We start from the raw sequence: 226,556 nt of genomic DNA, 5'->3' as shown, positions 1-226,556 counted from the left end.
GCGGCGGCCCGAAGCTCGTCAGGTCCAGCCCATAGCGCTTGCCCAGATAGCCCGGCAGCCAGAACAGGAAGAACCACCAGATCGGGTCGATGCAGAACCGCCCCAGCGCATAGGCCCAGGTCTCGCGCTTGCCTGCGATCGCGCGCCACGGCAGCGGCGTCACCGGATCGGCCGGGTCCTGTTCGATCCACGCGATCTCCGCCGCGCTCGTCTTCGCGCGCTCGCGTGGCGCGCGGTACAGCGTCCACCACGCGATCAGCCACACGAACGCGACCGCGCCGGTCACGACGAAGGTGGTCCGCCAGCCATAGGCCGCGGTCAGCCACGGCACGATCAGCGGCGTCGCGATCGCCCCCACGTTCGCGCCGGCATTGAACACCCCGATCGCGAACGCCCGCTCGCGCGCCGGGAACCACTCGGTCACCGCCTTGATGCCCGCCGGAAAGTTTCCCGATTCGCCGATGCCCAGCGCGAACCGCGCCACCGCGAACTGGACGACCCCGCCCGCCAGCCCGTGCGCGATATGCGCCAACTGCCAGATTGTGAACGCGATCGCATAGCCCACCCGCGTGCCGACCCGGTCGATCACCCGCCCGAAGCAGATATATCCGATCGCATACGCCAGCGAGAAGAAGAAGATGACGTTGGAGAAGTCGGTCTCGGTCCACCCCATCTCGGCGGACAGCGTCGGCTTCAGGATGCCGATCATCTGCCGGTCGACATAGTTGATGACGGTCGCGGTGAAGAGCAGCGCGACGATCGTCCAGCGATAGCCTTTCGTGGGTTTCGGAACGGTGCTCACAGCGTCACGCCCCGCTTCCAGATCGCGATCTCGCGCTCGCCGTTGCGCTCGGCCGCCGTGGCGGCGCCCGAGGAAACGCTGCGGATCGTGTCGAGCAGCGCGTCCGCCGCGGCGTCGCTCCCCTCGACCAGCACCTGCCCCGCGTCGAAATCGATCCACCGCGCCTTGCGCGCCGCCAGCGCGCCGTTCGACGCGATCTTGATCGTCGGCACCGGGAAGCCCAGCGGCGTCCCCCGCCCCGTCGTGAACAGGATCGCGGTCGCGCCCGCCGCCGCCAGCGCGGTGCACGACACCGCATCGTTCCCCGGCGCCTCCAGCAAGGTCAACCCGGTCCGCCGAACCTGTTCGCCGTAGCCGCGCACATCGGTGACGATCGCGTGCCCCGCCTTCTGCACCGCGCCTAGCGACTTCTCCTCCAGCGTCGTGATCCCGCCCGCGATATTTCCCGGCGAGGGATTCTCCGACACCGGCTCGCCGTGATCGGTGAAATAGCGTTTGAAGTCGTTCACCATCGCGACGATGCCGTCGAAGACATCGTCGTCCGCGGCGCGCGCCATCAGCAATTGCTCCGCGCCGAAAACTTCAGGAATCTCGGTCAGCACCGCGGTGCCCCCCGCTTCGGTCACCGCGTCGCTCATCCGCCCGACCAGCGGGTTCGCGGTCAGCCCGGAGAACCCGTCCGACCCGCCGCACTTCACGCCCAGCACCAGCGCGGACAGCGGCACCTCTTCACGCACGGCACCGCCCGCCAGCGCGACCAGTTCGGCGACCTTCTCCAGCCCCTCGGCGACCTCGTCGTCCGCGAACTGCGCCGCGACAGTGCGGATCCGCGCGTGCACCGCGGGATCGATTGCCGCCATCAGCCGGTCGAGCTGGTTCGATTCGCATCCCAGCCCCACCAGCAGCACGCCACCCGCATTGGGGTGCGAGGCCAGCGCCGCCAGGATCGCGCGCGTCCCGTCCAGATCCTCGCCCAGCTGCGAACAGCCGAACGGATGCGTGAACGCGTGCACCCCGTCGACCCGCCCGGCGTGGAGCGCATCCGCGGCTTCCGCGATCCGCCGCGCGGTCCGCGCGACGCACCCCACGGTCGGCAGCACCCAGATCTCGTTGCGCGTCGCCACCCGCCCGTCCGCGCGGCGATAGCCCAGGAACCCCGCCGCCGGCTTCACGTCGGGCGCGACCGGGGCCGCGCTGCGCCGATACGCCCCGCTCGTCGCCAGCGCGGTGCGGACGTTATGGACGTGCACCCAGTCCCCCGGCACGATCGGCGCGGTCGCGACCCCGATCGGGAAGCCGAACTTCAGCACCGGCTCGCCCTGCATCACGGCACGCGTCGCGACCTTGTGGCCATAGGCGACCGTGTCGCGCAGCACGATCGTCCGTCCCTCCACCGTCACCTCCGCTCCCGCGGGCAGGTCGCGCAACGCGGTCGCGACTGCGTCGCGAGGATCGACCTGGAACAGATCGGGGGCGGTGGTAGCGGTATCGTCAACGAGCATGGGTCTGGTCCTGCTAGGGTCGGACAAGGATGTCTGGGGTGATCGCGGACAGGGTCGTACACCCCGTCAGCGCCATGGCAACGCGCATCTCCGCCTCGACGAGGCTGAGCATGTGCCGCACGCCGCGCTCGCCATCGGCCGCCAGTGCGAAGGCCCAGGCGCGCCCGAGCAGCACGCCCTGCGCGCCCAGCGCCAGCATCCTGACGACGTCGAGCCCGGTGCGCACCCCGCCATCCGCCAGCACCGTCATCCGGTCCCCCACCGCCGCGGCGATCGCGGGCAGCGCGGCGGCGGTCGAGGGCACGCCGTCCAGCTGCCGCCCGCCATGGTTGGAGACGACGAGGCCGTCCGCGCCCAGAGCCGCGGCCTCGCGAGCGTCGTCGGCGTCGAGGATGCCCTTGATGACGAGCGGGCCGTCCCACGTCTCGCGGATGAAGTCGAGGTCGCGCCACGTCACCGTCGGGTCGAAATTGCCCCGCATCCACGCGAAGAAATCCTCCAGCCCTGTACTCGGCCCCAGCACCGGCGCGACGTTGCCCAGCTGGTGCGGGCGTCCGTGCACGCCCACGTCCCACGCCCAGCGCGGCCGCTTCACCGCCTGCCACGCGCGCCGCAGCGCCCCTGCCCGCCCTGCCGATCCGGCGAGCCCGGAGCGATAGTCGCGATAGCGCGATCCCGGCACCGGCATGTCGACGGTGAAGACCAGCGCGGTGCACCCCGCCGCCTTCGCCTGCGCGATCAGCGCGCGCATGAACCCGCGGTCGCGGATCATGTAGAGCTGGAACCAGAACGGCGCGTCGCTTCCCGCACGCACCTCGTCGATCGGGCAGGCGGAGACGGTCGACAGGCAGAACGGCACCCCCGCCGCCGCCGCCGCGCGCGCCGCCTGCACCTCGCCGCGCCGGGCGTTCATTCCCGCCAGCCCGATCGGCGCGAGCGCGACCGGCATCGCCTGCCGCCGCCCGAACAGCTCGGTCGACAGGTCCAGCGTCGAAATGTCGCGCAGCACCCGCTGGCGCAGCGCGATCGCCTCCAGATCCGCAGTGTTCCGCCGCAGCGTCGTCTCCGCGTAGGACCCGCCATCGATATATTCGAACAGGAAATGCGGCAGCCGCCGCTTCGCGAGATCGCGGAAATCGAGCGTGGAGGCCGCGCGCATCATTGCAGGTTCACGAACGCGCCGCCGTCGACCAGCAGCGCCGCCCCGGTGACGTAGCGCGCCATGTCGGACGCCAGGAACACGACCGGCCCCGCCAGATCGTCGGGCGCGCCCAGCCGCCCCAGCGGGATCCGCGCCTCCATGTGCCGCCGCTTCTCGGGATCGGCGAGATCGTCCTTGTTGATGTCGGTCGCGATCGTCCCCGGCAGCACCGAATTGCAGCGGATCCCGTGCCGCCCCAGCGCGATCGCGGCGGACTGCATCAGCGAATGGACGCCCGCCTTGGTGGGCGTGTAATGCGTCTGATACTCGCCGCCGACGAGTGCGGAGATCGACGACACCGCGACGATCGCGCCGCCGTCCCCCTGCGCCACCATCCGGTTCGCCGCCGCCTGCACCATGTAGTATGCGCCGTGCAGGTTCACCCGCATCGTCCGCTCCAGCGTCTCCGCGGGCATGTCGAGAAACGCGTGGAACGGGCAGATCCCGGCGTTGCTGACGAACACGTCGACCCGCCCCAGCGCCGCCGCCGCACCGTCGACGAACGCGGTCGCGGTCGCGGCCTCCGCCACGTCGCCCGCGATCGCCACCGCGCGCCGGCCCAGCGCCGCGATCTCCGCGACCACGTCCGCGCCGTCGCCCAGATCGTTGATCGCGACGTCCGCCCCCGCACGCGCCGCGCCCAGCGCGATTGCGCGGCCGATCCCGTGCGCACCCCCGGTCACCAGCACCACCTTGCCGTCGAGCAATCCCACGTCTGTCATCCCCTCACCCCCGGCCCGACCAGCCCAGGTCGTGCCCGATCGCGTCCGCCGCGTCGCGCACCTCGCCCGTCAGCGTCGCCATGCGATCGTCGTCCATATACTGCGCCGCGCTCGATACGCTGATCGCGCCGACGATCCGCCCGCTCGCGTCGCGCACCGGGGCGGCGACGCAGCGGATCAGGTCCTCGTTCTCCTCAAGGTCGAACGCGTGCCCGCCCGCGACATAGCCCTGCATCCGCGCGCGCCACGTCGCCTGGTCGATCAGCGGCGCGCGCTCCGCATGCTCGGCGGCGAACAGCGCGTCCCACCGCGCCGGCGTGTCGTCGAGCAGCAGCGCCTTGCCCAGGCCGGTCGAGGTCAGCGGCTGGCGGTCGCCCACCCGGCTGCTGATCTCCACCCGCCGCCGGCCTGCGATCTTGTCGAGATACAGCGCGCGATCGCGGTCGAGCACGCCGATATGCACCGTATCCTCGGTCGCCGCCGCCAGCGCCTCCAGATGCGGGCGCGCGACCTGGACGATGTCGGTCTGCCGCTGCGCCGCGAACCCCAGTTCGAGCAGCTTGGGCCCGAAGTGATAACCGGTACGCGGCGTGAAGGTCAGGTAGCGCCGCTCGATCAGCGCAGTCGCCAACCGGTGCGCGGTCGACCGCGTCAGCCCCAGCCGCGCCGCGAGATCCGCCAGCGGCACCGGCCCGTCGACCACCGCCTCGATCACGTCGAGCCCGCGCAGCAGCGTCTGGCTCCCCGCCTGCACCTTCGCGGCGCCGGTGGCAGCGTCGGGAGAATCATCGTTTGACGAAGCATGTCTCATCTAATAATACGCTTTCCCATAATATGGAACCATCCGCAAGGCTGGCGGAATACAGGAGGGGTATCGTGCGGTCCCACATCGACAATGACTGTCCATACCAGATGATGGGACGGCGTCTCCACCGTTTCGCTCGCCGGGAAGCCGTCGCATGACGTTGTCGAAGATCCGCCACGTTCGCGCCTTCACCGTCCGCGGTGGCGGGGCCGACTATCACGATCAGGCCGCGGGCCACTGGATCGACGATCACATCGCCACCCCGATGAGCAAGTACCCGGACTATCGCCAGTCGCGGCAGAGCTTCGGCATCAACGTCCTGGGCACGCTGGTGGTCGAGATCGAGGCGGAGGACGGCACGATCGGCTTCGCGGTGACGACCGGCGGCGAGCCCGCCTGCTATATCGTCGAGAGACACCTCGCGCGCTTCCTGGAGGGTCGCAACCCGGCCGAGTACGAGAAGATCTGGGACCAGATGTATTTCTCGACGCAATATTACGGCCGCAAGGGTCTCGTCGTGAACGCGATCTCGGGCGTCGACCTCGCGCTGTGGGATCTGCTCGGCAAGCTGCGCGGCGAGCCCGTCCACCAGCTGCTCGGCGGTCCGGTCCGCGACGAGCTGCAATTCTACGCCACCGGCGCGCGGCCCGATATCGCGAAGGAGCTGGGTTTCATCGGCGGCAAGCTCCCGCTCCATCACGGCCCCGCCGAGGGGCTGGAGGGCTTCGCCAAGAACGTCGCGCTGCTCGCCGACATGCGCGAGAAATGCGGCCCCGACTTCTGGCTGATGTACGATTGCTGGATGGCGCTCGACGTCGACTATGCCACCCGCCTCGCGATCGCCTGCCACGAGCACGGCCTCAAATGGATCGAGGAAGCGATCAGCCCCGACGATTACTGGGGCTATGCGGAGCTCAAGCGCAACGTGCCCAAGGGCATGCTCGTCACCACCGGCGAGCACGAGGCGACGCGCTGGGGCTTCCGCATGCTGCTCGAGATGGACTGCTGCGACATCATCCAGCCCGATGTCGGCTGGTGCGGCGGCGTGACCGAGCTGCTCAAGATCTCCGCGCTGGCGGACGCGAAGGGCAAGCTGGTGATCCCGCACGGCTCGAGCGTCTACAGCTATCACTTCGTCATCACCCGCCACAACTCGCCTTTCGCCGAGTTCCTGATGATGCATCCCGGCCCGACCGAGGTGGTGCCGATGTTCGCCCCGCAGCTGCTCGGCGAGCCGGTGCCCGTGAACGGCCGCATCCGCGCGAGCGCGCTCGACAAGCCGGGCTTCGGCGTCGAGCTCAACCGCGACATCCCGCTCCACCGCCCCTACACGCACTGAGGACGCCCCCATGAAACTCTGCCGCCACGGCCCCGCGGGTGCCGAGAAACCCGGCCTCATCGACGCCGACGGCCGCATCCGCGACCTCTCCGCGCTGGTCCCCGACATCACCGTCGACGCGATCGAAGGGCTGGAGGGGCTCGACCCCGCCACGCTCCCGCTGGTCGAGGGAAGCCCACGCTACGGCGTCCCCGTCACCGGCATCTCGAAGATCGTCGCGATCGGGCTCAACTACCGCGACCACGCGATCGAATCGGGCCTCGCGATCCCGACCGAGCCGGTCATGTTCATGAAGGCGCTCTCCAGCCTTTCCGGCCCGGACGACGACGTGATGCTTCCGAAGGACTCGACCCATAGCGACTGGGAGGTCGAGCTGGGCGTCGTCATCGGCCGGACGTGCCGCCACGTCGCGCAGGAAGACGCGCTCGCTCACGTCGCCGGCTACGTCCTGTGCAACGACGTGTCCGAACGCTTCGACCAGAAGGAGCGCGGCAGCCAGTGGTCGAAGGGCAAGGGCCACGACACCTTCTGCCCGACCGGCCCGTGGCTCGTCACCCCCGACGAGATCGGCGACCCGCAGGACCTCGCCATGACGCTCGACGTCAATGGCCAGCGGATGCAGACCGGCAACACGAAGACGATGATCTTCGCGATCGACGAGCTGATTTCCTATGTCAGCCGCTACGTCACGCTCCACCCCGGCGACCTCATGATAACCGGCACGCCCCCCGGCGTCGGCGAGGGCAAGAAGCCGACCAAGATCTTCCTGAAGGCGGGCGACATGATGACGCTCGCGATCGACCGCCTCGGCACGCAGACGCAGCGCGTCGTCGCGTTCGACCTCGGGGCGCGCACATGACCTTGTGGTCCGGGCGGTTCGCGGGGCGGACCGCGATCGTCACCGGCGGCGCATCGGGGCTCGGCAAGGCGGTCGCCGCGCGGATCGTCGCGGAGGGTGGCCGCGTCGCGCTGTGGGACATGAACGCGGAGACGCTCGCCGCTGCGAAGACGGAGACAGGCGCGGCGCACAGCGTCGCGCTCGATGTGTCGGACCAGGTCGCGGTCGAGCGCGCCACCGCCGAAACGCTCGCCGCGCTCGGCACCGTCGATATCCTCGTCTGCTCGGCGGGGATCACGGGCGCGACCGTCCCCGTCCAGGACTTCCCTCTCGACAGCTGGCGGCGCGTGATCGACATCAACGTCAACGGGCTCTTCTACTGCAACCGCGCGGTCGTCCCGGCGATGCTCGCCAACGGCTATGGCCGGATCGTCAACGTCTCCTCGGTCGCGGGCAAGGAGGGCAACCCCAATGCCAGCGCCTATTCCGCCTCCAAGGCCGCGGTGATCGGCTTCACCAAGTCGCTCGGCAAGGAACTCGCCGGAAAGGGCGTGCTCGCCAACGCGATCACCCCCGCCACCTTCGAAAGCCCGATCCTCGACCAGCTCCCCCAGAGCCAGGTCGACTATATGCGCGGCAAGATCCCGATGGGCCGCCTCGGCGAGATCGAGGAATCCGCCGCGATGGTCTGCTTCATGGCCAGCGAGGAATGCAGCTTCACCACCGCCGCCACCTTCGACACCTCTGGAGGCCGCACCACGTTCTAATGGCGCATCCAGCTCCTCGCTCCCGTTCGCACTGAGCTTGTCGAAGTGCTGCCCTTCTTCTCGACGGGAGCAAGGAAAGACGGTGCTTCGACAAGCTCAGCACGAACGGGGCAAGCCGGATCGGCCAAGCAACTTCGCAACACCCCGCATCACCGGCAGAACCGGGAAGCCCCTAGAGAGAGGACCGACACCCTGACCGACCTGCCCTTCGTCGACGCGCACGTCCACTGGTGGCAGCTCGACCGGCTGTCCTACCCCTGGCTCACGCCCCCCTTCGCCGCCAACGGCCCCAATGGCGACGTCTCCGCGATCGCGCGCGACTACCTCCCGGCGGACCATCTCGCCGAGGCGAAGGGCTGGCGCATCGTCGGCGCGGTCCATGTCGAGGCGGGCGCAGACCCCGCACAGGCGGTCGCCGAAACCGACTGGGTGCAACACGCCGCCACGGAGCAAGGCCTCCCCGTCGCGATCGTCGCGCACGCCGCGCTCCACGCCCCCGATCTCGCCGCGACGCTCGCCGCCCACGCCGCGCGCCCCGCGGTCCGCGGCATCCGCCATATCGTCAACTGGCACCCCGACGCCGCACGCACCTACACCGCCCGCGACGTCACGCGGGACGACGCCTGGCAATGCGGCTTCGCGCAGCTCGCAGGCCACGGCCTGTCGTTCGATCTCCAATGCTACCCCGCGCAGATGCCCGCGCTCGCCGCGCTGTTCGAACGCCACCCGGACATTCCGGTGATCGTCAACCACGCCGGTATGGGCATCGACGGCGGCGCGGACTGGCACGCCGGCATGCGCGCGCTCGCCCGGCTGCCCCATGTCGCGGTCAAGCTCTCGGGCCTCGGCTTCGCGTTCCGCCCCGTCGAGACCGCCGCCGCGCGCGACCGCGTCCGCGCCGCGATCGACCTGTTCGGCGCCGACCGCGCGATGATGGCCAGCGACTTTCCCACCGATCGCCTCTTCGCCCCGTTCGACGCGACGCTGGAAATGCTCGCCGGTTCGGTCGCGGACCTGACGCACGCCGACCGCCGCGCGCTGTTCGCGGGCAACGCCAACCGCCTCTACCGCCTCGGGCTTGATCTTGGAGATACGCCGTGACCCCCAACCCGCTGACCGGCGTCGTCTATCACTGGCTCGGCGGGCTCGCCTCCGCCAGCTTCTACGTCCCCTATCGCGGCGTGAAGCGCTGGTCGTGGGAGATCTACTGGCTCACCGGCGGCATCGTCTCGTGGCTGGTCGCGCCGTGGCTGTTCGCGTCGCTGCGCACGGAGGACCTGCCCGGCGTCCTCGCCGCCGCGCCCACCTCCGCGATCGTCTGGCCGATCGTGTTCGGGATGCTGTGGGGCTTCGGCGGGCTCACCTATGGGCTCACGATGCGCTATCTCGGGCTGTCGCTCGGCATGGCGGTCGTGCTCGGACTGTGCACCGTGTTCGGCACGCTGATCCCGCCGATCTTCCAGGGCGATTTCGCCGCAAAGCTGCTCGACACCCCCAGCGGCAACATCGTCCTCCTCGGCCTCGCGATCACGCTCGCGGGGATCGTCGTCGTCGCCCTAGCCGGCGCACGCAAGGACGCCGCGCTGTCGCCCGCACAGAAGGCCGCCGCGATCGCCGAGTTCGACTTCCGCAAGGGGATCGGCGTCGCGGTCTTCTCGGGCGTCATGTCGTCCTGCTTCGCGTTCGGCCTCGCTGCGGGAGAGCCCGTCAAGGCGCTGTCCGCCACCGCGGGCACCGGGCCGTTATGGACCGGCCTCCCCGTCCTGTGCCTCGTCATGTTCGGCGGGCTGCTGACCAACGCCGCATGGTGTGCGATCCTGATCGTGCGCAACCGCAGCGCGGGCGAGTGGCTCGCACGCACCCCGTCCGCCGCGGGCGCGCCGCTCGCCGCCAACTTCGCGCTGTGCGCGCTCGCCGGGCTCGCCTGGTATTTCCAGTTCTTCTTCTACACGATGGGGGAGAGCCAGATGGGCCGGTTCGGCTTCTCGTCCTGGACGCTCCACATGGCGTCGATCATCATCTTCGGCACGCTCTGGGGCTTCGCGTTCCGCGAATGGCGCGATGCCGCGCCGAAGGTGCGCGCCACCGTCTGGTCCGGCGTCGCGCTGCTCGTGCTCGCCACCGTCGTCATCGGCTACGGCAACATGCGCGCGGCATGAGGATCGCCCCGCTCCTCGCCATCGCGCTCGCCGCCCCCGCCGCCCCGCGGCAAACGGGCCCCGCCGCGTCGCGCGAGGCGACCTACACCAACCCGATCCTGTTCGCCGACTATTCGGACCCGGACGTGATCCGCGTCGGCCGCGACTATTATCTCGTCGCCTCCAGCTTCCATTTCTCGCCCGGCATCCCGATCCTCCAATCGCGCGATCTCGTCCATTGGCGCATCCTGGGGCACGTCCTCCCGCGCCTGCCCTTCGCGCCGCAATACGACATGCCCGGCCCGCACACGCTGACCGACGCGATCTCGAAACCCGTCGGCGGCACGCGCTATGCCGGCGGCGTCTGGGCACCCTCGATCCGTCACCATGCCGGCCGCTTCTGGGTCTATTGGGCGACCCCCGACGAGGGCATCTTCATGGCCACCGCCACGCGCGCGGAAGGCCCGTGGACCGTCCCTGTCAAGGTGATCGACCAGCCGCTGCTCGAGGACCCCTGCCCCTTCTGGGACGACGACGGCACCGCCTGGCTCGTCCATTCGCGCCACGGCGCCGGCCCGCTGATCCTCCACCGCATGACGGCGGACGGCACCCGCGTGCTCGACGCCGGCACGACGATCGTCGAGGACAAGGCCAACCTGCCGATCCTCGAAGGCCCCAAGCTCTACAAGCAAGACGGCTGGTACTATATCCTCGCCCCCTTCGGCGGCGTCGAGAAGGGCGCGCAGGCGGCGCTGCGCGCGCGCGACATCCGCGGCCCATACGAACACCGCGTCGTCCTCCGCCAGGGCACTACCGCGCTCGAGGGGCCGCATCAGGGCGGCTGGATCGAGACGCCCTCCGGTCAGGGCTGGTTCGTCCACTTCAACTCGACCGGCGCGTTCGGCCGCATCACCTATCTCGAGCCGCTCCGCTGGGTCGACGGCTGGCCGCTGATCGGCGATCCGATCCCCGGCAGCACCGCGGGCCAGCCGGTCGCACGCCACGCCATGCCAGATACCGGGCCAGATACCGGGCCCGATACCGGCGCCGCGCCCGACACCCGCCGCCTGCAAGCCTCGGACGACTTCGCCAGCCCCCGCCTCGGCGTCCAGTGGGAATGGAACCACAACCCCGACGACCGCGCGTGGAGCCTCACGAAACGCCCCGGCTATCTCCGCCTGACCGCGCTCCCCGCCGACCACCTCGTCACCGCGCGCAACACGCTGACGCAGATCCTCCAGGGCCCCTCCTCGCGCATCACCGCGCGCCTCGACACGACGCGCATGGTCGATGGCCAGCGCGCCGGGCTCTCGCTGTTCGGGGTCCGCCCCAGCTGGATCGGCGTCGTCCGGCAGGGCACCGCGCGCCGCATCACCCTCGCCTCCGAAGGCGTCGAGACCCCCGGCCCCACGCTCACCGCGCGCACGCTCGACCTGCGTGCCGAGGTCACCCCGGACCAGCGCGTCCGCTATGCCTACAGCCTCGACGGCCGCACCTACCACGCGCTCGGCCAACCGATCCCGCTCGCGAAATTCTCGTGGTGGAAGGGCTCGCGCCCCGCGCTCTTCACCTTCACGCGCGCCGCCCCCGGCGGTTCGATCGACATCGACCACGTCCGCGTCGACACCCCCATCCCGCCGAAGGATTGACCCGATGGACCGACGCGCCTTCCTAGCCGGCACCGCCGCCTCCGCCGCCTCCGCCGCCGCCGCCGCCGCGTCGCTTCCGGCAACGACGGCCGCTGCGCCAGTCGCACCCGACGCCCCGACCTTCACGACCGCGAACCCGCGCTGGCAGGCCGCCTACGACAAGGCGCTCGCGGTCCTCGCCGGCAACGTCCGCGTCATGCCCTATGTCAGCAAGCCCGTGCTGATCGAGGGCGCGACCTATCAGGGCATCTGGCAGGAATGCGGGCCGCACGAGGCGCTCGTTTATCGCCACTGGCGCCCCGACGTGGCGCGCAATTCGCACACCACCTTCTTCGATCTGCAACGCGCCACCGGCCAGTTGCCCGCGAACAACAAGGTGACCGAGACCAGCTTCGGCCAGATCCAGATGGTCGTGCCGATCGCCGCCACCGCCTGGGAACTCGCGCGCGCGACGCAGGACGAGGCGCTGCTGGCGGACGCCTATCGCGCCTGCGCCGCGTGGGACGCGTGGCTCGTCCGCTACCGGAACACCCGCGGCACCGGGCTGGTCGAGGGATTCTGCACCTACGACACCGGCCACGACAACAGCCCGCGCTGGGCCGGCCTGCCCAACCAGTGCCCCAACAAGGACGCCGCCGCGCATCACCCCATCGCGTCGCTTCCCCGCCTCTGCCCCGATCTCTCCGCCACCGTCTTCGGCGCCCGCCGCGCGCTCGCGGCGATGGCGCGCGCGCTCGGCAAGACGGACGACGCCGCGCGCTGGGACGAGCGCGCCGGGGCGATCCGCGCGCTGATCCTCGCGCGCCTGTGGGACGAAGACACCGCCGCCTTCTACGATCGCGACGCGCAGGACCGGTTCGTCCGCGTTCGCGGCGACGTCATCACCCGCGTCGTCGGCGAGCATGTCGTCGACCAGGCGATGTTCGACCGGATCTGGGCGCGCCAGCTCGGCGATCCGCGCAAGTTCTGGGCGAAGGTCCCCCTGCCCTCGATCGCGCTCGACGATCCCCTGTTCGTCCGCCCGATTCCGCCCAACAGCTGGGGCGGCGCGGCACAGGCGCTCACCGCACTGCGCGCCGGACGCTGGTTCGATCACTATCGCCGCTCGGCACAGTTCGCGACGATGATGGACGCGTGGTGCGACGCCATCCAGCGCGATCCGTCGATGCGCCAGCAGCTCGATCCGCTCACCGGCGCGTTCACGCAGGCCGACCAGCCCGATTACTCCCCCACCGCACTGGTAATGATCGACTATACATGGCGCCTCGTCGGCGTCCGCGAGGACAACGACGCGCTCCACTGGACCGTCCGCCCGCACCATCCCGCCGCGCGCGCCACCCGCCTGACATGCCGCACCGGTGCCGGTCGCACCGCCGCGATGGCCTATACCCCCGACGGCGCGACGCTCTCGCTCGACGGCCGCGAGATCGCGCACGTCACCGGGGGCACCGTGCGCGTGACGACGGACGCGACCGGCACCCCCCGCTCGCTGCGCGGCGTCGACCTCGCCCGCCAGCACATCGTCCTGCACGTCCCCGGCCAACCAGCGCGCAGGATCGCGATCGCGGCCAACGAGGACGTCTCGATCTAACGCACTCGCCCCCTTCCCCTCCCCGTTCGTTTCGAGCGAGGTCGAGAAACGTGCCACAAGCGCTGCGCAACGTTTCCCGACTTGGCTCGAAGCAAGCGGACCGGGACGGAGCAAGCCCTACCCCGAATCCCGCTCCACCAGCACCGGTGCCATCACCACCGACGGCGCCGCCACCCCGCGCAGCCGCGCGAACAGCGCGTCGACCATCGCCCGCGCGCCGGTGACCAGATCCTGCCGGATCGTCGTCAGCCGCGGCACCGTCTGCTCGGCGAGCGGCAGGTCGTCGAACCCGATGACGGGAATATCCCCCGGCACCGCGATCGCGCGGTCCGCCAGCGCGCGCACGGTGCGCATCGCGATCACGTCGGAGGCCGCCGCGATCCCGTCGATCTCCCCGCGCACCGCATCGATATGCGCCGCGATCTCTGCGGGCATGATGTCCGACGCCAGATGCGTGTCGAGCTGGCGCGGCACCGCGACCCCCGCCGCCGCCGCCGCGTCGCACAGCCCGCGATAGCGCTCCGCGATCTCCAGCGTGCGCACCTCGCCCAGGAACGCCAGCCGCCGGCAGCCGCGTGCGATCAGCCGCTCGCCCGCCAGCCGCCCGCCCAGCCGGTTGTCGACCCCCACCGCGCAGTGGCGCTGCCCGTCGACATGGTCGCCCCACACTACCATCGGGCGATAGCGCGCCGCGACGCGCTCGATCGTGTCGAACTGGTCGGACTGGCCGATCATCAGCACCCCGTCGAGCATCCCCGAATCGACGATCCGCTCCAGCCAGTCCGCCGCGTCGGGAATGATCCGCGACAGCATCACGTCGTACCCCGCCTCGGTCAGCGCGTCCGCCAAATGCCCCAGGATCGCCATGAAGAACGGATCGGACAGGTGCTGGCGCCGCTCGTGCCCCAGCGGCACGACGATGCCGATCACGTTGGTGCGCTGCGTGCGCAGCCGGCTCGCCATCTGGTTGGGGCGGAAGCCGTGTTCGGCGGCCAGCGCCTGGATGCGCGCGCGCGTCTCGGCGTTGACGAGGTCGTTGCCCGCCAGCGCGCGCGATACGGTGCCCGCATGCACCCCGGCAAGCCGCGCCAGCTCCGCGATGGTGCGGACGCGGCGACCGGCAAAGGCATGGGGATCGGTCATCGCACCGCTATATCGTCCGCCGGAGGGGATGCGCGACGAAAAAAGCCGGGCGGGGTTGCAGCCCCGCCCACGCCCTGCCCGTCATCCCAGCGGAAGCCGGGATCCCGCGTCTGCTTTTCAAGGCGAGACAACGGGAGTCCCATGCCGCGGCAGTGACGGCGAGGGGACACCTCCTCAGAACCGATACCGGATCGACCCCGTCACGGTCCGGCCATAGACCGCGCTGTTCTGGAAGATCGCGGTCGATCCGATCGCGGTCTGCCCCGCGACCGGCACCAGACTCCCGCCGCCGCGATAGCCCAGCGTATCGAAGATGTTGTTCGCGTTCAGCCCCAGCTCGATATTGGGCGTCGGCCGCACCTTCACGAAGCCGTTGACGAACGTCGTGCCCTTGACGGTGTAGGTGTTGAAATCGTCCAGCGGCGTGCTCGTCTGCCCGCTGAAGCTCAGGCCGCCCGCGACCACGCCCGCATCGTAGGACGGCGAGACGAGGACGATGAACTTCGGCTGCCCGCCCGGCCGGTTGCCCACCAGCGCCGCGGTCGCGCTGCTGACGATCTTCGACTGGATATAGGTCGCGTCGACCGCGAGGCGGAAGTTGGACAGGTTGAACCGCCCGGTGAACTCCACGCCGTGCGAGCGATACCCGTTCGAGATGTTCGGATCGTTGTTCGGCGCGGGGTTGTTCACGCGGGTGAAGTCGAAATTGTTCTCGGTCAGCGTCGAGCGGAACCCGGTGACCTCGACCGAATAATTGCCCGCGCCGATATCGCCGCGCTGCTTCACGCCGATTTCCTGCTGGTTCAGATAGTTGATCGCGCTGCTCTGCCCCTGCGCGTTGAGCGACCCGTCCGCGTTGAAGTTGCCCCCGGTATAGACGCCCGCCGCCGACACGCTGCCCGACAGCGTCCGCCGGTCCGCGTTGAACCGCCCGCCGCGGCTGACGCGCCCGAACACGCTGGTCGCGCCGCTGAAGGCATAGAGCGCCCCCACCGACCAGCTGGTATAGCCCTTGCGATAGTCGATCCGCTCGATCGGCAACGCGCGCGGCAGCAGCGACGGCAGCGTTGCGGTGCCCAGCGCGTCGGTGACGGCCACGTTCGGGCCGGCCGCGCTCACCTGTGCGGTGCCCTCGCCCTTCACGCTGTCGTACCGAACGCTCGCGTCCAGCTCGAGCCCGGCGAGCGAATAGTTGACCGAGGCGAACGGCGCATCGTCGGTATAGCGCAGGTCGACGGTGCGTGCGCAGCACGTGCCGAAGCCGTTGTTGAACCCCGCCTGCCCGTTCGCGGTCAGCTGCGTGCCCGTCGTCGTGAACAGGTCCAGCGTCGCGGCGTTCTCGCCGTTCAGCTCGCTGTACTGGCGGTTGACGTGCCAGTCCTGGACGATGTTCTGGCTCATATGGAACCAGCCCGCGGTCGCGCGCACCCGGCCCGCGCCCAGGTCGAACTTGCCGCTCAGGCTCAGGTTGTTCGCGAAGCTGCCCATGTCGCGCATCACGGTGTTGATGTTCGGGTTCGTGTTCACATAGGTGCCGGTATAGGCCTGCCCCGCGAGCGGGCCGGAGGCATAGCGGATCGCGCCCACCACCGCGGCGGCGTTGGCGTTGGCGTTGATCCCGCGCGCGCTCGATCCGATCAGGCTCGCGGTCGGCGCGACGTTCATGAACTGCGTCGTGAAGTTGCCGCTCATGTCGGTATAGCGGATGCTGTCGTCGATCGTGATCGCGTCGCCCGCCTCGTAATGGAACTGGCCGCCGATCGACGTCACCTTCGGGTGAATCCCGTCGACTTCGGCATTGGCCAGCGTGCCCGCGTTGGTCAGGTACTGGAACTGGCGCTGGTAGATCGAATAGGTCGATCCGTCGCGCGCGTCGAACGTCGGCAGCGGCGAGAAGCCGGTCACCTTGCCGCCCTCGATCGTCGCGAGCGAGGGCATCGCCGAGTTGGTCGGCGCATGCTCGTCAAGCCGCTTGAAGTTCAGTCGGATAAAGCCCTTGCCGTTGGCGAAGTCCTTGGTGACGTTGCCCTTCACCTGATAGCCGCGCAGGATGTCGAACCGCTCGTTGCTCGGGCCGCCGCCGGTCCGGTAATAGCCGCCGACGTGGAATTTCCACCCGCCGCCCAGCGGCGCGCCGTAATCGCCGTCGACGCGCGTCTCGCGGAACCCGATGCCCTTCGACACCGCGACCGAGCCGCCCTCCTTGTCGCCGGTCTTCGACAGATAGTTGATGACCGCGCCCGGCGCCTGGCTCGCGAACGTTGACGAAGACCCGCCGCGCACCGCCTCGACGCGCTCGACATTCTGGTCGAAGCGGATCCAGTAGTCGTTGTTGCCGAACTGGATGTCGCCGAACAGCGTGACGGGCAGCCCGTCCTCCTGCAACGCGACATATTCCGACCCGCCGGTCGAGACGGGGATGCCGCGCACGCCGATGTTCGCGTTGCCGCCCGGCCCCGCGGTGTCCGACGGCTGGAGCCCCGGGATGCTGCGCAACACTTCGGCCTCGGAGCGCGGGGTGAAGTCCGCGATTGCCTCCTGGCTCACCTGCGAGACCGAGATCGAGCTGCGGAAGCGCGAGCGCTCGCCGCTCGTCGCGGTCACGACGATGTCGTCCGCGGGGGCCTCCTCGGCGATGGGCGCTTCCGCGACCGGGGCCGTCGTCGTCTGCGCGATCGCGGGCAGCGCAAATCCGGCCGCGACGAGCGCGATGGTCGAGACGCAGGACTGGAATACAACGCGCTTCATCAGGAACCTCCCCAGGAGTCGCGGCTCTTTGCGGCGCGCGAACAGGCTGTACATACGAATGTGCCAATCGATTGCAACGATTTTCTGCAAACGATTGCGATCGTTCGTTTCGCCATGACTTGCAGGCTATGGTCCGCACCGCCATGACGATGCGATGACCCCTGCCGACCCTGTGGCCGCCCAGCCGATCGAACTCCTCGTCGCGCGCGCCGAACGCAGCGCCGCGGACGATCGCGCGGCATGTGTCGCCGAGATCGAACCGCATGTGTTCGCCGCGCTCGCCGGGCGCGAGGGGCCACGGATCGCGCCGCTCCTCCGCCGCCTCACCGCCGCCTGCCCCGCCGCCCCGCGTGCGTGGTGGCTGCTCGGCATCGCACTCCACGACGCGCAGGACCACGAGGCCGCCGCCGAAGCGATGGCGCACGCCGCGAGGCTTGCCCCCCGCGACCCCCGCGCCCGCCTCGGCGACGCGCAGCTGCGCTACGAGACCGGCCGCCCCGCCGCCGCCGCCTTCGCCGCGGTTCATGCCGACGCCCCCGGCGACCCCGCGATCCTGCGCAACCTCGTCGGCGCACTCGCCGCCGAGGGCCGCGCGGACGAAGCCGAAGCCCTGCTGGACCGCACGCTCGCCGCCACTCCCGCCTGGATCGAAGGGCAGGTCCAGCTCGCCACGCTTCGCCGCACCGCCGGCGACGCCGTCGCCTTCGACCGCGGCTTCGCCCATGCGGTCGCCGCCGAGCCCGCCGACGCGCCGCTCCGCCTCGCCTGGTTCCACCTGCTCGCCAAGGCCAAGGCATGGGACCGCGCCGCCGCGGTGATCGACGCCACCGCGCGCGACCTCGGCGACCGCCCCGCATTTGCGATCGCGCGCCTCTTCCTCGCCAGCGAATCGGGTGCGAGTACAGACCCCGCGTTGTTCGCCGCGTTCACAGACTCCGCCGATCCCGGCCTGATCCTCGCCCGCATCCGCCACGCGCTGCGCCACGGTCGCGCCGACGAAGCCGCCGCGCTCGCCGAACGCCACGTCGCCGGCCCCGCCGCGATGACGCTCTGGCCCTATCTGTCGCTCGCGTGGCGCGTCCTCGGTGACCCGCGCGCGGCATGGCTCGACCGCGCCGACACGCTGGTCCGCAGCTACGACCTCGGCCTCTCCGCCGCCGGGCTGGCCGATCTCGCGACGTTGCTCCGCTCGCTCCATACGATGGCCGCACCCTATCTCGACCAGTCGGTCCGCGGCGGCACCCAGACGGACCGGCCGCTGCTGTTCCGCCACGACGCGATCATCGCACGCACCCGCGCCGCGATCCTCGACGCGGTCCGCGCCTATGTCGACGCGCTCCCGCCGCCGGAGCCTGGCCACCCGCTCCTCTCCGCCCCCCGCGCGGACCTGCGCTTCGCCGGCAGCTGGTCGGTGCGGCTGTCGGCGCAGGGCTTCCACGCCTGCCACACCCACCCCGCCGGGTGGATCAGCTCGGCCTGCCACGTCGCGCTGCCGGAGCCCATGGGCGCGCCGCCCGCCGGGTGGCTCCGGTTCGGCACGCCCCCGCCCGAGCTGAACCTCGCGCTCCCCGCCTGTCGCGCGGTCGAGCCGAAGGTCGGCCACCTCGTCCTCTTCCCCTCGACGCTTTGGCACGGCACCGCGCCCTTCGCGGACGGGGAGCGCCTCTCGATCGCGTTCGACATCGCCCGCCCGCGCTGGTGATCCCTGGATCAGCCCGCCGCGACCCGAACGACGAACGCCGCGCCGCCCTCCCCGTCTTCCAGCGCCAGCCCGCCGCCGCGCGCATCCAGCAACGAGGCCGCGATCGGCAGCCCCAGCCCGGTTCCGCCGCGCGTCCGGTGCGTCGTGAAGAACGGTTCGAAGATCCGCGCCCGGTCCCCCGCCGCGATGCCCGGCCCGTCGTCGCGCACGCGGATCGCGATGCCGCCCTCATCCGCCGCCGCCGCGATCGTCGCGGTCCGCGCCCCCGCCTGCGCGCTGTTCGCCAGCAGCGTCGCCAGCACCGCCTCCAGCGTCGCCGCGTCGATCCCCGCGATCAGCCCCGGCGCCACCGCGACCTCGACCGCGAATGCCGTTCCCCGCGCCGCGTCGGCCACGCGCAGCGCCACGTCGGCTACGTCCGCGCTGCCCCCGCGCCCTGCGCTCATGTCCGCGCGCGCCAGCTCCAGCAGCCGCGTGACGAGCAGCGCCAGCCGCCCCGCATCCGCGTCCGCATTGGCGAGGAAGCGGTGGCGCTCGGCCGCGCTCATCGTGTCGCCATGCTCGCCCAGCAGTTCGATCGCGCCGCGGATCCCGGCGAGCGGGGTTTTGAACTCGTGGCTCACCGCATGCGCGAAGTCGCGCAGGTAGCGCGATCGCCGCTCGATCGCCGCCGCCATCACGGCGAAGTCCTTATAAAGCCCCTGGATCTCGATCGCCGCGGTCGGCGGCACCGGGGGCACATCCCCCCGCCCGCTCGCCACCGCCCGCGTCGCCGCGCCCAGCGCCTCGATCGGCCGCGCGATCCCGCGCGACAACAGCCCGCTCAACACCACCAACGCACCGAGGATCAGCGCGACGCCCAGCGCGATCTTCCCCCGATCCGCATACAGCCCCTTGAACAACGCCCGCGCAGATCGCGACAGCAGCACCACGCCGACGACGCGCCCGTTCACCACGACCGGCCGCGCATGATGCACCCGGATCGCGGCCGCGCGCGACAGCCACTCGAACCGGTACACCGCCCGGTACGCCCCGTTGCGCCGCAGCACCGTCGCCGGCATTCCGCGCAGCGCAGCCGCTACCTCGGGCAACGCCGCATGTCCGCCGTCCACGCCCGTGCCGTCGCGGTCAAGCAGCAGGATCGCCGCCAGGGTCACTCTCTGCGTCTCGTCCACGATCCGCGCCATCCGCCCCGACGCCGCCCGCGCATCGGGCAGCATCGTCGCGACGACCGGCACGGGGCGCTCCGGCAGGATCGGCGTCGCGCTCAGGTCGATCCCGCTTTCCGGGGACGAAGGGCCATAGGGGTTTTCCGTCACGGCCACGGGCTCGACCGCTCGTCCCGGCCCGGCATCCGGCCACACTGTCGCCGCGGTCGCCGCCAGTGCGGCCCCCTGCGCGACCAGCTCCGCCTCGGTCTGCCGTACCAGCGTGTTCTCGTACACCCGCAGGAACACTGCGCCGACGCCCGGTAGCCCCGCGACCACGAACAGCGTCGCGAAAAGGATCGTCCGCAACCGCAGCCGCGGCCAGTGCCGCTTCGCCCACGCCTTCGCGCCCCCGATCACGGTTGCGATCACGTCCCCCGACACCCGCCGAGGCTGTAGCCGATCCCCGCGCGCGTCTCGATCAGGTCGCTGCCGCCTGCGCTCGCGAATTTGGCGCGCAGGTTGCGGATATGGCTGTCGATCGTCCGGTCGGTCACCGCAAAGCCCGGGCCGTGGAGCCGGTCGATGATCGCATCGCGCGAGAACACCTTGGCGGGCATCGACGCCAGCAGCCGCAGGATCTGGAACTCGGTGACGGTCAGTGCCACCTCGCCGTCGTCCCACAAGGCGCGCCACCCCTCGACGTCGAGCCGCAATCGCCCCTGCGCGATCGAGGCGGCGGCCATCGCGGGCGGCGGTGGCGCGGCGGCGCGGCGCAGGATCGCCATCACCCGCGCCACCACCTCGCGCGGCGAGAACGGCTTCACGACGTAATCGTCCGCGCCCAGCTCGATCCCCACCACCCGGTCGATCTCGTCGTCGCGGCTCGACAGGAACAGGATCGGCACGTCGCTGTCCGCGCGCACCCGGCGGCACACCTCCAGCCCGTCCATCCGCGGCATGTTGATGTCGAGGACGATCAGGTCGGGCCGCTGCGCTGCCGCCATCGCCAGCGCCGCCTCGCCGTCCGCCGCCTCGACCGTGCCCAGCCCCGCCTTGTCCAGCGCGAACACCAGCAGCTGGCGGATATGCGGATCGTCGTCGACGACAAGGATGGTGCGGGGCATCGGGCACAGGATCATCGTTGCGGCGCCCGCGTCAACGGGGTTGAGGCCGGAGCCGGTGTCGGTGGCGGCAGGATCCGCCCGTCGCACGCGCGCCCGTTCGCGGCCTCGCGCAGCCGCACCGCGCCGACGATCGCGCGCGCCTCCGCCAACCGCCGCTCGCCGCGCCACGTCCAGCTCCGCCAGTCGCGCTGCACCTCGACGGTCCAGCCTTCCGCCTCGGTCCGCAGATACGCCAGCCGGTCGCGCAGCCGCGGATCGCGCGCGTGCCGCTCCAGCGTCGCGAGCGGCACCAGCGCCGACGCCCCCAGCTGCGCCATGTAGCACAGGTCCAGCGGCGGCCCCGCGCGCCCCTTCGCCAGCGCCACCCGCGCGTTCCACGCCGCCGTCGCGGTGCCCAGATCCACCACGCTCGCCACCGCCAGCACCAGCGTCGCCGCCGCCGCGTTCGCGTTGACCAGCCACGCCGCGGAGCGCCCGGCGATCAGCCGCCACCCGATCAGCACCAGCCCGATCGCAACCAGCGCCATCCATGCCAGCGCCGCCAGCCGCAGCTCGGTCATCCCGTAGGCCTCGACATAGTCGAGCGTGCGCAGCGTGCTCGATGCGACGAGCAGCACGTTCTGCGCGATCCACAGCGTCACCAGCCTGCGTACCCACGGCGCCGCCGCGCCCGCGCTTCCGGGCCGGAGCGCGACGAGGACAAACCCGCCCGCCAGCAGCGCGGTCACGATCAGCGGATACGCCCCCTGGTGCGCATACGCCGCCATCGTCACCCCCTCGGGCAACGCCGCGCCGCTCCACAGAAACGCAAGGTCGAGCGCGTTCTGCCCGGCGAAGATCGCGTTGAAGACGACCAGCGACAGCGTCAGCGTCGCCAGCGGCGGATCGAGCACGTCCGCCGACCACGGCAGCGCGACCCGGAGCGCCGCGGTCGTCGACCTTGCCGGCCGCAGCGCGGGCCACACCACCGCGATCGTCGCGCCCGCCAGCAGCGTCCGCCACGTCGCCTCCCACGCATCGGGCGGCGCGATCCTCGCCAGCGCATTGCCGATCAGCGGATTGGCACTCGCGAACAACGCGACGAACACCGCCCCGCCCGCCACCGGCAGCACCAGCAGCGCAAGGACGCCGACCGCCCCCGATCGCGCCTCCGCACGCCGCAAGCGCGTTGCCAGGGCCGCATCGCGCACCGGCGCGACCAACCCGCTCAGCGCATGCCACGCCAGCCGCGCGCCCCACGCCGCCGCGCTATCGAACCCCCGCCGCGGCAACAGCGCCGCCAGCGACAGCGCCGCCCAGAACATCGCCCAGGCCAGCACGCCCGGATCGTCGACCAGCACCACCGCGAACCCCGCCGCGGCCAGCGCGGCCACACACGCCCCCCGGTCCCGCCGCACCGCAGACCGCGCCAGCAGCAGCACCGCGAGCCACGCCAGCGCGAACGCGCCGACGACTGACCCCAATGCACTGCCGTCGACCAGCCACTCGGCCAGCCCCACCATCGCCGCAGCCCCCGCCAGCTTCCCCCGAATCCCGGACCGTCCAAGCATTGTCGTCTCCTATCGCTCGGACACGACAATGCGCGCCGGACATCCGCGCGCGATGGCGACGATGACGCGGATCGCGTGGGGAACCGGTGCAGATCGAGTGCAAGCCGCGACACGCGCGCACCGCTGCGGTATCGACCAAGCGATGACGCCCGCTCCCACCGACCCGGCCGCGCTGATCGCGGCGCTGCGCACGATCGCAGGCCCACGCCACGTCCTGACGACCCCGCGCGCCACGCTGCGCTATCGCCGCGGCTGGCGCGCGGGCGAGGGCGACGCGCTCGCGGTCGTCCGCCCGGGATCGCTCGTCGAGCTGTGGCGCGTCGTGCAGGCCTGCGTCGCGGCGGACGCGATCGTCATCGTCCAGGCCGCCAACACCGGGCTCACCGGCGGCTCGACCCCCGACGATCGCCTGCCGCCGGGCGTCGTGATCGTCAGCACAACGCGCGTCGACCGGCTACACCTGATCGACGCCGGCCGGCAGGTCGTCGCGCTCCCCGGCGCGACGCTGTTCCAGCTCGAGCGTGCGCTCCGCCCGATCGGGCGCGAGCCGCATTCGGTGATCGGTTCGTCCTGCTTCGGCGCGTCGGTGGTCGGCGGCGTCTGCAACAATTCGGGCGGCTCTCTCGTCCGCCGCGGCCCCGCCTATACCGAGCTGGCTCTGTTCGCGCAGGTCGCCGCCGACGGCACGCTGGCGCTGGTCAACCGCCTCGGCATCGATCTGGGCGACGAACCAGAAACGATGCTCGCCCGCCTCGAGTCCGGGCATTTCGCCGCCCCACCCGCGAGCGCCCCAGCCTCGGACCGTGACTATGCCACGCACGTTCGCGACATCGACGCCGCCACCCCCGCCCGCTTCAACGCCGACCCGCGCAGGCTCGCCGACGCCTCGGGCAGCGCAGGACGCGTGATCGTCTTCGCGGTCCGGCTGGACACCTTTCCGGCCGATACTGGCGGCGCGACCTTCTACATCGGCACCGACGACGCCGACGCGCTGGCGACGTTGCGCCGCCGCATGCTCGCCGGCGACGCCGCGCTTCCGATCGCGGCGGAATATCTCCACCGCGACACGTTCGACATCGCCGAACGCTATGGCCGCGACACCTTCGCCGCGATCCGCCTGCTCGGCACCGACCGACTGCCTGCGCTCTATGCGGCGAAGGCGCGCATCGATGGCGTTGGCGCTGGTCTCGGCATCGCCGACGCATCCGATCGCCTTCTTCAGCGGCTCGGCCGCCTTCTTCCGGCGCACCTGCCACCGCGCCTGCGGCTGTGGCGCGACCGCTACGAGCATCACCTGATCCTGAAAGTCGCCGACGACGGGCTCGCCGACACCCGCGCGCTTCTCGCCGAGACGTTCGCCGATGCCGCGTTCGAATGCACCGCGGACGAGGCCGCCAAGGCGTTCCTCCACCGCTTCGTCGCGGCGGGCGCTGCGGTCCGCTACCGCGCGATCGAGCGCGAGCGCGTCGGCGAGATCGTCGCGCTCGACGTCGCGCTTCCCCGCAACGCCCGCGCCTGGTTCGGCGAGATCCCAACGGACGTCGCGCCGTCGATCGCCGTCACGCTTCGCTACGGCCACTTCTTCTGCCACGTCTTCCACCGCGACCACGTCGTCCTCCGCGGCCATGATCCCGTGCAGGTGAAACGCCGCCTGCTCGACGCGCTGGACGCCCAAGGGGCCGAATATCCCGCGGAGCACAATGTCGGTCGCCAATACCGCGCCAAGCCCGCGCTCGCCCGCTTCTATCGTCGCCTCGATCCACGCAACCGCTTCAATCCCGGGATCGGCATGACCTCGACTGCCCCGGACTGGATCGATCACGATCCGCCCGGCGTCTCGACCAGTTCGACGATCTCGAACGCATAGCGCCGCCACCCGCGTTGCGCCGCCGCCTCGTCCGCGGCGGTGCGCTTGCGCCGCGCCTCGGCAATCGACTTGGCGTGGCCCCAGAACACCTCGGTCTTGCCGTTCGCCAGGTCGGCCACGATTCGCCAATAGTGCGTGTAGGCGACCGAGGTCGGTCCGATCGTCTTCACGTACCCGTCGGGCAGCGTAGCCGTCAGATAGCGCTTCCTGGCCATCGCCGCCCTCGTCGATCTGGTACGGTCATGCCGGCTCCATCACCGACAGGATGTCGTCGACACTTCCCACCGCGAACGCCGTATACTCGTCGCCGATCGCATAGGGTAGCAGGATCCGCCGGCCGTTCAGCATCCCGCCGCAGCTGTAGGTGACGTTCGGCACATAGCCGCCGCGCTGCTCGGCGCTCGGAAACAGCAAGGGCGAAGGCGTCCGCGCCAGCACCTTCGACGGATCGTCCTTGTCGAGCAGGCACGCGCCGATGCAATAGCCGCGCACCATCCCGACACCGTGGGTGAACACCAGCCACCCTTCGTCGATCTCGATCGGCGATCCGCAATTGCCCAGCTGGACGAACTCCCACGGATATCTGGGCGCCATGATCGGCTCCCCCGTCTCCCATGTGTCGAGATCGTTTGACCGGCAGAGCCAGATATTCTCGCTATCCTGCCGGCCCAGCATCACGAACTGCCCGCCGATCCGGCGCGGGAACAGCGCCATGCCCTTGTACCCCGTCATCGCGCCGTCCAGCTTGCGCATCTCGAACGTGCGCAGGTCGATCCCGCGCAACATTTCCTGCCGCGCATGCTGGCCATCGAAGGCGGTATAGGTGCCGATGATGCTCTTCACCCCGTCATGATCGGTGAAGTTGACGAGCCGCAGGTCCTCCACGCCCTGGCGCTGGCTGGGCAGGACGGGGAAGATCACCGTCTCCGACACGTCCTCGCTGTCCTCGCAGACCAGCCGGACCCAGCCCGCGTCGTCGCGTTCGATCTGCGGCGGCACCCCGTGCGCGCTGGGCGGATCGATCGTCACGGCGCCATCCGCCGCCCACTCGCCCGTCCGGTAGGTGACGGACGAGATATGCCCTTCGCCGATCCCGCGCAGCGCCAGCAGGAATCGCACGCCCGCGCCGTCGGTCTGCTCTTCGTCGGGAAGCCGGACAATGCTCGGGTTGAACAGCGCCGCGGATTCGAACGCATATTCCTGGCTGAGATACGCCCCGATCAGCAACCGGTCGCACTCGGTCACCTCCGGGTCGCCTATCGTGTCCTTCATCTCCTCGTATCGCCGCAGGAAGATGTCCTCGGCGTTGCGGTGCCGCTCGAGCATCGGCTCGCGCAACAGCTCGAGCATCCGCGCACGCATCGCCGGATCGAGCGCCAGAACGCGATCGGTCACGATCTTCAGCCGGTTTTCGCGCCCGTCGCGAAACGCTTCGGGATATTCGAACGCGAAGGGCCGGATGACGGTCCGCGACGGATCGGGCTTCAGCTCGATATCGAGCGTCGTGAAAACGTCTGCGGCCTTCATGGGATCTCCATCACGATGGTGGCGCGGAACTGTCGCGCACGATGATAGCGAACGCGGCCCGTCTTAGGTCCATCCCGGAACGAATGCGACTCTGCCGTCACCCGACTGGCGGTTTCGGGTTGCGACGATCGGCGGTCTCGGCAAGGGATCGGCGCACCAACCGGGGACTGTATCATCATGGCCAGCGGCCTTATCGCTCTGCTCGACGACATCGCCGCGATCGCGCGGCTCGCCGCCGCCTCGCTCGATGACGTGGCCGCGGCTTCGATGAAGGCGTCGTCGAAGGCGATGGGAGTCGTCGTCGACGATGCCGCGGTCACGCCGAAATACGTCTCCGGCCTGTCCCCCGCGCGCGAACTGCCGATCATCTGGCGGATCGCGAAGGGATCGCTGCGCAACAAGCTGCTGTTCCTGCTGCCCGGCGCGCTGCTGCTGAGCGCGTTCGTGCCGTGGCTCATCACCCCGATCCTGATGCTCGGCGGGCTCTACCTGAGCTACGAGGGCGCGGAGAAGCTGATCGAGGCGGTGACCGGCCATGGCCACGCCGCCGCAGAGGACCTTGCCGGGCAGACCCCCGAGGCGATCGAGGCCCAGAAGATCGGCGGCGCGATCCGCACCGACCTGATCCTGTCGGCGGAGATCATGGCGATCGCGCTGTCCGAAGTGTCGGAACAGCCGATCGCGACGCAGGCCGCGGCGCTCGTCGGGGTGTCGATCCTCATCACCGCCGGCGTCTACGGCGTCGTCGGGCTGATCGTGAAAATGGACGATATCGGCCTGCACCTGGCCGGGCGGCAGAGCGGCGCGGCGCAGCGCGTCGGCCGCGCGCTGGTTGCGGCGATGCCCGTCGTGCTCGCGATCCTCGCCAAGGTGGGCACCGTCGCGATGCTGTGGGTGGGCGGCGGCATCCTCGTCCACGGACTGGAGGCGTTCCATCTCGGCGCGATCCCGCACGCCGCGCACGTCGTCGCCGATGCGATCGCCGGCATCATGCCGTTCGCGCCGGGGTTCGGCGCATGGCTGGGCTTCGCGATCGCATCGGGGCTGGTCGGCATCGTCGCGGGCGGGGTGCTCGCGCTCCTCGTCCCGCGGGTGCTGGCGCTGTTCGGCAAGCGTCACGGCTGAGCGTCAGCGCGCGGTTTCCCGCGCGATGAGCGCCGCCGCCTCGGCCTTCGCCGCGTCCGGCCTGCTCTCCCCCGAGGCGACGTCATCGGCGATCAGCATCAGTTCGTGCCCGGTCGTGGACCCGTTCGCCGCGTCTTCCTTCAGCGTCAGGCCCCGGCCGCTCGCGATCGCGCGGTCCCAGTCAGCGCGCACTGCCGCCCAATACGCCTTCGTCCCGCCCCAATAGGCATCCGCGGCGGCGACCGGAAAGTTGGTCGCGGGCGCATAGGTGTTGACGACATATTCGTGGACGAAGGTCACCGCCTTGCCGTCCTTGGCCCCGATCTTTGCATTGTCCTGTTCATGCACCCAGCCCGCCGGAGTCAGGACGTGCCTGTTCGTCCCGACATAGTGATCGTAGGGCGGCAAGCGTGTCGCATCGCGCCGCGCCAGCGGGCGCCGCGTCTCGTCGCTCGTCCAGCGCGTCGCCCCGTCGTCATAGCGCCAGCGCCCGATGCCGCCGTAGCGCGGCGAATCGTCGGTCTGCCACACCGTCTGCGACCATGCGCCGGCGCGCTCCGCCTTGGGCACCGCACGCAGCGTCCAGCGGCCGGGCGCTGCATAGACGAGCACGCTTTCGGGTTGCCACGTCCAGTCCTGCCGCCAGTGCTTGATGACCATCGGCTTGCCGCCCTTATCGTTGGCGTCCACGACCAGGAGGTGCTGGAGCACCACATGCTCCGGCGTGTCGACGATCGCGCGCACCACCTCGTGCCCGCCGCTCAGCTTGGCGGGATACGGCGTGTAGCCTGCGACCAGCGGGGTCGTCTCGCGCATGTCGAACGTCACCTTCCACGTTCCCGCCATCGCCAGGATCGCGGCATGATCGCGCGCGCGGTCGCCGTGCACGGCCTCCGACGCCTGCGCCGCGGCGGCGAATGGCAGGGCAGGCGCCGCGATCAGAAGCGCGGCGACGAGGAACGGGGAACGGATCATCGGGGACCTCACAGGCTGAGCGAGAACGAGACGCCGGCGTTGCGGCCGGGCTGCGAATAGGCGTCGCGAACGATCGAGGTGGAGGTGAGCCCGCGCACGTCGCTCCACCAGAAATACTTGCGATCGGTGACGTTGAAGACGCCCGCGCGCACCGTCGCATGATCCATCACGCGCAGCGACGCGGTGGCGTCGAGGATCCAGAACCCCGGCGGGGTGAAGCATGCCGTCGTCGCGGTGTTGCAACTGTTGCTCGTGTCCGACAGGCGCTTGCCCGCCGAATGCGTCGCGACGATTTCGGCACGTAGCGGCCCCGTCTCCGGCTGGTAGAACGCGCCGACCACGAGCTTGACCGGCTCGACGCTGTCGAGCGGCTGCGTGCCCGCCACCCCCGCCGTCCGCATCGCGCCCTTCGCATAGGAGGCCGCCGCCCGCACCCCGAGGCCGATCGGCAGCCGCACCTCGCCGCGCGCCTCCAGCCCCTCGATCGTCACCCGGCCGCGGTTGATATACTGGTACACCGCAGGGTTCGCCGCGGTGAACGCGCCCGCGATCTGCACCTGATCGATGAAGTCGCGGAACCGGCTGCTGAACGCCGTCCCGCTCAGCGACCATGCCGCGCCGTTCAGCCGCACCCCGCCCTCGACGCTGCGGCTCGTCTCGGGTCGCAGGTCCGGGTTGGGGATCGAGCGGTAGTTGGAGACGAGGTTGGCGAAGCCGTTGTTGATCTGGTTCGGCTCGGGCGGCTTGAACCCTTGCGCATAGTTGGCGAACAACCGGATGCCTTCCGTCAGCTTCGCGACCGCGCCGATCCGTGGCGTCACCTTCGATCCGCTCTGCCCGCGCGGGACGAAGGTGGTGAACAGCGGATCGGATTGCGGCGAGAGCTTGTAGTGATCGTACCGGATCGCGGGAAACACGGTCAGCAGCCCGTCGGCGATCGCGATCTCGTCTTGCCCGAACACGCCCGCCAGTTCGTAATCGGTCTTCGGGAAAGCGCGCGTGGGATAGGTTTCGCCCGCAGGCGGCACGGTGCCGTCTCGCACACCCGTCTGGCGGGTGTGCGAGTAGTCGGCGCCATAGGCGAACAGGTGCGTCACGGGCCCGGCCGTCGCGCGACTCTCCAGTTGGAGCATGCCGCCATAGACGGTGTTGTCGAACCGGTTGATGCGGATCCGGTCGGCGGCGGTGTTGCGATCCTCCGCCGCGCTCTGGAGCGTCGCGCTCTTCTGGAAATAGGCCGCCGCGCGCACCGCGCTGACGACGCCGCTGCCGGTATGGCGAACGTCGATCGTCCCGCGATCGCGCGCCGTCGTGTCGTACGCGGTTAACCCGATCACCGCGGTCGCGGCGAGCGGCGGCCTGGCGATCGCGCTCAACACGTCGGTGTCGACGGTCGACGCGAAACGCTCGTAGGTCAGCCGGATCCTACTGGACTCGTCGGGCGTCCAGACCAGCCGGCCTAGCAGCGCGTTCGACGCGATGTCCTGCGGGTTGGGCGTGGTGCGATCGGTGGTCGCGCTGTCGTTCCCGCCCTTGTTGTCGAGCGCATGGCCGTCGCGCCGGGTGTAGGACAGCATCGCCTGCACGTCGCCCGTGCGCCCGGCGACCACGAACCCCTTCACCCAGCTGTCGTCGGACGATTCATACCCGGCGCGCACACCGCCGCCGATCGTCCTGCCGTCCTTCAGGAAATCCTGCGGGTCCCTGGTGATGAAGCTCACCGCGCCTGCCACGCCGTCGCTGCCGTAGAGCGCGGACGCCGGCCCGCGCAGGATCTCGACCGATTTCAGCAGGTCGAGGTCGACATAGTCGCCGCGCCCCACCGATTGCGCGCCGAAGCTGAATGCGTCGGGCACGCGCACGCCGTCGACGGTGATGAGGACGCGGTTGCCCTCCAGCCCGCGGATGTTGAACCCGCTGTCGCGGTCGCGCCCGGTCGCGGAACCCGCCGCGGTGAACCGCGCCGGCGCCCGTCGAACCGCAACGCCCGGTTCGTAGCGGACCAGATCCTTGATGTCGGACACGAAGCGGTCCTCGATCGTCTTCGCGTCGATCACGGAGACGGTCGCCGGTGCATCCTCGACGGGTGTGTCGGTACGCGTCGCGGTGACGGTGATCTCGCGCTCGCGCTCGTCCGTGTTGTCCGGCGTCGCGGTCGTACCGGGGGAGGACGCGGCGCCGGTCGACGCCGCGGCGGTGCCGACGCCCGTCACGGCACTTCCTACTACGAAGGCGAGCGGCGCAATGCCCTGCATCAGATGAGTCAATTTCATGTCGGGTCCCCGCTTTCTGCGGCGCTTGCTAGTGCGAGTCATTCTCGTTATCAAGTTTTATCGAAACGGGAGCAGAATGCTGATACGGATCGGCGGAGGACGACTACCCGTGTGGACATTGGCGCTTGGCGGCGCGGCACTTGGCATCATGGCGATCGCGACACCGGTCGCGGCGCACATGCCCTACGTGCTCCCCAGCGTGTTCGACGCGACCGGACGCGATCGCGTCTCGGTCACCGCCGCCTTCACCGAAGACGCCTTCCGACCCGAAATCGCGATGAAGGACGCGCCGTTCGAGATCACCGGCCCCGACGGCAGCACCGCCCGCCTGCCCGAGGCTGCGGCAATGCGCGACCAGACGCTGGTCGAAGGCAGCGCTCCCCGGTGACGGCCTCTACCGCATCTCGTCGGGACAGCGCGTCGGCCGGATGGGGCGCATGTACAAGTCGGGCGGTGTCTGGACGATCGTCGGCGAGGGCGCCGCGCCGCCCGCGGGCGCGACGCTGGTCGATGTCCGCAGCACCACGCTCGCCGATGCCTATGTCGTCCGCGGCAAGCCCGGTGCACCGGGCGCGCTGAGGCCGCGCGGCAAGGCGCTGGAGTTGCATCCGCTCGGCGATCCGACCGCCTACACCCCCGGCAACGCCGCCTGGTTCGAGATCCTGTACGACGGCATGCCCCTGCCCGGCGCGGCGGTGACGCTGTTCCGCGAGGCGGGCTATTATGACGGCCGCAAGCAGGTCGCGACGGCTAACGCGGATGCGGCCGGCGCGCTGTCGTTCACCCCCGTCGATGCGGGCCGCTACCTGATGCTCGTCCGCCACCGCACCGAAACCGCGCGCGGCACCCATACCAGCTTCACCGTCACGCTGGCGTTCGAGGTGGCGTAGGGCGCGTCGTCCGGGCGGCCACCGCCCTCATCCGCCCCCGCCAGTTCGCGAGGTGGGCGCCCGCCAGCAAGAGGCTCCCCGCGACGGTCAGGGTCGTCTCGATCACCTCACGGCTCGCGAGAGCCACGCCCACGGCCATCGCCATGAGCCCAACGACCCCCATAGCCACCGGCGCGAACCCGCGATGCCGCCGCCACCCGCCGACCAGCGCCACCGCGCTGGTCGGCACCGCGAGCGCCAGCACGATCGCGTGGAACGCCTCGCCCGGATCGAGCCACCCCGCCAGGGCCGGCAACGCCGCAAGCAGGATCGGCAACGCGAGACAGTGCAGCATGCACAGCCCCGAGGCGCACATCGCCGCGCCGTCGAGCAGGTCGTCGCGCGTCCGGACAACGCCCGGTCCGGTTGTCGCCATCTGGTCCCCGTCTGCCATGATCGCCCCCTCCCGATCGCTTGCCCACCGCGGCCCGTCGACATTCCTTAAATGATATAGTATATCATCAATTCAATATTCGACTTTAAGAAAGGCGCACGGATGACATCGAGCCCGGTCGAGTGCTGCGACACCGTCGCGAGCGGCGACGACATCGCCGTCCTCGACATGATCGCACACCCCCACGTCCATCTCGCCGTCTGGCGCGGGACGCTCCCGGAGGCGCTGGCCGGGCTCGCCGATCTCGACTGGGGCTCGATCGACGACATCGCGGAAACCATCGCCGTCGCTGCCTTCGCCGAAGAGACGGGGACGCTCGCCGCCGCCGCCGGCTATCCACGCCCCGCCGCGCTGGCCCGCGCGATCGCGCCGCTGGCGACGCGGTTCGCCGCGATCATGCGGTGCGAGCGTCTGCGCTTCCGGCTGGAAGTGATCGAGACCGACGCGTGCCGCAAATTCCACGCCGATCAGGTCGCCGCCCGCCTCCTCATGCCGCTCGTGGGCCCCGGGACGCAGTGGTGCCGCGCAGCCACGGACGCGCCGATCCACCAGCTCCGGACCGGCGAGGTCGCGCTCTTCAAGGGCCGGCTCTGGGCAGCGGCGCCCGCCATCCTCCACCGCTCGCCCCCCGTCGCGACCACCCGCATCACCCGCCTGTTGCTCGCGATCGACCCGCTGGCGCCCGATGGCGGTCCCGCCGGCGCGCCCGCCTGATGCGGTCTATGCCACGCCGAACGGCACCACGTGATTGGTCTGGGTATGCCCGATCTCCGCGCGCCCCAGGTACGGCACCCCCATTTCGTCCGCCCAGCGCCGGAGCATGAACTCCAGCGTCTCGCCCCATTCCGGGGTATTGGGCTTCACCGCGGTCACCGCGCCCAGCCGGATGCCCGCGATCCCCTTCAGCTGCGTCGCATGCGCCATGTGCCACAGCAGCCGGTCGACATTGTACAGCGCCTCCGACACCTCCTCGACGATCAGGACGTGGTCGGTCAGGTCGGGCAGGTACGGCGTCCCGACCAGCGCGCCGAGGATCGAGAGGTTGAACGCCGCCGCCGGCCGGCCGTCGAGCCCGGGCTCCAGCCCCTGCCGGTCGCCGCGCGCCATCCAGCCCAGCGCGCGCGCCACCGTCGCATCGCCGTCCTTGCGCCGCGCATCGCCCACCATCGGCCCGTGGCACGGCCGCCCGATCCGCCGGGCATAGAGCGCGCCGAGCAGGAAGCCCATGTCCGAATAGCCCAGATAGATCTTGTGCCGTGCATTGGCGTTCAGCTGCGGCATCACCAGCGGCAGGATCCGGTTCGATCCGTAGCCGCCCCGCGCGAACCAGATCGCGTCGAACGCCGCATCGTTCGCGAATTCCAGGAACGCCGCAGCGCGCACCGCGTCGCTGCCGGCGAAATGTCCGTCGACGGCCCAGCATTGCGGATGGAAGACCAGATCCACCTCAGGATACGCCACCGCCGCGAAGCCCGAGGCTGGCGCGACGATATCCGGGTTGCCGAGACTGGCGGGAGACACGATTCCGATCTTCACGACGCTACCCCGTTGCCCGCCTGCGCACAGCGCGATAGCGCGAGCGGATGCACGACGGCAACATCCACACCGATATGGCGAACGCGATCGCGGGCCGGCGCGTCTTCCTCGTCGGCATCGGCGGCTCGGGGATGATGCCGCTCGCGATGATCCTCCACGGCCGTGGCGCGATCGTCGAGGGCTCGGATCGCGGGCTCGACCAGGGCCGCGTGCCCGCCAAGTTCGACGCGTTGCGTGCGCTCGGCATCGCGCTTCATCCGCAGGACGGCAACGGCATCCGGTCAGCGGACCAGACCGTGGTCGCCTCCGCCGCGGTCGAGGACGACGTCCCCGATATCGTTCGCGCGACCGCGCTGGGCTGCCCCCGCCTCAGTCGTGCGGAGCTCAATGCCGCGCTGTTCAACGCCGCCACGCTTCCGATCGGCGTGGCTGGGACCAGCGGCAAGTCTACCGTAACCGGCATGATCGGCTGGATCCTTCACGCGCTGGGTCGCGATCCCACCGTGATGAACGGTGCGGTGATGAAGAACTTCGTGCGGCCCGATGCGCCGTTCGCCAGCGCGCTCGTCGGCACGGGCGCGTGCCACGTCAGCGAGGTGGACGAAAGCGACGGATCGATCGCGCTCTACGCCCCGCGCGTCGCGGTGCTCAACAATGTCAGCCTCGACCACAAGTCGATCGAGGAACTCAACGCGCTGTTCGCGGCGTTTCTCGGCAAGGCGGCGCATGCGGTGGTCAACATCGACAATGCCGACGCAGCGATACTTGCGATGCAGTTGCCCCCCGCCCGTCTGCTGACGGTCGCGATCGATCGCGACGCGGGGTTGCGTGCGTTCGACATCGTGGAGGCGCCCGACGGCGTGACCTTCACCGTTTCGCATGGCGGCGCACGCGCGTCTGTGGCGCTCAGGGTGCCCGGCCGCCACAATGTGTCGAATGCGCTCGCCGCGATCGGCGCGGTGCTCGCGACCGGCGCGACGCTCGCCGAGACCGCAGCGGCGATCGGCGGCTTCGCGGGGCTCAAGCGCCGGTTCGAGATCGTCGGCACCGCGCGAGGGATCACCGTGATCGACGACTTCGGGCACAATCCCGACAAGATCGCCGCGACGCTCGACACGCTCCACGCCTTTCCCGGCCGCATCCTCGCGCTGTTCCAGCCGCACGGCTACGGCCCGCTCAAGGTGATGCGCCGCGAGCTCGTCGCGATGTTCGCGGGCAAGCTCTCGGCGGGGGACCTGCTGGTGCTGCCCGATCCCGTCTATCAGGGCGGCACCACCGCCCGCGACGTGACGAGCGCGGATATCGTCCGCGACCTCGCGGTGGCAGGTGGCGCGGCGCTCCACATCGCGGATCGCGCGGCAGCCGCGGCGCATCTCGTCGCGCTTGCGCAGCCCGGTGACCGGATCGTCGTGATGGGCGCGCGCGACGACACGCTGAGCGCGCTGGCGGCGGAGATGCTGGCGAATATCGCCGCACGACGCTAAAGGCGTCCTACGCAACGCAAGGACCCGCCGATGTTCCGCCGCCTCTTCCTCGACCATCCCGCCTCGGTCGGCGAAAGCTATACCGAGCATTTCGGCGTAGCGTCGCGGTTCGGGTTCACGATGGTGAAGGGCGGGCTCGGCTGCATGCTCCACGCCGCGCTCCCGTTCGTGTGCCGGACGCGCGGATCGGACACGGTCGCGAAGCTCCACGCCGAGATGGTCGCCAAGCGCAGCGCAGCGCGCAACGCGCAGACGCAGATGACGACGGTCGAATACATCATCTGACCAGGCCGTTCGGCGCGACGGGGGACGACGACGACCGGCGCGTCTGATAGGGGCGCCGCCATGACCGACACGTCCCGCCCCAACCTCGCCTATCATCATACGCCAGGCGCCTCGCCGACGCTCGTCTTCCTTCCCGGCTACGCGTCCGACATGACGGGCACGAAGGCGATCGCGGTCGAGGCGTGGGCCAAGGCGCACGGGCAGGCGGTGCTACGCTTCGACTATGCCGGCTGCGGCGCCAGCGAGGGCGCGTTCGCCGAGCAGACGCTGGCGGGCTGGCGCGACGACGTCGTCGCGATGCTCGATTCGGTCGTCGAGGGGCCGGCCGTGCTGATCGGATCGTCGATGGGTGGATGGCTGATGCTACTGGCCGCGCTCGCCCGCCCCGCACAGGTCGTCGGGTTGGTCGGCATCGCCGCCGCGGCGGACTTCACCGACTGGGGCTTCACCGTCGACGAGAAGATGACGCTGCTCCAGAACGGCAGGCTGGAACGCGCCAACCCCTACGGCCCCGAACCGACGCTCTACACCCGCGCCTTCTGGTCCTCGGGTGAGGCGAACCGCGTGATGTTCGGCGAGATCGCGTTCGACGGCCCCGTCCGCCTGCTCCACGGCCAGCGCGACGCCGAGGTGCCGCACGTCCGCAGCCTGCGTCTCGCCGAGCTGCTCCGTTCAGCCGACGTGCAGACGTGGCTGGTCAAGGACGGCGACCACCGCCTGTCACGCGATACGGACATCGCGCTGCTCCTCCGGGCGATCGAGGATGTGCTGAGCCGCCTATGATCCTGACCCTCCTCGCGCTCCAGGCCGCGACCGTGCCCGTTTCGCCGGACCAGCGCCGTGCGCACTGCGCCGACCTCGTCGCGACAGACCCCGCCGCCGCGGAGGCCGAGGCCAGGCGGTGGCGGATCTCGGGCGGCGGCGTGCCTGCGCGCCAGTGTCTCGGGCTCGCGCTCGCGGCGCAGTCCAGGTTCGCGCCGGCCGCAGAGGCGTTCGAGGCGGCGGCACGCGAAGCAGAGGTCGCAAAGTCGAAGGACGCCGCAACCTACTGGGCGCAGGCCGGCAATGCGCGCCTCGCCGCGGGCGATCCGACGAAGGCGCGAACCGCGCTCGATGCTGCGCTGGCGGGCGGGACGTTGCTCGGGCTCGAACTGGGCGAGGCGCGGCTCGACCGCGCCCGCGCGCTGGTCGCGACGGACGAGATGGACGCCGCACGCACCGATATCGATCTGGCGCTCGGTGCCGCCTCCGACGATCCGCTTGCATGGCTGCTGTCCGCGACGCTCGCGCGGCGGATGCGGGACACGCCGCGTGCGAGCAAGGATATTGCCGAAGCGCTCAAGCGCGCGCCCGACGACGCGCAGGTCCAGCTCGAGGCGGGCAACATCGCGGCGTTGCGTCGTGACGAGGCGGGCGCGAAGCGGGCCTGGGCGGAAGCCGTCCGGCTCGCCCCGACCGCGCCGGCCGGGCGATCCGCCCGCGCCGCACTCGCGCAGTTCGAGACACCGGAACCAAGATGAGGTCCGCCGCGCTTTCTCTTCCGACGAATCAGCCACAGGACCGCACATGAACTATCTCCACACGATGATCCGCGTCACCGATCCGGATACGACGATCGCGTTCTTCGAGGTGCTGGGCCTCAAGGAAGTCCGCCGCATGGAAAACGAGAAGGGCCGCTTCACGCTGATCTTTCTCGCCACGCCCGAGGACATGAACGCGTCTGGCGAACGCGCGAAGGCCGAGGTGGAGCTGACCCACAATTGGGATCCGGAGGAGTATTCGGGCGGGCGCAACTTCGGCCATCTCGCCTACCGCGTCGAGAATATCTACGAGACCTGTCAGCGCGTGCTCGACGCGGGGTATATCGTCCATCGCCCTCCCCGCGACGGCCACATGGCGTTCGTGAAGACCCCCGACGGCATCTCGATCGAACTGCTCCAGAACGGCCAGCTCGAACCAGCCGAGCCGTGGCTGTCGATGCCGAATACCGGAAGCTGGTGATGCCGTTCGAGATCGTCCGCGTCCCCGTCCTCAGCGACAATTACAGCTGGCTGGTGCATGACGGGGCCAGCGGGGCGACGATGGTGGTCGATCCGGGCGAGGCCGCACCGGTGCAGGCCGCCGCCGCCGACCGGGGATGGACGATCGATACGGTCTGGATCACGCACTGGCACCCCGATCACACCGGCGGCAACACGGCGCTGAAGGCTGCCGGCGCCCGCGTGATCGGTCCAGAGTCGGAACGGGCGAAGATCCCCACGCTCGACGACGGGGTTGCCGATGGCGACACTGTGACCCTTGGCGATCACGTCGCCACCGTGCTCGACGTACCGGGACACACCGCCGGCCATATCGCGTTCCACTTCGCCGAAGACGACGCGATCTTCACCGGCGACACGCTGTTCGCGATGGGTTGCGGGCGCTTGTTCGAGGGCGACGCTGCGCAGATGTTCGCCAACCTGCAGCGTTTTGCCGCGCTGTCCGACGACACGCAGGTCTATTGCGGCCACGAATATACCCAGTCGAACGGCCGCTACGCGCTGGTCGCGGAGCCGGGCAACGAAGCGATCGCGGCGCGGATGCGTGAGGTCGACGCAGCGCGAGGGGCCGGCGAGGCGACGGTGCCGACGACGATCGGCGCGGAAAGGGCGACCAACCCGTTCCTCCGCGCCGACAGCGCCGCGCGCCTCGCGGAGCTTCGGCGCGGAAAGGATGAATTCCGCGGTTGAAAGGCGTAAGGGACAAACCACGGGGGCCGAGGAGATGACGATGCGTATCCTGTCAATGGTCCCGATCCTGGCGTTGGCGGCCTGCGCCACGACCCCCGCCGATACCGCCCGATCGCAACAGGTGGCAGCGTCCGACAACGAAAAGCTGGGTAAGGCGCTTGCAGGGCTCACCCCGGGCGAGCCGGTCAATTGCATCAACGAGCGGACGCCGCGGACCTCGCTCACCGCGATCGGGCCGAAGCTGTTGTACCGGGTCAGCCGCGGCCTGGTCTATGTCAACGAGACGACCGGCGGGTGCGAGGGCGTGGCGCGTGACGACGTGCTGGTCACGCGGTCCTTCTCGGGCGGGTTGTGTCGCGGCGACATGGCGCAGACCTTCGCACGTCCCGCGCAGATCCCGACCGGGGGCTGCGCGCTGGGCGCCTTCACGCCGTGGCGCGCAGCCCGGTGAAGGCCGCGCTTGCCGCACTCGCGCTGGCCGCGGTGCCGGCCGGGGCGGCGGACACCAGCCTGCTCGCGGGGCGGATTCCTGGCACAGCCACCGACTGCATCGACCCATCGAGCGCCAACGGGCCGACGATCCTCGATGCGACGACGATTCTATATCGCCAGTCGGGCCGGCGCATCTGGCGCACCGGCCCCGATGGCGCCTGCCCGTCGCTCGGCCCGCAGAAGACGCTGATCGTCGAGATCTGGGGCGGGCGCCTGTGCCGCGGGGACCGGTTCCGCGTGCTCGAACCCGGCACGACCATCCCCTCGGGCTATTGCCGGTTCACCGCATTCGTCCCGTACGACCTGCCTGCCGGGAAGCGATAACCCGCCGCTACAGCACGAACCGGCTGAGATCGGTGTTCCGCGCCACGCTCGCCAGCTGCCGGTCAACATAGGCCGCATCGATCGTCAGCGACGTACCCTTGCGATCCTCCGCATCGAAGCTGACTTCTTCGAGCAGCTTTTCCATCACCGTCTGCAACCGGCGCGCGCCGATATTCTCGATCTCGCCGTTCACTTCGGCGGCGATGCGCGCGATCGCGCGGATCGCATCCGGGGTAAAGTCGATCGTCACGCCCTCGGTCGCGATCAGCGCGGTGTACTGCGCGGGCAGCGACGCCTTGGTGTCCGACAGAATCGCGACGAAATCGTCCTCGGTCAGCCCCTTCAGCTCGACGCGGATCGGCAGCCGCCCCTGAAGCTCGGGCAACAGGTCGCTCGGCTTGGCGACATGGAACGCGCCCGACGCGATGAACAGGATATGGTCGGTCTTCATCGGCCCGTATTTGGTCGCGACCGTCGTGCCCTCGATCAGCGGCAGCAGGTCGCGCTGGACGCCCTCGCGACTCACGGAGCCGCCACCGCGCTGTTCGGACATCGCGATCTTGTCGATCTCGTCGAGGAAGACGATGCCGTTCGCCTCCGCATCCGCCAGCGCGACGCGGCTGACCTCGTCCTGGTCGAGCCGCTTGTCCGCCTCCTCCTCGACCAGCTTTTCCCAAGCCGCCGGCACGGTCAGCTTGCGGCGCTTGGGGGTTCCGCCACTGCCGAACGCCTTCATCATCTCGCCGAGGTTCAGCATCTGCGGCGCGCCACCCGGCACCTCGAACGGCATCTGCGGCGCCTGTTGCAGCTCCAGCTCGATCTCGGTCTGGTCGAGATGCCCGTCGCGGAAGCGCTGGCGAAAGCTCTCGCGCGTCGCCTCGCTCGCGCCCTTGCCGGTCAGCGCGTCGAGCAGCCGCACCATCGCCGCTTCCTCCGCCTTGTCTTTCACCGCGAGGCGGCGTCGCTCCTTCTCCAGCCGGATCGCCTCCTCGACGAGGTCGCGCGCGATCTGCTCGACGTCACGGCCGACATAGCCCACCTCGGTGAACTTCGTCGCCTCGACCTTCACGAACGGCGCATCGGCCAGTTTGGCCAGACGCCGGCTGATCTCGGTCTTGCCGCACCCCGTCGGCCCGATCATCAGGATGTTCTTCGGCGTCACCTCGTCGCGCAGGTCCGCCGAGAGCTGCTGCCGCCGCCAGCGGTTGCGCAGCGCCACCGCGACCGCGCGCTTGGCGTCGCGCTGCCCGATGATGTGCGCGTCGAGCGCGGCGACGATGGCCTTGGGGGTGAGGAAGTCGGTCATTTTTGTCTCACTCCCCTCCCGCTTGCGGGAAGGGTCGGGGGTGGGCGCCCGGCTAACCACGGACGATATCGCTTGGGTTTGAGCGCGAGCCCACCCCCGACCCCTCCCGCAGGCGGGAGGGGGGAAGAAGATCAGGTCGCGCTGTCCATGCTCTCCATGGTCAGCCTGTCGTTGGTATAGACGCACAGCTCGCCCGCGATCGCCATCGCCTTGCGGCACACGGTCTCGGCGTCCTGCTCATATTCGACCAGCGCGCGCGCAGCGGCGAGCGCATAGTTGCCACCCGAGCCGATCGCGGCGACCCCGGCCTCGGGCTCCAGCACGTCGCCATTGCCCGTCAGGATCAGCGTCACGTCCTTGTCGGCGACGATCATCATCGCCTCGAGGTTGCGCAGATACTTGTCGGTCCGCCAGTCCTTGGCAAGTTCGACCGCGGCGCGCAGCAGCTGGCCCTGGTGCGCCTCCAGCTTGCGCTCCAGCCGCTCGAACAGCGTGAAGGCGTCCGCGGTCGCGCCCGCGAACCCGCCGATCACCTTTCCGTCCGCACCCAGTCGGCGGACCTTGCGCGCGTTGGGCTTCATCACGGTCTGCCCCATCGAGACCTGCCCGTCGCCGATGACGACGACCTTGCCGTTCCGCCGGACCGAAAGGATGGTGGTGCCGTGCCAGACCGGCGCGGCGTGCGCATTGGTGTTCCCGCTCATGGAGGCGATGTAGGTGCGGGCCGGGCGGGCGCAATGCCCCCCGTTATCCGCGCGCAGGCGGGAATCCACCTCGTGTCGTTTGGTCTGACGCAACCGTCGCGCTCGTCGAGGCCGCAGGAGATGGATCCCCGCCTTCACGGGGATGACGAGGTGCTGAAGGGATGGACGGCGCTACTTCACCCGCCCCTTCCCCCATTCGCGCGCGACGGTATAGCCGAGATAGCCGGTGCCGAAGAGCGCGTAGAGCGGCTCGGGCAGCGCGTTGAGATAGGCCGTCATGCCCTTCGCGATCGCCTCCGCCGCGGCCGGGCGGATCGCGGCGATCAGCCCCATCGGGATCGACCAGAGCAGCAACGCATACATCACGTAGAGAAAGCCCGGCCGCGCGCGCGCGGTCCACGCGTCGGACGACTGCGCGTCGGCGAGGATCGCCGCCATCTGCGCCTGCGCGCGCGCCAGCTCCTGCGTGCCCTCCAGCCGCAGCAGTTCGAGCTTTGCCGCATCGCGCGCGGCGGGATCGGGGATGATCTTGTCGAGCAGCCCGGCGACGGGGGCGACGAGTCCTTCGATGAATGCCATGTCGAATCCTGATCTGGAAGTTGTCAAAGTTGCCGCTACGTCAGCGCCTAACCGATCCGGTTCGCGAGCCACCCGTAAAGGAAGGCCTCGTTCGCCGGGCGCCGTTCCGCCAGCGCGAGATACCGTTCGCCCTGAAGCGCCTCGATCGCCTTGACGAGCACGCGCTCACCGTTTGCGCGGCGGGCGAGGAAGGCGTCGAGCGCGGCGAGCGTCTGCGCGCCGATGCGGCCGTCGAGCGCGACATCGGGATAGTCGTTCGCGCCCCGGTTGAGCGCGTTCAGCGCGCGCTGGAGGAACCCGATCGCGACGGCGGGCCCCATGTTGACGCCGGTGTCGAACAGTTCTTCCGCCAGTGTGGGCGCGCGCGCGGCGACGCGGTCGACGCCCGGGCGCGTCCAGTAGAGGCGACAGTAGATCGCGGCGGCCTGCCCGCGCGGAAAGTCGCGCATCTCGCCGGCATAGCCATCCGCGCGCGCGACCGCCTCGGTAATGCCGTAGCGTGTGGCACCGCCACGGTCCGCGGGGTGGTCTACATACCCGCCCTCGCGATCGATCACCGCGTCGATCAGGCCCTCGATAGTCATGCTTCCTGCCCCTCTGTTGAGAAGAGAATATAACCTATTTGGAACAATGTAGGACAATGCCAATGGCGACGGAACGCTCGTCCACGCAAGTTGTTGAGATCGCGAGCATTCCCGAAAGATCATCGACCATGACAAAGTCCCCCGTCCGCTACACCCCACACGTCGAGATGATCGCCGACGACGAGGCCGGCACGGTCGCCGAACTGAACGAGACCTTCGACACGATCCTCGAGCGGACCGCGGAGGATTACGGCCGCGCGGTGCGTGCCGTGCATGCCAAGGGGCACGCGCTGATCCGTGGGACGCTGACGATCGACAACGACCTGCCGCCCGAGCTGAAGCAGGGATTGTTCGCACAGGGCGGCGAACACGCGGTGCTGATGCGGATCTCGACCAATCCGGGCGACATCCTCGACGATGCGATCTCGCTGCCGCGCGGGCTGGCGGTGAAGGTGCTCGATGTCGAGGGCGAACGACTGCCGGGCGCCGAGGGCCGGACGCAGGATTTCGTGATGGTGAACGGCACCGTCTTCCAGGCGAGGACGGCGAAGAAATTCGCGTCCAATCTCAAGCTGCTGGCGAAGACGACCGATCGCGCGGAGGGCGCGAAGAAAGCGCTGTCCGCAGTGCTGCGCGGCGTCAGCAGCGCACTGTCCGCGGTCGGCGTTGAGAGTGCGACGATCAACACGCTGGGCGGCGCGCCCAATGTCCACCCGCTGGGCGAGACCTATTACAGCGTCACCCCGTTCCGCTACGGCGACCATATCGCGAAGTTCAGCATCGCGCCCCATGCCGGCGAGATGCTCGCACTGACCGGTCGCGAGATCGACGCGTCGGACGACCGCGACGCGATCCGCGACGTGATGCGGCAGGACATGCAGGCGATCGCACCGGTGTGGGAGGTTCGCGTCCAGCTCTGTCGCGATCTCGACGCGCAGCCGATCGAGGACCCGACGGTAGAGTGGGACGAAGCGGACGCCCCCTTCGTCCGCGTCGGCACGATCCGCGCCGACCGGCAGGACAGCTGGAGCGACGACCGCGTCCGCGAGATCGACGAGGCGACTCGGTTCAGCGTGTGGACCGGACTCGCGGCGCACCGGCCGCTCGGCAACATCAACCGCGCCCGCCGCGACGTATACCGGCACTCCGCCGATTTCCGCGCGGCACGCAACGGTTGCCCGATGCACGAGCCCGCATGACGATTGCGATGCGTCCGCCACGGGCGCATCACCCCGACCGAAGACGTGAAGGACTGCGCGAATGGCCGATCGGGACGACATGACGGGATATGATGGTCCGGCAGGCGGTTGGGGATCGGTCAAGGGGATCGCGCAGACATTGCTGCGCGAGCGCAACCGGCCATCAGTGCTCGCCGAGCTGGCGCGGCAGAACAAGCAGGGCGGGTTCGCGTGCACCTCGTGCGCCTGGGGCAAGCCAGCCAAGCCGCATCCGTTCGAATTCTGCGAGAACGGCGCGAAGGCCACCTTGTGGGAGCTGACCCCGAAGCGCGCGACGCCCGCCTTCTTCGCGCAGCACAGCGTGACCGAACTGCGGACATGGCGCGACTTCGACCTCGAGGAGGAGGGCCGCCTCACCCACCCGATGCGCTACGACGCGTCGCTCGACCATTATGTCGAATGTACGTGGGACGAGGCGTTCGCGGCGATCGGCGCGGAGCTTAAGGCGATCGATCCGAAACGCTCGGTTTTCTACGCCTCGGGCCGCGCCAGCCTCGAGACGTCGTATCTCTGGGCGCTGTTCGCGCGGCTCTACGGGCACAACAACCTGCCCGATTCGTCGAACATGTGTCACGAGACGACGTCGGTCGCGCTCAAGACACTCATCGGATCGCCGGTCGGGACGTGCGTGCTCGACGATTTCGAGCATTGCGACGCGCTGTTCTTCTTCGGGCAGAACACCGGATCAAACAGCCCGCGTTTCCTCCACCCGCTGCGCGACGCGGTGAAGCGCGGGTGCCGGATCGTGACGTTCAACCCGGTCAAGGAGCCGGGGCTGGAATCCTTCACCGATCCGCAGAACCCGCTCGAGATGGTGACGGGCAAGCGCACCACGATCAGCCAGCAATATCACCAGGTGAAGGCGGGCGGTGACATCGCCGCGATCATGGGGCTGGCCAAGCATGTGCTGGCGGCGGAGGACGCCAAATACGCCGCGGACGGCACGCATATCCTCGATGTCGATTTCATCGCTCAGCACACCACCGGGTTCGACGACTTCGCCACGAAGGTGCGCGCGACGGCGTGGGAGGATATCGAGGCGGAGAGCGGGCTAAGCCGCACGGCGTTGGGCGAGGCTGCGCAGGTCTATATTGAATCCGAGAGGTGCATCGCGATCTACGGCATGGGGCTGACGCAGCATGTCGGCGGGTTCGACAATCTGGCGATGCTGACGAACCTGATGCTGATGCGCGGGAATATTGGGCGCGAGGGTGCGGGCATCTCGCCGGTGCGCGGGCATTCGAACGTGCAGGGACAGCGCACGGTCGGCATCTCCGAGAAACCCGAGCTGGTGCCGATGGACAGGCTGAGGGAGATTTTCGGGTTCGATCCGCCGATGGAGCAGGGCTTCACGACCGTCACCGCGTGCGAGGCGATCATCGCGCGAGAGGTCGACGCGTTCGTGTCGCTGGGGGGCAATTTCCTGCGCGCGGTGCCCGAGCAGGCGAAGATGGAAGCGGCGTGGCCCGACATGCGGCTGACCGTCCAGATCGCGACGAAGCTCAACCGCAGCCACCTCATCAACGGCGAGGTCGCCTATCTGCTGCCGTGCCTGGGCCGGACCGAGGCGGACGTACAGGGCGGCGTGCGCCAGACCGTCAGCGTCGAGGACACGTTCAGCCACATCCACGCCTCCGAAGGCCGCCACGCGCCCGCGAGCGACACGCTGCGCTCCGAACTGGCGATCGTCGCAGGCATCGCGAAGGCGACGCTCGCACCCAATCCCAATGTCCATTGGGATGCGTGGACCGCGGACTATGCCGAGGTCCGCGCGCTGATCGAGCGGACCTATCCCGAACAGTTCCACGGCTATGAGACACGCATGCGCGAGGCGGGCGGCTTCTACCGCGGCAACAGCGCACGCGAACGGGTGTGGAAGACCGAGAGCGGCAAGGCCGGCTTCACCACGGTCGAGCGCCTTTCGGCGATGGGCGTCGGCGATGCCGAGGGGCGCTACCGGCTCATCACGATGCGCTCGAACGACCAGTTCAACACGACGATCTACGGCTATGACGACCGCTTCCGCGGGATCAAGGGCACGCGCCACGTGCTGCTGATGAACCCGAAGGAGATCGCCGCGCGGGGGCTTCGCGGCGGACAGGTCATCACGCTGGTCGGCGATGCGGACGATGGCGAGACACGCCGCGTGGAGGGTCTGACGGTGACGCCGTTCGCCCTTCCCGACGGTTGCGTCGGCGGATATTATCCCGAGATGAACCCGCTGATGCCGCTATGGCTCCACGACCGCGAATCGCACACCCCCGCGGCGAAGGGCGTGCCGGTGCGCATCGAGGCGTGACGCCCGCGTCGGGGAATGGTGGGTTCACGCGGATCGGCGCGGACGGGTCGCGCGGGCCGGTATCGCGAACGGTCGCGGAGGAGCGGGCGGTCGCGATCGAGATCGGCGGGATCGGCTATGCGGTGCTGATGGCGACACCCGACGCGCTCGAGGATCTGGCATACGGGTTCCTGCTGTCGGAGCGGATGATCGAAGCCGCGGCGGACGTGCGCGACCTTGATGTGCACCGGAGCGAGGCCGGGATGATCGTACGCGTGACGCTCGATCGCGCGCGCGAGGGCCGCGTGCGGCGGCGCGCGTCGGACAGCGCCTGCGGGCTGTGCGGGGTGGAGAATCTCGAGCAGGCGCTGCGCCCCTTGCCCCGCGTGACCGCGCCGTGCGGCGCGGACGATGCGGCCGTGTTCGGCGCGCTGGCGGCGCTGGCGGACCACCAGCCGCTGGGCCGCGCGACCGGGGCGACGCATGCTGCGGCGCTGTGTGCGGCGGACGGCGCGATCCGCCTGGTCCGCGAGGATGTCGGGCGGCACAACGCGTTCGACAAGCTGATCGGCGCGATGCTGCGCGGGGGGCTGGCGTGGAACGGCGGGTTCGCGCTGCTGTCCTCGCGGTGCTCGTACGAACTGGTCGAGAAGGCGGTGCTCGGCGGGTGCCCGATGCTCGTCACGATCTCCGCGCCGACGTCGCTGGCGATCGCGCGCGCGGCGGCGTCGGGGCTGGCGCTGCGCGTGCTGGCGCGCGGCGATTCGATGCTCGTGCCGTGATGCCCCCCAATAAGGTTCTGGGCGCGGTGCTCGCGGGCGGGAAGGCGTCGCGGTTCGGGAGCGACAAGGCCTTGGCGCTGCTCGACGGACGGGCGCTGATCGACTGGACGATCGCGGCGATGGCGCCGCAGGTCGATGCGATCGTCGTGTGCGGGCGCGCGCATGGGGATCACGCGTGGGTCGCGGATCGACCGGGACCGGAGCTTGGGCCGCTGGCCGGGATCGCGGCGGCGCTCGCCTATGCCGCGCAGGCCGGGTTCGCGCGGGTGGTGACGGTGCCGTGCGATGCGCCGCGATTGCCACGCGACCTTGTCGCGCAGTTGGGTGAACGCGTCGCCTATGTCGCCGAGATGCCGGTGATCGGGGTCTGGCCCACGGCACTCGGTCCCTCGCTGGACGCGCATCTCGCGCGCGATGCACGGCGGTCGATCCGGGGGTGGGCGGAGGTCGCGGGCGCGGTGCCGGTGCGGCTCCGCGAGGCGCTCGCCAACATCAACACATGCGATGATCTGGCGCGATTGCGGGGCGACTGACGACCGCGAAACCGGCCGCACGGATGCGCGTTTCGGGTAGCGTTGCAGGGGACGATGCGATGTTGCGTGGAGACAAGAGCACCTATACCGACAAGCAGAAGCGCAAGGCCGCGCATATCGAGCAGGGCTATGAGGAGCGCGGCGTTCCCGAGGCCGAGGCGGAGGCACGCGCATGGGCGACGGTGAACAAGGACAGCGGCGGGGGGAACCTGTCGGGATCCGGGCGGGGGAAGCCCGATACGAATGCACCGGCACGAAAGGCCCGCGCGGCAGCGGATCGGAGTGCGGCGGCGATGAGGGGATGGGAGACGCGGCGCAAGAAGGCGGGTGCTTGAACAAACCATATTTCGGAGGCTCGCCGTACCCCGGCGAAGGCCGGGGTCCAGCCCATACGGGACACTCGCGCGGTAGCGCGATCGCGCTACCGCGCGAGATCTTCGCTTGGGCTGGGCCCCGGCCTTAGCCGGGGTACGGTCCTGAGTTGGTCAGCGTGCGCCGAGATCAACCCCCTCACCGCTCCTCGATCGCCTTCCGGATCGCGCGCCAGCTCGCATATTTGAAGTTCTGCGTAGCGGGTGCGTTGTCGCCGTCCTGCGCGACGAACAGCCCCTCGGGATAGGCGGGGCCGAAATCGCCGAGCGCGAGCTCGATGCCGTCGGTGTCGCTCGTCCCGTCGACCGCGCCGTCGGCGAGGCGGAAGCGCCCGGCATAGGTGACGCCGGGCAGCCGGTAGAGCGTGTACGCGCTGTCGCCCTGGCTGGAGACGACCAGATAGCCGCCCTCGCGCCCCTTCGGCGCCAGCGCGAGGCCTTCCGCATCAGCGACCAGCGTGGTGCCATCGACCTTCGCGATCGCGGTCGCGGTGCCGGGTGCGGCGGGATCGGCGTCGAACCGCCAGAGTCCGACATCCTCCTCCGCGACATAGAGCAGGCCCGTCCGGTCGTCGACGACGCAGCCCTCCGCCTGCGTGCCCAGCTTCATGCTGCGCACGGTGCGCACCGCCGGGGTGGCGCCGCGCAGGTCGATCGACACCTGGTCGATGCGGCCGTCCTTCATCACGACGAAGCCGAACAGCGCCTTGTCGCGCGCGCGGGTCCACAGGCACATCCCGTACGCCTCGCCCGCGCCGACCGGATAGCGGCCGAGCGGTTCGAGCCGCGCGGCGGCGGTGTCGAGCCGGAACAGCGCGACATGCGCCTGCGCGACGTCGGCACGGTCGCTGGCCGCGGCGACCACCTGCCCGCCCAGATCGCGCAGGTCGACATTGTTGAGCCGCGCGGCGGGGGTGAAGCTGCGGCGCCTGCCCGACAGGTCGTAGACGTGGATGCCCGCCTTCTTGTCGGTGCCGATGACGAGGCTCTTCGCGGGATCCGTGGCATTGCGCCAGATCGCGGGATCGTCCGCGGCGTCCGCGGCGGTGTCGACCGGATCGGTCTCCGCGACCGCCGCGACCGGCACCGTCACCACCGGTGAAACGACCGGGGTGGTCGCGCAGGCCGAGAGGAGGAGCGCGAGAGGAAGGACCGCGCGCATCACAGCTTCACCCGCACGCCGCCGAACAGCGTATAGCCGAACTTCTCATACTCGTAGGTCCGCTCGCGCACGCCGAAATAGCGCACGCCCGCCGAGTTGGTGAGGTTCTTGCCTTCGAAGAACAGGTTCACCTGCTTCATCACCTGCACGCTTCCGGTCACGTCGAGCTGGCCGCGGCCCTCCCAGTAGAGGTCGAGCGCGGGGACGTCGGCGTTGATCTCGTCGAGATAGTCGGAGCGCTTGGTGTAGGCGACGCGGACGTTGACCGGCCCGCGCTCGTAGAAGACCGAGGCGTTCCACATGTGCTTCGACTGGCCGGGCAGCGCGAAGGTGTCGCGGCCCGCATAGGGTGCCGTCAGCTTCGCATCGCCCTGCGTGTAGGTGTAGTTGGCGAACACGCCCAGCCCGCCGAGCACGCCGGGCAGGAAGCGCAGCTGCTGCTGCCAGTTGAGCTCGACGCCGTAGAGACGGCCGTCGGGCGCGTTCTCGGGCCGGGTCAACAGCGCGGCGACGCCCTGGTACGTGCCCGCGCGGGTGACGGTGTAGCGATAGTCGCTCAGGTCCTTGTAGAAGGCGTTGGCCGAGATGATGCCGAGCGGGCGGATATAATATTCCAGCCCCGCGTCGACATTGTTCGACAGCACCGGACGCAGATCGGGGTTGCCCAGCTCGACGCGGACGGTCGCGCCCTCGGTCGCATCGAGCACCCGGGGCACGATCTGCGGGAAGTTGGGCCGGTTGATCGCGCGGCTGAGCGCGAAGCGACCGATCAGGTTCGGGGTGAACGCCTGCCGCACCGTCAGGTTCGGGAAGAATTTATGATAGCCCGTCTTGGCGATCGTCGCGACCGTCGGCGTGGTCGCGCGGAAGTCGGTCGTCTCGAGGCGGACGCCCGCGATCACCAGCGTGTCGCCCAGCTCCAGCCGGCCCATGCCGAACACGCCCAGGATCTTTTCGTTCGCCAGATAATCCGCCGACAGCGACTGCGGCAGGCGGCGTTCGGACACCGCCTTGGTGCGATCGAAATACGCATCGGCCAGCGACTTGTCGATCGTGCGGCCCAGATCGTAGCCGAAGTTGGTCGAGTCCTGATCGGTCAGGAAGCCGTTGAGCGACGTCGCGGGCGCCGCGCTCGTGCGGCGGTCGCGCAGCCGTTCCTCGTCGGCGTCGATGTTGCGCTCGCGATACTTGCCGCCTGCGCTCAGCGTCAGCGGATGGTCGCCGAGCAGCGTCGGCACGTCCATCCGCAGCTGCGCGCTGAACTCGTCGTTCTTCGTCGCATTGTCGCGATAGGCGTTCTCGCGGAACGCGAAGGTGCCGGTCTGGAGATGCTCCTTCGTCGTGAAGATCGAATAGCGCGGCAGGTCCGCGTCGCCGCCGAAGTCGTAGCTCTGCGTCGGGCGCAGCGTGGAGCGGAACAGCAGCTCGTCGCGGCGCGGATAGGTCTGCTTCGAATTGGTATAGGCCGCGCTGTAGGTCAGCTTGCCGCCGCCCAGGTCATGCTCGGCGCCCGCGGTGACCGTCAGGATCTCGTTCAACTGCGTGCGGTGGCGGATCTGCTTTTCGATGCGGGTGTTGGTATAAGTGCCTGCGGTGTTCGTCGCGCCCGCCTGCAACGTCCCCTCGGTCCACAGGATGCCGAGCCGGTTGCGGAACTCGTTGTCCTCGAACCGCGCATAGGAGCCGCGTGCGTAAAGCCGCGTCGCGTCGTTCGGGCGCCACTCCACCGCGCCGGTGCCCGCGATCCGCTCGCGCTTCGTGTCGTAATCCTTGAACAGCGTCTCGGTCACGCCGAACACGCGCGCGGTGGCGGGGCCGACCAGCGCCCAGGTGTTCTCGACATTGTCGGGCTGGCGATGGGTGCGCGAATAGCTGCCCGACAGCAGCACGCCGAACTGGCGATCGGGACCGAACCGGTCGCTGATCGCGGCCGACGCGCGATAGTCGTTCGTCTCGCCGAACTGGTTGTAGCTCGCGCCCACCATGCCGGTGTAGGAAAAGCCCTTGCGATCGAACGGCGAGCGCGTGGTGATGTTGACCGCGCCCGAGATCGAATCCGCATCCTGCGACGGCAGCAGCGACTTCGTCACCTCGAGGTTGGCGACCACGTCCGACGGGATCGTGTCGAGATCGACCGCGCGGGTGGTGGGATCGACCGAGGCGATCTGGACGCCGTCGATCGAGACCGCGCTGAACTCCGACGGCGCGCCGCGCACGTTGATGTAGCGGCCCTCGCCCTGGTCGCGCTCGATGCCGACGCCGGGCGCGCGCTGGAGCGCCTCGGCGATGTTGGGATCGGGGAAGCGGCCGATCGCGTCCGACGACAGCACGGTGACGGTGTTGTCCGCCACCCGCTGCTGGTTGAGCGCGCGCGCGGTGTTGTCGAGCAGCGACGCGCCCGTCACGACGATGTCGCCGGGCTCGCCGGCGGCGGGCAGCGTCAGCTCGATGCGCGTGCCGCGCTCCGCCATCGTCACGACGCGCGTCTGGCGCGGGCGGCCGAGATAGTCGATCGACAGCGTCACGTCGCCCGACGGCGGCACCGCGATCGTGAAATCGCCCTGCAGGTCGCTCGATGCGTCCGCGCCGGTCTGCTCGACGACGATCCGCGCGCCGGGCAGCGCCGCGCCGCTCGCGTCGTAGATGTGCCCCGAGATCGACGGGCCGGCGACCGCGGCGGCCTGCGAAGGCTCGTCGGTCGGCGCGGCGAACGCCGGGGTCGCGATGGCGAGTGCGAGGAGCGAGGCACCCGCGAACGCGCGGATGCCGGTATCGAGACGGTGCAATGGACTTCCCCCGGATGTGTCCGATCCGCCGGCCTGTCGTTGCCGGTCTCGATCGGATGATGCGGGCGCCCTGCCGCGCGGATGTTACGCGAATTTGCGATTCGCGTGACGAATCCGTGACGGTCGCCGCGAGGCAGGGGAACGTCGGGGTTCGTCATCGGCGATGTGCGGGGGATGGTGGAAGGGGCTGGATTCGAACCAGCGTACGCTTGCACGGGCAGATTTACAGTCAAGTCCCCTGCGATTGCGAGAAATAGCGAGAAGCAACGAAATTGTTGATTTTACGGGAAATTACACCATCTTCTCGTCTCCTACGATTGCGAGGATTTACGAGAAATTCCGGCGGATTCCGTGCGCAATTACACCAGAATTACACACGACTATGACCCGCAATCTACGTGCGCGAGGGCGGGAAAAGGTCGCACCAGCGGTAGAACAGTGACTTTCATCCAAACCATGGATGCACTCTCTACGTTAAAGCTCTCTGTGTTTGATCCTAGAAAATCGTCGTGCATTCGGTATGTGAGTATCGTGATAAACACCTCTGACCGGCCTGCACTATTGGTTTAGCGCTGCCGGTCCTAAAGGTATTAAGTCACATTCAGATTTTATTCATGTTTACGTAAACTTATCTAAATTTAGATAAACCTAGTGTTAATTAGATTTAACATCGCTTTATATATGGTTTTACACCGGTTTTGTTCTCAAACACCATCGACATCACCTCCTCCGCGATCTTCATATCTTCAACTCGGATGATAAGAGAATCATGAACGGGTAACGCTGGCAATCCCTTGTTTGCCAGGACCATTAATATTTCAAGCATTATCTCGCTATCAAGATACTGCAAATCATGACATGTTACGTCAATATCTTCCCATTTTCTGTATAATGGGAAGTGGTCTAGGACTGCCTCTCTCACTTTCTTAAATGGATGATCGCATATGAGGCATCGACCGTCGTTCTTCTCCGCGTAATTAGCGACTGTTTCCGGTGACCATCGATCTGGAATGTTACTGCTACCCATGAGCTGCATCACAAACGCTTTTGCAACACCCCGATCAATACCAATCCCATCGTATGGATCGATATTCGGGTCTAGCGGCATACCCGCTTTCGCGTGCAAGATTGCCGGCTGACAGGCCCTGATATCGATCTCCACTGTAGCATCGCCGTTAATTTTGATACTCGAACGGTCCGCCTTACTCATGCTCTGATAGCTTTCACCATCTGAATAAATGCGGCCGCCCTTGTCGTAATTATACCCTGCCTTACCCCCCTGACTAAATGCCCGGAATAATGATCGGTGACATTTAACTTTGCTACCACCGGTAAAGGCGGTAATGTCAAACCCGTCCAAAAATCTATTCAACTCGTCGATTTTAGTTTTAGATTCAACCACCTTAGGGTGGTGCCAATCTACGGGTAATTTCCTACCCCTCTTTGGTCTTTTATGCCAATCACCTTCGCGACTTCCGCGCAGACGTACAGCATCACCAATGGGCTTCTTATAATTAGGACTAAAATGTCTGGCTAAGTGATTAGCTGTAATCCCATGGGCTTTCGCCCTCTCTTTAAAGAGAGGAGTTACTACGAATTGGGATGCCTTGTCGTCCTTGTGGCTCTTATGGGTAGATTTCTTAGAGCCGCGTTCCCAAGTTAAATACCCGCCCTTTTCGAGCGATTTCAGGGCATTAATCGCAACGACACGACCGACGCCGCAGCCATTAAATGAATCATTTCTGACGGATCGGTAGCAGTAGCTGTCAGGATGACCGTCGATTAGGGTCAGCAGGTCCGCTACAACCGCACCCATGGCGGCTATCGCTTTATCCTGAGGCTTGTACAGGCCCTCATGGGTCTTCTCAACCAACTCTTTGACAAGGCTCTTAGCCTCATCTGACGATGCAATGCGGTTGAGAGACATATGCGTTTCTATCAATCCCTTTAATGGGATCGTATGTTTTCCGTTAGAACATATCTTATTTTTCTTTGAACTCATTGGTATTCATTCTTTCTCTAAACATATATTGAATCTCCTTCTTAATTAAAAAAATAAAGAGGATAGGGACCACGCACACCAGAGGAACCATATAGGGGACGGTTTCTTCGTCGTGCAGGCGCCCTATATTCATCTTCGAGAAAGATGCCAAGATAAATCGAAGACTACACGGTGAGAGGCGCCGCTTTATCTGCGAACACCGGTATTATTGTAATCTATTACTAAATCTATTACTGTGTGAGGTTCAGATATTTACTTCATGCTCTAAGAAGGGGCTACCGTAACCCCCTACTACTATATCTAGGACATCGTGATTTTTGAGAAGGGCATTGCCCTCCACCGCGCTTTTGTGCATCAACGTCGCGCACGCCCTGAAATCGGTCGTGTGGGGCGTGGTAACCCCTTGTCATTCGGTCCGGTCGAGCTTTCTCGGCCGGCTGGCTGCCGCCATGTCCAAGGTCCTACCCTAAAAGCGGTAGCGGCCTTGTCCGAGTGCAGGGTTTACCAACAGCCGGCTCACCGCCGGAGCGCCCCTTGGATTGAAAGGGGGCCTTATGGATCAAGACGGAGAAGAACAGGTTCGGAAGGGCTTCGCTGACCGCACCTTTGAGGGTGGCTGGTCGGCACTTCTGGGATGCCTCGCGGTGCCGGCGGTGGCGATTGGCGTGATCGCGCTAGTGCTAAGCCAATGCAGCAAGACTACCACTTCTGAGGTCACCCCGGTCGCCACCGACACACCGCAGATTTCGAGTTCTGACATCAGCAGTGCACCGGAGAGAACCTACAGCACCGAGCAGCGACAGATGATCTGTCGCGCCGGTATCGCCGCCGTCTTCGGACGCGACCCGAATACGATGACTTCCGCCGATTTGGGCGGCGGTATCACCCGCATCAAATACCGGCGACCCGATGACAAGAAACTCTGGACATCGGATTGTCGCATCGCCGGTAATCGCATCGTCTGGCGAGGCGTGGACGCTTTTGGCGACGATGGACCAGGGCGCTGGCGCGATGGTCCGTATGATGAAGTTCTAACATTCACAATCGAGGGTCGCACCGTCACCACTCTGTCGAGCGATGGGTCCAGCGCCTCGGAAACCTACAAGTTTTGATGTTAGGGATAGTGATATGAAAACGTCCGTATTGGCGATAGCGCTGTTGGTAAGCGGCTGCGCAACTCCCGTCGTCTCTCGCTACAATCCCTCGACGGGTAATGTTTTAGCTCTTCGATCCATGAAACTGGCTGGCATCGGCGTTGGGGAGATTTTAGAACCCGCCAAGGACGATACCAAATGCCGTGGAATCGGCGAGGTTCGTTTACAGGACGGCAAAACACACGCCCAATATATTCGGGGCGCACTAACAGATGAGCTTAGGTTGGCGAACGCCTATGCCGAAAGCAACCCGCGTGTAACGCTAAGCGGACGACTTAGCTCTATCAATTCGTCGTCTGGTCTTGGAACCAGCAAAGGCGTCTGGTTCATTGCGCTAGAGTTGCGTTCCTCGAACGGCAAATCGTACATGTTCGAGACGACCTATAACTTTCGAAGCGGATTTTCGGCACCTGCCGCTTGCAACAACGTTGCCCAGGCATTTACGCCAGCGGTCCAGGATTTGATTGGGACGGTTATTGCGTCGCCAAATTTCGCAGAACTCGTTAAGTAGGATTAAACGCTAAGTGGCAGGTGACTGATGCGGTGCAGTGGTTGCGGTAAGGATATTCCATTCTCGGGTGAGGTTTGCCCTCACTGCATGCGAGATAAGAGCGGCGATCAGCAATCCACCGTAATTGGAATGATTGCGATGGGGCTGGGTGGGTTCGTCGGCAATCTTTTGGGAGGATTCTGGGGAATGATTATGGGTGGGCTGGCGCTGGGCACACTCGCGGTGATTGCCACTGCGGGCTTGACCAAGTCGGCAAAGCAACCACCCCGGGTGCGGATCGACCCCGTGCCCAGGCGACCCGAACCGACTGTTAAGTCAGCCCAAGTCAGCATCGAAACTCGTTTGTCGCGCCTTGATGATCTAAGGTTAGCGAGGACCATCACTGAGGAAGAATATCAGCACCAGAGAGGCGTAATAATATCCTCGCTGTGATTCATATGGTTTGACCCCATCCCTGACCAAACTAAAGACATAATAATTGATTATACTTTAATTTGCTCTCAGGTGGCCTACAAGCGGTATTGGCCTTGGAATGCTATATGCGTAGCTAAATTGATACATCACCTCTGTACGGGCTTCTGAGGGCAATCTAGGGCATATCTGAAAGGCGTGATAGGACTTGAGGACATCAGTCCGAATATTCCGGGCATAGTTGAGCAACTCGACCGCCATTGTCCCAGTCTTTCCGGTAAACCGCGTTCCCACTTCGCAACTGAAAACATGATAGGTCGCGTCCGTCGCTGGTGACAGTGGCAAGGGTACGTCCGTAGCGATCGATCCCTATTCGGTTGATAAGGAGTTTGCGCGTCAGCGCCACGCGAAGGCTGTCGGTGGCGGCAACAGGGTCACCGGGGGCGCAATGACGTCCAGCACGACAATGACCCGGTAGCTCGGGCGCGTCGATACCAAGCAAGCGTATGCGCTCGCCACCGCACCGGATCGTATCGCCATCGGTTACGGTGCATCCCGATATCGTCGCTTCGTGACCAGGCAGGATCGACCTTACGTCGACTATAGGGGCAAGGCCTATCGCTAGCCCGATCGCGGCGGCGCTGGTGAGGATGATGGGGACGGTGCCGGGGTTCATGAACCACCCTTACCGCCTGATTATTGAACGACCGGTTTCGCCCACTAGCGGACGCTGCGATGTGCTGGCATTCTCGCGTCGATGGTGGAAGCCGCACGACTGAAACGCGCTCGCCGACGCTTGCGGGGTGAATTATGCCAACTGCTATTGGTCCGACAAGCCTCGATCTCCCCGCCTGGGTGCAGGCAGTCGGATCGGTGGTTGCAATCGCAATCTCGATATTCATCGTTTCAAGAGAAGATATTAGGCGCAAGAAGGAGCAGAAACGCAAAGATGAGGCTTTCGCTCGCGTCGTCCTTAGCACTTCAGCAGTAGTGCTGAGAACCTGCTATATGCTCGTCCGAAGGCAGATTGACGAATGGATTGATGACGAGGCAGGCCTGCATAGATGGATTAAAAACTTTGAGCTTGACCTAAAAAATCATGAGGCATCGGTCTCACGTTTGAGACAGATACCCCCGCAAGACTGGCCGGACTTAAATGTCGATATGGCCGTATGGTCATGGTACTCCACGGTTGTTCACTGGACCGGTCTGCCGCGTCTTTATATGAACGCAGGTTTGGAATGCAGGGACAGGTTGCCGGAGTTGAGACAAACCATAGAACTTCGGATGATTGACGACCTAGAGCTGATGACCGGTGCTTGGTGGAGCATTGTAGAGTCAGTCCGGCCCTTTGGCGGAAGCTTTGTAGATCAAACCCAATCTATTATGACCGCATTCGTTAACGAAAATCAGGTTTGGATAAGTGCGCTTAAGCTCGCTGTAGAAGCCGAGGAATCCAATAGCACGCAAGAAGCTTAGCGCAACGTTCTCGTCGGCTTCGCAAACTATTCCAAACTGATTAATTTCAAAACTTTAGTCGAGACCCGGCTGAGTTCGCATGATAGTACCTGACCTGCTCCCCAGAAATCATGCCATTGGTAAGTTAGCTCGTCAGATGGAGACGAGTGATGCGGCGAGGCCGATTTACCGAGGATCAGATCATTGGGATGCTGCGCGAGCATGAGGCTGGCGTGAAGACCGCCGAGCTGTGCCGGAAGCACGGGATCAGCGACGCGACGTTCTACAACTGGAAGTCTAAGTACGGCGGGATGACGGTGTCGGAGGCGGCGCGGTTGCGGACGCTGGAAGACGAGAACCGACGGCTGAAGAAGCTGCTGGCGGAATCGATGCTCGACGTGTCGGCGCTGAAGGATCTCTTGGGAAAAAACTGACCCGGTCTGCGGATCGCTACGCTGCGGTGGAGAAGCTGATGGCCGACCGCGGCTTCTCCGAGCGTCGTGCCTGTAGACTGATCGGGGTCAATCGGTCGGCATGGCAATATGAGCCGCTGCGCGGGAAGGACGATGCGGTCCGCGAGCGGATGCGCGAGATCGCCAACGAGCGTCGTCGGTTCGGCTACCGGCGGCTGGCGATCCTGCTGCGGCGTGAGGGCAAGGGCATGAACCTGAAGAAGGTGTACCGGCTGTATCGCGAGGAGCGGCTGACGGTGCGCAAGCGTGGCGGCCGCAAGCGGGCGCTGGGAACGCGAGCGCCGATGGCGATCCCGCAAGAAGCTAACCAGCGCTGGTCGCTCGACTTCGTATCGGATGCATTGGCCTGCGGCCGGCGGTTCCGACTGTTGAATGTGATCGACGACTACAGCCGCGAATGCCTCGCGTGCATCGTCGATACCTCGCTGTCAGGGCGGCGCGTCGTTCGCGAACTGGCCGCCATCGCCGAACGTCGCGGGCTGCCATGCATGGTGGTCAGCGATAATGGGACCGAGCTGACCAGTCACGCCGTCCTCGCCTGGTGCCAGGACACCGGCGTCGAGTGGCACTACATTGCCCCGGGCAAGCCGCAGCAGAATGGCTTTGTGGAATCGTTCAATGGTCGCTTGCGCGACGAGTGCCTGAACGAGCACCTGTTCCCCTCGCTGGCTGCAGCAAGACGGATCATCGAGGCATGGCGGACGGACTACAACACCGTGCGTCCGCACAGCAGCCTTGGCGGGTTGGCACCCGCTGAGTTTACGAACCGCCCCCGCCAGGGGCATATGGACACCGAAGCTAACTTATCAGCGGCCTGAAAACGGGGAGCAGGTCATACCAAGTCGGCTTTCCCGCTTCGTCGTCCTTTCCGGAAAGTGGCACGCCGCCCTGAACGGCGGATACCGCCATCGGCTTTCCCTAAAGCGGCCAGTCCGCTTCCCACCAATCCCTGACATTCGGGTCGCGATCGGGTCGAATGACCGAGAGCGCCCACTTGCGGTTGTTGGTCCGATAAGGCCTATTACCGGAATGGGCTGTAGCGCACCGATGGAACAACAGATAACTGCAAATTTCAACGTGGCCGAGGGGGATGTGAGTTTCGATCGTCGTATGATTTGGTTAACATGCTACCTAACCGGTGATCTGTCGCAACTTAGGCGAACAGCCGACGAACTATCCGCGCAGGGATGGTTCAATACCGGTGGGTGGGAGGTCGGCTTTCTTTACCCAAAGATAGAAATCGAAAGAACACTGGCAACCGCCATTGATAACGCGAAAGCTATTGCAACCATATGTGCCCATAACGGCATCGAGCTAATCAGCATTGATGCTGACACGTCACTTAATGTCGAGAAATCTAGGTTCATTGAATTGTATCGTGCTTAATCCGGGGTACAAGTAATGCTATCGGTTGCCAACGTCGATCATGATGTTAAAATGTGATGATGCTCGTTGGCGCCGCGCTTTTTGTTTTATTGTTCGTGGTTGGCTCCGGCTATCAGACGATTGATTCCTTGCGTAGAGGACGGGCGCGAGGAATCGGTTGGTCAATCAAAAGAGCGGATAATCCGCTCTTTTATTGGGCTGTATTTTTCGTCTATGTCATAAGTGCGCTTTTGGCGGCTACGTTCTTGATGTTGATTGCTGCTGTGATACTTAGCCGATAGGCAGCAATTCCGGCATTATTTCAGTCTCGAAGCCTCCTAATCTTCTGCTTCCAAGCAGCCTCGTCGCGAGGAAACCGATCTGGGGCTGTAGGGACCATGTTGGAGGGGCGGACCTCATATGGGGGTCGGTACATAGAACGGACCCAGATATACGCTAAGGTTTTGCCGGCCCTTCGACGGCGCGGGTCTGGCGAAGCGGTCTGAGGTCGGATGATGGCGTGTCGCCCGCGTTCAGATAGTCGAGGCAGGCTTTCAGCCCCGGTCGATCGTCACGCGTGCCCGATGCCTTGTCGGTATGGAGGTGCCGATGATCGACGCCGGCTGCGACCAGCGCGTCGCGCTGAAGATCCACTGTCTGGCGATCGTCGGCCGACGACACCCGCATATATCCGACCAGCATGTACGACAAACCCCGAAAACCTCGTTCTCGTACACCCTATCAAAGCGACAGGGTTTGTCGAACGATATGACCGAAGGCAGGATCAGCACGACGACAGGACAAGTCGGGGGTGTCGCCTATCAGGTGATTTCCGACATCGATCGCCTGGCTTTGCCGGTCGCATCAAAGTTGCCGTCATCGAGCCACGTCGCAAGACGCGACCTTTGAGCGGGCCATTCCGCTTCCAGGATCGAGAACCAGGCCGTGTCGCGGCGACGGCCTTTGACGATACCGTCACCTCTCCAGATGCCCTCGCCGGTGAAACCGAAACGCCGTGCCGCCCGCACGGATGCCGCGTTCAGTGCATTACAGCGCCACACGACACGGTGATAACCGAGCGCGAAGGCATGTTCCATCATGAGGAACACCGCCTCCGTGGCCGCCCGGGTCCGTTGAAGGCGGGGCGAAAACCAGATGCTGCCGATTTCGATCGCGGCATCGGCCGGCGCAATGTCACAGAATGAGGCCCAGCCTTCGGTCTTCCCGCTGGACGCCGGCATGATTGCGAAGAAGGGCTGATGTTCGAGCTGGGTGATCCGGCCGACATGTTCGGCAAGCGCACCCTCTGTCGGAAAGGGCCCGTATCGCAGATAGGCCCAGGACAGGTCGGCTGATCGAGCCGCGTCCCAGAGGTCGGCCACATGGGACGCCGCCAATGGTTCGAGGACAACGGAGTGACCAACGTGCCGTTCAAACGCGGGGAGCGGTCGGACTGCTTCGGAAACGATCGGGCCTAGCGGTACATCGGTCATCGGCATCTCATACCGAGCCACAGTCCGCGCCGCAACTGACCACCCATCGGTCGGCCATCGTTAGCGTATATCTGGGTCCGTTCTATGTACTGACCCCATATGGTCTGCTGCCGCACCGCGTGCACCGCAGGCGATCCCTTACCGCCCACAGACGCGTATCCCAGCGATTGACCAAGAACCACCGAAACAGCTTCTGCCCATCGACCGTGGACCGATGCCCACACGCGCACCGGCATTCGAGGTTCTTGGCTATCCTCTCTAAATCGGAAAGCGTCGAGAAACGACGATTGGCGCTCACCCTACAACGGCAATGCGATCTGCCGTCGATCATGGACAGGCTGGGGATGCTCCAAGCCCTCCACGATCGCAGTCGCCAGCTCGAAGGCCGCTTCCCGCCTTAACCGTTCGCTGGGAGCGGTAATGCCAACTCTAACCCAACCGGGCGCGGTAAGTATCATGCTGGCGAGCGAGTGGGGGCTAGGCTGTTCCATCACATAGAACAGAGCATGAACATTCAATTCGGGTCAACCGTCATGATCGTCATCACGGTTGCGGGGCTTCTAGCGCCCGATATACGCTCGCTCGTGCGATCCCGAGTTGAGCAGCGATATCGACGGGTCGGACCCCCTGCGCTTTGAGCGCACGGACCTGCCCTGCATCGACGGTTGGCTTACGGCCCTTGTAGCGGCATTCCGCCTTCGCCTTGGCAATTCCCTCCATCTGCCGCTCGCGACGGATCGCGGTTTCGAATTGAGCAAATACACCTAGCATTTGAAGAAAGGCTACACCGGCGGGTGTGGAGGTATCGATTGGTTGCTCGATCGCTTTGAGGAAAGCCCTTTTCGCTTTGACCTTGGCGACGATCGACTCCAGGTCGGCAACAGACCGCGCCAGCCGGTCGATCCGGGTTACAATGAATGTGTCGCCTTCGCGGACAAAGTCGAGAGCATCGCTAAGGGCGGCGCGGTTGTCGGTGCTGGTCCCGCTCTGCTTTTCCGCGAACAGCTTTTCGCATCCGGCAGCGTTCAATGCATCGGTCTGAATCTCTAGCGACTGTCCCGCGCTCGACACCCTTGCATAGCCAACCAGCATCACCGACTCCGTCTCAATAGACTCTAGAAGATCGGAGTCGTACGTCTTTTTGTTCCTGAGTCAACTCTATTGAGACACACCCTGTGTCTCGCGCGCCTGTCTCACTCGGGTGTACTCAAAAAACATCGTCTTAATGCACTTAGCTTCCAATCCAGCTTACAACCAACCTAGTTGCGGTGCTCTCACTCATTATGCGCGCGTCACCTTCTCGTAAATCATCTAGCTGTTGGATAAGCTCTCGTACCCGCAAAGGAGCAGACGGGCCAAGAACGCGGATCGCATCAACCAAAAATCCTTCTGCAAGCTCACGATTCCCTTGGTCAATAAGCGCCTCAGCAATCCATTTTCTTGCATATGCTCGGTTTGATTTACTATGCAGAGTTATATCGTTCTCAAGCAAGCTAATTGACCTCTTAAAACAAATAAGAGCCTCGCTTGTCCTATTCATCATTTGCAGGCATCTTCCAACGTTTCCGTATAGCGGACCATTGCCACTTATGGGGTAAGAAGGGTCTGTCAGGTTATCCAAATCATGACCAAGGAGAAACCGACCAAGGGCGGTGGCAGGGTCGCCGCTATCCCTCTGGGCTAACGCGAGCGTATGCAAACAGTCAAATACTGTATCGACGTTTGACTCTTCCTTTAATCTCACACCGCGTGACGCCCACTCAACCGCTAACTCAAATTCCTTACGCGTCCAGTGAGAAAATGCACGTACGTCGCAATATTGAATATATCTGGCCGTCTTCTCTGGTATAGTATTTTCGTAATTCGCCATCATTGCATCGGCTGACGTGTAATCACCGAGCTGGTCTAGCGCGCTTACGGTTACAGATACCGTTCTATCAAACCTTTTGTACTTTGTAGATGCGGTTTCCCATTCTATCGCTTCAAATAACAGACGAGAAACTCTAACATATTCTTGCGTATGACCACCTCCTAGAAGTGCATCCTCGGCGTTAGCTAGCGTTTCGAACGCATCGTCGAATAATCCAGCAGAAACCTCAAGCTCTACTTTCTGAGACCAGCGTTCGAGCATCGCAAATGGCATATGTATGCCAAGCATAGCTCCGATATCGCCTATAATTGCTCGATATTGTACAATTACAACTCGTATAAATCCCGCCCTTTGAGAGGCATGATATCGATTTCGTACAAATTGACGAACAAGTGGGTGAAGATCGAATAAATCAGGTGCATTTGCCACTGGCTTTACAACAACAAGATTTAAAGCCTTAAGCGCTCGAAATGCACGATTAAATTTTGCGTAACCCAGTTCTGATGCAGCAAAACGTTCAATCTGCTTCTCGGTCTCTGGGCGAACCGCTTCTGCGAGCAACCGAAGGAGTGTCTGCTCGCGGAGTGCCAGCTTATCCCATATAAAAGAAAGGACGTCGGGGACGTTACCCTCGCCGCGCTTCATGTCGCTGATTAATTTTCTAAGCGTGGTGCCGGGCACTTTATTGATCTGGACCGCTAGGAGGTCGAGCCAAAACGCATGACCGTTTGTTATCTCCCGAGCCTCTTTTACATCATCGTCTGGTATCAACAGACCCGGATTACGCGCCTTAAATAACGCGATAGCCTCCTCGTCTGATATTCCCTTGATTGAAAATGTAATAATGGATGCTGATGTATATTGAACATCAGGCCTACATGTAAGCATTAATCTCGAGGAAGAACTTGAATTTGACATTGCTTGTACTAGCGTTGCTAGTAGTCCAGTGAATGTTCTATTTTCTAAATCAACGTAGCTATCTACGTTATCTAAAACCAGAACGGCTTGTGCATCTAATGTCTGGTCTATAAGAACTTCTACAAGTTCTTGATCGTCAGAATCCGTCAAATCATCAGATAGAACTCTTCCTCCGGAAAATCTAACGATCATTTCCGTTATCTGGGTTCTAATTCTATCACTTTGCTCTTTGCAATCGCGCCAGTCCCAGAACCTGTATGAAGAATCGCCGTCCTCAAGGCGGTTGATAAAATGCGATGCAAGCGCCGACTTTCCCTCGCCGCCGATCCCACATATTATGACAACCTTAGCGCTTGACGTTTCTAGCGCCCGCATCTCATCTTCGCGGCCCACCCAAATTTCTACGTTTGGCGGTCGATCACATTCCAGCGGCGACAATCTAAATAGACGAGAGCGACGGGAGTCCCGCAGCACCGACTTTTGTTCGCCATCGCTACTTTCTGTTGGGACAGCGGGTTGAAGTGGCTTTCCATCCCATAATGCTAATAATTCCGGGAAAAATGCATGAGCATCGATACCCTTGTACAAAGTAACGCGGCTGCGCAGTATTCCCGGGGTTAAGGTGCTTTCGAGATATTCATTTGCCCGTATTTCGTTACCATAAAAGGTCCATAGTATCTCAGGCAGAAGATTCTCGTTGCTAACAACGCCCCGAATTGCAGTCGTAAATATATCTTCCCAGCCGCCATACGCAATTACAACTACTATTGACCCTTCTAGTAATTTTAAAAGATCATTCGCAAGAGTTGGTCGACTCTTTAGTAATTGCTGACTTGTGTGTAAGGTATCTGTTCCGTGCCAATAGCCATGAATGTGAACAACCTGACACCCATGCGCCTTACTTTGAAAAAGAGATCCGTCACTTGAAAGTGATGTCCTCCAACTTGACCCACCATGCTTATTAATAGCGACTTCGATCAAGGGATCAAAATTGGAAGTTAAAACGATGCGTCCAAATCTATCAGGAAATCGTGCTATTAATTGCCCCAACGCATCTACGGCAGGAGGGAGGTTCCAAGCGTCTACACTGCCATCTAACGTCGCCAGCTGTTCGGGCGGTAGCCTGCGCACCTGTTCGTCCCAGTCGATTGATCCTTTCGCCACAAGCGCCGAGGAGACGGCCCGCCGGACAAAAATATTCGCCGCATCTGGACTCGACCTACCAGCAACGAAGTTGAACGCAGCCTGATAAGGATTATCGGACTTTATAATCGCTTCGTTTAAAAGTTTGAGCTGATTTGGTTGGTGAGAAAATCGCTGTGTTATTAGGTCGATTACGCCCTCAACATCAGCCACTCCTGGTATCCCGCTATGCGTTGACGTGAGAGGAGCGCCAACAACAAACACAACTGGCTTAGTGCCGTCTTCTAAGCCCTCGTGGAGTCGATACAGCAACGCCTCATTATCATAGATAGAGAACTGCGTATCTAGCACAACCGGCTCCATTTACTATCTTGGAGGTGTAACGTGAGAATTATATCTAAATATATTTATTGATAAGTTGCCTAAGTAAAAATCTGATGCTTTATTATTTGATTGGATCATCGAAGGCAACGGATATTTTTACAACTATTTCTTAGCTTTATGGTGACTAAGCAGCATATTGCCTTGCCTAGCTTCAAACTGAGCTTGCGGCTGGTCGCTACACTAGCGTTGCAATCATCTCAATCGATCTCTTTTTGTGGTGAAGGCAATAGCGTAGCGTATTGTGCGCCTTCAATGCACACGCACGGTCCGCGCGACTAGGTCCCGCACTCGCGCGCATTCGAGATTGATCCGATCCGGTGCCAACCATTGCAGTCGCAGCCGTATGCGAGCTTCATCCGAGCCCTCGGTTAGTTCCTGACGTTCATCAGCTATCGCCTCAGCTCGCTGCCATCCGTTGAATGTTACGCCGATGCGACTGCTTCCCCGGAAGCGGTGTTCCGCGAGGGATGACGAGTAGGAGGGCTGAAATCGGGCCTTCGCTGCGGTGAAGCCGAGGATGCCGGGATCATCACCGCCTACACGCAGATAGTCGATCCAGAGAGGTGGCTTGGCAGATAGCATTGCCGCCGCGTGCCCCGCCTCATGGATCGCGACGTATAGGGGCACACGTCCCTTGCGAACGTCATTCATCTATCACCGGCGCTGATGTAAGCGTTGAGGTCCGTGACCCTGTGGAATCAACGCCAACGACCGTCAGCCCTTTTGCCGACCCGCCCCTTTCAATGCCAGTCGGCCAAATAGACGATCCTGACGACCGCTGGCGCGATGCCTGAAATGTCGGATACCTAAAGAGGCGACGGATCGAAGAGAGAGTGCTCTGACGCATGACGGGGCAGAGCACTCCATCACCAACCGAGTTAAACGCCCGGCAAGTCGATCGTCTGCGGATTTACCAACCATTGCGCCGAACCGGGCCGGAAGATCACGATCGAGCCGTCGAGTTCGAATGCGGACCATTCCCGGCGAAGCACTTCATCAAGAACGCCGGCGACAACGTCCGTCTCTCCAAGGCTCTTGCGCTTACGACGCACGATATTGGTCCGGCCGGACCTGATAGGATTAAGAATAGCCTCAACCGACTCGTATTGAGCGTGCGTAAGTGTCATTTTACCTTCCTTCACTGATAAAAACGTTGAGAGCATCAACCCTATAGAAGCGCCGTCCTCCCACCTTAATACTTGCCGGACCAAGCCCTTTTCGGTGCCAATCGGCAAGTGTTGAAGGCGAAAGCCCTAGGTATTCAGCCGCCTCTTGCCGGTTCAGTCGTCCGACCTCGCCATTCCTAGCAGACTTCAAGCATATCTTGGGCATAAGCCGACCTACACGTGGTTGATGCGGGTCAAATAGCTATGTGATTTCCGCTGTCAATGCATAAAATCGCTGGACGCGAGTATATACTATAACCGGATAAGACTAATATAAAAGTACTAGCAAACTAGTTTAAGTATCTAGTTCTGATTGTTCGCATTCATCTGCGCTTTTGACCCTCTATTGACTCTCATCGATCCAGAAAATACATCGATCGACGGATTGGAGGAGGAAATTATGGCGATTCGATTTGAAAAGCTCACGCGACTGAAAATCCGCGCTCTTCCCCCGGGCGGTCGGCTAGAGGAACACGGCATAGTCGCTCAGCGGCAGGTGAACGGGGACGTTCGCTACACCATCAACATCATGGTAGACGGTCAGCGCATCCACCGCGTCGTTGGAAGAGAAAGTGAAGGCGTTACCCGCGAGCAGGCAGAGCGCGCTATCGAGGGGCTTCGCACCAAGGCACGCGAAAGCCGACTGAACCTGCCCACAGGACGTAAACTGCACCGGACCGTCGCAGAGGCAGCACAAACCTACATCGACCGCATGGAAGCTAGCGGCGGCAAGGACATGAAAAATAAGAGGCGGCACCTCACCATGTACCTTGTCCCCCACTTCGGTAGCGACCGCCTCGACAAGCTGAGCACGTTCGGCCTGCAATTGTACCGCAAGAAGCGGAAGGACGGGGGGGCCAAGGACGCGACAATCAACCGCGAAATGGCGACGCTACAGCATCTGCTGAACCGGGCAGCGTCGAAGGAATGGGGCTGGATCAAGAAGGAGGACCTGCCCGAGATTCCGAAGGCTCGCGAGGAACGTAAGAAAATTTATATCCTCAACGACGACCAGCGCGAAGCGTTGTTGAAGGGCGCGGCCGAGGATCAGGATACGCGAGCGTGGCTGTTCGTCATGTTCGGGCTCAACGCATCGATGCGCCACAGCGAGATCGTTCAGCGCCGCTATGATGAAATCGACTTCGACCAATGCCGCATTTGGATCAACCGGGCGAAGGCAGGCGAACGCGAGCAGCCTATCACCGCCGCGTTACGTGACGCCCTGAAACGTCAGCAGAAGCTAGAGGCCGATCCTAAGGGCTGGATATTCCCGGCTGTACGCCAGGGGACGAAGAATCCGCATAGGGACGACATGAGAGCGGCATTCGCGCGATCGGCGAAGCGGGCTGGCCTAGACCCGGCTGTCTGCACACCGCACGTCATGCGACACACCGCCATTACGGCATTGGTGAAACAGAAGGTCGACGTGCCGACAATCCAGAAGATCAGCGGGCATAAGACGGCCTCTATGGTCATGCACTACGTTCACGTTTTCGGGCAACACATCGATGACGCGATAGGCGGGCTCAATATCGGGGCGTCTGGCGACATTACACCAGAACTACACACGGAGGCGAGCAAGGCGGCGACCTCGCCCGCAAACCGTCATCAACTTTCTGATTTTAAATCAGCCGCTTAGGGCTGTGGTGGAAGGGGCTGGATTCGAACCAGCGTACGCTTGCACGGGCAGATTTACAGTCTGCTGCCTTTAACCACTCGGCCACCCTTCCACGGGCGCGCTTTCGAAAAAGCGAAGCGGCCCAATGCCGAAGCGGGGGCGGCGTGTCAACGCGCAGTTGCCCTTATCCGTCGCGAGGTTGCGCGATGCGCGGCGCGCGCATAGGTCGATCCGCATGACCGATACGATCTTCTCCATTCCTCTCCTCCCGCGGAGCACGCGCTAGATGGCGCGGCGCGGCCATCGCCCGAGCCAGGCGCCGTCGAACCGTCCCCGCTTCTGGGGCCGCCACGCGGTGACCGCGGCGCTCGCCAATCCCGAGCGGACGGTGCGCAAGATCTGGGGCACGCGCGAGGCGCTGGCCGCACTCGAGCTGCCGCCGGTGTTGCAGGTGACCTTCGCGGACGTCGCCGATCTGGGCCGGCTGGTCCCGTCCGACGCGCCGCACCAGGGGCTGGTGGCGGAGGTCGATCCGCTCGAGGACGTGTGGCTGGGCGAACTGCTCGACCAGGGGCGCGACGACCTGCGCCCGCTGGTGCTGCTCGATCAGGTGACCGATCCGCACAATGTCGGCGCGATCCTGCGCTCCGCCGCCGCGTTCGACGCATTGGGGATCGTGACGCAGGACCGACACGCGCCGCCTGAATCGGGAGCGCTCGCGCGCGCCGCGTCGGGCGCGCTGGAGAGCGTGCCGTGGGTGCGTGTCGTCAACCTGGCGCGCGCGCTGGAGGAGGTGGCGGAAGCCGGCTACTGGCGGATCGGGCTGACCGGCCACGCGACGCAGACGCTGGGCGAGGCGCTGACCGGGATCGGTGGCGAGCGCAAGGTGGCGATCGTGCTGGGCGCGGAGGGCGAGGGCATGCGCCAGAACACCGAAACGCATTGCGACGAACTGGCCAAGCTGCCGATCGGCGGCAAGGTGGAGAGCCTCAACGTCTCCAATGCGGGTGCGATCGCGCTGTATGCGGTGGCGACGCGGTAGAAGCCCGCGCGCGCAAGGGGGGAACCAAACCCGCCCCGCGCGCATCTCTTCCATAGCGGACCGGGACACCCGGCCGCATCGGGAGGGATGCTTGCACCGATCGACGATCCTACCTGCGCTGGCGGCGCTCATGGCCGCACCGGCCGCCACCGCGCAGACCGTCCATGGCAAGCAGGTCTGGGGCAGCATCCAGGTCACCGCGCCGCTTTCCGACGACTGGTTCGTCAGCACCGACATCCAGCCGCGCTTCACGACGGACAATGCCGCGACCGCGCCGGTCACCTTCATCCCCCCGGTGATCTCGTACCGCGCGAGCGAATCGCTGATCCTGTCGGGGGGCATGATCTATCTGTTCATCGAACCCGCGGGCGGCCTGGGCGAACTGCGCGAATACCGGGCGTTCCAGCAGGCGGGCTACCGCGTCGGCGCGATCGGGCGCGTCGGCATCCGGGCGCAGACGCGGATCGAGCAGCGCTGGCGATCGACCGGGCGCGACATGAACCTCCGCCTCGTCCAGCAGCTGCTGTTCGCGACGCCACTGACGTCCGAAAGCGGCGGAATCACCGCGGTCGCCTCGGTCGAGGGTTATTTCAACCTCGATGCGACCGACTGGGGCGCGCGGCGCGGGTTCGACCAGCTATGGAGTTTCGCCGGGTTCCAGGTGCCGGTCAGCGACTCGACCGCGCTGGAACTGGGTTATCTCAACCAGCGGCTGCGGCGGGTCGAAGGACGGACCGCGATCAATCATGCCGCGGTGATTGGCATCTCGATCCGGCTGTCTCGCGGGGTGAGGCCGCCGACGGTGGTCCGGACAGTGGGACCGATGGAGCCGACTCCGGAACCATGAACGGCCTTCGAGATGGAGACCGAATCCCTCCCCGCTCGCCCCGGGCTTGTCGCAGCTCCCCCCTTCTTCCCGCAACGCCGGAAAGAAAGAACGGTGCCCGACACGCTTGGCACGAACGGGGATGGACCGTTGGCTATGCGATTACGGCAGCATCACCGTATCGATGACGTGGATCACGCCGTTCGACTGCCTCACGTTGGCGATCGTGATCTTGCCCATATGGCCCTTGCCGTCCATGATAGCCCAGCCGTTGCCCGCCTTGTGGAACGTCAGCGTGCCGCCCTGCACCGTGGTGTAGGTCGCGTTGCCGCCGTCCGCCTTGGCCTTGGCGGCGATGTCCGCGGCGGTGATCGTGCCGGGGACGACGTGGTAGGTCAGCACGCCGGTCAACTGATCCTTGTTCTCGGGCTTCAGCAGCGTGTCGACGGTGCCTGCCGGCAGCTTCTTGAACGCCGCGTTGGTCGGCGCGAAGACGGTGAACGGGCCCGGACCCGACAGCGTCTCGACGAGCCCGGCGGCCTTCACCGCGGCGACCAGCGTCGTGTGGTCCTTCGACTTCGACGCGTTCTCGACGATGGTCTTCGTCGAGTACATCGCGGCGCCGCCGACCATCGGGTTCTTCTGCGCGATCGCGGCGCCGCCCGAGACGAGGGCGACGGCGGCGATCGTGGTGGTGATGAATGTTTTCATGGCTTCTCTCCGTGACGACTATCGTGTCGGGCGGAGATACGAACCGGCATCCACATGGATGCGGCGGACGAAACTTTTATATTTTCCGGACTTTACTTCGGATCGTCTTCGTCGGTGCGCAGTTTCACCTTGTTAGGCAGGTCCTTGCCCTTCGTTCGCCGCGACGGCAGCTGGACCGGGTTCTTCTTCTTCCATTGCGCGAAGGTCATCGGGCCTTCGGGCGTGTCGATGATCGTGTCGTCGAGACTCATGGACGCATCCCCTCAGCGCGTCGGCACGGGCGTCTCGCCCGAATAGTCGTAGAAGCCGCGCTTCGTCTTGCGGCCGTACCAGCCCGCCTCGACATATTTCACCAGCAGCGGGGCGGGGCGGAACTTGGGATCGCCGGTGCCCTCGAACAGCACGCGCGTGATCTCGAGACAGGTGTCGAGCCCGATGAAGTCGGCGAGCGTCAGCGGCCCCATCGGATGGTTGAGCCCGAGCTGCACCGCCGCATCGATGTCCGCGATCGTCGCCACGCCCTCGCCCAGCGCGAAACACGCCTCGTTGAGCATCGGCATCAGCACGCGGTTGACGATGAAGCCCGGCGCGTCGTTGGCGTGGACCACGCGCTTGCCGAGCGCGGCGGCATAGGCCTCGACGCTCGCCACCGTCGCGTCGCTGGTCGCGAGCCCGCGGATCAGCTCGATCAGCCCCATCACCGGCACGGGGTTGAAGAAATGCACGCCGACGAACCGCGCCGGGTCGGGCGATGCCTGCGCCAGGCGCGTGATCGGGATCGACGAGGTGTTGGAGGCGAGGATCGCATCCGCGCCCAGCACCGCGCCGACCGCGGCGAAGATCTGGCGCTTGATATCCTCGCGCTCGGTCGCGGCCTCGATCACCAGCGCGCATTCCGCCATCGCGTCGACACCCGCGACGGGCTCGATCCGCTCCAGCGTGCGGTCGCGCGCGTCGGCGGCGATCTTCTCCTTGTCGACCAGCCGCGCGAGCGCCTTCGCGATCCCCGCCTTGCCCGCCTCGGCGCGCTCGATCGACACGTCCGACAGCAGCACGCGATAGCCCGCCTGCGCGGACACCTGCGCGATCCCCGCGCCCATCTGCCCCGCCCCGATCACGCCAACCACCTGCCCAACCGCCTGCATAGATCCGTCCTTCGAAAATCCCGTGTGCCAGCCTATACCCACGGGGAAACAAGGGGGAAGCCATGATCCGTACGCTATTCGCCGTGGCGACGCTCGCCGTCGCGCTCGCGCCACCAGCCGCCGCGCAGGTCAAGCCGGGCGCGCTCAAGACGTTCCGCGACTGGACGGTGGGATGCGACAACACGCTGCGCTGCCAGATGATCGCGCTGGGGCCGCAGGACGCGGGCGACCAGCCCGCGGCGGCGGTGAAGATCACGCGCGAGGCGGGGCCTGCCGGGACGTTCAGCGTGGACTATGGCGACCATGACGGCGCACCGCTGGGTGCGTCGGTCGACGGGCGCAGGCTCGATCCGAAGGCGGGCGCGGCGTTCGTCGCGGCGATCGCGAACGCCACCGCGCTGGTGGTGACGGGCACGGGCGGCAAGCGAGTCGGCACGCTGTCGCTCGCCGGTGTCGCGGCGGCGCTGCGCTATATCGATGCGACGCAGGGGCGCGTCGGCGGCGTCACCGCCGCGGTCGCGAAGGGGCCCGCGCCGGCGAGCGCGGTGCCCGCCGCCCCCGCGCTGCCCGTCGTCACCGCGATCGCGCCGTCGGGCACGCCCGCCACGCCGACCAGCGCGCAGATCGCCGCGATGCGAAAGGCCGCGAAGTGCGACCTGCCCGATGCGACCGGCGTCGACCTGACGCCGCAGAGCTACGCCCTGGGCGGTGGCCGGACGCTGGTGATGCTGCCCTGCTCGACAGGGGCGTACAACCTGTCGTCGGCGCTGTTCGTCTTGCGCGCGCGCGGCGCGCCCGTACCCGCGCGCACCGATGCGCCCATCGGTTTCGACGAGGGCGACGGCGGCCCCGGCCCGGCGCAACTCGTCAACGGCGATGTCGAAAAGGGCCTCGTCACCAGTTACGCCAAGGGTCGCGGGATCGGCGATTGCGGGGTCAGCCAGACGCTGGCGTGGGACGGCACGATGCTGCGCCTCGTCGAGCAGGCGGAGATGGGCGAATGTCGCGGATCGATCGATCAGATCACGACGTGGCGCGCGCGCGTGGTGCGCAAGTGATGCGGCGCGTGCCCTTCGTCGCGGGCGAGAGCGGCGTGCTGGCGCCCGGGCGCTGGGGCTGGGCGCGCGCGCTCGGCTGGATGGTGCTGCTGTTCGTGGTCGCGTCGTTCCTGCTCTATCCCGGATGGCTCAACCGCGCGGGCCTCGATCCCGCGATCCTGAAGCCTCTGATGATCCTGATCGCCTATCTCGCCTATGCGGGAGCGGTGCGTTGGGGCGAGCGGCGCATGGCGCAGGAGGTCGCGCCACGGCCGTTGCTGGGCGAGCTGGCGATCGGGTGCGCGATCGGCGCGGGGATGTTCGCGCTGGTGTTCGCCAGCCTCAGGCTCGGCGGCGCGTACACGATGGCGCCGGGCGTGTGGACCGGGTGGCAGGACGATATCCTCGGCGCGCTGCGGGCGGGGTTCGCGGAGGAGCTGCTGGTGCGGCTGATCGTGTTCCGGCTGCTGGTGCGCGCGTTCGGGACGTGGCCCGCGCTGCTGGTGTCGGCGGCGCTGTTCGGCGCACTGCACCTCGCCAACCCCAACGCCTCGGCGGTCGCGGCGATCGCGATCGCGGTGGAGGCGGGGCTGATGCTCGCGGCGTTCTATCTGCTGACCGGGCGGATCTGGGTATCGGTGGGGGTCCACGCGGCGTGGAACTTCATGCAGGGGCCCGTCTTCGGCGCGAGCGTGTCGGGACATGCCGAGCGCGGGAGCCTGTTCGTCAGCGCGCCGGTGCCGGGGGTGCCCGATATCCTGACGGGCGGCGCGTTCGGGCCGGAGGCGTCGGTGTCGGCGATCGTCGTGGGGGCGGCGGTGTTCGCGGTGGTGATGCGGGCGACTTGGCGAGTGGAGGCCAACCGCCACCATTAGCGCCCGCACGACGTTTCTCGACTTCGCTCGAAACCAACGGGGGTAAAGATACGCCCGTTTTGATCTACGGCGCCGGGCGCTCCGGCTGCGCCTCCGCCAGATAGACCGCGAACAGGCCTTGCGGGTCGGTCCACGTCTCGATCGGGGTCCAGCCGCCGCTGCGCAGCAGGATGCGGGCGTCGCGTTCGCCGTATTTGTGGCTGTTCTCGGTGTGGATCGTCTCGCCCGCCGCCATGTCGAACGCGCGGCCATCAACGGTGAAGGCGACGTCGCGCAGTGCCTCCAGGTGCATCTCGATCCGCGCGCGATCGTCGTTCCACACCGCCTTGTGCGCGAACGCGTCGAGCGGGATCGTGCCGTCGAGTTCGCGATCAATCCGCGCCAGCAGGTTCATGTTGAACGCCGCCGTCACCCCCGCCGCGTCGTCATAGGCAGGAACGAGCACGTCCGCCCCCTTGATCCGGTCCATCCCGATCAGCAGCATCGCGCCCTCTCCCAGCGACGCGCGCATCGCGCGGAGCAGGTCGACCGCGTGGAGCGGCGTCATGTTGCCGATCGTCGAGCCTGGGAAGAATCCCAGCTTCGGCATCACCGCGATCCCGCGGGGGAGCGCGATCGGCCGCATGAAATCGGCCTCGACGGGATGGACCGGAAGGTCCGGGAACTGCGCGGCGAGCATCCGCGACGATTCGCGCAGGAAATCGCCCGAGATATCGATCGGAACATAGGCGGCAGGCGCGGTGGAGCGCAGCAGGATCGGCGTCTTGGTCGACGAGCCCGAACCGAACTCGACGACCGCACGGCCGGTGCCGATGCGCTCCGCCAGCGTCGGGCACAGCGTTTCGAGGATGCCGATCTCGGTGCGGGTCGGATAATATTCGGGCAGGTCGGTGATCGCCTCGAACAGCTCCGACCCGCGGCGGTCGTAGAACCAGCGCGCGGGGATCGCGCGCGGGCGGCGTTCGAGCCCGGCGAGGACGTCGGCACGGAATTGCGGATCGGCGAGCGAGCGCTGGCCGTCCTCGATCTCTTGCTTGAGCATAGGTCTAGATATCCTTCGCGAGCCGGACGCCGGTGAACTGCCAGCGCTGGTGCGGATAGAAGAAGTTGCGGTAGCTGGCGCGCGCATGCCCCCGCGGCGTGGCGCACGACCCGCCTCGCAGGACGAACTGCCCGCTCATGAACTTGCCGTTATACTCGCCGACCGCGCCGTCGGCGGTCGCGAAACCGGGATAGGGGCGATAGGCGCTGCCGGTCCATTCCCAGACGTCGCCGAAGAAGGCGGGGCCCCCGCCTGATCCTGCTGCGGGGCGCGGCTCGACCGGGCCCGCGGCGTCCATCTGGTTGCCGCCCGACGCATCGTGCGCGGCGGCGGCGGCTTCCCATTCGAACTCGGTCGGCAGGCGCGCGCCCGCCCATGTCGCATAGGCGTCCGCCTCGAAGAAGCTGACATGCGTCACCGGCGCGGCGGGATCGATCGCGCGGCGGCCGTCGAGCCCGAACCGCGTCCACGCGCCGTCGCGCTGCTCCCAATAGAGCGGTGCGACGATGCCCTCGCGCTGGACCCAGGCCCAGCCGTCCGACAGCCACAGCCCCGCGTCGCGATAGCCGCCATCGGCGATGAACGCGGCCCACTCGCCGTTGGTGACCGTACGATCCGCGATCGCATGCGCGGGCACGAGCGCGCGGTGGCGCGGCCCCTCGCAATCGAACGCGAACGCGTCGCCCATGTGGCCGATCTCGATGATCGCTTCGTCGTGCGCGATCCACACGATCGGGGCGGGCATCGCGACGGGCACCTTGGGCGCGGCGGGCCAGACCGCGGGCTCAAGCGGGTTCTCGGAGAACAGGTGAAGGATGTCGGTGACGAGCAGTTCCTGATGCTGCTCCTCGTGATGGCAGCCGAGCGCGACGAGCGTCCTCGCATCCTCGCCCAGCACCGGCAGCGCCGCGATCATCGCGGCGTCGACCGCGGCGCGATAGCTGCGGACCTCGTCGAGCGTCGGGCGCGTCACCATGCCGCGACGCCCGCGCGCGTGCCGACGCCCTTCCGCCTCGTAATAGCTGTTGAACAGGAACGGGAAGCGTTCGTCGTGGAGCTGGTAGCCGGCGACGTGATCGCGCAGCACGAACGTCTCGAAGAACCACGTCGTGTGCGCCAGATGCCATTTGGCGGGCGAAGCGTCGTCCATCGACTGGGCGGTGGCGTCGGCATCCGAGAGCGGCGCGGCGAGCGCCAGCGTCAGCGCGCGGGCAGCGGCATAGCGATCGGCCAGCGGATCGGCGTCGGTACGGGAAATCGGGGCGGGAACTTGCATGCGCGAACCTTCCGTGTCGCTCGAACGGGGACGGACCCGCCGAGAACATGGACGCACGACGTGTCAGATCATCGCATCGCCCCCGGCACCCACAGAACGTCGTCCGCCCCGTTTTTGTTCACCGCGCGCGCGGCGCAGAACAGAAAATCCGACAATCGGTTCAGATAGCTACGCGCGCTGGGATTGATCGCCGCCGGAATCGCGACCGCGCTGCGTTCCGCCCGCCGGACGATCGCACGCGCGAGGTGGACGCTCGCCCCCGCGCCGCCGGGCAGGATGAAGCTCGTGAGCGGCGACAGGTCGGCGTTGAGCGCGTCGATCTCGCGCTCCAGCCGCTCGACCTGCGCGGGGACGATGCGCAGCACCATCTGGGACGGCGCGAAATCGTCGCCCTCGGTCGCGGGCGTCGCGAGATCGGCGCCGAGATCGAACAGGTCGTTCTGGATCCGCGCGAGCGCCGCCGCCAGTGGGTGCGCGCCGATCGACATGATCGCGACGCCGATCGCGCTGTTCGCCTCGTCAACATCGCCGATCGCGACCATCCGTGCATCGGTCTTGGCGACGCGGCTGCCGTCGACCAGCCCGGTCGTGCCCGCGTCGCCGGTGCGTGTGTAGATGCGGTTGAGCTTTACCAAGTCAGGTGCGACCCGCCGCGAACAGCAGGATCACGACGATCAGCACGGCGATCGCCTGGAACAGGATGCGCATCTGCATCATCTTGTTCGATTTGAGCGCCGCGGGGCTCGGCCCCTCCCCGTTCTTCACCTGCGCGGCGCCTTCCTGAAGGAACGCGATGATCCCCCGGACGAGCGCATAGACGGTGCCGGCCATCGCGGCGACCAGCAGGATGATGAGGATCGTGTTGCCCATGGGGATGAGCCTAGGCGCTTGCGGGGCGGTTTGAAAGCACGGTGCATCGTCCCGTCGTCACCCCGGACTTGATCCGGGGTCCCGCTTCTCGTCCTCGTTCAGAAGAACGCGGGACCCCGGATCAAGTCCGGGGTGACGGTGGTCCTGGTCTCAATGCCCGCGCGCAGCCGATCCGCCAGCGCGCGGCCGTCCCCACCGCCTTCGCGCAGCGTCGCGAGCGTCGGCGCGCCGTGGCGCTTGGCGAGGCGGCGGCCGTCCGTACCCAGCATCAGCGGATGGTGGTGGTAGCGCGGCACCGGCAGCCCGAGCAGCGCCTGGAGCACGCGGTGGACGTGCGTCGCCTCGAACAGGTCGACGCCGCGAACCACGTCGCTGACGCCCTGCGCGGCATCGTCGACCGTGACCGCCAGGTGATAGCTGGCGGGCGCATCCTTGCGCGCGAGGACGACGTCGCCCGCTGCGGCGCCGTCGGCTGCGATCGGGCGACCGTGATCCGTCCAGGCGAGCGGGCCGGTACGTGCGAGCGCCGCCGTCATGTCGAGCCGCCAGCAATGCGGCACGTCTGCATGCGCGGTCGGATCGGACCCGCGGCACGTCCCCGGATAGGCCGCGACCGCACCGTGCGGGGCGCTCGCGCTCGCCGCGATCTCCGCGCGCGTGCAGGCGCAGCGATAGAGCAGCCCCTCGGCCCGCAGCCGGTCGAGCGCCGCTTCGTACAGCGCCAGCCGCTGCGACTGGACGATCACCGCGCCGTCCCATTCCAGCCCGAGCCAGGCGAGATCGGCGAGGATCGCGTCGACATGCTCGGCCCGGCTTCGCGTCCCGTCGATGTCCTCGATCCGCAGCAGGAACCGCCCGCCGCGCGCGCGCGCAAAATCATGCGCGCGGATCGCGGACAGCGCGTGCCCCATGTGGAGCCGCCCGGTCGGGCTCGGCGCGAAGCGCGTGGTGACCGGCGTTCCGTCCGGCACTGGACCCGCCAAGACTTGACCGGGCGAATTGGCTGCTGTCATCATGCGGTCACGCTTCCACGCGAAAGCAGGGGGCAGGCAAGGGAGGGCGCGTGTTTCACCCCGATCTTATGCGACACCCCGACGGGTGCCCGGCGCTGGTACTGAACGCGGACTATACTCCGCTGTCCTATTACCCGCTGAGCGTCTGGCCGTGGCAGACCGCGGTCAAGGCGGTGTTCCTCGACCGCGTCGATATCGTCGCGCATTACGAGCGCACGGTGCACAGCCCGACGCGGACGATGCAGCTGCCCTCGGTCATCGCGCTGAAGCAGTTCGTCCGACCCTCGCAATTTCCCGCCTTCACCCGGTTCAACCTGTTCCTGCGCGATACCTTCGCGTGCCAGTATTGCGGCATCGCGAAGGACCTGACGTTCGATCACGTCGTGCCCCGCGCGCAGGGCGGGAGGACGACATGGGAGAATGTCGTCACCGCGTGCGCGCCATGCAACCTGAAAAAGGGCGGGCGGACACCCAAGCAGGCGCACATGCCGCTCCACGTCGCGCCGATCCGCCCGACCAACTGGCAGCTCCAGGAACATGGCCGGCGTTTTCCGCCCAACTATCTCCACGATACGTGGCGCGACTGGCTCTACTGGGATGTCGAGCTGGAGGCCTGACGGCACCGTTCCCCGCGTCGTGCGTTGCGCATCCGAAACGTCATCTGTCCGGGGATATGTCCATGCGATCGACCTTCGCGCTGATCTGCGCCGCGCTGCTGCTGACCGCCTGTGGCGAGAACAAGGCGCAGGAGCAGGCGGAAGCCGATGCGAAGGCGGCGGCGAACTTCACCCCGCCCACCGTCACCTCGCGGCTCGATTATGGCGGCATGTCGGAGCGCCGCTTCAACCGGCTCGACCATGACGGCAACGACGAGTTGAGCGACGAGGAGATCCCCGCCGACCGCGCCGACCGGATCCGCCTGCTCGACCGCAACGGCGACGGCAGGATCACCAAGAGCGAATGGAGCGAGGGCACGTTGCAGCGGTTCGATGCGATGGACCTCAACCGCGACGGCAGCGTGACCAGCGACGAGCGCGAGCGCGCCGAGAAGGGCGAACGCCCCGCCGCGATCGCCGCCGCGATCGAACCCGGTGCCGGCGCGTCCCCGGCCCCGGCCGGGCGGTAGCGGCGTTGGGCAATGATCGTTGACCTGAGGCATGCCGCAGTGCAACATGATTACATGGCATCGCTTCCCGCTATCACGAACAACCCCGACATCGTCTATCTGGGCCGCGTCCTCGGCGACGTGATCCGCGCCTATGGCGGCGACCGGCTGTTCGAGGCGACCGAGACGATCCGCGCCGCCTCCGTCCGCCGCCACAAGGATGGGCCGAATGACGACGGAGCGCCGGACGACCGCCATCTCGAGGCGCTCTCGCTCGACGAGACGCTCGATTTCGTCCGCGGCTTCATGCTGTTCTCGATGCTCGCCAACCTCGCCGAGGACCGCCAGGGGATCGCCGCGGAGGAGGGCGCGGACATCGCAGCCGCGCTGGAGCGGCTGGCGGGCGAAGGCGTCGACAAGGCTGCGGTGATCGCGTTGCTCGACCATGCGCTCATCGCGCCTGTGCTGACCGCGCACCCGACCGAAGTCCGCCGCAAGTCGATGATCGACCACCGCAACCGGATCGCGCAGCTGCTGGCGATGCGCGACCGCGGACTGGAGACGACCCCCGACGGCGACAGCATCGACGAGGGCATCGTCCGCCAGGTCGCGCTGTTGTGGCAGACGCGGGTGCTGCGCCGCGAGCGACTGTACGTCGCCGACGAGGTGGAGACCGCGCTCAGCTATCTGCGCGACGTGTTCCTCCCGGTTCTGCCCGCGCTGTACCAGCGCTGGGACCGTGCGCTGGGCGAGCGGACGCCGGGGTTCCTGAAGCCGGGCAGCTGGATCGGCGGCGACCGCGACGGCAATCCCTTCGTCACCGCCGATTCGCTGCGCACCGCGCTGGCCAAGGCGAGCGAGGCGGTGCTGGGCCATTATCTCGACCAGCTCCACGCATTGGGCGCCGAACTGTCGATCTCGTCGAACCATGCCCCCGTCGCCGACGCGGTACTGGCGCTGGCGGAGGCGAGCGGCGACACCGCGGAGACGCGCAGCGACGAGCCGTACCGGCGCGCGCTGTCGGGCGTGTACGCACGTCTGGCGGCGACCTTCGTCGTGCTGGTGGGCAAGCAGCCGCCGCGCCCCGCCGGGCTGAAGGGCGAGGCCTATCCCGACCCCGCAGCGTTCCGCGCGGACCTCGTCGCGATCGCGCGCGGGCTGGCGGATGCGGGCGGCGGATCGCTGTCGTCGAGCGGCGCGCTGGGGCGGCTGATCCGCGCGGTCGAGATCTTCGGCTTTCATCTCGCCACGCTCGACCTGCGGCAGAACAGCGCGGTGCACGAGCGCGTAGTCGCCGAACTGCTCAAGTCCGCCGGGGTGTGCGACGACTATGCCGCGCTCGACGAGGACGCGCGCGTCGCGCTGCTGCGCGGCGAACTGTCGAACGCGCGCCCGCTCGCCAGCCGCTTTTCGACCTATTCGGAGGAAACCGCGGGCGAGCTCGCGATCGTCCAGGCGGCGGCGGACGCGCACGCGAAATACGGCGCGGCGTGCATCCGGCAATATATCGTGTCGATGGCGATGTCGGTCAGCGACCTGCTCGAGGTGAACCTGCTGCTCAAGGAGGTCGGTGTGTACCGGCCGGGTGACAGCCCCACCGCGGCGATCATGGCCGTCCCGCTGTTCGAGACGATCGGCGATCTCGAAGCCGCGCCCGGTGTGATGACCGCGTGGTTCGCGCTGCCCGAAATCGCCGCGATCACCCGCGCGCGCGGGCATCAGGAAGTGATGATCGGCTATTCGGACTCGAACAAGGACGGCGGCTACCTGACCTCGACCTGGTCGCTGTCGAAGGCGTCGACCGCCCTGAAACCGGTGTTCGAGGCGGCGGGCGTCGGCATGCAGCTGTTCCACGGCCGCGGCGGCGCGGTGGGCCGCGGGGGCGGATCGTCGTTCGCCGCGATCCGCGCGCAGCCGCCGGGCACCGTCCAGGGCCGGATCCGCATCACCGAACAGGGCGAGGTGATCGCGGGCAAATACGGCACGCGCGAGAGTGCGGCGACCAATCTGGAGGCGATGGCTTCCGCGACGCTGCTCGCCAGTCTCGAGCCCGACCGGCTGTCGAACGGCGAGAGCGCGGCGTTCGGCGCGGCGATGGACACGCTGTCAGCGTCGGCGTTCCGCGCCTATCGCGGGCTGGTCTATGAGACCGAGGGTTTCCGCACCTTCTTCCGCCAGATGACGCCGATCGCGGAGATCAGCGGCCTCAAAATCGGCAGCCGCCCCGCCAGCCGCAAGAAATCGGACGCGATCGAGGACCTCCGCGCGATCCCGTGGGTGTTCAGTTGGGCGCAGGCGCGCGTGATGCTGCCGGGCTGGTACGGCGTCGGCAAGGCGATCGCGGACTTCGAGGACAAGGCGCTGCTCGCCGAGATGGCGCAGGGCTGGCCGTTCTTCGCCGCGACGCTGGCGAACATGGAGATGGTGCTCGCCAAATCCGACATGGGGATCGCGGCGCGCTATGCCGGGCTCGTCGAGGACGAGTCCTTGCGCGGGATCTTCGGCACGATCCGCGACGGATGGCAGCAGACGCACGATGGCCTGTTGCTCGCGACCGGGCAGTCGCGGCTGCTCGAAAAGCATCCCGCGCTCGAAGCGTCGATCCGGCTGCGGCTGCCCTATATCGAGCCGCTCAACCTGCTCCAGATCGAGCTGATGAAGCGCCACCGCGCGGGCGACGACGATGCGCGGATCGGCGAGGGCATCCTGCTGTCGATCAACGCGATCGCGACGGCGCTCAGGAACAGCGGGTAGGGCAGCGGGTAGAAACAGGCGCACCGTACCCCGGCGCAGGCCGGGGCCCAGCCCCACCAAGAATCATTCGCGGCAGCGCTTTCGGCGCTTCGCGCCGAGACTGGGCCCCGGCCTGCGCCGGGGTACGGATTGTCATTAGAGAAGCCTCCCCCGCTCCAACCCAAGCAGAAACTCCTTCGCCGCGATCCCGCCCGCAAACCCCGTCAGCGCCCCGCTCGCGCCGATCACGCGGTGGCAGGGCACGACGATCGAGATCGGGTTACGCCCGTTCGCCGCGCCCACCGCGCGCGACGCGGACGGTCGGCCGATCTGCGCCGCGATCGCGCCATAGCTGCGCGTCTCGCCATGGGGGATCGTCCGCAGCGCCGCCCACACCGCCGTCTGGAACGGCGTCCCGCGCGCGTCGAGCGGCAGATCGAACACCGTGCGCTTGCCCGCGAAATACGCGCGCAGCTGGTGCGACGCCTCGACCAGCACCGGATGGTCGGGCGCATCGACCCTATCGCCCAACGCCACGCGGCCTGGCCGGTCGTCCTCCCACAGGATCGCGACGAGCCCGCGGTCGCTCGCGACGAGGGTCAGCCGGCCGACCGGCGAGTCGAGATGGGTGAAGGCATCGCTCATCCGCGCACCCTGCCCGCTCCGCCGCCGGCGCGCATCCCGCGGCTTGCGCTCAAAACATGAAGGGCGCCGCGATTTCGGGACGGACGCGCAGCAGCTTACCCGTAGCGCGATCGATCAGCGCCCAGGTCGTCACGCCCTCGACGCGGACCCGGCCGTCCGCCCCGGTGAACGCGAAGTGCCGGTCGAACCGCGCACCTTTGGGCGGTTCGGGCACCCAGGTCTCGCCGGTCACCGTCTCGCCCTCCGCCACGTTGCCGCGATAGTCGATGACGTGGCGCGTCACGACCCAGACATAGGCGGCCTGGTGCTCCGCGGGCGCCACCGCCTCCCAATGCGCGGTCGCGAGCCGCTGGACCCATTGCACCCACACCGCATTGTTGACGTGGCCGAGCTCGTCGATGTCCGCCGCCGCCGCGGTGAAGGCTTGGCTGAAGCGCGTCATCGCCGCCGGATCCTGCCGATCGCGAGGCGGACCAGCGTGAACGCGGCGAACAGGATCGCGGCCGCGCCCAGGATCCACAGCGCCTTGTGGCCATGCGGGTGGAGCTTCGCCAGCAGCGCGATGAATTCGTCGCCGAACAGATAGCCGATCGCGGAGAACAGCACGCCCCACAGCGCCGCGGCGGCAGCGTTCAGGATCATGAACGTCCGGGTCGATACCGCGGTGGTGCCGATCGCGATCGGGCTGACCGTCCGCAAACCGTAGAGGAAGCGGAACGCGAAGATGAAGCCGATCGGGTGGCGCTCCATCAGGCCCTTGGCGCGCGCGAAGGCGGGTTTCGCCATGATCCGGGTGACGCGCGGATGGTCGCGATAATGCCGCCCGCCCGCGAAGAACAGCTGGTCCGCCACGAACGATCCCGCCGCCGCCGCGACCATCGTCGCTGGCAGCAGCAACAGGCCCTGGTTCGCGAGGATCCCGCCGGTGACGACCGCGGTCTCGCCCTCGATCCCCGCGCCGAGGAACACCGCGGCGAGGCCGTACTCGGTGATGATCGACTCGATGGTCACGGCGTGCAGAGCTTCCCGGTGCGTGTGCAGAAGGCCCCGCGCGTCGCTTTGGCGAGGTCGAACGACGCCATCGCCCGCTGCGCCGCGGCGACCGCGAGCGGCGTCGCATCGGCATAGCGACGCGCGACGGGCGATTCGTTGAATGCGGCGATCGCCTTCAGATCGGCGGGCGACAGCCGCTGTGCGTAGGCCAGCGCCATGTCACGGCGAACGCGCGCGAACGCGGTGTCCGCCTGCACTTTCGCTTGGCGACGGAGATCGCGCTGCTCGGCGGCGGTCAGGCCCTTGGCGTCGCGCACCAGCGCCTCGGTCCGGTCCGCGATCATCGCCGGCGCGAGCCGCGAAAACGTGCCCGATCCCGCGACCCGCTCCGCCAGCGCCAGCGTCTTGGCCGACGGCGCGGGCGTGGCCGTCAGCGCCTGCGCGAACAGCAACGCGAGCGCGATCATCCCTCCACCCCCAGTTGCCACAGCACGAACGCATGCTCCTCCGCCCCCTCGCGAAGGCTCTCGAACCGGCCGGACTTGCCGCCATGGCCCGCGCCCATATTGGTCTTGAGCAGCAGGACGTGGTCGTCGGTCTTGGTCGCGCGCAGCTTGGCGGCCCATTTCGCGGGCTCCCAATAGGTCACACGCGGATCGTTGAGCCCGCCCGAGATGAACAGCGGCGGATAGCCTTGCGCGGTCACGTTGTCGTAGGGGCTGTAGCTGCGGATCAGGTCGAACGCCGCCTTGTCCTCGATCGGGTTGCCCCATTCGGGCCATTCGCCCGGCGTCAGCGGCAGATCGGGGTCGAGCATCGTGTTCAGCACGTCGACGAACGGCACGTCGGCGATCACCGCGCCCCACAGACCGGGGTCGGAATTCACCACCGCGCCCATCAGCTCGCCGCCCGCCGATCGCCCCGCGATCGCGATCCGCCCCGCACCGGTCCAGCCGTCCGCGACCAGTCCCTTCGCGACATCGACGAAATCGGTGAAGGTGTTGGTGCGCTTCTCCAGCTTGCCGTCGTGATACCATTGCTGGCCCAGATCGTCGCCGCCGCGGATATGCGCGATCGCATAGGCGAAGCCGCGGTCGAGCAGGCTCAGCCGCCCGGTCGAGAAGCCCGGCGCGATCGCGTGGCCGTACGCGCCATAGGCATAGAGGAACAGCGGCGCCGTGCCGTCCTTCGCGAACCCGGCGGGGTAGACGATCGAGACGGGAATCTGCGTCCCGTCGCGCGCCGCGATCTTCAGTCGCTCGGTGCGATAGCTGGCGCCGTCATAGCCCGACGGGATCTCCTGCACCTTCAGCACCGTCATCGCAGCCGCAGCGACGTCATAGTCGTATACGGTCCCCGGCGTGACCATCGATTCATAGCCCAGGCGCAGCACGGTCTGGTCATATTCGGGATTGTCGCCGAGGCCCGCGGCATAGCTGCCCTCGGGGAACGCGATCCGCGTCGGCGCGTCGCCCGAATAGGCATGGATATCGATCTGGTCGAGCCCGTCCTCGCGCCCTTCGACCACGAAGAAGTCGCGGTAGCATTCGACCCCGGTCATGTAGAAGTTCGCCGACGCCGCGATCCGCTCCTGCCACTCACCCGGCGCATCGATCGAGGCGGTCGCGAGCCGCCACATCGGATCGGTGTCGTTGGTGTGGATGAACAGCGTGTCGCCATGCGTGTCGACATCGTACTCGCGGCCCTGCTGCCGCGGGGCGACGAGGATTGGCGTCGCCAGCGGATCGTTCGCGGGCAGCAGGCGGATCTCGCTGGTGTCGTGCCCGCTCGCGACGATCGCGATCCAGCGCCGGTCGCTCGTCTGCTCGACGCCGACCGAATAGACCGGATCGTCCTCGTAATAGAGCGTCACGTCATCCGCGGCCGGCGTGCCGAGCACATGGTATTTGATCGTGCGCGTGCGCCAATGCTCGTCGGTCAGGCCATAGAGGATGCCGCGCCCGTCGCTGGTGAAGACGATGTTGCCGATCGCCCCCTCGATCGAATCGTCGCCCCATTTGCCCGCCGCGCCCTCGATCGCGTCGTCCACCGACGGACCGCCGGCGAGCGCCTTGAACCGGATCGTGTAGCGTTCCGCGCCGTCGTCATCGATCGAATAGGCCGCGATCCGCCCGTCCTCGCTGATCGCCAGCGCGCCGAGGCGGAAATAGTCGTGTCCCTCCGCCAGCGCGGGCTCGTCGATCAGCAGCTCGTCCGCGCCGCCCGCGACGGGCCGGCGCCACCAGCGCCGATACTGGCCGCCGGTTTCGTAATCGGTCCAGTAGAGCCACTCGCCGTCCTTCTGCGGGACCGAGGATTCGTCCTCCTTGATCCGCGCCTTCATCTCTTCGTAGAGCCGGTCGACCAGCGGCTGGTGCGGCGCCATGATGCGCTCGAAATAGGCGTTCTCGGCCTCGAGATAGGCGAGCACATCCGGGTCGTCGATCTCGGGATAGTTCGGATCGCGCAGCCACGCGTACGGATCGTCGATGGTGACGCCGTGGGCGGTGTAGCGATGCGGGCGGGTCTCGGCGACGGGAGGGATCATGGTCATGCCCCCTGCCCTAGAGCCATTCCGGGCCGGGTTGAACCACCCTTTCCCCGTTCGTGCTGCGCCGGTCGAAGCACCGCCCTTTCCGGAGCGCATCGCCATTCATGGCGCGCGGCCAACATCCCAAACACACCGGACTTGATCCGGGGTCCCGCTTCTTTCCAAGCGGACATCAGAAGGAAGACTCCGGCTCAAGGCCAGAGTGACGGGCGGCGGGTGCCGCGCAGAGGACAGCCCCCTTCGACTGTCTGCCAAGGCAAGCGCTCAGGACAGGCTTCGACAGGCTCAGGGCGAACGGAAGGGCATGAGTTCAATGCGGTACGGCACCCATCTCGACCCCCGTCTTGTCGTGGAGCGCGAACCGGTCGACCAGGTCCGCGCTCGCCGCATTGTAGCCGTGGACGTCGACCGCAGCGCCCTCGCGGCGCAACCGCGCGACCACCTTGTCGAGCGCGCCGACCGCGGAGATGTCCCAGAAATGCGCCGCGGTCACGTCGATCACGACCCGCTGGCACGGCTCCGGCACGGCGAAGGCGCGCGCGAACCGGTCGACCGAGGCGAAGAAGATCTGCCCCGTCACCCGGTACACCGCACGGTCATGCGCCGCCTCGCGCTCCACTGCGAACATCCGGCGCACCTTGCCCGCGAAGAAGATGCCCGACAGCAGTACGCCCGCCAGCACGCCCTTCGCCAGATCGTGCGTCGCGACCACGACGACGACCGTCGTCAGCATCACGATCGACGAGGTGGGCGGGTGGCGCCTGAGGTTCGGGATCGAGTTCCAGCTGAACGTGCCGATCGACACCATCACCATCACCGCGACGAGGGCTGGCATCGGCACCTGCCCCACCCATGGCCCCAGCACCGCGAGCAGGAACAGAAGGAACGCGCCCGCGACGAAGGTCGACAACCGCCCGCGACCGCCCGACGTGACGTTGATGACGGACTGGCCGATCATCGCGCACCCGCCCATCCCGCCGACTAAGGCCGCGACGATGTTCGACGCCCCCTGACCCGCGCATTCGCGACGCTTGTCGCTGTCGGTATCGGTCATGTCGTCGACGATCTGCGCGGTCAGCAGCGATTCGAGCAGGCCGACCGCGGCCATCGTCAGCGAATAGGGCGCGATGATCGCCAGCGTCTCCCACGTCAGCGGGACGTTCGGCAGGACGAGGCTGGGCAGCCCCTGCGGCAGCGCCCCCATGTCGGCGACGGTGTTGACCGGCGCGGCGGTGAGGATGCTCAGCACCGACAGGACGAGGATCGCGACCAGCGGCGACGGCACCGCCTTCGTCACCCGCGGGAACAGATAGATGATCGCGAGCCCACCCGCGACCATCGCCCAGGTCTGCCACCCCATGCCGACCAGCTGCGGCAGCTGCGCCATGAAGATCAGGATCGCCAGCGCGTTGACGAACCCGGTGACGACCGAGCGCGACACGAACTGCATCGCCAGATCGAGCCGCAGCGCGCCCGCGACGATCTGGATCGCGCCCATCAGGATCGTCGCCGCGAACAGATAGTCGACGCCGTGCGCCTTCACGAGCGGGACGACGACGACCGCGACCGCGGCGGTGGCCGCGGAGATCATCCCCGGCCGTCCGCCCAGCAGCGAAATGGTGATCGCGATCGCGACCGAGGCATAGAGCCCGACGCGCGGATCGACGCCCGCGATGATCGAGAAGCCGATCGCCTCCGGGATCAGCGCGAGCGCGACGACGATGCCGGCAAGGATGTCGGCACGCGGGTTCGAGAGCCAGTCGCGGCGAAGCGTGGCGGTGATGGTCATGATGGAGCGGGGTCCGGGATGCGGAAATTGTCCCGGGGATAGGCGCCGGGCCGAGCCACCCGGCAACGCGCCGGGTCCGTCGAAGGCCCTTATCCTAGCGGCCTGTCATGCCTATGTGCAACCCGGACGGCGGTACGATTTGGTCGATTCGGGGTTTTGCGCGTACAGGGCGCACGGCGTCGGCACCAACGGCCGCGCCCGACTCGCATTCCCCACCGATACAAGAAACGGATAGCACGACCCACATGGCAGGTTTCAAGGTTCCCGATTTTGCAGAGCGCGCCGCGCTCTCGCGCGACGCCAAGGCCAAGGCGCTCGAGACGCTGCGCAACAAGCCGCCGGTCGACGAGGCGGTCGTCGCCGAGCGTCTGGCCGCGCAGGAGCGCAAGGACGCCGCCGCCGCCGAGAAGCGCCGCCTGAAGGCCGAGGCCGAGGCCGCCGCCAGGGCCGAGAAGGAAGCCCGCGCCGCCGAGGCCGCCGCCGAAGCCGCCGCGAAGGCGGAGGCCGAGGAAGCCGAACGCATCGCGCGCGCGCCGAAGGCGGCGATGACTGACGAGATGCGCAAGGCCCTCCGCGACGCCCGCTACGCCGCCCGCAAGGCGCGCAAGTAACGCGGGGTCGCCGGGATGCCAGACCTTCGGCGCGATCCGAATGTCCGGCATCCCCGGCATTCGCGATCGCGATCGTCGTGACCGTTGCGGACCGTTGCCGCTGAGCGGCCCGGGAATGAACCGGCCGGGACCGATCGACGCTCAGGTCGACGGACCCGGACTCCCGGAAGGATCTCGTCACCCCGGCTCGACGCCTGAGTGACGGGTTGACCGGTCCACGGTGCGGCAGTCGGCGTCATGGGAAGCCATGTAGCCGACGGTTGTGGATGGGTGGGCCGCGGAACCGGTCCGGGGTGACGATCGAGGCGATCGGTTTCCCCGAACGTCGATCGGCGCTAGACCGGGCCCATGACCGCGCTTCGCCGGATCCTCGCCCCGCTCCCGATCGTCCAGGCGCCGATGGCGGGGGTGTCGACGCCCGCGATGGCCGCCGCGGTGTGCGAGGCGGGCGGGCTCGGATCGATCGCGATCGGCGCGATGACGCCCGACGACGCGGCAGCCGCGATCGCCGCGGTGCAGCAGCGCACCGCGTGCGCGTTCAACGTCAACGTCTTCGCGCACGCCCCGCCCGCCGCCGATCCGTCGGGGGAGGCCGCATGGCGAGCGGCGCTCGCGCCGACCTTCGCGCATCATGGCGCGTTGCCGCCGCCCGCGCTCCGGCCGGTCTATCGCAGTTTCGTCGAGGACGCCGCGATGCTGGCGACGCTCGTCACGGCGCGGGTGCCCGTCGTCAGCTTTCATTTCGGCCTCCCCGCCCCCGCCGCGATCGCCGCGTTGAAGCAGGCGGGCACGCGGCTCCTCGCGACCGCGACTTCGCCCGCCGAGGCGCGCGCCTGTGCTGCCGCGGGCGTCGACGCGATCGTCGCGCAGGGGATCGAGGCGGGCGGGCATCGCGGCATGTTCGATCCAGACGCGCCGGACGACGGGCTCGGCACGCTCGCGCTCACCCGCCTGCTCGTCCGCGACGGCACGCTGCCGGTGATCGCGGCGGGGGGCATCATGGACGGCGCGGGGATCGCCGCCGCGCTGGCACTCGGCGCAGTCGGCGCGCAGCTGGGCACCGCCTTCGTCGCGTGCCCCGAATCGCGGGCGGACGCGGCCTATCGCGCCGCGCTGCTCGGGCCCGGCTCGCATCACACCCGGATGACGCGTGCGATCTCGGGCCGCCCCGCGCGCTGCCTGCCCAACGCCTTCGTCGCGCTCGGCGAGGCGCTCCACGCGACCCCGCCCGCCTATCCCGTCGCCTACGACGCCGGCAAGGCGCTCCACGCCGCCGCGACCGCGCGGGGCGACCATGGCTATGGCGCGCACTGGGCGGGCCAGGGCGCGCCGCTGGCCCGCGCAATGCCCGCGCGCGACCTCGTCGCGACGCTGGCCGCAGAGGCGCGGTTGTCCTGACGCCGCCCGATCTGGCAGGATGGCGCGATCCGATCCGCAACTCCGATCCGCAACAGGGCCTGCCGCATGTCGATCCATTCCACCCGCCTCGCCGCGCTGCGCGACCAGCTGTCGCGCGATGGCCTCGACGGCGTCGTCGTCCCCCTCACCGACGAGCATATGAGCGAGTATGTCGGCGCCTACGCCCAGCGACTCGCCTGGCTGACCGGGTTCGAAGGGTCCACGGGCAGCGCGGTGGTGCTGGCGGACACCGCCGCGATCTTCACCGACGGACGCTACACGCTCCAGGTCCGCGAGCAGGTTTCGGGCGATGACTGGGATTATGTCGGCGTGCCTGAGACGAGCGTGGCGGCATGGCTGGCGGAGCATGTGCCGGAGGATGCGCGGATCGGCTACGACGCGTGGCTCCACACGGCCTCATGGGTCGCGGAGGCGAACGCCGCGATGGCCGCGAAGCGCGCGACGCTGGTCGCGGTCGCGCACAACCCGGTCGACGCGGTATGGCCCGATCGCCCCGCGCCCTCCCCCGCGCCGCTGTCGGTGCATGACGAGGCGCTGGCCGGGCGGACCTCCGCCGACAAGCGCGCCGGGATCGCGGACTGGCTGGAGCACGAGGGCGCCGACGCGGTCGTCCTGACCGCGCTCGATTCGATCGCGTGGTTGATGAACATGCGCGGCGCCGACGTCGCGCATACCCCGGTCGCGCTCGCCTACACGATCGTCAACGCGGACGGCACCGCGGACCTCTTCGTCGCGCCGGAGAAGATGACCGACGCGGTCGCGCAGCACCTCGGCAACGCGGTGCGCGTCCATGATCGCGCCGCGTTCGCGGGGGCGCTGTCCGGCTTTGCGGGCCAGCGCGTCGCCGCCGATCCCGCGCTGGCGGTCGCCGCGATCACGCAGGCGCTCGAGGCGGGCGGCGCGATCGTCGTCGCACGGCGCGACCCCACGCTGATCCCCAAAGCGCGCAAGACCCCCGCCGAGGTCGCCGGCCACCGCGCCGCCAGCGTGCGCGACGGCGCGGCGGTCACGCGTTTCCTGCGCTGGATCGCGGATGCCGCGCCCAGGGGCGGCGAGACCGAATTGTCCGCCGCCGCGAAGCTGCTGGCACTGCGCGAGGAGAGCGGGGTGCTGCGCGACACGTCGTTCGACACGATCTCCGCGACCGGCGCGCACGGCGCCAGCCCGCACTACCGCGTCACCGAGGCGACGAACGCCGCGATCGAGCCCGGCCAGCTCTACCTGATCGATTCGGGCGGCCAATATGCCGACGGCACCACCGATCTCACCCGCGTCGTCCCCGTCGGTCCGCCCACAGCGGAGATGCGCGATCGCTTCACCCGCGTGCTGAAGGGCCACATCGCGCTCGCCACCGCGGTCTTCCCCGCGGGCACCGTCGGCGCGCAGCTCGACACGCTAGCGCGCGCGCCGTTATGGCAGGCAGGCCTAGACTATGCGCACGGCACCGGCCACGGCGTCGGCAGCTACCTGTCGGTGCACGAGGGGCCCGCGCGGATCGCGAAGCCCGGCTATGGCGGCAGCGGGCCGTTCGAGCCGCTCCAGAGCGGCATGATCCTCTCGAACGAACCCGGCTACTACAAGGCGGGCGACTATGGCATCCGGATCGAGAACCTGCTGCTCGTCGAGGAGCGCACACCCGCGGGCGGCGAGGCCGCGATGCTGGGGTTCGAAACGCTCACCTTCGCCCCGATCGACCGCGACCTGATCGACACCGCGCTGCTGACGAAGGCTGAGCTGGCATGGCTGGACGCCTATCATGCGAAGGTCGTAGCGGTGATCGGCCCGGTACTGGCGGACGACGACCGGGCATGGCTTGCGGCACGCTGCGCGCCGATGGCGTGACCCGCGCTAGTCGTCCGCGACGCGCGCCGGCCCGGGCGATGCGGCGGGATCGGCGCCCCGCGCCTGCGCCTTGCGCTTTCTCAGGTTCGCGCGAAGCTGGTCCGCCAGCCGCGCGGCGCGCTCGGCCTGCGGGTCGGCGGGGGAATCCGGGGATCGGGTCATCGCGAATTTCGCTAACCGCATCGACGCGCCTTGACAATCGCCCCGCCCTCCGCTCTTAGGCGCGCCTGCCCCGCGGGGCGGAGTGCTGCCGTAGCTCAGTGGTAGAGCGCATCCTTGGTAAGGCTGAGGTCGTGAGTTCAATCCTCACCGGCAGCACCATTTTTTCTGATATTTCCGCCGTTTGGCGGAACGAGGCCTCGACAGAGGCTGCTTGCGATGGGTCAGGACAGGCCATTGTCGGCAGAGTCCGTCGATAGCCTGTTTTGGCCCCCTGTTGGCGGGCGCTCATCCGACGCCAGAAGCGTCGAGTCTCCCGGCCAGAAAGTCGACGAACACCCGCACCCGCGCCGGCATGGTCGAACCGCCGACGAACAGGGCATGGAGCGGTTCGCGGTCCTGCGGATTGTACGCCTCCAGCAGCGGCACCAGCCGGCCTGCGGCGAGGTCGTCCTCCACCGCGAACCGCCCGACCCTCGCAATGCCGACGCCGGCGCGGGCAAGCTGGGCGAGCGATTCGCCGTTGTTCGCCTCGATCGATCCCGTCACGGCCAGCGCGCGCCCGCGGCCGTCCTCGCGAAACGGCCAGCCCGGTTCGGCACGCCGGAAGTTGAAGCTGAGGCAATTGTGCGCGAGCAGGTCGTCGGGGACCTGCGGCCTGCCGTGCCGTTCCAGATAGGCGGGGGAGGCGACGACCACCCGCCCCGTCTCCCCCAGCTTGCGCGCGGTGAGCGGACTATCGGCAAGCTGGCCGAAGCGGATCGCGACATCCGCCTGCCCGGCCAGCACATCGACGATCCGGTCCGACAGGTTGAGGTCGACGAGGATGCCGGGATAGCGCGCGGTGAAATCGCCGAGCAGCGGCACGACGAACAGCCGCCCGTGCGCCAGCGACGCGGTGACGCGCAGCCGGCCCCGGGGCGACGCCTGATCGGCGATACTGCCCTCCACCTCCGCCAGATCGGCGAGGATGCGGCGCGCGGCGCGCAGATACGCCTCGCCCTCCCCGGTCAGCGCCAGCGCGCGCGTGGTGCGGACCAGCAGCCGCACACCCAGCCGCGCCTCGATCCGCGCGACGATGCGGCTGACCGCCGACGGCGTCAGTCCCAGCGCTCGCGCCGCCGCCGACAGGCTGCCCTGCGCCGCGACACTGGCGAACACCGCCATTTCTCCCGATCGACCGCCTACGTCCATTTGTGACTCCGAAGCAACGCTGCTGGTCCCATTCTCCGGCTACCGGACGGTCGCGCAAGTCATCATCTCGGCACGAGCAACAAAGGATCGTTCGTCATGCGCCTCAACCTCCCCCTGCTCGCGCTGGCCACGGGCGCGTTCGGCATCGGCGTGACCGAATTCGCGCCGATGGGGATGCTGCCCGGCATCGCCAGCGATCTCGGGGTGTCGATCCCCGCGGCGGGGCTGCTGGTCAGCGCCTATGCGATGGGGGTGCTGATCGGTGCGCCATTGATGACGCTGACCACCGGGCGGATCGACCGGCGGACGCTGCTGGTCGGGCTGATGGGCATCTTCACGCTCGGCAACGCGCTGTCGGCGCTGGCGGACGGATACTGGACGCTGATGATCGCGCGCGTCGTCACCTCGTTCAACCACGGTGCCTTCTTCGGCGTCGGATCGGTGGTGGCGGCCGGGCTGGTGCCTGCGGACAAGCGCGCGGGCGCGGTGGCGGCGATGTTCACCGGGCTGACGGTGGCGACGATCGGCGGCGTGCCGCTGGCGACATGGGCCGGCGAGGTGCTGGGCTGGCGTACCGCGTTTGCCGGGATCGCCGGCGTGGGGGCAGTGGCGATGCTGTCGCTTAGGCTGGCGCTGCCGCCGCTGCCTGTCACTACCGTCAGCGACATGCGCGCCGAACTGCGGGTTCTCACGCGCGGTCCGGTGCTGGCGGCGCTGGCGCTGACCGTCGTCGGGGCGAGCGCGATGTTCACGGTGTTCACCTACATCGTCCCGATCCTGCGCGAGGAGACGCATGCCTCGACCGGCTTCGTCACTGCGATGCTGATGCTGTACGGCATCGGGCTGACGATCGGCAACACGCTGGGCGGGCGGCTGGCGGACCGGTCGATCGAGCGGACGCTGGTAGGCAGCTTCGGCGTGCTCGCCGCAGTGCTGGTGGTGTTCGCCGGCGTCATGCACTGGCCGCTGCCGGTCGCGGTGGCGATCCTGATCTGGGGCATCGCCAGCTTCGCGATCGTGCCGCCGTTGCAGATGCGGGTGATGGAGGCCGCCGCCGAAGCGCCGAACCTCGCCTCGGCGATGAACATCGGCGCATTCAACCTAGGCAACGCGATCGGCGCGGCGCTCGGCGGCGGGGTGATCGGCGCGGGGCTGGGCCTGCCGGCCGTGGCGCTCGCGGGCGCGGCGATGGCGGCGGCGGCGCTGGCGACATTGCTGGCGACCGGGCAACGGCGGCAGTCGGCCTCATGCCCGGCGTGACGCGTGCGTCGGCGCGATCCGCAAACGACCGGATCACGCCGGCGCGCATCCACCGACCGCTCGATAAACGGGCCTCGCCTTCAGCGGACCAGCAGCGCGATCGACAGCACGATCGCCGCGAACACGATCGCCGCGGGGGTCGCGAACCGGGCAGCGCCGCGATCCCCCGGCGCGATGCTCGCCGGGGTGGGCCCGGCCTCCAACCTGCGAACGGCGGCCCGCACGAGGCGGGGCGCATCGTCGCCGATCTTCACCAGTTCCCAGGACAGCGCCCGAAGGATTGGCGTCCAATGATCCGGCGAGAGAAACATAGTGCGCATCCGCAGGGTCGATCGCCGCATGGCGTCGGACAGGTCGAAGCCCGGCGCGATCGCGGACAGCACGCCATCGATCGTCACCAGCGCCTTGAAGACCAGCAGCAGGTCGGGTGGCATGCTCAGCCCCGCCCCCCTCATCGCCGGCAGGAGGTCCGCGACCATGGCGCTCAGCACCAGCCGACCGCCGCCATGGCGCGCGACGAGGCGATCGGCCGCGATCCGTGTCGACTCCCGCGGCGCGCCATCCTGTCCCGACCAGCCGTGCAGCACCTCGCCCAACTGGGCCGGGTCCGCGGATACGAGCGCGTGCATGAAGCTGACGAACTCCTGCCGTCGCCGCGGCGAGACATGTCCGATCATGCCCAGGTCCAGCAACGCGATCCGGTCGCCGGGCAGGCAGAGAAGATTGCCCGGGTGCGGATCCGCATGGAACCGGCCGTTCAACAGCATCATGTCGAGGATGACGTCCGCACCGATTCGGGCGATCGCGCACGGATCGATTCCGGCCGCCATGAGGGCCGCGGCGCTGCGCGGTGCGGTGCCCGCGATATAGTCCATCGCCAGCAGGGTGCTCGACGACCATTCCCAATGGATCCTCGGGACGATCACCCGGTCGCCCCGCGCGAAATCCGCGCGCAGCCGATCCGCGTTGCGTCCCTCGTTGGTGAAGTCCAGTTCCTCGAGCACGGCGGCGGCGAGCTGCTGGACCATCGCCCTCGGCGCGAATCGCCGCACCTCGGCACTGGCGGTTTCCGCGACGCCGGCGAGCTGCGCTATCAGGCGAAGATCGGCTTCCATGGCGGGGCGGATGCCGGGACGCTGGATCTTCAGGACGATCGCCTCGCCCCCGTGTGTCGTGGCGCGATGGACCTGCGCCATCGAGGCGGCGGCGAGCGGGATGGGGTCGAATGCCGCGAACGCCGTCTCGGGCGGCGCGCCCAGTGCCTGTTCGACGGCGGCGCGCAGCGTGTCGAAGGGCAGCGTCGGCGCCTCGCTGTGCAGCCTCTCCAGCTCGACGATCCACTCGGACGACAGCAGATCGCCGCGGGTCGCCAGGATCTGTCCCAGCTTCACGAAGGTCGGCCCCAGCTCTTCCAGCGCCAGCCGGGTGCGCCGGGGCAGGCCGTCGCCGTCCGGGTCGGCATGCCCGTCGTTCTCGCCGCCCTGTGCGATACCCAGCCGCATCAGCAGGACGCCGAGCCCGAACCGCGACGCGACATGAAGGATCTCGGCCAGGCGCGCGCGATCCCGCGCGACGACGGCAAGTGTCTTTATCATCGCTCGACCATGCCACCGGTCTGCCGTCCGCGCCATCGCGCAGCCGCCACGGCAACGGAAGCTTCATGGGCCCGGACGTCCGGCCCGGCACACCGAAAATACCTGCACTGCGACGGCCTCGGGGATTTCCGGGCCGCTGGCCGGCAGCGGGATCGCGGTGCGGCCGCGTCCCGTGAGCAGGCGGCGCATGGCGATACTGCACCGCATCGGCGGCCGGACGTGCCCGGTCCGGGTCCATCCGTGGCGCGCCGTCCACGCAGCCTTCGTGTGTTCGGGGGTGAAGCCGCAATGCGTATAGGCCTCGACCCCGCCGACGGGGAGCGGTGCGCGCAGCGGGGGCACGCGACAGGCAGCGAGCAGGCCGGCTCTTCCCGCGCGGCGCACGGTTTCGGCGAACCGGGTCCCCTGCGCGTGGGGGCACCAGCGGATCGGCGATCCGGCCGCTCGCCTCGTGCCAGCGGGTGAGATGGGCGACCGCCGCGGGCGATGCCGCCACGCGCTGGATATCGCGGTTGAGCGCCGGACGCCTCGGCCGCAGTCATCGTGTCGCTCGCATAGACCTTGCCGATACTGCCATGGGGCACGCCGCCGGCGGTGGCGGCCATGTCGTCCGCGCCCAGGGCGGCGGTGACGAGCGGAACGGCGATCGATCCCGGATCGTCGTCGAAGCCGGCGACCTGGCGCAGGATTCGCGATTCGCGCCCGTCCGCGCGGCGGCGAACAGGGCCGGCACCGGGGTTGCGAGCCGGGTGTGCTGCGTCCATCCATAGGTCCTGGCGTCCATCCTGGTCCCGGCCGGGGGCGTCGGCGACAGGGCGGATCGGCGCACGTCCTGTCCACCCGGCAACGCATAGGCGATGCCCCGGGTCAGGACACACCCGGTCGGCTCGAACGCCGCCTTCCACGTCGACGGCGCACGGCGGCACCGTCGCCTAGCCATGCCAGGTCGGCGACCCGCCGCCCGCGCGCTCTTCCGTCCGCTGTCCGGCAAGATCGAGAAAGACCCCGTTCGTCCAGCCGAACCCGATCTCCGTGCCATACTCGCCCCCGCCACCGGGGCCCCGCGCCTCCACGTCGTATTTCTCGAGCAGCGCGCCGTGCGCGACGAAATGCTCTTCCACCATCGTCTGCCAGCACGCCGCGATCCGCGCCGCCAGGGCGTGTTCGCCATAGCCGCGCAGCCCGGCGATCGCGATCCACTGCAGCGGCGCCCAGCCATTGGGCGCGTCCCATTGCTGTCCCGATCGCCGCGTGGTGGTCGCAAGCCCGCCCGGCCGGAGCAGCCCCGCCAGCGCCTGCGCGATGCGCACGCCCTGCGCCGCATTCGCCAGTCGCGCGAACAGCGGGAACGCGGCGGCGGCGGTCAACACGCCGGTGGGCCTGCCGGTGTCGAGATCGAGGTCGCAGTGGTGCCCGGCATCGTCGTCCCACAGCCGCGTCGCGATGGCCTCCGCCCGCGCCGCCGCCATCGCCTCGAACGCGGCGGCGGCAGCGGCGTCCCCCGCCGCGGCGCTCTCGATCGCGATCGCGCGCTCGAGCCCGTGGAGCAGACAGTTGAGATCGATCGGCGCGAACCGCGTCGTCCGGATCGTCGCGAGATCGATCCCATCCGCCAGCCAGCGCGAGCTGAAGTCCCAGCCGCTCTCGGCCGCGGCACGCAGGTTCCGCCACAGCATCGCCGCGGGCTGGGACGCGGTCTTCGCGAGCGCGACGTCCTCGCGCCACGATTCCTCGCGCGGCGCGGCATGGTCGTCCCAATAGCGGTTCAGCAGCGTGCCGTCCCGCAGCCGCACGGCGCGGCGATGCTCTCCGCCCGGCGCGAGCGTGTCGGCGCCATCCATCCAGTAGCGATGCTCGATCCGCATCCACGCCAGCCGCTGCCGTCGCGCGTCGGGCCGGTCATCGTGCGACAACGCCGTCATCAGGTGGAAGACCGGTGGTTGCGAGCGGCCGAGATAATAGGTTCGCGTGCCGTTGGGGATGTGTCCGAACCGGTCGAGCAGGCTGCCGAAATCCACGATCATATCCTCGACCAGGTCCTGCCGCCCCGATCGTGCCAGTCCGAGCATCGTGAAGTAACTGTCCCAATAGTACAGCTCCCGGAACCGTCCGCCCGGCACCACATAGGGCCGGGGCAGCGCGATCGCCGAGCCGACCTCCGGCGCGTCCGCAGGCCGGCGCGTCAGGACGTCCCAGAGCGCGTCGATATGCTGCGCGATCGGCAGCGCGGTCGACACGGGCATGTCCCGCTCCCGCGGCAACGCGAAATTCTCGCACAGGAACCAGGCGAGCGCGGTCTCCGTTGACGGCGGGGCAGCCTGCCAGTCTGTCAGGATCGCCGTGACCGGGCGACGCGGGATCGCGTCGGCGAAGGTCTTGGAGTCGGCGAACAGGCTACTCTCCTGCACTGTCGTGAACAGGTCGCCCAGTTGCCGGGCGGGGGAGTGCGTATCGGCCATATGCGGATACGCTAGGACGCCGCTTCCACCGACGCCAGACGAGAATGATATGCATATCAACAGACGCGCGGACGGCGTGCCGCGGGCGCCGTCGCGCGGCGGGCGGAACGAGTGCGTCGCTCGGCGATTGAATCGGATCCGCTGATGAAGGATCGACCATGGCCGCACGCGCATATTGGCAGGGACAGATCCGGCTCGCGCTGGTGTCGATCCCGGTCGAGATCTATTCGGCGACGCGCAGCGGCGCGAGCATCGCGTTCCGCCAGATCCACGAGCCGTCGGGCAAGCCGATCCATTACGACAAGGTGGTCACCGGCGTCGGACCCGTCGACGCCGACGAGATCGTGAAGGGATACGAGGTGTCGAAGGGCGAATACGTCCTGCTCGAACAGGACGAGATCGACGCGGTGAAGCTGGAATCGAAGAAGACGCTGGAGCTGACCCAGTTCGTCGACGCGCACGAGATCGACGTGCTCTATTACGAGAAGCCCTATTTCGTCGTCCCCGCCGACGATCTCGCGGAAGAGGCGTTCATCGTGCTGCGCGAGGCGCTGCGCCGGACGAGGAAGGTCGGGCTCGGCCAGCTGGCGATGCGCGGGCGCGAATATGTCGTCAGCCTGAAGCCCTGCGGACGCGGGCTGGTGCTGGAGACGCTGCGCTACGCGGACGAGGTCCACAAGGCGCAGGGCTATTTCCGCGAGATTCCCGACGACAAGCCCGACGACGAGCTGCTCGACCTCGCGGAGGCGCTGATCGCGAAGAAGAGCGCGGCGTTCGATCCCGCGAAATTCAAGGATCGCTATGTCGATGCGTTGAAGGATCTCGTCGCGCGCAAGCGCAAGGCGAAGGGTCGCAAGATCGTCGACGACAAGGGCGACGACGACGGCAAATCGGCCTCGAACGTCGTCGACCTGATGGCCGCGCTCAGGAAGTCGATGGAGAAGTCCGGCGGCAAGGCCACGCCCGCGGCGAAGAAAGCCCCCGCAAAGAAGGCCCCGACGCGCAAGCCCCCCGCCAAGAAGCGCGCATGAGCCCCGCCGATCCGCTCGCGCTCTACAAGTCCAAGCGCGATTTCGCGAAGACCGCGGAACCCGCGGGTACGCTCGCGCCGGGCAACGGCAACGCCTTTCTCGTCCAGAAGCACGACGCGACGCGGCTGCACTGGGACCTTCGGCTCGAAGTGGGCGGCGTCCTCAAGAGCTGGGCGGTCACCCGCGGCCCCAGCCTCGACCCCGCCGAGAAGCGCCTCGCGGTCCGTACCGAGGATCACCCGCTCGACTATGCCACGTTCGAGGGCGCCATCCCCGCTGGCGAATATGGCGGCGGCACCGTGATGCTGTGGGATCGCGGCACCTGGTCGCCGATCGCGGGCAAGAGCGCGACGGACCTGGACAAAGGGCACCTCCATTTCATCCTCCATGGCGAGCGGATGAAGGGCGAGTGGCTGCTGATCCGGTTGAAGCCCCGCGCGAAGGAGAAGCGCGAGAACTGGCTGCTCCGCAAGATCGACGATGCCGCGGCCGGCAGCACCGACACGCTGGTCGAGGAGGCGCTGACCAGCGTCGCGACCGGGCGGACGATGGCGGAGATCGCGCAGGACCAGCCCGTCCGCAAGCGCGCCGCCGTGCCGAAGCGCCGGCGGACGAAGGCGAGTACCTCCCTGCCCGCGTTCCGCGACCCGCAGCTCTGCACCCTCATCGACAGCGTTCCCGCCGGCCCCGGCTGGCTCCACGAGGTGAAGTATGACGGCTATCGTGCGCTCGTCGCGATCGGCGGAGGCGCCGCGAAGGTCTTCACCCGCACCGGGCTCGACTGGAGCGAGAAGTTCGCTGCCATCGCGGACGCTGCCGCTGCCCTCCCCGTGGCGTCCGCGCTGATCGACGGCGAGATCGTCGCGTTCGCGGGCGGCAAGCCGTCCTTCTCCGCACTCAAGGACGCGATCGCGGACGGCGGGGCGATGACCCTCTTCGCGTTCGACCTGCTCGAGCAGGACGGCGAGGACCTGACCGCGCTGTCGACGGTCGAGCGCAAGCAGCGGCTGGAGGCGATCCTGCCCGACGGCGAGCGGATCCAGTTCGCCGCGCATGTCGCGGGATCGGGCGAGGCCCTGCTCGACACGATGTGCCGCGAGGGGCTGGAAGGCGTCGTGTCGAAGCGCGCCGACGCGCCCTATCGCGGCAAGCGCAGCAACGCCTGGCTCAAGACCAAATGCACCCATCGGCAGGAATTCGTCATCGTCGGCTGGCTCCCGTCCGACAAGCGACAGGGGTTCAAGTCTTTGCTGCTCGGCGTCCATGACGACGGCGCGTTGCGCTACGCTGGCAAGGTGGGCACCGGGTTCGATGCCGGGCTGATGACGGACATCGCGGACAAGCTCGCGCGTCTCGAACGCAAGACCGCGACGGTGAAGGCCCCGCGCGAGGCGATCCGCGGCGTGCGCTGGGTGACGCCCAAACTTGTCGCCGAGGTCGCCTATGCCGAAGTCACCCCCGACGGCGTCCTGCGCCATTCGAGCTTTCTCGGCCTGCGCGGTGACAAGGATGCCGCCGACGTCGTCGCGGAACATGCTGCCCCCGCCCCCGACCCGGTCGCGTCGAAGGTGACGATCACCAGCCCGAACCGCGTGGTCTTTCCCGATTCGGCGATCACCAAGCGCGATCTGGCCGACTATTACCACGCGATCGCGCCCGTCATGCTGCCCTGGGTCGCGCGCCGTCCGGTCAGCCTGGTCCGATGTCCGCAAGGCCGCGCGAAGCAATGCTTTTTCCAGAAGCACGATGCGGGCAGCTTCGGCGACTTCGTCCACCATGTCGATGTCCGCGAGAAGGACGGCGGCACCGCCCCCTATCTCTATGTCGACGACGCCGACGGGCTGGTCGCGTGCGTCCAGATGGGGACGATCGAGTTCCACGGCTGGGGCGCGGGGATCGATCCGATCGAGCGGCCCGACCGGATGGTGTTCGATCTCGACCCCGACGAGGGACTGGACTTCGCCGACACCCGATCCGCCGCCGAGCATCTGCGCGACCAGCTCGCGGAGATCGGGCTCGCCAGCTTTCCGCTGCTGTCGGGCGGAAAGGGAGTCCACGTCGTCGTCCCGCTCGCGCCGGAGGCCGAGTGGCCTGCGGTGAAGGACTTCGCGGACCGTTTCGCGCGCGCACTGGCGTCCGCCGAGCCCGACCGGTTCGTCGCGACGATGAGCAAGGCGAAGCGCAAGGGGCGGATCTTCATCGACTGGCTGCGCAACCAGCGCGGCAGCACCGCGATCCTGCCCTTTTCGGCGCGCGCCCGCCCCGGCGCCCCGGTCGCCGCGCCGGTATCGTGGGGCGAGCTGCGCGACCTCGATACCGCCGCGCGCTGGCACGTCGCGGACCGCGACGTCCTGCTCGAACGCGCCGGCAGCCGCGCGTTGAAGGGCTGGGGCCTGTCGACCCAGACGCTGCCGGACCTCTGACCCGCGCGACGCCCGCCGGGCGCCGCGCGGGCCCGATCAATATACGGTGCGAACCGACGCCTCGCGATCCCAGATCCGACCCTTCGCCGCCGTCTCGACATAGCCGGCCGCATCGCCCGGCTTCGCGATCGCGATCACGCCCGCATCGCGCTCCACGCCCGCGGCGTCGAGCAGAGGCCCGGCCGCGTCGCTGTGCCCGATCACCTTCAGGTGCGCGAACGCGTCGTGGACCCATGCCACCGCCGCCGCCTCGCCCAGCAGCGCATCGACCCCGGCCTCCGACACCGCCAGCATCACAGTATCGAACAGCACCGAAGGGCCGCCCGCCAGCTGGTGATCGGCAGCCAGCTTCGTCCCGTCGCTCAGCGTGACCCCGCCCAGCTTCGGCGCGACGATCTTCACGACCGCCTTCGCCTTCGCCGCCGCCTTGGTCAGCGCCGCGACCAGATCCGCATCCGCGCCATCGGTGACGAGGCAGCCGATCATCCGCCCCTCCAGCGTCGGCGTCGCACGCTCGAGGATGCTGAGCGCGGGCGACGTCGCGAGGTCGGTCCGCGTCTCCTTGGCAGCGGCGACCGGATCGATCGACTCGTCATGCCCAAGTCCAGCGGCGACGCGCTCGCCCAGGTCTGGCCGGATATTGGCAAGGTGCCCCAGCATCGTCGTCCGCACGATCGCGGCCTCCACCTTGCTCAGCTCGAACACCAGCGCGGCGACGATGTGGTTCTGCTCGGGCACCGTCTGGCTGTCGAAGAACTGCCGCGCCTGGCTGTAGTGATCCGAGAACGTCTCCGCCCGCTCGCGCACCTTCGTGCCCTCGACCGGGGCGGGGAAGCTGCGGAACCCGCGTTTGTGGCTCTCGCGCGGGCCGGTGGGGTCGAGCAGGCTCGGCGTGTAGGTCACCCGCTCGGGATGGACCATCGTCTGCATGTGGCCGTCGCGCTGCATATTGCCGAACGGGCATTTGGGCGCGTTGATCGGCAGCTGGGTGAAGTTGGTCGATCCCAGCCGCTTGAGCTGCGTGTCGAGATACGAGAAGTGCCGCCCATGGAGCAGCGGATCGTCCGAGAAGTCGATCCCCGGCACCACGTTCTGCGTGCAGAACGCCACCTGCTCGCTCTCCGCGAACACGTTCGCGGGATTGCGATCGAGCACCATCCGCCCAATCGTGCGCAGCGGCACCACCTCCTCGGGGATCAGCTTGGTCGCGTCGAGATGGTCGAAGTCGAACGCGTCGGCCTCCTTCTCGCTGAACAGCTGGACGCCCAGCTCCCACTCCGGGAAGTCGCCCGTCTCGATCGCGTTGTAGAGGTCGCGACGATGGAAGTCGGGATCCGCGCCGTTGATCTTGACCGCCTCGTCCCACACCACCGACTGGACGCCCAGCTTGGGGGTCCAGTGGAACTTCACGAAGGTCGATTGCCCCTCCGCGTTCACCAGCCGGAAGGTGTGGACGCCGAAGCCCTGCATCATCCGCATCGATCGCGGAATCGTCCGATCGGACATCTGCCACATCACCATGTGCATCGCCTCTGGCGTCATGGCGATCCAGTCCCAGAAGGTGTCGTGCGCGGACGCCGCCTGAGGGAACCCGCGATCGGGCTCCTCCTTCACCGCGTGCGCCAGATCGGGGAACTTCATCGCGTCCTGGATGAAGAACACCGGGATGTTGTTGCCGACGATGTCCCAGTTGCCCTCGGACGTGTACATCTTCACCGCGAACCCGCGCACGTCGCGCGCCAGATCCGCCGATCCGCGGTTGCCCGCGACGGTCGAGAAGCGCACGAACACCGGCGTCTTCACGCCCACCTCGGACAGCACGGCAGCCTGCGTCAGGTCCGACAGGCTGTCGGTCAGCTCGAAATAGCCGTGCGCCGCCAGGCCCCGCGCATGGACGACGCGCTCGGGAATACGCTCGTGATCGAAGTGGAACAGCTTCTCGCGCAGCACGAAATCCTCGAGCAGCGTCGGCCCGCGCGCGCCCGCCTTCAGCGAATTGTGATCGTCGGAGATCGCCGCGCCGTGGTTCGTCGTCAGCACCCTGCCGCCCTCGGCCGCGACCTGATGGAGTTCACCGCCCGCACCGACGATAGTCGTCGCCGCGGGATCTGCGCCCTTTCCGCGGGTGTTCTTGCCGGTCTGCGCCGCTGTCGTCTTGTTGTCAGGCATAACGCCTCCTTCACATCACCCGTATCTCGGGCGTTCGAACGAAGGTGCGCCATTTTGGCTGCGAAAAGCATTGCCCTCGATCAACATTGCCAAAGAAATTCTCCATCGTCACCCGCACGTTCTTTTGACTGATAGGTTCCATCATCGGCGAATCATTATTCGTCGTCGTCCGAATTACTTGCCTTTACGGCGATGATGCCCCGATCGCATCGGATCATCGCATCCACCAGCCGCCCATGGTCCGATCATCGACAGGACCGGATATGCCGGCTTCGGCGACGACGCGCCGGCTGGCGGCAGCCGCGAACCGGCCTTAAAGGGCCGGCGCATGACCGCACCCTGCTCCCGCACCAACGCCAGCCGACTGGTCGCGCGGCAGGTGTCGGAACTGCTGATCGCCCGCTTACAGTGCTGGCAGGCGGTCGTCGCGCAGGACCCCTTTGCCGGGCTCATCTTCAGTACGGTGCTGGGCGGCGGCATCGCCCACCTGCCGTTCCTCGATCCGGTGACGCGTCGCTGGATAACGGTGGACGACGCCCCGGCGCTCGGCCGGCCGGTGACCGCGTCGGCGATCGCGCAGTCGATGCGGCTCCCCGCCACCACCACGCGCCGCCGCGCGAGCGAACTGGTCGCGAACGGACAGCTGATCCAGGTCAGGACGGGGTTCCTGGTCAATCCCGTCTTCATCCAGAGTCCGGACCGCATCGGCATGGCGCAGGACAATGCGGCGCATCTGGCGCGCACGGTCCACGCGCTGGCGGCGGCCGGCTATGCGCCCGCCACGCGCGCGCTGGCGGCGGGGACGCCCGCGCTGCCATCCGGGCTCGTAGAGCGCCCGATGATCGTCTTCGAACTGCGGATGGCGGAAACGATGACGCAACTTCACGGGAATGCGGTGGACGCGCATCTTTTCTCGGTGATCGTCGCAGCCAATATCCGCCACATCACCGCCGATCCCGTGCTTGCGCGACGCTATGCCGACGAGGACATGATCCCTCCCGACGTCGAGCGACGCCCGGTGACGCTGCGCGCGATCGCCCGCACGATCGAGATGCCGTTCGAGACGGTGCGCCGCCGTGTCGCGGGGCTGATCGCGAAGGGCAAGGTCGAGCATCGTCGGGCGGGCGTCGTCGTGCCGACCGCGGTGCTGGCGGACCATCGCCACGCCGAGAACAACCGCCGCATCAACGGCTTATTCGAACAGATGCTGGATACGTTAAGCACCGCCGCAAGCCAGCGATAGCGCGGCTGACCCATTCTGGCGACCAACGGCATTGCCCTGCCCCGGCCTCGTCTCCAAGAATTCGCGCGAGGATCGTGCCGGGGGACGCGCGATCGCGGGGGAATTTCGACATGAGGACGATCACGGTCGCGCTGGCGGCCTGTGCGGTGATGACCGCGCTCGGCGCCGGCGCGCAGACCGCCGATCCGCTGGCGGCAAAGCTGCGCCAGGGGCTGACGCCGGCAGAAACGCAACAGATCGTCGCGGTCCACAACGCCGCGCGCGCCGCGGTGACGGAAGCATCGCCCGCGCTGGTGCCCGTCACCTGGAACGCCACCCTGGCCGCACAGGCGCAGGTCTATGCGGACAAGCTCGCGGCGGGCACCGCCACCGGGCACGACGAGACGCGTCACGCCGGCTGGAACATGGGCATCGGCGAGAACCTCGCCAGCGTGCTCAGCGATCGCCTCGGCACCGCGGAGGAACTCTCGACCGCCTGGGTGAAGGAGAAGGACGCGAACTTCCGCTACGCACCCTTCCCCACCAGCAATATCGACACCCGCCGGCCCGACGGCAGCGGGTTCGAGGGCTCGGGCCACTATCTGACGATGGTGTGGGACTGGACGCGGCAGATCGGCTGCGGTGCCGCGTCGAAGATCGGCACCAACAACGGCACCCCCGTCGTCGAGCGCATCCTGGTCTGTCGCTATGCCCGCGGCGGCAACATGTCCGGCGCCTATCCCTACTACACCGCGGCGAACCGGCCGGCGAAGACGCCCGATCCGATCGTCGCGCCCGTCTGGATGTCCGCCGCCGACGCGGTGGCCGCTCGCGAGCGCGTCGCGAACGCGGACTTCCAGCCGACGATGCTCGCCTTCATGAACGGTTATCGCGGCCCCGCCAAGGTGACGTGGGATCCGGTCCTCGCCAGCGAGGCGCAGGCCGCCGCGGTCGCGCGCACGAAGCTGACGCTCGGTCAGGTCGGCAACGGCCTCTATGCCGGCCAGTTCCTCAGCTACGTTGCTGCCGATGCCACCGATGACGGGCTGTATCCGCACGTGACCGATGCGTTCGCCAAGACGATCAGCTGGAACCCGCCCATGGCGGGATGGATCCGCGACGGCAACTTCACGAAGCTCGGATGCGGCACCACCACCAACGACTGGGGCAGCGCGCGCTACCGCGTCACGTTCTGCCAGTTCAAATAGGGTCGCTCGGATGACGAGCGCTAGATGGCTGCCGGCGCTGCTCGCCGGGCTGGCTCTGGCCGGCTGTGCCTCCATGTCCGGATTTCCCGAACCGATCGTCGATCAGCGCGCGGAGAATGCCGAACTCGCGCAATATGTCGGCGCGGATGCGATCACGCGATACGAGGCGTGCGCGGACAAGATCGCGTGCCGCAACGCCATCGTCGATGCACGGCTTCATGCGGTGGATCTCGCCTTCTACCGGTTCCAGCGAAAGGTCTATGGACAGGAGGCGCGCGTGTCGCTCGGCAGCAACATGCTGGTGATGGCGCTCGGCTCGGTCGCGACGATCACCACGACGCGGCCGCTCGCGGCGGGGGCGGGGCTGCTGAGCGGCGGGCGCGATGCGTACCAGAAGCAGGTGCTGAGCGCGTCGCTGCCGCTGCTGTTCCAGGAGATGATCGCGCGGCGTCGCGAGGTCCTGCTGCGCGTCCGCCAGGGCGAGATGCTGCCCGTGGCCAATTATTCGCTGTTCCAGGCGCTGGCCGATGTCGGCGAGTATGAACTGGCGGGCAGCATTCCCGCCGCCGCGGCGGAACTGGGCGCGAGCGCGGGCGCGGCGTCGCGCACCGCGCAGGCCCGGCTCGACGCGCTGCGCGCGCAAGTCGCGGCCATGCCGGTCGCGATGCCCGCCTCCCAGCCCATCCCGGTCGCGAGCCCACCGCCTCCGTCCATGCCGGCCGTCGTGACGACCGGCGCTGCCCCCGCCCCCGTCCCGCAGCCGCAGCCCGCCCCCCAGCCGAGCCCCACGCCCGCACCGAAGGCCGCACCGTGATCGTTCGATGGCGGATCGCAGCGATCTCGCTTCCCCTCGCCGGCTGCGCCGCGATCGACGGCGCGCCCCGCCCGGTGTTCAGCGCGCAGCAGGAAGATGCGGAAATCGCACCCTATACCGGGGCGGACGCGATCACCCGGTACGAAAGCTGCGTCGACAAGATGGCGTGCCGCAACCTCATCATCGACGCACGGGTGCGCGCGGTGGACCTCGCCTTCTATCGCTACCAGCGCAAGACGCATCGCCAGGAAGGGCGCGCGGCGATCGGCGCCGACGCGGGCGCGATGGCGCTCGATTCGCTGGCGGCGGTGACGGGAACCGGCCCGCTCGCGGCTGGCGCGGAACTGCTGACCGGCGGGCGCAAGGCCTATGCCAGTCGGGTGCTCGCGACATCCGAGGCGCTGCTGCTCGACGAGGCGATGGCGCGGCGGCGTGCGGTGCTGCTGCGGATCCGGCAGGGCGAGCAGCTGCCGGTGACGGGCTATTCGCTGTTCCAGGCGCTCGACGACATCAGCGCCTACGAACATGCGAGCAGCATCAGCGAGGCGGCTGCGGCGCTCGCCGCGGAGACGGGCGCGGAATCGCGCGCGACCCAGGGCAAGCTCGACGGCTTGCGGCGGGGCGACGCGCAGGTTCCGGCAGCGGCAACCACGCCACGCTGACCCCGCGCGTCAGCCCAGCATCTCGGCCATGGCGCGCGCGATGTTCTCGATCGTGTAGGGCTTCTGCACGACGATGCGGCCGCGATGCTGATCGGGGAACGCCGCCTGCTCGCCATAGCCGGTCGCGAACATAAACGGGATGTCGCGCTTCAGCAGCTCGTCCGCGATCGGGAAGCTGTTGGTGCTGCCCAGGTTGATGTCGAGGATCGCGACCGTCGGCGTCGCGGACTCGATCAGTTCGAGCGCGGCATCGATCGACGCCGCGGTCGAGACGTCGGGCGCGCCCAGCTTCGTCGCGATGTCCTCCGCATCGAGCGCGATGATGAGGCTGTCCTCGACCAGCAGGACACGCTGTCCCGCCAGCAGGTCGGCCGGCGGTTCCTCGCGATGGCCCGGTGCGCTGCGGGAAAAGCGGATGCGCGGCAGGGCGTCGGGCGCCCGATCGGACACATGGCGCCCGGGGATCGTGAACTCCGCCTCGAACCCGTCGACCGCATAGGTCGTCCGCGCCTCGCCACCCAGATCGTAGGGCACCGATCGCTCGATGATCGTCGTGCCGAATCCCTTGCGCGACGGCGTCCGCACCTTCGGCCCGCCCTCGTCGCGCCACGCGATCCGCAGGTCGCCGCGCGCGTCGCGCGACCAGGTGAGCGAGACGGTGCCACGAGGCACCGACAGGCTGCCATATTTCGTCGAATTGGTGACCAGCTCGTGCAGAACCAGCGCCATCGTCGCATAGGCCTGCGGATTGAGCATCACCGGGTCGCCGCTGCGCCGGATCCGGTCGCCGTCCTCGACGAATGCCGCGAACTCGGCATCGATCAGCGCGTCCAGCGGCGCGGGGCCCCAATGATCCTCGGTGATCTGGTTGTGCGCGCGCGCCAGCGCGTGGATGCGCCCGTCGACCACACGCACGAAATCCCGCACCGCATCGTCGCTCGGCTGCGACTGGCGGATCAGCCCGCGGATCAGCCCCAGGATGTTGCGGACGCGGTGGTTGAGCTCCGCGATCAGCACTTCCTGCCGCGCACTCGCCTGCTGGCGCTCGGTCGAGGCCTCGTCCGCCAGCCGCAGCACCACCTCGATCAACGTCGCCCGCAAGGTTTCGGCCACCCGCAGTTCGGACGGCGTGAACGGCTGCGAGCGCCCGCGCACCAGCTCCTTCCATTCGGCAAAGCTCTCGCGCGGGGACAGCCGAGGACCGTTGGGGCCGTAGTCGACCGGCTTGTGCGGGTCGCCCGCCCACCGCACCGACCGGATCAGCTCGGACCGGAACAGCACGACATAATCCCGCGGGCTGCGCGAGACCGGGATCGCCAGCAGCCCCGCCGCGGTGTCCGCAAAGGACTCCGCATCCGGCACGAGCGAGGCGATGTTGTCGGTCGCGAACACCTTGCCCGCCGCGGTCGCGTTGAGCGCGCGGACGATGCGCCGGAAATCCTCGGTCGGCGGCGTCATGCCCGAAAAGGCGTAGTTGCCCGACAGCCACACACCCACGCCGTCCGCCGCGATCGCGTGGGTCAGGATGTCGGCGAGCCAGTCGGGATCGCGCAGCAGCGTCTCGTCGGAGGCGACCGCGCCGAGCAGTTGATCCGAGATGTCGCGCGCGCGCCGCTCGAACTCGACGGTATGCTGTCGCACGCGGCTCTCCAGCCGCATCGAGAACATCTGCGCGAACAGCTGCGCGACCGATCGCCGCTCGAACGTGGGGCACCGCGCGGCATAGTGGTGGCAGGCGAACAGCCCCCACAGCTTGCCGTCGACGATGATCGAGATCGACAGCGACGCCTCGACGCCCATGTTCTTGAGATACTCGATATGAATCGGCGATACCGATCGCAGCAGCGACAGCGACAGGTCGAGCGGCTCGCCGCGCGCATCGAGCGCGGGCACGATCGGCACCGTCGTCGCATGGACGTCGGCGATCACGCGCAGGAGGTTGCGGGTGTAGAGGATGCGCGCCTGCGCAGGGATGTCGCTGGCGGGATAGTGGAGGCCAAGGAAGCGCCCTATCCCCGCCTTGCACGCCTCCGCCACCACCTCCCCCGATCCGTCGCCGGCGAAGCGATACACCATCACCCGGTCGAACCCGATTAGCGCGCGGACCTGCCGCGCGCCCTCGCGGAAGAACGCGGTGAGATCGCTGCACTGGTCGAGCCGCGCGATCATCGACTGGACCATGCCGGTCACGTCGCCGATGTCGCCGGACGACCGCTCCGCCTCGATCACGACCTGCCCGCTGGACAGGTGGAGCGCGACGTCGAAGCGCCCATGGCCGGGCACCAGCTCGACACCGAACACGCGCTCGATCGAATCGGGGCTGCGCAGCAACGTCGTGCGGTTGCGCAGGTCGTGCATGGCGTGGCCGGTGAAGATCGTGGCGAGCGGATGGCCGATCACGTCCTCGGGCGCCTTGCCCAGATACTCGCCAAGGTTCGCGGAGGCGCGCGCCACCATCCAGTCGGACGTCAGCGCGATCAGGAAGCCGATCGGCTGGATCGCGCCCAGGATATGGATCGGCTCGCGATCGCAGTTGGTGAGATCGACGCTGTAAGATCCGGTCAAGAGCATGGGTCCTCGATTTGACACCGGGCCCCGGCCGCGAACCGCGCAAACACCGCGCGTGCCGCATCGATCGCGACTGTCATCTGGCCCTGCGTTACCAAGATTGTATCGAGCACCGCAATCAGCTTGCGCCACTGCACGGGATCGCCCGCGGCGAGGAACCGCCGCGGCAGGCCATCCCCGACCGAGCGGGCCAGCATCCGGCCCCCCAGCCGCGATCCTTCCAGCACATAGATCGCGCCGAGCGCGGCCTCGATACTGGCATAGGTCGATCCGTCCGTCGTCGGCGGGACGGGTTCGCCCAGATCGCGCAGATCGGCGATCAGCGCCGCGGACCGCCGGCGACCCGACCAGTCCGGCAGGATGGCGGCCAGATCCACGCGATCGAGCGCGGATTCCACCGGCAGGAAGGCGTGCGCCTGCGCGACGAGGAAGCGTCCGTACTGCGCCCGGTCGGCAAGGTTCAGCGCCGAGAAGAGCCCGTCGACCTCGTCGTGGCCGGATTGCGTCGCAGCGCGCAGTGCCCAGCGCGCACCGGAACGGTCCGTCATTGCCGCCCCGTCATGGCTTGCCGACGATCTGGACGAGGCCGGCACGCTGTCTTCCCCGTCCATTCATTCCGCGCTTTCGTCCGATGCATCGGAAAGCGGAGCGATCGCGGTGAAGACGACGCCCTCCGGCCGATAGGCGATGTCGGCGCTGCCGCCGATCTCCCGGGCTAACACGCGCTCGATCAGTTTCGTTCCGAACCCGGTCCGGTCCGGCGCGGCGACCACGGGTCCTCCGGTTTCCGCCCACGAGAACCGCAGCCGGAGCGGCCCTCGATCGGTCAGGATCGCCCATGCCACGCGCACGCAGCCCCCCGCCTGCGACAGCGCCCCATATTTCGACGCGTTCGTCGCCAGTTCGTGCAGGCTGAGCGCCAGCGCGACCGCGGTCCGCGGCGGCAGGCGGATGTCGGGACCGTCGAGCCGGAACTGCGGGCTGTCGACCACGCCGAACGGCGCCAGCGTCCGGTGGAGCAAAGGGCGGATCGACGCGCTTTCCCACCGCTCGTTGACCAGCAGGTCGTTCGCCGACGCCATCGCCTGGATCCGCGCCTCCAGCGTCGCGCCCGCCTCTTCCAGCGACGTCGCCTTGCGCAGGGTCTGCGCGATCACCGCCTGCACCATCGCCAGACTGTTCTTGACGCGGTGGCTCAGTTCGTTGGCGAGCAGCGTGCGATGCTCCTCCGCGCGCTTGCGATCGGTCACGTCCTGCGACACCCCGATCAGCGACAGCGGCGTGCCGTCGGCGCGATAACTGGCCTGCCCCCGGATCTGGACCCATCGCTCCTCGCCCTCCGGCGTCTGCACGCGATACTCCACGTCCAGCGCGGTGCCGTCGGCGATCGCGGTCGCGACCGCCTCGTCGCGCCGCGTCCGGTCGCCGGGGTGGACCGCCGCCATCAGCTCGGCATAGGTGAACGGCTCCGAGACGGGGCGCCCGAAATTCTCCTTGCAGCCCTCCGACGCCATCATCCGGTGCGTGCTGAGGTCGACGCTCCACGATCCCATGCGCCCCGCCTTCAGCGCGAAGCGCAGGCGATGTTCGCTGGCGACCAGTTCGGCATCGCGGCGCGCCACTTCGGACTCCAGATCGCCCAGGTCACGCTCGAGATTGGCGACGCGCTCGCGCTCGAGCGTCACGTCATATTGCGACGCGAAGAAATAGGTCAGCTCCCCCTCGTCGCTGAACACCGGTGACACCAGCACCCGGTTCCAGAACGTCGTGCCGTCCTTGCGATAGTTCAGCAGCTCCAGCTCGATCGGCGTCCGTCCGGCGATCGCCGCACGCAATCGGGCGATGGCGGCCGGATCGGTATCCGGCCCCTGTAGGAAGCGACAGTTCCGCCCCAGGATCTCGTGCTGCTCGAACCCGGTCAGTTTCGAGAACGCCCCGTTGACGAACACGATGGGATTGTCCGCCTGGCCCGGGTCGGTGATGACCATCGGCATCCGCGTCGCACGCACCGCGGACGAGAAGGGGTCCGGGCCGTTATCTCTGCGGGTCAACTCGCGAACGATCCGCGCGTCCTCGTCCAGATCCTTCACGCTTCGCTCCGCCTTGCGCCCCAGGGCGACCGCGCGCCGATGACGGCACGCCTCATTTCCGCTTCTATATGAGCAACCTGGCCCGACCGCCATTCCCCGGATCGACCGTTCGCAAGGATCCCAGCCGCGCCCCCCGCCGCCAAAGACCCGCAAATCGCGACAGACGGTTGATCGCACCCGACACCACCGCTATAGCCCGCTTCCTGCCGCAACCGGAGACGTGGGTGAGTGGCTGAAACCAACGCTTTGCTAAAGCGTCGTACGGGAAACCGTACCGAGGGTTCGAATCCCTCCGTCTCCGCCATTTTCTCTCTTAACTAGCTGATTTAGTTAGAGAATTTCAGAAGATGTTGCCCTCGGCCAACATCCCGGCCACGATAAATAAAGGCTGCTCTGGCGTATGCAAGGCGTTGAGCTTTGAGAACCTACTGCATTGAGCTAGCTTCTTGGTTGGGGGTAGCATGGCGAATTTGGGCAAGCATTGGAACGGTCACGTTTACGGAACGAACACCGGTAACGTCGCACTTTCTTTGGAGGGTGAGGACAGCGCCCTAACCGGATTGATTCGGTTGAGTGACAATCAGAGTGGCGTTATCGTTTACGATGTGGTCGGTGCCTTTAACGGGGGAGCCTTGACCCTAACAGGTAAGGTTCAAGGCGAAGTCCCCGAGGGGGTGGTGGCCGGCGAACTTACAGTTACCGGCGCACTTACGCCGGAAGGCAGGATAGACGGGGAGTGGTCCACCACCATTGGAACGGGCGGCACGTACCAGCTCTGGCCGCATGCGTATCAAGTTCGACCGACAAACGTTGGTGCCTTCGCGGAGCAAATGAACACATCTTCCCGTTCATTAGGGGCGATCCGACTTTATGCTGATGATGTGAGAAGTCTCATTGCACAACTTGTAAAAGACTTTTCTCAGAAGCGCGCGGTTGTTACCTTCAATGATAAGGGAAACGAGAAAAATATATACGCCGACGAATTCGAAACCATCCTAGATGATCTCCCCGAGTTACGATATTTAAAGATTTCTGTACAAGAGCCGGAGATGTACGGTTTGAACCGCAACGCGATGGTCGAGCTGACCGCATGGGGTGAAAACACTATTCGGGTTCAAAGCGTTCAAGAAGCATGGGCCATTGGGAAAGCTGAAGCTCTTTCTCGGCATGCTAACGGATTTCAGCGAACGTTAGCAACGCAATTTAGGAAATTCGGACTAACTTTCAATGTTTTCATATTGGTTGCAGCGCTGGCGGCATTGCCGGGCCTGCCCACGTTTTGGCAACGGTTACTCTTCGGCGCGAGCGCCTTTGGAGTTCAAACTCTTATTGTCTATCTGCATCGGGAATATGTACCGAACTTCATTCTGTTCCCCACCACTCGAAAGTCGAGTTGGATTGGGCGGTTAGGGCCGGGCGTATTGTCTTGGGGAATTACGATTATTGGGGGCGTGGTTGCGGCCGTCGCTTACGGCTTGCTTAAAGGTGAGTTGGGCGGTTCGCCACTCGCAAGCGTTGTTCGCGAGTTTTTTCAATGAAGCGGACATTTCTATGGCTGGGGACCGCAGTTGGCGTACTGTGGGCGCTTTTGACTTTTTTCGCGACCAATAGCCCTACAGACGTTCAACAAAGGGCTAGCGGATGGTTGGCGCTCCCGCTGATATCCGCGCTCCCGAACAAGTTAATTGAGTTTGCTAGTAGTCCGGTCGTTTTCGCTGTCACATTTTTTGGATTAGGAGCACTCGCGGGTTGGCGATTGACAAAATGGTGGTCGCAACGGGTTGCAATGCCTTGGTGGCAGACGTTCGGGGATGAATTAGCCGGGCTCGCCTATCAAATAGGAGCTTCGGGTTGGTCTTCAGAGATTAATGGATTAAATGCGGATATTGATGTGGTTAGAGTGAAAGCCGCGGAACATGACTTTCCATTTCCAAAATTCGGCGATGGTTTTACCACGATCCAAAGTCTTTTACCTTACCTTACCCGCGTTTCTGCGCACCTCAAGGCCGACCATGTTAGCTATGCCAAAGATGTTGCTCAGCAACTTGCGGCGAAACCGACTACGCAACCCTAAAGAATAATTATGCGACTTAGATGGGCGGAGTCCGCCTCCGCCTACGACCAGGCGAAGGCCTCGGCGGACTCGGCGCGTGCGCAACTGTCCGCAGCGCAGGCCCAGGCGCGGGTGGCGCGCAACGAAACCACTTACACGACGCTGCTGGCCGATGCCGACGGCACGGTGGTGGAGACGCTCGCCGAACCGGGACAGGTCGTCACCGCGGGGCAGACCGTCGTCCGCGTGGCGCGATCGGGGCCGCGCGAAGCGCTGGTGCAACTTCCGGAGACGCTCCGTCCGCCGCTCAACTCGGTTGCGCACGCGCGCACGTTCGACAAGAGTAGCGGCAGCGCCACGCTGCGACAGCTGGCGGACTCCGCCGATCCGGCTTCTCGGACGTTCGAGGCACGCTATGTGCTGGGCGGAGCGGCCGCGCGCGCACCTTTGGGCTCCACGGTCACGATCGCACTCGCACTGCCGGGAAAGCCGGCCAGCATGGACGTGCCCCTGGGTGCACTCCGTGACACCGGGCGCGGTCCGGGCGTGTGGATCGTGAGCGATGGCACCGCGCCGACCGTCGCCTGGCACGCTGTGCAGATATCCACGGTCGGCGAGGAGACGGCCACGATCGCATCGGGATTGAAGGCAGGACAGCGGTTCGTCGCCATGGGCGCGCACCTGCTGCATCAGGGGCAGCGGGTCCGCATCGCCGTTCCGGCACCGGGTGCCGCACGATGAGCGGCGGGGGAAACGACACGCCGGATACGCCCGGTCGCTTCAACCTGTCCGCGCTGGCGGTGCGCGAGCGATCGGTGACATTGTTCTTCCTGATCGCGATCATTCTGGCCGGTGTCGTGGCCTTCTCGAAGCTGGGCCGCGCCGAGGACCCGAGCTTCACGATCAAGGTGCTGACCGTCGTCACCGCGTGGCCGGGCGCGACCGCGCAGGAGATGCAGGATCAGGTCGCCGAGCCGCTCGAGAAGCGCCTGCAGGAATTGCGCTGGTATGACCGCAGCGAGACGTTCACCCGCCCCGGGCTTGCGTTCACCACGCTGACGCTGCGCGATACCACCCCGCCCGCAGCCGTTGCCGACGAGTTCTACCAGGCGCGCAAGAAGATGTCCGACGAGGCATCCAGCCTGCCGCGTGGCGTCGTCGGCCCCTTTGTCAACGACGAATATGCCGACGTCACCTTCGCGCTCTACGCATTGAAGGCAAAGGGGGAGCCGCAACGGCTGCTCGCGCGCGAGGCGGAGCAACTGCGTCAGCGCCTGCTCCACGTTCCCGGCGTCAACAAGATCAACATCGTCGGCGAACGGCCGGAGCGCATCTATGTCCAGTTCGCCGAGGAACGGCTGGCGACGCTCGGCGTCTCGCCACGCGACATCTTCGCGGCGCTGGCGAAGCAGAACCTCATCACCCCGGCCGGCGCGATCGAGAGCAAGGGGCAGCAGATCGTCGTCCGGCTCGACGGCGCGTTCGACGATCTGTCGAAGATCCGCGACGTGGCCGTCGTCGCGCGGGGCAACACGCTGCGCCTGTCCGAGATCGCGACCGTCGAGCGCGGTTACGAGGATCCCGCCACCTTCCTCGTCCGCAGCCAGGGCGAACCGGCGCTGTTGCTCGGCGTCGTGATGCGCGAGGGGTGGAACGGACTCGACCTCGGCAAATCGCTGAAGGACGAGGTCGCGAAGATCGGCGCCGACCTGCCGCTGGGCATGACGCTGACGCCGGTCACCGATCAATCGGTCAATATCGCCGAATCCGTCGACCAGTTCATGCACACCTTTCTGGAGGCGCTGGCGATCGTCATGATCGTCAGCCTGATAAGCCTCGGCTGGCGCGTCGGCATCGTCGTCGCCGCCGCGGTGCCGCTGACGCTGGCGGTGGTGCTGGTCGTGATGTGGGCGACCGGACGCGCGCTCGACCGCATCACGCTCGGCGCGCTGATCCTCGCGCTCGGCCTGCTGGTCGACGACGCGATCATCGCGATCGAGATGATGGTGGTGAAGATGGAGGAGGGCTACGATCGCATCCGCGCATCGGCCTATGCCTGGAGCCACACCGCCGCGCCGATGCTGGCGGGAACGCTGGTCACGGTGATCGGCCTGATGCCGGTCGGCTTCGCGCAATCGACCGCGGGCGAATATGCGGGAAACATCTTCTGGGTCGTCGGGTTCGCGCTGATCGCGTCATGGTTCGTCGCGGTGATCTTCACGCCGTACATGGGCGTCAAGCTGCTGCCGGACATCGAGCCGGTCGCTGGTGGCCATGACGCGATCTACCGGACGCCGCGCTACGAGAAGGTGCGCAGCGTGATCGCCTGGGCGGTGCGGCGCAAGCTGCTGGTCGGGCTGGCCACGCTCACGGCGTTCCTGATCGCGGGCGCGGGCATGGCGTTGGTCAAGAAGCAGTTCTTTCCCGCCTCCGACCGGCCCGAGGTACTGGTCGAGGTGCAGATGCCCAAGGGCACCGCGATCGCGCAGACCGCCATCGCGGCCAGGCAAGTCGAGGCGTGGCTGCGCAAACAGCCGGAGGCGACGGTCGTCACCAGCTATGTAGGGCAGGGTGCGCCGCGCTTCTTCCTGTCGCTCTCGCCGGAGCTGCCGGACCCGTCGTTCGCCAAGATCATCGTCCTCACCCCCGACGAGGAGGCGCGCGATACGCTCAGCATCAAACTGCGTCAGGCGGCAGCGGACGGGCTTGCCCCGCAGGCGCGCGTCCGTGCGACCAAGCTGACCTTCGGTCCCTATTCGCCCTTCCCGGTCGCGTTCCGGGTCAGCGGGCCGGATCTCGCCACCGTCCGCACGATCGCGGACAGGGCGCAGGCGATCCTTCAGGCCGATCCGTCGATGCGCACCGTCAACGCCGACTGGGGCGATCGCGCCCCGGCGTTGCACTTCGTGCTCGATCAGGACCGTCTGCGCGCGCTGGGCCTCACATCGGGGGACGTCGCCGAGCAATTGCAGTTCCTGCTCACCGGCGCGGTCGTCAGCCAGGCGCGCGAGGACATCCGCACCGTCGATGTGGTGGCACGCTCGGCCGGCACCGACCGGCTCGACCCCGCGCGGATCGGCGACTACACGCTGACCGGCAGTGCAGGGCAGCGCGTGCCCGTCAGCCAGATCGGCAGGATCGACGTGCGGATGGAGGATCCGATCCTCCAGCGTCGCGACCGCGTGCCCACGATCACCGTGCGCGGCGACATCGCGGACGGCCTCCAGCCACCGGACGTCTCGACCGCGATGTTCGAGAAGCTCCAGCCGCTGATCGCCAGGCTGCCGACCGGCTATCACATCGACATGGCCGGCTCGATCGAGGAAGCGGGCAAGGCCAATGCCGCCCTGGCTCCGATCTTCCCGGTCATGATCGTGCTGATGATGATCGTCATCATCCTGCAGGTCCGCAGCCTGTCGGCGATGGCGATCGTGCTGCTGACGGCGCCGCTGGGGCTGGTGGGCGTCGTGCCGACGCTGCTGGTGACGGGGCAGCCATTCGGCTTCAACGCCATCCTGGGCCTGATCGCGCTGGCGGGCATCCTGATGCGCAACACGCTCATCCTGATGGGTCAGATCCACGACCATGAGCAGGGCGGCATGGCCCCGTATCACGCCGTGGTCGAGGCGACGGTGCAGCGTTCACGTCCGGTGATCCTGACCGCGCTGGCGGCGGTGCTCGCGTTCGTGCCGCTCATCAGTTCGGTGTTCTGGGGATCGATGGCGGTCACGCTGATCGGTGGCACGCTGGGCGGCACGATCCTGACCCTTGTCTTCCTGCCGGCGCTATACGCCCTCTGGTATCGGATCACGCCGCCCGAGAACGAAGAGGGAGGACCTGCGCCTGCCGCAGCGCCGCCCGCCAACGCTCTGCCGGCATGATGGTGGGGCCACCATGCCTCCTGTACCCTTCGGCGTTGACGCACGATCCGCAGTTGTGGCCTCGCCGCCTGCGACAAATCTCACCGCGATCGAGCGTCGAATGATCGCTCCACCAGGTGCTGCCAGTCCAGCACGAACCGTTCTCCACAGGATGCGTGCCGGGCTTCGGGTGCGGCAGCCAGCTCGCACGCATCTGCCACGCGGCCAGTGCGGCTGAGCTGCGGTCCGTGTAAGTCTGTCGGTCGCTTCCCACTGCTTGGTCGCCAACTGGTCGCCGCGGCAGCGAAGCATGTTCGACGTCGCCTCCTGGCTGAACAGCCGGTCGAGCGGATCGTAAACCAAAGCCCCCCAGGCGTCTGCGCGAGAAGGTTGTCGACCGTATACCGAGACCGGATCGCCCCCTGCGGCGTCGACGACGACGTCCGGGTGCCGCGCCCTTCATAGCCGAACGACGCCGGACCGGCGGTCCTGTACTGGTTCAGGCTATTCTTCCGATACCCGCGCTGGACATCCACGTCGCCGTGCTCCCTTGCCATCAAAGGGCCGCGCATCCGCCAGCCCGCGGGGACCGGCATCGCGTCAGTTCAGCCTCAGGCCGATCCACAGCGTGCGCGGCGTGCCGAGGTCGATCGAGCCCGCCTGGTTGCGGGTCACGACCGTCGCGTCGAACAGATTCTCCGCCCGCGCGACGACCGCGACGTGCCGGGTCAGCCCGACGCGCGCGATCGCATCCACGGTCAGCGCGTCGCGCAGCATGTCGGCCTGCAGATCGTCCTCGAACTGCCGCCCGACATAGCGGATCGTCCCCGACAGCAGCGCACCCGCGACCGGCGCCCAGCCCAGCGTCGCGCTGGCGGAATGGCGCGGGCTCTGCGCCGGGACGAACCCGTCCAGTCCCATGGACGGGCCCGATGCCCGGACCCGCGCATCGCTGAACGCATAGGATCCGTCGAGCGTCACCGCCCCGCGCGCCATCCGCGCGGTGAGCTCGATGCCCTTGGCGACCACTGCATCGACATTGCGGCGCTGGCGCAGGTCGGGCGCGATGGTCACGTTGGCGATCGCGTCGCCCAGCCGGTTCCAGAAGGCCGTGGCCCCGATCCTCACTCCCCGCGCGGGGGTCAGGTCCACCCCGCCCTCCGCGCCGCGCAGCGTCTCGTTGCGCAGCGCGGCGTTCGCCTGCGTCGTCAACGGGAAGACGACGAACGGCCGGTACAGCTCATTGAGCGTCGGCAGCCGGAACCCGGTATAGGCCGCCGCCCGCAGCGCGACCGCCTCGCTCGCACGCAGCAGCGCACCCGCACGCCCGGTCGCCGCCACCCCGTCGCGGTTCGCATAGCGCTGGTCGCTGGTCGTAACGCCCGCCGCACTCGTCTCGCGGAAGGCGCCGTCGGTGATCGTCCAGCGATCGCCGCGCAGTCCGCCAGTCAGCACCAGCCGCCCGATCGTCCAGTCGTCCTCGACGAACACGCCGGTCGTGCTCGTGCGTCCACCCGCGGTGCGCGACGTGGTAATCCTGCCTGTGACGGTGCTGTACGCATCCTCGGCCAGCCAGCCCTCGCCCGCCCGCGCATCGACACCGACGCGCAGCACGTGATCCGCGCCGACCGGCGGGCGCAGCTCGATCTTGCCGCCCATCCCGGTCGAGGGCGTATTGCGCTGGTCGAGCGTCCGGCGATAGTTCGTCGCGCTGATGACCGTGTTGGAGAAGTTGCGCGCCTGCACATAGGCCAGCGCATCGACCTGCCAGTCGCCCCGGTGCACCAGGCGGACGCTGGCGTCCTGCCCCTGCGAGGCACTGTCCGCGCCGCGAAACCGGAGCGTGCGGTGATCGTCATAGACCAGCGCCCGTGCCTGGACCTCGGTTCGCGCATCGATCGGCGCCACGGCGCGCAGCCCGACCGACCAGTCGCGATACCGCGCGCGCACCGACGCGGGCACGCGCTGTGTCTCTGGCGTCGTGAAGAACCCGTCGCCGCGCTCGAACCGCCCCGACAGCGTCGCGAATCCGGACCCCAGATCGGGCGACACCGCCCCCGCCACGCTCATCGCGTCGTTGCTCCCATAGGATGCGGTGGCGGCGTAGCGCGGCAGGTCGGCGCGCGTCGCGCTCACCATCTCGACGGTGCCCGCCACCGCTCCCGCCCCGAACGCGCCAGCGCCGCCCCCGCGCGTGATCCGCACGGCCGCCAGCCGATCTCCCGACAGCGCGTTGAACGGGATATAGCCGAAGAACGGATCCGCCAGCGGCACCCCGTCGAGCAGCACCAGCGCGCGGCTCGACGCGTTGCCGCCCAGCGCGCGGAGCGTCACGCCCTGTGCCGACGGGTTCGCCGAGCGGCTGTCGGATCGGCGGAACTGCTGGAACCCCGCCACGTCCTTCAGCACGGTCTCCACGCGGTCAGACGCGTCACCTGTCAGCCGCCCGCGGTCGATGATCGAGACACCATAAGCGGGGGTTCCGGGCGGCAGCGGCAGCCCCGCACCCAGCACGACGATATCGGGCGCCGGCGCTTCCTGCGCCGATGCCGCCGCCGGCAACAGGAATGCGATCGACGAGGCAAGACAGCGACGCATTCGGAAGGAAGCCTTTGCAAGGATCGGGCGGGAAGGAGACGTCGCTCCAGCCGCCGCGGCCCATGCACGGATTGTACTCCGATCAGAAGACCGGAAATCGCGCGTGCCTGCGTGATTTACGCCATGGCCGGCCCGCAAACCGCGCGTTACCGCAGCCTGGCGGAAATCGCGCGGGCGGTTGCCGCCGCACCGGCCGCGGTCGGATGGAACGGCGCGATTCCGCCGTTCGTCCAGCCGCGGGTCCATGGCTCGGCCGCACACGCGTGGTGCGCGTGGCCAAGACCGTGCATGTCGACCAGCACCGCACCGCCCGCGCGTGCCGCCGATCGCGTGACTGCGGCAAGCCTGTCGCCGACCTGGCGCATCGCATCGGCTTCGCGCACGTCCAGGCGCAGCACCGCGCAGGTGCCCGATCGCGGCAGGATCGCGGGGTAGGTGGCGACGACGACGATCGCCTCCGGCGCGGCCGCATGGACGGCGCGGATCGTCGCGACGAGATCGGCCTGCAACCGTGCATAGCCTCGCCCGGCCGGCATCCGCGGGCCATGCCAGGCCACGCGGACAAGCCGCCCGAACAGCGTATCGGTGCGCCGCGCTGCCAGCAGCGAGAGGTCGGAGACATAGCCGACATCGTTCCCGCCGACAGTGATCGTGACGAGCCGGGTCCGGGGGGTGATGGTGCGGACCTGCGGCCCCTGAAAATACTGGCCGCCGTGGAGCAGGTGGGGAGCCACCGCGCCGCCGCAACTCATGTCGACGAGCGCGAGACCGCGCTGCCGCGCCAGCTGCTGCGGATAGCCCCCGACACTGCGCGCGCATAGCGTGGGGCTGCCGGGCTCAAGCGCGCCGAGCCCCGCCCCGGCGGCAAACGAACTGCCGAGCGCGACATAATCCGGGCGCCCCGGCGGGGTCCGTCGCCCCTGGACGACGACGATCGCGACGCCGATCGCGACGATCGCGAGCAGTGCGACAAGCAGTCCGACGCCGATCCTCCCGATATGTCCGTGCACCGCGCTTCGTCTCCCATCGACACGGGCATCGGCACAGGTCCCGCCGCGGCTGGCAAGGCGCGATCCGCCCGCGCGACGCATCGGCACAGCGTGCGAGCAACTCCGCACAGCGAGCCGCCGCGCCTCCGCGCCACGGACGCTGTAGGGTCGCGCCATGGCATTGCACGAGAATGAGGGTCCGATCGTCCGCGTCACCGCGGGCACGCTGCGCGGGCGGACGCGGGACGGCGTCGACCGCTTCATCGGCATTCCGTACGCCGCGCCGCCCGTCGAAGACCGCCGATTCGCCGCGCCCGCACCGCCTTTGCCCTGGACAGGCGTGCGCGATGTCGCCGAACCGGGCGCGAACGCGCCGCAGCGGATCAAGTCCGTCCCCGGGCTCGACGTCGAGGCGCTGATCGGCAGCGGCTGGATCGAGGGGGACGACTATCTGACGCTCAACGTCTGGCGGCCCGCGAACGGATCGACCGCGCTGCCCGTCATGGTGTTCGTCCATGGCGGCGGGTTCGTGATCGGCAGCAAGGACGCGCCGGTACAGGACGGTGCGACCTTCGCGCACGACGGCGTCGTGTGCGTCGCGATCAACTACCGGCTCGGCATCGACGGGTTCCTGCCCATTCCGGGCGTGCCGACCAACCTTGGCCTGCGCGACGTCATCGCCGCGCTCGCATGGGTCCGCGCGGAGATATCGCGGTTCGGCGGCGACCCCGGGAACGTCACCGTGTTCGGCGAGTCCGCGGGCGCGATGGCGATCGCCGATCTCGTCACGTCGCCGCTCGCGGAAGGCCTGTTCGCGCGCGCGATCGTCCAGAGCGGGCATGGCGGCATGACGCGGAGCATCGGCACGATGCAGCGGCTGGTGACGAAGCTCGCAAAGCGGCTCGGCGTCGCACCGACGCGCGACGGGTTCGCCGGAGTCCCTCCAGAGGCGGTGCTCGACGCGATCGAGACGGTGTCGCTCCCGACCGCGCGGATCGACCTGCGCGGCGCGGACGGACGCGAACCGGTGTTCGGGATCAGCCGCTTCGTGCCGGTACACGGCGACGACGTCCTCCCGGTGCCGCCGCTCGACGCGCTGCGCGCCGGCGCCGGCGCGGGCGTCCAGGTGCTGATCGGCACCAACGCCGAGGAGATGAACCTCTATCTCGTGCCGTCCGGCGTGCGCGACAAGATCGGGCGGCTTCTGTCGTGGCTGGTGCTGCGCAAGTCGCAGCCGCGGGCATGGGCTGCGCTGAACGCCTATGGCGCTGGCAAGCGCCCCGCCGGGCGCGCGCTGACCGATGCGATGACCGATCTCGTCTTCCGCTGGCCCGCGCGCCGCTTCGCCGAGGAGCATCGCGGACGCACGCACGTCTACGAACTCGAATGGCGCTCGCCCGCGTTCGGCGGCGAGCTGGGCGCGGCACACGCGGTCGACGTGCCGTTCGTGTTCGACGCGCTCGCCTGCGCCAGCGGCCCCGAAGGCCTGCTCGGCGAGGCCCCGCCACAGGCGATCGCGACGCGAATGCACCGGCTGTGGGTCGATTTCGCACGCGACGGGTCGCTGCCATGGGATCCGTTCGATCGCGAGACCCGACAGGTCTATCGCATCGCCGCGGGCGCCGCGGCGTACGAGCCGCCGATGCCCGCCGCCCCCTTCCTGCCATGACGGAACCTCGGATGTACGCCAATCGCCTCAGGCTCGATGGCCGCGCCGCGTTCGTCACGGGCGGCGCGCAGGGGATCGGCTGGGCCTGTGCCGATGCGCTCGCGGAGTTCGGCGCATCGGTGACAATCGCGGACCGCGACGCGGCGCTGCTCGCGCGCGGCGTTGATGCGTTGCGTGCGAAAGGTCACGCGGTCGAGGGCGTCGTGCTCGACGTGACGGACTCCGCCGCGGTCACCGCCGCCGCCGATCGCGCGCAAGGCACCGAGATCCTCGTCAACAACGCCGGCATCGCACGCAGCGAAACCGCCGCGGAAGACGTCGCCGACGAGCATTGGCTCAACGTCCTCGACGTCAACCTCAACGGCACCTTCTGGTGCGCCCGCGCCTTCGGCCGTCACATGCTGGCGACGGGTCGCGGGTCGATCGTCAACATCGGCTCGATGTCGGGCTTCGTCGTCAACCGGCCGCAGCCGCAAAGCTACTACAACGCGTCCAAGGCCGCGGTGCATCAGCTGACCAGGAGCCTCGCCGCCGAATGGGCGGGGCGCGGCGTGCGCGTCAACGCGGTCGCGCCCACCTATATCGCGACCCCGCTCAACGCCTTCGCCGACCAGACAAGCGAGATGTACCGCCGCTGGATCGACGGCACGCCGCAAGCCCGGCTCGGCGAGGCGTACGAAGTCGCCTCGTTAGTCCAGTTCCTCGCCTCGGACGCCGCCAGCCTGATGACGGGCAGCATCGTCGCGGTCGATGGCGGCTATTCCTGCTGGTAGGGCAAGCGCCGGAGCCGATCGGCATAGTCGCCGGACCTTTCCGATAGCTCTCGAACACCGCATACCTGTCTGACAGGTGGACGAATCGATCCGCCGTTTCCGGAGAGGTTCCCCATGCGTCGTCGTTCGCTGCTCGCATTGTCCACCGCCCTGACGCTCGCATGGCCTGCCATCGCGTCGGCGCAATCCGCCGAGCCGCAGGGCGCGCAGACCACCAACCAGGGCACCCCCGCCGATCCGCAGGCGGACACGGGCGCCGAAACCGATCCCGCCAGTTCGGACATCGTCGTCACCGCCCGCCGCCGCGAGGAGCGGTTGCAGGACGTGCCGATCGCGGTCACCGCGATCTCTGGCGATGCAATCAAGCAGCAGCAGCTGGTCGTCGTCCGCGACGTCGCGGCCTATACGCCGGGGCTCAACATCAACTCGGACTCGGTCGGACGCGCCTTCGTGTCGATCCGCGGCGTCGGCACCACGCTGATCGACACGGTGCAGCCCGGCGTCGGCATCTTCATCGACGGCATCTACCAGCCCAACACCACCTATCTCAACTCGCCGCTCGTCGACGTCGCGCGCGTGGAAGTGCTGCGCGGGCCGCAGGGCACGCTGTTCGGCAACAACACGCTGGGCGGCGCGATCAACGTCGTCACCCGCCAGCCCTCGAACGAGTGGCAGGGCCGCATCGACGGTGCGCTCGCCGCGGGTGACAACTACGCCTCCGTGTCCGGCAGCATCTCCGGCCCGATCATCGACGACGTGCTCCAGTTCCGCATCGGCGCGGCGTACCACACGGAGGACGGGTTCCAGCGCAACCTGCTCGCGGGCGGCAACCAGAATCCGATGGAGAGCAAGAGCGTCAACGGCACGATCCGCTTCGTGCCCGCCAGCTGGGCGCGCTTCACGCTCAACGGCGGCTATGATCGCGTGTTCGGCGGATCGACGCCGTACTTCAACGTTCGCGGCCCGCGCGACTATACGCTCGACGGCCGCACCAACCAGCTGAGCCTCGGCACGATCGACTATTACGCCGCCAATCTGAAGGGCGAGTTCGACATCGACAGCCTGAACACCACGATCACCGCGATCGGCGCGTACAACCAGAGCGACACGAACGGCGCAGGCGACGCGGACTACAGCCCGATCGACTTCTTCCGCTCCACCGTCAGCCGCACGCTCAAGACCCGCACCGGCGAGATCCGCCTCGATACCAAGTGGAGCGAGCGCTTCTCGACGCTGGTCGGCGCGTTCTACAGCCGCTCGACGACCGCCAGCACCACCACCACCACGGTCGTCCCCGCGAGCCTGACCGTGCCCGGATCGGCGACGTCGAAGAACGAGAACATCGCAGGCTTCGCCACCGGCTTCCTGAACTTCGGCGACGGGCTGGACCTCGCGGTCGGGATCCGGTTCGATCACCAGAAGCTCTCCGCATCGACCTCGGGGCTTCCCGCCGCGTACGAGGCGAACGAATGGCAGCCGCGCGCGACGCTGACGAAGCGCTGGACGCCCACCTTCATGACCTATGCGTCGGTCGCGCGCGGCGTGCGCGGCGGCGGGCAGAACGGCCCCGGCGCACCCAACCTGATCTACAAGGGCGACAGCGTCTGGACCTACGAGATCGGATCGAAGGCCAGCGCATTCGGCGGGCGCCTGACCGCCAACGTCGCCGCCTTCTACAACGACTACAAGGATTTCATCGGCGCCAACGCGCTGGCGCCCTCGACCATCCGCAACCCCGCGACCGGCCAGCCGGTCGGCTTCGTCGCGATCAACCTCAATTCGGGCAACGTCGAGAGCTATGGCGCGGAGGCCGAGCTGAGCTTCAACGTCAGCGACGCGTGGCGCGTCTACGCCAACGCCACGCTGCTCCACGCGCGCGTGACCGATTCGAGCCAGTTCCGCGCAACGACGGGCTATGCCTATCCCGGCGATCGGCTTCTCTTCGTGCCCGACGCGAACTATTCGATCGGCTCCAACCTGCGCGTGCCGTTCCACCGCGACCAGGCGATCGTGCTCGACGCCAACGTGGTCGCGAAGGGGCGTCGGACCGGCGGGTCGCTCGACGCCGCGTCGGTGCCGGTGCTCGACGCCTATCACCTCGTCAATGCGTCGGTCGCGTGGCAGGCCGGGCCGCTCGAGGTCGCGGCCTTCGCGACCAACCTGTTCGACGAGAACTATGTCGAGACCTATCTCGACGCGTCGCTGCTGCGCCGCGCCGGCCTCCCTGCGCCGCTCGTCTCGAACCTCGCGATCCAGTCGCCGCGCCGCCGCGTCGGCATCCGCGGCACGGTGCGGTTCTGATGATGCACGCGGTCGCCCCTGCTCGCCCGCCGCTCGACGCGGCGCTCGTCGCGGCGCTGCGCCAGCGGTTCGGCGACGCGCTCGCGACGAGTGAAGGCATCCGCCGCCAGCACGGCACCAGCGAGGCGCATTTCGCCGAGGCGCTGCCCGACGCGGTCGTCTTCGCTGCCTCGACCGCGGAGGTCGTCGACTGCGTCCGGCTGTGCGTCGCGGCGGGCGTCGCGATCGTGCCGTTCGGCGCGGGCACCTCGATCGAGGGCAATGCGCTGCCGGTGAACGGCGGGGTCAGCATCAACCTGTCGCGGATGGACGCGATCGTCGCGGTCAATGCCGAGGATTTCGACTGCACCGTCCAGGCGGGCGTGCGCCGCGAGGAACTCAACGCGCATCTGCGCGATACGGGGCTGTTCTTCCCGATCGATCCCGGCGCCAACGCGACGATCGGCGGCATGGCGTCGACGCGCGCGAGCGGGACCAACGCGGTCCGCTACGGCACGATGCGCGAGGCAGTGCTGTCCCTCACCGTCGTCACCGCCGACGGCACCGTGATCCGCACCGGCACGCGCGCACGCAAGTCGGCGGCAGGCTACGACCTCACGCGCCTGTTCGTCGGCGCGGAGGGGACGCTGGGGATCGTCACCGAGGTGACGTTGCGGCTGCATCCGATTCCGGAGACGATCTCGTCCGCGGTCTGCGGGTTCGCCACGTTGCAGGGCGCGGTCGACACCGTCGTCCAGTCGATCCAGTCGGGCGTCCCGCTCGCACGCGTCGAGATCCTCGACGACAAGCAGATGGCGGCGGTCAACCGCTGGTCGAAGCTCGATTATCCCGAAGTCACCACGCTGTTCTTCGAGTTCCACGGCTCACCCGCCGGCGTCGCCGAGCAGGTCGAGATCGTCGCCGCGCTCGCGGAGGCGAACGGCGGCGGCGCGTTCGCCTGGTCGAACCAGCCCGAGGAGCGCGCAAGGCTGTGGAAGGCGCGGCACGAGGCCTATTACGCCGCGGTCAACGTCCGCCCCGGCGCGGTCGGCTGGACCACCGACGTCTGCGTGCCGATCAGCCGCCTGCCCGAATGCATCCTCGCGACCCGCGCGGACATCGACGCGGGCACCGTCCCCGCGGCGATCCTCGGCCATGTGGGCGACGGCAATTTCCACGTCATCTTCTCGATCGACCCGCAGGCGCCGCACGAATTCGCGGAGGTGGAAGCGATCAACCGCCGCCTCGTCGAACGCGCGATCGCGATGGACGGCACCTGCACCGGCGAACACGGCATCGGCATCGGCAAGCAGGACTGGCTGGTCGCGGAGTTGGGCGACGCGGTCGACACGATGCGGACGATCAAGCGCGCGCTCGATCCGCTGAACCTGATGAACCCGGGCAAGATCTTTTCGCTGTGAGCGGTGGAGCGTAGCCTCCTCTCTTCCCTCCCTCGGAACAGGTCCGGGTCGACGGACCCTTGCCGAAGAGCCGTTGCATTTCTGGAGCCGATCCCATGACCAGCCTCCCCCTCGTCGACCCGCAACTCCGCCCGCTGCTCGACGCGTGGCCGGCCGTGACGCTCACCGCCGAAAGCCTCGCGGACCTTCGCGCGCGCGAACTCCCGCTGCCCCCCGCCCCCGACAGCGGCGTCGATCTGGAACGCCGCACCGTCCCCGGCCCCGCCGGCGCGCCCGACATCGCGCTCCACATCTATCGCCCGCGCGACGCCGCCGGCCCGCTTGGCTGCATCTATCACATCCATGGCGGCGGCTATGTCGGCGGCGCGGCGAAAGACCTCGAGGCCTTCCACCGCCCGCTCGCCGCCGCGCTCGCGTGCGTCATCGTCTCGGTCGACTATCGCCTCGCGCCCGAGACGGTCTTCCCTGGCGCGATCGAGGATTGCTACGCCGGCCTCGCCTGGACGCATGCGCATGCCCGCGAACTCGGCATCGACCCCGCGCGGATCGGCGTGATGGGCGAGAGTGCGGGCGGCGGGCTTGCCGCGGCGCTCGCGCTGATGGCGCGCGACCGCAGCGACATCCGCCTCGCCTTCCAGCACCTGACCTATCCGATGATCGACGACCGCACCTGCATCGCGCCGCCGCACGCTTATGCGGGCGAATTCATCTGGACCCCGCACAACAACCGCTTCGGCTGGCAGGCGCTGCTCGGGCACGCGCCGGGGGGCGACGGCGTCTCGCCCTATGCCGCCGCGGCGCGTGCCGACGACCTGACCGGGCTGCCGCCGACCTTCCTGATGACCGGCGCGCTCGATCTCTTCGTCGACGAGGATATCGACTATGCCCGCCGCCTGATCGCCGCCGGCGTGCCGACCGAACTCCACGTCCATCCCGGTGCGTTCCACGGGTTCGATCTGCTACCCGGCCCCGGCGTCGCCGATCGTGCGCAGGCGCAACGCGTCGATGCGCTGCGCCGGGCGCTCGGCTGATGGCCACGCTCGCACCACCGCTCCCCGCCACCGGATTCGGTCGGGCGATGCCGTCGCTGCTCGCGCTGACGCTGGCGATGACGATCGGCTTCGCGATGATGGGATCGTTCGCGACGGTACAGGAAAGCGTCAAGGCGGAGCTGCGGCTGAGCGACACGATGCTCGGCCTGATTCAGGGCGCGAGCGCCGCGCTGGCGCTCGTCGTGTGTTCGATCCCGGTCGGCCTGTTGGTCGACCGGGTCCACCGCGTACGGCTGATGATCGCGCTGGCGCTCGTCTGGACGGTCGGCACCGCCCTCACCGCAGTCGCCACCGGCACCGCGATGCTGTTCGCCGCGCGCGTGTTGACCGCGACCGGCACCACCGGCGCGCTCACCGCCGCGCTGTCGCTGACCGCCGACCTGTGCCTGCCGGCACAGCGCGGGCGCGCGATGCTGATCGTCAATCTCGGCAAGACCGCAGGCATCGCCGCCGCGTTCGCGCTGGGCGGCTGGCTGTTCGGGCTGTCCGCGACCGGCGCGATTCCGGTCTTCACGGGAATGGCGCCGTGGCGCGCGACGCATGCGGTGCTCGCGCTGCTCAGCCTCGCGCTGATCCTCCCGCTGCTGCTGCTCCGCGAGCCCGCGCGGCGCGAGGTCGCCGCCAGCGTCCACGCGCCCTTCGCGGTGCTGGCGCGCGAGCTCTGGTCGCGCCGCCGCTTCCTGATCCCGCTATTCGTCGGACAGGTCGCGGTGGTGATGGCGGACAATGCCGCGCTGGTCTGGGCCGCGCCGGTGCTCTCGCGCCACTACGGGTTGCAGCCGGGCGACTTCGCGGGATGGATGGGTGCGCTGATCCTCGTCAGCGGGCTGGGCGGAACGATCCTCGGCGGGTTCGCCGCCGATATCGGGCAGAAGAGCGGCATCCGCGGCGGCCTGCTGATCGGCGCGCTAATCGCCGCCGCGCTCGGCGTCCCTGCCGCGCTGTTCCCGGTCGGCGCGAGCGTGACGTGGTTCGCGATCCTGCTCGGCCTGCTCACGCTGTGCGGCGCGGTCACCGGGCTCATCACCTCGGTCGCGCTGACCGTGTTGATCCCCAACGAGCTGCGCGGGCTGTGCATCGGCGCGTTCATCGCGATCGCGGGGCTGATCGGCTTCGGCATCGCGCCCTCGCTGGTGACGTGGACCAGCACGCTGCTCGGCGGCGAGGCGCATCTCGGCCCTGCGCTCGCGATGGTGGGGGTCACGACCAGCCTGCTCTCGGTCGTCGCATTCGTCGTCGCGATCCGTACCGCGCCGCTATCCGCCACGGCCGACCTATCGGATAGCGATTGACGACCTTTCGGAAAGGTGCATGATGCCCCGACCTCAACGGAGGAGAGGATCATGACGGTCACGCCCAAACAGCGGATCGACGTTTCGCCCGAAATGCTCGCTTTCGTCGGCCCCGGCCTGGTCGAGCCTGACGCGTGGCTCGACGCGGCGGTCACGCTGCGCTTCGATCTCGGCGGCAGCGACAGGCCCGCCACCATAGCCTCGGGACGCGCGCGCGACGGCGACGAGGCCGTCGTCGTCCTCGCGGTCACCCCCGCAGCGTGCACGCGGATCTTCGGTGTCCTGCCCGACGCCGCCGCAGTCTGGCATCTGCCGAGCGAGCTGCGCACGCTGGTGCTGGCGCTGCGCGACTGCCCGCTGCCCGAGCCCGCACGGACGACGCTGCGCCTCGCCAAGAGCATAGAACTGCTGTGCGCGAGCATCGCGTGCCTGCATCGGGACGCACTGATCCCCGCCGATGGCGCGGGCGACCTCTCGGAACTCGACGCGGCGCGCCTGGCGGCGGCGCGGCGGCTGATCGACGATCGCTGGCAGGAGAAGCTGACGCTCGATTCGGTCGCGCGCGCCTGCGGGCTCAACCGCGCCAAGCTCACCCGCGGGTTCCGCCAGATGTTCGGCTCGACCGTCGCGGACGCGATCGCGGACAAGCGGCTGTCGGGCGCGCACGGGCTGCTGCTGGCGACCGACCTGCCCGTCTCCGCGATCGGCTATCGCTGCGGCTACCAGAACAACGCCAGCTTCACCCGGGCCTTCGCGCGCCGCTTCGGCGTCCCGCCGACGCGTCTCCGTGCGCTGCAGGCGGCGGCGTGAAGACGGTGGATCGCCTCGAGGACGGCGGCTCGCTGGTCGATCGCGCGGTCCGCCGCGTCCGCGACCATATCCGTAGCCAGGACCTCAAGGTCGGCGATACGCTGCCGGGCGAGGGGCATTTCGCGACCGAACTGGGCGTCAGCCGCGCGGTGATGCGCGAGGCGTTCGGCGCGCTCGCCGCGCTCCGGCTGATCGATGTCGCGAACGGCCGGCGCGCGCGCGTGGGCGCGATCGACGGATCGGTGATGGGCACCTCGCTCGATCACGCCGTCGCGACCGCGCAGGTCTCGGTTGGGGAAGTGTGGGACGTCCGCCGCACGCTGGAACTGCGCACCGCCGAACTCGCCGCGCGCGGCCGCAGCGACGCCGATGTCGCCATCATCCTGTCCTCCGCGCGCGCGATGGCGACCGCGACGGACATCGCCGAGGTGACCCGTCACGATATCGTCTTCCACCAGGCGATCGCACGCGCCAGCGGCAACGCGCTGTTCCTCCAGATCGTCCGCTCGTTCGAGCCGATGATGACCGTCGCGGTCCCGGTCGCATGGGAAACCCGCCAGACCGACGAAGCGCGCAGGATCGTGCTGGAACGGCATGAAAACATCGCACGTGCGATCGCGGACCGCGACGCTGGGGCAGCCATCGCCCTCATGGACGCGCATTTCGACCAGTCGATCGGTGCCGTTCTCTAGGCACGATCGACGGTCGGAAACGTCCCTGAAGTTGCGGCGGCTGCGGGACCACGTCCGGCCTTGGCGGCCACGCTGCGCACGTCAGGCGGCGGCGGAGCCGTCACGTCGAGCGGAACCGTCGTGCGATCATAGCGCGCTTGGCGCCGTGCACGCCATCCCGCCGGATGCGGCGTCCGTCGCGCGGTCCACATGCGCCTTCGCCGCCGCATGGAACGCCTGCGTCAACGTCGAGGTCGCCGATCGCGACGACACGACGAAGGCATAGTCGTGGATGATGTCCGGGACGAACCGTCGCGCCACCAGCGGCGCGCGGACATAGCTGCGCGCGAGCAACGCGTTGACGACCGCAATGCCGACGCCGCGCGCGGCCAGCGCGCACGCCGAGCCATGGGTATGCGTCTCGATCCCGACGGTCGGGCGCAACCGGTACTGGGCGAAACACTGGTCGACCTGCGCGCGCCATTGCCGCCCGGCCCCCAGCAGGATCAGCGGCACGCCGCGCAGCAACTCCGGCGTCAGCGTCTCGTGGATGGCCAGCGGATGGTCGCACGACAGCACGCACACCGACCCGCTCGACACCAGCGGCGTACACGACAGGTCCTCGTCGTCGATCGGCAGCTTCATGAAGCCGCAATCGACCACGCGGGTCGCGATCATCGACTTGGCGGTCTCGATGCTGCGCGAATCGAGGCTGAACCGCACACCGGGAAACCGCTCGAGAAAGCCCGCGACGATGTCCGGCAGCAGCCCTTCCGCGAAGCTGGGCGGCGCGACGATCCGCAGTTCGCCCGTCGCCGAGGTCGCGATGTCCGCCGCCAGGCTGTTGACGCGCTGCAACCCTGCCAGCGCGAGCTCGACCTCCTGCGCCAGCGCCAGCCCGTCCTTCGTGGGCACCAGCTTGCCGCGATCGCGGTAGAACAGCTCGAACCCCACCGCATCCTCGATCTGCGCGATGATCCGGCTCACCCCGGGCTGCGTCATCCCCAGCGTCCGCGCCGCCGCGGTCGCGGAGGCGGTGCGCGTCACCTCCGCGAACACCGTCAGTGCGCGCACCCCCAGCGAGGAGACGGGCCGGCGGATCGCCCCGATCATGCAACGGCTCCGGACATCATCCGGACATGCGCCGAAGCGCCTGTCGCGACACCGGCCCGTTCCCCCACCCGACTGGCCATCAGGATACCGTATGGCGAAGCGGGTGGCGGAGCGGGCCGGGGCCGCCCGGGGACCGCGCGCTTTCGCGCGTCCTCAAACGATCGGGACGATGGGCAGCACGACATGCGACGCGTGCGCGCGATCGACGTGGACCGCGTTGCGCGCCACCTGCGGCACGGCGCCCGGCACGCGCCAGTCGACGTTCGGATTGACGTCGAAATGCGGGAAGTTGCTGCTCGACACCTCGATGCGGATCCGGTGCCCCGCGCAGAACCGGTTGCTCGTCGGGAAGGCGGGGATGGCAAGCGCATGGACGTGGCCGGGCTCCATCGGTTCCGGGGTCTCGAACGATCGGCGGAACCGCGTGCGCAGGATGCCATGCGCCAGGTTCATCGCATAGCCCTGCGGATAGTCCATGCTGGGCGGGTGGACGTCGACCAGCTTGATCGTGAAATCGGTGTCGACCGCGGACGACGACACGAACAGGTGCGCGATCGCGCTGCCCGTTACCTCGACGTCGCGCACCAGCGGCGCGGTCTCGAACACCAGCACGTCGGCACGCTCGGCGAGCGGACGGCCGGGCGCGCGCGCACCGAACAGCCCCTCGGTCTCGCGCTGGTCGTACGCGCCCGCGACCATCACCGGCGCGCCGGAGGCGATCGCCCCGCCGATCGTCGGCACCGGGTCCGCCGGATCGAAGTCGTACGCCAGCGGCGGCGCGCCCTCGGATGGCTCCGCGGGCGACAGCGCCCCCCCGCGATGGAGATACAGCACGGTCTCCACCGCGCGCGCGATCGGCCAGGCCGGCTCGTCGCGCCAGACGCCGCCATGGTCGAGCCGCCCCTCGCCGGTCCGCCGCCCGCTCCCGCCCCCCATCACGAAGATCCGCACCGGCGCGGGCAGGTGCTCGGGCGCGTCGCGGCCCAGCATGTGCCGGTCGAACCAGTCGCGGCGCAGCGTGAAGTAATCCGGCCCCACCGCCCCGTCGAGCGGCGCGTCGCGGCCGAAATCCACGTCCCCCGCATGCGTCACCGATCGCTGCCCGTGCGTCCATGGCCCCAGCACCAGCCTGACGGGCGCGCGCTTGGTCGCCGCCAGCGCGGTGAAATTGTCGATCGCGGTCTGCGAATAGGGATCGTACCAGCTAGACATGTGGACCTGCGGCACGTCCGGGAACCGGTCGTACCACCCGCGCGCATAGATGCCGATGCGCGTCCAGAACGCGTCGAGCCGGTCGTGATCCCACTGCTCGACGACATAGCTCTCATACTCCGGCGCGGCCGCCAGCGGCGAGTGCCCGCGCGTCCAGCGCCTGCCGATCCACGCGGCGATGTCCTCCGCTTCCAGCGCCGCGCGCCGCGCCGGGTCCGCCAGCGTCTCGGGTGCGAGCAGCGCGTGCTTCCTCGCCCAGGTCAGCTGCTTCAGCTCGAACGCCCCGCCCTGCCGCGCGCCGCCGTGATACGCGCTCGAGAACCCGCCCGAATCGAGGAACATCGCCGCCAGCCCCGGCGGATCGAGGCAGGCGAGCGCGGCCTGCACATGCGCGCCGTACGACAGCCCCAGCGTCCCGATCCGCCCGTCGCACCAGGGCTGCGCGCGCAACCATGCCAGCGTGTCGAACCCGTCCTCCCCTTCCGAAAGATATTTGGTGAAGACCCCTTCCGACGCATAGCGCCCGCGACAGTCCTGAAGGACGAAGACATAGCCCGCCTCGGCGAACCAGCGCGCGATCTCGGGCTTGGTCCGCGGCTCCGCCTCGTCGCGCGTGCGGTCGCCGTGGTTCGCCGCGCGCTTGTCGTACGGCGTGCGCTCGAGAAGCACCGGCCAGCGCATGCCCTCCGCGTGCGCCGCCGGCAAATACACGTCGGTCGCCAGCCGCACGCCGTCGCGCATCGGCACCATCGCATCGGCGATCCTCATCGCGCCACCGGCAGCGTGTACGAAACGGGCGCGCCCGGCCCCGTCGGCGGCGCCAGCGTCACCCAGCCGACCACCAGCGCCAGCCCCGTCACCCCGATCGCGATCGAAAAGGGCAGCATCATCGCGATCAATGACCCGACGCCGAACCCCTTCGCCCAGCGCTGGCACATCACCAGCACCAGCACGAAGTTCGACGCCACCGGCGTCACGATGTTGAAGATCGAATCTCCCATCCGGTACGCCGCGGTCGTCATCTCGGGCGACACGCCCAGCAGCATCAGCAGCGGCACCGCGATCGGCGCCATCACGCTCCACTTGGCGCTCGCGGAGCCGATCAGCAGGTCGAACACCGACGACATCAGCAGCAGCACGACCAGCATCAACGGCAGCGGCAGCGCCATGCCCTTCAGCGTCGCCGCCCCCTTGATCGCCATGACGGGCCCCAGGTTGGACCAGGCGAACATCGCGACGAAATGCGCCGCGAAGAACACGATGACGATGTACGGGGCCAGGTCGCGCATCCCGTGCCCCATCATTCTGACGACGTCGCGGTGCGACGCGATCGTCCCCGCTGCCGCGCCATAGGCCCAGCCGCAGGCGAGGAAGAGCAGGAAGAACGCCGCGATCAGCGCGCCGTAGAACGGCGTCAGCCGTGCCGCGCCGGTCGCTGTCTCGTCGATCAGCGGGCGGAACCCCGGCGCCAGCGCCAGCGCCGCGAACAGCGCCACGACGACCAGCGCCGCGACGCCCGCCCGCCGCAGCCCGCGCCGCTGCGCGTCGTCCAGCACGCCGACCGGCGCGGCGAGGTCCGCATCGGGCCCGTCCGCCTGCCACCGCGACAGCCGCGGCTCCACCACCCGGTCCGCCACCACCCACACGATCGGCAGCAGGACGAGGCCCAGCGTCGCGGTGAACCACCAGTTGCCCAGCGGGTTGAGCGGATAGTCCGCCACCAGCAGCCGCGCCGCCGCCTGCGTGATCCCCAGGATCAGCACGTCGAACTGCCCCGGCACCAGATTGCCCGCGAACGCGCCCGAAATGCCCGCATAGGCCACCGCGATCCCCGCCAGCGGATGCCGCCCCGCCTCCGCATACACGATCGCCGCCAGCGGAATCAGGACCACATATGGCGCGTCGCCCGCATGGTGCGACAGCACGCCGACCAGATAGGTCGCCGGCGTCAGCCATCGCACCGGCAGGTTGCGGACGGCACGCCCGATCAGCACCGTGAACAGCCCCGCACGCTCCGCGACCGCCGCGCCCATCATCACCACCAGCACGAAGCCGAGCGGTGGAAACGCGGTCAGCGTCTTGGGCATGTCGACCAGCAACCGGCGCACGTTCTCCGCCGACAAAAGGCTCTCCACCGCCACCGACTTGCCCGTCGACGGGTTGATCGCGCTCCACCCCGCCGCGCTCGCGATCGCCGACGCCGCGACGACGACGAGGATCAGCGCGACGAAGATGAAGGCGGGATCGGGCAGCGCATTGCCCAGCCGCTCGACGCGGTCGAGCCAGCTTCGACGGGTGGTCATGGCGTTACAGCTTCACCGAGAATCGCGCATAGAGGAAGCGTCCGCGCGCATCATAGGTATAGATATCATAGTTGATCGGTGCGTTGGCGTAGGACGCGGGCGGCGCCTTGTCGAAGACGTTGTTGACGCCCAGGCCGAACCGCGCCTGCCCGCCGCTGACGTCGAACCCCATCTCCGCGTCGATATACGTGATCGCGGCGGTCCGGCTGTCCTTCACCGCGTTCGCGATGTCGGTCGTCGGCCCGATATAACGCCCGCGCAGCACCGCATCGATGCCGTCGTTCGCCCAGTTGAGCGAGGCCTGCCCCTTCCACCGCGGATAGGTCGATCGCGGCTGGTCGCCCTTGCCCGCGCGGTTATCGACGATCGTGGCACCCGTTGCGGGATCGGGCGAGACGGTGCGGAACGAGCCGAGATACGACGCGTCGAGCACCGCGCCGATCTTGCCGATCCCGGTGCGGAAATCGTAGCGCAGCGTCGCGTCGACGCCGTCGGTCTTGATCGAGGCGAGGTTCTGCGATCCCTGCAACAGCTGGAGGATCGCCCCCGTCGACGCGTCGCGCGCGACGAGGTCGCAGAAGATGCCGCCGCGCCGCGCGCACAGCTGTAGGATCTGGGTCGCGCTCTGCGCCGCGATCGCGTCCTTCACCTTGATGTTGTAGTAATCGATGGTCAGCGCCAGGCCCGGCAGCGGGGTCAGCGCGATCCCCGCGCTGATGCTGTCCGACGTCTCGGGCTTCAGCTGCGTATTGCCGCTGATGACGCCGGGAATCAGCCCGTTCAGGTTGAAGTTCGCTTGGTTGTACCCCGCCGGCACGCCCGCGCAGCCGACCAGCGCCGCGTTCGTCGCCGCCCCGCCGTTGCACGGATCGGTCCCCTGGAAGCTCGTCTGCCGCGCGCCCTGGTACAGCTCGAGGATCGACGGCGCGCGGAACCCCTGCGCATAGGTGCCGCGCAGCAGCACGCCCTCCACCGGGCGATACCCGCCACCCGCCTTGAACGTCACCTTGCCACCCACCGTCGAATAGCGCGAATAGCGCGCGGCGAGGTTCACATCGAGGCTCTTGCCGATCGCCGAGTCCTTCAGGATCGGCACCGACAGCTCGCCATACACCTCGTGCAGGTCGTAGCTGCCGCTGGTCGCGGTGCGCGTCTGCGCGGTCGTACGCGTGTAGAGTACAGGGTTGAGGAACGCCGAGGCCGAATTGGCGAACGCGTCGGGCCGGTCGACGCCCTTGTTGCGCCGATATTCATAGCCCACGGCCAGCGCGACCTCGCCCGCGGGCAGCGCGAACAGCGTCCCCGTCGCGTTGGCCGATGCGTTCCACAGCTCGGTGTAGTTCGATTCGCGCGTCGTGAAGCGGATGTAATCCGCCGCCGCCGCGGTCATCGGCCCGAACAGGTTCACCGGGACGCATCCCGCCGCCGCCGCGCAGGTCGCAGGGCTGCCCAGCCCCAGGAACAGCGCGTCGTAGTTGACGCCGTTCAGCGCGGTCGACTGGATCGTGTTCTTCGCATAGCTGCCGAACAAGTCCCAGCTCCAGCGATGGCCGAACAGCGCGAACTTGCCGTCGAATCCGCCCGCGACGCGGTACGTCTCGACATCCTGGCGGTTGTCGCGGTTGCCCAAATCGGTCAGCACCTTGCGGATGCGGAACGCGGAGGTCCCGGCGAAGGCGAGCGCATTCGCGGCCGGCACGCCGTTGGCGGTGCCGAACGGGTTGAACGCCTGATTGTTCGGAATCGCGAACCCGCGCACCGTTCCGGCCGTCCCGCCGATATCGAGCAGCACGGGCGAGAACAGCTGGTTCGACGTGCGCCGGTTGTACAGGCCCTCGACATGATAGTTGATGTCGTCGGTGATCGCATAGCCCAGCCGGGCATAGACGCCGTACCGCTCCGACGGCCCGGTCGAATAGATGCCCTGCGCCTGCGTGTTGTAGAAGTCGCCCGGCAGCGCCGCGGTGCGCAGCGCATTGTCCGCCAGCGCGCCCGCGCCGTAACCGGTGCCGGTATAGGTCACCGGCGCGGCCGCCGCGGCGAAGCCGGCCGCCGTCCCGAAATAGGTGTTCGCCGCCAGCCCGGGCAGGATGAACAGCCCCGCCGGGCTGGTCCCCGGCGTCGTCACCGGCACCAGCGACACCGCGGTCCGCGCGCGCGCAGACGTCAGGATCGGCTCCGATTTGTAATAGCTGCCCGACACGATGATCGAGGCGCGGCCGAACTGCTTCCCGACGTTCAGGATGCCGGTATATTCCTGCCCGTCGCCGCGATCGGTCAGCGCCGATCGGCCGGAGGCGCGGATGCCGTCGAACGGGCGGATCGTCTTGATGTTGACGACACCCGCGATCGCATCCGCGCCATAGATCGCCGACGCGCCGTCCTTCAGCACCTCGACGCCGTCGATCATCCCCATCGGGATCGTGTTGAGGTCGACGAAGTCGCGAAACCCGCGCTGCCCCACCGCATCGACCCAGCGATGCCCGTCGACCAGCACCAGCACGCGGTTCCCGCTGCCCTCGCCCCCGCCCAGATAGCGCAGGTTGATCGAGGCCGCGCCGTACGACGTCCCCTGCGTCCCGTTCGAATTGAGGCTGACGCCCGCCGAGGGCAGCCGCTGGAGCAGTTCGCCCGGCGACGCGGTGCCCGATTTGGCGATGTCGTCCGCGGTCAGCGTCAGCAGCGGGCCGACCGTCGCGGCGTCGCGCCGCTGGATCCGCGATCCGGTGACGACGATCTCCTCGCCCGGCGCCGGCTCGTCCGCCGGTGCCGCGACCACCGGCTGCGCCACCTGCGCCGTCGCGGTCGAGGCGACGAACAGCGTCAGCGCGCTCGTCGCCAGCGCCATGTGCCGAAGCCGCGCCGCGCGCCCCATCCCAAGATCCGTCCCAAGATCCGTCCCAAGATCCGTCATCGCCCTTGCCCCCGCTGTCGTGATTCGGCGCCACGGTATCAGTCCCGCGCCGATGCGAAACGGGATGACGAGGCTTCATCGCCTCATACCCGCGGCGGTATGACGTTCCCCGCAGCGGCACCCATCGGATATGATCGCCCGCGAACATGCGGGAAGGGCAGCCATGACGCCTATCGTCGATCGTCGTCGTCTCATCGGGGGGGCGCTTGCCGCATCGCTGTCGCCGCGCGCGATGGCGGCACCGCGCGCACCACTGCGGATCGCGCTGCTCGGGCAATCGCTGATCCAGCGCGACCTGTGCCGCATCGGCTGGCCCGGCATGGCGGCGATCGCGAAGCGGCTGGCGGCGTTCGACGTGGTCTTCACCGATCTGGAGACCGCGATCGAGGCGCCGGGGGCCGGGCAGCCGGCCCGTGAAGGCGAGGTGTTCCACGCCGCCGGCGCAGAGGTGATCGATTGCCTGCGTATGCTCGGCGTCACGCTCGTCACCACCGCCAACAACCACGCCGCCGATCTCGGCCCCGGCGGCATCATGGCGGCGATCGCAGAACTCGACCGTCGCGGGATCGCGCATGCCGGCACCGGCGCGGATCTTGCGCGTGCATCGGCCGCCGCGACAGTCCGGACGTCGCGCGGCGCCGTCGCGCTCGTCGCCGCCGCGACGGGCGCGATCCGCGACGGGGCGGCGGCCACCGCCACGCGCGCGGGCGTCGCCGAACTCCGCCGCCGGCCCGACGGAATGCTCGACGCCGAGGACGTCGCACGCACGCTGTCGGCGATCCGCACCGCGCGAGCGTCGGGCGCGACCGTGCTGATGTGCCTCCACAACCATCATTGGGAGCCCGACCGGACGCAGCCCCCCGCCTTCCAGCGGGTCTTCGCGCGCGCCTGTATCGATGCCGGTGCCGCCGCCTTCGTCGGGCACGGCGTGCCGCAGGTGCAGCGCAGCGAGATGTATCGCGGCGGCGCCATCTATCACGGGCTCGGCAATTTCATCTTCCAGACCCGAAAGCCCGACGGTGCCTATGGCGACCCCACATGGCGCTCCGGGATCGTCGCGGCCGACTTCCGAAACGGTCGCTTCCTGACCGCGGTCGAAATGCCGGTGCAACTCGATCGACGCCGTATGCCAGATGGCGAGTTCACCTGGGGAACGCCGGCGATCGTCGACGAAACCCGACCCGGCCGTTCATGACGACCCCGGAAGGCCCCGTCACCCCGGACTGGATCCGGGGTCCCGCTTCTGTTCGAGCGAAGGGACGACCCTGGCTTGTCCTGAGCGCCTGCCTTTGCAGTCAAAGGGTCCGAAACGAACACAAAACGAACTGTCGGGCGGACCCCACGTCATTCTGCCCCGAAGCTCAGCCTTGCGATACGTCCCCGTGGCCGTTCGCGGTCGTCGCGCGAACCAGCACGTCGAACTCGTCGGACCAGCGCCGCCGCCAGTCCGCCCGGGCCGCATCCGACGCCCAGCTGCCGTCCACGCCGTTGCGCATCATCGCGCGCAACGCCGCCAGGTCGAAGCCCAGATGGCTGTACATCAGCTCCCATGCGCCCCCCGGGGTCACGCGGTGCAGCGTCGGATCGTCGGTATTGGGGTGCAGCCGCAGGCCCAGCGCCGCCATCCTTCGGATCGGATGATCGAGCGCCCAGCGTTCGGGCGCCAGCGTACGCAGATAATAGGAATTGGTCGGCACCACGGTGAACACGATTCCGCGCTCGGCATACGCCGCGGCCAGTTCCGGGTTGTCGACGATCGTATAGCCGTGGTCGACGCGATCGACGTGCAGCCGGTCCACCGCGGTCGCGACGTTCGTCCACGGCATCCCGAACTCGCCGGCATGCGCGGTGGTCTTCAGCCCGGACCGGCGGGCCAGCGCGTACGCGTCCGCGAACAGCTCGGGCGGCCGGTCGTTCTCGCGGTAGTCGATGCCGATCCCGGCGACCGCGTCGTCGCGATGCGCGACCATCTGCTCGACCATGTGAAGCGCCAGTTCGGGCGCCGCCTCGCGGTCGATGCTCGGGATCAGCAGCGCGGATATGCCGTGGTCGCGCGCCGCGTCGCGGATCCCCGCGACGATCCCGTCCTGCACGGGCGCATAGGCGAGCCCGGTGTCGCGCAGCGTCGCGGTGGGGTTCCAGAAGAACTCGGCGTGGCGCACGCCCTCGCGCGCGGCATCCTCCAGATACTCGTAGGTGATCCGGTGGAAGTCCGACGGCGCCAGCAGCAGGTGCCGCTCGAGCGCACGCAGCACCTGGAGCACGCCCACCGGCTTCGCGTCGCGGCGATAGAAGGCGTCGATCGTCTCGCGGTCGATCGGCGCGTTCCGGCCGGCGACCATCTCGACGAACGTCTCGCGCCGCACCGCGCCGAGCAGGTGGCAGTGGAGTTCCACCTTCGGGATCGCGCGAAAGAACGCGCGCAGGCGTTCGTCGACCGGACGCGCGAGGGGGGAGTCGGGCACGTTCCCGATCGAGGCGTTGGTCATGTTGCTCTCAGTGCGCGGTGGCGGCGACATAGAAATAATAGGCGAGCGGCACCGACAGGATCAGCAAGCCCACGGGCACCTGCCGCAACCGCCCGGCCAGGATCTGGACGAGCACATGGGCGAGCAGACCGCCCGCGATGCCCGTCCCGAAACTGTTCGAGATCAACGTCAGCAGCACCATCGCCATCGCAGGCAACAGGTCCGTCACGTCGTCGCCCTTGAGATGGCGGATCGTGCCCAGCATCGAGATGCCGATCAGGATCAGCGCGGGCGCGGTCGCCTGGCGCGGGATCGCCATCGCGAGCGGCATGACCGCAAGGCAGCACAGGAACAGCGCGGCGGCCGCGATCGGGACCAGCCCGGTGCGCCCGCCCGCCTCGACGCCCGCCGCCGATTCGACCAGCGCGGTGGCGGCGGGGATGCCGAGCAGCGGGCCGATCGTGGCCGCGATCGAGTCGACGAGGAACGGCCGCTCGATCCGCGGCAGGTTGCCGTCGGCATCGGTCAGCCCCGCCTTCGCGCCGACCGCGAGCGTGGTGCCCAGCGTCGAGAAGAACTCGGCCGCGAAGAACGCGAACAGGTAGGGCAGCGCGGCCAGCGTCATCGCGCCGAGCGGGTCGAGCCGCAGCGCGGTCGCCGCGATCGCATGCGGCAGCGACACCGCGGCGTCGGGCAGCTTCGTCAGCCCCAGCGGGATGCCGACCAGCGCGGCGACGACGATCCCGGCGAGGATCGCGCCCGGGATCCGCCGCGCCTGCATCGCGATCGCCACCGCCAGCCCGATCAGCGCGACGACCGGCCCGGGCTGCGCGAAATCGCCGAGCATCAGCGCATTGGTCCTGGCGTTCACCGCGACCATCCCCGCATCCCGACACCCCAGCATCGCGATGAACAGCCCGATCGACGCGCCCAGCCCCAGCTTGATCTGCGGCGGCACCATCCGCACGACGATCCCGCGCGCGCCCGTCAGCGTCAGGACGAGGAACAACAGCCCGGAGCAAAAGGCGATGCCCAGCCCCGTCGGCCACGCGATCCCCTCCACCTGCGCGAGCGTCACGCCCAGGATCACCGATCCGCCGATGCCGGGGCCGACGAGGAACGGCAGGTTGGCGTAGAGCCCCATCAGCACGCTGCCCCCTGCGATCAGCAGGATCGCCGCGGTCGTCGCCGCGCCGCGATCCATCCCGCCGGTCGCGAGCAGCGAGGGGATGACGACGACCAGATACGCCGCGGCGAGGAACGTGGTGAGCCCGGCGAGCAGTTCGCGCGGCACCGTCGTCCCGCGTTCGGTGAGCGCGAAGCGGCGATCGAGCCAGATCGTCGCCTGGCTCACTGCGACGCCTGCGCGACGAAGCTCGTCAGGAAGCGGTCGACGTCGATCGCGCGGACGATGTGGACGGGGCGCTCGCCCGCATTCGGCGCCATGTCGTCCTTCCAGATGACCGGCTGGCCATAGCTGGGGCCGGGCAGCGTATCGACATCCATCCGCGCGACCAGTTCCTCCGTCACGAGCGTGCGGTCGATCGCGACCGCGGCGGTGATCTCGTCCCACAGCGGCTGGCCGAGGCGGGCATAGGTCTGGACATAGGTCGCGACCGGCGTCTTCGCCGCGCCGATCCGCGCGACGACCTCCGGGGTAGCCTTCGCGGCGGCGGTGACGTTGCCCATCACCGTCATCCGCCGCCACGGCGCGCGCAGCACGATGTGCGCGGCTTCGGGATCGAACAGGAAGTTGAAATCGGTCGCGTAATCGGTGTTGCCCGTCGCGCGTGCGATCGCGGTATCGACCTTGCCCGCCTCGATCACGATCTCCTTGGCCAGCCGCGGCAGGTCGGGGGCGAGCCGCACCGCGAGCGCGATGTTGGTCAGCGGGCCCGCGGCGACGATCGTGATCCTGCCCGGACTGGCGCGGACGAGGCGGATCAGCGCGGTGACCGCGCTTTCGGTCTGCGCGGTGATGCGCGGCGCGCCCTCGGGCATCGGCGGCACCAGCGCGGGATCGTCGGGGTGATAGGTGCGACCGGGCCGCGGCGTGCTCCACGCACCCTTGAACGGGATCCGGCCATAGCGCGTCTCCCAGTTCGCCATCTCCCGCTGATCGCGCATCAACGGCATCTCAGCGCCCATGTAGACCGGGACCTTGGGCCGCCCCGCGATCTCGAGGAAGCGTAGCGCGTGCTGCGTCTCCTCCTCCAGCCACGCGTCGCCGGTGACGACACCGATCCCGACGAGATCGACCCGGGGATCGCGCAGCAGCGGGATCAGCGCCTGGATGTTGCTCTGGCCGGGCCCGAGAAAGTCGTTGTCGAAGAAGATCTTCGTCTTCTCCGGCTCCGCCGCGGCGGGTGCGGCCAGGCTGGCCAAGGCGAAGGACAAGCAGATCGCTCCTCCTCTCCGCTTGCTTCGAGCGAAGTCGAGAAACGTACCCCAAACGCTGCGCAGCGTTTCTCGACTGCGCTCGAAACGAACGGCACTGGATCGGGTATCGGTTGGCATCAGAACCGCACCGTCGCGCCCGCGAACACATAGCGCCCGAGCGAATCATACATCCCCGCGAAGAACGCGCCGTTCGAGGTCTGCCCGCCCGTGCTGGCGGTCAGCGGCGGATCGCGATCGAGCAGATTGTTGATCCCCCCGCGCAGCGTCAGCGCCTTGCCGACATCGAACGAGGCCGCGGTGTCGAAATAGTTCACCGACTTCAGCTTGAGATCATATTGCTGGAACGCCGCGGTCAGGTAGGGCGCGGTGCTTTCCTTGTCGTTCGTGGTCGCGCCGATATAGCGCCACGTCCCCGACAGCGTCACCCCGCCCGGCGACGTCCAGCTGGCGAGCAGGCGGTGCCGCCAGTGCGGGATCGGCTGGCCGCAGGTGACGCCGAAGCGCCCGTCGCAGCGATAGGTGGGCGAACCGGGCAGGATCTGCACCTCGTATTTCGCGGTATGCGTGCCTGCGAAATTGAGGTTGATTCGTCCCAGGTTGCCGCCGAAGATGTCGCCCAGATCCTGCGCGACGGTCGCGGTGATATCGAGCCCCTTGGTCTGCAGATAGCCCGCGTTGACGCTGGTGGTGATGACGCGCCCGCCGTTCACCAGCGACCCGGTCGCGGGATTGCGCACGATCAGCGAACAGAACACGCCGGTGTTCACGCACTGCGTCAGCGTGATGCCCGCGGGCACGTTGGTGATGAGCTTCTTCACCTTGATGTCGAAATAATCGACGCCGAGCGTGATGCCGCGCAGGAAGCGGGGGACGACCTGCACGCCGAACGACTTGGTATAGGCCACCTCGGGCTCGAGGTTCGGGTTGCCGCCGACCAGCGCGCCGGACTGCTGCCCTGCCGCAGCGGCGATGTTGCCGTATTGCGCGGTGGTGACGCCGGACAAGGCGCACTGCGCCGCGGTCGCGCGCGGAACGGCGCCCTCGCACGGATCGGAGATCGCGGCGGTCACGCCGCGCTGCGGGCCGAACAGCTCGTTGAGGTTCGGCGCGCGCACCGCCTGCTGGAAGCTGCCGCGGAAGCGCAGGTCGCTGACCGGGCTCCACTCCGCACCCGCCTTGTACGCGGTCGTCGAACCCGCAATGCTGTAGTCCGAATAGCGGATGCCGGCTTCGGCGGACAGGCTGTGGAAGAACGGCCGCCGCTCGACCAGCGGCACGCGGATCTCGCCGAAGACCTCCTTGACGTTGAACGAGCCCGAGATGGGGAACTCGCCGCCGGAATTGCCTGCGACGTCGCGCGTGCTGTAGAAGGTGTCGGGCTGGAAGCTGAGCATCTCGTCGCGATATTCCGCGCCCACCGCGATGCCGATCGGGTTGTTCGCGATCGGGCTGCCGAAGCCCAGATCCCCCGTCACCGAGACGCTGGCGATCTTCTCCTCGGTATAGCCGGTGCGATAGACGGTGTTGCGGACATAGCTTTGCGCCGCGTCGCTGATCCCGCCGATCGTGAAGATGTTGAGCGGGACGCAGGCCGGATCGGTGCCGTTCAGCGCCGACTCGCACACGATCTGCCCCGCCGCGTTGCGCACCGCGCGCAGCGACTTCGCGAACTTGGCGAGTGAATAGTCGTTCGTCACGCGCGAGTTGTAGTCGGTGCGACCGTACTGGACATAGCCGTCATAATGCCAGCCCGGCGCGAAATCGCCACGCAGCCCGGCGACGCCGCGATACGAGGTGTGCTGCGTATAGTCGTGCCGCGATCCGTCGATGACGTTGCGCTGCGACACGATGACGTTCGCGTTCTGCGTCGCGCCCAGCCCTACCGAAGTACAGATCTGCGCGACCTGCGAGGCCGACAGGAACGGGTTGCTGCAGTTGATGCTCTGCGGCACCGAGAACACCGCGGTCGGCGAGATACGGACGTCGGCATCGTCGCGCATGAACATGAACTCGCCATACGCCGTCACCGCGGGCGAGAAGTCGTAATGCGCGAACAGGTCCGCATTGTAGCGCTTGTCCGGCGCCTGCGCGTCATAGGTCGGGCCGTTGCTGAACCCGTCCGATGTCCGGTAGGTTCGGAAGCTGTTGCCGGTGGCCGGGTCGAGCGTGACGGTGGAGCGCACCGCGCCCGTCGTCGGGTTCGTCAACTGGAACTGCGCGGGGAAGGTCGCGCTCGACAGCGAGCAGGTATAGCCGCCGACCGACGCGGCCAGGTTGCAGGTCGAGAAGTCGCGCGCATCGGTGCCCACGCCGTCGATGCTGCGATACGAGACGAACCCGGTGACGTTGCCGCGCCCGCCGGCAAAGGTCTTGCCGAACGCCAGCGACAGCGTCTGCTGCCCGCCGTCGATCGTGTCGCGATCGGTGACCGGTCGCCCCGCCGCCCGCGCGACCGACTGGATCGAATTGTCGTTCCGGTGGGTGAAGACCCCGGCGGACGCATCCGCCTGCAACCCGTCGAAATTGCGCTTGAGCACGAAATTGACGACGCCCGCGATCGCATCCGATCCATAGACCGCAGACGCGCCGCCGGTGACGATGTCGATCCGCTCGACAAGGGCTGCGGGCACGTTGTTGATGTCCGCCGCCTGCGCGGAGGATCGCGCGGGATCGCCCTGCATCAGCCGGCGGCCGTCGATCAGCACCAGCGTGCGCTGATTGCCCAGGTTGCGCAGGTTGATCGTCGCGGTGCCGCTGGCGCCGACGGTGCCGCCGCGATTGCCGCCGCCCTGGTCGGCATAGGCCTGGGGCAGCGTGTTGATGAGATCCTCGATCCGCGTCGCGCCGCGCGACTGGATCTCCGCGCCGCCGACGCTGCTGACCGGGCTGACGCTGGTCGCGTCGGGATTGCGGATGCGCGATCCGGTGACGACGATGGCGCCTCCCTCGGTGTCGCCGGATCCGTCCGCGGGCGCGGCACCCGGTTGCGCGGCGGTCGTCCCGGGCTCGGACGGGGTGGATTGCGCGAAGGCGGGCGCGCCCGTCAGCGCGAGCAACGAGGCCATGCCGAGCAGGGCGGACTTGCGCGCGCGGCGCGACGGATCGATCGTGGACGGCATCGGCGTGGAACCCCCTTGGCTGGCATACGCCCGACGGTCATCGCTCTCCCGGATACGGTTCTTTTGCGTTTCTCGTTGTCGTCCTCGTCGGAACCGTGCCTGTTTCGGCACTGTATCCCGGCGACGTTCCTGCCTGTGGTCCTGCGTCGCGGTCGATCGGCTCGTAGGTCGGCGTTCGATCCGCGATTTGCAGGCTATGCCGTCGTCGCAGTAAACGGAAACTGTTTGATCTTATGGTTTCATAGGCCCAGCTTATGGCCGTGATGCCCGGCCCCGCCCCCCGCGTCGATGCGATTTCGTTGCGCCAGCTCCGCTTCGTCGCGGCGCTGGCCGATACCGCCAGCTTCAGTCGCGCGGCGGACCGGATGGCGGTGTCGCAACCCGCGCTGAGCGCCGCGATCCGGCAGGTCGAGACGCTGCTCGACGTGCGGCTGTTCGATCGGACGACGCACAGCGTGGCGCTGACCGACGCGGGCCGCGCGATGCTGCCGCATGCGAGGCGGCTGCTGACGACCGCGGACAACGCGTTCGCGGACATGCGCGACGCCGCGCGGAGGCAGCGATCGATCGTGCGGATCGGCGCGATCCCCTCCGCCGTCCCGGTCGTCGCGGAGACTCTGGCCGCGCTGGGCGCGGTGCCCGGCGTCAGCTTCCATGTCGGCGACGGCAAGAGCGACGGGCTGGTCGAGCAGTTGCGCAACGGCGCGCTCGATCTCGCGGTCTGCGTCGGCGGCGCCCGGGAGGACGCGTTCGTCACGGTCGATCTGATGGAGGACGAGATGCTGCTCGCGGTGCCCACCGGGCACCCGCTCGCGGCGGTCCGCCGGCTGTCGTGGAGCATGCTGGCGGGGCACGAGGTGGTGCATTTCTCCGGCGGCAGCATCGGCGACCTCGTCTCCGCCGCGATGCGCCAGGCGGGGCTGCGCGCCTCCACCCGATACCGCATCGACCAGGTCGATTCGCTGTTCGGGCTCGTCCGCGCCGGACTGGCGGTGGGGGTGATGCCGCGGCTCTACACGCTCGGCTCGGCGCTCAAGGGGATCGTGCTGGTGCCGCTCAACCGGCCCGTCCTTCGCCGCCGACTGGTGTTGTATCACCGCGTCGAACTGGCGACGGAATATCCACAGGGCGCCGCGATCGCGACGCGCTTCGGCGCCGCGCTCATCGGCCAGCTGTCGGCGACGCAGCCCGCCACCGCTGCGACGATCGCGTCGTGACGCATCACCGTCCCGACGGATCGCGTGACGGAAACCGTCGCGCCGCGCATCCATGCGGCAGGGGGGAAGGCCGGAGCCGATGACGACACCACTCGTGACCTGGGTCGCGCGGCACATCCTGCCGCACGAACCCGCGCTGCGACGGTGGTTGCGCGGCACCTTTCCCCGGATCGATGTGGATGACGTGGTGCAGGAATCCTATTGCCGGCTAGCAGCGATCGACGACGTGACGCGGATCCGCGATCCGCGGCGCTATCTGTTCCAGACCGCGCGCAACGTGGTGCTGGCGGACGTGCGCCGGGCGCGGGTGGTGCGGATCGACGCGGTCGGCTCCGCCGCCGATCTCGAACGCGCGCTGGACGGGCAGGCGGACCAGCTTTCGCCCGAGCGGATCGTGGCGGGGCGCGGGCTGTTGTCGCGGGTCGAGCGGCTGCTCGCCGCGCTGCCCGACCGCAGCCGGACGATCTTCCGCCTGCGCAAGTTCGAGGGGCTGTCGCAGCGCGACATCGCGCGCCAGCTCGGCATTACCGAGACGATCGTCGAGAACGATCTGGCGCGCGGACTGAGGACGATCCTGGGCGGACTCTGCGAGGATGATCGCGAAGACCTGCCCCGGGCCAGGAGGAGCCGCCGCGATGCGTGACGATCCTGACGCGATCGATGCGGCCGCTGCCCGCTTCGTCGCGCGGCTCGACCGGACCCCGCACGACCCGGCACTCGCCGCGGAGATCGACGCCTGGACCGCGGCCGACCCCCGACGCGTCGGCGGGTTGCTGCGGGCGCAGGCGGTGTGGGAGCATATCGGGCACGACGAGGCGCTGGCTGCCGCCCCGCGGGATCCGGCGAGGCGACGATGGATCGCGGCCGCAGGCGGCCTCGGCATCGCGGCGGCGTTCGCGGGCGCGGTCTGGATCGCGGCGGACCACGACACGGGCTATGCGACCGCGGTCGGCGAGCGTCGCGTGGCGCGTCTCGACGACGGATCGACGATTCTCCTCAACACCGCCAGCCATACGCGCGTGCGGATGACGCGGGACGCGCGATCGGTCTCGCTCGACGATGGCGAAGCGTGGTTCCAGGTCGCGAAGGACAAGGCGCGCCCCTTCGTCGTGGCGGCGGGCGACATCCGCATCCGCGCGGTCGGCACGGCGTTCGCGGTCCGGCGGCTCGCGGGGCGCGCGGACGTGACGGTCACCGAGGGGCGCGTGCGGATCTGGTCGGTCGCGGCACCCGAACGGTTCGTGCTGCTCGATCGCGGCAAGCATGTCGTGGTCGCCGACGCGGCCGGCGCGGCGCAGGCGGCGGTCGAGCCTGCGAACCCGGCGGAATCGCTCGCCTGGCGCAAGGGCGAGATCGTGCTCGACGGCATGACGCTCGGCGATGCGGCAGCCGAGTTCAACCGCTACGACACGCGGCGCCTGTCGGTCGAGACGCCGCTGGCGGAACGGCGCATCGTCGGCTGGTTCCGCACCGACGACATGGACGGGTTCGCCCGATCCGCCGCGGCGATGACGGGCGCGCGGATCGAGCGCGACGGCACCGACCTGCGCATCGTAGAGTAAGGCGGGTCGCGTAAGGCGAGGTCGCGTCGCGCGGCGCGATTTGGCGGCGGCCGGCTGACGGAAACCGCGCGCCCACGCATCCTTGGCTTCAGACGCACCCGAGATGCGTTCGGCACAGGCAGGGGATCATTCATGCGTTCGCATTTCCATTTCGGGCTCGTTTCCGTCATCGCGCTCGTGTCGGCAACGCCGGCCGCCGCCTATGGCCAGGTCCGCCACTTCGACGTCGCCGCGCAGTCCGCGACGAGCGGCATCGTCGCGTTCGCGCGGCAGGCGGGCATCCAGATCATCGCGCCCGAGGATGCGACGCGCGGGCGCCGGATCGCCGCGATCAAGGGCCCGCTCGCCGTCGCGGACGGGCTGAAGCGGATCGCCAGCGCCTCGCGGCTGCGCGTCGTCTCGTTCGACGGGCGCACCGCAGTACTCGCCGCGGGCGCGGTCGCCGCCGTGCAGGACCCGGCCCCGGCACAGGCCGATCCCTCCACCCCGCCCGCGCCGCAGCAGGCCGAGAACGCGCTGGACGAGATCGTCGTGACCGGCACCCGCGCGCGCGGCACGACCGTGCTCACCTCGTCGTCCGCGATCACCGTCGCCACGCGCGAAGACCTTGATCGCAAGGCTCCGCGCTCGACCGCGCAGGCGCTCGAGCTGATCCCGGGCATCTTCGTCGAGGGATCGGGGGGCGAGGTCTCGAACAACTTCTCGGTCCGCGGGCTGGCCGGCGGCGGGCAGCAGTTCGTCCAGCTCCAGGAAGACGGGCTGCCGGTCTTCTACATCAACGCGCTGTCGGACACGATCCTGAAGCAGGAGGTGTCGATCGACCGGCTCGAGGCCGTCCGCTCGGGCTCGTCGGGCGTGCTGACCGTCAACGGCGCGGGCGCGACCGTCAACTTCATCACGCGCAAGCCCGATTTCGAGACGTCGGGCGGCACCTTCCAGCTGACCACGTCGAGCTTCGGCACCGCGCGCGTCGATGCGTTCATGACGCGGCCGATCGCGGAGAACACCGCGATCTCGGTCGGCGGCTTCTACCGCAAGGACGACGGCATCCGCGATCCCGGCTACGACGCCAATCACGGCTTCCTCTTCCGCGGCGCGATCGCGCAGCGCTGGACGGGCGGCAAGCTGACGCTGTCGGCCAAGGTCGTCGACGACAGCAACATCTTCTATGTCGGCATCCCGCTGACGGGGGTGGGCGATCCGCAGTCGATCCCCGGCCTGTCCGCGACGCACGGCCTGCTCCAGAGCCGCGACTTCTCGCTGGTCCGCACGCGCACCACCCCGACGACGGGCCGCGCGTTCCAGGACATCGACCTGAACGACGGCGTCCACACCAAATCGCAGTCGTACGGCTACGACCTGACACAGGAGTTCGGCCGCGACGTCAGTTTCTTCGCGCGCGGCCGCTACACGAATTTCGGCACCGACTTCAATTCGATCTTCTCCTACGACAATTCGGGGCTCCAGCTCGCCTCCGAACGCCTCGCGACCAACCCGACCAGCGCGCAGACGCTCGCGCGGTTCGCGCCGCAGGGCGCCACCCGGCTCGGCATCCGCTATGTCGATACCGGCCAGGTCATTACCGGCGCCACCGCGCTCAACGCGATCAACGGCAACGGGCTGGTCGCCGAGAGCGTCATCGGCCGCAACCGCGCGTCGGTGAAGGAGTTCAACAGCGACACCGGCATCACGTGGCAGACGCCGACCAATGCGCTGACGATCGGCGGCCTCTTCACCCGCTCCAGCCGCTACAACGACGCGATCGGCGCCTCCACCTTCCTGACCGACGTGCGCGACCGCGCGCGCCGCGTCGACGTCGTCGCGCTCAACGCCGCGGGCGGCGTGGTCGGATCGCTGAGCGAGAACGGCTTCCTCAACTACGGCACGTTCGGCGAGGGCGCGAGCCGGGCCAAGTTCACCTCGATATCGGGCTATGCCACCGATCAGCTGACGCTGTGGGACAAGCTGCGGATCGACGGCGGCGCGCGGTTCGAGCATTTCGTGTTCAACCGGCTGGCGGGCAACACCGTCGGCCGCGCCCCGATCGCGGGTTCGGGCACGTTCGATGCGCAGGGCAACCTGCTGGTCGACAACGACAACATCATCGCCAACAACTATATCAGCAACAGCTTCGACGGGACGTACACCGCGCAGCGCAAGGAATTCAACAAGGTCGCCTGGACGCTCGGCGCGAACTACCTCGTCACCGATCGCCTCGCGGTCTACGGCCGCTACGCCACCGGCTTCCAGGCGCAGGAGCAGAACGAGCCGACCAACCTGCGCTTCGCCGAAGCGGGCGTGCGCTACTCCAGCAAGATGCTCCAGGCGTCGATCACGGGCTTCTACACCAAGTTCCTCGATTATCCGCAGTCGCGCGACATCAACACGACCGTCAACGGCGTGACGATCACGCAGCAGCTGACCGCGAACTCCGGTATCAAGGTCTATGGCGGGGAGTTCGACGTCACGCTGCGTCCGACGCCGTGGTTCCGCCTGCAGGCGAGCGGCGTGATCCAGGATTCTAGCATCAGCATCGGCGACCTGATCGCGCGCCGCAACGGCGTGGTGGTCGACATCAACACGATCGACGCCGGGCTGCGCGCGACCGTCCAGGGGTTCGGCGGCAACAGGCCCGAGCGCACCCCCGCGCTCAACGTCAACGTCACCCCCGCGATCGTGCTGCCGGGCAACCGCGGCGAGATCTATGGCAGCTGGAAGCGGATCGGGAAGATCTATGCCGACGTGTCGAACTCGCTGGAGCTGCCGGGCTATTCGGTCTTCTCGGCGGGCGTGCTGTTCCGGCTCGACGACGCGGTGTCGCTGTCGGCCAGCGTCGAGAATATCGGCAACGTGATCGGGCTGACCGAAGGCAATCCGCGCGGCGGATTCGTCGAGAATACCGGCTCCAACTTCTATTTCGCGCGGCCGATCAACGGGCGCAACGCGGTGGCGAGCCTGCGCTTCGATTTCTGATCTCCCCCTGGGCGCGGCCTTCCCCCGCCGCGCCCCTTTTCGTTTCCCGGGTACGGCCCCGCTCCACGATCGGAACCGGCGTTGCGCATGATCCGCCTTCCCTCCGCGCTGGCCTTGGCGGCCGCACTGGCCGGCAGCGTCGCCGGCTCCGCGCGGGACGCGCGCGAGGCTCCCCCGCTGGCGTTCCGCATCGACGAGGGCCGAAACATCAACGCGTTCGTCCGCAAGGGGCCGGTCGCCGCGCACCTGCTGCTGCGCGCGGGCACCGATCCGCGCATCCTCGCGGCGTTTCCCGCGGGCAACAGCGGCGTCGCCTTGTGGTTCGCACGCACCGCGCGGCCCGTCGCCTGGGCGCTCGATACCGCCCCGCAGCCCTTGACCGACACCGATGCCAAGGGCCGCCCGCTCCGCGGCATCGTCGCCACCGCCACGGTCGATGCGGGCCGCCTCGACGTCCGCCGCGCGGTGCTCTCGTCAGTGCGCGTGCTGCGCGACTACGAAGCACTGGGCAAGGCGCCGCCCGAGATCGACGTCGCGCCGACAGTCGTTCGCGGCGCACTGGTCTGGTCGCGTGACCGGCTGGACGGCGCCCCCGGCTACCGGCTCGCGATCGAACCGCTGGACGGCGCGCGCATCGAAAGCGGCGCAATCGTCGGCAAGGGCGGACGCATCCGCATGCGGATCATCGCGCTGACTGGCGAGGCGCCGCTGACCCCGCTCGACGGCGCCGCGCTGCTGACCGACGCCGCCCGCCCCGACGCACGCGCGCGCAACGCGCTCGCCTTCCTGTCGTACAAGGAGAAGTACCTCGCCGGATCGTGGCGGTTCGACACCTATTTCGGGCGCGATACGCTGATGTCGCTCCGGCTGCTGATGCCCGTCCTGCAACCCGCCGCGGTCGAGGACGGGCTCGGCGCGGTCCTCGCCCGGCTCGCGCCCAACGGCGAGGTCGCGCACGAAGAGGATATCGGCGAGTTCGCGGTTCTGCGCAACGCCGCGGAGGGGCACGGGCGCGTCGCCACCCCGGTCTACGACTATGCGATGGTCGACGACGACTTCATGCTCGCGCCCGTCGCGGGCGCGTGGCTGCTCGATGCGCTGCGCGGGCGCGACCGCGCGGCCGCCTTCCTCGCCGCGCCAGCCGGCAACGGCCAGCGACAGGGCGACCTGATCGCGCGCAACTTCGCCTGGGTGGTCGAGCGGACCGCGGCGTTCGCGCAGCGCCCCGCGGTCGACCGTCTCGTCGCGCTCAAGGACGACCGCCGGACCGGGCAATGGCGCGACAGCGAGGAGGGGCTGGGGCGCGGTCGCTACGCCTATGACGTCAACGCGGTCTGGGCGCCCGCCGCGCTGACCGCGATCGCGCGCTTCGCGGACAGCGGCCTGCTCGCCGGCTACGGCACGGCAGCGCAACGGACGACGCTGGCGAAGGCATCGGCGCAGGCCGCGGTCTGGCGGCGATCCGCACCGCCGCTGTTCGCGCTGACCCTCCCCAACGAAACCGCGCGAACCGCCGTCGCCGCCTATGCGAGCAAGACCGGCGTACCCGCGGCGCCCGCGCTCGCATCGCTCGGCTCGGCCCCACTCGCGTTCAACGCGCTGTCGCTCGACGCCGATGGAAAGCCCGTCCCGGTGATCCATTCGGACGACGGCTTTGCGCTGCTGTTCACCGATCCTCCCGCCGCCGATCTGGGCCGCTCGGTCGCCGCGATGATGCGCCCCTTCCCCGCCGGGCTGATGACCGATGTCGGCCTGCTCGTCGCGAACCCCGCCTTCGCGCCTCCTGCGGTGCAGGCCCGGTTCGGCGCCAGCGCGTACCACGGCACGGTGATCTGGTCGTGGCAGCAGGCGATCCTCGTCGCCGGGCTCGACCGCCAGCTCGCGCGGCAGGACCTGCCGCCGCCCGTCCGCGCGCAACTGATCGCGGCGCGCGCGCGGCTGTGGCGCGCGATCGACGGCGCGGGCAGCGTGCGCACCTCCGAACTCTGGTCGTGGAGCTACGGGGACGGCCGCTATGCGGTGGCGCCGTTCGGGGCATCGTCCGCCGACGCCGACGAATCGAACGCCGCCCAACTCTGGAGCACCGTCTTCCTGGCGCTGCGGCCGCCGCGGTGACGCTCGACCGGCGCGCGCTGCTCGCCCGCGCAGGCCTGCTCGCCGTCGCCGCGACGCTGCCGCGCCCAACCACCGCCGCCGCCGCCACCGCCGCCGCGCGCCAGATCGAAGCGCTGATCGCGGCAATGACGATCGAGGAAAAGGCGGGGCAGCTCAGCTGCTTCAACGACGATGTCCGCCCGGTCGGCGCGGTGTTCAACCCGGTCGTGAACCCCACGACCGCCGCGGCGCTGCTCGTTGAGATCCGCGCCGGACGCGTCGGCATGGTCTTCAACGGCTACGGCGTCGCCGGGGCGCGCGTACTGCAACAGGCCGCACGGGAAAGCCGGCTGAAGATCCCGCTCGTGTTCGCCGCCGACGTCCTCCACGGCTGCCGCACGATCTTCCCCATCCCCCTCGCCGAAGCCGCCGCGTTCGACCCCGCACTGTCGGAACGCGCCGCCCGCGCGGTCGCGCGCGAAGCGAGCGCGGGCGGGCTGCACTGGACCTTCGCGCCGATGGTCGACGTCGCGCGCGACCAGCGCTGGGGCCGCGTCGCCGAGGGCGCAGGCGAGGATGTGTACCTGAACCGCCTGCTCGCCGCCGCCCGCGTCCGCGGATTCCAGGGGCCGGACCTGCGCCGCGCCGACGCCCTCCTCGCCACGCCGAAGCATTTCGCGGGCTATTCCGCGGTCCGCGGCGGGATGGAATATGCGACGGTCGACATGAGCGAGGCGGAACTGCGCGAGACCTATCTGCCGCCGTTCGCGGACGCGTTCGCGGCGGGGGCGGGCGCCACGATCGCGTCGTTCACCGATTTCGGCGGCGTGCCCGTCACCGCGAACCGTCACCTGCTCACCGAGATCCTGCGCGGCGAGCTGGGGTTCGCGGGCGTCTGCGTGTCGGACTACGACGCCGATCGCGAGCTGATCGCGCACGGCGTGGCGCGGGACGAGGCCGATGCGGCGCGGCTGGCGATCCTCGCGGGCGTCGACATGTCGATGCAGAGCGGGCTCTACAACCGCCACCTCCCCGCGCTGCTCGCGCGCGGCGCGGTGCCGCTCGCCGCGGTCGACCGGGCGGTACGACGCGTGCTGGCGCTGAAGGAGGCGCTCGGGCTGTTCGACGATCCCTTCCGATCGATCGACGCGGCGGTCGAGCGGCGCGAGACGCGCAGCCCCGCGATCCGCCGGCTGGCACGCGAGGTCGCGACGCGCGCGATCGTGCTGCTCAGGAACGAAGGCGAGCTCCTTCCCCTGCCCCGCGATGGCCGGCGGATCGCGCTGATCGGCCCGTTCGGCGCGGACCGCGCGAACCTCAATGGCCCATGGTCGTTCGCGGGGGACGCGAAGGCCGGCGTCGACCTCGCCACCGGCATCGGTGCACGCCTCGCCTCGCCCGCGCTGCTGGAGGTGGAGCCCGGATCCGGCGTGCACGAGGCGTTGCCCGGCGGCATCGCGCGCGCACGCGCGGCGGCGGATCGCGCCGACGTGGTGCTGCTCGCGATCGGCGAAGCCGGCGACATGTCGGGCGAGGGCAACAGCCGCACCGACCTCGGCATCCCCGCGGCACAGCGCGCGCTGGCGGACGCGGTCGCGGCGTCGGGCAAGCCCGTCGTCGTGCTGCTGCGCCACGGTCGCGCGATCGCACTCGAGGGCGCGGCGCGCGACGCCCGCGCGATCCTGGCGACGTGGTTCCTCGGCGAGGCGACCGGCGACGCGGTAGGCGACGTGCTCTTCGGGATCGCCGCGCCGACCGGGCACCTCCCCGTCAGCTTTCCGCTGTCGACCGGACAGCAGCCCTGGTCCTACGATCACAAGCCGACCGGCCGGCCCGCACCCGATGCGGACCCGATGCAGCCCGGCCGCGCGCACTGGCGCGACGCGCCGGATCGCCCGCTCTACGCGTTCGGCCACGGCCTCACCTATGGCCGCCTCGTGATCGAGCGGATCGCGGTGCCGCCGCTCCTGCCATGGGACGGCGAGATCGCTATCACCGCCACCGTCCGCAATGCAGGCGACCGCGACGCGCAGGGCCTCGTCCAGCTCTACGTCCACCAGCGCGTCGCCAGCCGCACACGGCCCGTCACCCAGCTCAAGGCGTTCGAGAGGGTCCGCGTCGCACCCGGCGAATCGCAAGGCGTCCGCCTCACGCTCGTGCCTCGCGACCTGGCGTTCCCGGGATCGGACGGGGTCGTGCGCGCGGAGCCCGGCATCGTCGACATATGGCTCTCGCTCGGCAACGACACGCAAGCGAAGGCCGGATCCTTCGAACTGCCGGCCCGGCCCGGCCCGCCTTGACCGCGCCGGCAAGGTGGACAGGAGCGAGCCGGCCCGCCATTCTCCTAAGGATCAACGCGTTTCCGTTTTGCCGCCAGCCGCAAGATCGTCCTTTGGTCGGGGGGCCGCGGCGTTCATGACGACTGCCCGCGGACACCCGCCCCGTTCTGAGCACATGACACGGGCGCCGCTGCTCCGGCCCTGACCTGGGCTCACGCGAAAGCCTGCCCGTTCGCAGCGATCGATGGCCGGCGGACGATGCCCTGCGAGCAGGAGGTGCGGACGATCACGGGGCCCGCCGCATCGTGCCCCGCCCGATACGCCGGTGCCGGATCGTCCGCAGCGGTCAGCGGCGGATCGTCACCGAGGCGCCGAAGCGGCGGCCGAGCACGTCGTAGGATTGCGGGAAGGTGTTCGCGTCCGCGCCGTTGGTGAACGCCAGCGGCGGCTGGCGATCGAACAGGTTGTCGACGCCGACGATGAACCGCATCCGGTCGGTCGCATCGATCGACAGGGCAAGGTCGAAATAATGCTGCGGCGCGATGCGCTCGACCGCATAGACCACCGCCGCGTCGTCGCGCACCGCCCCCTCGACGCGCCACGTCCCGCGCAGCGACACGCCGTCCAGTCCCAGGCTGGCGTCGACCCGCTGGCGATAGCGCGGCAGCGCGCGCCGCACCTCCAGCCCGCAGGTCGCGCCGAACTTGCCCGCGCATTCGACGATCGGGGCGGTGGTGCCGTTCTGCTGCTTCTGGCTGAGCAGGATCGTCCCCGCATAGCTCAGCCCCAGCTTCGCCGCCCCGACATCCACCGCATAGTCGCCGACAATGTCGATGCCCCGCGACGTCAGCCGCGCCACGTTGATGTCGGACGAATCGACCGAGGCGAGCTGGCCGTTCGTCTGCCGCTTCACCTGCTGGCAGAAGACGTTGTTGATGTCGCGCGCCACGACGAAACAGGTGTCGAGCGTGGCCTGCGGCAGCACCGCGCCCACCGCATTGTCGATCTTGATGTCGTAATAGTCGGCGGACAGCGTGAAGCCCGGCAGGACCGTGGGCGTCAGCACCGCGCCCGCGGTCCAGGTCTTGCCCGTCTCGGGCTGGATCGTCGCGCGGCCACCGAAGATGAAGAGCGCCGCCGACAGGTCCTGCGTGTAGCCGCCGGTCGGCGCGCCGCTGGCGGTGCACGTGGCGACGGACGCGCCCGACAGGGTCGGGTTCGCGCATGGATCGACCGCGCGGCCGACCAGGCTGATGCTGGACGTCGCGCCGAACAACTCGCCGATATTGGGCGCGCGCACCACGCGCTGGTAGCTGCCGCGCACGCGCAGGTCGCGCGACGGCGCCCAGTCGCCGCCGATCTTCCACGCATCCACGCCGCCGCTCGTCGAATAGTCCGAATAGCGGTATGCGCCCTCCAGGTTGAGGGCATGGAAGAACGGCCGGTCCTTGAGCAGCGGGACGCGGATCTCGCCGAACACGTCCTTCACGTCGTAGCCGCCGCTGAAATCGACGCGCGTGCCCTGGTTGAACGTCTGCCCCAGCCGCGCGACGTCGCCGTAGGTGTTGCGCCCGCGCTCGTCGCGATACTCGCCGCCGACGACGAACGCGACCGGCCCCCCGGGCAGCGTCAGGAAGCGGCCGGTGTCGCCCGACAGCGTCAGGCCGCCGACGAACTGCTCGCGCCGCCGCCCCTGCGCCACGACCTCGTCGATGAACGACACCGCGCCGCTCGAGATCGAACCGTTGCCGAAGATGTTGGCGGGCGCGCAGCCGTTCGCGGTATCCGCGCACACCGCGGCGCCGCCCACCGTCGTCGCGTTCGCGGCCTGCTGGAACCGCGACAGGACGCCCTCGCCATAGATCGGGCTCGATTCGTCGCTGATGCCGTATTGCGCATAGGCATCCCACTTCAGCCCCAGCGCGTCGCCGCGCAGCCCCAGTTGGCCCTGCCCGGTCTCGCGCGTCGTCTCCGTCACGCGATTGCCGAACTCGCCGAGCGACCGGGTGACGGTCAGCAGGACCGCGTCGGTCCCGCCCAGCACGCCCGCGCTGGTGCGGTTGAAGCTGTTGCCCAGGATCGTGCGCAGCTGCGGCGTCAGATACGGGTTGTCGCGGCGGATCAGGACGTTGGTCGCGACGTTGGCGGGCTGGAGCGCGTCGCGCGACTTGGTGCGCGAATACATTCCGCGGCCATACACCTCGATGCGGTCGCTCAGGTCATAGGTCAGGAACGCGCTCGCATTGAAGCGCTGCTGCGCGATGATGAGCGTCTCGCGCTGGCTCAGCACGCTCGACGTCGCGATCGGCGAGAGCGAATTGTCGTCGTTGTATCCGAACGTGCCGCCCGCCGCCGCGCCGCCGATGCCCGACAGGTTGAAGACGTTCGCCGAATCGGATCGGCGGAAGAACCCGCCGAGCGGGCGCGCGGTGTTCACTGCGGTGTCGCCGCGTTCGGGTGCGGCGAAGGCACGCGCCGACTTGAACAGCGGATCGCGCTCCGACCAGCCGATATAGGCCGCCAGGTTGCCGCGCCCGCCCAGGTTCGTGCCCAGCGTCAGGTTCGCGCCGCGGTTCGCCGCATCGCCACGCTCGCTGACGTTCGACACTGCGCTGGCCTCGACCCCGACGAAGTCCTTCTTGGTGATGAAGTTGACGACGCCCGCGACGGCATCCGAGCCATAGACCGCCGCCGCGCCGCCGGTCAGCACGTCGACGCGCTGGATCAGCGGAGCGGGAATCGAATTGAGATCGACCGAATTGCGAAAGCCGAACGGCGCGCCGCGCGTGCCGTCGATCAGCACCAGCGTGCGGTTCTGCCCCAGCCCGCGCAGGTCCGCGGTCGCCGCGCCACGCGCATCGGATCCGTTGGACACCGCGCCGAAGCTGCCGCTGAACTGCGGCAGCCGGTTGAGCACCGCTTCGATGTTGAGTGCCCGGTCGAGCGCGATCGCCTCCGCATCAACCGACGCCACGGGGCTGACCGCGGTGGTGCCGGGCGTACGGATCCGCGTTCCGGTCACGGTGATGTCCGCGTCGGCAACCGCATCGGCCGCGGGCGAGGCCGCACCGGCCGGGGCCACCTGCGCGACCGCTTCGGCGGCGGTCAGGGCAAGGAGAGACGCGGAAACACAACCAACGAAGCGACGCATGGACAGACCCCTTTTTCCGGCCGGATCAAGGTCTTCCGTGCCGCAACGTGGCCCTGTGAACGGACTGCGTGACGCGGGTCAAGACCGGAGTGTCGCGCGCCTGCCTTCCCGGCTGGCGGTTTTCGGCACGGCAAAGCCATGCTGATCGGCTCCAGCGGCTACCGACCGCGCACGCTGACGCGTGAAAGACTATCGCCCGTCGGCAACCCGACGAAACGGCGACCGGTCGTTCCCGGCGACGTCCAGCCGACGCGTCAGCTTGGATGGGCGGCGCTGTCGGCGGCATCCTCGCTGTCTTCCGTGGGAACGATCGCAGTGTCGGCCTCGCCATCGTTCCCGATCCCGGCACCCGGCGCGACGTCGGCGTCGCCACTCTCCGCTTCGGCCAGCATCATCTGCTCATAGGCGATCTCGAGATCCTTCACGCCGGAGCCCGTCGGCTGGATCGGAAGGTCGCCAAAGCCCTCGATCTGATCGATCCTGTCGCGTTCGTCGGTCATGTCACTCTCCTGCGAACCATACCAACGCGCCAAAGGCGATTTCGGCCGAACACGACCCGCGCCCTGGCCGCCGCGTCAGCCGGCACACGTCGATCAGCGCGCCTTCACGAATTTCAGGGTGAACCGGTCGCTCTCGCCGATGGCACTGTAGGTCGACCGGTCGACGTCCTTCAGGCGATATGTGGGCGGCAGCGTCCAGACGCCTTCCGGATGATCGTGGGTATCCTTGGGGTTGGCATTGATCGCGGACTCCCCGGCCAGCTTGAAGCCCGCATCCCGCGCCAGCCGGATCACGGTCGATCGCTTGATGTACCCGCTCGTCCGTTCGCGCGCGGTGTCCATCTCCTCGGGCAGGCGATGATCGACCACGCCCAGGATTCCGCCCGGCTTGAGCGCTGCATGGAACGCCTTGAACACACGCCCGGCCACCGCGGGGTCGTCCTGCATCAGCAGGTTGTGGACGTTGCGGAACGTCAACACGATGTCGGCGCTACCGGCGGGTATCGACGATGTCCCCGTCCTGAAATCGATCGTCGCGACCTGCGTCTGGCCATAGGCCGCGGCCTGCTCGGCAAATCCCGTGCGCGTGCGTTCGGCCTGCGTCGTCGGGACCAACGCGACATAGTGCCCGTGGCCCCGCACCAGCGGTGCCAGGATGTCGGCATACCAGCGTCCGGCAGGCAGGAACTCGACGACGGTCTGCGCCGGCTTCACGCCGAAGAACGCCAGTGTCTCCGCGGGGTGGCGATAGCGATCGCGCGACCGGCTCGCAGGGGTCCGCATCGGCGCAGCGACAGCGGCATCGATGTCCTTGGACGGTGCGACGGACTGCGCGACGCCCCCCGAGGCCGCGAGTATGGCGAGGCCGCCGAAGGCAGCAAGCAAGCGGTTCATATCGTTATGGTTCCCGATGAATACGACTGCGTTCATGCCCTGTGCGGGCGGCTTGTACAATCTCGGTCGGCATCATCCGCAACAGCGCTTGGACTTCTTGCCGGATCCGCATCGACACGGTTCGTTCCTGCCGATCTTGGGTGTCCGCACGCTGTCGGACGTGGCGGGCGGGCGGTCGCGCAGGCGCGCGTCATGCAGGCGCAGAACGTGGTCGACGATGTCGGAGGGTGCCCGATCCTCGAGCGCGTTGATCTGCACGCTGTCGAGGTCGCTCTCGTCGCGAGCCACGGCGATCAGCGTCGCCAGTCCCGACCAGGCGGCGGCGGCCGCCCCGTCCTCGGCGCCGGCCAGCAGGTCCCAGCTCTCCGGGCGAAGGTCCGTCGCTTCGGCGAAGCCATCGATCCACGGCTCCCAAAGCACGTCGCCGTTACGCTCGTCGACGTCGAAGATCGGCCGCGGCTTGCCGCGCGCCAGGTCGCGGACGATCTCGGCGTACCGTGCCATCACCGCATCGGCGAACCATCGAACATCCGCCGGATCGTCGAATGGGGGAAGGCCACCCTCGTCGGATCCCCAGACGTTCCGGAGCCACTCCTCCGGCATGATCGGATCGGGGCAGAGAAGAACGCCGTGAAGGAAGCCGTCCAGCTCGGTCAGGAGCATCGGCTCGTCGAGCGGCAGGTCGGCCAGCGCGTCGTCCAGCCGGCGCAGTCGGGACGGTATCTGCTTCACTCGGCATTCCTTGCTTCCGGTACGATGAAAGGCATGCGGTCGCCTGTCATCGCGAACCGAGGTCACGACTGTAACCCGGACGCAAGCGATGCAGCCGGATCGCGAAGCCGATCACCGGATTGTCGCCCGCGCGCAAGGCCCGCTGGAGCTGGCACAGGGCTTAGGGCAGCCCGCGAATGTCAACCGGTCGCTCATCGCGCGGACGCCCCGGGGGCTAGCGCCGGTCGGCGGCCCGGGCGCGGTCACCACCCCATGCTGCCCGGTATGCCCTTGAACGGCCCGGCGAGATCGGCCGTGATCCAGCCACCGTAGAAGCCGCCCGGCTGCGGCCGCACGCGCTCGCCATCGATCGCGCACGCATCGAACGGCCCGGCATAGAAGGCGACGTGATCGCGCAGGATCGCGAACGCCGGCGTGGGGTCGGGATAGCTCCATCCGACGTCGCGGAGGATCCGTCCGCCGATGTCCACATGCCAGTAGCGCGCCTCGCCCTTCCATTCGCAGAACGAGCGGCGTGTCGACGGACGCAGCAGACCGGGGACGATCGCATCCGGCGGGATGTACCAGCTCGGCGGATGGCTGGTCTCGAGCGTGCGCACCGCCGCATCGGTATCGGCGACGACGACGCCCGCATGGACGATCCGGACGTGCCGACGGCTCGGCTCGGCGATCGCGGGACGCGGATAGTCCCAGACGCTCTCCTGTCCCGGGGCGGGCGTATCGGGCCGCGGCCTCATGGCCGCATCCCGCGCGCAGCGAGCCACCGTTGCAGACGGGGACGGATCATGAGGAAGCGCAGATACGCTTTGTCGAGCATGGCGAGGACCGTAGGATGCCGCGCGAGCAGCCCGATCGGTCGCAGCAGCGGAATCGCGCGCCACATCGCGGCAAACGCCGCAGCGCCGGACAGCATGCGCCCGTCCTCCATCGCGTGAAATCGTGCCAGGAGTTCGGCCCGTTCGGCCGGACACACCGCCGGGCCGGTCGCATCGACGAAATCGATCCGGCCGCGCCGATCCAGCCGCCGCATCATCGCGATCTCCCGCTGGCAGAGCGGGCAGCTGCCGTCGTGCCAGACGGTGACGCGGCTCATCGCCCTTGATCCGATCGTCGCGCCGGATCCGTCCCGCGAGCATCATCGCGGTGTTCGGGCGCCACGATCCCACCGCGCCCGACGATTGCACCGGTGACAGGACTGGGACGGGACATCGGCAGGCTCTCCTCTGATCCGTACAACGGCCGAGAGGCCATTAGGTCGCCTGCTGCCGCGAACCCGTGACCGGGCAGCCTTGCCGCGAAACCGATCGGCGCGCGACACAATCGTGCCGGAGGGCCTTAAGTCTTCGAGAGGAACACGTCATAGAGCCCACGCCATGCGTCCACCTCGTCCTGCAGGTGCGCGGGTGCGGGCTCTCCCGATAGGACCAAGCGGGCCACGTCGTCTTCGGGATGCAACAGCATTTTCCGCGATCCATCGCTGAACCACACCGGAACCAGGCGGTCGCACACGCTGTCGAGGATTGCAGCAGTCATGCCCTCGTCGATCGCTTCGCCGCCGGCAAACACGCGAACGTTGATCGAGACGCCTTCGAAGCAGTTCTGCGGCGCGCGGACGAAATTGAGCGACACCAGAAGGCCGGATCGATCGGGCCGGGCCGCATTCGGCATGGCCGCGATCCGTCGCCATCCGCAGAACCACGTCCGGCAGATGCCCGGACGCACGGCATGAATGCGGCACCCCCCCGAGAAGAGATTGGCGCACGGCGTGCCCGCAGGCTTTCTGAAGTCGGGCGCATCGACCGTCAGCATGGTGCAGCACACCGTGCAGTCGCCGCAAGCACGATCGGCCAGGACCGGGCCCAGCAACATCGTCTCCACATCCGCGTCGGTGTGCATCCGTGTCGGGTGCCTCTACCCCGGCCGGAATACAAGGGCCTGAGGCGGATCCGCCGGCCGCTGCACCCGGCTTCATGGAGCCGGGTGCAGCCACCGTCCGGTCAGCCGTCGAAGCGCGCGCCGCTCATCGCGGTCATGAATGCCTGCGGGTTCCAGTATTCGCGATAGGTCGCGATCAGCCCGTCGCGGACCGTCACGAACGTCGCGTACCGCATCTCGTACGGGTTGCCGTTCGACAGGACGGTGCCCGATGCGCTCCATTCCGCGATCGCGACCGCCGGGTCATCGGTCGAATAGACCTTGAGGGTCGGCAGCGACTTCACATCGATCGCGTCGGGATAGCCGCGGAGATACTCGTACAGCGCGGCCTTGCCCTCGATCCGCGCCGGCGACCCTTCGGGAGCGAAAGGGAACTCGGCGACGACGTCGTCGGCGCACAGGTCGGTCCAGGCCTTCATGTCCTTGGCCAGGAAGGTGTCGAGGCTTTTGCGCACCAGTTCGGCGGCGGTCGGGGTCGTGGTCATGATGACATTCCTTCGAAGCAGAGGACGCGCGATCAGATACGCACGAAGTTGTGGGTGGCTAGCGGGCCGAACGGCAGCGAGGCCAGCGGACCGCCGATGTCGAGCGGGCCGAGATCGACGGGGAGGAAACCGGTGGTCTCGAGCACAGCGCGGACCTGCGCCTTCGCGTCGGCATCGTCCCCCGAATAGAACAGCACGCGCTGGCCACCAGCGGCTTCGGGATGCGGCAGGACGTTGACGTCGAGGTGGTTGAACGCCTTCACGACACGCGCACCGGGGACGAGGTCGGCGACGATCGCGCTGGAATGGCGGTCGCCGATATCGACGGCCTTGATGCCATAGGCGGCCAGCGGGTTCGTCGGGTCCTTGGCGTCGGGAGAGTTGGGATCGAGGAACAGCACGGGGTTGGTGCCGTCGATCACGATGCGACCGTTCCACGCCGGCAGGCCCGACAACACCTCTTCCAGCGCGACCCACGGCATCGCCAGCACGACGATGTCGGCGGCAGCGGCCTCGGCGACGGTGCCGGCCGTGATCGTGCTGCCCAGGTCGGCGACCAGATCGCCGAGCGACTCCGGGCCGCGCTTGTTGGCGATGATCGCGGACTGGCCCTTCTGCGCCAGCGCCCGTGCGACGTTCGAACCGAGCGCGCCCGAACCGATGATACCGATAGTCATGATGCATACTCCTTGCGTGATGAGCGGGGATGGGAAGATGGTCGTCGATGCCCCGGCAACGGTGACCGATTACGAACAACTGCTGGTGTGTCGTCGTCGTGACGACACTTTCAGCCGCTGAAAACGCCACCCGCCCTAGACATTGAGCGGTATCGTGAACTTGCCGACGCGCGCGACATCCCGCGCCACATCGTCGATGGTGACGCGGGCGAGCTCGTCTTCCATGGCCTGCCTGGCCCGGTCGAGGATCGGGCCCAGCGCCTCCAGGATATTGCCCCCGACGGCGCAGTTCGCACAGGGCGGCGTCCGATGGACCGAGAACAGCTCGGTATCCTCGACCGCCCGGTAGACGTCGACCAGACGGATCCGCGCCGCCGGCGTCGCCAGCAGCGCCCCGCCGCCGACCCCCATCTGCGACGTGGTCAGCCCCGCCGCCCCCAGCCGCGACAGCAGGCTGCGGATCACCACCGCCCCGGTGTTGGCGGAATAAGCGAGATCTTCCGACCGGAGCGGTTTGTCGTCGTTCACGGCAAGCGCGGTCAGGACGTGGACGGCGACGACAAAACGGCTGCTGGTTGGCATGGCTTCATTCCGACTGTGTGTCATCGCCACTACGACATACTTTTCGAATCGCCAAGCGTCTTTTTGCAAGGATCCGCGCAGCGGGTCGATTGCGACGATGCCGATTTCATCGAACGATGCGATCGATCGAAGGTGTATTTGATCGAATGGACGTGCGGCGCAGACTGGCCGTCGATGCAGCACCGGTGCTGCGACACAGGAGAGTCAGGCCGCGCAGACCGTCGCTGCCCTGACCGCGACGAAAGGACGGACATCATGCCGGATTCCATTACGAAGCCTACTCTTCCCGCACGCGAGCCCGGATACGACGTCATCGTCGTGGGCGGCGGTTCGGCGGGCGCGGTCGTCGCCAACCGGCTGAGCGCGGACCCGATGCGGCGCGTGCTGCTGATCGAGGCGGGCACGGCCTATGCGCCGGGCGGCTATCCCGACGTCGTCCGGCGTCAGGATCTGGTCGGCGGCGATCCCGAGCATGACTGGGGCTTCGCCAGCCAGCCGGGCGTCCTCGGCCGAAGCATCGCGCTGACCCGCGGCAAGGTCCTGGGCGGCTCGTCGGCGGTCAACGGCGCGGTCACGATGCGCGCGCCGAAGTTCGACCACGCCCGCTGGGCGCGCGACCACGATCTTGCCGCGTTCGACTGGCAGACGGCGCAGTCCCATTATCATTCGCTGGAGCGCACCTCGGGCCGTGACGGCGACGGGACGGACGGGCCGTTCCCGATCCACCAGCTGGGCGACGAGGAAGTGTCCGACCAGCATCGCGCCTTCTTCGCCTCCGCGCTGGCCGCCGGCCATCCGCGCACCGCCGGCTTCACGTCGGGCGATCCGCTGGGCGTCGGTCCCTATGTCATGAATACGCGGATGGGCGTGCGGCTGAACACCGGGATGACGTTGCTCGACGATGCGGTCCGCGCGCGGCCGAACCTGACGATCCGGGACAGGACGCTGGTCGATCGGGTGCTGGTCGAGGGTCGCCGGGCCACCGGCGTGCGCCTGGCGAATGGCGAGGAAATCACGGCCGGCGAGGTCGTGCTGTCCGGCGGCACCTATGCCAGCCCGGCGATCCTGATGCGATCGGGTATCGGACCGGCGGACACGCTGCTCGGGCTGGAAATTCCGCTTGTCGCCGACCTGCCTGTCGGTCGCCGGCTGCAGGATCACCCGCTGTTCCCGACCGTCTGGTCGATCCGCAGGGAGGCGGTCGGCCTGCCCTATCCTCCGATCGGCGCGATGCTGTGGGGCCGCTCCGCGCATGCCGCCACCGACGAGGCCGATCTGAACATCAGCACCGCGACACTGCCCGATAGCAGCGATTCGCCGGACGGCGCGATGTTCCTGCTGTTCGCCGCGCTGGTGCGGCCGCAGTCGGTCGGATCGCTGACGATCGCCAGCCGCGATCCCATGGCGGCTCCGGTGATCGACCTCGGATTCCTGACCGACGCCGGCGACCGCGAACGCCTGATCGACGGCGTCGAGATGATCCGCGACATCGCACGCCACGCGCCGTTCGCCGACATGATCGGCGGCGAGCTGGTGCCCGGACCGGCGGCGGCAGACCGTGCCGCGATCGACGCCGCACTGAACGCAGGCCTGACCAGCTATCAGCATCCGACGTCCACGGTCCCGATGGGTGGCCCGCGCGATGCGACCGCGGTCGTCGATACCGAAGGCCGGGTCCGCGGCATCGACGGGCTGCGCGTTATCGATGCGTCGATCTGGCCCGACGTCCCGTCGGTCGCCACGGCGTTCCCGACGATGATGCTCGCCGAGCGGATCGTCTCCCGAATGATCTGAAAAACGAGCGAGGGATATGGCAGGACGGGCGCGCCGAGGAATCCCGGCACCCGCCCGCCTCCTTCAGTCCTTCAAAAGATGGGAAAGATGCGCAACGTCTTCCTGAAGGATGCGCAGGACATCGCCAACGCGATCGCTGCGCGAACGGTGGGCATCGGGCCGCAGGAGCGAGCGAACCGCCATGTCGGCGATCGTTTCGGCGATCTCTTTCGGCGACAGCCGGCCGCCCGGCTTGAACCACCACGCGGTCCAGTTGCGCATCCCAAAGATGGTCAGCGCGGCGACATGCGGATCGACCGGACGAAACTTGCCGACCGCGATGCCGTGTTCGATGATCTGCGTGAAATGGTCGAGCATCGCCTTCTTCGAGGCATCGCTGACGCTGCGAAGCTCGTCGGTCATCTCCGCCTCGGACCGGTCGAGCACCCGGAACAGCGTGTGCTGGTCGAGCACCCATTCCGTGGTGCGCAACACGCCGAGCCGCAGCGCCTCTTCAGGATCGACGGTTTCGAGATCGGCCATTTCATTGAACTGGCGGACGCCCGAGACCGTCACTTCCTCGATGATCGCCTCGAGCAGCTTCTCCTTGCTCGGAAAATGATAGTAGAGGCCTGGCCGGCTCATCCCCAGCGCGTCGGCGATGTCCTTGAGATTGGTGCCCGCGAAGCCGCGTTCGGCAAACAGCGATGCCGCGGTATCGAGCACCGCGCGCCGGATCAGCGGCTTGCGCTGCCGCACCGTACGGCCGTCCGCGACTGAAACGGTATCGACGGCCGAAGCATCCCGCGAAGCATCCGGCCCGCCGGCAGCCGCATCGCCTCCAGCTTTTGTTCGAGGTTCCATCATCGCTCCGATATGTCCGACTTCGCCACGGATCCCAGATCGACGACCGTCGGCGATCGGTCAACCCGGAGCCGTCGGGTGACGCGAAGTCGCGCGTCCGTCTGCCGGCGCTTCCGCGCTTCTGTCGCGCCGGCACGCACGACGAGCGTGCGAGCCATCCCGGCTCCTTACGACACGATAATGACACTCGGACGTCGATAATTCGTCGCTTCGCATCAAAGATCGACCGAAACCTCGACCTCCACGTCCAAAACCACCTATTGAAACATCCCACTAAACGACGTATTAGTCGGTTTATAGACTAATAAGTCGGTGGAGGGGTCATGGAACGCGGCAGCTATCGGATCGGGCAAATCGTGCCGAGTTCGAACACGACCATGGAAACCGAGATCCCCGCGATCCTGCGCAGCAACGGCGCACTGACCGGCCAGGGCTACACCTTCCATTCCAGCCGGATGCGGATGAAGAAGGTGACCCGCGAGGAGCTCGCCGCGATGGACGGCGACTCCGATCGCTGCGCGATCGAATTGTCCGATGGCCGCATGGACGTGATCGGCTATGCCTGCCTCGTCGCGATCATGAGCATGGGCCATGGCTATCACCGCGTGTCGCAGAAGCGGCTGCACGAGCGGACGGTCGAGAACGGCGGCGCGGCGCCGGTCGTCACGAGCGCCGGCGCACTGATCGACGGGCTGCACACGATCGGCGCGCGCAAGGTCGCCGTCATCACGCCGTACATGAAGCCGCTGACCCAGCTGGTCGTCGATTACGTCGAGGCCGAGGGGTTCGAGGTTCAGGACCGTATCGCGCTGGAGATCGAGGACAATCTGGCGGTCGGTCGCCGCGATCCGCTGGCGCTGATCGATATCGCCAGCCGGCTGACCCTCAACAACGTCGATGCACTGGTCGTGTCGGCCTGCGTGCAGATGCCGTCGCTCGCCGCCATTCCCGCGGTCGAGGCGCAGGCCGGGGTGCCGGTGGTGTCGGCGGCGGTCTGCACCGCGTACAGCATGCTGCGCACTTTGGGCGTCGAGCCGGTCGCGGCGGATGCGGGCGCACTGCTGTCGGGTCGCTACGGCGCGCCGCAGGCGCAGGTCGCCTGAGCATGACCGCGCTCCGGCAAACCGCCACCGCGGGCCTGCGTGGCGCCTATTGGGATCCGTCGCGCGTGCCCGAGGGCACCCAACTGACCGTCCACCCGCTGCGGACCCCCGACGGACAGATCGTGACGGGCTATCTGCTGGCGCGGGGCGACGAGACCAGCGTCGCGATCTTCATGCATCCGCGCGAGTATATGGTGCCGCATTATCTCGCCGCCGAATTGCTGCGCGAGGGCACCGCGTTCTTTTCGGTCGCGCCGCGGCTGATCGGCAACGACATCCGCCTGGAACACGAGATCGCGGTGCACGATCTGGCCGCGGCGATGTCGTTCCTGCGCGAACGCGGCTATACGCGCCGGATCGCGCTCGGCAATTCGGGTGGCGGGCCGCTGTGGGCGCTGTACAACCAGCAGGCGCTGCTGGCGCCCGGGCGGCGGATCGCGCGCACCCCCGGGGGGCGCCCGACCAAACTCGATACCGCCGAGCTGATCGCGCCCGATGCCATCATCTTCGTGTCGGCGCATCTCGGCCAGGGTCGCCTGCTGATGTCCGGGATCGATCCGTCGGTCACCGACGAGGGCGATGCCTTCTCGGTCGATCCCGCGCTCGATCCCTTCATGGCGGCCAATGGCTTCACCGACGACGGCGCGAGCTACGCCCCCGAATTCGTCACCCGCTACCGCGCCGCGCAGCGCGACCGCGTCGCACGGATCGACGCCATCGCCCGCGACGCGATCGCCCAGAAGCAGGCTGCCCGCCGTCGCGCCAAGGACGGCGGCGATCCGCGCGACCGGGCGGGCGCGGCCTATACGAAGATCTTCCCGATATGGCGCACCGACGCCGACCTGCGCTGCTGGGATCTGGCACTCGACCCGTCGGAGCGACGGCTGGGGTCGCTCTGGGGCGCCGACCCGTTCGTCTCCAACTATGGCAGCATCGCCTTCGGCCGGGTCTGCACGCCCGAAAGCTGGCTTTCGACGTGGTCCGGCCTGTCCTCCAACGCGTCGATGGAGGCCTGTGCGCCGGCGATCGAGCAGCCTACGCTGATGATCGAATATGGCGGCGACCAGTCCACCTTTCCCAGCGACAACGACACGCTGTTCGACGGGATCGGCACCTCCGCCAAGACCCGCGCACGGTTTCTGGGGGATCATCACGGCCGCCCGGTTCGACCCGGCGACGCGGACCCCCGCCCCCAGGTCGGCGCCGTCATCGCCGCCTGGCTGCGCGACACTCCAACAGGAGCAAACTGATGTCTCTGGAACCTGCACCCACCACCCGCGCGGACCAGCCCGTCGCGCTGCCCACTCCCTCGCTCGGCGGCGTGCATCACACCGCACGCCCGACCTGGAAACTGGGCGAGACGGTCCGTTTCTATCGCGACGTCATGGGCCTGACGCTCGTCCACGCGATCAGCGCGCGCGGCTGGGGGCCGGGCGACCATCCCGATTTCATCCACCTGTTCTTCGATTCCGGGCAGGACAGCACGATCGCCTTCTTCTATTATCTGAAGACCGATCGTCCGCCCGACGCGCTGGCCTTCGACCACTGGCTCTACCGGTCGGTGCATACCGCGTGGCGCGTCGGCAGCATGGCCGAACTGCTCGACTGGAAGGCGCGGTTCGAGGCGCAGGGGCTGGAGGTCATGCAGGTCAGGCATGAGGTGATCGAGTCGATCTACGTCACCGATCCCAACGGCTATATGGTGGAAATCACCTGGCAGATGCGGCCGATGGACGATCGCGACGCCGCCGACGCCGCCCTGACGCTGGACGTCGCCATCGCGCTGGAGGCCGAGCGCGGCGGCCGGATCGAGACGATCGACGAATTGTGGCAGGCCAAGGGCGCGCGCATCGCCGAACTCGCAGGGAGGAACTGACATGGCCAGGATCTATGTGCTGGACGTGCCAGAGTTCGCCGGGCTGGTGGACTATGCGCGAACCCGGCCCGACCATTCGGTGATCGACACCAGCGTCGGATACCTCAGGATCGAGCGCGCGGGCGAGCTCGTCTTCGACCGGCGCACGGTGGGGTTCTTCCCGGCGATCTGGTACGCCGCGCTGTGCGGCGGGTTCGAGGGCGACGTGGTCGAGCATGGCCGCGACACGCTGCGTATCGTCGATGCCCGGGCCTGACGCCGTGGCGTCGCCCGCCGCAGCCGGACCCGGCGCGACGGGCCCGCAGACCCGTATTCCCGGCGTCGTCTACATGCCCTCCGACCTGCTCGACTTCTACGTCGGTGAGGGCGTGCTGGGGAACGAAGGGGTGGCCGACGCCTTCCGCGCCGCGGCACGGCGTTTTCCCGATCGGATCGCGCTGTCGCAGGGCGCGCGGTTGCTGACGTTTCGGGACCTCGACGAGCTGACCGATCGCGCTGCGGCCGGGCTCCTCGACCTGGGGCTGCGACCGCTGGACCCGGTGATCTTCCAGCTGATAAATTCGCAGGAACTGGTCGTCAGCTTTCTCGCATGCCTGAAGGCCGGGCTGATCCCGGTCTGCACGCTTGCCGCCCACCGCGCGTCCGAAATCGTCCAGATCGGCGGGCAGGTGCGCGCCCGTGCGCACATCGTCAGCGCACGCGCCGGCAGCTTCGACCTGGTCCCCTTCGCCGCGACGATGCGCGAGGCCCTGCCCGACCTGGCCTACACGATCGTCGCGGACGACGACGCGACCGTCCCGGACGACATGCACCGGCTGGACGCGCTGATCGCCCGGACCGACATCGCCCACGCACGCACCGTCCTGTCCGAGGTCCATCTCGATCCGTTCCAGGTCGTGGTCTATCAATTGTCGGGCGGCACCACCGGCGTGCCCAAGGTGATCCCGCGCTTCGGCAACGAATATCTCTATTCGGCGCGTTCGATCCTGGCGTATTTCGGCTTCGACGAGACGCTGGTGACCTTCACCGGCAATCCGATGATGCACAACGCGCCGACCTTGTGCTTCTGGCTGCCCGCGCTGGTTGCCGGTGGCGAGATAGCCATCGCCGAGCGGCCCGATGCCGCGTCGATCGCGCGCCTCGTCCTCGATCGCAAGCCGACCTGGGCGATCATCGCCCCCGTGTATCTGCGGATGATGCTCGACGAGGGGATGGTCAAGCAGGACGACTTCGCCGACATCTATGGCCTGGCCACCGCCAACGGCGCCGCTGCGCTGAGCGAGCGGGTGAACGCCCCGGCGCTCCACCTCTACGGCATGACCGAAGGCCTTCTGACCCACTGCCGCGTCGAGGATCCCCCGCTGGCACGCGAGATCACCGTCGGGCGCCCGACCTCGCCCTATGACGAGGTGCGGATCGTCACGCCGGGCACGACCCTCGACGTGGCGCCGGGGGGGATAGGCGAGCTCATCGTGCGCGGTCCGTGCACGACTCGCGGCTATTTCGACGCACCCGAGCGCAACGCTGAAGCCTTCACGCCCGACGGCTATTATCGCAGCGGCGACCTGATGAGCTGGCAGGTGATCGAGGGCCGGCGCTACCTCAAGTTCGAGGGGCGGCTGAAGGACGTCGTCGATCGCGGCGGCGAGAAGATCAACTGCAGCGAAGTCGAGCAGGCGATCGATCGCCTGCCCGCCGTCGCCAACGTCGCCTGCGTCGGGATGCCCGATCCGGTCTATGGCGAACGCCTGTGCGCGTTCGTGATCGTCGAGGGTGGGCACCCCGCCCCCACCGTCGCATCGATCGGCGTGCATCTCGACGCGGTCGGCCTGGCGAAGTTCAAATATCCCGAACGGGTCGAGGTCGTCGCCGAATTTCCGATGACGATGTCGGGCAAGCCCTCCAAGCCGCTGCTGAAAGAGCGCATCGTGGCGATCCTCGGGAACGAACGCCAGCGGACCGAAGCATGACCGGCTTCCCGACACTCGACAGCGTCGAACGCCTGATCTCGCGCGCGCCGGTCGTCGTCGAGCGTCGCGTGCGCTGGGGCGAATGCGATCCCGCGCAGATCGTCTACACCCCGCGCTTCGCCGAGTATCTGGCGGCGGCCTATGCGTGGTTCGGACGCGAGGTCCTGCAAGGCCCGTCTCCCTCGCTCGCCGATCTCGGATTGCTGGCCCCCGCAAAGGGCCTGACGCTGGAGTTCCTGCGCCCGCTCAAGCCCGACGATCTGTTCCACATGACGGTATTCGTCGATCGGATCGGATCGCGCAGCTTCACCATCAGGGTCGAGGGCGCATCGCCCGCCGGCGAACCCCATTTCCGCGGGACGGTGTCGCCGATCATGGTCGACCGCGCGGCCTATGTCGGCGTGCCGATCCCGCCGGCGCATCGCGCCGCCCTGGAAGCCTATCGCGATCGGCAGCCCGAGGGCGCCGGACGTGCGGAGGCACCGCGCGCGTAACATCTCTGCGCCGATGCTCCGTCGCTCCACCCGGAAGGCGATGGACGGCTATACCCTACCGCCGTCGCAGGGCGGCGACCGCCATCGCAGCCGACGCGGTCCGCGACTGGATCGGCGGAATCGCCAGTGGAACGATCGTCGCGGCCGGACTGGCCCTCACGCGCGATGCCCCGGCCAAGGGCGAGGCACGAACGACGTCCGCTCGACCGTCCCCGACACCGCAGTCGACGCCGCGATCATCGCGGCGTTCCGGTTCCCAGGACGGCGTCCTTGTGCTCGACCAGCCATCGCCGGACGGTCATCGGATCACGCCCGAGCGTCCGGGCGAGGAAGTCGTTGCGCGCCCACACGACGTTGTTGTCCTCCTCGTACAGGAAGAACTCCCAGAGCAGATCGAGATATCGCTGCCCGCGCTCGGCGTACCATTTGAAGAAGCTTTCCTTGCTGCTGTCGTGCTTGATCGGTTCGCCCCAGACCTCGCTCATCATGCGCGCGACCTCGCTGAAACGCAGGATATCGACGCCGTTGTTCATCGTGTGGAACTGCCCGATGTGACGGTGGTCGTCCGACAGCAGCAGCCGGGCGGCGGCCTCGCCGATGTCGCGCGGATCGACGAACGGGATCAGCCGCTCCGGCCAGAACAAGGTTCGTTCGGCGCGGAGACCCGGCGCCATGCGCAGGATGTTGTCCATATAGGTCGCGCCGCTGTTGAGATAGGTGACCGGCAGCCCGCTCTCGTCGAGCAGCCGCTTCGCGATCGGATGCTCGGTCGGCATGAAGGACGTGTCGCGCAGGCCCGGTGGCAGGCGGTGATTGTTGGCTTCGGGTTGCAGCGCCAGCAGCCGGATGATGTGCGTCGCGCTGCCGGCCTCCTGAAAGGCGGTGATGACGTTGCCCATCGCGGCGGCTTCGTCGGTGGGATCGGGGGTCATGATGAACGCCCCCTCGATGTCCTTCGCCGCTGCCCGCAGCGAGTCGAGATCGTCGAAGCGCGCGACCACGACCTCGGCGTCCGGGAACTTCTCACGGAGGCGTGCGACCTTGGCAGGATTGCTGGTCGACAGGCGCAGCCGCACCGACGGCGCATGCTGCCGCACATGGGCCACCAGCGGCGCGGCGGTCCGGCTTTCGGGGCCGAAAACCAGGATGCTGCGGGGGACGGACTTGTGATTGCCTGACACCGGTCGGAATCCTTTCAATAGGTCGTAGACCATCGGTCCACGCGCCGGACCGACACGGTCCGTCGCCTCTCCAATTATTCCGCCTACAATGACGGTAAAACGACGCCACAGTCAACAAGACGGTTGGCCCCCCGCATCCGCAGGGGTTCGTCAGCGGGCGATATCGGTGCCGGCGGGCAGGATGGCCTGCGCGTCGTCCGGCAACGGCCACGCGGCCGGCGCACCGGCGCGTTCGGCGGCCTCGCGCCATCCCACCGCATCGTCCCACCGTGCCGCGACGAACCGCCGGCCCGTCACCCCGTCGGACAGGCCGGAGAGCATCCATAACAGCGGCGCCACCATGATGTCCGATCGCAGCAACGCCGTCCGGTCGAGGCCGAACGACGGGACCATCGGCGTATCGACCGGTCCGCCGGGCACCAGCACGTTGACGGTGACGCCGGTGCCCGCGAGGTCCTGCGCCATCGTGACGCTATGCGCCTCCGTCGCGGCCTTGGAACCGGCATAGGGCGCCATGCCTCGCCGCAGCATCGTGCCCAGACTGGTCGTGATATTGACGATGCGCCCCCATCCCTGCCCGATCAGCACGGGCGCGGCGGCACGCGCGAGCAGGAACGGCCCGGTCGCGTTGACCGCCATCATCCGGCGCCACAGGTCCGGCGGCACCGTCCAGAACGGCGGCGGCGTGCCGAGATACTGCTGGCTGACCCGATCCTGTCCGATACCGGCGTTGTTCACGATGCCGTCGAGGCGTCCGAACCGGTCGAGAGCGGCCACGACCGCGGCATCGGCATGCGCGTCGTCGCACACGTCGAGCTCGCAGCGGTGGAGCCGGCCCCGCGCGGTCGCTTCGCCGGGAACCGTCCCGGCGTCCTCGGGCGGACCCAGGTCGCCGGCGACCACCGACGCACCGGCTGCGAGCAAGCCCGAGACCATGGCGGTGCCCAGGCCGCCGCGCGCACCCGTCACGATGTAGCAACGGCCGCTCACGTCCGGCGCGGTCGCGGGATCGACAGCCCGCACGCTCACAACCCGCCGAACAGGAAACGCGCCACGCGCCGGCGGATCAGCCACTCGTCGCCCACGGGCACGAACAGATCGACATATTCGCCCATCGATCGAAGCGTATCGACGATCGGAATCGCCTCGTCCGACCCCACATCCCGCCAGCCGCGAAAGTGCGTGAAATAGGATCGCACCTCGACCCGGTCCTGCGCGATCCGCCGACCGGCAGCATTGGTCGCGACGTGACGGCTCACCATCCGTGGATCGCGCTCGGCGATCGTCGCATGCAGGTCCGCGCGTCCGCGGATCGCGACGTCCGGATAGGTCGAGGGCCGGACGAACTCCAGATCCTCGGTGAACAGCGCCACCAGATCGTCCGCAGCGTTGGCGTCCATATGGACGGACGCCAGGACCGCGGCGCGTTCGCACCGGTCGATCACGTCACGATCATCGTCGGACATCACTGCGTCTCTCCCGCCTGCATGATCAAGCGCGCATTCCGCCGGGCGATGGCTGCGGCAGGATGCAACATCGCGAATGCCACCAGCGCCCCCGCCAGGCTGATCCCGGCGCAAAGGTACAGTCCGGGAAGATAGCTGCCCAGTCCGCCGCCGGACCGCACGAGCAAGCCGGTAACATAGGGTGCCGCGAACCCGGCCATGCTCGTCAGCGACAGGATCACGACCAGCATCGCATTACGCTGCTCCAGCGGGGCGATCTCGCTCACCAGCAGGGGAACCGCCCCGCTGACCGACATCACCAGCGCGATCGCGACGGCGAGCAGGCCCAGCCTGATCCCGTCGCCACCGACCAGCCCCATCGCAGCGATGCAGCCGCTGCCCACGACCAGCGCGCCGACCATCGGGAACACCACGGCGCGGCGCGACGGAAGGCCGCGCTTCAACAAAGTGCCGTTGAGCGATCCCGAGGCCAGCATCGTCACCGCGCTCAGGCCGAAGATCCCCGAAACGATCCAGGCGGCATCGACCGCGGTGAGCCCGATGCCGACCTGGATCATCGGGAACAGCCAGGCGACGGCGAACGCGGTGATCCAATAGGCGCACAAGCCGGTCGTGATGATCGCCAGCACGACCGGATCGCGAAGGAGCCGCCAGTCGATCCCCGCTTTACGCGGTACGGCGGCGGCGGGACGCGCCGGGCCGACCGCGGCGTCCGGACCGTCGCGTCCGACCAGGATCAGCAGCGCCGCGACCAGCGCGCTCAGGATCGCACACAGGACGAAGCCGGCGCGCCAGCCATAGGTGGTCATGACCCCCGCCAGAATGGGCGGCGCGACGATCGACCCGAGCAACGGCCCGACCATCACCAGCGCCGTCGGCACCGCGCGGCGATGCGGCGCGAACCATTCATGCGCCGCCGCCACGGATGTCGAGATACTGGCACTCTCCGCCGCGCCCAAAGCCGCGCGGCACGCCATCAACACGCCGAGGGACGGCGCGAGGACGATCGGGATCTGCGTCACGGCCCAGACCGCCACCATCGCCGCCAGCAGGATCCGCGGACGCACCCGGCCCGACAGCGTCAGCCCGACGATCACACCGGAAATGCCGTACAGGCTGAAGAACGCACTGGCGAGAAGCCCGTACTCGGCAAGCGAGAGGTGAAGGTCGCGCATGATGGCGCTAGCCGCGATCCCGACCACCGACCGATCGAAATAGTTGAGCATCTGACCGACGCAGAGGATCCCCACCATCAGCCATGCCGTGCGGGTATCGATCCGGTCCTGCGGGATCGTCTGGCCGGCGCCGCTCATCGCGCGGTGTATCCGCCATCGACGAACAGTTCGGCGCCGGTGATGTAGGATGCGTCGTCGCCCGCCAGGAACGCCACCACCGACGCGATCTCGTGCGGCTGCCCGCTCCGGCCGAGCGCCGTCCGCGCGATCCGCTCGCCGCGCACCGCGGTGGAGTGGATCGTCGTCGCCGGTGTGTCGATCAGTCCCGGCAGGATGCAATTGACCCGTACGCCCTGCTTTCCGAGCATGACCGCCGCGTTCCGACTGAACATCCGAAGCGCCCCCTTCGTCGTATGATAAGCGGCCATCGTATCGACCGCGACCGACCCGAAGATCGAGGAGATGTTGACGATCGAGCCGCGGCCCCGCCGTACCATGTCGGGCAGCAGCGCGCGGATGCCGAGCATCGGTCCGGTCTGGTTGATCGCGATCACGCGGTTCCAGTCGTCGATGTCGATATCCGTCAGGGCGGCACCTTCCCCGCGGATGCCGGCGTTGTTGACGAGGATATCCGCGCCGCCGTGCCGCTCTGCAAGCTGCCGCGCCAGTGCCGCCCAGCCAGGCGGGTCGGCGACGTCGAGAAGCGTGAACCGGACGCCGTCGCTTTCGGACCAGGCAGGCGTGACGGTATCCGTAGCAACCACGGTGGCGCCGGCTGCGGACAGGCGCGACACGATCGCGCTGCCGATACCGCCGGCAGCACCCGTGACCACCGCCACCCTGCCTTCGAGCGTCGCCGATGATACCGGCCGAGCCGCTGCGCTATCCATTTCGGTTGCTCCGAATGCCAGGCATCGCCGAGCGCACGGCGTTCGCCGCCATCACCGTCTCAAACGTCCGTACACGGACATGCTTGACGAATGCAGTGTCCATGGCTTTTCTCGAAGCCAGACGATCGGGGGAGGAAACATCATGACGCAGCGACCGGACGGACGGGCGATCTTCGCGACGAATGCCTTCGCAGGGCGCACGGCGGTCGTCGCCGGGGCGGGCAGCGGGATCGGTCGCGCGACCGCGGAGATGCTGGCCGCACACGAGTGCGCGGTCGTCGTCCTGGATCGCGACGCCGCGACCGCCGCAGAGGTTCGCCATGCGATCGAGGCGGCCGGCGGCACCGCGCAGGCCGCGTGCGCGGACGTTACGTCGGCAGCGTCGATCGCAGCCGCGATGGCGTCGATCCGCGACTGGCGTCCCGGCATCGACTGGCTGGTCAACTCCGTCGGCATCGTCGTCGGCGGCGCGCTCGTGGATACGCCCGAGGCGGACTGGCGGCGCAACTTCGCGGTCAACGTCGACGGGGCGCTGCTGTTGTGCCGGGCGCTGCAGCCCGTGCTCGCGCGCAGCGACGCCGCGGCCATCGTCAACATCGCCTCGCTGGCGGGGCGCACCGCCTATCCCGGCGGTGGCGGCTACGGACCCAGCAAGGCGGCGCTGATCTCGCTGAGCCACCAGATGGCGATCGAATGGGCCCATCTCGGCATCCGCGTGAATGTGGTGGCGCCCGGCACCACGCTGACCCCGCTGATCCGGCAGGTCCACTCGAGCGCCTCGATCGCCGAACGCGCCAGGGCGACCCCGCTCGGCCGGCTGGTCGAGCCCGTCGAGGTCGCCGCCGCCGCCTGCTTCCTCGTGTCCGAGGCGGCGAGTGCGATCACCGCACAATGCCTCGATGTGGATTGCGGGATGAGTCAGGCTCTCGTACGTCCGGCGACCTGACATACGCTAAAGCTTGTAGGTGAAGCGCACGCCATAGGTGCGCGGCGCGCCGCCATAGGCGATATAGGCGAAGTTGCGCGCCTTGGTATCCGCATAGACGACGTCGAAGAGATTCCGGCCGAACACCGACGCGGACCAGGCCGGCTGGTTGAAGGTCAGGTCGGCGTTGGTCAGGCCGAACCCCGCCTGGTCGAGGCCTGGCGTGTTCAGGAAGTCCGTCGCGTACCGCGATCGATGCTCGTACGAAACGCGCAGCGCGGCCGACGCCCCGGGCCCGCGCAGCGCATGCGTGTAGGTGGCGGCGACATATCCCGTCCACTTCGGGATCTTGACGAAGCGCAGGGTGGAAGGATCGGTGACGCCCAGGATCGGCACCGTGAATTCCTTGTACTTCGCATCGATGTATCCGACGTTCGCATTCAACTCGAGCGCGCGGACGGGCTTGATCGTCAGCTCCCCCTCGAGGCCGCGGATACGCGAGTTGGCGGTATTGACCAGCGACTGCACGATCACCGCCCCCGGAACCGTCACGACCTGCTGGATATCGCGATACTCCGACTGGAACAGGCTCACGTTCAGTCGCACGCGGCGGTCGAACAGGTCGCTTTTTACGCCCAGTTCATAGGCGTCGACGCTTTCGGGATTGGCCGGCCCGATGCCGACGCCGGTCCGGTCCGTCGTGCGTGGATTATAGTTGCCGCTGCGAAACCCTTGCGTGAAGCTGGCATAGAGCAACACGCGCTCCGCCGCTTGCCACGTGACCACGGCCCGGGGCGCGAAATCGTTCCAGTGGGTCTTGGCGCGCGCGGGCGCCAGGACGCTGGTGGCAGGCGTCGCGCCGATCGAGGGCACGACGCACGACTGAAAGGTCGCGTCGGTGCACGGAACCAGCGGCGTGTATTCCAGCCGCTTGTGATCGGACGTGAAGCGGCCCCCGAGGGAGATCTTGAGACCGGGTACGATCGTCCAGTCGACGTTCGCGAACCCCGCATAGGACGCGACATGTTGATCGAAGTCGCCACGGATATAGGCGAAGCCGGGAGGATTGGTGGCCGGGATCGTCCGGCGCTGCTCGGTCACCTTGGTGTCGTAGGCGAGATAGAACAGCCCGGCGGTAAGATCGAGCCGCTCGGAGAGCGCGACGTTGTAGCGGCTCTCGAGGCTGTATTCCGTGTTGCCCTCGCGATTGTTCGGCAGGAGCAATCCGTCGAACGGCGTGCCGGCGTTGTTGGTGGTCGAGTCGTAGCGGATACGCCGGAAGGCGCCGATCGTCGTCAGCAATCCCGCGCCGATGTCGTTTTCCAGTTCGGCGATGACATGGCCGCCCCTGATGCGGACGTTGCCCACATCGCCGATGTTGGTCGTGTAGCCGCTGGTGGTGGGCGTGTAGCCGAACTGGGTCACGGACTGCGTCGGGACGCCACCCGCCGGCGTCGCGAAGTTGCGCGGTACGGTGCCGTCGTCGTCGAAGTCCTGATACTGCGTGAACAGCGTCAGTCGCGTGCCGCCCGAAATGTCGAAATAGAAGGTCGGCTTGATGACGATGTCGCGGACGTCGCCGATCCGGCCGACCCGGTGGCTCGGCGCGGTTCCGGTCGGATTGCCGGGCGCGGGCACGAAGAGGCCCTGGTTGGTGTTGAGAACCGTGCCGCTGTTCCGCCTGAACAGCACCGCGATCTTGCCGAGCACGCTATCCGATCCGAGCGGACCTTCGACACTGGCGTTGAAATCGACCGCGTCGAAATTGCCGTAGGAGACGTCGAATTGCGCGGCAGGCCGGCGGCCGGGGCGCCGTGTCCGAAGGACGAAGGCGCCGCCCGTTGCGTTGCGGCCGAACAGCACGCCCTGCGGGCCGCGCAGGATCTCGACCGACTCCAGGTCGAAGGTGCTGACCACGGCTCCTGCCTGATACGCCAGCACCATCCCGTCCTGAACGATGTTGACGGCGGGATCGACGCTGCGGATCGACGACGACAGGCCGATTCCGCGGACGGAAAAGTTCGGGAATCCCGGAAACGTGCCCGTCGTATTGGTCTGCACGTTGGGGGCCAGCGCGCCCACGTCGATCAGGCTGACGCTGTTGGTGCTTTTGAGGATGCGGGAATCGACGGCGGTGATCGCGATCGGCACCTTCTGCGCGCTTTCGCCGGCCGCACGACGCTGCGCGAAGACGACGATATCCGAAACCGCCTCGCCATCGGCGGTCGGCGCATCGGCCGGCGGGCTGGACGCCTGCGCGGCCGCTGGCTCCTCCGGTGCAGACGAAGCCTGACAGAAGGCAGGGACTGCCACGAACGGCATCAACGCCGAGGTGGAAACAAGAAGTTTGATGGCGTCGCGCATCGGATTGACCTCTTTGCTGCTGTTTTCAGAAACTCGCGATGGGCGCGATGCCCGCAGAGGCGATCCGTCCGGACGCCCGCGCTCGCCGCGTCGGTGACAGCGGGCCGGTCACATTGCCTCCGGCCTCGGCCTGACGGCGTCGCGCGTGGATGAGCGAGGCCGGCGCGTCCGGCCTGCGGGCCGGCCTGGCGGCGACGAGGCCCATGGCGTTCTGGCTGGGACTGATGGCGGAACCGGGAACGATCGTCTCGAGATCGGCAGGCGCGACGATGATGCCATGGTGCCGCGACCGCTCGCCGTCCGCGCACCTCGCGGCGTCCGACGGACCTATACGCGGCGTCGCCGGCGCGAGACCCGCGCAAGGCGCGTGAAAACGAACCCCAAAGGCCATCGGCCCCCTCCCCAATAATCGCCTCGTGACGGGCGACATGGACAAGGGGTACGACATAACCGTCACATGGTCAAGCTAATCGTCTTTTGCGTCGAATACATATTACCTGTGACCTGTTGTCACGATAATTTCGAACGCTGTCGCGCGAGTAGCCGCCGGCAAAGTCTACGAGTCGACGTTCATGCCGACACAACCGTTCAATCATGCCGGCCAGACGATAGCGGGCATGCTGGAGAGTTGCGCGATGAGCCGGGCGGCACAGCACGGACTCGCCCTCGAAGACGCGCACGGCGCTTGGTCGACGTCAGCGCCGATCGAGAACGACGGCGGCCCATCCGCCCGCACCGTTCGTCGGATCGCGCGGGAATGGCAGGTCATGCGTGGCCGACCTGTAGATATAAGCGGCAATTGGCACGTCGCGGGAGGGTGCGGGCTTCCCGGAAACGATCGAGAAGTGGGAATAGCGTGCGGTTACCGCGATCAGAGCCCTACTCGATTGAGAATACCCTTGGTCGGCTGATTCAAAGCGTGCCAAGCATCATAGGCGCAATGCGCCCAATCGCGCACCAAAGCGGCATGGTTGTCAACTGGCCCGGCGAGCACGTCGGCGTGAGTGACCGCAAAGCATACTGGGATCGTCGGCAACGGGGGAAAACTACGCGCCGCCAACTTCTGCATGATCGGCGGGATATCCGCGAGCGGACGTTTATGCCCGAAGGCTAGATGTAGCGCCGCATAATGCACCCACACCGACTGGGTCGCTCGACGGTCACTAACGTCGCCGGGATGCTGTAGCGCATAAGCATCGACTGTAAGTCTATGAACAGCTCCGAAAAGAACCGGGTTTTCATACTCCCGCGCCAGCAGATCACCGTAGGAAGACCAGCAACCTGCGGTTGACAGCATGTACTTATGCGTCGCGCCCGATGTTTCGGGGAAAAGCCCCCCACAGCCGAAGCATTTTTGACGAGGGGTTTCGTTAACGCTGTCAGTTACCACATCACCACTCCGTAGGATGAGATGACGGATATCCCCTGCCACGGTCTGCTGCAATCAGCCTTGCAAGCGTGACAAGGACTCGGCTTCCCGCAAACGAACGTAGATCGGGAAACCGGCCGCGCCGGTCGCGCTGACGGTCGCAGGTCGGCTTCGCTTTCCCGAAATCCGTTCCCGATTCAGGATTCCCGAAATCGCGAATTTCGATGGGACAGCGGGAAGGATGGCGATCGGTTACGCGCACGTCGCGACGGCCGATCAGAGCGGGACGCTTCAACCTGACGCCTTGACCGAAGCTGGCCGAGAAAAGCTGTTCACGGACACGGCGAGCCGCGTGAAGGTCGTGTGAAAGCGATCATTCCCGATGCGCCGGATGGTCTCGACCGGCTGGACATCGTTCGAAATAATCGAACATCTCTGTCGATTCTTTTCGGCTGCTACGATGGTTCCGATGCTGCCAGAAGGTCCCTGCAAACACCGCCCCGGCGGTCATGAACAGGGAACTTGGCCATGGCTTATCTGGATCTCGCTTTCGACCTGCCGCGCTCCGCGATCGCCGCTGCCGCTACCCAAGCGGGCCCGCGTCACGACGCCGTCGCGCTGGTCGCGCCGCTGGAGCGTCAGGTGCTGCAACTCGCCCGGTCGGACGGACGCTGGAGCCTGCGGACGCCGGGGCGGATCGACACGCTGCTCCGGTGGGTGTTCGGGTTCAAGCCGGCCAACCGGCTCGCCGATCCGCGGCTGGAGGCGCTGCGTCGCTTCGCCGTGATGGTCCGGCTGCGTGGCGACCGCCTGCGGGCGCAGGAAACCGATCGGCTGCTCGCTGCCGGATTTGTCGGCGAGGCGATCGACGAGATCCGCCGGATGATCCGTCCCTCCGGGCGCGCCGCCGCCTGATCCTCTTGCCAAGGGAGTTTCGTCATGTCCGCCATTACCCATCGCGCCCCGGCCCGTCGGACGCCCCACCTCCACGGCCTCGATCCCGTCCATCTCGCGATCCGCGCGCTGTATGTCGTCGCGGGCCTGGCCGCTGCCGCCTCGCTCTACGCGCGCATGCTGGCCCTGCTTGAAGACGTGATTCCCGCCGCGATCATGACGCTGATGGTCGCGCTGACGATCCATCTTCTGGTGCGTCGGGGGGATCGGCGGTCATGATCTGGTTGCCGGTATTCCTCATTGTCTGCGGCCTTGGCCCGTCGCAGGCTTCGCAGATCGCCGCGACGCTCGAGGTAATCGATCAGGCCGGCACGCCCTGCCCCCACCGGGCGAAAGTCCGCTGATCTGGCGGCGTCATGGCTGCTGGTTTCGCAGGCGCTCGATCAGCCAGGCCGCCGCAGGACCCGGCAGGGTGTCGCTGCGGTGGATCGCATGCATGGCGTAATCGCCCGGCGCCGCATCGGGCATGTCGAGATGGACAAGGCGTCCCGACGCGACGTCGTCGTGCACCATCGGCTCGGGCATATAGCCCCAGCCGATCCCCGCCTTCAGCAACATGTGCTTGGACGAGACGTCGGCGAGCCGCCACGTGCGGCTGCTCATCACCGCGAAGTCGCGGCCCTCCGTCATGCGCGATCGATCGGTCAGCACCAGCTGGATATGCGCGCGCCCCGCGCCCGGCGGGTTGCGCCCGGCCTGCGCCAGCGGGTGGCTGGCCGCTGCGACCGGGATCAGCCGGACCCCGCCGATCGCGATCCGCTCGATGCCGTTCACCGTGTCGAGCGGCCCGCTGACGCCGATGCTCGCGCGCCGGTCCAGGATATGCTGCGTCACCGCGCCCAGCGTCTCGACCGACAGGTGCAGCGACACGGTCGGATAGGCGTCGAAGAACGCGGTCAGCGCATCCACCACCCGATCCTCGGGCAGGAACGTGTCGAGCACGACGTGCAGTTCGGACTCGAGCCCCTGCAACAGCCCCTTCGTCTTCGCGCGCAGCCCGTCGATCCCGTTCGCGACCAGCCGCGCCTCGCCCAGCACCATGCGGCCGGCGTCGGTCAGTTGCGGCTTGCGCGTCGATTCGCGGTCGAACAGCCGGATGCCGAGCTGCGCTTCCAGATTGGCGATCGTGTAGCTGATGACCGAGGTCGCGCGGTTCAGCTTGCGCGCGGCGCCCGCGAAGCTGCCGACCTCGACCACCGTGACGAGCACGCGCAACTGGTCGAGGGTCGGGGTGCCGGGTTCCGAGCTCATCCTGCCTCCATTCCTGACGGGCACAGGGCCCGCTCGCCCAGGCGGGCATACCGACTTTATCGAACATAGCGATCTAAACTTGCCCGGTTTTCGCGAAACCTCGCGATCCGTATCTGAGGCGCAAGGCGGCGCTTCGGGACATCCCCCCTTTCCGCAAGCGCTGCCGACACGACGAGCATGGTTCGAGGAGACGCCACGATGACGCTTTCATCCCACGCCGGTCCGGTCCAGCAGATGATCCTGCCCGCGACCCGCGACCTGGGCGACTTCTCGGTACGCCGCGCGCTGCCGTCGGCCAAGCGCCGCATGGTCGGCCCGTTCGTGTTCCTCGACAGCTTCGGCCCCGTCGTGCTCGGCCCCGGCCAGGGCGCCGACACCCGCCCGCATCCGCATATCGGGCTGAGCACGCTCACCTATCTGATCGAGGGCGAGAGCGACCACCGCGACAGCGCGGGCTATGTCCAGACGATCCGCCCGGGCGAGGTCAATCTGATGACCGCCGGCCGCGGCATCGTTCATTCGGAGCGCAGCGGCCCCGCCAGCCGCGGTCGCGAGGAGACGATGTTCGGCTTCCAGGCCTGGCTGGGCCTGCCAAGCGCGCTGGAGGAAACCGATCCCGGCTTTCACCACGTCGCCGCAGCCGACGTGCCGATCCTGAGCGACCGCGGCATCGACATGAAGCTGCTGGCCGGCAGCTTCGGCGGGCGCACCGCCCCGACCCGGCTGTTCTCCGAGACGCTCTATGCCGATGTCGTGCTCGCCCCGGGCACCCGCTTCGCGATCGAGAGCGGGCATATCGAACGCGCGGTCTATGTCGTCGAGGGCGGGATTGCCGTCGAGGGGCAGATCGGCATCTTCTGCAAGGACGAGCTGGTCGTGTTCCGCCCGGGCGCCGAGGTCGTCGTGCGCGCCGATGGCCCGACCCGCCTGATGCTGATGGGCGGCGAACCGCTCGACGGGCCGCGCCACATCTTCTGGAATTTCGTGTCGAGCCGCCAGGATCGCATCGACCAGGCCGCCGCCGACTGGCGCGAACGCCGCTTCCCGGGCGTGCCCGGCGACGACGTCGAATTCATCCCGCTCCCCGAAACCCCGCCGCGGCGCGCGGTAGCCTGACTTTCCTCCCCAGACCACTGAAAGGATCCAAGCCATGAAACTCCTCCACATCGATTCGAGCATCCTCGGCGCCTATTCGGTCAGCCGCCAGCTGTCGGCCCAGGCCGTCGCGCAATTGACCGATGGTCGCGACGATATTGACGTCGTCTATCGCGACGTCGCCGCCGATCCGATCCCGCATCTGTCGGGCGGCTATCTCGCCGCGCTGCAGGGCGCCGAGGCCGATCGCACGCCCGAACTCCAGGCCGAGATCGACCAGAGCGCGGCGGTCCTCGAAGAGTTCATCGCCGCCGACATCGTCGTGATCGGCGCCGGACTCTATAATTTCGGCATCCCCAGCCAGCTCAAGGCGTGGATCGACCGCGTCATGGTCGCCGGCAAGACCTTCAAATACGTCGATGGCCGGCCGGTCGGCCTGGTGCCCGGCAAGCGCATCGTCCTGACGATCGCACGCGGCGGGGTCTACACCGGCGACTCGCCGACCGTGTCGTTCGAACACACCGAAACATACCTGAAGACCGCGTTCGCGTTCATCGGCCTGGATGCCGAAGCGATCGTGGCCGAAGGTATCGCCATCGGGCCGGACCAGCGCGCCGCGGCCATCAAGGACGCCGAGGCGCAGATCGCGGCGCTCGCCGTCTGAACCGGGCGGGCGGGATGCCGTCATGGCGGCCCGCCCCCTCCCCGCACCGCTGCGCGCCGGATCATTTTCAGGAGACCCGACATGACCGATCAGGACAACCGCAACGTCGAGATCGCAAAGGAATATTTCCGCCGCAGCGACGCGCAGGACCCGCGGCTGATGGAACTGTTCCATCCCGACCTGCAATTCTACTTCCCGAAATTCGGCATCGGCCACGGGCCGCAGTCGGTGCTCGACATGGTGTCGACGTTCGCCGGGCAGCTCGAGGCGATCGAGCATGACAAGGACACGCTGCTCTACGTCGCGCGCGATCCCCATGTCATTGTCGAGGGCACGTCCCGCGGTCGGCTGAACGGCGTGGACTGGGAAGGCGGGACAACCGCCGGAGGACGTTTCTGCAACGTCTTCGAGTTCCGCGACGGGCTGATCGCGCGCTGCCACGTCTATCTCGATCCCGATTATACCGGGCAGGACGAGGCGCGCTTCCGCTGGGGCCACGACGGACGCACGTGGTAGGCCGGACACGATAACGGAGACGACATCATGGAAATCGGCATCGACAGCTTCGCTGCGACATCCGCGGCACTCGGCGAGGAGCCGCCGGTCGGCGACGCCGATCGCATGGCGTTCCTGCTCGACGAGATCGTCGCGGCGGACCGCGCTGGCCTCGACGTGTTCGGTGTCGGCGAGCATCACCGCGTCGACTATCTCGACAGCGCCCCCGCCGTCATTCTCGCCGCCGCGGCAGCGCGGACGAACACGATCCGGCTGACCAGCGCGGTCACCGTGCTGAGCGCCGCCGACCCGGTGCGCGTGTTCCAGGAATTCGCGACGCTGGACCTGATCGCGCGCGGCCGCGCGGAGATGGTGGTCGGGCGCGGATCGTCGATCGAGGCCTATCCGCTGTTCGGGTTCGACCTGAACGAGTACGACGCGCTGTTCGCCGAGAAGCTCGATCTGCTGCTGGCGATCCGCGAACGCGCCGCCATCGACTGGTCGGGCCGGTTCCGTGCGCCCTTGCAGGGCCAGGGCATCTATCCGCGCCCGCACCAGCCGGTGCTGCCGGTCTGGCTGGGCGTCGGCGGGACGCCGCAATCCTTCGTGCGCGCCGGCACTCTGGGGCTGCCGCTGATGATCGCGATCATCGGCGGGGAGATCGCGCGCTTCCGTCCACTGGTCGACCTGTATCGCCGCGCCGGTGCGGCGGCAGGGCACGCGCCGGAAACGCTGAAGGTCGGCGTCCACGCGCTGGGCTTCGTCGCGGATACCGACGGCGAGGCACGCGACGCCTTCTTCCCCGGCTGGCAGTACATGTTCACCAAGGTCGGCGCGGAGCGCGGCTGGCCGCCCGCGACCCGCGCGCAATACGACCAGATGACCGGCCCGCGCGGCGCGTTCCTGATCGGCAGTCCCGACACGGTGGGCGCGCAATTGCAGCAGGCGGACCGCGATCTGGGCGGGATCGACCGGGTGACGTTCCAGATGAGTTCGGCCGCGCGCGACCAGCCCGCAATGCTCCGCTCGATCGAACTGCTCGGGCAGGCGGTGCGGCCGCGGGTGCGGTAGGGTCCCGGCAGCGGCAGCGGCACCGTACTTCGGGACCGGGTCGGAAAGGCCGTCCATGGCCGCGGTCCTTTCGAACCGCCCCGCCTCAGTCTTTCTCGTCTGCATCCATCGACAAGTCGAAGCCCAGCGTTTCGGCATGCGCCACCGCCTGGATGCGCGATTCCGCACCGAGCTTTCGCATGACGTTCTTCAGATGCCATTTCACCGTTTCCGGCGTCAGGTGCAGCATCCGCGCCATTTCCTTGTTCGAGATGCCGGACGCGAGCGCGGACAGGATGGCGATCTCGCGCGCGGTCAGGAACGACAGGTCGTCGCCCGGCGTATGGCCATGCACCGCCGGATAGGCACCGACGTTCGCGGGTCGAACCTGGGCGACGAGGGCGAGGAAGGAACTGGGGACGAAGCTGGCGCTGCCCAGTTCGGTACAGACGCGGACGCCGTTGACGGTGAGGATGTCGGTGATCGTCCGGCTGAAACCGTTGCTGGCGCTGCGGTTGATCGCCTTCACCGCGGCGAGGTCGACCATCCGGTCGCACCGCCCGCTCAGCTGCGGGAGGATCGAGAACAATGTCGCCTTCAGTTCGAGTTCGACGTCGCCGCGCGCGGTAGCGAGCCGTTGGAGCCGGTCGCAGACGAGATTGAGCCGCGGACGGTCGCCCGCGTCCATCGCCTCGTAGATGCGCATTTCGGCCAGGATCGCAAAGATCCGCGCCGCGATGCTGCCCGGGGCGGCGATCGCGGCCTCTTCGTCCGTCATCGCGAGCAGGGCGTCGGGCGCGGTCGTCCGCGGCAGGCCCAGGCGGGAGCGATCGACGACGCATTGCGCCAGCAACCGCTGCCAGCCGTGACGGCAGGCCAGCGCCTCCGCCCGCTCGATCGCGCCGGCGGCCGCCCCGATGTCGCCACGCTCCGCGGCACCCCGCACCCGCACGATCTGGGAGGCGATCGTCGCGGCCTCGCGCTGGCTGGTGGCGGCGGAGACCGGAATGTCGTCGAGCACGGCGTTGGCGGCCGACAGGTCCCCGCGCTCGTACAACGCCCCGGCCAGGAAGGCGACGACTTCGCTCCATGCGTCGGGGCCGGTGCGCCCGGTCGCGTCGGCGGTCAGTTGCCGGTGCACGGCGGCGAGCGCGCGCTCGGCTTCGGTCGGCTGCCCCTGGCTGCGGTAGCAGGTCGCCGTCACGATCGCGGCGCGGCCGATCGTCATCGCATCCCCGGCGCTCGCCCGCAGCGGCGCGACCAGCGCATGCGCGCATGACCAGTCTCCCGCCGCCATCGCGGCGTCGGCATCGTCCAGCCGCGCCATCGCCGTGGCGAATCCGGTGTCCGCCGTGCCCTCCGGGACGCAGACACTGCCGCCGGTGTCCGCGCCGGTGTGCGGTCCGTGGTCGAACCGGTCGAGCCACCTGCCGGCCTCGGCGTCGAGCGTCCCGGTCGGAAGGAGCGCAACCCATTTGCGGACGTCCCCGCCATGGCCGCAACGGATCATCGGCAGCGCGGCATCGCGCAGCAGGGCCGCGGCAACAGCTTCATCGACTGACCGGATCAGATGACGGATCGCCGCGGCGAAGTCGCCTCGTGCCTTGGCACCAGCGGCGGCCTCGCGATGCAGGCGCGATCGGCTCTCATCGTCGAGCAGGGCGGACAGCGCCGAGCATAATGGCGGCAGGAGACGATAGCCGCCCGCGGAGTACGTCACGAACCCGCCCTCTCCCGCCAGTGCCGCCAGCCGATCGCGCCCGGTTTTGGCAAGCGCGCCGAGGTCCTGCGAATCGATGCTCGCGGCGACCGCGAAGCGCATCAGCAGTGCGACGTCGCCCGCATCGAGCGCCTCGACGATGCGCCGCTCGGGCGCGCCGTCGTGCGACGACATCCGCGATCCGGCGGGCCATCCGCCGACCGCATCGCGCCGCGCGGCGACCAGTGCCGGCGGCAGGTCGGGGTTGAGACGCGAGGCCTCCGCTTCGGTCAGCGCCAGCGCGTCGCTATCCAGATGCCGCAGGACACCTTGGGCGTCGAGGCTGTCGAACACATCGTCACCGCCCAGGAGCGCGCGCAGAACGTCCAGAACGTGCCGATCGCGGTGTCCGCCATCGGTGGCGAGGCGCTGAAATCGCGCGGTATCTCCGACGTCAGCAATCTCGCCAGCGTGATCCCCAGCCTTCAGGTCACGACGCCCTACGGCAAGACGCAGCCGAACTTCTCGCTGCGCGGCGTGTCGGTCGCCAACAAGTTCGCGGCGTCGACCGCATCGCCGATCGGCGTCTACGTCGACGAGGTCTACCAGAGCTTCCGCGCGAGCCACGGCCAGCAGCTGTTCGACATCGACCGCGTCGAGGTCGCAGGGGACGCTGTACGGGCGCAACACCACCGGCGGCGCGATCAGCTTCATCACCCGCCGTCCGACATTGGGCGAAGCGCCGACCGGCTTCCTGACGCTCGGTTACGGGAATTACGACACACGCACGGCCGAGGGCGCGATCGAGGCCACGCTGGTGCCGGATCAGCTCGGCCTGCGGGTCGTGGGCACCTATGCCAAGGGCGACGGCTGGCTCTACCATGCCGCGCAACGCCGCGACATCGGTACGATCAACAATTTCGCCGGTCGTGCGACGCTGCGCTGGCGCCCGGTCACGGATCTGGACGTGACGTTCAAGGTCTATGCCGCCAAGGACAATCCGATCGGCGCCGCAGCCTATGGCTTCGGGCAGCTTGCCGGCGGGCGCGATGCCTTGGGCTATTCGCGCTTCGACCCGGCGTAGAACGGCGGCAAGCCGCTGGGCCGGGACGAGGTGTCGGCCGATACCAACGGACGTCTGTTCACCGACAGCGTCGGCGGATCGCTGACGGTCAGATACGATGTGGGCGACACGCTCTCGGTCACCTCGATCACCGGCTATGACAAGGGCCGCTATCGCAACGCGCTGGCGGATTGCGACGGATCGCCGAACGATCTGTGCTCGATCAGCTATTTCTCGAAAAGCACCAACTTCAACCAGGATCTGCGGCTGACCTATGCGGGCAGGCGGCTGAATGCGACGGCTGGGCTGTATTACGGCAAGGCTGTCGTCGATTCGCGCAACCGGCCGGACTTCTTCGGCGTGCTGCGCCCGCTGCTGCTCGGTGCCGGCCTGCCGGGACGCTATGGCAATCCCGCGATCGCCACGCCGGATTCGACGGGCATCGTTCCCGCCTTCGCGGTCAATCCCGCGCTGACGCCGACGACGCCGGGCTTCTGCGCGCCCGTGGTCGCCAACCCCGCCGGCTTCCTCGACGCGCGATCGCTGATCGCGCTGCTGACCGACATCTCGATCAACAATTCGGGTGGCGGCGGGTTCGGCGGCGCCTGTTCGGCAGGATGCCGCGCGGCGGGTGCGCCGCCGTTCGCATCGATCCTGGGGGAACAGGTCTATACGATCAGCCGCCCGTCGAAGGCGATCTATGCCGATGCCAGCTACGACGCGACCGACAAGCTGACGCTGACCGTCGGCCTGCGCTACACCAGCGACGACATCCGCTATCGCAACGGCCGCACGACGATCTTCAACCTCGCCGGCACCGCGCCGATCATCAGCACCATCCCCTACAGCTTCCCGTACAACGCCAGCCTGCCAGCGGTCAGCCGTTCGGAAAGCGCCAACCGGCTGACCGGTCGTGCCAACGTCAGCTACGACATCGCCGATCATGTGATGGGCTATTTCAACTCCAGCCGCGGCTATCGCGCAGGCAGCTACAACGGTCTCGCCTATAAGGGCCTCAACCAAGTCTATTACATCAAGCCCGAGAAGGTCGACGCGTTCGAGGGCGGGCTGAAGATGCGGCTGTTCGACCAGCGGGTGCATTTGAACCTCGCCGCGTTCTATTACGATTACGCCAACCAGCAATTCACGCAGGTGGTCGGTGCGACGACCTTCACCCGCAGCGGCAACGGGCGCCTGTTCGGGGGCGAGGCGGAGCTGTCGATCCGCGCGACCAGTCGCTTGCGCTTCGACGCATCGCTCGGCCTGCTCGATACCAAGTATACCGGCAACGTCGCCGATCCGAACGACCCGAGCAGCCCGACGCTGCCGATCAACGGGAATCCGTTCCCGTTCGCATCGAAGATCACCTTCACCGGCGGATTCGATTTCGATGCGGTGAAAACGTCCGACACGCGGCTGACGCTGGATGGCGACACGTCCTACAACGGCAAATATTATTTCGACCCGTTCAAGAATTACGGCCAGTCGCCATGCGCCCGCCCTGCCCCCCGGTTTCAACATCTTGCGGGCGGGACCGAACATCGCCTGCGGCAATCACGGATACTGGCTGCTCAACGGACGCATCACCTATGACACGCCGCGCTACGCCGTGGCGATCTGGGGCAAGAACTTCGCGAACAAATATTATTACAGCTGTCGCCCTGCATCGCGCAGATGTAGACGATCGGCGAGATCGCGGCGAACATCGCGCTGGAGACGCCGGGGCAGGACACGCTCGACGTGCTGGTGCTGTGGACGGGCTTCCCGACCTATGCCTCGACCCAGACGATCTTCACGATCCTGAAGGTGAAGTGGTTCTATCTGTTGGATAATCGCTACGTCCAATGGCCGATCGATACGAAGTTTGAGGTCGCGGTGCCCGGCCAGCATCTCACCACGCTCGCGCTGCCATGGGGCGGCACCTCGCACCCGATCTGGTTCAAGGACGATCCGCGCGTCGCGACGTGCAAGGTGCAGGGCGGCGTCTTCGCGCGAGAGGTGATGGAGAATGTGGTCGCGATGACCAGAATGGTCGAGACCGACATCCTGCCGCTGCCGCTGGAGGAACAGGAACGAAGCTGGGCGAGATCGCGGCGTCGGTGCAGGCGGCGATGCCGCCGCGCGAGAATCCGCGGATCAACACCACGATCGATTCCGTCTACGGCTCCGGCCCGCTGGTCCGCACGCACGTCGTCATCCACGGCAATTGCAACTACAAGCAGACCGGCCTGCTCCAGGCGTTCTGCGCCGCGGCGTTGCTCGCGCAGCCGCCGCGCCGCGCCGCGCCGGATTCGCCTCCGCCTGTCAGGCCTTCGGCTACCGCGAACTGCTCGGCACGCTGCGCAGCTTCGGGCTGGCGATGAAGCCCGTCGTCACGATCCAGGACTGACCGGCACACACCGACAAGCACCGGGGGGCGGAGACCGACATGCGGCTGGCGGATTATCTCGACAAGGGGGCGTCGCTGGGTGGCGATGCCCCGTGCCTGACGATGGGCGACGTGCGGCTGGACTATGCCGCGGTGCAGGCGCTGACGCATCGCATCGCGCGGCGGATGGCCGCGGCGGGCGTGGCACCGGGCGCGCATGTCGCGATCCTGTCGGACAACGATCCGGTCGCCTTCGCCTGCGTCTTCGCGATCTCGCGCGCCGGTGCCGTCTGGTGCCCGATCAATCCGCGCAACAAGGCGACCGAAAATGCGCAGGTGCTCGGGGGGTTCGACTGCACCGTGCTGCTCTTCCAGCAGCGCTTCGCCCCGCTGGTCGAGATCCTCGCCGCCGCCTTGCCCGCGCTGACGCTGCTCCTATGCCTCGACGCGGACCTGCGGTTCGCCCCATCGCTGGCGACCTGGCTGGGCGATGCGGATGACGCGCCCTTCGCTGCCGAACCGGTCACCGATGTCGCGATGCTCCCCGGCACCGGCGGCACCACCGGCGTGCCCAAGGGCGTGATGCTGACCGACGCCAATCTGGAGGCGATGACCGCGCTGACGCTGATCGCCTATCCGTTCGACGGTCGCCCGGTCTATCTGGCGATGGCGCCGCTGGCCCATGCCGCAGGCGTCCTCGCGCTGCCGATCCTGGCCCTGGGCGGCGAGATCGTGGTGATGCCCAAGGCGGATATCCACGCCTTCCTGACGGCGATCCCGGCGCATCACATCACGCACACTTTCCTGCCCCCCACGCTCATCTACATGTTGCTCAACGATCCCGATCTCGACGCCACCGACCTCACATCCACGCAATGCTTCTGGTACGGCGCCGCGCCGATCTCCGCCGACCGGCTGACGGAGGCCCTGATACGGATCGGGCCGGTGATGGCGCAAGTGTTCGGCCAGACCGAGGCACCGATGATGATATCGTCGATGGCCCCGGCAGAGCATTTCCACGTCGACGGCAGTATCGCGGACGGGCGATTGACCTCCGCCGGCCGCCCCGGTGCGCTGGTCGAGGTCGCGACGGCGGACCGGACGGCCATCTGCTGCCCCGCTGCGCCACGGGCGAGATCGTCGTGCGCGGATCGCTCGTGATGAAGGGCTATTACCGGAACCCCGTCGCGACGGCGGAGGCGCGCTCCCCCGGCGGCTGGCACCGCGCCGGTGACATCGGCTATCTCGACGCCGACGGATACCTGTTCATCGTCGATCGCGCCAAGGACATGATCATCACCGGCGGCTTCAACGTCTATTCGGCGGAGGTCGAGAAGGCGCTGATCGCGTACCCGGCGGTGCAGGATTCCGCAGTGTTCGGCCTGCCCGACGCCAAATGGGGCGAACGCGTCTGCGCCGTCGTACAACTGCGCGCGGGCTCGACCGCCGATCCCGACGCGCTGGTCGCGCATGCCAAATCGCTGCTTGGCAGCGTCAAGGCACCCAAATCCGTGGCGATCTGGCCCGACTTGCCCCGATCGAAGGTCGGCAAGGTGATGAAGAAGGACATCCGCGCGCGCATGCTGGCGGCGCAGGCATGACCCGCGTGCCGGTGTTCCATATCAGCAAAAGGTGCGCCAGCGCTGTTCCTCGCGCGGCAGCCGATCCAGCACAGCGGGCGAGCGACAGGTCAGGGGGCACGCTGTAGCACGATCCCGGCCTCGGTGGCGCCTGCGTCGCGATGCGTCATGGCCGCTGACCCGCGGCGGACCGGCCCATAGCGGGTGGCGACGCATCAGCGGCGGCGTTCGCGCTCGGCGAGGATGTCGAGGAAGGCGGTGACGCGCGCGGGGCGGAACCGCGTCCACGGCATCACCGCATGGACGCCGCCGCTGTCGAGCTGCCAGTCCGGCAGCAGCCGGACCAGCCGCCCGCTCGCCAGATCGTCCGCCACCGCGAAATCGGGCAGGATCGCCAGCCCCGCCCCGCCGCGCGCCGCCTGAAGCACGCCGACCGTCGCGCTGATCGCGAGCGCGGTGGTGAAGCGCACCGTCTGCGCCGCGCCCGCATCCGACCGGAACGTCCAGCCGAGCGGATCGCCGAGGTTGCTGTTGGCGACGAACGGCAGCCCCGCGATATCCATCGGCGTGGCCTCCGGTACGATCGAATGGTGCGGACTGGCCACCAGCATCTGTCCGAACGTCCCGATCCGCCGCGCACGCAACGCGCTGTCGACCAGCCAGCCGACCCGGATTGCGAGTTCGATGTCGCTGCCGACCGGATCGAGCGTCGCATCGCTCAGCACCAGGTCGACGGTGCAGGCGGGGAAGCGTTCACGGAACGTGGCGATCGCGGGCACCACCATCGTGACGCCGTAATCAAGCGGCGCGGTCAGCCGCAGCACGCCGGTCGGCGCGTGGTCCCCCGCCGCCAGTCCGTCGAACGCCTCCTGCGCCTCCGACAGGACCCGGGTGCAGCGTTCGTAGAAGATCCGCCCTTCCTCGGTCGGGCGGAGGCTGCGCGTCGTGCGGACCAGCAGGGTGGTCTCGAACGCCTGTTCCAGCCGCGCGACCTGGCTGCTGACCACCGCCTTGGTGATCCCCAGCCGCGCGGCGGCGGCGGTGAACGATCCGGCTTCGACGACCTCCGCGAAATAGGCGAGGCGTTTCAGGTTGTTGATGCCGTGATTGGCGGCGGCACGGGGATTGTATGCTGTGGGCATACGGTGTCGGATAGATTGCCGATCTATCCCCGGCAATCCGTTGCGCCCATATTCTCGTCGACATGGAGGCAAGTCAGATGACGACCCGATTCCTATATCTTTTCGATCCCCTGTGCGGCTGGTGCTACGGTGCGTCCGCTGCGATCGCGACGCTGGCGGCGCAGCCCAGCGTGACGGTCGAGCCACTGCCGACCGGGCTGTTCGCGGGCGCGGGGGCGCGGACGCTGGATGCCGGCATGACGGCGCATATCCTGAACAACGATCGTTCGATCGCTGCCGCTACCGGTGCGCCGTTCGGCGACGCCTATCGCGCGCGCATCCTGGGCGGCGGCGACGTGCGGCTCGACAGCGGCCCCGCGACGCTGGCGCTGACCGCGGTCGCGCGCACCGCGCCCGACCGCGAACTGGCGCTGCTCGGCATCGTCCAGCGGGCCCGCTACCGCGATGGACAAGACATCGCCGACACCGACGTGCTGGCGGACCTGCTGCGTCAGGCGGGGCTGGAGCCGGCCGCACATGCGCTGGTCGAGGGTGCGGCAGATCTGCACGCGGCCAATCGCCAGCGGCTGGAGCGCGCCGGGTCGATCATGCGCCACCACGGCCTGCGCGGCGTCCCCGCGCTGCTGCGGATCGACGGCGACACGCTGAGGCCGGTCGATACGAACCTTCTGTACCGCGACCCGCTGTCGCTTCTGGCGGCCTGATCGCTTTCCATCCCACCACCGGAGACAGACCATGACGACGAGCGACACCCTGCACTGGCAATCCTTTCCCGCCGGCGAACACGGCTTCTTCCGCGCACCGGTGCTGCTGTGGGGCGCGACCGAGGCGGTGCTGGTCGATGGCGGCTTCACCCTGCCCGACGGGCGCGCGCTGGCGGAGGCGATCGCGAAGACAGGCCGGACGCTGACCACGATCTACATCAGCCAGAGCGACCCCGATTATTATTTCAGCCTGGCGCCGATCACGGCGGCGTTCCCCGACGCGCGCGTGCTGGCCGCGCCCGAGACGATCGCCGCGATCGAGGCGAACGTCGCGAAGAAGCTCGCGACCTGGGGGCCGCAGCTCGGCGACAACGGGCCGAAGACGCTGGACGACGTGGTCATGCCGGCGCCGTTCACCGACACGGCGCTGGCCGTCGATGGCGAGCGCGTCGAGATCGTACCGGCCGACGGCCTCGCCAACCGGCGCTATCTGTGGGTGCCGTCGCTGTCGGCGATCGTCGGCGGGGTGCTGGTCTTCTCCGGCGTCCATGTCTGGACCGCGGACACCAACAGCGCGACGGGGCGCGCCGCGTGGATTGCGCAGCTCGACGCGATGCTGGCACGCGATCCCGCGGTCGTCGTGCCGGGGCACATGACCCCCGACGCGCCGACGGGGGCGGCGGCGCTGGCCTATACCCGCGATTACCTGCGCGCGTTCGAGGAGGAGCTGGCGAAGAAGCCCGACAGCGCGGCGCTGATCGCGGCGATGACCGCGCGCTATCCCGATGCGGGGATGGGCGTGGCGTTGCAGATCGGCGCGAAGGTCGCGACCGGCGAGATGGCGTGGGGCTGAACCATGGCCACGAACAAGGACATCATCCGCGCCACCTATGAAGGGTCGTCCGCCGAGAACGGCGCCAACCTGAAAGCCACGCTTGCGCCGCACGCGACATGGACCGAGGCGGCGGGGTTCCCTTATGCCGGCACCTATGTCGGCTACGACGCGATCGTCGAGAACGTCTTCCACCGGCTCGGCACCGAGTGGGAGGGGTACAAGGCCGAGGTCCACACCTATCTGGAGGATGGCGACCGCGTTGCCGCGTTCGGCGTCTATTCGGGGACGTACCGCGCCACCGGCAAGGCGATGACCGCCACCTTCGCGCACCTCTACCGGCTGGAGGATGGGAAGATCGTCACGATGGAGCAATATGTCGACAGCGCGACCGTGATGGCGGCGCTGTCGTAGGATCGGTGAGGCGCGGGCCGGCGGCAGCGAGGCCGCCGGCCCGATCGCTCAATAGCCGACGGTGAAGCGCTGGCGGCTATGCGCGGGGCGTTCGATCTCGTCGACCAGTGCGATCGCATAATCGGCGAACGAGATGCTCGATCCCTGCTCGTTCGCCAGCAGCGAGTCCTTGCCCAGCCGGAACACGCCGGTCCGCTCGCCCGCGACGAACATCGCGGACGGCGACAGGAACGTCCAGTTCAGCGACGGTTCGGCGCGCAGCAGGTCGAGGAAATCAGCCCCCCTGGTCGCTTCCGTCCGATAGGCGGCAGGGAAGTCCGGGCTGTCGAGGAGACGGACGCCGGGCGCGACCTCCAGGCTGCCGGCGCCGCCGACGACCAGATAGCGTGGCACGCCCGATTGCCGGACCGCGGCGATCAGCGCGTGCGGATCGCTCGCCGAGAAATGGACCGAGCTGACGACCGCGTCATGTCCCGCGAGCAGGCTGGCGAGATGCTCGGCATCCGCCACGTCGCCGCGCACCGCGGTAACGCCCGGCAGCGCCGCGATCCTGACCGGATGGCGCGCGATGGCGGTGACGCTGTGGCCGCGGTCCGACAGTTCCTTCAGGATGCACGCGCCGGCGTTTCCCGATGCGCCGATGAGGGCGATCTTCGCCATGATGATATCCTTTCGCGAGGGGGATCAGTGCGCCTGGCCGTTCAGCCGTTCCAGCGTGGCGGCGAAGCGGTCGTCGCGCTCGGCGAAACGCAGCGGGTGGACGCGCTGGACAAGAATCTCGGCCGAGGTCGGCTCCTGCGCGAACAGCGCCAGCACCTCGTCGGCGAAGTCGTCGAGCGGTTGATAGCCCTCGCGGGTCGATTGGCCAGGTGTCAGTTCGGTCTGCACCGCGGGCGGCGCCAGTTCGATCACCTCGACCCTGCCCGCGAGCGCGGCGCGCAGCGACACGGTGTAGGAGTGCATCGCCGCCTTGGTCGCGGAATAGGTCGGCGTCATCACCAGCGGCACGAACGCCAGCCCGGAGGTGACGTTGACCACCACGCCGTCGCCGCGCGCGACGAGATGGTCGACGAACGCGTCGGTCATCCGGATCGGGCCGAGCAGGTTGGTGGCGATCGTCCCCTCCGCATCGGAAAGGTCGCGGGCGGTGTCGAGCGTCTCGGGGCGCATGATGCCGGCATTGTTGACGAGGACGTTCAGGTCGGGAAAACGGGCGGTCACCGCCACCGCGAACGCCGCGATCGCGGCGGGATCGTCCGCGTCGAGCGTCATCGTGTGGATGTTGCCGCGTCCCGCCGCAGCCGCGTCGAGTGCCGCCTGTCGCCGTCCGGCGATGATGACGGTGTCGCCGCGATCGTGGAACCGGTGGGCCAGCGCCTCGCCGATGCCAGATCCGCCGCCGGTGATGAGGATCGTGTTGCCGGTATGCTTCATGACGATGTCCTCAGCCTGCCTTGCGGGCGTTGATCGCGATGGTGATCTTCACGTTCGCCGCGACCGTATCGGGCGCGGCGAACTGCCCCTGCCCCACGCCGAACCAGCGCCGGTCGATCGTCAGCGTGCCGCGCATCTGCGCGGCATTGCCGTTGATGACGAGCTGGAACGGCAGAACGACAGGCTTCGCGACGCCGCGGATCGTCAGCGTACCCGCCGCCTGATAGCGGTTGCTGCCCAGGCTTTTGAAGGACTTGGACACAAACGTCGCGCGCGGGAATGCGCGGACGTTGAACCAGTCCGGCGTCGGCAGCGATTCGTCGCGCGACGCGTCACCGGTCGCCGCCGATGCGGTGTCGATCACCGCCGCGACGCTCGATCCGGCGAGGTTGGCGGGATCGAACGCGATCCGAGCGTCGAAGCGTTTGAAGCTGCCGTTGATCGCCTGTCCGTTCATGGTGGCGACGAAGGCGACCTGCGATCGCGTCTTGTCGATCGTCCACGACGGCGCGGGCGCGGCGACGGCGGGGGCCGCGATCAGGGCGGCGGCGACGATGGGGAAATAGCGCATGGTCGATATCCTCAGTTGACGGTCGGCGTGCTGCGCAGGCCCGGAACCATCCGGCCCAGGACGCCGTCACGCGTGATGAATTGGTGCTTGAGCGCGGCGGCGACATGCAGCGCGATCAGCGCCGCGCCGCCCAGCGCGAGATACAGGTGCGCGCCGCCGCTGACGGCCTCGACCTGCGCCTTGCCCGCCGCGTCCATCGCGTGGAGGAAGCCGATGTGAGGCCACGGGATGGTTTTCCACAGCAAGGTCGGGATGTTGTACGGACTGACCGAGACCATCGCCCAGCCGGTCAGCGGCATGCCGATCATCATGACGTAGAAGAACCAGTGCGTAGCGCTGGCAACCCGGTGTTCCCAAGGCTTCATCGGCGCGACCGTGGGCGGTGGCGGGTTGAGCAGCCGCCATGCGAGGCGCGCGACGCTCAGCACCAGCACCGTGATGCCGATCGACTTGTGCAGCTGGAACATGGCGAACTGGTCCATGCCCTTCAGATAGCCCATCCGCCAGCCGAGCAGCAGATTGGCCAGGATCAGCACCGCGATCGTCCAGTGAAGAAACATGGCGACGGCCGAATACCGGGTGCGCATGGAGGATGCCTTCCGTAGAGATGGCGACCCGCCCGGTCGGACCGGACGAGGCATCGAGGGCGAACGATCAACCCTTATATTCGAACGCGGCGCTGATCGCGATGGTCGTTTCGTCGCTGACCATCGGCGCGTACTTGCTGACACCGAAATCGGTCCGCTTGATGACGCCGCTGCCCTTGAAGCCGAGCGTATAGGCCTTGTTCATCGGGTTGGTCGCCGCCGCGGTGAAGGTCGCGTCGAGCGTGACCGGCTTCGTCACGCCGTGCAGCGTCAGGTTGCCCGCCACGGTCGCGGTCGTCGCGCCGGTGCGCGTCACCTTCGTCGAAACGAAGCGCATTTCCGGGAATTTCGCGGCGTCCAGCCAGTCCGCGCCGGCCAGTTCCTTGTCGAGCGTCGCGTTGGTCGTCGAAACGGTGGCGACCGGAACAGTCACGTCCAGCTTCGCGGTGGCCAAATTCTTTGGATCGATCGTCAGGCTGCCCTTGGCGCCCGGGAACGTGCCGAAGAACTCGTTGATGCCGAAGTGGTTCACCCCGAACCGGACCAGCGTGTGATAGGTTTCGACGGTGTAGGTTCCCCCCTTCACCATGGCCGGAGCGGCGGCGGGCGTGGTCTGGGCCACCGTCGCGGTCGTGGCGGCAAGCGCGGCGATCGACAGGGCGGCGGCAATCATCGTCTTCATGGCAGTGTCCCTTTGTAGCGGCGGACGCCGCCTGATCGGCAGCGATGCTGGGACGATGTATGGTCGAGACCGGTCGTCCCGGGCAGCGGAATAGTTTCGACCAGATCGTTCGAGCATTTCGAACACATCGGTCCGGCGTCGCGGGACCGCTCCGGAGCGCGTCGGCCTTGTCCCGATGACCGCGCCGCTCACCAGCCAAGGCTTCGCACAAGTCACCGGGCGAAGGTTTGGTGACGGACAGCCATGGGGAGCGACGCAGCAGTTCAGGCCGATATTGCACAGGATTCGGCATGGCTTCCGGTCACGGCGCGCAAAAGCGCGACTTCGGCCGCATCCGTTATGGTCTTATCGATCGGCAGAGCGCCCCCGGAGAGCAGATCGCACCCGAGACGGCGTCCAATTTCGAAGGACGAGAGACGATCATGACGACAGGCCATACCGGCGACTCCTATATCGACGGAGAGTGGCGCAGGTCGACCGGTTCGGGAGAGATCGCGGTGGTCGATCCGGCGTCGCAGGCGATCATCGGCCACATCGCGGCGGGGTCGAGGGCGGACGTCGATGCCGCGGTCGCCGCCGCCAGCCGCGCGTTCGAGACGTACGCGCATACGTCGGTGACGGAACGGATCGCGCTCCTCCGGCGCATCCTCGATCTGATCCATGCGCGCTCGGAAGCGTTCGTCGAGGCGATCGTCGCGGAGATGGGTGCGGCGATCGGCTTCGCGCGGACGTCGCAGGTTCCATTCGCTGCCGAACATGTCCGGATCGCCATCGACGTGCTGGAACGCTATCCGTTCCTGACGGTCGACGGCTCCACCGCCACCGCCAGGGAACCGATCGGCGTCTGTGCGCTCATCACGCCGTGGAACTGGCCCCTGTACCAGATCACCGCGAAGGTCGCGCCGGCGATCGCGGCCGGATGCACGGTCGTCCTGAAACCCAGCGAATTGTCGCCGTACAGCGCGCTGCTCTTCGCGCAGGTGATGCATGACGCGGACGTCCCGGCGGGCGTGTTCAACATGGTGAACGGCACCGGCGAAGTCGTCGGCGCGGCGCTTTCGGCGCATCCCGACGTCGCCATGATCTCGATCACCGGATCGACCCGCGCCGGCGTGCTGGTCGCGCAGGCCGCCGCGCCCACGGTCAAGCGCGTGGTGCAGGAACTGGGCGGCAAATCGCCGAACCTGTTCCTCGACGACGCCGATTTCGCGCAGGGCGTGGCGAAGGGCGTTCTGGCGGCGTTCCGCAACGTCGGCCAGTCGTGCAGCGCGCCGACGCGGATGATCGTGCCCGCCGATCGCCTCGCCGAGGTGGAGGCGCTGGCGGCCGCAGCGGCGGCGGACATCAGGGTGGGCGACCCGCGGCGCGACGACACCACGATGGGACCGATCGCCAACGCCACGCAATATGACCGCGTTCAGGCGATGATCCTGGCCGGCATCGACGAGGGCGCCCGGCTGGTCTGCGGCGGACTCGGCAAGCCCGCCGGGATCACGCAGGGATTCTATGCCCGGCCCACGATCTTCTCCGACGTACGCAGCGACATGCGGATCGCGCGCGAGGAGATTTTCGGTCCGGTCCTCGTCATCATTCCCTATCGCGACGAAGAAGATGCGATCCGGATCGCTAACGACACCGTCTATGGTCTGGGCGCGCATCTCCAGTCGGGGGATGTCGAACGCGCACGCCGCGTCGCGTCGCGCATCCGTTCGGGCCAGGTGCATATCAACTCCCCCAAATGGGATGGCGGGGCCGCGTTCGGAGGATACAAGCGGTCGGGCAACGGCCGCGAATATGGCGTCCACGGGCTGGAGGAATATCTCGAGACGAAGGCGATCATCGGCTATTGATGCCGGCGCCATGCGGGCGGCGCCAGCGACTGGCGCAGCGCCGCGAGGAACGCCGTGGTACGCGCGCTGCGGCCATGGCGGGCGCCCAGCATCGCGACGACGTCGGCGGACGGTGCCGACCAGCCGGGCATCACCTCGCAAAGGCTGCCGTCCGCCAGATCGTCGGCGACGTTCCATTCGGAGCGGATCGCGATCCCCTGCCCCGCAATCGCCCAGTCGCGGATCACGGTGCCGTCGTTGCTCGACATCGCCGATCCGATCCGTACCGTGGCCGGGGTCCGCTGCGGACCGGTGAAGCGCCATAGCGACACGTCCTCGTCGTTCTCGCGCAATACGAGGCAGCGATGCGCGACCAGATCGGCGGGGGCCAGGACGGGCGGCGCGGCATCGAGATAGGCGGGACTGGCGCAGAGGATGCGGCGGTTCGGCGCCAGCGTCGTGACGACCCGGTCGAGCGCTCCGGGTGCGCCGATGTGGATGACGACGTCGCAACTGTCGATCAGATGCGCGCCGGGATGATCGGACAGATCCAGCGTCACCGCGACGCCGGGGTGCGCATGCGCGAACGCATTCACCACCGGCGCGACATGCGCGCGGCCGAAGCCGTGCGGCGCGGCGATGCGGAGGTGGCCGGTGACGAGGCTACGGCGATCCGCCAGCGCCTCCGACAAGGCCTCGATCGCATCGGCGATGCGTATGCCGTGCGCTGCGACGAGCGCGCCCTCGTCCGTGAGGCCGATATGGCGTCCCGAACGATCGACCAGCCGCACGCCGACCTTCGCTTCGAGCGCGTGCAGCCGCTGCGTGACCGCGGGCGGCGTCACGTTCAGTTTTCGCGCGCTCTCCGCCAGCGACGTAGAGCAGGCGATCACGGCGAAGAAGGCGAGGTCGTCAGACGATAGCATTAATCAATACCTTAATGGTGTATGCAATACTCGTTAATTGCGCGGGCCGTCAATTCGCGCGAGCATCGCGCTGTATCTTGGGGGCGACGATGAGCGATATGATGACGACGGGCGATCCTGCCGCAGGCGCCGCCGCAACCCTCGCCAGCATCGAGACGCCGTGCCTGGTGCTCGATGCCGCGCGTATGGATCGCAACGTGCGACGCCTACGCGACCGACTTGGCCCGCACGGCGTCACGCTCCGCCCGCATCTGAAGACCGGCAAGTCGGTCGAGGTGGCGCGGCGGGTGATGGTGTCGGCCGATGGCCCCGCGACCGTCTCGACGCTGAAGGAAGCCGCGCAGTTCGCCGCGGCGGGCGTGCGCGACATAATCTACGCGGTCGGGATCGCACCGTCGAAGCTGCCGCGCGTGCTGAAACTGCGCGCCGACGGCGTCGACCTCGCGGTCATCCTCGACACGGTCGAACAGGCCGAAGCGGTCGCCGCCGCCGCGCGCGACGCCGGCGTCCGCATCCCCGCGTTGATAGAGATCGATTGCGACGGCCATCGATCGGGCGTGCTTCCCGGAGACGCGGCCCGGTTGCTGGCGATCGCGCGCGCCCTGGAGCCGGCCGCCGAACTGCGCGGCGTGCTGACCCATGCCGGCGACAGCTACGGCGCGCGCGGCGCGGACGCCTTGAGGCTTTGCGCGGAAATCGAGCGCCGCAGCGTCGTCGATGCGGCGGCGGTGCTGCGGGCGGCCGGTTTCGCTTGCCCGGTGGTCAGCGTCGGATCGACCCCCACCGCGCATCATGCGACCGACCTGACCGGCGTGACCGAGGTTCGCGCGGGCGTGTTCGTCTTCTTCGACCTCGTCATGGCGGGCATCGGCGTCTGTCAGGTCGACGACGTCGCGCTGTCGGTGCTGGCCACGGTGATCGGTCATCAGCGCGAGAAGGGCTGGATCCTGATCGATGCGGGCTGGATGGCGATGTCGCAGGATCGCGGCACCGCGCGGCAGGCGGTCAGCCAGGGCTATGGACTGGTTTGCGGCATCGACGGCACGCCCTATCCCGACCTGATCGTCGGCGGCGCAAACCAAGAGCATGGCATCGTCGAGGTGCGGCCGGGCTCGGGCGGCGTGCTGCCGGACCTCGCGATCGGCGATCGCGTGCGGATCCTGCCGAACCACGCCTGCGCGACCGGCGCGCAACATCGCAGCTATCACGTCGTCCAGGGGACCTCGACCGTCGTCGAGGCCGAATGGCCACGTTTCGGAGGATGGTAATGACCACGCACCTGACGCCGATATTCACCGATCGGGCACCGTCACCGGCGGGACATTATTCGCAGGGGATGGTCGCCGGCGGACATCTTTATATTTCCGGCCAGCTGCCGATCCGCGCGGACGGTGCGCCGCTGCCTGATGGCGGGTTCGACACGCAGGCGCGGCAGGCGATCGCCAACATGCTCGCCATTCTCGATGCGGCAGGCGGTACGGTCCGGGATCTGGTGCGCGTGACCGCCTATATCGTCGGGATCGACAACTGGCCGCGGTTCAACGCGGTCTATGCCGCGACGCTGCCCGACGTCCGCCCCGCGCGCACCGTCGTACCGGTCCCCGAACTGCATTTCGGCTATCTGGTCGAGATCGATGCCATCGCCGTCCTTCCGCAGCGTAAGTGATCGACGATTCGGCGCTTCCCGCAGGAGGTCGCGCGCAATACGGCACTTTCTGCGGCTGAGCGCGGCGTATTTTCCGGGAGCAATCCAGCGTGGAGACGGGCATGGCGAGCTTGGCGGGCAAGATGACGGGAGCCGTACCGGCGGATGGATTGGCAGGTGCCCCCGCCACCGCGGCCGCGCGCTTGATGAGCATCGATGCACTGCGCGGCCTGGTGATGCTGTTCATGCTGCTCGATCACCTGCGCGAGACGTGGTTCCTGTACATTCCGGTCAGCGATCCGGTCGACGCGCGGACGATCATGCCTGCCTTGTTCTTCACCCGCATCACCAGCACGCTGTGCGCGCCGATCTTCGTCGCGCTGACCGGGCTGTCCGCCTATCTGTACGGCCGGAAGCACACCCCCGCCGAAACCTCCGCGTTCCTGCTGAAGCGGGGCCTGTTCCTCATCTTTCTCGAACTCACCTTCGTCAATTTCTCGTGGCGCGCCGAACTGCCGTTCCAGTTCGTGTTTCTCCAGGTCATCTGGGCGATCGGGCTGTGCATGGTCATCCTCGCCGCGCTGCTGCATTTGCCGCGCAAGGCGATCCTCGTGCTGGGGCTGGCGATCGTCGGCGGGCACAATCTGCTCGACGGGATCGTCCTGCCGCCGGACCATCCGCTCTATGTCCTGTGGGGCGTCGTCCACGAGCGCTCCGTCACGCAGTTTCTCGGCATGACGGTCAAGATCAACTATCCGGTGCTGCCCTGGGTTGGCGTGATCTGCCTCGGCTGGTCGGTCGGGCCGTGGTTCACGGCGCTGGCGGCGCGCGACCGTCGGCGGCGGCTGACGATGCTGGGGATCGGCATGATCGCGGGGTTCGTCGTGTTGCGGCTGCTCAACGTCTATGGCGACGCGCCGTGGTTCGTGGTGCCGGGCGATCGCCTGCGCACCGTGATGAGCATCCTCGCGCTGACCAAATATCCGCCGTCGCTGCTGTTCCTGCTGCCGACGCTGGGGATCGGCGCGATCCTGCTTGGGTGGTTCGAGCGGCTGGAGGGCGGTCGCGTCTCGCACTGGCTGGCGGTGCTGGGCGGCGCACCGATGTTCTTCTACCTGTTCCACCTCTATCTGCTGCGCCTGTTCTACCTGTCCGCGCTGGCGATCTTCGGCCCCAATCACGGCGCGATCTTCGGCGTCGATTCGCTTGCCTGGGTGTGGGTGTGGTTCGCCGCGCTGATCGTGCCGCTGTATTTCCCGACCCGCTGGTTCTCCAGTCTGAAGAAGCGTCGCAAGGACATCTGGTGGTTGAAGTACCTGTGAGCGGCGGGCCCCGCTTCCACAGGCTTGCCGAGCGCGACCGCCCGATCGTGGAGATCGAGATCGACGGCCGGCCGGTGTCGGCGCTTGAAGGCGATACGCTGATGGTGGCCGTGCTCGCCGCTGGCCCAACACTGCGCGCGTCCGAGTTCGGCGGCGGCGACCGCGCCGGCTTCTGCCTGATGGGTGCATGCCAGGACTGCTGGATGTGGTCCGCCGACGGCAGCCGCCTGCGTGCCTGCACGACGCCGGTCCGTGCCGGGCTGAGCCTGCTGACCACGCCGGCGAGCGACGACCTGTGGCCGACCGCGATATGACCGTCGATCATCCCACCGTGATCGTGGTCGGCGCAGGTCCGGCCGGCATCCGCGCGGCGGAGACGCTCGTCGCCGCCGGGCTGCGACCGGTCGTGATCGACGAAGGCCAGCTGTCCGGCGGCCAGATCTACCGCCGCCAGCCGGCCAATTTCGTCCGGCGGCACGAGGCGCTGTACGGTGCGGATGCGGACAAGGCGCGGTCGCTCCACGACGGCTTCGACGCGCTGGTCGACCGGATCGACTATCGTGCCGAGACGCTCGCCTGGACGCTGCGTGAGGACGTGCTGCATGTCGTCACACGGGGGATGGCGAGCACGCTGCGGTTCGACGCGCTGATCCTCGCGACCGGCGCGACCGACCGGCTCGCGCCGGTCGCGGGATGGACGCTGCCGGGCTGCTACAGCCTTGGCGGGGCGCAGATCGCGCTGAAGGCGCAAGCGTGCAGCATCGGCGCACGCCCGGTGTTCCTTGGCACCGGCCCGCTGCTCTATCTGGTCGCCTACCAGTATCTGAAGGCCGGCGTGCCGCCCGCGGCCGTGCTCGACACCGCGCCGTTTTCGGCCCAGCTCAAGGCGTTGCCCGACCTTGCCGTCCGGCCCGGCTTCCTCGCACGCGGGCTGATGTTCCGCGCCCGACTGGCGGCAGCGGGGGTGCGCGTCGAGAATGGCGTACGGCCGATCGCGATCGACGGCGCGGAGGACGTGACGGGTGTACGCTACGCGGTGCAGGGGACCGAGCGGCACGTCGCCTGCGACGCGGTCGGCATGGGTTTCCATCTGCGGTCGGAAACCCAGCTTGCCGATCTTGCCGGCTGCCCGTTCGTGTTCGACGATGCGACGGGGCAGTGGCGGCCCGAGGCGGATGTCGACGGCCGCACGCCGCGCGCCCATGTCTATATCGCCGGCGACGGGGCGCGGATCCTGGGCGCCGATGCGGCGGAGGTTGCGGGACGGCTCGCGGCGCTGGCGGCGCTGGGCGATCTCGGGCGCCCGGTCGATGCCGCCGCGGTGGCCGCGCTTCGCAAGCGCATCGCGCAGCTCGACCGGTTCCGGCGCGGATTGTCCACCGCCTTCCCCTGGCCCGCCACGCTCGCCGCATCGGTGGCCGACGACGTGATCGTGTGCCGTTGCGAGGCGATCACCGCAGGCGATATCCGCGACGCCGCGATCGACAAGGGCGCACCCGAGATGAACCGCGCCAAGGCGCTGTCGCGGATCGGCATGGGCCGTTGCCAGGGGCGGTTCTGCGGAAGCGCCGCGGCCGAGATCATCGCCGACGTGCGCGGCGTCCCGCTCGCCGAGGTCGGCCGGTTGCGCGGTGCCGCCCCGGTCAAGCCGCTGTCGATGGCCACCGTCGCCGCACCGGCCAGGGAAGCGGACCAATGACCCAGTCGACGAAGCCCCGGCAGGCCGACGTCATCGTCGTCGGTGGCGGCATCATGGGCGCGTCGGCGGCGTTCTTCCTGCGTCGGCACGGCAAGTCCGTCATCCTGCTCGAACGCGGGCTGGTCGGCCAGCAGGCGAGCGGCGTCAATTTCGGCAATGTCCGTCGCCAGGGGCGCTATCTGCATCAGCTTCCGCTGGCGAACCGCGCGCGCGCGATCTGGGACCGGTTGCCCGAACTGATCGGCGAGGATTGCGAATTCGTGTCCGAAGGGCATTTGCGCGTCTGCTGGTCGCGCGAACAGGCCGACAGGATGGAGGCCTATGCGCGCGACTCGCGCGCGTACGGCCTCGATCTGGAGATGATCTCGTCGAACGCGCTGCCGGCGCGCTTCGCATATCTCGGACGGGATCTCGTCGCAGGCTGTTACGATCCGACCGGCGGCCATGCCAATCCGCGCCTGACCGCCCCCGCCATCGGTCGCGCCGCCGCGCGCGCGGGTGCCGACGTGCGCGAAAATTCCGAGGTGCTGGGGGTGGGCAAGGCCGGCACCGACTTCGTCGTCGAGGTCGCCGGCCAGGGCGAATTGCGCGCGCCGGTGGTGCTGATCACGGCGGGCGCATGGGGCGGCCGATTGTCCGCGGCGTTCGGCGAACCCGTTCCGCTTGCGGTGCACGGGCCGCAGATGACGGTGACCGAACCGCTGCCCTACCGCATCGCGCCGACGATCGGCGTATCGACGCCGCATCTGCACGAAACCGTCTATTTTCGGCAGGTGAAGCGCGGCAACATCATCTGCGGCGGGTTCGCGCGTGGCCCGGCCTCGGCCGAAACCAATCGCGCGACCGTGCTGCCCGAGGCGATCCTCGGCCAGATGGACCAGCTCCGCCGGGTCATGCCCGCCTTCGCCAATGTCAGCACGATCCGCAGCTGGAGCGGGATCGAGAGCTACCTGCCCGACGACGTGCCGATCATGGGGCCGAGTTCCACGACGCCCGGGCTGTTCTACGCGTTCGGCTTTTGCGGCGCGGGGTTCCAGATCGGTCCCGGCGTCGGCGACGTGATGGCCGAACTGATCGCCACCGGCACGACGACGACGCCGATCGCGCAGTATCATATCGCGCGGTTCGCCCGACCGGCGGCCTAGCGCAGGATAGTGTCGATCCGCCTAGCCCTGTGGGGAGAGCGTACCGAGCCACGCGACGATCGCCACGATGACGACGGCGCAGGCCAACTCCGCGATCAGGCTGATGCGAAGCCAGGATGCCGCGGTCCGCGCCCGGTCCGCTTCGATCGCACGGTCCAGATGCGGCGTCAGCACCCAGCGATTGGTCGCGGCGATCAGCAGCATCGCGCCGAACAGCACGATCTTCACCGCCAGCAATACGCCGTAATCGGTCCGGAAAGGCTGCGCGATGCCGTCACGGCCAAGGATCATCCAGCCGTTGATCGCGCCGCTGACCGCGATCGACCCGACTAGTACCGAACCCGTCGTCGCGAAACCCGCAAGCGCCGCGCGGACGTCTGCCATGCGATGCCGGCCTGTCGCGCGCGCTACCGACACCAGCAGGACGGCGATCGCCCCGATCCAGGCCGCAGCGGCAAGCAGATGGACGACATCCGCCGCAAGATGCAGCCAGCCACGCGCGCCCTCGTCCATCGCGCCGTGGCCGGTCCACGCCAACGTCGCCATCGCCGCTCCCGTCCCACCGACGACCGCCAGGTGCCGCCGGAGACCGATCGGTCCCGGCAGACCCAGCGCGCAGAGCGCCAGCGCGAGCGCGGCGAACCGGACGACGAACGATCGGCCGAGCGCAGTCTCGTCGACGATCATCGTCAGCGTCGCGCGATCGACCGGGAAGATCTCCGTTCCCGCCATCGCGGCGCTCAGCGATACAAGGCCGAGTGCGGACAGGAGCATGCCGGCCAGGATCAGCAGGACCGTGACGCGCCGGCCGACGAGCCGCGACTGGAGCGGCACGCCGAACGCCAGCGACAGGGTCAGCGCAATCGCGAAGCGAAGCGCGACGACCGTCCAGTCCGCCACCCGTCTATCGCACGCTGAACGAATAGGTGCCGGTGATCCGGTGCGTATCCGACGAGACGACATGCCAGTCGACGCGATAGGTGCCGGCGGGAAGCGGCGTCTTCGTGGTCACGACCAGTGAATTGCCGTCGGGGCCGACCGCACTGGTGGTGCCGCCCATCGGCATCGGCGCGTGGTTCGCCATCCCCGGCATTCCGGTCATTACGATCACGGCACCCGACAATTTCGCCATCAGCCTTTCGCTGAACCGCAGTTCGACACGGCTGGGTGCGGCGACGGTGGCGTCCGCCGCGGGCGTGCTCCTGAGCAGTTTCGGGTGCGCGAGCGCGGTCGCCGGCAAGAGCGCGGCAGCGAACGCGGCGGTCACGATCATCTTCGACAGCATCGTCGTGTGGGACATCGGGCAAACTCCGTTGAGGGGCGATGCCCTGCATACGCAGCACGGGCGCGTGCCCCTCACGGATCGCATCAGGGCACGCCTACGGACGAACGTCGCCGCTGCGATCGACCGATCGCAACGCGGCCGGGCGCGAATTGCAGAGGGCGACGCGAGCGCACCTCGCAATGCAAAAGCAGGCGCCAGCCGCGACGTCTTGGGAGATCGAAGCGCGCGTCCGGCGCGCGGCGCGTTCCACGGGCATGTGAGGGCTTTGCGTCCCGGCCGCGTATAGGCCGCATAGACCCGTTCGCTTGAGGACCAGCATGATCGATCTCGACCGCCGCCGCTTTCTTCGGGACGCGGGATTTGGCGCAGGCGTCCTCACGGTGCCCTGGTTGCCGGCCTGGGCGCAACCCGTCACGGCCGGCATGGGGCCTGGCACGACTACGCCGCTGCAAACCGTCTCCGGCGACATGATCGCGCTGAGGGTCGCGCATCAGATGATGACGATCGACGGCAAGCCTGCGCACGGCATCGGTATCAACGGCACGGTGCCGGGTCCGCTGGTCCGCCTGCGCGAGGGCCAGACGGTGAAGCTCGCCGTCACCAACGATCTCGACGAGGAAACCTCGATCCACTGGCACGGCCTGCTGGTGCCGTTCCAGATGGACGGCGTTCCGGGGATCAGCTTTCCCGGAATCCCGGCGCGCTCCACCTTCACCTATGAATTCCCGCTGATCCAGGCCGGCACCTACTGGTATCACAGCCATTCGGGGCTACAGGAGCAAATGGGTCATTACGGGCCGATCGTCGTCGACCCCGCGGGCGTCGATCCGATCGTGTCGGATCGCGAGCACGTCATCCTGCTGTCCGATCACAGCCCGCTCCACCCGCATGCGATCTTCAAGAAGCTGAAACAGCAGGGCGGGTACTTCAACTACCAGAAGCAGACGCTCGCCGGGTTGCTCGAGGGCAGGGACCAGCCGCTGAAGGACCGCACGATGTGGGGCGGGATGCGGATGGACCCGACCGACGTGTCCGACGTCACCGGATCGACCTATACCTATCTGGTCAACGGCCACGGCCCGGCGGACAACTGGACCGCGCTGTTCCGGCCCGGCGAGCGCGTCCGGCTGCGGATCGTCAACGCATCGGCGATGACGATCTTCAACGTGCGGATTCCCGGCCTGACGCTGACGATCGTCCAGGCAGACGGCCAGAACGTGAAGCCGGTCGCGGTCGACGAGTTCCAGATCGCGGTCGCCGAAACCTATGACGTGATCGTCGAGCCGGCTGAGCCCACGGCCTATACGCTGGTCGCCGAGGCATGGGACCGGTCGGGCATGGCGCGCGCCACCTTGGCGCCCCGCGCTGGGATGATCGCCGCCGTCCCGGCGCTCCGCACGCGACCGCTCGCGACCATGAAGGACATGGGCATGGGCGACATGGCGGGGATGGGCGGGATGGAGGGCATGGACCACGGCACCGCGCCTGCTGCCGCTCCTGCCGACGCAGGACCTGCACAATGCCTGCCCGAGCATGCGGCGATGGGGCATTGCACGCCCGGCGAGCCGATCGGCGACGGCGGGATGTCCGGCATGAGCCATTCGATGCGCGACTTCTCCAACGCGCCTGGGTTGCCGAAGACGCCGACCGTGCAGACCGTCTCGCCGATGCCGATGGATCGTACCGGCGAGCCGCCCCAGGGGCTGGTCGACGTCGGCCACAAGGTGCTGGTCTACAAGGATCTCGTCGCGCTGGAGCGCAATCCCGATCTGCGCGCGCCGTCGCGGCAGATGCAGATCCACCTGACGGGCAACATGGAACGCTATATGTGGGCGTTCGACGGCGTGAAACTGAACGAAGTGAAGGCGCCGATCCCGTTCCGCGCGGGCGAGCGCGTCCGCGTGACGCTGGTCAACGACACGATGATGGCGCATCCGATCCATCTCCACGGCCATTTCTTCGAGCTGGTGACCGGGCATGGCGACCACTCGCCGCGCAAGCACACGATCAACGTCGCGCCCGGGGGCACCGCGACGTTCGATCTCACCGCGGATGCGATCGGCGACTGGGCCTTCCACTGCCATCTCCTCTATCACATGCACGCCGGCATGATGCAGGTCGTCACGGTCCGGACCGACACGTCGGGAGCGGCGGCATGAAGACGCTGTCGCTCGCCGCGCCGATGCTAATGATCACGGCTCCTGCCGCCGCGCAGATGCACGACATGGCCGGGATGAAGATGCCCGGCATGACGACACCCGCCAAGCCCAGGCCGCCGGTCGACGATGCGCCCGCCAGGCGCGGACCGGCACCGAAAAAGACCGGCGCCCGGGCCACCATGCCGTCCGGGACGCCGGGCATGGACAGGACGCCGACCGTCCCCGCGTCGACCGACGCCTGCCCACCCGAACACGCGGCGATGGGCCATTGCACGCCCGCTGCACCACCGGCCGCAACGCCGCAGCCGCCAGCGGTCGCCGCACCCGCCGGCACCGATCAGGATGCGGGCGACGCGCCGGCCCCCGCACCGCCGGCCACGCTTGCGGCCGCGCGCTTCTACGATCCCGCGACGATGGCGGAGGCCAACCGCAGGATGCGCGACGAGCATGGCGGCATGCGGCTGAGCCAGGTCGTTTTCAACCTCGCTGAGGTGCAGGTCCGCAACGGCCGCGACGGCTATCGCTGGGACGGCGAGGGCTGGTTCGGCGGCGACATTCACCGGCTCGTGGTCAAGACCGAAGGCGAAGGCGGTCTTGGCGACCGCGTCGAGAGCGCCGAGGTGCAGGCGCTCTATTCGAAGGCGGTCGATCCCTATTGGAACCTCCAGGCCGGCATCCGCCAGGATCTCGGCGCGGGCGCGAAGCGGACCTATGCCACGATCGGTGTCGAAGGGCTCGCGCCATACTGGTTCGACGTGGAGGGTGCGGTCTTCCTGTCGGACAAGGGCGACGTGCTGGTGCGGGGCGAGGCATGGTACGACCAGCGCATCACGCAGCGGGCGATCCTTCAGCCGCGCGTCGAGTTGAACCTCGCCGCACAGGACATGCCGGGCAACCGGATCGGCGCGGGATTGTCGACGGCCGAACTCGGCATCCGTCTCCGGTACGAGATCAGGCGCGAGTTCGCGCCCTATGCCGGCGTCTCGTGGGAGCGTCGCTATGGCGCGACCGCACGCTATGTGCGCGCCGACGGCGAGGATACGGGCGGCATCGCCCTCGCGCTCGGCGTTCGGGCATGGTTCTGATCGCGGTGGATTGTGCCGCGGATCGCCCGGCCGGGCCGCGATCATGCCCGCGCGCACCGCCAAAAGAGGCTATCTGACCCCGATGTGAGCCTAGACTGGCGGGGAGCCGATCGAAGGATTCCCGTCATGCGCAGGTTGAAGCCACTCATCGCCGCCATCGTGATCGCGGGTGTCGCCGCCCCGCCGGTCGCCGCACACGGCATCTGGTTCGCGCAGCGCGCGCGCCAGGTGGCGCTGATCTACGGGATCGGCGCGGACGACCTCGACATGGTCAAACGCCTGCCGCTGGTCGAGAGCATCGGCGCGTTCGATGCCGGCTACCGGCCGGTCAAGGCGACGCTGCGCACCGCCGGTCCGGTCGTGATGGTCGACGCCGAGGAACAGCCTGCATTGCTCGTCGCCGTCCTCCAGAACGGAACCTGGTCGCGAAAGGGCGACGGCGAGTTCGAGAAGAAGGGCCGCGACGAGATGCCCGACGCGACGCTGTCCGAAAAGACGGTGAAATATGCCGTGTCGATCCAGGGTCCGCTCGAGAAGCCGATCCCCGCACTGCCGACCCAGATCCTCCAGATCGTTCCGGCCGCCGCGCTGCCGACGACGCTCGGCACGCCGCTGCGCTATACCGTCCTGTTCAACGGCAAGCCGGTGAAGGGCGCGCGGGTGATCGCCGACATGGTCAACGATCCCGACGCGAAGGAGATCGAGACGGGCGCCGACGGCAGCGTCACCCTGCCGGTCCGCAACCAGGGGCTGAACGTGATCCGCGCGGTCTATGACGGACCGACCGACAATCCGACGAAATATGACCGCATCGAGCACACCGCGACACTCGCCTACACGCTCGCCCACGCGCCCGAATGACCGCGACGATCCGGAGATTTACGATGAAGCCCTTCCCGCTCGCCCTTGCCGGTTGCGCCCTGATCGCGACCGCGCCGCTCCTCGCCCACGGCAATACCGCGCCCCAGCATGGCGGCATCGTCCAGATGACGGGCGAGACGCTGTTCGAACTGGTCCGCGTGCCCGCCGGCGTCTCGATCTACGTCACCGACGACGAGGAGCCGTTGGCGTCGTCCGCCGCGACCGGCAAGCTGACGATCACGGTCGGCGGCAAGACGCAGGTCATCGTGCTGAAGGCGGGCCCCGGCAATCGCTTCGATGCGCCCGGACTGAAGCTCGCGCCGGGCACCAAGCTCGCCGTCCAGGTCGTCGAGAAGGCCACGCAGGCACGCCTCGGCACCAGCTTCGTCATCAAGTGAGCCGCATCGCGACCCTGATGTGGCGGACGGCGGTGGCGGCGGCGATCCTCGCCGTCGCCGACCCCGCCGTCGCGCACGGCGTCGCCGAAAGCGACAAGGCCTATATCCAGGCGCATCCCGGCATCCATGTGATCCCGTATCTGTATCTGGGCGCCAAGCACATGGTGACCGGCTACGATCACCTGCTGTTCCTGTTCGGCGTGATCTTCTTCCTCTATCGCCTGAAGGACGTCGGCAAGTACGTCACGCTGTTCGCGATCGGACACAGCACCACGCTGATCCTGGGCGTGATGGGCAACATCCATGCGAACCCGTTCGTCATCGACGCGATCATCGGACTGTCCGTGGTCTACAAGGCGCTCGACAATCTTGGCGCGTACAGGACGCTGTTCGGGTTCGAACCCGACCAGAAGGCGGCGGTGCTGATCTTCGGGTTCTTCCACGGTTTCGGGCTGGCGACCAAGATCCAGGACCTGTCGGTGTCGCGCGACGGGCTGTTCGCCAATCTCGTCAGCTTCAACGTCGGCGTCGAGATCGGCCAGTTCATGGCGCTTTGCGTCATCCTGATCCTGATGACGCTGTGGCGCCGCACGCGGGGCTTCGGACGGGGGATCGTCCTCGCCAATGCCGTGCTGATGGCGGCGGGGATCGTCCTCGTCGGCTACCAGCTCACCGGATATGCCATGGAGCGCGCCGCATGACCGCCACGACCATCCCGTATCAGGCAAGCACGCGCACACTCGCACGCGCCACGATCGCGGCAGTGATCGGTGCCGGTGCCGTCCTCACCCTGTTCGTGCTGCCCGCCGACTATGGCGTCGATCCGACCGGTGTCGGCCGCCTGCTCGGCCTCACCGCCCTCAACGGCGAGGTCGAGGAGGCGGACACGCCGCCCCCCGCCCCGCCTGCCAGCGGCCTCGCGACCGTCCCCGAACAGGCGCAGGCATCGATCGCGAAGGCGACGCCGTGGCGCACCGACGAGCGTATCGTGACGATCGGCGCGCACGAAGGCGTCGAACTGAAGGCGGAGATGAAGACCGGCGACAGCTTCGTGTTCGCCTGGACGTCGAGCGGCCCGGTCAAGATGGACATGCACGGCGAGACGTCGATGAAGGCGACCGGCTTCACCACCTACTGGAAGCAGAAGGGCCTGTCGTCCGCGCAAGGCAGCTTCACCGCGCCGTTCGCGGGCATCCATGGCTGGTACTGGCGCAACCAGGGCGAGACGCCGGTGACGCTGACGCTCAGGACCGCCGGCTTCTACGCCACGCTTTTCCAGCCCAAACCCGAATGAGGACCCCGTCATGGCGCTGAAGCCGAAATTCATCACCTTCGACTGTTATGGCACGCTCATCTGTTTCGAGATGGCACCGGTTGCCCGCGCGCTTTATGCCGACCGGATCGCCCAGGCCGATATGGCGGCCTTCTGCGCCGACTTCTCGAGCTACCGGCTCGACGAGGTGCTCGGTGCCTGGAAGCCGTATCGCGACGTGGTCGAGGGATCGCTCCGCCGGACCTGCGCGAAATGGAAGATCGACTATCGCGACGGCGATGCGGACACGGTCTATGCCGCGGTGCCGACCTGGAACCCGCATCCCGACGTCGTCGAACCGCTGAAGCGTGTCGCCGCAGAATTTCCGCTGGTGATCCTGTCGAACTCGATGATCGACCTGATCCCGCACAGCGTCACGCGGCTGGAAGCCCCGTTCCACGCCGTCTACACCGCCGAGGAAGCGCAAGCCTACAAGCCGCGGATGCGTGCGTTCGAGTACATGTTCGACAGGCTCGGCTGTGGTCCCGAGGACGTGCTGCACTGTTCGTCGAGCTTCCGGTACGACCTGATGACCGCGCACGACATGGGCATCACGATGAAGGCGTTCGTCAATCGTGGCCACGAACCCGCCAACCCCTATTACGGCTATCACGAAATCTCCGGTATCGGCGGCCTTCCCGGGTTGCTGGGCCTGTGACCGTGGACACGGCCGTGCGCTCGTTCGTCGACCTGCGCGCCTTTGCCGAAACGGCACCGGCGGGGTCATTGCTCGATGCGGGGCTGGTCCTGCCGTCGTCGGCCGGGCCCGTCACCATTTCCGCGATCCGGCTGGTCGGGCAGGCCCATGTCGAAGCTCTGGCGGCGGACATGTTCGTCTTCGTGCTGGCCGGCGCGCTGGATGTCGCGGGGCAGGCGATCGGCGCGAACCGGTCCGCCGTCCTTCCCCGCGGCACCGCATTCGACTGGCAGGCGGGCGAGGATACGGTGATCGTACGGATTTCGTGCGCCGGCGCGTCGGACGAGGCGGCGGTCGTGCCCGTCATGATCGACGAAACCGCCCCGCTCGTTCCTTCGGGCGCGCCGCTCGCCGAACTGCTGGTCGGGCCGACGCCGTCGTGCCGCAACCACACCGACTTCCTGTCGCCGAGCGGCGAGTTCGTCTGCGGCACATGGGATTCGACGCCCTATCATCGCCTGCCGATGCGGTATCGACACTATGAACTGATGTATCTGCTCGACGGCAGCGTCACCTTCGAGGACGAAGCCGGCCGCACCGCGACCTACGCGACCGGCGATGTCTTCCTCGTCGAGCAGGGTGCGCAATGCTCGTGGCTGAGCACCGGCCATGTGAAGAAGGTCTACGCGATCTATCGCCCCGCGGCCTGACGATCGGCGGTCGTCGCCACGCCGGCCCGCAGATGTCCGCGGGCCGGTTTTCGCGTCGCCGGTCCGCGATCAACCGCGCGAGGCGCGCGTCCCGATCTTCGCGGCCGCGGCTTCGAGCCAGCCGCGCTGCAACACCGGCACCGACGCCATCAGCAGGTCGGTATAGGGATGATGCGGACCGGTCGCGAGCGCGTCCTGCGTGGCGTGTTCGACGATCCGGCCACCCTTCAGCACGATGACCTCGTCGGCGATCGCGCGGACGATGTTCAGATCGTGGGTGATGAACATGTACGACACGCCGAGTTCTCCGCGCAGATCGACCAGCAGGTCGAGCACAGCCTCCGCCACCACCGGATCGAGCGCGGACGTCACTTCGTCGCACAGGATCAGATCGGGTCGTGCCGCCAGCGCCCGCGCAAGGTTCACGCGCTGTTTCTGCCCCCCCGACAGTTCGCCCGGCAGGCGATCGGCAAGCGCCGATGGCAGGCGTACCAGATCGAGCAGTCGCCCGGTTTCCGCCTTCAACGCGCGTCCGCGCAGGCCGTGGAAGAAGGTCAGCGGGCGCCCCAGCGCCCGCGACACGGAGGTCGCCGGGTTGAGCGCGGTATCGGCGCTTTGGAAGACGAGCTGGACACGGCGCAGCTGGTCCCGCGAGCGATGCGCGATGTCGCGCGACAGCGGCACGCCGCACAGGTTGACATAGCCCCTGGCCTGCGGATGCAACCCCGCGACGATCCGCGCGAGCGTGCTCTTGCCGCAGCCGGACTCGCCGATCACGCCGAGCACCTGGCCACGACCGATCGTGAGGTCGATCCCGTCGACGATCCGTTTGCGCGGGTTTCCGTCCGCATCGACACCGCCATAACCGGCGATGACGTCGCGCAATTCCAGCAGCGGCGCTTCGCCCACGCCCCGCTCGGGCAACGGTATCGGCCGGGCTGGCGCGCGTGGCGCTGCGGCGGCCACCAGCGCGCGGCTGTACGGGTGCATCGGGCGGGACAGGAGGTCGTCGGTTGCGCCCTGTTCCTGCACGGCGCCGCCCCGCAGCACGACGATCCGGTCGGCGATCTGCGCGACGACGGCAAGGTCGTGGCTGACATAGACCGCCGTCGTGCCGAGATCGCGCACCGCCGCCTTGAACGCGACCAGCACCTCGATCTGCGTGGTGACGTCGAGCGCGGTGGTCGGCTCGTCGAAGATCACCAGCGCCGGGTCGGTAATCAGCGCCATCGCCGCCATCAGCCGCTGGAGCTGGCCGCCCGACACCTGATGCGGATAGCGATCGCCCACGGTCTGCGGATCGGGCAGCGCGAGCGTCTCGAACAGCGCGCGCGCCTTGGCGCAGGCGGCGTCACGGTCCATCAGCCCATGGATCAGCGCAGGCTCGATCACCTGGTCCATGATCGTCAGCGCGGGGTTGAACGCCGCCGCCGCGCTCTGCGCGACATAGGCGACGGTCCGCCCGCGCAACGGGCGCAGCGCGGGTTCGTCCAGTCCGTCGAGCCGCTTGCCGTCGACCGTGATGCGACCCGCCGCAATCCGGCATCCGGTGCGGGCATAGCCGAGCATCGCCAGCGCGATCGTGGTCTTGCCAGAACCCGATTCGCCGATCAGCGCGAGCACCTCGCCGCGCGCGACCGACAGCGACACGTCGTCGACGATGGGGAATTCCGCGCCGTCCTCGCCGCGCGCGACGATCCTCAGGCCTTCGATCCGGACGAGCGCGGTCATCGGCGTCTTCTCCCCGGCACTGCGTCGATCACGAGGTTCACGCCGATCGTCAGCGATGCGATCGCCAGCGCCGGGAACAATACCGCCCACGCACCGAAGCCGAGCCCGGAGATGTTCTCGCGCACCAGCGAGCCCAGATCGGCCGCCGGCGGCTGCACGCCCAGTCCGAGGAAACTCAACCCGCTGAGCAATAGGACGACAAACACGAAGCGCAGGCCGAAATCCGCCAGCAGCGGCCCAGCGACGTTCGGCAGGATCTCTCGCACCACGATGTAGGGCAGCCGTTCGCCGCGCGCGCGCGCGACCGTCACGAAATCGAGCGCGGTCACGTTCAGCGCGAGCGCGCGCGCCGTGCGGAAGGCGCCCGGCGTATAGATCACCGCCAGCGTCAGGACCAGCACCGGGATCGACGCGCCGAGCGAGGCGATCACGACCAGCCCGAACATCAGGCTGGGAATCGCGATGATCGTATCGAACAGCCGCGACAGCAGCATGTCCAGCCAGCCGCCAGCCGCAGCTGCAAGACCCAGCAGCACGCCGATGCCCGCGGCCAGCCCGGTTGCGAGGGCCGCGATGACGACGGTGTATCGCGCCGCCGACAGCACCCGGCTGAGCATGTCGCGGCCAAGATAATCGGTGCCGAGCGGAAAGGTGCGGCTGGCGGGCGAGAACACGTCGAGATCGACCACCGCACCGACGGGATGCGGCGCGAGGCCCGGTCCGAAAACCGCGACGACTACCCAGAACAGGACCATGACCAGCCCGACCACGCCACTGATCGCCAGCCGCCGCCGACGCGGCGTCGCCACGGTCGCGCTCATCGGTGGCGCAATCGCGGATTGGCGAGGATCGCGACGATGTCCGCGGTCGTCACCAGCACCAGATAGGAAGCGCAGAAGATCATCGCGACACTCAGCACGAGGGGCAGGTCCCGCGTCGCGACCGCATCGACCATCAGCCGGGCGACGCCGGGATAATTGAAGATGATCTCGACGACGATCACGCCGCCAAGCAGCACCGAAAGGCTGAGCGCGATGGCGTTCGCGATCGGGCCGATCGCGTTGGGCAGCGCATGGCGCATCACCAGCCGCAGCGGTGCCACGCCCTTCAGCCGGGCAGCTTCGGCGTAGCTGCTGTCGAGCGCGTCGATCACCGCCGCGCGCGTCATCCGCACCATCTGCGCGACGACGACGCAGGCAAGACTGAATACCGGCAGCGCGAACACCCGGAACAGCGCGCCGATCGATCCGACGTCGCGCATCGACGACAAGGCGGGCAACCAGTGCAGCGTCACCGAGAAAAGCATCACCGCCAACGTCGCGATCAGGAATTCGGGCACCGACACCACGCCGATCGTGACGAGGCTGACGATCCGGTCGAACGCGGTGCCGCGCTTCACCGCGGAGAATATCCCGAGCGTCAGCGCGACCGGCACCGACACGAGCGCGGTCAGCCCCGCCAGCGTCAGCGAATTGCCCAGCCGCCCGCCGATCAGTTCGGCGATCGGCGTGCCCGTCACGAGCGAGATGCCGGGATCGCCGTGCACCAGCCCGCCGAGCCACCCGATATAGCGCGCCCAGGCCGGCTGATCGAGATGCATCGCAGCGCGCAATCCCGCAAGCGCCCGGGGCGTCGCGCTCTGCCCGAGGATCGCCTCGGCGACATCGCCCTCGATCAGCAGCGATGTGGCGAACACCGCCAGCGACACGAGGACCATCGTGCCGAGCGCGACCAGCACGCGTTTGCCGATCAGGATCAGGACGGGCGAGAGCGTCATGCGTCGTCGAGCCAGACGTGCGCCGCGAAATCGAACCCCATCATGCCGCCGGTCGGCATCGGCTTCAGGCCCTTCACGCGCGGGCTGTAGGCATCGATCAGGCTGAGGAACAGCGGGATGCCGATCCCGGCATGATCGTGGATGCGGTGCTGCATCTCGCCATAGATCCGGCGGCGCAGCGCTTCGTCGGTCGATCCGCGCGCTTCCAGCAGCATCCGGTCGAACCGCGCATCGTGCCAGCCGCTTTCGTTCCACGGCGCGTTCGAGGCGAAGAACTGCGTGAAGATGATGTCCGCGGTCGGTCGCGGGTTCACGTTGCCGAAGCCGACCGGCACCTTCATCCAGCTGTTGGTCCAGTAGCCGTCGGCGGGCACGCGGCGCAGGTCGAGCGTCAGCCCCGCCTTGCGCGCCGCATCCTGTAGCAGCACGCCCATATCGTCGGATTTTTCCGCCGCCGTCGACGTGACGACCGGAATACGCGCCCCGGCCAGCCCGGCCTTGCGGAAATGATGCCGCGCGCGCTCCGGATCGAACGCTCGCTGCGCCAGGTCAGCCGCATGATAGGGATTGCTCGGCGGGATCGGCTGGTCGTTCGCGATCGTCGCATAGCCGCGGAAGATCGCGGTGCGCATCGTTTCGCGATCGAGCAGCGCCTTCATGCCCGCGACGAAATCGGGATCGCGCCCGGGCTGCTGGTCGACCCGGATGACCATGTCGGTATAGCCCCCGGTCTTCGATTCCAGCACGCGGAAGCCCGCACTGGCCAGTTGTCGCGTGATCCGCGGGTTGATCGCATTGATGATGTCGACATCGCCGGACAGCAGCGCGTTCATCCGCGCGCTGTCGTCCGCGATCGAGAAGAGTTCGACCTCGCCGAGCCGCACGGGACCGCGCCAATACTCCTCGTTGCGCGCGCCGATCGAACGCACGCCGGGCGTGAATTCGGTGCAGCGGAACGGGCCGGTGCCGTTGGCGGTCGTGAACAGGCTGGTGCCGTCGCGGACGATCTGGAACTGCGGCACACCGAGGATGACGGGCAAATCGGCATTCGGCCCGCTCAGCGTGATGCGCACCGTATCGCTGCCGGCCGCGCGGATATCGACGAACTGGTCGGCGAACACCCGTGCCTTCGACCCGACCGCCGGATCCGTGTGCCGGCGCAGCGACCAGACGACGTCGGCGGCGGTCAGCGGCTTGCCGTCGTGGAAGCGGACGCCGGATCGCAATTTGATCGTCCAATCGCGCGCATTGCGCGTCTCGATCGCCTCGGCGAGTTCCAGTTGCGGCTGCAACCGCGCATCGAGCCGGGTCAGCCCGTTGTAGAACATGTTGCCGCGACAATAATCGGTCGAGATCGCCTGCTTGGCGGGATCGAGCGTGTCGGCGATCGAACTGGCGGCGGTCGCGACGCGCAGCCGCCCGCCCTTCACCGGGGGACGCGGTGGCGCAAAGCTGCACGCGCCGACGCCGGCCGCCGCCCCGCCGGCCACCAGCATCCGCAACGCGTCGCGACGGCCGATCAATGCCGCCAGTCCTGGTAGCGGTAATAGGCGCCGACCAGCGGCAGGAACCAGGGGTGTCCGAAGTGGCCGGGGATCGCCGGCCACTCCAGCCCGCGCCATGGGTTCGCTTCGGCGTCGCCCGCCATCACCCGCGCCATCCGCTCGCCCATCAGCACCGACATCTGCGTCCCGTGCCCGCTATAGCCGGTCGCATAATGGATGCCGTCGCGCACGCCGGCACGCGGCATCCGGTCGGCCGTCATGTCGACGATCCCGCCCCAGACATAGTCGATCGGCGCATCCGCCAGCGCGGGGAAGATGCGACCCAGCCCCGCCTTCAGCACGTCGCCGCTCTTCCTGTCGCTCGACGGATTCGACAGCGCGAAGCGCGCGCGGCCGCCGAAGACCAGCCGGTCGTCGGACGTCACGCGGAAATAATTGCCGATGTTGCGCGTGGTGGTGCCGTTGCGACGCCCCGGCATGAGCTGGGCCATCTGCTGCCGACCGAGCGGCGCGGTCACGATGATGAAGCTGCCGATCGGGACGATGCGCCGCCGCAGCCAGCCGAACGGGCCGGTCATCGACGCGCCGGTCGCGAGCAGCACCGCGTCGGCCTCGATCACCCCTTTTGTCGTGACGACGCGGTGACGCCCCCCCGGCAGCCGCGACAGCCCGATGACCCCGGCATGCTCGTGAATCGCGGCGCCGTGGCGCACGGCAGCGTCTGCGAGGCCGACCGCGAACCGTCCCATGTGGAGCGACGCGCTGCGCGGGAACACGATACCGCCGTAAAAGGCGTCGGAGCCGATCTCGGCCGAGAGTTCGCCGCGGACGAGCAACCGCAGATCGGGTTCGACATGGCGTGCGAGCAGGTCGGCGGTACGCTGGAGCTTGGCGGCATGCTCGGGCTTGTCCGCAAGCTTGAGCTTGCCGTTGCGCACGAAATCGCAGGCGATACGCTCCTCGGCGACGATCGCTTCGACCCGGTCGACGCCCTCGTCGAACGCGCGATAAAGCGCGCACGCGCCATCCATGCCGATCCGCGAGGCCAGCACCCCAAGGTCGCCCGCAAGGCCGTTGTTGCACTGGCCGCCGTTCCGCCCGGACGCTTCGCCCGCGATCCGCCCCGCCTCGACCAGAACCACCGAACTGCCGGCCATCGCCAGCGCGCGCGCCGCAGACAGCCCGGTGAAGCCGCCGCCGATCACGACCACGTCGGCGCGCGACGGCAATGGTCCCGCTACCGCACCGGCGAAGCCGGGGCTCGTATCCAGCCAGTAGGATTCGAGCTTCGTCACGCCTGCCGCACCCCCCGAGACACTGTTGCGAACGATCCGTCCTGGATCATCTGTCATGACTATCGCCGGTCGCTACGGCATTGTCCGCGCTTGTGCAGCTTCGGCGAAGCGGTTTCTGCCGTTCCGACACGTCGTTCCGCAGGGTTTGCCGCGAAAGTTCTCGCCGATGTGTGGCGATACTCGGCGTATCATTATGCTAAATCTTTCTAACATAATGGCAATGAGAAGTACGGGCACGGGGCACCGGACTGGTCGGCAACCGGACGCCGCGCAGCAGTATGTTCCGCCTGACGGTGTTTTTCGGCCCCGACGACCCTTTCGGCGGGTGGGCCGCGGCAGCAGATGCTCGCCCGCGCGTGTAAAGTCGCCCCGCGGACGCCTGGTCGAACATCGCCTGGCAACGAGAAGAGAAGGATCGAATGGCATGGCGACGCTGTCGGATAATCGGCTGACGCTACGGCCGATGGCGCAGGACGACATCACCGCCGTGCACGCCCTCTCGAAGGCCGAGCAATGGCCCCATCGGACCGACGATCTGCAAGACATGCTGACGGTCGGCGCCGGCGTCGTGGCCGAAATGAGCGGCAAGGTCGTCGCGAGCACGATGTGGTGGCAGGCAGGCGAGGCCTGCGTGACCCTGGGAATGGTGATCGTCGCCCGCACGCATCGCGGCGCCGGGCTCGGCCGGATCGTGATGGATGCCGCGCTCGACCGGATCGGCGAGCAGAGCGCCGGGGCCACGGTGATGCTCAACGCGACCGAGGAGGGCGTGCCGCTCTATCGAAAGCTGGGCTTCGCCGGCGTGTCGGAAATCCTCCAGCATCAGGGAGCATCCTTCTTGGCACCGTTGATCCCGCTCGACGCGGGCGAACGGATTCGACCGATCGGCGCGAGCGACGCGGCCCGGGTCGCCGCGCTGGTCGAGGAGGCGACCGGGCTGTCGCGGCCAACGATCATGGACGTGCTTCTGGATCGCGCGCACGGGATCGTACTCGACCGCGAGGGCATCGTGACCGGGGTGGCGCTGTTTCGGCGTTTCGGTCGCGGTTATGTCGTCGGGCCGGTCGTCGCGCCCGATCGAACGCGGGCGCAGGCGCTGATCGCCCAGTGGCTCGGGTCGCGCAGCGGCGAATTCACCCGGCTCGACATCACCGGGGACAGCGGTCTTGGCGACTGGCTGGAGGATCTCGGCATCATCCGCGTCGGCCGGGTCGTGACGATGGTACGCGGCCCCGAGCCGGTGGTACGCGGACCCGCACGCTCGTTCGCGATCGTCAGCCAGGCGCTCGGTTGATGGTCGTCCCGAACCTTCGCGACGCCACGCTGTTCGTCGATCGCGCGTTGATCGCCGGGCAATGGGTGACGGCATCGGGCGGCGCGACACTCGACGTCACCGATCCCGCGACCGGCGCGATCGTCGGCACGATCCCCGCATGCGACGGCGGCGATACGGAGGCGGCGATCGCGGCGGCGGCTGACGCCTTGCCCGAATGGCGGCGGCGCAGCGCGGACGACCGGGCGACGCTGATCGAACGCTGGCACGCGCTGATCCTCGACAACGTCGCCGATCTCGCGCGCATCATGACGACCGAACAGGGCAAGCCGCTGGCCGAAGCCGAAGGCGAGATCCGCTATGCCGCGTCGTTCGTCAAATGGTTCGCCGCGGAGGGCCGGCGGGTGTCCGGCTACAGCATCCCCGCGCCGACGCCGGATCGCCGCATCCTGGTCGGCAAGGAGCCGGT

General features: G+C 68.0%; 208 protein-coding genes, 3 tRNA genes, 3 pseudogenes and 1 other annotated feature (2 of these 215 cut by a window edge). Of the genes and pseudogenes, 116 read left to right on the top strand and 98 right to left on the bottom strand.

The genetic code is table 11. The annotated features are described in order from the left end of the window. The 5 genes in view from ACV7NO_RS05240 to ACV7NO_RS05220 are tightly spaced (at most 13 nt apart) and all read right to left on the bottom strand, a layout consistent with a single transcriptional unit that may run on beyond the window. Positions 1-802, bottom strand: the 5' portion of a protein-coding gene (locus ACV7NO_RS05240) for an MFS transporter (RefSeq protein WP_463404963.1). 461 nt of this gene lie to the left of the window's left edge; only the first 802 of its 1,263 coding nucleotides appear in the window; the start codon lies at positions 800-802; its stop codon lies off the left edge, out of view. Further along, positions 799-2,304, bottom strand: coding sequence for a UxaA family hydrolase (locus ACV7NO_RS05235; protein WP_463404962.1), 1,506 nt, complete (start codon positions 2,302-2,304; stop codon positions 799-801). The genes ACV7NO_RS05240 and ACV7NO_RS05235 overlap by 4 nt, the downstream gene beginning before the upstream one ends. A 13-nt stretch (positions 2,305-2,317) precedes the next feature. Next, complete coding sequence (gene lldD, locus ACV7NO_RS05230) at positions 2,318-3,463, bottom strand: FMN-dependent L-lactate dehydrogenase LldD (protein WP_463404961.1); 1,146 nt, start codon at positions 3,461-3,463, stop codon at positions 2,318-2,320. Beyond that, on the bottom strand, positions 3,463-4,218 hold the full coding sequence (locus tag ACV7NO_RS05225) for an SDR family NAD(P)-dependent oxidoreductase (RefSeq protein ID WP_463407282.1): 756 nt from the start codon (positions 4,216-4,218) through the stop codon (positions 3,463-3,465). The genes lldD and ACV7NO_RS05225 overlap by 1 nt, the downstream gene beginning before the upstream one ends. A gap of 13 nt (positions 4,219-4,231) precedes the next feature. Next, complete coding sequence (locus ACV7NO_RS05220) at positions 4,232-5,038, bottom strand: IclR family transcriptional regulator (protein WP_463404960.1); 807 nt, start codon at positions 5,036-5,038, stop codon at positions 4,232-4,234. A gap of 148 nt (positions 5,039-5,186) precedes the next feature. Between ACV7NO_RS05220 and rhmD the strand changes: the two genes are divergently transcribed. The 7 genes from rhmD (at position 5,187) to ACV7NO_RS05185 (ending at position 13,354) form a co-directional block, all read left to right on the top strand. Further along, positions 5,187-6,371, top strand: a complete 1,185-nt coding sequence (gene rhmD, locus ACV7NO_RS05215) for an L-rhamnonate dehydratase (protein WP_463404959.1) — start codon at positions 5,187-5,189, stop codon at positions 6,369-6,371. Positions 6,372-6,381: 10 nt separating this feature from the next. Beyond that, positions 6,382-7,230 (top strand): 2,4-didehydro-3-deoxy-L-rhamnonate hydrolase, encoded by an 849-nt coding sequence (locus tag ACV7NO_RS05210; RefSeq protein ID WP_463404958.1) that lies wholly within the window; start codon positions 6,382-6,384, stop codon positions 7,228-7,230. Next, positions 7,227-7,976 (top strand): SDR family NAD(P)-dependent oxidoreductase, encoded by a 750-nt coding sequence (locus ACV7NO_RS05205; protein ID WP_463404957.1) that lies wholly within the window; start codon positions 7,227-7,229, stop codon positions 7,974-7,976. Before ACV7NO_RS05210 ends, ACV7NO_RS05205 begins: the two co-directional genes overlap by 4 nt. Before the next feature lie 192 nt (positions 7,977-8,168). Then, positions 8,169-9,077: an amidohydrolase family protein gene (locus ACV7NO_RS05200; protein ID WP_463407281.1), complete on the top strand. Its 909-nt coding sequence runs from the start codon at positions 8,169-8,171 to the stop codon at positions 9,075-9,077. Then, on the top strand, positions 9,074-10,135 hold the full coding sequence (rhaT, locus tag ACV7NO_RS05195; RefSeq protein WP_463404956.1) for an L-rhamnose/proton symporter RhaT: 1,062 nt from the start codon (positions 9,074-9,076) through the stop codon (positions 10,133-10,135). Before ACV7NO_RS05200 ends, rhaT begins: the two co-directional genes overlap by 4 nt. Continuing rightward, positions 10,132-11,763 (top strand): glycoside hydrolase family 43 protein, encoded by a 1,632-nt coding sequence (locus tag ACV7NO_RS05190; RefSeq protein ID WP_463404955.1) that lies wholly within the window; start codon positions 10,132-10,134, stop codon positions 11,761-11,763. Before rhaT ends, ACV7NO_RS05190 begins: the two co-directional genes overlap by 4 nt. A gap of 4 nt (positions 11,764-11,767) precedes the next feature. Beyond that, positions 11,768-13,354 carry an MGH1-like glycoside hydrolase domain-containing protein gene (locus tag ACV7NO_RS05185; protein WP_463404954.1) on the top strand — a complete coding sequence of 529 codons (1,587 nt, stop codon included), beginning with the start codon at positions 11,768-11,770 and terminating at the stop codon, positions 13,352-13,354. A gap of 117 nt (positions 13,355-13,471) precedes the next feature. On the opposite strand, the gene ACV7NO_RS05180 is transcribed toward ACV7NO_RS05185, so the two are convergent. Both ACV7NO_RS05180 and ACV7NO_RS05175 read right to left on the bottom strand, forming a co-directional pair. Next, on the bottom strand, positions 13,472-14,497 hold the full coding sequence (locus ACV7NO_RS05180) for a LacI family DNA-binding transcriptional regulator (protein WP_463404953.1): 1,026 nt from the start codon (positions 14,495-14,497) through the stop codon (positions 13,472-13,474). 174 nt (positions 14,498-14,671) lie between these two features. After that, positions 14,672-17,245, bottom strand: a complete 2,574-nt coding sequence (locus ACV7NO_RS05175) for a TonB-dependent receptor domain-containing protein (RefSeq protein WP_463404952.1) — start codon at positions 17,243-17,245, stop codon at positions 14,672-14,674. Positions 17,246-17,399: 154 nt separating this feature from the next. Here ACV7NO_RS05175 and ACV7NO_RS05170 point away from each other — a divergent pair, with 154 nt between their 5' ends. Continuing rightward, on the top strand, positions 17,400-18,947 hold the full coding sequence (locus tag ACV7NO_RS05170; RefSeq protein WP_463404951.1) for a putative 2OG-Fe(II) oxygenase: 1,548 nt from the start codon (positions 17,400-17,402) through the stop codon (positions 18,945-18,947). An 8-nt stretch (positions 18,948-18,955) separates the two neighbouring features. On the opposite strand, the gene ACV7NO_RS05165 is transcribed toward ACV7NO_RS05170, so the two are convergent. From ACV7NO_RS05165 to ACV7NO_RS05155, 3 genes are read right to left on the bottom strand one after another with little or no spacing between them, the layout of a single operon-like run. After that, positions 18,956-20,527, bottom strand: a complete 1,572-nt coding sequence (locus tag ACV7NO_RS05165) for a sensor histidine kinase (RefSeq protein WP_463404950.1) — start codon at positions 20,525-20,527, stop codon at positions 18,956-18,958. Then, the gene (locus tag ACV7NO_RS05160; protein ID WP_463404949.1) at positions 20,524-21,222 is read right to left on the bottom strand and encodes a response regulator transcription factor; all 699 of its coding nucleotides are present in this window, start codon (positions 21,220-21,222) and stop codon (positions 20,524-20,526) included. The genes ACV7NO_RS05165 and ACV7NO_RS05160 overlap by 4 nt, the downstream gene beginning before the upstream one ends. Before the next feature lie 11 nt (positions 21,223-21,233). Further along, a complete protein-coding gene (locus tag ACV7NO_RS05155; RefSeq protein ID WP_463404948.1) occupies positions 21,234-22,772 on the bottom strand; it encodes a DUF4153 domain-containing protein in 1,539 nt (512 codons plus the stop codon). 142 nt (positions 22,773-22,914) lie between these two features. Here ACV7NO_RS05155 and dld point away from each other — a divergent pair, with 142 nt between their 5' ends. Next, complete coding sequence (gene dld / locus ACV7NO_RS05150) at positions 22,915-24,639, top strand: D-lactate dehydrogenase (RefSeq protein ID WP_463404947.1); 1,725 nt, start codon at positions 22,915-22,917, stop codon at positions 24,637-24,639. On the opposite strand, the gene ACV7NO_RS05145 is transcribed toward dld, so the two are convergent. Both ACV7NO_RS05145 and ACV7NO_RS05140 read right to left on the bottom strand, forming a co-directional pair. Beyond that, positions 24,591-24,854: a hypothetical protein gene (locus ACV7NO_RS05145; RefSeq protein WP_463404946.1), complete on the bottom strand. Its 264-nt coding sequence runs from the start codon at positions 24,852-24,854 to the stop codon at positions 24,591-24,593. The two genes, dld and ACV7NO_RS05145, sit on opposite strands and share 49 nt — an antisense overlap. 25 nt (positions 24,855-24,879) lie before the next feature. Further along, positions 24,880-26,166, bottom strand: a complete 1,287-nt coding sequence (locus ACV7NO_RS05140; RefSeq protein ID WP_463404945.1) for a glycoside hydrolase family 130 protein — start codon at positions 26,164-26,166, stop codon at positions 24,880-24,882. Positions 26,167-26,343: 177 nt separating this feature from the next. Between ACV7NO_RS05140 and ACV7NO_RS05135 the strand changes: the two genes are divergently transcribed. Continuing rightward, positions 26,344-27,291 (top strand): DUF808 domain-containing protein, encoded by a 948-nt coding sequence (locus tag ACV7NO_RS05135; protein WP_463404944.1) that lies wholly within the window; start codon positions 26,344-26,346, stop codon positions 27,289-27,291. A 3-nt stretch (positions 27,292-27,294) separates the two neighbouring features. Here the strand turns inward: ACV7NO_RS05135 and ACV7NO_RS05130 are convergent, their stop codons facing one another. Both ACV7NO_RS05130 and ACV7NO_RS05125 read right to left on the bottom strand, forming a co-directional pair. After that, the gene (locus ACV7NO_RS05130; protein ID WP_463404943.1) at positions 27,295-28,266 is read right to left on the bottom strand and encodes a DUF6607 family protein; all 972 of its coding nucleotides are present in this window, start codon (positions 28,264-28,266) and stop codon (positions 27,295-27,297) included. 8 nt (positions 28,267-28,274) lie between these two features. Next, positions 28,275-30,539, bottom strand: coding sequence for a TonB-dependent hemoglobin/transferrin/lactoferrin family receptor (locus ACV7NO_RS05125; protein ID WP_463404942.1), 2,265 nt, complete (start codon positions 30,537-30,539; stop codon positions 28,275-28,277). Between the two features lie 109 nt (positions 30,540-30,648). On the opposite strand from ACV7NO_RS05125, the gene ACV7NO_RS05120 reads away from it, so the two are divergent. After that, entirely contained in the window at positions 30,649-30,927 is a 279-nt protein-coding gene (locus ACV7NO_RS05120; RefSeq protein WP_463404941.1) for a hypothetical protein, read from the top strand. A 40-nt stretch (positions 30,928-30,967) separates the two neighbouring features. Beyond that, positions 30,968-31,429, top strand: coding sequence for a DUF4198 domain-containing protein (locus tag ACV7NO_RS05115; protein WP_463404940.1), 462 nt, complete (start codon positions 30,968-30,970; stop codon positions 31,427-31,429). On the opposite strand, the gene ACV7NO_RS05110 is transcribed toward ACV7NO_RS05115, so the two are convergent. Next, on the bottom strand, positions 31,404-31,862 hold the full coding sequence (locus tag ACV7NO_RS05110) for a MerC domain-containing protein (RefSeq protein WP_463404939.1): 459 nt from the start codon (positions 31,860-31,862) through the stop codon (positions 31,404-31,406). The two genes, ACV7NO_RS05115 and ACV7NO_RS05110, sit on opposite strands and share 26 nt — an antisense overlap. Positions 31,863-31,964: 102 nt before the next feature. On the opposite strand from ACV7NO_RS05110, the gene ACV7NO_RS05105 reads away from it, so the two are divergent. Then, the gene (locus ACV7NO_RS05105) at positions 31,965-32,576 is read left to right on the top strand and encodes a DUF1826 domain-containing protein (RefSeq protein ID WP_463404938.1); all 612 of its coding nucleotides are present in this window, start codon (positions 31,965-31,967) and stop codon (positions 32,574-32,576) included. Positions 32,577-32,582: 6 nt separating this feature from the next. On the opposite strand, the gene ACV7NO_RS05100 is transcribed toward ACV7NO_RS05105, so the two are convergent. Continuing rightward, positions 32,583-33,398: an LD-carboxypeptidase gene (locus tag ACV7NO_RS05100; RefSeq protein ID WP_463404937.1), complete on the bottom strand. Its 816-nt coding sequence runs from the start codon at positions 33,396-33,398 to the stop codon at positions 32,583-32,585. 47 nt (positions 33,399-33,445) lie between these two features. Between ACV7NO_RS05100 and ACV7NO_RS05095 the strand changes: the two genes are divergently transcribed. Genes ACV7NO_RS05095 through ACV7NO_RS05060 form a run of 8 tightly spaced genes read left to right on the top strand, consistent with a single transcriptional unit; the run spans position 33,446 to position 38,712 of the window. Further along, the gene (locus ACV7NO_RS05095) at positions 33,446-34,882 is read left to right on the top strand and encodes a UDP-N-acetylmuramate--L-alanine ligase (RefSeq protein ID WP_463404936.1); all 1,437 of its coding nucleotides are present in this window, start codon (positions 33,446-33,448) and stop codon (positions 34,880-34,882) included. Between the two features lie 30 nt (positions 34,883-34,912). Continuing rightward, positions 34,913-35,167 carry a DUF6356 family protein gene (locus ACV7NO_RS05090; RefSeq protein WP_463404935.1) on the top strand — a complete coding sequence of 85 codons (255 nt, stop codon included), beginning with the start codon at positions 34,913-34,915 and terminating at the stop codon, positions 35,165-35,167. Positions 35,168-35,227: 60 nt separating this feature from the next. After that, positions 35,228-35,950 (top strand): alpha/beta fold hydrolase, encoded by a 723-nt coding sequence (locus ACV7NO_RS05085; protein ID WP_463404934.1) that lies wholly within the window; start codon positions 35,228-35,230, stop codon positions 35,948-35,950. Beyond that, complete coding sequence (locus ACV7NO_RS05080; RefSeq protein WP_463404933.1) at positions 35,947-36,687, top strand: tetratricopeptide repeat protein; 741 nt, start codon at positions 35,947-35,949, stop codon at positions 36,685-36,687. Before ACV7NO_RS05085 ends, ACV7NO_RS05080 begins: the two co-directional genes overlap by 4 nt. 46 nt (positions 36,688-36,733) lie before the next feature. After that, positions 36,734-37,168, top strand: a complete 435-nt coding sequence (locus ACV7NO_RS05075) for a VOC family protein (RefSeq protein WP_463404932.1) — start codon at positions 36,734-36,736, stop codon at positions 37,166-37,168. Continuing rightward, positions 37,168-37,896: a hydroxyacylglutathione hydrolase gene (gene gloB, locus ACV7NO_RS05070; RefSeq protein WP_463407280.1), complete on the top strand. Its 729-nt coding sequence runs from the start codon at positions 37,168-37,170 to the stop codon at positions 37,894-37,896. The genes ACV7NO_RS05075 and gloB overlap by 1 nt, the downstream gene beginning before the upstream one ends. A gap of 40 nt (positions 37,897-37,936) precedes the next feature. Continuing rightward, positions 37,937-38,347: a hypothetical protein gene (locus ACV7NO_RS05065; RefSeq protein WP_463404931.1), complete on the top strand. Its 411-nt coding sequence runs from the start codon at positions 37,937-37,939 to the stop codon at positions 38,345-38,347. After that, entirely contained in the window at positions 38,329-38,712 is a 384-nt protein-coding gene (locus tag ACV7NO_RS05060) for a hypothetical protein (protein ID WP_463404930.1), read from the top strand. The genes ACV7NO_RS05065 and ACV7NO_RS05060 overlap by 19 nt, the downstream gene beginning before the upstream one ends. Positions 38,713-38,719: 7 nt before the next feature. Here the strand turns inward: ACV7NO_RS05060 and hslU are convergent, their stop codons facing one another. The 4 genes from hslU to ACV7NO_RS05040 form a co-directional block, all read right to left on the bottom strand. Next, a complete protein-coding gene (gene hslU / locus ACV7NO_RS05055) occupies positions 38,720-40,018 on the bottom strand; it encodes an ATP-dependent protease ATPase subunit HslU (RefSeq protein ID WP_463404929.1) in 1,299 nt (432 codons plus the stop codon). A 131-nt stretch (positions 40,019-40,149) separates the two neighbouring features. Continuing rightward, positions 40,150-40,722, bottom strand: coding sequence for an ATP-dependent protease subunit HslV (gene hslV, locus ACV7NO_RS05050; RefSeq protein WP_463404928.1), 573 nt, complete (start codon positions 40,720-40,722; stop codon positions 40,150-40,152). Between the two features lie 171 nt (positions 40,723-40,893). Further along, entirely contained in the window at positions 40,894-41,301 is a 408-nt protein-coding gene (locus ACV7NO_RS05045) for a holin family protein (RefSeq protein WP_463404927.1), read from the bottom strand. 47 nt (positions 41,302-41,348) lie between these two features. Beyond that, positions 41,349-41,885 carry a glycoside hydrolase family 108 protein gene (locus tag ACV7NO_RS05040; RefSeq protein ID WP_463404926.1) on the bottom strand — a complete coding sequence of 179 codons (537 nt, stop codon included), beginning with the start codon at positions 41,883-41,885 and terminating at the stop codon, positions 41,349-41,351. 128 nt (positions 41,886-42,013) lie between these two features. On the opposite strand from ACV7NO_RS05040, the gene ACV7NO_RS05035 reads away from it, so the two are divergent. The 5 genes from ACV7NO_RS05035 to ACV7NO_RS05015 all read left to right on the top strand — a co-directional run bounded on the left by ACV7NO_RS05035 (position 42,014) and on the right by ACV7NO_RS05015 (position 47,051). Then, positions 42,014-43,084, top strand: coding sequence for a catalase family protein (locus ACV7NO_RS05035; protein WP_463404925.1), 1,071 nt, complete (start codon positions 42,014-42,016; stop codon positions 43,082-43,084). Positions 43,085-43,145: 61 nt separating this feature from the next. Continuing rightward, positions 43,146-45,422, top strand: a complete 2,277-nt coding sequence (locus tag ACV7NO_RS05030; protein ID WP_463404924.1) for an FdhF/YdeP family oxidoreductase — start codon at positions 43,146-43,148, stop codon at positions 45,420-45,422. Beyond that, positions 45,419-46,183, top strand: coding sequence for a formate dehydrogenase accessory sulfurtransferase FdhD (fdhD, locus tag ACV7NO_RS05025; RefSeq protein ID WP_463404923.1), 765 nt, complete (start codon positions 45,419-45,421; stop codon positions 46,181-46,183). Before ACV7NO_RS05030 ends, fdhD begins: the two co-directional genes overlap by 4 nt. Next, entirely contained in the window at positions 46,183-46,716 is a 534-nt protein-coding gene (mobA, locus tag ACV7NO_RS05020; protein WP_463404922.1) for a molybdenum cofactor guanylyltransferase, read from the top strand. The genes fdhD and mobA overlap by 1 nt, the downstream gene beginning before the upstream one ends. A 59-nt stretch (positions 46,717-46,775) precedes the next feature. After that, positions 46,776-47,051, top strand: coding sequence for a plasmid stabilization protein (locus ACV7NO_RS05015; RefSeq protein WP_463404921.1), 276 nt, complete (start codon positions 46,776-46,778; stop codon positions 47,049-47,051). A gap of 175 nt (positions 47,052-47,226) precedes the next feature. Here ACV7NO_RS05015 and ACV7NO_RS05010 read toward each other — a convergent pair whose 3' ends face one another. From ACV7NO_RS05010 to ACV7NO_RS05000, 3 genes are all read right to left on the bottom strand, one after another. Further along, positions 47,227-48,249 (bottom strand): phytase, encoded by a 1,023-nt coding sequence (locus tag ACV7NO_RS05010; RefSeq protein ID WP_463404920.1) that lies wholly within the window; start codon positions 48,247-48,249, stop codon positions 47,227-47,229. Next, positions 48,249-51,035: a TonB-dependent receptor gene (locus tag ACV7NO_RS05005; RefSeq protein WP_463404919.1), complete on the bottom strand. Its 2,787-nt coding sequence runs from the start codon at positions 51,033-51,035 to the stop codon at positions 48,249-48,251. The genes ACV7NO_RS05010 and ACV7NO_RS05005 overlap by 1 nt, the downstream gene beginning before the upstream one ends. A gap of 664 nt (positions 51,036-51,699) precedes the next feature. Beyond that, positions 51,700-53,037: a hypothetical protein gene (locus ACV7NO_RS05000; protein WP_463404918.1), complete on the bottom strand. Its 1,338-nt coding sequence runs from the start codon at positions 53,035-53,037 to the stop codon at positions 51,700-51,702. Positions 53,038-53,591: 554 nt separating this feature from the next. On the opposite strand from ACV7NO_RS05000, the gene ACV7NO_RS04995 reads away from it, so the two are divergent. The 3 genes from ACV7NO_RS04995 (at position 53,592) to ACV7NO_RS04985 (ending at position 55,134) form a co-directional block, all read left to right on the top strand. After that, on the top strand, positions 53,592-54,149 hold the full coding sequence (locus ACV7NO_RS04995; RefSeq protein ID WP_463404917.1) for a hypothetical protein: 558 nt from the start codon (positions 53,592-53,594) through the stop codon (positions 54,147-54,149). A gap of 121 nt (positions 54,150-54,270) precedes the next feature. Continuing rightward, on the top strand, positions 54,271-54,702 hold the full coding sequence (locus tag ACV7NO_RS04990) for a hypothetical protein (RefSeq protein WP_463404916.1): 432 nt from the start codon (positions 54,271-54,273) through the stop codon (positions 54,700-54,702). 87 nt (positions 54,703-54,789) lie between these two features. Beyond that, the gene (locus ACV7NO_RS04985; protein WP_463404915.1) at positions 54,790-55,134 is read left to right on the top strand and encodes a hypothetical protein; all 345 of its coding nucleotides are present in this window, start codon (positions 54,790-54,792) and stop codon (positions 55,132-55,134) included. 196 nt (positions 55,135-55,330) lie between these two features. On the opposite strand, the gene ACV7NO_RS04980 is transcribed toward ACV7NO_RS04985, so the two are convergent. Next, positions 55,331-55,789 (bottom strand): thermonuclease family protein, encoded by a 459-nt coding sequence (locus tag ACV7NO_RS04980; RefSeq protein WP_463404914.1) that lies wholly within the window; start codon positions 55,787-55,789, stop codon positions 55,331-55,333. Positions 55,790-55,986: 197 nt separating this feature from the next. On the opposite strand from ACV7NO_RS04980, the gene ACV7NO_RS04975 reads away from it, so the two are divergent. The 3 genes from ACV7NO_RS04975 to ACV7NO_RS04965 all read left to right on the top strand — a co-directional run bounded on the left by ACV7NO_RS04975 (position 55,987) and on the right by ACV7NO_RS04965 (position 58,430). Then, positions 55,987-56,592, top strand: a complete 606-nt coding sequence (locus ACV7NO_RS04975) for a hypothetical protein (protein ID WP_463404913.1) — start codon at positions 55,987-55,989, stop codon at positions 56,590-56,592. A gap of 149 nt (positions 56,593-56,741) precedes the next feature. Further along, positions 56,742-57,862, top strand: a protein-coding gene (locus ACV7NO_RS04970) for an IS3 family transposase (protein ID WP_463404912.1) whose coding sequence is annotated in 2 segments (ribosomal slippage) — positions 56,742-56,988 and positions 56,988-57,862 — 1,122 coding nt in all. Because the reading frame shifts where the segments join, the coding sequence is not laid out codon by codon here. A gap of 211 nt (positions 57,863-58,073) precedes the next feature. Beyond that, complete coding sequence (locus tag ACV7NO_RS04965) at positions 58,074-58,430, top strand: hypothetical protein (RefSeq protein ID WP_463404911.1); 357 nt, start codon at positions 58,074-58,076, stop codon at positions 58,428-58,430. A gap of 501 nt (positions 58,431-58,931) precedes the next feature. Here ACV7NO_RS04965 and ACV7NO_RS04960 read toward each other — a convergent pair. From ACV7NO_RS04960 to ACV7NO_RS04930, 7 genes and pseudogenes are all read right to left on the bottom strand, one after another. Next, positions 58,932-59,111, bottom strand: a pseudogene (locus ACV7NO_RS04960) (recombinase family protein); the annotation flags it as partial. A 119-nt stretch (positions 59,112-59,230) separates the two neighbouring features. Continuing rightward, on the bottom strand, positions 59,231-59,902 hold the full coding sequence (locus tag ACV7NO_RS04955; RefSeq protein WP_463404910.1) for a GNAT family N-acetyltransferase: 672 nt from the start codon (positions 59,900-59,902) through the stop codon (positions 59,231-59,233). Between the two features lie 299 nt (positions 59,903-60,201). Beyond that, entirely contained in the window at positions 60,202-60,393 is a 192-nt protein-coding gene (locus ACV7NO_RS04950) for a DUF6771 family protein (RefSeq protein ID WP_463404909.1), read from the bottom strand. A 52-nt stretch (positions 60,394-60,445) separates the two neighbouring features. Further along, complete coding sequence (locus tag ACV7NO_RS04945; RefSeq protein WP_463404908.1) at positions 60,446-60,994, bottom strand: recombinase family protein; 549 nt, start codon at positions 60,992-60,994, stop codon at positions 60,446-60,448. A gap of 139 nt (positions 60,995-61,133) precedes the next feature. Beyond that, positions 61,134-64,184 carry a P-loop domain-containing protein gene (locus ACV7NO_RS04940; RefSeq protein WP_463404907.1) on the bottom strand — a complete coding sequence of 1,017 codons (3,051 nt, stop codon included), beginning with the start codon at positions 64,182-64,184 and terminating at the stop codon, positions 61,134-61,136. Positions 64,185-65,095: 911 nt separating this feature from the next. After that, positions 65,096-65,344, bottom strand: coding sequence for a hypothetical protein (locus tag ACV7NO_RS04935; RefSeq protein ID WP_463404906.1), 249 nt, complete (start codon positions 65,342-65,344; stop codon positions 65,096-65,098). Between the two features lies 1 nt (position 65,345). Next, positions 65,346-65,549, bottom strand: coding sequence for a helix-turn-helix transcriptional regulator (locus tag ACV7NO_RS04930; RefSeq protein ID WP_463404905.1), 204 nt, complete (start codon positions 65,547-65,549; stop codon positions 65,346-65,348). A 147-nt stretch (positions 65,550-65,696) separates the two neighbouring features. Between ACV7NO_RS04930 and ACV7NO_RS04925 the strand changes: the two genes are divergently transcribed. After that, positions 65,697-67,022, top strand: a complete 1,326-nt coding sequence (locus ACV7NO_RS04925) for a tyrosine-type recombinase/integrase (protein ID WP_463404904.1) — start codon at positions 65,697-65,699, stop codon at positions 67,020-67,022. Positions 67,023-67,027: 5 nt separating this feature from the next. On the opposite strand, the gene ACV7NO_RS04920 is transcribed toward ACV7NO_RS04925, so the two are convergent. Further along, a tRNA-Tyr gene (locus tag ACV7NO_RS04920) sits at positions 67,028-67,113 on the bottom strand. A gap of 174 nt (positions 67,114-67,287) precedes the next feature. Between ACV7NO_RS04920 and rlmB the strand changes: the two genes are divergently transcribed. Together rlmB and ACV7NO_RS04910 are read left to right on the top strand one after the other, a co-directional pair. Beyond that, the gene (gene rlmB / locus ACV7NO_RS04915) at positions 67,288-68,043 is read left to right on the top strand and encodes a 23S rRNA (guanosine(2251)-2'-O)-methyltransferase RlmB (protein WP_463404903.1); all 756 of its coding nucleotides are present in this window, start codon (positions 67,288-67,290) and stop codon (positions 68,041-68,043) included. Between the two features lie 130 nt (positions 68,044-68,173). Next, the gene (locus ACV7NO_RS04910) at positions 68,174-68,890 is read left to right on the top strand and encodes a DUF2490 domain-containing protein (RefSeq protein ID WP_463404902.1); all 717 of its coding nucleotides are present in this window, start codon (positions 68,174-68,176) and stop codon (positions 68,888-68,890) included. A 141-nt stretch (positions 68,891-69,031) separates the two neighbouring features. Here the strand turns inward: ACV7NO_RS04910 and ACV7NO_RS04905 are convergent, their stop codons facing one another. From ACV7NO_RS04905 to ACV7NO_RS04895, 3 genes are all read right to left on the bottom strand, one after another. Next, positions 69,032-69,580, bottom strand: a complete 549-nt coding sequence (locus tag ACV7NO_RS04905; RefSeq protein ID WP_463404901.1) for a fasciclin domain-containing protein — start codon at positions 69,578-69,580, stop codon at positions 69,032-69,034. A 92-nt stretch (positions 69,581-69,672) separates the two neighbouring features. After that, complete coding sequence (locus ACV7NO_RS04900; protein ID WP_463404900.1) at positions 69,673-69,831, bottom strand: hypothetical protein; 159 nt, start codon at positions 69,829-69,831, stop codon at positions 69,673-69,675. A gap of 12 nt (positions 69,832-69,843) precedes the next feature. Further along, the gene (locus ACV7NO_RS04895) at positions 69,844-70,725 is read right to left on the bottom strand and encodes a 3-hydroxyacyl-CoA dehydrogenase NAD-binding domain-containing protein (RefSeq protein ID WP_463404899.1); all 882 of its coding nucleotides are present in this window, start codon (positions 70,723-70,725) and stop codon (positions 69,844-69,846) included. Between the two features lie 62 nt (positions 70,726-70,787). Here ACV7NO_RS04895 and ACV7NO_RS04890 point away from each other — a divergent pair, with 62 nt between their 5' ends. Further along, positions 70,788-71,783: a DUF1176 domain-containing protein gene (locus tag ACV7NO_RS04890; RefSeq protein WP_463404898.1), complete on the top strand. Its 996-nt coding sequence runs from the start codon at positions 70,788-70,790 to the stop codon at positions 71,781-71,783. Beyond that, entirely contained in the window at positions 71,783-72,637 is an 855-nt protein-coding gene (locus ACV7NO_RS04885; protein ID WP_463404897.1) for a lysostaphin resistance A-like protein, read from the top strand. Before ACV7NO_RS04890 ends, ACV7NO_RS04885 begins: the two co-directional genes overlap by 1 nt. Positions 72,638-72,701: 64 nt before the next feature. On the opposite strand, the gene egtD is transcribed toward ACV7NO_RS04885, so the two are convergent. The 5 genes from egtD to gluQRS form a co-directional block, all read right to left on the bottom strand. Further along, positions 72,702-73,679, bottom strand: a complete 978-nt coding sequence (gene egtD / locus ACV7NO_RS04880; RefSeq protein WP_463404896.1) for an L-histidine N(alpha)-methyltransferase — start codon at positions 73,677-73,679, stop codon at positions 72,702-72,704. A gap of 4 nt (positions 73,680-73,683) precedes the next feature. After that, on the bottom strand, positions 73,684-74,955 hold the full coding sequence (egtB, locus tag ACV7NO_RS04875; protein ID WP_463404895.1) for an ergothioneine biosynthesis protein EgtB: 1,272 nt from the start codon (positions 74,953-74,955) through the stop codon (positions 73,684-73,686). A gap of 68 nt (positions 74,956-75,023) precedes the next feature. Further along, complete coding sequence (locus tag ACV7NO_RS04870; protein WP_463404894.1) at positions 75,024-75,590, bottom strand: cob(I)yrinic acid a,c-diamide adenosyltransferase; 567 nt, start codon at positions 75,588-75,590, stop codon at positions 75,024-75,026. A gap of 1 nt (position 75,591) precedes the next feature. Continuing rightward, positions 75,592-75,825, bottom strand: a complete 234-nt coding sequence (locus ACV7NO_RS04865) for a twin transmembrane helix small protein (protein WP_463404893.1) — start codon at positions 75,823-75,825, stop codon at positions 75,592-75,594. A gap of 98 nt (positions 75,826-75,923) precedes the next feature. Continuing rightward, complete coding sequence (gene gluQRS / locus ACV7NO_RS04860; protein ID WP_463404892.1) at positions 75,924-76,796, bottom strand: tRNA glutamyl-Q(34) synthetase GluQRS; 873 nt, start codon at positions 76,794-76,796, stop codon at positions 75,924-75,926. Between the two features lie 92 nt (positions 76,797-76,888). On the opposite strand from gluQRS, the gene ACV7NO_RS04855 reads away from it, so the two are divergent. The 3 genes from ACV7NO_RS04855 (at position 76,889) to ppc (ending at position 80,697) form a co-directional block, all read left to right on the top strand. Next, positions 76,889-77,455, top strand: a complete 567-nt coding sequence (locus tag ACV7NO_RS04855; RefSeq protein WP_463404891.1) for an HNH endonuclease — start codon at positions 76,889-76,891, stop codon at positions 77,453-77,455. A 62-nt stretch (positions 77,456-77,517) separates the two neighbouring features. Continuing rightward, positions 77,518-77,964 carry an EF-hand domain-containing protein gene (locus tag ACV7NO_RS04850; protein ID WP_463404890.1) on the top strand — a complete coding sequence of 149 codons (447 nt, stop codon included), beginning with the start codon at positions 77,518-77,520 and terminating at the stop codon, positions 77,962-77,964. A gap of 54 nt (positions 77,965-78,018) precedes the next feature. Then, positions 78,019-80,697: a phosphoenolpyruvate carboxylase gene (ppc, locus tag ACV7NO_RS04845; protein WP_463404889.1), complete on the top strand. Its 2,679-nt coding sequence runs from the start codon at positions 78,019-78,021 to the stop codon at positions 80,695-80,697. 135 nt (positions 80,698-80,832) lie between these two features. Here the strand turns inward: ppc and ACV7NO_RS04840 are convergent, their stop codons facing one another. The 6 genes from ACV7NO_RS04840 to ACV7NO_RS04815 all read right to left on the bottom strand — a co-directional run bounded on the left by ACV7NO_RS04840 (position 80,833) and on the right by ACV7NO_RS04815 (position 86,654). Continuing rightward, positions 80,833-81,321 (bottom strand): methylated-DNA--[protein]-cysteine S-methyltransferase, encoded by a 489-nt coding sequence (locus tag ACV7NO_RS04840; protein WP_463404888.1) that lies wholly within the window; start codon positions 81,319-81,321, stop codon positions 80,833-80,835. A 49-nt stretch (positions 81,322-81,370) separates the two neighbouring features. Beyond that, the gene (locus tag ACV7NO_RS04835) at positions 81,371-81,763 is read right to left on the bottom strand and encodes an acyl-CoA thioesterase (RefSeq protein ID WP_463404887.1); all 393 of its coding nucleotides are present in this window, start codon (positions 81,761-81,763) and stop codon (positions 81,371-81,373) included. Further along, complete coding sequence (locus ACV7NO_RS04830) at positions 81,760-82,332, bottom strand: DedA family protein (protein ID WP_463404886.1); 573 nt, start codon at positions 82,330-82,332, stop codon at positions 81,760-81,762. Before ACV7NO_RS04830 ends, ACV7NO_RS04835 begins: the two co-directional genes overlap by 4 nt. Continuing rightward, positions 82,329-82,781 (bottom strand): DUF2059 domain-containing protein, encoded by a 453-nt coding sequence (locus ACV7NO_RS04825; RefSeq protein WP_463404885.1) that lies wholly within the window; start codon positions 82,779-82,781, stop codon positions 82,329-82,331. Before ACV7NO_RS04825 ends, ACV7NO_RS04830 begins: the two co-directional genes overlap by 4 nt. Next, positions 82,778-84,868 (bottom strand): S9 family peptidase, encoded by a 2,091-nt coding sequence (locus ACV7NO_RS04820; RefSeq protein WP_463404884.1) that lies wholly within the window; start codon positions 84,866-84,868, stop codon positions 82,778-82,780. Before ACV7NO_RS04820 ends, ACV7NO_RS04825 begins: the two co-directional genes overlap by 4 nt. A 307-nt stretch (positions 84,869-85,175) precedes the next feature. Continuing rightward, positions 85,176-86,654, bottom strand: a complete 1,479-nt coding sequence (locus tag ACV7NO_RS04815) for a SulP family inorganic anion transporter (protein WP_463404883.1) — start codon at positions 86,652-86,654, stop codon at positions 85,176-85,178. Positions 86,655-86,679: 25 nt separating this feature from the next. Continuing rightward, positions 86,680-86,735: a sequence feature (sul1 is cis-regulatory element that is thought to sense ions involved in sulfur or methionine metabolism; They are found in Alphaproteobacteria), on the bottom strand. Positions 86,736-86,899: 164 nt separating this feature from the next. On the opposite strand from ACV7NO_RS04815, the gene ACV7NO_RS04810 reads away from it, so the two are divergent. From ACV7NO_RS04810 to ACV7NO_RS04800, 3 genes are all read left to right on the top strand, one after another. Further along, on the top strand, positions 86,900-87,265 hold the full coding sequence (locus tag ACV7NO_RS04810; RefSeq protein WP_463404882.1) for a DUF6481 family protein: 366 nt from the start codon (positions 86,900-86,902) through the stop codon (positions 87,263-87,265). 348 nt (positions 87,266-87,613) lie between these two features. Then, positions 87,614-88,663: an NAD(P)H-dependent flavin oxidoreductase gene (locus ACV7NO_RS04805; RefSeq protein ID WP_463404881.1), complete on the top strand. Its 1,050-nt coding sequence runs from the start codon at positions 87,614-87,616 to the stop codon at positions 88,661-88,663. Between the two features lie 66 nt (positions 88,664-88,729). After that, a complete protein-coding gene (locus ACV7NO_RS04800; RefSeq protein ID WP_463404880.1) occupies positions 88,730-90,526 on the top strand; it encodes an aminopeptidase P family protein in 1,797 nt (598 codons plus the stop codon). A 6-nt stretch (positions 90,527-90,532) separates the two neighbouring features. On the opposite strand, the gene ACV7NO_RS04795 is transcribed toward ACV7NO_RS04800, so the two are convergent. Beyond that, on the bottom strand, positions 90,533-90,688 hold the full coding sequence (locus ACV7NO_RS04795) for a hypothetical protein (protein ID WP_463404879.1): 156 nt from the start codon (positions 90,686-90,688) through the stop codon (positions 90,533-90,535). A gap of 84 nt (positions 90,689-90,772) precedes the next feature. Here ACV7NO_RS04795 and ACV7NO_RS04790 point away from each other — a divergent pair. Continuing rightward, positions 90,773-90,847, top strand: a tRNA-Thr gene (locus ACV7NO_RS04790). A 126-nt stretch (positions 90,848-90,973) separates the two neighbouring features. Here the strand turns inward: ACV7NO_RS04790 and ACV7NO_RS04785 are convergent. After that, positions 90,974-91,879, bottom strand: coding sequence for a LysR family transcriptional regulator (locus ACV7NO_RS04785; RefSeq protein ID WP_463404878.1), 906 nt, complete (start codon positions 91,877-91,879; stop codon positions 90,974-90,976). A 96-nt stretch (positions 91,880-91,975) separates the two neighbouring features. Here ACV7NO_RS04785 and ACV7NO_RS04780 point away from each other — a divergent pair, with 96 nt between their 5' ends. Next, on the top strand, positions 91,976-93,139 hold the full coding sequence (locus tag ACV7NO_RS04780; protein WP_463404877.1) for an MFS transporter: 1,164 nt from the start codon (positions 91,976-91,978) through the stop codon (positions 93,137-93,139). A gap of 80 nt (positions 93,140-93,219) precedes the next feature. On the opposite strand, the gene ACV7NO_RS04775 is transcribed toward ACV7NO_RS04780, so the two are convergent. Beyond that, positions 93,220-94,734: an ABC1 kinase family protein gene (locus tag ACV7NO_RS04775; protein WP_463404876.1), complete on the bottom strand. Its 1,515-nt coding sequence runs from the start codon at positions 94,732-94,734 to the stop codon at positions 93,220-93,222. Positions 94,735-95,309: 575 nt separating this feature from the next. On the opposite strand from ACV7NO_RS04775, the gene ACV7NO_RS04770 reads away from it, so the two are divergent. Further along, positions 95,310-95,504, top strand: coding sequence for a hypothetical protein (locus tag ACV7NO_RS04770; protein WP_463404875.1), 195 nt, complete (start codon positions 95,310-95,312; stop codon positions 95,502-95,504). Between the two features lie 162 nt (positions 95,505-95,666). Here ACV7NO_RS04770 and treA read toward each other — a convergent pair whose 3' ends face one another. Beyond that, positions 95,667-97,193 (bottom strand): alpha,alpha-trehalase TreA, encoded by a 1,527-nt coding sequence (gene treA / locus ACV7NO_RS04765; RefSeq protein ID WP_463404874.1) that lies wholly within the window; start codon positions 97,191-97,193, stop codon positions 95,667-95,669. Between the two features lie 158 nt (positions 97,194-97,351). On the opposite strand from treA, the gene ku reads away from it, so the two are divergent. After that, the gene (gene ku / locus ACV7NO_RS04760; protein WP_463404873.1) at positions 97,352-98,224 is read left to right on the top strand and encodes a non-homologous end joining protein Ku; all 873 of its coding nucleotides are present in this window, start codon (positions 97,352-97,354) and stop codon (positions 98,222-98,224) included. After that, positions 98,221-100,647, top strand: coding sequence for a DNA ligase D (gene ligD / locus ACV7NO_RS04755; protein ID WP_463404872.1), 2,427 nt, complete (start codon positions 98,221-98,223; stop codon positions 100,645-100,647). The genes ku and ligD overlap by 4 nt, the downstream gene beginning before the upstream one ends. A 36-nt stretch (positions 100,648-100,683) precedes the next feature. Here ligD and ACV7NO_RS04750 read toward each other — a convergent pair whose 3' ends face one another. Continuing rightward, on the bottom strand, positions 100,684-102,816 hold the full coding sequence (locus tag ACV7NO_RS04750; RefSeq protein WP_463404871.1) for a catalase: 2,133 nt from the start codon (positions 102,814-102,816) through the stop codon (positions 100,684-100,686). Between the two features lie 328 nt (positions 102,817-103,144). Between ACV7NO_RS04750 and ACV7NO_RS04745 the strand changes: the two genes are divergently transcribed. From ACV7NO_RS04745 to ACV7NO_RS04730, 4 genes are all read left to right on the top strand, one after another. Further along, a complete protein-coding gene (locus tag ACV7NO_RS04745; RefSeq protein ID WP_463404870.1) occupies positions 103,145-104,059 on the top strand; it encodes a hypothetical protein in 915 nt (304 codons plus the stop codon). Between the two features lie 110 nt (positions 104,060-104,169). Next, a complete protein-coding gene (locus ACV7NO_RS04740; protein WP_463404869.1) occupies positions 104,170-105,246 on the top strand; it encodes a CAP domain-containing protein in 1,077 nt (358 codons plus the stop codon). A gap of 10 nt (positions 105,247-105,256) precedes the next feature. Continuing rightward, a complete protein-coding gene (locus ACV7NO_RS04735) occupies positions 105,257-106,060 on the top strand; it encodes a hypothetical protein (protein ID WP_463404868.1) in 804 nt (267 codons plus the stop codon). After that, positions 106,057-106,722 (top strand): hypothetical protein, encoded by a 666-nt coding sequence (locus tag ACV7NO_RS04730; protein ID WP_463404867.1) that lies wholly within the window; start codon positions 106,057-106,059, stop codon positions 106,720-106,722. The genes ACV7NO_RS04735 and ACV7NO_RS04730 overlap by 4 nt, the downstream gene beginning before the upstream one ends. Positions 106,723-106,731: 9 nt before the next feature. On the opposite strand, the gene ACV7NO_RS04725 is transcribed toward ACV7NO_RS04730, so the two are convergent. The 3 genes from ACV7NO_RS04725 to ACV7NO_RS04715 form a co-directional block, all read right to left on the bottom strand. Beyond that, complete coding sequence (locus ACV7NO_RS04725) at positions 106,732-109,287, bottom strand: HWE histidine kinase domain-containing protein (RefSeq protein ID WP_463404866.1); 2,556 nt, start codon at positions 109,285-109,287, stop codon at positions 106,732-106,734. Then, positions 109,284-109,838: a biliverdin-producing heme oxygenase gene (locus ACV7NO_RS04720; RefSeq protein ID WP_463404865.1), complete on the bottom strand. Its 555-nt coding sequence runs from the start codon at positions 109,836-109,838 to the stop codon at positions 109,284-109,286. Before ACV7NO_RS04720 ends, ACV7NO_RS04725 begins: the two co-directional genes overlap by 4 nt. Before the next feature lie 63 nt (positions 109,839-109,901). Further along, on the bottom strand, positions 109,902-111,380 hold the full coding sequence (locus ACV7NO_RS04715) for an HWE histidine kinase domain-containing protein (RefSeq protein WP_463404864.1): 1,479 nt from the start codon (positions 111,378-111,380) through the stop codon (positions 109,902-109,904). Positions 111,381-111,594: 214 nt separating this feature from the next. On the opposite strand from ACV7NO_RS04715, the gene ACV7NO_RS04710 reads away from it, so the two are divergent. From ACV7NO_RS04710 to ACV7NO_RS04690, 5 genes are all read left to right on the top strand, one after another. After that, positions 111,595-111,684, top strand: a tRNA-Ser gene (locus ACV7NO_RS04710). Between the two features lie 157 nt (positions 111,685-111,841). Beyond that, positions 111,842-112,918 (top strand): hypothetical protein, encoded by a 1,077-nt coding sequence (locus ACV7NO_RS04705; protein ID WP_463404863.1) that lies wholly within the window; start codon positions 111,842-111,844, stop codon positions 112,916-112,918. Further along, positions 112,915-113,454, top strand: coding sequence for a hypothetical protein (locus ACV7NO_RS04700; protein WP_463404862.1), 540 nt, complete (start codon positions 112,915-112,917; stop codon positions 113,452-113,454). The genes ACV7NO_RS04705 and ACV7NO_RS04700 overlap by 4 nt, the downstream gene beginning before the upstream one ends. 9 nt (positions 113,455-113,463) lie before the next feature. Continuing rightward, the gene (locus tag ACV7NO_RS04695) at positions 113,464-114,174 is read left to right on the top strand and encodes an efflux RND transporter periplasmic adaptor subunit (RefSeq protein ID WP_463404861.1); all 711 of its coding nucleotides are present in this window, start codon (positions 113,464-113,466) and stop codon (positions 114,172-114,174) included. Further along, positions 114,171-117,314, top strand: a complete 3,144-nt coding sequence (locus ACV7NO_RS04690) for an efflux RND transporter permease subunit (protein WP_463404860.1) — start codon at positions 114,171-114,173, stop codon at positions 117,312-117,314. Before ACV7NO_RS04695 ends, ACV7NO_RS04690 begins: the two co-directional genes overlap by 4 nt. A 579-nt stretch (positions 117,315-117,893) precedes the next feature. On the opposite strand, the gene ACV7NO_RS04685 is transcribed toward ACV7NO_RS04690, so the two are convergent. Further along, a complete protein-coding gene (locus ACV7NO_RS04685) occupies positions 117,894-119,891 on the bottom strand; it encodes a TonB-dependent receptor (protein ID WP_463404859.1) in 1,998 nt (665 codons plus the stop codon). A gap of 146 nt (positions 119,892-120,037) precedes the next feature. Continuing rightward, complete coding sequence (locus tag ACV7NO_RS04680) at positions 120,038-120,901, bottom strand: SGNH/GDSL hydrolase family protein (RefSeq protein WP_463404858.1); 864 nt, start codon at positions 120,899-120,901, stop codon at positions 120,038-120,040. Between the two features lie 154 nt (positions 120,902-121,055). On the opposite strand from ACV7NO_RS04680, the gene ACV7NO_RS04675 reads away from it, so the two are divergent. The 8 genes from ACV7NO_RS04675 to ACV7NO_RS04640 all read left to right on the top strand — a co-directional run bounded on the left by ACV7NO_RS04675 (position 121,056) and on the right by ACV7NO_RS04640 (position 130,869). After that, the gene (locus ACV7NO_RS04675; protein WP_463404857.1) at positions 121,056-122,549 is read left to right on the top strand and encodes a carboxylesterase/lipase family protein; all 1,494 of its coding nucleotides are present in this window, start codon (positions 121,056-121,058) and stop codon (positions 122,547-122,549) included. A gap of 11 nt (positions 122,550-122,560) precedes the next feature. Then, positions 122,561-123,322 (top strand): SDR family NAD(P)-dependent oxidoreductase, encoded by a 762-nt coding sequence (locus ACV7NO_RS04670; RefSeq protein ID WP_463404856.1) that lies wholly within the window; start codon positions 122,561-122,563, stop codon positions 123,320-123,322. Positions 123,323-123,436: 114 nt separating this feature from the next. After that, a complete protein-coding gene (locus ACV7NO_RS04665) occupies positions 123,437-125,623 on the top strand; it encodes a TonB-dependent receptor (RefSeq protein ID WP_463404855.1) in 2,187 nt (728 codons plus the stop codon). Between the two features lie 2 nt (positions 125,624-125,625). Beyond that, positions 125,626-127,023, top strand: a complete 1,398-nt coding sequence (locus tag ACV7NO_RS04660) for an FAD-binding oxidoreductase (protein ID WP_463407279.1) — start codon at positions 125,626-125,628, stop codon at positions 127,021-127,023. 95 nt (positions 127,024-127,118) lie between these two features. Further along, positions 127,119-128,054 (top strand): alpha/beta hydrolase, encoded by a 936-nt coding sequence (locus tag ACV7NO_RS04655; RefSeq protein WP_463404854.1) that lies wholly within the window; start codon positions 127,119-127,121, stop codon positions 128,052-128,054. After that, a complete protein-coding gene (locus tag ACV7NO_RS04650; RefSeq protein WP_463404853.1) occupies positions 128,054-129,367 on the top strand; it encodes an MFS transporter in 1,314 nt (437 codons plus the stop codon). Before ACV7NO_RS04655 ends, ACV7NO_RS04650 begins: the two co-directional genes overlap by 1 nt. Before the next feature lie 51 nt (positions 129,368-129,418). Further along, a complete protein-coding gene (locus ACV7NO_RS04645) occupies positions 129,419-130,177 on the top strand; it encodes a helix-turn-helix domain-containing protein (protein ID WP_463404852.1) in 759 nt (252 codons plus the stop codon). After that, on the top strand, positions 130,174-130,869 hold the full coding sequence (locus tag ACV7NO_RS04640; protein WP_463404851.1) for a FadR/GntR family transcriptional regulator: 696 nt from the start codon (positions 130,174-130,176) through the stop codon (positions 130,867-130,869). Before ACV7NO_RS04645 ends, ACV7NO_RS04640 begins: the two co-directional genes overlap by 4 nt. Positions 130,870-130,995: 126 nt before the next feature. On the opposite strand, the gene ACV7NO_RS04635 is transcribed toward ACV7NO_RS04640, so the two are convergent. From ACV7NO_RS04635 to ACV7NO_RS04620, 4 genes are all read right to left on the bottom strand, one after another. Next, positions 130,996-131,961 carry a LysR substrate-binding domain-containing protein gene (locus tag ACV7NO_RS04635; protein WP_463404850.1) on the bottom strand — a complete coding sequence of 322 codons (966 nt, stop codon included), beginning with the start codon at positions 131,959-131,961 and terminating at the stop codon, positions 130,996-130,998. A gap of 153 nt (positions 131,962-132,114) precedes the next feature. Beyond that, positions 132,115-133,941, bottom strand: coding sequence for a CocE/NonD family hydrolase (locus ACV7NO_RS04630; RefSeq protein WP_463404849.1), 1,827 nt, complete (start codon positions 133,939-133,941; stop codon positions 132,115-132,117). Then, positions 133,938-135,476 (bottom strand): AbgT family transporter, encoded by a 1,539-nt coding sequence (locus ACV7NO_RS04625; RefSeq protein WP_463404848.1) that lies wholly within the window; start codon positions 135,474-135,476, stop codon positions 133,938-133,940. Before ACV7NO_RS04625 ends, ACV7NO_RS04630 begins: the two co-directional genes overlap by 4 nt. A gap of 4 nt (positions 135,477-135,480) precedes the next feature. Further along, positions 135,481-138,351: a TonB-dependent receptor gene (locus ACV7NO_RS04620; RefSeq protein ID WP_463404847.1), complete on the bottom strand. Its 2,871-nt coding sequence runs from the start codon at positions 138,349-138,351 to the stop codon at positions 135,481-135,483. 202 nt (positions 138,352-138,553) lie between these two features. Between ACV7NO_RS04620 and ACV7NO_RS04615 the strand changes: the two genes are divergently transcribed. Then, positions 138,554-139,585 carry a CapA family protein gene (locus ACV7NO_RS04615; protein WP_463404846.1) on the top strand — a complete coding sequence of 344 codons (1,032 nt, stop codon included), beginning with the start codon at positions 138,554-138,556 and terminating at the stop codon, positions 139,583-139,585. A 166-nt stretch (positions 139,586-139,751) separates the two neighbouring features. Here the strand turns inward: ACV7NO_RS04615 and ACV7NO_RS04610 are convergent, their stop codons facing one another. From ACV7NO_RS04610 to ACV7NO_RS04595, 4 genes are all read right to left on the bottom strand, one after another. Next, a complete protein-coding gene (locus ACV7NO_RS04610) occupies positions 139,752-140,879 on the bottom strand; it encodes an adenosine deaminase family protein (RefSeq protein ID WP_463404845.1) in 1,128 nt (375 codons plus the stop codon). A 7-nt stretch (positions 140,880-140,886) separates the two neighbouring features. Next, positions 140,887-142,212, bottom strand: a complete 1,326-nt coding sequence (locus ACV7NO_RS04605) for an NCS2 family permease (protein ID WP_463404844.1) — start codon at positions 142,210-142,212, stop codon at positions 140,887-140,889. After that, positions 142,209-143,255 (bottom strand): nucleoside hydrolase, encoded by a 1,047-nt coding sequence (locus ACV7NO_RS04600; protein WP_463404843.1) that lies wholly within the window; start codon positions 143,253-143,255, stop codon positions 142,209-142,211. The genes ACV7NO_RS04605 and ACV7NO_RS04600 overlap by 4 nt, the downstream gene beginning before the upstream one ends. Before the next feature lie 119 nt (positions 143,256-143,374). Then, a complete protein-coding gene (locus tag ACV7NO_RS04595; protein WP_463404842.1) occupies positions 143,375-146,377 on the bottom strand; it encodes a TonB-dependent receptor domain-containing protein in 3,003 nt (1,000 codons plus the stop codon). A 254-nt stretch (positions 146,378-146,631) separates the two neighbouring features. Here ACV7NO_RS04595 and ACV7NO_RS04590 point away from each other — a divergent pair, with 254 nt between their 5' ends. The 6 genes from ACV7NO_RS04590 (at position 146,632) to ACV7NO_RS04565 (ending at position 156,523) form a co-directional block, all read left to right on the top strand. Next, positions 146,632-147,594 (top strand): LysR family transcriptional regulator, encoded by a 963-nt coding sequence (locus ACV7NO_RS04590; protein ID WP_463404841.1) that lies wholly within the window; start codon positions 146,632-146,634, stop codon positions 147,592-147,594. Between the two features lie 79 nt (positions 147,595-147,673). Continuing rightward, positions 147,674-148,237, top strand: coding sequence for an RNA polymerase sigma factor (locus ACV7NO_RS04585; protein WP_463404840.1), 564 nt, complete (start codon positions 147,674-147,676; stop codon positions 148,235-148,237). Beyond that, complete coding sequence (locus tag ACV7NO_RS04580; RefSeq protein WP_463404839.1) at positions 148,230-149,156, top strand: FecR family protein; 927 nt, start codon at positions 148,230-148,232, stop codon at positions 149,154-149,156. The genes ACV7NO_RS04585 and ACV7NO_RS04580 overlap by 8 nt, the downstream gene beginning before the upstream one ends. Positions 149,157-149,288: 132 nt before the next feature. Beyond that, positions 149,289-152,129, top strand: a complete 2,841-nt coding sequence (locus tag ACV7NO_RS04575) for a TonB-dependent siderophore receptor (RefSeq protein WP_463404838.1) — start codon at positions 149,289-149,291, stop codon at positions 152,127-152,129. Positions 152,130-152,216: 87 nt separating this feature from the next. Beyond that, positions 152,217-154,244 carry a glucosidase family protein gene (locus ACV7NO_RS04570; RefSeq protein WP_463404837.1) on the top strand — a complete coding sequence of 676 codons (2,028 nt, stop codon included), beginning with the start codon at positions 152,217-152,219 and terminating at the stop codon, positions 154,242-154,244. Next, on the top strand, positions 154,241-156,523 hold the full coding sequence (locus ACV7NO_RS04565; RefSeq protein WP_463404836.1) for a glycoside hydrolase family 3 N-terminal domain-containing protein: 2,283 nt from the start codon (positions 154,241-154,243) through the stop codon (positions 156,521-156,523). Before ACV7NO_RS04570 ends, ACV7NO_RS04565 begins: the two co-directional genes overlap by 4 nt. Before the next feature lie 325 nt (positions 156,524-156,848). Here ACV7NO_RS04565 and ACV7NO_RS04560 read toward each other — a convergent pair whose 3' ends face one another. The 10 genes from ACV7NO_RS04560 to ACV7NO_RS04515 all read right to left on the bottom strand — a co-directional run bounded on the left by ACV7NO_RS04560 (position 156,849) and on the right by ACV7NO_RS04515 (position 165,458). Beyond that, positions 156,849-159,653, bottom strand: a complete 2,805-nt coding sequence (locus ACV7NO_RS04560; protein ID WP_463404835.1) for a TonB-dependent receptor domain-containing protein — start codon at positions 159,651-159,653, stop codon at positions 156,849-156,851. A 254-nt stretch (positions 159,654-159,907) separates the two neighbouring features. After that, complete coding sequence (locus ACV7NO_RS04555) at positions 159,908-160,153, bottom strand: hypothetical protein (RefSeq protein ID WP_463404834.1); 246 nt, start codon at positions 160,151-160,153, stop codon at positions 159,908-159,910. A 93-nt stretch (positions 160,154-160,246) separates the two neighbouring features. Then, the gene (locus tag ACV7NO_RS04550) at positions 160,247-161,047 is read right to left on the bottom strand and encodes a class I SAM-dependent methyltransferase (RefSeq protein WP_463404833.1); all 801 of its coding nucleotides are present in this window, start codon (positions 161,045-161,047) and stop codon (positions 160,247-160,249) included. A gap of 72 nt (positions 161,048-161,119) precedes the next feature. After that, positions 161,120-161,779 carry a UPF0149 family protein gene (locus tag ACV7NO_RS04545; RefSeq protein WP_463404832.1) on the bottom strand — a complete coding sequence of 220 codons (660 nt, stop codon included), beginning with the start codon at positions 161,777-161,779 and terminating at the stop codon, positions 161,120-161,122. 242 nt (positions 161,780-162,021) lie between these two features. Further along, on the bottom strand, positions 162,022-162,516 hold the full coding sequence (locus tag ACV7NO_RS04540; protein WP_463404831.1) for a DUF427 domain-containing protein: 495 nt from the start codon (positions 162,514-162,516) through the stop codon (positions 162,022-162,024). Beyond that, positions 162,513-162,872: a thiol-disulfide oxidoreductase DCC family protein gene (locus ACV7NO_RS04535; RefSeq protein ID WP_463404830.1), complete on the bottom strand. Its 360-nt coding sequence runs from the start codon at positions 162,870-162,872 to the stop codon at positions 162,513-162,515. Before ACV7NO_RS04535 ends, ACV7NO_RS04540 begins: the two co-directional genes overlap by 4 nt. Positions 162,873-163,114: 242 nt before the next feature. Continuing rightward, positions 163,115-163,675, bottom strand: a complete 561-nt coding sequence (locus ACV7NO_RS04530; RefSeq protein ID WP_463404829.1) for a YkgJ family cysteine cluster protein — start codon at positions 163,673-163,675, stop codon at positions 163,115-163,117. A 101-nt stretch (positions 163,676-163,776) separates the two neighbouring features. Beyond that, positions 163,777-164,199: a nuclear transport factor 2 family protein gene (locus tag ACV7NO_RS04525; protein ID WP_463404828.1), complete on the bottom strand. Its 423-nt coding sequence runs from the start codon at positions 164,197-164,199 to the stop codon at positions 163,777-163,779. A gap of 32 nt (positions 164,200-164,231) precedes the next feature. Beyond that, the gene (locus ACV7NO_RS04520) at positions 164,232-164,876 is read right to left on the bottom strand and encodes an NADPH-dependent F420 reductase (RefSeq protein ID WP_463404827.1); all 645 of its coding nucleotides are present in this window, start codon (positions 164,874-164,876) and stop codon (positions 164,232-164,234) included. 135 nt (positions 164,877-165,011) lie between these two features. Then, positions 165,012-165,458, bottom strand: a complete 447-nt coding sequence (locus tag ACV7NO_RS04515) for an Rrf2 family transcriptional regulator (RefSeq protein WP_463404826.1) — start codon at positions 165,456-165,458, stop codon at positions 165,012-165,014. A 255-nt stretch (positions 165,459-165,713) separates the two neighbouring features. Here ACV7NO_RS04515 and ACV7NO_RS04510 point away from each other — a divergent pair, with 255 nt between their 5' ends. After that, entirely contained in the window at positions 165,714-167,252 is a 1,539-nt protein-coding gene (locus ACV7NO_RS04510; RefSeq protein ID WP_463404825.1) for a GMC family oxidoreductase, read from the top strand. Between the two features lie 63 nt (positions 167,253-167,315). Here the strand turns inward: ACV7NO_RS04510 and ACV7NO_RS04505 are convergent, their stop codons facing one another. Then, positions 167,316-168,098: a TetR/AcrR family transcriptional regulator gene (locus ACV7NO_RS04505; protein ID WP_463404824.1), complete on the bottom strand. Its 783-nt coding sequence runs from the start codon at positions 168,096-168,098 to the stop codon at positions 167,316-167,318. Between the two features lie 320 nt (positions 168,099-168,418). Between ACV7NO_RS04505 and ACV7NO_RS04500 the strand changes: the two genes are divergently transcribed. Genes ACV7NO_RS04500 through ACV7NO_RS04475 form a run of 6 tightly spaced genes read left to right on the top strand, consistent with a single transcriptional unit; the run spans position 168,419 to position 173,538 of the window. Further along, entirely contained in the window at positions 168,419-169,198 is a 780-nt protein-coding gene (locus ACV7NO_RS04500) for a maleate cis-trans isomerase family protein (protein ID WP_463404823.1), read from the top strand. Between the two features lie 2 nt (positions 169,199-169,200). Next, positions 169,201-170,448, top strand: a complete 1,248-nt coding sequence (locus ACV7NO_RS04495; RefSeq protein ID WP_463404822.1) for a hypothetical protein — start codon at positions 169,201-169,203, stop codon at positions 170,446-170,448. Then, positions 170,448-171,074, top strand: a complete 627-nt coding sequence (locus ACV7NO_RS04490) for a VOC family protein (protein ID WP_463404821.1) — start codon at positions 170,448-170,450, stop codon at positions 171,072-171,074. Before ACV7NO_RS04495 ends, ACV7NO_RS04490 begins: the two co-directional genes overlap by 1 nt. Before the next feature lies 1 nt (position 171,075). After that, the gene (locus ACV7NO_RS04485) at positions 171,076-171,330 is read left to right on the top strand and encodes a hypothetical protein (RefSeq protein ID WP_463404820.1); all 255 of its coding nucleotides are present in this window, start codon (positions 171,076-171,078) and stop codon (positions 171,328-171,330) included. Next, entirely contained in the window at positions 171,317-173,044 is a 1,728-nt protein-coding gene (locus ACV7NO_RS04480; protein ID WP_463404819.1) for an AMP-binding protein, read from the top strand. Before ACV7NO_RS04485 ends, ACV7NO_RS04480 begins: the two co-directional genes overlap by 14 nt. Further along, positions 173,041-173,538, top strand: a complete 498-nt coding sequence (locus tag ACV7NO_RS04475) for an acyl-CoA thioesterase (RefSeq protein ID WP_463404818.1) — start codon at positions 173,041-173,043, stop codon at positions 173,536-173,538. Before ACV7NO_RS04480 ends, ACV7NO_RS04475 begins: the two co-directional genes overlap by 4 nt. Before the next feature lie 236 nt (positions 173,539-173,774). Here ACV7NO_RS04475 and ACV7NO_RS04470 read toward each other — a convergent pair whose 3' ends face one another. The 5 genes from ACV7NO_RS04470 to ACV7NO_RS04450 form a co-directional block, all read right to left on the bottom strand. After that, a complete protein-coding gene (locus ACV7NO_RS04470) occupies positions 173,775-174,719 on the bottom strand; it encodes an NmrA family NAD(P)-binding protein (RefSeq protein ID WP_463404817.1) in 945 nt (314 codons plus the stop codon). A gap of 150 nt (positions 174,720-174,869) precedes the next feature. Then, entirely contained in the window at positions 174,870-175,742 is an 873-nt protein-coding gene (locus ACV7NO_RS04465; RefSeq protein WP_463404816.1) for an SDR family NAD(P)-dependent oxidoreductase, read from the bottom strand. A 2-nt stretch (positions 175,743-175,744) separates the two neighbouring features. After that, on the bottom strand, positions 175,745-176,185 hold the full coding sequence (locus ACV7NO_RS04460; RefSeq protein ID WP_463404815.1) for a nuclear transport factor 2 family protein: 441 nt from the start codon (positions 176,183-176,185) through the stop codon (positions 175,745-175,747). Next, the gene (locus ACV7NO_RS04455) at positions 176,185-177,498 is read right to left on the bottom strand and encodes an MFS transporter (RefSeq protein WP_463404814.1); all 1,314 of its coding nucleotides are present in this window, start codon (positions 177,496-177,498) and stop codon (positions 176,185-176,187) included. The genes ACV7NO_RS04460 and ACV7NO_RS04455 overlap by 1 nt, the downstream gene beginning before the upstream one ends. After that, entirely contained in the window at positions 177,495-178,250 is a 756-nt protein-coding gene (locus tag ACV7NO_RS04450; RefSeq protein ID WP_463404813.1) for an SDR family NAD(P)-dependent oxidoreductase, read from the bottom strand. Before ACV7NO_RS04450 ends, ACV7NO_RS04455 begins: the two co-directional genes overlap by 4 nt. 142 nt (positions 178,251-178,392) lie before the next feature. Between ACV7NO_RS04450 and ACV7NO_RS04445 the strand changes: the two genes are divergently transcribed. Further along, a complete protein-coding gene (locus ACV7NO_RS04445; protein WP_463404812.1) occupies positions 178,393-179,196 on the top strand; it encodes an SDR family NAD(P)-dependent oxidoreductase in 804 nt (267 codons plus the stop codon). Positions 179,197-179,202: 6 nt separating this feature from the next. Here the strand turns inward: ACV7NO_RS04445 and ACV7NO_RS04440 are convergent, their stop codons facing one another. After that, positions 179,203-181,539 (bottom strand): TonB-dependent receptor, encoded by a 2,337-nt coding sequence (locus tag ACV7NO_RS04440; protein WP_463404811.1) that lies wholly within the window; start codon positions 181,537-181,539, stop codon positions 179,203-179,205. Between the two features lie 149 nt (positions 181,540-181,688). On the opposite strand from ACV7NO_RS04440, the gene ACV7NO_RS04435 reads away from it, so the two are divergent. After that, positions 181,689-181,910 (top strand): hypothetical protein, encoded by a 222-nt coding sequence (locus tag ACV7NO_RS04435; protein ID WP_463404810.1) that lies wholly within the window; start codon positions 181,689-181,691, stop codon positions 181,908-181,910. Positions 181,911-182,410: 500 nt separating this feature from the next. On the opposite strand, the gene ACV7NO_RS04430 is transcribed toward ACV7NO_RS04435, so the two are convergent. Next, positions 182,411-182,983 (bottom strand): DUF5946 family protein, encoded by a 573-nt coding sequence (locus tag ACV7NO_RS04430; protein WP_463404809.1) that lies wholly within the window; start codon positions 182,981-182,983, stop codon positions 182,411-182,413. Positions 182,984-183,149: 166 nt separating this feature from the next. On the opposite strand from ACV7NO_RS04430, the gene ACV7NO_RS04425 reads away from it, so the two are divergent. The 4 genes from ACV7NO_RS04425 to ACV7NO_RS04410 all read left to right on the top strand — a co-directional run bounded on the left by ACV7NO_RS04425 (position 183,150) and on the right by ACV7NO_RS04410 (position 184,206). Beyond that, positions 183,150-183,275 carry a hypothetical protein gene (locus ACV7NO_RS04425; RefSeq protein WP_463404808.1) on the top strand — a complete coding sequence of 42 codons (126 nt, stop codon included), beginning with the start codon at positions 183,150-183,152 and terminating at the stop codon, positions 183,273-183,275. Positions 183,276-183,436: 161 nt separating this feature from the next. After that, entirely contained in the window at positions 183,437-183,823 is a 387-nt protein-coding gene (locus tag ACV7NO_RS04420; RefSeq protein ID WP_463404807.1) for a hypothetical protein, read from the top strand. A gap of 24 nt (positions 183,824-183,847) precedes the next feature. After that, positions 183,848-184,081, top strand: coding sequence for a hypothetical protein (locus ACV7NO_RS04415; protein WP_463404806.1), 234 nt, complete (start codon positions 183,848-183,850; stop codon positions 184,079-184,081). Next, a complete protein-coding gene (locus ACV7NO_RS04410; protein ID WP_463404805.1) occupies positions 184,078-184,206 on the top strand; it encodes a hypothetical protein in 129 nt (42 codons plus the stop codon). Before ACV7NO_RS04415 ends, ACV7NO_RS04410 begins: the two co-directional genes overlap by 4 nt. Before the next feature lie 10 nt (positions 184,207-184,216). Here the strand turns inward: ACV7NO_RS04410 and ACV7NO_RS04405 are convergent, their stop codons facing one another. Continuing rightward, the gene (locus ACV7NO_RS04405; protein WP_463404804.1) at positions 184,217-185,113 is read right to left on the bottom strand and encodes a LysR family transcriptional regulator; all 897 of its coding nucleotides are present in this window, start codon (positions 185,111-185,113) and stop codon (positions 184,217-184,219) included. A gap of 198 nt (positions 185,114-185,311) precedes the next feature. Here ACV7NO_RS04405 and ACV7NO_RS04400 point away from each other — a divergent pair, with 198 nt between their 5' ends. The 4 genes from ACV7NO_RS04400 to ACV7NO_RS04385 all read left to right on the top strand — a co-directional run bounded on the left by ACV7NO_RS04400 (position 185,312) and on the right by ACV7NO_RS04385 (position 188,438). Continuing rightward, positions 185,312-186,229 carry a pirin family protein gene (locus ACV7NO_RS04400; RefSeq protein ID WP_463404803.1) on the top strand — a complete coding sequence of 306 codons (918 nt, stop codon included), beginning with the start codon at positions 185,312-185,314 and terminating at the stop codon, positions 186,227-186,229. Positions 186,230-186,263: 34 nt separating this feature from the next. Continuing rightward, the gene (locus ACV7NO_RS04395) at positions 186,264-186,872 is read left to right on the top strand and encodes an FMN-dependent NADH-azoreductase (protein ID WP_463404802.1); all 609 of its coding nucleotides are present in this window, start codon (positions 186,264-186,266) and stop codon (positions 186,870-186,872) included. Between the two features lie 81 nt (positions 186,873-186,953). After that, positions 186,954-187,388 carry a nuclear transport factor 2 family protein gene (locus ACV7NO_RS04390; protein ID WP_463404801.1) on the top strand — a complete coding sequence of 145 codons (435 nt, stop codon included), beginning with the start codon at positions 186,954-186,956 and terminating at the stop codon, positions 187,386-187,388. A 27-nt stretch (positions 187,389-187,415) separates the two neighbouring features. Continuing rightward, positions 187,416-188,438 carry an Atu2307/SP_0267 family LLM class monooxygenase gene (locus tag ACV7NO_RS04385; protein WP_463404800.1) on the top strand — a complete coding sequence of 341 codons (1,023 nt, stop codon included), beginning with the start codon at positions 187,416-187,418 and terminating at the stop codon, positions 188,436-188,438. Between the two features lie 85 nt (positions 188,439-188,523). Here the strand turns inward: ACV7NO_RS04385 and ACV7NO_RS04380 are convergent, their stop codons facing one another. Next, complete coding sequence (locus tag ACV7NO_RS04380; protein ID WP_463407278.1) at positions 188,524-188,964, bottom strand: helix-turn-helix transcriptional regulator; 441 nt, start codon at positions 188,962-188,964, stop codon at positions 188,524-188,526. 1,467 nt (positions 188,965-190,431) lie between these two features. On the opposite strand from ACV7NO_RS04380, the pseudogene ACV7NO_RS04375 reads away from it, so the two are divergent. The 7 genes and pseudogenes from ACV7NO_RS04375 to ACV7NO_RS04345 form a co-directional block, all read left to right on the top strand. Then, positions 190,432-190,725: pseudogene (locus ACV7NO_RS04375) on the top strand (TonB-dependent receptor plug domain-containing protein); the annotation flags it as partial. Positions 190,726-190,846: 121 nt separating this feature from the next. Next, positions 190,847-191,200, top strand: coding sequence for a hypothetical protein (locus tag ACV7NO_RS04370; RefSeq protein WP_463407389.1), 354 nt, complete (start codon positions 190,847-190,849; stop codon positions 191,198-191,200). Positions 191,201-191,230: 30 nt separating this feature from the next. Beyond that, positions 191,231-192,772 (top strand): TonB-dependent receptor domain-containing protein, encoded by a 1,542-nt coding sequence (locus tag ACV7NO_RS04365; protein ID WP_463404799.1) that lies wholly within the window; start codon positions 191,231-191,233, stop codon positions 192,770-192,772. A 147-nt stretch (positions 192,773-192,919) separates the two neighbouring features. Next, positions 192,920-193,401: pseudogene (locus ACV7NO_RS04360) on the top strand (DUF5938 domain-containing protein); the annotation flags it as partial. Further along, a complete protein-coding gene (locus tag ACV7NO_RS04355) occupies positions 193,386-193,568 on the top strand; it encodes a DUF5938 domain-containing protein (RefSeq protein ID WP_463404798.1) in 183 nt (60 codons plus the stop codon). The pseudogene ACV7NO_RS04360 and the gene ACV7NO_RS04355, both read left to right, overlap by 16 nt. A 39-nt stretch (positions 193,569-193,607) precedes the next feature. Further along, positions 193,608-194,708 (top strand): AMP-binding protein, encoded by a 1,101-nt coding sequence (locus ACV7NO_RS04350; protein ID WP_463404797.1) that lies wholly within the window; start codon positions 193,608-193,610, stop codon positions 194,706-194,708. Beyond that, positions 194,690-195,148 (top strand): class I adenylate-forming enzyme family protein, encoded by a 459-nt coding sequence (locus ACV7NO_RS04345; protein WP_463404796.1) that lies wholly within the window; start codon positions 194,690-194,692, stop codon positions 195,146-195,148. The genes ACV7NO_RS04350 and ACV7NO_RS04345 overlap by 19 nt, the downstream gene beginning before the upstream one ends. 194 nt (positions 195,149-195,342) lie before the next feature. Here ACV7NO_RS04345 and ACV7NO_RS04340 read toward each other — a convergent pair whose 3' ends face one another. Beyond that, entirely contained in the window at positions 195,343-196,269 is a 927-nt protein-coding gene (locus ACV7NO_RS04340) for a LysR family transcriptional regulator (RefSeq protein WP_463404795.1), read from the bottom strand. A gap of 77 nt (positions 196,270-196,346) precedes the next feature. Between ACV7NO_RS04340 and ACV7NO_RS04335 the strand changes: the two genes are divergently transcribed. From ACV7NO_RS04335 to ACV7NO_RS04325, 3 genes are read left to right on the top strand one after another with little or no spacing between them, the layout of a single operon-like run. Next, a complete protein-coding gene (locus ACV7NO_RS04335) occupies positions 196,347-196,973 on the top strand; it encodes a DsbA family protein (RefSeq protein ID WP_463404794.1) in 627 nt (208 codons plus the stop codon). Positions 196,974-197,004: 31 nt separating this feature from the next. Next, complete coding sequence (locus ACV7NO_RS04330) at positions 197,005-197,826, top strand: hypothetical protein (protein WP_463404793.1); 822 nt, start codon at positions 197,005-197,007, stop codon at positions 197,824-197,826. 3 nt (positions 197,827-197,829) lie between these two features. Next, positions 197,830-198,219, top strand: coding sequence for a nuclear transport factor 2 family protein (locus ACV7NO_RS04325; RefSeq protein ID WP_463404792.1), 390 nt, complete (start codon positions 197,830-197,832; stop codon positions 198,217-198,219). A gap of 48 nt (positions 198,220-198,267) precedes the next feature. Here the strand turns inward: ACV7NO_RS04325 and ACV7NO_RS04320 are convergent, their stop codons facing one another. The 5 genes from ACV7NO_RS04320 to ACV7NO_RS04300 all read right to left on the bottom strand — a co-directional run bounded on the left by ACV7NO_RS04320 (position 198,268) and on the right by ACV7NO_RS04300 (position 201,493). Continuing rightward, entirely contained in the window at positions 198,268-198,879 is a 612-nt protein-coding gene (locus tag ACV7NO_RS04320) for an NAD(P)-dependent oxidoreductase (RefSeq protein WP_463404791.1), read from the bottom strand. Between the two features lie 24 nt (positions 198,880-198,903). Beyond that, a complete protein-coding gene (locus ACV7NO_RS04315) occupies positions 198,904-199,653 on the bottom strand; it encodes an SDR family oxidoreductase (protein WP_463404790.1) in 750 nt (249 codons plus the stop codon). A 10-nt stretch (positions 199,654-199,663) separates the two neighbouring features. Beyond that, the gene (locus ACV7NO_RS04310) at positions 199,664-200,224 is read right to left on the bottom strand and encodes a YceI family protein (RefSeq protein ID WP_463404789.1); all 561 of its coding nucleotides are present in this window, start codon (positions 200,222-200,224) and stop codon (positions 199,664-199,666) included. Between the two features lie 11 nt (positions 200,225-200,235). Further along, positions 200,236-200,811, bottom strand: a complete 576-nt coding sequence (locus ACV7NO_RS04305) for a cytochrome b (RefSeq protein ID WP_463404788.1) — start codon at positions 200,809-200,811, stop codon at positions 200,236-200,238. A gap of 67 nt (positions 200,812-200,878) precedes the next feature. Further along, positions 200,879-201,493 (bottom strand): YceI family protein, encoded by a 615-nt coding sequence (locus ACV7NO_RS04300; RefSeq protein ID WP_463404787.1) that lies wholly within the window; start codon positions 201,491-201,493, stop codon positions 200,879-200,881. A 422-nt stretch (positions 201,494-201,915) separates the two neighbouring features. Here ACV7NO_RS04300 and ACV7NO_RS04295 point away from each other — a divergent pair, with 422 nt between their 5' ends. After that, complete coding sequence (locus ACV7NO_RS04295) at positions 201,916-203,343, top strand: aldehyde dehydrogenase family protein (protein ID WP_463404786.1); 1,428 nt, start codon at positions 201,916-201,918, stop codon at positions 203,341-203,343. On the opposite strand, the gene ACV7NO_RS04290 is transcribed toward ACV7NO_RS04295, so the two are convergent. Further along, entirely contained in the window at positions 203,337-204,248 is a 912-nt protein-coding gene (locus ACV7NO_RS04290; protein WP_463404785.1) for a LysR family transcriptional regulator, read from the bottom strand. The genes ACV7NO_RS04295 and ACV7NO_RS04290 overlap by 7 nt on opposite strands. An 89-nt stretch (positions 204,249-204,337) precedes the next feature. Between ACV7NO_RS04290 and ACV7NO_RS04285 the strand changes: the two genes are divergently transcribed. The 6 genes from ACV7NO_RS04285 (at position 204,338) to ACV7NO_RS04260 (ending at position 210,059) form a co-directional block, all read left to right on the top strand. Beyond that, on the top strand, positions 204,338-205,516 hold the full coding sequence (locus ACV7NO_RS04285) for an alanine racemase (protein ID WP_463404784.1): 1,179 nt from the start codon (positions 204,338-204,340) through the stop codon (positions 205,514-205,516). Next, the gene (locus ACV7NO_RS04280; RefSeq protein ID WP_463404783.1) at positions 205,516-205,914 is read left to right on the top strand and encodes a RidA family protein; all 399 of its coding nucleotides are present in this window, start codon (positions 205,516-205,518) and stop codon (positions 205,912-205,914) included. Before ACV7NO_RS04285 ends, ACV7NO_RS04280 begins: the two co-directional genes overlap by 1 nt. A gap of 185 nt (positions 205,915-206,099) precedes the next feature. Then, complete coding sequence (locus tag ACV7NO_RS04275; protein WP_463404782.1) at positions 206,100-207,215, top strand: DUF1624 domain-containing protein; 1,116 nt, start codon at positions 206,100-206,102, stop codon at positions 207,213-207,215. Positions 207,216-207,262: 47 nt separating this feature from the next. Then, a complete protein-coding gene (locus tag ACV7NO_RS04270; RefSeq protein WP_463404781.1) occupies positions 207,263-207,529 on the top strand; it encodes a (2Fe-2S)-binding protein in 267 nt (88 codons plus the stop codon). Next, complete coding sequence (locus tag ACV7NO_RS04265; RefSeq protein ID WP_463404780.1) at positions 207,526-208,914, top strand: FAD/NAD(P)-dependent oxidoreductase; 1,389 nt, start codon at positions 207,526-207,528, stop codon at positions 208,912-208,914. The genes ACV7NO_RS04270 and ACV7NO_RS04265 overlap by 4 nt, the downstream gene beginning before the upstream one ends. Continuing rightward, positions 208,911-210,059, top strand: coding sequence for an NAD(P)/FAD-dependent oxidoreductase (locus tag ACV7NO_RS04260; protein WP_463404779.1), 1,149 nt, complete (start codon positions 208,911-208,913; stop codon positions 210,057-210,059). The genes ACV7NO_RS04265 and ACV7NO_RS04260 overlap by 4 nt, the downstream gene beginning before the upstream one ends. Positions 210,060-210,080: 21 nt before the next feature. On the opposite strand, the gene copD is transcribed toward ACV7NO_RS04260, so the two are convergent. Together copD and copC are read right to left on the bottom strand one after the other, a co-directional pair. Then, positions 210,081-210,959 carry a copper homeostasis membrane protein CopD gene (gene copD, locus ACV7NO_RS04255; RefSeq protein WP_463404778.1) on the bottom strand — a complete coding sequence of 293 codons (879 nt, stop codon included), beginning with the start codon at positions 210,957-210,959 and terminating at the stop codon, positions 210,081-210,083. A gap of 4 nt (positions 210,960-210,963) precedes the next feature. Beyond that, on the bottom strand, positions 210,964-211,359 hold the full coding sequence (gene copC / locus ACV7NO_RS04250) for a copper homeostasis periplasmic binding protein CopC (protein WP_463404777.1): 396 nt from the start codon (positions 211,357-211,359) through the stop codon (positions 210,964-210,966). A 302-nt stretch (positions 211,360-211,661) separates the two neighbouring features. On the opposite strand from copC, the gene ACV7NO_RS04245 reads away from it, so the two are divergent. From ACV7NO_RS04245 to ACV7NO_RS04210, 8 genes are all read left to right on the top strand, one after another. Then, positions 211,662-213,503: a copper resistance system multicopper oxidase gene (locus ACV7NO_RS04245; RefSeq protein ID WP_463404776.1), complete on the top strand. Its 1,842-nt coding sequence runs from the start codon at positions 211,662-211,664 to the stop codon at positions 213,501-213,503. Then, positions 213,500-214,588, top strand: coding sequence for a copper resistance protein B (locus ACV7NO_RS04240; protein WP_463404775.1), 1,089 nt, complete (start codon positions 213,500-213,502; stop codon positions 214,586-214,588). Before ACV7NO_RS04245 ends, ACV7NO_RS04240 begins: the two co-directional genes overlap by 4 nt. Positions 214,589-214,714: 126 nt before the next feature. Next, positions 214,715-215,449: a DUF4198 domain-containing protein gene (locus ACV7NO_RS04235; protein ID WP_463404774.1), complete on the top strand. Its 735-nt coding sequence runs from the start codon at positions 214,715-214,717 to the stop codon at positions 215,447-215,449. 23 nt (positions 215,450-215,472) lie between these two features. After that, a complete protein-coding gene (locus ACV7NO_RS04230; RefSeq protein ID WP_463404773.1) occupies positions 215,473-215,847 on the top strand; it encodes a hypothetical protein in 375 nt (124 codons plus the stop codon). Positions 215,848-215,864: 17 nt separating this feature from the next. Further along, a complete protein-coding gene (locus tag ACV7NO_RS04225) occupies positions 215,865-216,548 on the top strand; it encodes a HupE/UreJ family protein (RefSeq protein WP_463407277.1) in 684 nt (227 codons plus the stop codon). Next, a complete protein-coding gene (locus ACV7NO_RS04220) occupies positions 216,545-217,141 on the top strand; it encodes a hypothetical protein (protein ID WP_463404772.1) in 597 nt (198 codons plus the stop codon). The genes ACV7NO_RS04225 and ACV7NO_RS04220 overlap by 4 nt, the downstream gene beginning before the upstream one ends. Positions 217,142-217,151: 10 nt before the next feature. After that, the gene (locus ACV7NO_RS04215; RefSeq protein WP_463404771.1) at positions 217,152-217,817 is read left to right on the top strand and encodes a haloacid dehalogenase type II; all 666 of its coding nucleotides are present in this window, start codon (positions 217,152-217,154) and stop codon (positions 217,815-217,817) included. A 2-nt stretch (positions 217,818-217,819) separates the two neighbouring features. Further along, positions 217,820-218,506, top strand: coding sequence for a cupin domain-containing protein (locus tag ACV7NO_RS04210; RefSeq protein ID WP_463404770.1), 687 nt, complete (start codon positions 217,820-217,822; stop codon positions 218,504-218,506). Positions 218,507-218,575: 69 nt separating this feature from the next. On the opposite strand, the gene ACV7NO_RS04205 is transcribed toward ACV7NO_RS04210, so the two are convergent. From ACV7NO_RS04205 to ACV7NO_RS04185, 5 genes are read right to left on the bottom strand one after another with little or no spacing between them, the layout of a single operon-like run. Continuing rightward, positions 218,576-220,237, bottom strand: coding sequence for an ABC transporter ATP-binding protein (locus ACV7NO_RS04205; RefSeq protein ID WP_463404769.1), 1,662 nt, complete (start codon positions 220,235-220,237; stop codon positions 218,576-218,578). Continuing rightward, positions 220,234-221,058, bottom strand: coding sequence for an ABC transporter permease (locus ACV7NO_RS04200; RefSeq protein ID WP_463404768.1), 825 nt, complete (start codon positions 221,056-221,058; stop codon positions 220,234-220,236). The genes ACV7NO_RS04205 and ACV7NO_RS04200 overlap by 4 nt, the downstream gene beginning before the upstream one ends. Then, positions 221,055-222,014: an ABC transporter permease gene (locus tag ACV7NO_RS04195; protein WP_463404767.1), complete on the bottom strand. Its 960-nt coding sequence runs from the start codon at positions 222,012-222,014 to the stop codon at positions 221,055-221,057. Before ACV7NO_RS04195 ends, ACV7NO_RS04200 begins: the two co-directional genes overlap by 4 nt. After that, on the bottom strand, positions 222,011-223,537 hold the full coding sequence (locus ACV7NO_RS04190) for an ABC transporter substrate-binding protein (RefSeq protein WP_463404766.1): 1,527 nt from the start codon (positions 223,535-223,537) through the stop codon (positions 222,011-222,013). Before ACV7NO_RS04190 ends, ACV7NO_RS04195 begins: the two co-directional genes overlap by 4 nt. Further along, the gene (locus ACV7NO_RS04185) at positions 223,534-224,814 is read right to left on the bottom strand and encodes an NAD(P)/FAD-dependent oxidoreductase (RefSeq protein WP_463404765.1); all 1,281 of its coding nucleotides are present in this window, start codon (positions 224,812-224,814) and stop codon (positions 223,534-223,536) included. The genes ACV7NO_RS04190 and ACV7NO_RS04185 overlap by 4 nt, the downstream gene beginning before the upstream one ends. A 424-nt stretch (positions 224,815-225,238) precedes the next feature. On the opposite strand from ACV7NO_RS04185, the gene ACV7NO_RS04180 reads away from it, so the two are divergent. Together ACV7NO_RS04180 and ACV7NO_RS04175 are read left to right on the top strand one after the other, a co-directional pair. Further along, positions 225,239-226,108, top strand: a complete 870-nt coding sequence (locus ACV7NO_RS04180; RefSeq protein WP_463404764.1) for a GNAT family N-acetyltransferase — start codon at positions 225,239-225,241, stop codon at positions 226,106-226,108. Further along, positions 226,108-226,556 carry the 5' end (the start) of an NAD-dependent succinate-semialdehyde dehydrogenase gene (locus ACV7NO_RS04175; RefSeq protein ID WP_463404763.1) on the top strand. 1,027 nt of this gene lie beyond the right edge of the window, so the window shows 449 of its 1,476 coding nt (coding positions 1-449); its start codon is at positions 226,108-226,110; its stop codon lies off the right edge, out of view. Before ACV7NO_RS04180 ends, ACV7NO_RS04175 begins: the two co-directional genes overlap by 1 nt.

It is taken from the genome of Sphingomonas sp. Ell38C01, from assembly GCF_055231975.1.
The sequence above is the reverse complement of the archived record's forward strand: the minus strand, read 5'-3'. Positions and strand labels throughout refer to the sequence as shown.

Bases quoted from the DNA above. Each gene is read 5' to 3' on its own strand.
- ACV7NO_RS05235 (WP_463404962.1), bottom strand. From the start codon at position 2,304: ATGCTCGTTGACGATACCGCTACCACCGCCCCCGATCTGTTCCAGGTC.
- lldD (WP_463404961.1), bottom strand. From the start codon at position 3,463: ATGCGCGCGGCCTCCACGCTCGATTTCCGCGATCTCGCGAAGCGGCGG.
- ACV7NO_RS05220 (WP_463404960.1), bottom strand. From the start codon at position 5,038: ATGAGACATGCTTCGTCAAACGATGATTCTCCCGACGCTGCCACCGGC.
- rhmD (WP_463404959.1), top strand. From the start codon at position 5,187: ATGACGTTGTCGAAGATCCGCCACGTTCGCGCCTTCACCGTCCGCGGT.
- ACV7NO_RS05210 (WP_463404958.1), top strand. From the start codon at position 6,382: ATGAAACTCTGCCGCCACGGCCCCGCGGGTGCCGAGAAACCCGGCCTC.
- ACV7NO_RS05205 (WP_463404957.1), top strand. From the start codon at position 7,227: ATGACCTTGTGGTCCGGGCGGTTCGCGGGGCGGACCGCGATCGTCACC.
- ACV7NO_RS05190 (WP_463404955.1), top strand. From the start codon at position 10,132: ATGAGGATCGCCCCGCTCCTCGCCATCGCGCTCGCCGCCCCCGCCGCC.
- ACV7NO_RS05185 (WP_463404954.1), top strand. From the start codon at position 11,768: ATGGACCGACGCGCCTTCCTAGCCGGCACCGCCGCCTCCGCCGCCTCC.
- ACV7NO_RS05180 (WP_463404953.1), bottom strand. From the start codon at position 14,497: ATGACCGATCCCCATGCCTTTGCCGGTCGCCGCGTCCGCACCATCGCG.
- ACV7NO_RS05175 (WP_463404952.1), bottom strand. From the start codon at position 17,245: ATGAAGCGCGTTGTATTCCAGTCCTGCGTCTCGACCATCGCGCTCGTC.
- ACV7NO_RS05170 (WP_463404951.1), top strand. From the start codon at position 17,400: ATGACCCCTGCCGACCCTGTGGCCGCCCAGCCGATCGAACTCCTCGTC.
- ACV7NO_RS05160 (WP_463404949.1), bottom strand. From the start codon at position 21,222: ATGCCCCGCACCATCCTTGTCGTCGACGACGATCCGCATATCCGCCAG.
- ACV7NO_RS05155 (WP_463404948.1), bottom strand. From the start codon at position 22,772: ATGCTTGGACGGTCCGGGATTCGGGGGAAGCTGGCGGGGGCTGCGGCG.
- dld (WP_463404947.1), top strand. From the start codon at position 22,915: ATGACGCCCGCTCCCACCGACCCGGCCGCGCTGATCGCGGCGCTGCGC.
- ACV7NO_RS05145 (WP_463404946.1), bottom strand. From the start codon at position 24,854: ATGGCCAGGAAGCGCTATCTGACGGCTACGCTGCCCGACGGGTACGTG.
- ACV7NO_RS05140 (WP_463404945.1), bottom strand. From the start codon at position 26,166: ATGAAGGCCGCAGACGTTTTCACGACGCTCGATATCGAGCTGAAGCCC.
- ACV7NO_RS05135 (WP_463404944.1), top strand. From the start codon at position 26,344: ATGGCCAGCGGCCTTATCGCTCTGCTCGACGACATCGCCGCGATCGCG.
- ACV7NO_RS05130 (WP_463404943.1), bottom strand. From the start codon at position 28,266: ATGATCCGTTCCCCGTTCCTCGTCGCCGCGCTTCTGATCGCGGCGCCT.
- ACV7NO_RS05125 (WP_463404942.1), bottom strand. From the start codon at position 30,539: ATGAAATTGACTCATCTGATGCAGGGCATTGCGCCGCTCGCCTTCGTA.
- ACV7NO_RS05115 (WP_463404940.1), top strand. From the start codon at position 30,968: ATGGGGCGCATGTACAAGTCGGGCGGTGTCTGGACGATCGTCGGCGAG.
- ACV7NO_RS05110 (WP_463404939.1), bottom strand. From the start codon at position 31,862: ATGGCAGACGGGGACCAGATGGCGACAACCGGACCGGGCGTTGTCCGG.
- ACV7NO_RS05105 (WP_463404938.1), top strand. From the start codon at position 31,965: ATGACATCGAGCCCGGTCGAGTGCTGCGACACCGTCGCGAGCGGCGAC.
- ACV7NO_RS05095 (WP_463404936.1), top strand. From the start codon at position 33,446: ATGCACGACGGCAACATCCACACCGATATGGCGAACGCGATCGCGGGC.
- ACV7NO_RS05090 (WP_463404935.1), top strand. From the start codon at position 34,913: ATGTTCCGCCGCCTCTTCCTCGACCATCCCGCCTCGGTCGGCGAAAGC.
- ACV7NO_RS05085 (WP_463404934.1), top strand. From the start codon at position 35,228: ATGACCGACACGTCCCGCCCCAACCTCGCCTATCATCATACGCCAGGC.
- ACV7NO_RS05080 (WP_463404933.1), top strand. From the start codon at position 35,947: ATGATCCTGACCCTCCTCGCGCTCCAGGCCGCGACCGTGCCCGTTTCG.
- ACV7NO_RS05075 (WP_463404932.1), top strand. From the start codon at position 36,734: ATGAACTATCTCCACACGATGATCCGCGTCACCGATCCGGATACGACG.
- gloB (WP_463407280.1), top strand. From the start codon at position 37,168: ATGCCGTTCGAGATCGTCCGCGTCCCCGTCCTCAGCGACAATTACAGC.
- ACV7NO_RS05065 (WP_463404931.1), top strand. From the start codon at position 37,937: ATGCGTATCCTGTCAATGGTCCCGATCCTGGCGTTGGCGGCCTGCGCC.
- hslU (WP_463404929.1), bottom strand. From the start codon at position 40,018: ATGACCGACTTCCTCACCCCCAAGGCCATCGTCGCCGCGCTCGACGCG.
- hslV (WP_463404928.1), bottom strand. From the start codon at position 40,722: ATGAGCGGGAACACCAATGCGCACGCCGCGCCGGTCTGGCACGGCACC.
- ACV7NO_RS05045 (WP_463404927.1), bottom strand. From the start codon at position 41,301: ATGGCATTCATCGAAGGACTCGTCGCCCCCGTCGCCGGGCTGCTCGAC.
- ACV7NO_RS05040 (WP_463404926.1), bottom strand. From the start codon at position 41,885: ATGACTATCGAGGGCCTGATCGACGCGGTGATCGATCGCGAGGGCGGG.
- ACV7NO_RS05035 (WP_463404925.1), top strand. From the start codon at position 42,014: ATGACAAAGTCCCCCGTCCGCTACACCCCACACGTCGAGATGATCGCC.
- ACV7NO_RS05030 (WP_463404924.1), top strand. From the start codon at position 43,146: ATGGCCGATCGGGACGACATGACGGGATATGATGGTCCGGCAGGCGGT.
- mobA (WP_463404922.1), top strand. From the start codon at position 46,183: ATGCCCCCCAATAAGGTTCTGGGCGCGGTGCTCGCGGGCGGGAAGGCG.
- ACV7NO_RS05015 (WP_463404921.1), top strand. From the start codon at position 46,776: ATGTTGCGTGGAGACAAGAGCACCTATACCGACAAGCAGAAGCGCAAG.
- ACV7NO_RS05010 (WP_463404920.1), bottom strand. From the start codon at position 48,249: ATGCGCGCGGTCCTTCCTCTCGCGCTCCTCCTCTCGGCCTGCGCGACC.
- ACV7NO_RS05000 (WP_463404918.1), bottom strand. From the start codon at position 53,037: ATGAGTTCAAAGAAAAATAAGATATGTTCTAACGGAAAACATACGATC.
- ACV7NO_RS04995 (WP_463404917.1), top strand. From the start codon at position 53,592: ATGGATCAAGACGGAGAAGAACAGGTTCGGAAGGGCTTCGCTGACCGC.
- ACV7NO_RS04990 (WP_463404916.1), top strand. From the start codon at position 54,271: ATGAAACTGGCTGGCATCGGCGTTGGGGAGATTTTAGAACCCGCCAAG.
- ACV7NO_RS04985 (WP_463404915.1), top strand. From the start codon at position 54,790: ATGCGAGATAAGAGCGGCGATCAGCAATCCACCGTAATTGGAATGATT.
- ACV7NO_RS04980 (WP_463404914.1), bottom strand. From the start codon at position 55,789: ATGAACCCCGGCACCGTCCCCATCATCCTCACCAGCGCCGCCGCGATC.
- ACV7NO_RS04965 (WP_463404911.1), top strand. From the start codon at position 58,074: ATGGGCTGTAGCGCACCGATGGAACAACAGATAACTGCAAATTTCAAC.
- ACV7NO_RS04955 (WP_463404910.1), bottom strand. From the start codon at position 59,902: ATGACCGATGTACCGCTAGGCCCGATCGTTTCCGAAGCAGTCCGACCG.
- ACV7NO_RS04950 (WP_463404909.1), bottom strand. From the start codon at position 60,393: ATGGAACAGCCTAGCCCCCACTCGCTCGCCAGCATGATACTTACCGCG.
- ACV7NO_RS04945 (WP_463404908.1), bottom strand. From the start codon at position 60,994: ATGCTGGTTGGCTATGCAAGGGTGTCGAGCGCGGGACAGTCGCTAGAG.
- ACV7NO_RS04935 (WP_463404906.1), bottom strand. From the start codon at position 65,344: ATGACACTTACGCACGCTCAATACGAGTCGGTTGAGGCTATTCTTAAT.
- ACV7NO_RS04930 (WP_463404905.1), bottom strand. From the start codon at position 65,549: ATGCCCAAGATATGCTTGAAGTCTGCTAGGAATGGCGAGGTCGGACGA.
- rlmB (WP_463404903.1), top strand. From the start codon at position 67,288: ATGGCGCGGCGCGGCCATCGCCCGAGCCAGGCGCCGTCGAACCGTCCC.
- ACV7NO_RS04910 (WP_463404902.1), top strand. From the start codon at position 68,174: ATGGCCGCACCGGCCGCCACCGCGCAGACCGTCCATGGCAAGCAGGTC.
- ACV7NO_RS04905 (WP_463404901.1), bottom strand. From the start codon at position 69,580: ATGAAAACATTCATCACCACCACGATCGCCGCCGTCGCCCTCGTCTCG.
- ACV7NO_RS04900 (WP_463404900.1), bottom strand. From the start codon at position 69,831: ATGAGTCTCGACGACACGATCATCGACACGCCCGAAGGCCCGATGACC.
- ACV7NO_RS04895 (WP_463404899.1), bottom strand. From the start codon at position 70,725: ATGCAGGCGGTTGGGCAGGTGGTTGGCGTGATCGGGGCGGGGCAGATG.
- ACV7NO_RS04890 (WP_463404898.1), top strand. From the start codon at position 70,788: ATGATCCGTACGCTATTCGCCGTGGCGACGCTCGCCGTCGCGCTCGCG.
- ACV7NO_RS04885 (WP_463404897.1), top strand. From the start codon at position 71,783: ATGCGGCGCGTGCCCTTCGTCGCGGGCGAGAGCGGCGTGCTGGCGCCC.
- egtD (WP_463404896.1), bottom strand. From the start codon at position 73,679: ATGCTCAAGCAAGAGATCGAGGACGGCCAGCGCTCGCTCGCCGATCCG.
- egtB (WP_463404895.1), bottom strand. From the start codon at position 74,955: ATGCAAGTTCCCGCCCCGATTTCCCGTACCGACGCCGATCCGCTGGCC.
- ACV7NO_RS04865 (WP_463404893.1), bottom strand. From the start codon at position 75,825: ATGGGCAACACGATCCTCATCATCCTGCTGGTCGCCGCGATGGCCGGC.
- ACV7NO_RS04850 (WP_463404890.1), top strand. From the start codon at position 77,518: ATGCGATCGACCTTCGCGCTGATCTGCGCCGCGCTGCTGCTGACCGCC.
- ppc (WP_463404889.1), top strand. From the start codon at position 78,019: ATGGCATCGCTTCCCGCTATCACGAACAACCCCGACATCGTCTATCTG.
- ACV7NO_RS04840 (WP_463404888.1), bottom strand. From the start codon at position 81,321: ATGAGCGATGCCTTCACCCATCTCGACTCGCCGGTCGGCCGGCTGACC.
- ACV7NO_RS04835 (WP_463404887.1), bottom strand. From the start codon at position 81,763: ATGACGCGCTTCAGCCAAGCCTTCACCGCGGCGGCGGCGGACATCGAC.
- ACV7NO_RS04825 (WP_463404885.1), bottom strand. From the start codon at position 82,781: ATGATCGCGCTCGCGTTGCTGTTCGCGCAGGCGCTGACGGCCACGCCC.
- ACV7NO_RS04820 (WP_463404884.1), bottom strand. From the start codon at position 84,868: ATGACCATGATCCCTCCCGTCGCCGAGACCCGCCCGCATCGCTACACC.
- ACV7NO_RS04815 (WP_463404883.1), bottom strand. From the start codon at position 86,654: ATGACCATCACCGCCACGCTTCGCCGCGACTGGCTCTCGAACCCGCGT.
- ACV7NO_RS04810 (WP_463404882.1), top strand. From the start codon at position 86,900: ATGGCAGGTTTCAAGGTTCCCGATTTTGCAGAGCGCGCCGCGCTCTCG.
- ACV7NO_RS04805 (WP_463404881.1), top strand. From the start codon at position 87,614: ATGACCGCGCTTCGCCGGATCCTCGCCCCGCTCCCGATCGTCCAGGCG.
- ACV7NO_RS04800 (WP_463404880.1), top strand. From the start codon at position 88,730: ATGTCGATCCATTCCACCCGCCTCGCCGCGCTGCGCGACCAGCTGTCG.
- ACV7NO_RS04795 (WP_463404879.1), bottom strand. From the start codon at position 90,688: ATGACCCGATCCCCGGATTCCCCCGCCGACCCGCAGGCCGAGCGCGCC.
- ACV7NO_RS04785 (WP_463404878.1), bottom strand. From the start codon at position 91,879: ATGGACGTAGGCGGTCGATCGGGAGAAATGGCGGTGTTCGCCAGTGTC.
- ACV7NO_RS04780 (WP_463404877.1), top strand. From the start codon at position 91,976: ATGCGCCTCAACCTCCCCCTGCTCGCGCTGGCCACGGGCGCGTTCGGC.
- ACV7NO_RS04775 (WP_463404876.1), bottom strand. From the start codon at position 94,734: ATGATAAAGACACTTGCCGTCGTCGCGCGGGATCGCGCGCGCCTGGCC.
- ACV7NO_RS04770 (WP_463404875.1), top strand. From the start codon at position 95,310: ATGGGGCACGCCGCCGGCGGTGGCGGCCATGTCGTCCGCGCCCAGGGC.
- treA (WP_463404874.1), bottom strand. From the start codon at position 97,193: ATGGCCGATACGCACTCCCCCGCCCGGCAACTGGGCGACCTGTTCACG.
- ku (WP_463404873.1), top strand. From the start codon at position 97,352: ATGGCCGCACGCGCATATTGGCAGGGACAGATCCGGCTCGCGCTGGTG.
- ligD (WP_463404872.1), top strand. From the start codon at position 98,221: ATGAGCCCCGCCGATCCGCTCGCGCTCTACAAGTCCAAGCGCGATTTC.
- ACV7NO_RS04750 (WP_463404871.1), bottom strand. From the start codon at position 102,816: ATGCCTGACAACAAGACGACAGCGGCGCAGACCGGCAAGAACACCCGC.
- ACV7NO_RS04745 (WP_463404870.1), top strand. From the start codon at position 103,145: ATGACCGCACCCTGCTCCCGCACCAACGCCAGCCGACTGGTCGCGCGG.
- ACV7NO_RS04740 (WP_463404869.1), top strand. From the start codon at position 104,170: ATGAGGACGATCACGGTCGCGCTGGCGGCCTGTGCGGTGATGACCGCG.
- ACV7NO_RS04735 (WP_463404868.1), top strand. From the start codon at position 105,257: ATGACGAGCGCTAGATGGCTGCCGGCGCTGCTCGCCGGGCTGGCTCTG.
- ACV7NO_RS04720 (WP_463404865.1), bottom strand. From the start codon at position 109,838: ATGACGGACCGTTCCGGTGCGCGCTGGGCACTGCGCGCTGCGACGCAA.
- ACV7NO_RS04705 (WP_463404863.1), top strand. From the start codon at position 111,842: ATGGCGAATTTGGGCAAGCATTGGAACGGTCACGTTTACGGAACGAAC.
- ACV7NO_RS04700 (WP_463404862.1), top strand. From the start codon at position 112,915: ATGAAGCGGACATTTCTATGGCTGGGGACCGCAGTTGGCGTACTGTGG.
- ACV7NO_RS04695 (WP_463404861.1), top strand. From the start codon at position 113,464: ATGCGACTTAGATGGGCGGAGTCCGCCTCCGCCTACGACCAGGCGAAG.
- ACV7NO_RS04690 (WP_463404860.1), top strand. From the start codon at position 114,171: ATGAGCGGCGGGGGAAACGACACGCCGGATACGCCCGGTCGCTTCAAC.
- ACV7NO_RS04685 (WP_463404859.1), bottom strand. From the start codon at position 119,891: ATGCGTCGCTGTCTTGCCTCGTCGATCGCATTCCTGTTGCCGGCGGCG.
- ACV7NO_RS04675 (WP_463404857.1), top strand. From the start codon at position 121,056: ATGGCATTGCACGAGAATGAGGGTCCGATCGTCCGCGTCACCGCGGGC.
- ACV7NO_RS04670 (WP_463404856.1), top strand. From the start codon at position 122,561: ATGTACGCCAATCGCCTCAGGCTCGATGGCCGCGCCGCGTTCGTCACG.
- ACV7NO_RS04665 (WP_463404855.1), top strand. From the start codon at position 123,437: ATGCGTCGTCGTTCGCTGCTCGCATTGTCCACCGCCCTGACGCTCGCA.
- ACV7NO_RS04660 (WP_463407279.1), top strand. From the start codon at position 125,626: ATGCACGCGGTCGCCCCTGCTCGCCCGCCGCTCGACGCGGCGCTCGTC.
- ACV7NO_RS04655 (WP_463404854.1), top strand. From the start codon at position 127,119: ATGACCAGCCTCCCCCTCGTCGACCCGCAACTCCGCCCGCTGCTCGAC.
- ACV7NO_RS04650 (WP_463404853.1), top strand. From the start codon at position 128,054: ATGGCCACGCTCGCACCACCGCTCCCCGCCACCGGATTCGGTCGGGCG.
- ACV7NO_RS04645 (WP_463404852.1), top strand. From the start codon at position 129,419: ATGACGGTCACGCCCAAACAGCGGATCGACGTTTCGCCCGAAATGCTC.
- ACV7NO_RS04635 (WP_463404850.1), bottom strand. From the start codon at position 131,961: ATGATCGGGGCGATCCGCCGGCCCGTCTCCTCGCTGGGGGTGCGCGCA.
- ACV7NO_RS04630 (WP_463404849.1), bottom strand. From the start codon at position 133,941: ATGAGGATCGCCGATGCGATGGTGCCGATGCGCGACGGCGTGCGGCTG.
- ACV7NO_RS04625 (WP_463404848.1), bottom strand. From the start codon at position 135,476: ATGACCACCCGTCGAAGCTGGCTCGACCGCGTCGAGCGGCTGGGCAAT.
- ACV7NO_RS04620 (WP_463404847.1), bottom strand. From the start codon at position 138,351: ATGGGGCGCGCGGCGCGGCTTCGGCACATGGCGCTGGCGACGAGCGCG.
- ACV7NO_RS04615 (WP_463404846.1), top strand. From the start codon at position 138,554: ATGACGCCTATCGTCGATCGTCGTCGTCTCATCGGGGGGGCGCTTGCC.
- ACV7NO_RS04610 (WP_463404845.1), bottom strand. From the start codon at position 140,879: ATGACCAACGCCTCGATCGGGAACGTGCCCGACTCCCCCCTCGCGCGT.
- ACV7NO_RS04595 (WP_463404842.1), bottom strand. From the start codon at position 146,377: ATGCCGTCCACGATCGATCCGTCGCGCCGCGCGCGCAAGTCCGCCCTG.
- ACV7NO_RS04590 (WP_463404841.1), top strand. From the start codon at position 146,632: ATGGCCGTGATGCCCGGCCCCGCCCCCCGCGTCGATGCGATTTCGTTG.
- ACV7NO_RS04585 (WP_463404840.1), top strand. From the start codon at position 147,674: ATGACGACACCACTCGTGACCTGGGTCGCGCGGCACATCCTGCCGCAC.
- ACV7NO_RS04580 (WP_463404839.1), top strand. From the start codon at position 148,230: ATGCGTGACGATCCTGACGCGATCGATGCGGCCGCTGCCCGCTTCGTC.
- ACV7NO_RS04575 (WP_463404838.1), top strand. From the start codon at position 149,289: ATGCGTTCGCATTTCCATTTCGGGCTCGTTTCCGTCATCGCGCTCGTG.
- ACV7NO_RS04570 (WP_463404837.1), top strand. From the start codon at position 152,217: ATGATCCGCCTTCCCTCCGCGCTGGCCTTGGCGGCCGCACTGGCCGGC.
- ACV7NO_RS04560 (WP_463404835.1), bottom strand. From the start codon at position 159,653: ATGCGTCGCTTCGTTGGTTGTGTTTCCGCGTCTCTCCTTGCCCTGACC.
- ACV7NO_RS04555 (WP_463404834.1), bottom strand. From the start codon at position 160,153: ATGACCGACGAACGCGACAGGATCGATCAGATCGAGGGCTTTGGCGAC.
- ACV7NO_RS04550 (WP_463404833.1), bottom strand. From the start codon at position 161,047: ATGAACCGCTTGCTTGCTGCCTTCGGCGGCCTCGCCATACTCGCGGCC.
- ACV7NO_RS04540 (WP_463404831.1), bottom strand. From the start codon at position 162,516: ATGAGGCCGCGGCCCGATACGCCCGCCCCGGGACAGGAGAGCGTCTGG.
- ACV7NO_RS04535 (WP_463404830.1), bottom strand. From the start codon at position 162,872: ATGAGCCGCGTCACCGTCTGGCACGACGGCAGCTGCCCGCTCTGCCAG.
- ACV7NO_RS04530 (WP_463404829.1), bottom strand. From the start codon at position 163,675: ATGCACACCGACGCGGATGTGGAGACGATGTTGCTGGGCCCGGTCCTG.
- ACV7NO_RS04525 (WP_463404828.1), bottom strand. From the start codon at position 164,199: ATGACCACGACCCCGACCGCCGCCGAACTGGTGCGCAAAAGCCTCGAC.
- ACV7NO_RS04520 (WP_463404827.1), bottom strand. From the start codon at position 164,876: ATGACTATCGGTATCATCGGTTCGGGCGCGCTCGGTTCGAACGTCGCA.
- ACV7NO_RS04515 (WP_463404826.1), bottom strand. From the start codon at position 165,458: ATGCCAACCAGCAGCCGTTTTGTCGTCGCCGTCCACGTCCTGACCGCG.
- ACV7NO_RS04510 (WP_463404825.1), top strand. From the start codon at position 165,714: ATGCCGGATTCCATTACGAAGCCTACTCTTCCCGCACGCGAGCCCGGA.
- ACV7NO_RS04505 (WP_463404824.1), bottom strand. From the start codon at position 168,098: ATGATGGAACCTCGAACAAAAGCTGGAGGCGATGCGGCTGCCGGCGGG.
- ACV7NO_RS04500 (WP_463404823.1), top strand. From the start codon at position 168,419: ATGGAACGCGGCAGCTATCGGATCGGGCAAATCGTGCCGAGTTCGAAC.
- ACV7NO_RS04495 (WP_463404822.1), top strand. From the start codon at position 169,201: ATGACCGCGCTCCGGCAAACCGCCACCGCGGGCCTGCGTGGCGCCTAT.
- ACV7NO_RS04490 (WP_463404821.1), top strand. From the start codon at position 170,448: ATGTCTCTGGAACCTGCACCCACCACCCGCGCGGACCAGCCCGTCGCG.
- ACV7NO_RS04485 (WP_463404820.1), top strand. From the start codon at position 171,076: ATGGCCAGGATCTATGTGCTGGACGTGCCAGAGTTCGCCGGGCTGGTG.
- ACV7NO_RS04480 (WP_463404819.1), top strand. From the start codon at position 171,317: ATGCCCGGGCCTGACGCCGTGGCGTCGCCCGCCGCAGCCGGACCCGGC.
- ACV7NO_RS04475 (WP_463404818.1), top strand. From the start codon at position 173,041: ATGACCGGCTTCCCGACACTCGACAGCGTCGAACGCCTGATCTCGCGC.
- ACV7NO_RS04460 (WP_463404815.1), bottom strand. From the start codon at position 176,185: ATGTCCGACGATGATCGTGACGTGATCGACCGGTGCGAACGCGCCGCG.
- ACV7NO_RS04455 (WP_463404814.1), bottom strand. From the start codon at position 177,498: ATGAGCGGCGCCGGCCAGACGATCCCGCAGGACCGGATCGATACCCGC.
- ACV7NO_RS04450 (WP_463404813.1), bottom strand. From the start codon at position 178,250: ATGGATAGCGCAGCGGCTCGGCCGGTATCATCGGCGACGCTCGAAGGC.
- ACV7NO_RS04445 (WP_463404812.1), top strand. From the start codon at position 178,393: ATGACGCAGCGACCGGACGGACGGGCGATCTTCGCGACGAATGCCTTC.
- ACV7NO_RS04440 (WP_463404811.1), bottom strand. From the start codon at position 181,539: ATGCGCGACGCCATCAAACTTCTTGTTTCCACCTCGGCGTTGATGCCG.
- ACV7NO_RS04435 (WP_463404810.1), top strand. From the start codon at position 181,689: ATGAGCGAGGCCGGCGCGTCCGGCCTGCGGGCCGGCCTGGCGGCGACG.
- ACV7NO_RS04425 (WP_463404808.1), top strand. From the start codon at position 183,150: ATGGCGATCGGTTACGCGCACGTCGCGACGGCCGATCAGAGCGGGACG.
- ACV7NO_RS04420 (WP_463404807.1), top strand. From the start codon at position 183,437: ATGGCTTATCTGGATCTCGCTTTCGACCTGCCGCGCTCCGCGATCGCC.
- ACV7NO_RS04415 (WP_463404806.1), top strand. From the start codon at position 183,848: ATGTCCGCCATTACCCATCGCGCCCCGGCCCGTCGGACGCCCCACCTC.
- ACV7NO_RS04410 (WP_463404805.1), top strand. From the start codon at position 184,078: ATGATCTGGTTGCCGGTATTCCTCATTGTCTGCGGCCTTGGCCCGTCG.
- ACV7NO_RS04405 (WP_463404804.1), bottom strand. From the start codon at position 185,113: ATGAGCTCGGAACCCGGCACCCCGACCCTCGACCAGTTGCGCGTGCTC.
- ACV7NO_RS04400 (WP_463404803.1), top strand. From the start codon at position 185,312: ATGACGCTTTCATCCCACGCCGGTCCGGTCCAGCAGATGATCCTGCCC.
- ACV7NO_RS04395 (WP_463404802.1), top strand. From the start codon at position 186,264: ATGAAACTCCTCCACATCGATTCGAGCATCCTCGGCGCCTATTCGGTC.
- ACV7NO_RS04390 (WP_463404801.1), top strand. From the start codon at position 186,954: ATGACCGATCAGGACAACCGCAACGTCGAGATCGCAAAGGAATATTTC.
- ACV7NO_RS04385 (WP_463404800.1), top strand. From the start codon at position 187,416: ATGGAAATCGGCATCGACAGCTTCGCTGCGACATCCGCGGCACTCGGC.
- ACV7NO_RS04380 (WP_463407278.1), bottom strand. From the start codon at position 188,964: ATGGTCGACCTCGCCGCGGTGAAGGCGATCAACCGCAGCGCCAGCAAC.
- ACV7NO_RS04350 (WP_463404797.1), top strand. From the start codon at position 193,608: ATGCGGCTGGCGGATTATCTCGACAAGGGGGCGTCGCTGGGTGGCGAT.
- ACV7NO_RS04340 (WP_463404795.1), bottom strand. From the start codon at position 196,269: ATGCCCACAGCATACAATCCCCGTGCCGCCGCCAATCACGGCATCAAC.
- ACV7NO_RS04335 (WP_463404794.1), top strand. From the start codon at position 196,347: ATGACGACCCGATTCCTATATCTTTTCGATCCCCTGTGCGGCTGGTGC.
- ACV7NO_RS04330 (WP_463404793.1), top strand. From the start codon at position 197,005: ATGACGACGAGCGACACCCTGCACTGGCAATCCTTTCCCGCCGGCGAA.
- ACV7NO_RS04325 (WP_463404792.1), top strand. From the start codon at position 197,830: ATGGCCACGAACAAGGACATCATCCGCGCCACCTATGAAGGGTCGTCC.
- ACV7NO_RS04320 (WP_463404791.1), bottom strand. From the start codon at position 198,879: ATGGCGAAGATCGCCCTCATCGGCGCATCGGGAAACGCCGGCGCGTGC.
- ACV7NO_RS04315 (WP_463404790.1), bottom strand. From the start codon at position 199,653: ATGAAGCATACCGGCAACACGATCCTCATCACCGGCGGCGGATCTGGC.
- ACV7NO_RS04310 (WP_463404789.1), bottom strand. From the start codon at position 200,224: ATGCGCTATTTCCCCATCGTCGCCGCCGCCCTGATCGCGGCCCCCGCC.
- ACV7NO_RS04305 (WP_463404788.1), bottom strand. From the start codon at position 200,811: ATGCGCACCCGGTATTCGGCCGTCGCCATGTTTCTTCACTGGACGATC.
- ACV7NO_RS04300 (WP_463404787.1), bottom strand. From the start codon at position 201,493: ATGAAGACGATGATTGCCGCCGCCCTGTCGATCGCCGCGCTTGCCGCC.
- ACV7NO_RS04295 (WP_463404786.1), top strand. From the start codon at position 201,916: ATGACGACAGGCCATACCGGCGACTCCTATATCGACGGAGAGTGGCGC.
- ACV7NO_RS04290 (WP_463404785.1), bottom strand. From the start codon at position 204,248: ATGCTATCGTCTGACGACCTCGCCTTCTTCGCCGTGATCGCCTGCTCT.
- ACV7NO_RS04285 (WP_463404784.1), top strand. From the start codon at position 204,338: ATGAGCGATATGATGACGACGGGCGATCCTGCCGCAGGCGCCGCCGCA.
- ACV7NO_RS04280 (WP_463404783.1), top strand. From the start codon at position 205,516: ATGACCACGCACCTGACGCCGATATTCACCGATCGGGCACCGTCACCG.
- ACV7NO_RS04275 (WP_463404782.1), top strand. From the start codon at position 206,100: ATGAGCATCGATGCACTGCGCGGCCTGGTGATGCTGTTCATGCTGCTC.
- ACV7NO_RS04265 (WP_463404780.1), top strand. From the start codon at position 207,526: ATGACCGTCGATCATCCCACCGTGATCGTGGTCGGCGCAGGTCCGGCC.
- ACV7NO_RS04260 (WP_463404779.1), top strand. From the start codon at position 208,911: ATGACCCAGTCGACGAAGCCCCGGCAGGCCGACGTCATCGTCGTCGGT.
- copC (WP_463404777.1), bottom strand. From the start codon at position 211,359: ATGTCCCACACGACGATGCTGTCGAAGATGATCGTGACCGCCGCGTTC.
- ACV7NO_RS04245 (WP_463404776.1), top strand. From the start codon at position 211,662: ATGATCGATCTCGACCGCCGCCGCTTTCTTCGGGACGCGGGATTTGGC.
- ACV7NO_RS04240 (WP_463404775.1), top strand. From the start codon at position 213,500: ATGAAGACGCTGTCGCTCGCCGCGCCGATGCTAATGATCACGGCTCCT.
- ACV7NO_RS04235 (WP_463404774.1), top strand. From the start codon at position 214,715: ATGCGCAGGTTGAAGCCACTCATCGCCGCCATCGTGATCGCGGGTGTC.
- ACV7NO_RS04230 (WP_463404773.1), top strand. From the start codon at position 215,473: ATGAAGCCCTTCCCGCTCGCCCTTGCCGGTTGCGCCCTGATCGCGACC.
- ACV7NO_RS04225 (WP_463407277.1), top strand. From the start codon at position 215,865: ATGTGGCGGACGGCGGTGGCGGCGGCGATCCTCGCCGTCGCCGACCCC.
- ACV7NO_RS04220 (WP_463404772.1), top strand. From the start codon at position 216,545: ATGACCGCCACGACCATCCCGTATCAGGCAAGCACGCGCACACTCGCA.
- ACV7NO_RS04215 (WP_463404771.1), top strand. From the start codon at position 217,152: ATGGCGCTGAAGCCGAAATTCATCACCTTCGACTGTTATGGCACGCTC.
- ACV7NO_RS04205 (WP_463404769.1), bottom strand. From the start codon at position 220,237: ATGACCGCGCTCGTCCGGATCGAAGGCCTGAGGATCGTCGCGCGCGGC.
- ACV7NO_RS04200 (WP_463404768.1), bottom strand. From the start codon at position 221,058: ATGAGCGCGACCGTGGCGACGCCGCGTCGGCGGCGGCTGGCGATCAGT.
- ACV7NO_RS04195 (WP_463404767.1), bottom strand. From the start codon at position 222,014: ATGACGCTCTCGCCCGTCCTGATCCTGATCGGCAAACGCGTGCTGGTC.
- ACV7NO_RS04180 (WP_463404764.1), top strand. From the start codon at position 225,239: ATGGCGACGCTGTCGGATAATCGGCTGACGCTACGGCCGATGGCGCAG.